The sequence below is a fragment of the Betaproteobacteria bacterium genome, from assembly GCA_016709965.1.
In the GTDB taxonomy this organism is placed as follows: domain Bacteria; phylum Pseudomonadota; class Gammaproteobacteria; order Burkholderiales; family Rhodocyclaceae; genus Azonexus; species Azonexus amarohabitans.
In genome coordinates, this window is record JADJLT010000001.1 from 1,304,246 (window position 1) to 1,534,931 (window position 230,686).

Annotated in this window: 193 protein-coding genes, 4 tRNA genes, 1 other RNA gene and 10 pseudogenes (2 of these 208 cut by a window edge); 90 read left to right on the forward strand and 118 right to left on the reverse strand. The window is 57.9% G+C overall.

The genetic code is table 11. From position 1 onward, the window contains the following. Positions 1-405: the end of a methionine--tRNA ligase gene (gene metG / locus IPJ12_06585; GenBank protein MBK7646818.1), read on the forward strand. Its footprint begins 1,686 nt before the window's first position; the window shows 405 of its 2,091 coding nt (coding positions 1,687-2,091); its start codon lies off the left edge, out of view; its stop codon occupies positions 403-405. A 416-nt stretch (positions 406-821) separates the two neighbouring features. After that, positions 822-1,151: a hypothetical protein gene (locus IPJ12_06590; protein MBK7646819.1), complete on the forward strand. Its 330-nt coding sequence runs from the start codon at positions 822-824 to the stop codon at positions 1,149-1,151. Here the strand turns inward: IPJ12_06590 and IPJ12_06595 are convergent. Then, the gene (locus tag IPJ12_06595; protein ID MBK7646820.1) at positions 1,148-1,342 is read right to left on the reverse strand and encodes a CopG family transcriptional regulator; all 195 of its coding nucleotides are present in this window, start codon (positions 1,340-1,342) and stop codon (positions 1,148-1,150) included. The genes IPJ12_06590 and IPJ12_06595 overlap by 4 nt on opposite strands. 105 nt (positions 1,343-1,447) lie before the next feature. Between IPJ12_06595 and IPJ12_06600 the strand changes: the two genes are divergently transcribed. Further along, a complete protein-coding gene (locus IPJ12_06600) occupies positions 1,448-3,139 on the forward strand; it encodes an STAS domain-containing protein (GenBank protein MBK7646821.1) in 1,692 nt (563 codons plus the stop codon). 12 nt (positions 3,140-3,151) lie between these two features. Further along, positions 3,152-3,490, forward strand: coding sequence for an alkylphosphonate utilization protein (locus tag IPJ12_06605; GenBank protein MBK7646822.1), 339 nt, complete (start codon positions 3,152-3,154; stop codon positions 3,488-3,490). A 94-nt stretch (positions 3,491-3,584) separates the two neighbouring features. Here IPJ12_06605 and IPJ12_06610 read toward each other — a convergent pair whose 3' ends face one another. Genes IPJ12_06610 through IPJ12_06630 form a run of 5 tightly spaced genes read right to left on the reverse strand, consistent with a single transcriptional unit; the run spans position 3,585 to position 12,564 of the window. Then, positions 3,585-5,042, reverse strand: coding sequence for an NADH-quinone oxidoreductase subunit M (locus tag IPJ12_06610; protein MBK7646823.1), 1,458 nt, complete (start codon positions 5,040-5,042; stop codon positions 3,585-3,587). After that, positions 5,039-6,529, reverse strand: coding sequence for an NADH-quinone oxidoreductase subunit M (locus IPJ12_06615; protein MBK7646824.1), 1,491 nt, complete (start codon positions 6,527-6,529; stop codon positions 5,039-5,041). Before IPJ12_06615 ends, IPJ12_06610 begins: the two co-directional genes overlap by 4 nt. A gap of 8 nt (positions 6,530-6,537) precedes the next feature. Continuing rightward, positions 6,538-8,064: a hypothetical protein gene (locus IPJ12_06620; GenBank protein ID MBK7646825.1), complete on the reverse strand. Its 1,527-nt coding sequence runs from the start codon at positions 8,062-8,064 to the stop codon at positions 6,538-6,540. Further along, positions 8,061-11,117: a DUF2309 domain-containing protein gene (locus tag IPJ12_06625; protein ID MBK7646826.1), complete on the reverse strand. Its 3,057-nt coding sequence runs from the start codon at positions 11,115-11,117 to the stop codon at positions 8,061-8,063. The genes IPJ12_06620 and IPJ12_06625 overlap by 4 nt, the downstream gene beginning before the upstream one ends. A gap of 1 nt (position 11,118) precedes the next feature. Next, the gene (locus IPJ12_06630) at positions 11,119-12,564 is read right to left on the reverse strand and encodes an NADH-quinone oxidoreductase subunit M (GenBank protein MBK7646827.1); all 1,446 of its coding nucleotides are present in this window, start codon (positions 12,562-12,564) and stop codon (positions 11,119-11,121) included. A 194-nt stretch (positions 12,565-12,758) separates the two neighbouring features. Here IPJ12_06630 and IPJ12_06635 point away from each other — a divergent pair, with 194 nt between their 5' ends. The 3 genes and pseudogenes from IPJ12_06635 to IPJ12_06645 all read left to right on the forward strand — a co-directional run bounded on the left by IPJ12_06635 (position 12,759) and on the right by IPJ12_06645 (position 15,886). After that, positions 12,759-13,358, forward strand: a complete 600-nt coding sequence (locus IPJ12_06635; protein MBK7646828.1) for a peroxiredoxin — start codon at positions 12,759-12,761, stop codon at positions 13,356-13,358. A gap of 130 nt (positions 13,359-13,488) precedes the next feature. Next, positions 13,489-14,067 (forward strand): annotated as a pseudogene (locus IPJ12_06640) (response regulator). Positions 14,068-14,368: 301 nt separating this feature from the next. Further along, positions 14,369-15,886, forward strand: coding sequence for a methyl-accepting chemotaxis protein (locus tag IPJ12_06645; GenBank protein ID MBK7646829.1), 1,518 nt, complete (start codon positions 14,369-14,371; stop codon positions 15,884-15,886). 94 nt (positions 15,887-15,980) lie between these two features. Here the strand turns inward: IPJ12_06645 and dnaE are convergent, their stop codons facing one another. Then, complete coding sequence (gene dnaE / locus IPJ12_06650; protein ID MBK7646830.1) at positions 15,981-19,454, reverse strand: DNA polymerase III subunit alpha; 3,474 nt, start codon at positions 19,452-19,454, stop codon at positions 15,981-15,983. Positions 19,455-19,685: 231 nt separating this feature from the next. Here dnaE and IPJ12_06655 point away from each other — a divergent pair, with 231 nt between their 5' ends. Further along, a complete protein-coding gene (locus IPJ12_06655) occupies positions 19,686-20,939 on the forward strand; it encodes a diguanylate cyclase (protein MBK7646831.1) in 1,254 nt (417 codons plus the stop codon). Between the two features lie 358 nt (positions 20,940-21,297). Here IPJ12_06655 and IPJ12_06660 read toward each other — a convergent pair whose 3' ends face one another. Continuing rightward, on the reverse strand, positions 21,298-22,293 hold the full coding sequence (locus IPJ12_06660) for a PEP-CTERM sorting domain-containing protein (protein ID MBK7646832.1): 996 nt from the start codon (positions 22,291-22,293) through the stop codon (positions 21,298-21,300). A gap of 229 nt (positions 22,294-22,522) precedes the next feature. Here IPJ12_06660 and IPJ12_06665 point away from each other — a divergent pair, with 229 nt between their 5' ends. The 4 genes from IPJ12_06665 (at position 22,523) to IPJ12_06680 (ending at position 26,324) form a co-directional block, all read left to right on the forward strand. Next, positions 22,523-23,317 carry an enoyl-CoA hydratase gene (locus IPJ12_06665; protein ID MBK7646833.1) on the forward strand — a complete coding sequence of 265 codons (795 nt, stop codon included), beginning with the start codon at positions 22,523-22,525 and terminating at the stop codon, positions 23,315-23,317. 72 nt (positions 23,318-23,389) lie between these two features. Beyond that, a complete protein-coding gene (locus IPJ12_06670) occupies positions 23,390-24,646 on the forward strand; it encodes a diguanylate cyclase (protein MBK7646834.1) in 1,257 nt (418 codons plus the stop codon). Between the two features lie 32 nt (positions 24,647-24,678). Beyond that, on the forward strand, positions 24,679-25,779 hold the full coding sequence (locus IPJ12_06675) for an exo-alpha-sialidase (protein MBK7646835.1): 1,101 nt from the start codon (positions 24,679-24,681) through the stop codon (positions 25,777-25,779). Next, positions 25,776-26,324: a hypothetical protein gene (locus IPJ12_06680; GenBank protein MBK7646836.1), complete on the forward strand. Its 549-nt coding sequence runs from the start codon at positions 25,776-25,778 to the stop codon at positions 26,322-26,324. The genes IPJ12_06675 and IPJ12_06680 overlap by 4 nt, the downstream gene beginning before the upstream one ends. Here IPJ12_06680 and IPJ12_06685 read toward each other — a convergent pair. The 3 genes from IPJ12_06685 to IPJ12_06695 form a co-directional block, all read right to left on the reverse strand. After that, positions 26,302-27,102: a response regulator gene (locus IPJ12_06685; GenBank protein ID MBK7646837.1), complete on the reverse strand. Its 801-nt coding sequence runs from the start codon at positions 27,100-27,102 to the stop codon at positions 26,302-26,304. The two genes, IPJ12_06680 and IPJ12_06685, sit on opposite strands and share 23 nt — an antisense overlap. Positions 27,103-27,175: 73 nt before the next feature. After that, positions 27,176-27,730 (reverse strand): flavodoxin family protein, encoded by a 555-nt coding sequence (locus IPJ12_06690; GenBank protein ID MBK7646838.1) that lies wholly within the window; start codon positions 27,728-27,730, stop codon positions 27,176-27,178. A 33-nt stretch (positions 27,731-27,763) separates the two neighbouring features. Next, a complete protein-coding gene (locus IPJ12_06695; GenBank protein ID MBK7646839.1) occupies positions 27,764-28,471 on the reverse strand; it encodes a pirin family protein in 708 nt (235 codons plus the stop codon). 105 nt (positions 28,472-28,576) lie between these two features. Here IPJ12_06695 and IPJ12_06700 point away from each other — a divergent pair, with 105 nt between their 5' ends. Beyond that, on the forward strand, positions 28,577-29,488 hold the full coding sequence (locus tag IPJ12_06700) for a LysR family transcriptional regulator (GenBank protein MBK7646840.1): 912 nt from the start codon (positions 28,577-28,579) through the stop codon (positions 29,486-29,488). A gap of 72 nt (positions 29,489-29,560) precedes the next feature. Continuing rightward, complete coding sequence (locus tag IPJ12_06705) at positions 29,561-32,284, forward strand: CHASE domain-containing protein (GenBank protein ID MBK7646841.1); 2,724 nt, start codon at positions 29,561-29,563, stop codon at positions 32,282-32,284. Positions 32,285-32,334: 50 nt separating this feature from the next. Here IPJ12_06705 and IPJ12_06710 read toward each other — a convergent pair whose 3' ends face one another. The 5 genes from IPJ12_06710 to IPJ12_06730 all read right to left on the reverse strand — a co-directional run bounded on the left by IPJ12_06710 (position 32,335) and on the right by IPJ12_06730 (position 38,479). Next, entirely contained in the window at positions 32,335-32,961 is a 627-nt protein-coding gene (locus tag IPJ12_06710) for a ParA family protein (GenBank protein ID MBK7646842.1), read from the reverse strand. Then, positions 32,958-34,283, reverse strand: coding sequence for a TAXI family TRAP transporter solute-binding subunit (locus tag IPJ12_06715; GenBank protein ID MBK7646843.1), 1,326 nt, complete (start codon positions 34,281-34,283; stop codon positions 32,958-32,960). Before IPJ12_06715 ends, IPJ12_06710 begins: the two co-directional genes overlap by 4 nt. Then, positions 34,280-35,254: a quinone oxidoreductase gene (locus IPJ12_06720; protein MBK7646844.1), complete on the reverse strand. Its 975-nt coding sequence runs from the start codon at positions 35,252-35,254 to the stop codon at positions 34,280-34,282. The genes IPJ12_06715 and IPJ12_06720 overlap by 4 nt, the downstream gene beginning before the upstream one ends. 133 nt (positions 35,255-35,387) lie before the next feature. Beyond that, positions 35,388-36,263 carry a cache domain-containing protein gene (locus IPJ12_06725; protein ID MBK7646845.1) on the reverse strand — a complete coding sequence of 292 codons (876 nt, stop codon included), beginning with the start codon at positions 36,261-36,263 and terminating at the stop codon, positions 35,388-35,390. Positions 36,264-36,334: 71 nt separating this feature from the next. After that, entirely contained in the window at positions 36,335-38,479 is a 2,145-nt protein-coding gene (locus tag IPJ12_06730) for a UvrD-helicase domain-containing protein (protein ID MBK7646846.1), read from the reverse strand. 224 nt (positions 38,480-38,703) lie between these two features. Between IPJ12_06730 and IPJ12_06735 the strand changes: the two genes are divergently transcribed. The 4 genes from IPJ12_06735 to IPJ12_06750 all read left to right on the forward strand — a co-directional run bounded on the left by IPJ12_06735 (position 38,704) and on the right by IPJ12_06750 (position 43,598). Next, entirely contained in the window at positions 38,704-39,054 is a 351-nt protein-coding gene (locus IPJ12_06735; protein ID MBK7646847.1) for a hypothetical protein, read from the forward strand. Between the two features lie 382 nt (positions 39,055-39,436). Then, complete coding sequence (locus IPJ12_06740; GenBank protein ID MBK7646848.1) at positions 39,437-42,052, forward strand: leucine--tRNA ligase; 2,616 nt, start codon at positions 39,437-39,439, stop codon at positions 42,050-42,052. Between the two features lie 11 nt (positions 42,053-42,063). Further along, complete coding sequence (locus IPJ12_06745; protein MBK7646849.1) at positions 42,064-42,591, forward strand: hypothetical protein; 528 nt, start codon at positions 42,064-42,066, stop codon at positions 42,589-42,591. Continuing rightward, positions 42,591-43,598 carry a DNA polymerase III subunit delta gene (locus tag IPJ12_06750; protein MBK7646850.1) on the forward strand — a complete coding sequence of 336 codons (1,008 nt, stop codon included), beginning with the start codon at positions 42,591-42,593 and terminating at the stop codon, positions 43,596-43,598. Before IPJ12_06745 ends, IPJ12_06750 begins: the two co-directional genes overlap by 1 nt. Here IPJ12_06750 and IPJ12_06755 read toward each other — a convergent pair whose 3' ends face one another. Next, on the reverse strand, positions 43,599-43,838 hold the full coding sequence (locus tag IPJ12_06755; GenBank protein MBK7646851.1) for a hypothetical protein: 240 nt from the start codon (positions 43,836-43,838) through the stop codon (positions 43,599-43,601). A gap of 113 nt (positions 43,839-43,951) precedes the next feature. Between IPJ12_06755 and IPJ12_06760 the strand changes: the two genes are divergently transcribed. Beyond that, entirely contained in the window at positions 43,952-45,208 is a 1,257-nt protein-coding gene (locus IPJ12_06760) for a glutamate-5-semialdehyde dehydrogenase (GenBank protein MBK7646852.1), read from the forward strand. A gap of 74 nt (positions 45,209-45,282) precedes the next feature. Beyond that, the gene (locus IPJ12_06765; protein MBK7646853.1) at positions 45,283-46,458 is read left to right on the forward strand and encodes an acyl-CoA dehydrogenase; all 1,176 of its coding nucleotides are present in this window, start codon (positions 45,283-45,285) and stop codon (positions 46,456-46,458) included. On the opposite strand, the gene IPJ12_06770 is transcribed toward IPJ12_06765, so the two are convergent. After that, complete coding sequence (locus IPJ12_06770) at positions 46,436-47,617, reverse strand: MFS transporter (GenBank protein ID MBK7646854.1); 1,182 nt, start codon at positions 47,615-47,617, stop codon at positions 46,436-46,438. The genes IPJ12_06765 and IPJ12_06770 overlap by 23 nt on opposite strands. 75 nt (positions 47,618-47,692) lie before the next feature. On the opposite strand from IPJ12_06770, the gene IPJ12_06775 reads away from it, so the two are divergent. The 4 genes and pseudogenes from IPJ12_06775 to ybaK all read left to right on the forward strand — a co-directional run bounded on the left by IPJ12_06775 (position 47,693) and on the right by ybaK (position 49,910). Then, complete coding sequence (locus IPJ12_06775; protein MBK7646855.1) at positions 47,693-48,184, forward strand: methylated-DNA--[protein]-cysteine S-methyltransferase; 492 nt, start codon at positions 47,693-47,695, stop codon at positions 48,182-48,184. Then, positions 48,150-49,070 carry a site-specific tyrosine recombinase XerD gene (xerD, locus tag IPJ12_06780; protein MBK7646856.1) on the forward strand — a complete coding sequence of 307 codons (921 nt, stop codon included), beginning with the start codon at positions 48,150-48,152 and terminating at the stop codon, positions 49,068-49,070. The genes IPJ12_06775 and xerD overlap by 35 nt, the downstream gene beginning before the upstream one ends. Positions 49,071-49,160: 90 nt before the next feature. Beyond that, on the forward strand, positions 49,161-49,367 hold the full coding sequence (locus tag IPJ12_06785; protein ID MBK7646857.1) for a hypothetical protein: 207 nt from the start codon (positions 49,161-49,163) through the stop codon (positions 49,365-49,367). A 51-nt stretch (positions 49,368-49,418) separates the two neighbouring features. Next, positions 49,419-49,910, forward strand: a pseudogene (gene ybaK, locus IPJ12_06790) (Cys-tRNA(Pro) deacylase). Between the two features lie 100 nt (positions 49,911-50,010). Here the strand turns inward: ybaK and IPJ12_06795 are convergent. Then, positions 50,011-50,361: a dihydroneopterin aldolase gene (locus IPJ12_06795; GenBank protein ID MBK7646858.1), complete on the reverse strand. Its 351-nt coding sequence runs from the start codon at positions 50,359-50,361 to the stop codon at positions 50,011-50,013. A 75-nt stretch (positions 50,362-50,436) separates the two neighbouring features. Between IPJ12_06795 and plsY the strand changes: the two genes are divergently transcribed. Beyond that, positions 50,437-51,033 (forward strand): glycerol-3-phosphate 1-O-acyltransferase PlsY, encoded by a 597-nt coding sequence (gene plsY / locus IPJ12_06800; GenBank protein ID MBK7646859.1) that lies wholly within the window; start codon positions 50,437-50,439, stop codon positions 51,031-51,033. 57 nt (positions 51,034-51,090) lie between these two features. On the opposite strand, the gene katG is transcribed toward plsY, so the two are convergent. After that, positions 51,091-53,286 (reverse strand): catalase/peroxidase HPI, encoded by a 2,196-nt coding sequence (gene katG, locus IPJ12_06805; GenBank protein ID MBK7646860.1) that lies wholly within the window; start codon positions 53,284-53,286, stop codon positions 51,091-51,093. 242 nt (positions 53,287-53,528) lie between these two features. Between katG and tpx the strand changes: the two genes are divergently transcribed. After that, positions 53,529-54,029 (forward strand): thiol peroxidase, encoded by a 501-nt coding sequence (gene tpx / locus IPJ12_06810; GenBank protein MBK7646861.1) that lies wholly within the window; start codon positions 53,529-53,531, stop codon positions 54,027-54,029. 9 nt (positions 54,030-54,038) lie between these two features. Then, positions 54,039-54,317, forward strand: a complete 279-nt coding sequence (locus IPJ12_06815; protein ID MBK7646862.1) for an AraC family transcriptional regulator — start codon at positions 54,039-54,041, stop codon at positions 54,315-54,317. 138 nt (positions 54,318-54,455) lie between these two features. Here IPJ12_06815 and tsaD read toward each other — a convergent pair whose 3' ends face one another. Then, complete coding sequence (gene tsaD / locus IPJ12_06820) at positions 54,456-55,490, reverse strand: tRNA (adenosine(37)-N6)-threonylcarbamoyltransferase complex transferase subunit TsaD (protein MBK7646863.1); 1,035 nt, start codon at positions 55,488-55,490, stop codon at positions 54,456-54,458. Positions 55,491-55,628: 138 nt separating this feature from the next. On the opposite strand from tsaD, the gene IPJ12_06825 reads away from it, so the two are divergent. The 6 genes from IPJ12_06825 to IPJ12_06850 all read left to right on the forward strand — a co-directional run bounded on the left by IPJ12_06825 (position 55,629) and on the right by IPJ12_06850 (position 60,873). Next, positions 55,629-55,841 (forward strand): 30S ribosomal protein S21, encoded by a 213-nt coding sequence (locus IPJ12_06825; protein ID MBK7646864.1) that lies wholly within the window; start codon positions 55,629-55,631, stop codon positions 55,839-55,841. An 82-nt stretch (positions 55,842-55,923) separates the two neighbouring features. Continuing rightward, a complete protein-coding gene (locus IPJ12_06830) occupies positions 55,924-56,370 on the forward strand; it encodes a GatB/YqeY domain-containing protein (protein ID MBK7646865.1) in 447 nt (148 codons plus the stop codon). A gap of 6 nt (positions 56,371-56,376) precedes the next feature. After that, positions 56,377-58,116, forward strand: coding sequence for a DNA primase (locus tag IPJ12_06835; GenBank protein MBK7646866.1), 1,740 nt, complete (start codon positions 56,377-56,379; stop codon positions 58,114-58,116). Positions 58,117-58,162: 46 nt separating this feature from the next. Beyond that, positions 58,163-60,133 (forward strand): RNA polymerase sigma factor RpoD, encoded by a 1,971-nt coding sequence (gene rpoD, locus IPJ12_06840; protein MBK7646867.1) that lies wholly within the window; start codon positions 58,163-58,165, stop codon positions 60,131-60,133. 7 nt (positions 60,134-60,140) lie between these two features. Continuing rightward, a tRNA-Ile gene (locus IPJ12_06845) sits at positions 60,141-60,217 on the forward strand. 80 nt (positions 60,218-60,297) lie between these two features. After that, on the forward strand, positions 60,298-60,873 hold the full coding sequence (locus IPJ12_06850; GenBank protein MBK7646868.1) for a hypothetical protein: 576 nt from the start codon (positions 60,298-60,300) through the stop codon (positions 60,871-60,873). A gap of 335 nt (positions 60,874-61,208) precedes the next feature. On the opposite strand, the gene IPJ12_06855 is transcribed toward IPJ12_06850, so the two are convergent. The 4 genes from IPJ12_06855 to IPJ12_06870 form a co-directional block, all read right to left on the reverse strand. Further along, positions 61,209-61,784 carry a hypothetical protein gene (locus IPJ12_06855; protein ID MBK7646869.1) on the reverse strand — a complete coding sequence of 192 codons (576 nt, stop codon included), beginning with the start codon at positions 61,782-61,784 and terminating at the stop codon, positions 61,209-61,211. A 202-nt stretch (positions 61,785-61,986) separates the two neighbouring features. After that, positions 61,987-62,682, reverse strand: a complete 696-nt coding sequence (locus IPJ12_06860; protein ID MBK7646870.1) for an ATP-binding protein — start codon at positions 62,680-62,682, stop codon at positions 61,987-61,989. Between the two features lie 38 nt (positions 62,683-62,720). After that, on the reverse strand, positions 62,721-64,226 hold the full coding sequence (locus IPJ12_06865; GenBank protein ID MBK7646871.1) for an IS21 family transposase: 1,506 nt from the start codon (positions 64,224-64,226) through the stop codon (positions 62,721-62,723). 1,275 nt (positions 64,227-65,501) lie between these two features. Next, positions 65,502-66,914: a tyrosine-type recombinase/integrase gene (locus IPJ12_06870; GenBank protein MBK7646872.1), complete on the reverse strand. Its 1,413-nt coding sequence runs from the start codon at positions 66,912-66,914 to the stop codon at positions 65,502-65,504. Between the two features lie 213 nt (positions 66,915-67,127). Between IPJ12_06870 and IPJ12_06875 the strand changes: the two genes are divergently transcribed. From IPJ12_06875 to IPJ12_06890, 4 genes are all read left to right on the forward strand, one after another. Beyond that, positions 67,128-67,204 (forward strand) — tRNA-Ile (locus tag IPJ12_06875). A gap of 34 nt (positions 67,205-67,238) precedes the next feature. Next, positions 67,239-67,511: a methyl-accepting chemotaxis protein gene (locus IPJ12_06880; protein MBK7646873.1), complete on the forward strand. Its 273-nt coding sequence runs from the start codon at positions 67,239-67,241 to the stop codon at positions 67,509-67,511. 136 nt (positions 67,512-67,647) lie between these two features. Continuing rightward, positions 67,648-68,766 (forward strand): cyanophycinase, encoded by a 1,119-nt coding sequence (locus IPJ12_06885; GenBank protein MBK7646874.1) that lies wholly within the window; start codon positions 67,648-67,650, stop codon positions 68,764-68,766. Positions 68,767-69,221: 455 nt separating this feature from the next. Further along, a complete protein-coding gene (locus tag IPJ12_06890; protein ID MBK7646875.1) occupies positions 69,222-69,473 on the forward strand; it encodes a transcriptional regulator in 252 nt (83 codons plus the stop codon). A gap of 30 nt (positions 69,474-69,503) precedes the next feature. Here IPJ12_06890 and arfB read toward each other — a convergent pair whose 3' ends face one another. The 5 genes from arfB to IPJ12_06915 form a co-directional block, all read right to left on the reverse strand. Next, positions 69,504-69,905 (reverse strand): aminoacyl-tRNA hydrolase, encoded by a 402-nt coding sequence (gene arfB / locus IPJ12_06895; protein MBK7646876.1) that lies wholly within the window; start codon positions 69,903-69,905, stop codon positions 69,504-69,506. Positions 69,906-70,140: 235 nt separating this feature from the next. Next, a complete protein-coding gene (locus IPJ12_06900; GenBank protein ID MBK7646877.1) occupies positions 70,141-70,950 on the reverse strand; it encodes an anti-sigma factor in 810 nt (269 codons plus the stop codon). Then, positions 70,947-71,447 (reverse strand): RNA polymerase sigma factor, encoded by a 501-nt coding sequence (locus tag IPJ12_06905; GenBank protein ID MBK7646878.1) that lies wholly within the window; start codon positions 71,445-71,447, stop codon positions 70,947-70,949. Before IPJ12_06905 ends, IPJ12_06900 begins: the two co-directional genes overlap by 4 nt. 7 nt (positions 71,448-71,454) lie before the next feature. Next, entirely contained in the window at positions 71,455-71,841 is a 387-nt protein-coding gene (locus tag IPJ12_06910; GenBank protein ID MBK7646879.1) for a hypothetical protein, read from the reverse strand. A gap of 52 nt (positions 71,842-71,893) precedes the next feature. After that, positions 71,894-73,051: a class I SAM-dependent methyltransferase gene (locus IPJ12_06915; GenBank protein ID MBK7646880.1), complete on the reverse strand. Its 1,158-nt coding sequence runs from the start codon at positions 73,049-73,051 to the stop codon at positions 71,894-71,896. A 169-nt stretch (positions 73,052-73,220) separates the two neighbouring features. Here IPJ12_06915 and IPJ12_06920 point away from each other — a divergent pair, with 169 nt between their 5' ends. The 4 genes from IPJ12_06920 (at position 73,221) to IPJ12_06935 (ending at position 76,122) form a co-directional block, all read left to right on the forward strand. After that, positions 73,221-73,529 carry a hypothetical protein gene (locus tag IPJ12_06920; GenBank protein ID MBK7646881.1) on the forward strand — a complete coding sequence of 103 codons (309 nt, stop codon included), beginning with the start codon at positions 73,221-73,223 and terminating at the stop codon, positions 73,527-73,529. Then, complete coding sequence (locus IPJ12_06925) at positions 73,529-73,999, forward strand: hypothetical protein (protein MBK7646882.1); 471 nt, start codon at positions 73,529-73,531, stop codon at positions 73,997-73,999. Before IPJ12_06920 ends, IPJ12_06925 begins: the two co-directional genes overlap by 1 nt. Positions 74,000-74,103: 104 nt before the next feature. Further along, a complete protein-coding gene (locus IPJ12_06930; GenBank protein ID MBK7646883.1) occupies positions 74,104-74,949 on the forward strand; it encodes a MoxR family ATPase in 846 nt (281 codons plus the stop codon). Beyond that, positions 74,950-76,122: a VWA domain-containing protein gene (locus tag IPJ12_06935; GenBank protein MBK7646884.1), complete on the forward strand. Its 1,173-nt coding sequence runs from the start codon at positions 74,950-74,952 to the stop codon at positions 76,120-76,122. Between the two features lie 10 nt (positions 76,123-76,132). Here IPJ12_06935 and rnpB read toward each other — a convergent pair. Continuing rightward, positions 76,133-76,515, reverse strand: an RNA gene (rnpB, locus tag IPJ12_06940) — RNase P RNA component class A. A 178-nt stretch (positions 76,516-76,693) separates the two neighbouring features. Here rnpB and IPJ12_06945 point away from each other — a divergent pair. Further along, positions 76,694-77,242 carry a hypothetical protein gene (locus IPJ12_06945; GenBank protein ID MBK7646885.1) on the forward strand — a complete coding sequence of 183 codons (549 nt, stop codon included), beginning with the start codon at positions 76,694-76,696 and terminating at the stop codon, positions 77,240-77,242. Positions 77,243-77,255: 13 nt separating this feature from the next. Here IPJ12_06945 and IPJ12_06950 read toward each other — a convergent pair whose 3' ends face one another. Further along, entirely contained in the window at positions 77,256-77,717 is a 462-nt protein-coding gene (locus tag IPJ12_06950; protein ID MBK7646886.1) for an Lrp/AsnC family transcriptional regulator, read from the reverse strand. 131 nt (positions 77,718-77,848) lie between these two features. Here IPJ12_06950 and leuA point away from each other — a divergent pair, with 131 nt between their 5' ends. The 3 genes from leuA (at position 77,849) to infA (ending at position 80,979) form a co-directional block, all read left to right on the forward strand. Continuing rightward, positions 77,849-79,543, forward strand: coding sequence for a 2-isopropylmalate synthase (leuA, locus tag IPJ12_06955; protein ID MBK7646887.1), 1,695 nt, complete (start codon positions 77,849-77,851; stop codon positions 79,541-79,543). A gap of 266 nt (positions 79,544-79,809) precedes the next feature. Next, on the forward strand, positions 79,810-80,691 hold the full coding sequence (locus tag IPJ12_06960; protein MBK7646888.1) for a transglutaminase family protein: 882 nt from the start codon (positions 79,810-79,812) through the stop codon (positions 80,689-80,691). A gap of 30 nt (positions 80,692-80,721) precedes the next feature. Further along, positions 80,722-80,979 (forward strand): translation initiation factor IF-1, encoded by a 258-nt coding sequence (gene infA / locus IPJ12_06965; protein MBK7646889.1) that lies wholly within the window; start codon positions 80,722-80,724, stop codon positions 80,977-80,979. On the opposite strand, the gene IPJ12_06970 is transcribed toward infA, so the two are convergent. Genes IPJ12_06970 through pyrC form a run of 3 tightly spaced genes read right to left on the reverse strand, consistent with a single transcriptional unit; the run spans position 80,976 to position 83,246 of the window. Further along, complete coding sequence (locus tag IPJ12_06970) at positions 80,976-81,758, reverse strand: DUF3025 domain-containing protein (GenBank protein ID MBK7646890.1); 783 nt, start codon at positions 81,756-81,758, stop codon at positions 80,976-80,978. The genes infA and IPJ12_06970 overlap by 4 nt on opposite strands. An 8-nt stretch (positions 81,759-81,766) precedes the next feature. Continuing rightward, positions 81,767-82,204 (reverse strand): hypothetical protein, encoded by a 438-nt coding sequence (locus IPJ12_06975; GenBank protein MBK7646891.1) that lies wholly within the window; start codon positions 82,202-82,204, stop codon positions 81,767-81,769. Between the two features lie 10 nt (positions 82,205-82,214). Further along, positions 82,215-83,246: a dihydroorotase gene (gene pyrC / locus IPJ12_06980; GenBank protein MBK7646892.1), complete on the reverse strand. Its 1,032-nt coding sequence runs from the start codon at positions 83,244-83,246 to the stop codon at positions 82,215-82,217. 142 nt (positions 83,247-83,388) lie between these two features. Here pyrC and IPJ12_06985 point away from each other — a divergent pair, with 142 nt between their 5' ends. Beyond that, the gene (locus IPJ12_06985) at positions 83,389-84,111 is read left to right on the forward strand and encodes a zinc permease (protein MBK7646893.1); all 723 of its coding nucleotides are present in this window, start codon (positions 83,389-83,391) and stop codon (positions 84,109-84,111) included. A gap of 119 nt (positions 84,112-84,230) precedes the next feature. Here IPJ12_06985 and IPJ12_06990 read toward each other — a convergent pair whose 3' ends face one another. Together IPJ12_06990 and rsmI are read right to left on the reverse strand one after the other, a co-directional pair. After that, positions 84,231-84,728, reverse strand: coding sequence for a PEP-CTERM sorting domain-containing protein (locus IPJ12_06990; protein MBK7646894.1), 498 nt, complete (start codon positions 84,726-84,728; stop codon positions 84,231-84,233). A gap of 178 nt (positions 84,729-84,906) precedes the next feature. After that, the gene (rsmI, locus tag IPJ12_06995; GenBank protein ID MBK7646895.1) at positions 84,907-85,740 is read right to left on the reverse strand and encodes a 16S rRNA (cytidine(1402)-2'-O)-methyltransferase; all 834 of its coding nucleotides are present in this window, start codon (positions 85,738-85,740) and stop codon (positions 84,907-84,909) included. A gap of 10 nt (positions 85,741-85,750) precedes the next feature. Here rsmI and IPJ12_07000 point away from each other — a divergent pair, with 10 nt between their 5' ends. From IPJ12_07000 to IPJ12_07025, 6 genes are all read left to right on the forward strand, one after another. After that, positions 85,751-86,113 (forward strand): YraN family protein, encoded by a 363-nt coding sequence (locus IPJ12_07000; protein ID MBK7646896.1) that lies wholly within the window; start codon positions 85,751-85,753, stop codon positions 86,111-86,113. Further along, a complete protein-coding gene (locus IPJ12_07005; GenBank protein ID MBK7646897.1) occupies positions 86,091-86,456 on the forward strand; it encodes an HIRAN domain-containing protein in 366 nt (121 codons plus the stop codon). The genes IPJ12_07000 and IPJ12_07005 overlap by 23 nt, the downstream gene beginning before the upstream one ends. Before the next feature lie 41 nt (positions 86,457-86,497). Then, positions 86,498-87,088: a phosphoheptose isomerase gene (locus IPJ12_07010; GenBank protein ID MBK7646898.1), complete on the forward strand. Its 591-nt coding sequence runs from the start codon at positions 86,498-86,500 to the stop codon at positions 87,086-87,088. Further along, on the forward strand, positions 87,085-87,747 hold the full coding sequence (locus IPJ12_07015; protein ID MBK7646899.1) for a BON domain-containing protein: 663 nt from the start codon (positions 87,085-87,087) through the stop codon (positions 87,745-87,747). Before IPJ12_07010 ends, IPJ12_07015 begins: the two co-directional genes overlap by 4 nt. Before the next feature lie 106 nt (positions 87,748-87,853). Beyond that, the gene (locus IPJ12_07020) at positions 87,854-88,237 is read left to right on the forward strand and encodes a hypothetical protein (protein MBK7646900.1); all 384 of its coding nucleotides are present in this window, start codon (positions 87,854-87,856) and stop codon (positions 88,235-88,237) included. 17 nt (positions 88,238-88,254) lie between these two features. Beyond that, positions 88,255-89,937, forward strand: a complete 1,683-nt coding sequence (locus tag IPJ12_07025; protein ID MBK7646901.1) for a potassium channel protein — start codon at positions 88,255-88,257, stop codon at positions 89,935-89,937. Between the two features lie 29 nt (positions 89,938-89,966). Here the strand turns inward: IPJ12_07025 and IPJ12_07030 are convergent, their stop codons facing one another. The 3 genes from IPJ12_07030 to IPJ12_07040 form a co-directional block, all read right to left on the reverse strand. Beyond that, on the reverse strand, positions 89,967-91,787 hold the full coding sequence (locus IPJ12_07030; GenBank protein ID MBK7646902.1) for a TRAP transporter large permease subunit: 1,821 nt from the start codon (positions 91,785-91,787) through the stop codon (positions 89,967-89,969). 64 nt (positions 91,788-91,851) lie between these two features. Continuing rightward, positions 91,852-92,853 carry a TRAP transporter substrate-binding protein DctP gene (gene dctP, locus IPJ12_07035; protein ID MBK7646903.1) on the reverse strand — a complete coding sequence of 334 codons (1,002 nt, stop codon included), beginning with the start codon at positions 92,851-92,853 and terminating at the stop codon, positions 91,852-91,854. 25 nt (positions 92,854-92,878) lie between these two features. Next, positions 92,879-93,733 (reverse strand): hypothetical protein, encoded by an 855-nt coding sequence (locus tag IPJ12_07040; protein ID MBK7646904.1) that lies wholly within the window; start codon positions 93,731-93,733, stop codon positions 92,879-92,881. A 188-nt stretch (positions 93,734-93,921) separates the two neighbouring features. Here IPJ12_07040 and IPJ12_07045 point away from each other — a divergent pair, with 188 nt between their 5' ends. Beyond that, on the forward strand, positions 93,922-94,410 hold the full coding sequence (locus IPJ12_07045; protein MBK7646905.1) for a bifunctional heptose 7-phosphate kinase/heptose 1-phosphate adenyltransferase: 489 nt from the start codon (positions 93,922-93,924) through the stop codon (positions 94,408-94,410). Positions 94,411-94,454: 44 nt separating this feature from the next. Here IPJ12_07045 and IPJ12_07050 read toward each other — a convergent pair. From IPJ12_07050 to IPJ12_07065, 4 genes and pseudogenes are all read right to left on the reverse strand, one after another. After that, positions 94,455-96,347: pseudogene (locus IPJ12_07050) on the reverse strand (potassium transporter Kup). Positions 96,348-96,409: 62 nt separating this feature from the next. Continuing rightward, positions 96,410-97,258 carry an HDOD domain-containing protein gene (locus IPJ12_07055; GenBank protein ID MBK7646906.1) on the reverse strand — a complete coding sequence of 283 codons (849 nt, stop codon included), beginning with the start codon at positions 97,256-97,258 and terminating at the stop codon, positions 96,410-96,412. Between the two features lie 67 nt (positions 97,259-97,325). Further along, positions 97,326-97,784, reverse strand: a complete 459-nt coding sequence (ssb, locus tag IPJ12_07060) for a single-stranded DNA-binding protein (protein ID MBK7646907.1) — start codon at positions 97,782-97,784, stop codon at positions 97,326-97,328. Between the two features lie 12 nt (positions 97,785-97,796). Further along, complete coding sequence (locus IPJ12_07065; GenBank protein ID MBK7646908.1) at positions 97,797-98,984, reverse strand: MFS transporter; 1,188 nt, start codon at positions 98,982-98,984, stop codon at positions 97,797-97,799. A 280-nt stretch (positions 98,985-99,264) separates the two neighbouring features. Here IPJ12_07065 and aspA point away from each other — a divergent pair, with 280 nt between their 5' ends. The 3 genes and pseudogenes from aspA (at position 99,265) to IPJ12_07080 (ending at position 101,739) form a co-directional block, all read left to right on the forward strand. Beyond that, entirely contained in the window at positions 99,265-100,689 is a 1,425-nt protein-coding gene (gene aspA, locus IPJ12_07070; GenBank protein ID MBK7646909.1) for an aspartate ammonia-lyase, read from the forward strand. A 41-nt stretch (positions 100,690-100,730) separates the two neighbouring features. Then, positions 100,731-101,024 (forward strand): annotated as a pseudogene (locus IPJ12_07075) (cation:dicarboxylase symporter family transporter). Positions 101,025-101,181: 157 nt separating this feature from the next. Continuing rightward, on the forward strand, positions 101,182-101,739 hold the full coding sequence (locus IPJ12_07080) for a hypothetical protein (GenBank protein MBK7646910.1): 558 nt from the start codon (positions 101,182-101,184) through the stop codon (positions 101,737-101,739). 19 nt (positions 101,740-101,758) lie between these two features. Here the strand turns inward: IPJ12_07080 and IPJ12_07085 are convergent, their stop codons facing one another. Next, positions 101,759-102,592: a restriction endonuclease gene (locus tag IPJ12_07085; protein ID MBK7646911.1), complete on the reverse strand. Its 834-nt coding sequence runs from the start codon at positions 102,590-102,592 to the stop codon at positions 101,759-101,761. A gap of 420 nt (positions 102,593-103,012) precedes the next feature. Here IPJ12_07085 and uvrA point away from each other — a divergent pair. Both uvrA and IPJ12_07095 read left to right on the forward strand, forming a co-directional pair. Continuing rightward, a pseudogene (gene uvrA, locus IPJ12_07090) lies at positions 103,013-105,836 on the forward strand (excinuclease ABC subunit UvrA). Further along, positions 105,833-106,207 (forward strand): diacylglycerol kinase, encoded by a 375-nt coding sequence (locus IPJ12_07095; GenBank protein ID MBK7646912.1) that lies wholly within the window; start codon positions 105,833-105,835, stop codon positions 106,205-106,207. Before uvrA ends, IPJ12_07095 begins: the two are co-directional and overlap by 4 nt. Positions 106,208-106,222: 15 nt before the next feature. Here IPJ12_07095 and IPJ12_07100 read toward each other — a convergent pair whose 3' ends face one another. From IPJ12_07100 to IPJ12_07140, 9 genes are all read right to left on the reverse strand, one after another. Beyond that, positions 106,223-107,419, reverse strand: coding sequence for a GGDEF domain-containing protein (locus IPJ12_07100; protein MBK7646913.1), 1,197 nt, complete (start codon positions 107,417-107,419; stop codon positions 106,223-106,225). A 135-nt stretch (positions 107,420-107,554) separates the two neighbouring features. Continuing rightward, the gene (locus IPJ12_07105; GenBank protein MBK7646914.1) at positions 107,555-108,304 is read right to left on the reverse strand and encodes an amino acid ABC transporter substrate-binding protein; all 750 of its coding nucleotides are present in this window, start codon (positions 108,302-108,304) and stop codon (positions 107,555-107,557) included. A 183-nt stretch (positions 108,305-108,487) separates the two neighbouring features. Next, positions 108,488-109,684, reverse strand: coding sequence for a PD-(D/E)XK nuclease family protein (locus tag IPJ12_07110; GenBank protein ID MBK7646915.1), 1,197 nt, complete (start codon positions 109,682-109,684; stop codon positions 108,488-108,490). Next, positions 109,624-111,735 carry a UvrD-helicase domain-containing protein gene (locus IPJ12_07115; protein ID MBK7646916.1) on the reverse strand — a complete coding sequence of 704 codons (2,112 nt, stop codon included), beginning with the start codon at positions 111,733-111,735 and terminating at the stop codon, positions 109,624-109,626. Before IPJ12_07115 ends, IPJ12_07110 begins: the two co-directional genes overlap by 61 nt. Then, the gene (locus tag IPJ12_07120) at positions 111,735-112,283 is read right to left on the reverse strand and encodes an NAD(P)H-dependent oxidoreductase (protein ID MBK7646917.1); all 549 of its coding nucleotides are present in this window, start codon (positions 112,281-112,283) and stop codon (positions 111,735-111,737) included. Before IPJ12_07120 ends, IPJ12_07115 begins: the two co-directional genes overlap by 1 nt. A gap of 55 nt (positions 112,284-112,338) precedes the next feature. Then, a complete protein-coding gene (locus IPJ12_07125) occupies positions 112,339-115,011 on the reverse strand; it encodes a PD-(D/E)XK nuclease family protein (protein MBK7646918.1) in 2,673 nt (890 codons plus the stop codon). A gap of 24 nt (positions 115,012-115,035) precedes the next feature. Continuing rightward, positions 115,036-115,701 carry a helix-hairpin-helix domain-containing protein gene (locus tag IPJ12_07130; GenBank protein MBK7646919.1) on the reverse strand — a complete coding sequence of 222 codons (666 nt, stop codon included), beginning with the start codon at positions 115,699-115,701 and terminating at the stop codon, positions 115,036-115,038. 49 nt (positions 115,702-115,750) lie between these two features. Beyond that, on the reverse strand, positions 115,751-117,937 hold the full coding sequence (locus IPJ12_07135; GenBank protein MBK7646920.1) for a patatin-like phospholipase family protein: 2,187 nt from the start codon (positions 117,935-117,937) through the stop codon (positions 115,751-115,753). Positions 117,938-117,999: 62 nt separating this feature from the next. After that, positions 118,000-118,650: an OmpA family protein gene (locus tag IPJ12_07140; protein MBK7646921.1), complete on the reverse strand. Its 651-nt coding sequence runs from the start codon at positions 118,648-118,650 to the stop codon at positions 118,000-118,002. A 164-nt stretch (positions 118,651-118,814) separates the two neighbouring features. Between IPJ12_07140 and IPJ12_07145 the strand changes: the two genes are divergently transcribed. Genes IPJ12_07145 through IPJ12_07155 form a run of 3 tightly spaced genes read left to right on the forward strand, consistent with a single transcriptional unit; the run spans position 118,815 to position 126,204 of the window. Then, positions 118,815-120,872, forward strand: coding sequence for a site-specific recombinase (locus tag IPJ12_07145; GenBank protein ID MBK7646922.1), 2,058 nt, complete (start codon positions 118,815-118,817; stop codon positions 120,870-120,872). Positions 120,873-120,881: 9 nt separating this feature from the next. Continuing rightward, complete coding sequence (locus IPJ12_07150) at positions 120,882-122,570, forward strand: outer membrane protein assembly factor (GenBank protein ID MBK7646923.1); 1,689 nt, start codon at positions 120,882-120,884, stop codon at positions 122,568-122,570. A 1-nt stretch (position 122,571) separates the two neighbouring features. Further along, positions 122,572-126,204 carry a translocation/assembly module TamB domain-containing protein gene (locus IPJ12_07155; protein ID MBK7646924.1) on the forward strand — a complete coding sequence of 1,211 codons (3,633 nt, stop codon included), beginning with the start codon at positions 122,572-122,574 and terminating at the stop codon, positions 126,202-126,204. 9 nt (positions 126,205-126,213) lie between these two features. Here the strand turns inward: IPJ12_07155 and IPJ12_07160 are convergent, their stop codons facing one another. The 9 genes from IPJ12_07160 to IPJ12_07200 all read right to left on the reverse strand — a co-directional run bounded on the left by IPJ12_07160 (position 126,214) and on the right by IPJ12_07200 (position 138,323). Continuing rightward, complete coding sequence (locus IPJ12_07160) at positions 126,214-126,468, reverse strand: hypothetical protein (GenBank protein ID MBK7646925.1); 255 nt, start codon at positions 126,466-126,468, stop codon at positions 126,214-126,216. A 93-nt stretch (positions 126,469-126,561) separates the two neighbouring features. Then, positions 126,562-127,281, reverse strand: coding sequence for a YXWGXW repeat-containing protein (locus tag IPJ12_07165; GenBank protein MBK7646926.1), 720 nt, complete (start codon positions 127,279-127,281; stop codon positions 126,562-126,564). Positions 127,282-127,411: 130 nt separating this feature from the next. Then, positions 127,412-130,474, reverse strand: coding sequence for an efflux RND transporter permease subunit (locus IPJ12_07170; protein ID MBK7646927.1), 3,063 nt, complete (start codon positions 130,472-130,474; stop codon positions 127,412-127,414). A 70-nt stretch (positions 130,475-130,544) separates the two neighbouring features. After that, entirely contained in the window at positions 130,545-131,672 is a 1,128-nt protein-coding gene (locus tag IPJ12_07175; GenBank protein MBK7646928.1) for an efflux RND transporter periplasmic adaptor subunit, read from the reverse strand. An 83-nt stretch (positions 131,673-131,755) separates the two neighbouring features. Then, positions 131,756-133,759 carry an acyl CoA:acetate/3-ketoacid CoA transferase gene (locus IPJ12_07180; protein MBK7646929.1) on the reverse strand — a complete coding sequence of 668 codons (2,004 nt, stop codon included), beginning with the start codon at positions 133,757-133,759 and terminating at the stop codon, positions 131,756-131,758. A gap of 31 nt (positions 133,760-133,790) precedes the next feature. Beyond that, on the reverse strand, positions 133,791-135,188 hold the full coding sequence (locus tag IPJ12_07185; protein ID MBK7646930.1) for a GntP family permease: 1,398 nt from the start codon (positions 135,186-135,188) through the stop codon (positions 133,791-133,793). 160 nt (positions 135,189-135,348) lie between these two features. Continuing rightward, entirely contained in the window at positions 135,349-136,752 is a 1,404-nt protein-coding gene (locus tag IPJ12_07190) for a sigma 54-interacting transcriptional regulator (protein ID MBK7646931.1), read from the reverse strand. Between the two features lie 13 nt (positions 136,753-136,765). Further along, complete coding sequence (locus IPJ12_07195; GenBank protein MBK7646932.1) at positions 136,766-137,350, reverse strand: CBS domain-containing protein; 585 nt, start codon at positions 137,348-137,350, stop codon at positions 136,766-136,768. Positions 137,351-137,561: 211 nt separating this feature from the next. Next, positions 137,562-138,323, reverse strand: coding sequence for a PEP-CTERM sorting domain-containing protein (locus IPJ12_07200; protein ID MBK7646933.1), 762 nt, complete (start codon positions 138,321-138,323; stop codon positions 137,562-137,564). A gap of 143 nt (positions 138,324-138,466) precedes the next feature. On the opposite strand from IPJ12_07200, the gene IPJ12_07205 reads away from it, so the two are divergent. Beyond that, on the forward strand, positions 138,467-138,631 hold the full coding sequence (locus tag IPJ12_07205) for a hypothetical protein (GenBank protein MBK7646934.1): 165 nt from the start codon (positions 138,467-138,469) through the stop codon (positions 138,629-138,631). A 424-nt stretch (positions 138,632-139,055) separates the two neighbouring features. Then, complete coding sequence (locus tag IPJ12_07210) at positions 139,056-139,319, forward strand: hypothetical protein (protein ID MBK7646935.1); 264 nt, start codon at positions 139,056-139,058, stop codon at positions 139,317-139,319. A 127-nt stretch (positions 139,320-139,446) separates the two neighbouring features. Here IPJ12_07210 and IPJ12_07215 read toward each other — a convergent pair. The 5 genes from IPJ12_07215 to folD all read right to left on the reverse strand — a co-directional run bounded on the left by IPJ12_07215 (position 139,447) and on the right by folD (position 143,157). After that, positions 139,447-139,522, reverse strand: a tRNA-Ala gene (locus IPJ12_07215). A gap of 122 nt (positions 139,523-139,644) precedes the next feature. Then, positions 139,645-140,640, reverse strand: coding sequence for a threonylcarbamoyl-AMP synthase (locus tag IPJ12_07220; protein ID MBK7646936.1), 996 nt, complete (start codon positions 140,638-140,640; stop codon positions 139,645-139,647). After that, entirely contained in the window at positions 140,637-141,791 is a 1,155-nt protein-coding gene (locus IPJ12_07225; protein ID MBK7646937.1) for a 5-(carboxyamino)imidazole ribonucleotide synthase, read from the reverse strand. Before IPJ12_07225 ends, IPJ12_07220 begins: the two co-directional genes overlap by 4 nt. A 17-nt stretch (positions 141,792-141,808) precedes the next feature. Continuing rightward, positions 141,809-142,306, reverse strand: a complete 498-nt coding sequence (gene purE, locus IPJ12_07230; protein ID MBK7646938.1) for a 5-(carboxyamino)imidazole ribonucleotide mutase — start codon at positions 142,304-142,306, stop codon at positions 141,809-141,811. Continuing rightward, positions 142,303-143,157, reverse strand: a complete 855-nt coding sequence (gene folD, locus IPJ12_07235; GenBank protein MBK7646939.1) for a bifunctional methylenetetrahydrofolate dehydrogenase/methenyltetrahydrofolate cyclohydrolase FolD — start codon at positions 143,155-143,157, stop codon at positions 142,303-142,305. The genes purE and folD overlap by 4 nt, the downstream gene beginning before the upstream one ends. A 200-nt stretch (positions 143,158-143,357) precedes the next feature. Between folD and IPJ12_07240 the strand changes: the two genes are divergently transcribed. From IPJ12_07240 to IPJ12_07275, 8 genes and pseudogenes are all read left to right on the forward strand, one after another. Continuing rightward, complete coding sequence (locus tag IPJ12_07240) at positions 143,358-143,945, forward strand: cytochrome c oxidase subunit 3 family protein (protein MBK7646940.1); 588 nt, start codon at positions 143,358-143,360, stop codon at positions 143,943-143,945. 3 nt (positions 143,946-143,948) lie between these two features. After that, positions 143,949-144,245, forward strand: a complete 297-nt coding sequence (locus tag IPJ12_07245) for a hypothetical protein (GenBank protein MBK7646941.1) — start codon at positions 143,949-143,951, stop codon at positions 144,243-144,245. Positions 144,246-144,433: 188 nt separating this feature from the next. Then, complete coding sequence (gene aceE, locus IPJ12_07250) at positions 144,434-147,109, forward strand: pyruvate dehydrogenase (acetyl-transferring), homodimeric type (GenBank protein MBK7646942.1); 2,676 nt, start codon at positions 144,434-144,436, stop codon at positions 147,107-147,109. Between the two features lie 12 nt (positions 147,110-147,121). After that, entirely contained in the window at positions 147,122-148,762 is a 1,641-nt protein-coding gene (aceF, locus tag IPJ12_07255) for a dihydrolipoyllysine-residue acetyltransferase (protein ID MBK7646943.1), read from the forward strand. A 12-nt stretch (positions 148,763-148,774) separates the two neighbouring features. Continuing rightward, a pseudogene (gene lpdA / locus IPJ12_07260) lies at positions 148,775-150,557 on the forward strand (dihydrolipoyl dehydrogenase). A 1,755-nt stretch (positions 150,558-152,312) separates the two neighbouring features. Then, positions 152,313-152,402, forward strand: a pseudogene (locus IPJ12_07265) (PEP-CTERM sorting domain-containing protein). A 90-nt stretch (positions 152,403-152,492) separates the two neighbouring features. Further along, complete coding sequence (locus tag IPJ12_07270; GenBank protein ID MBK7646944.1) at positions 152,493-153,113, forward strand: hypothetical protein; 621 nt, start codon at positions 152,493-152,495, stop codon at positions 153,111-153,113. Positions 153,114-153,218: 105 nt separating this feature from the next. Further along, positions 153,219-153,707, forward strand: coding sequence for a thioesterase family protein (locus IPJ12_07275; protein ID MBK7646945.1), 489 nt, complete (start codon positions 153,219-153,221; stop codon positions 153,705-153,707). Positions 153,708-153,786: 79 nt separating this feature from the next. On the opposite strand, the gene ppk2 is transcribed toward IPJ12_07275, so the two are convergent. The 5 genes from ppk2 to IPJ12_07300 form a co-directional block, all read right to left on the reverse strand. Continuing rightward, complete coding sequence (gene ppk2 / locus IPJ12_07280) at positions 153,787-154,902, reverse strand: polyphosphate kinase 2 (protein MBK7646946.1); 1,116 nt, start codon at positions 154,900-154,902, stop codon at positions 153,787-153,789. Positions 154,903-154,959: 57 nt separating this feature from the next. Then, entirely contained in the window at positions 154,960-155,415 is a 456-nt protein-coding gene (locus IPJ12_07285; GenBank protein MBK7646947.1) for a histidine phosphatase family protein, read from the reverse strand. A 115-nt stretch (positions 155,416-155,530) separates the two neighbouring features. Then, positions 155,531-156,274, reverse strand: a complete 744-nt coding sequence (locus IPJ12_07290) for a class I SAM-dependent methyltransferase (GenBank protein MBK7646948.1) — start codon at positions 156,272-156,274, stop codon at positions 155,531-155,533. Positions 156,275-156,315: 41 nt separating this feature from the next. Then, positions 156,316-156,501: a hypothetical protein gene (locus tag IPJ12_07295; protein ID MBK7646949.1), complete on the reverse strand. Its 186-nt coding sequence runs from the start codon at positions 156,499-156,501 to the stop codon at positions 156,316-156,318. A gap of 468 nt (positions 156,502-156,969) precedes the next feature. After that, on the reverse strand, positions 156,970-158,019 hold the full coding sequence (locus tag IPJ12_07300) for a Fic family protein (GenBank protein MBK7646950.1): 1,050 nt from the start codon (positions 158,017-158,019) through the stop codon (positions 156,970-156,972). A gap of 229 nt (positions 158,020-158,248) precedes the next feature. Here IPJ12_07300 and IPJ12_07305 point away from each other — a divergent pair, with 229 nt between their 5' ends. The 5 genes from IPJ12_07305 (at position 158,249) to IPJ12_07325 (ending at position 162,650) form a co-directional block, all read left to right on the forward strand. Then, the gene (locus tag IPJ12_07305; protein ID MBK7646951.1) at positions 158,249-158,671 is read left to right on the forward strand and encodes a hypothetical protein; all 423 of its coding nucleotides are present in this window, start codon (positions 158,249-158,251) and stop codon (positions 158,669-158,671) included. A 162-nt stretch (positions 158,672-158,833) separates the two neighbouring features. Further along, positions 158,834-160,402, forward strand: a complete 1,569-nt coding sequence (locus IPJ12_07310; GenBank protein ID MBK7646952.1) for a recombinase family protein — start codon at positions 158,834-158,836, stop codon at positions 160,400-160,402. Continuing rightward, complete coding sequence (locus IPJ12_07315; GenBank protein MBK7646953.1) at positions 160,399-161,301, forward strand: ParB N-terminal domain-containing protein; 903 nt, start codon at positions 160,399-160,401, stop codon at positions 161,299-161,301. The genes IPJ12_07310 and IPJ12_07315 overlap by 4 nt, the downstream gene beginning before the upstream one ends. Then, a complete protein-coding gene (locus IPJ12_07320; GenBank protein MBK7646954.1) occupies positions 161,298-162,179 on the forward strand; it encodes a ParB N-terminal domain-containing protein in 882 nt (293 codons plus the stop codon). Before IPJ12_07315 ends, IPJ12_07320 begins: the two co-directional genes overlap by 4 nt. Before the next feature lie 225 nt (positions 162,180-162,404). Beyond that, a complete protein-coding gene (locus IPJ12_07325; GenBank protein MBK7646955.1) occupies positions 162,405-162,650 on the forward strand; it encodes a hypothetical protein in 246 nt (81 codons plus the stop codon). Between the two features lie 137 nt (positions 162,651-162,787). Here the strand turns inward: IPJ12_07325 and IPJ12_07330 are convergent, their stop codons facing one another. The 12 genes and pseudogenes from IPJ12_07330 to IPJ12_07385 form a co-directional block, all read right to left on the reverse strand. Then, entirely contained in the window at positions 162,788-166,225 is a 3,438-nt protein-coding gene (locus IPJ12_07330) for a type I restriction endonuclease subunit R (GenBank protein MBK7646956.1), read from the reverse strand. A gap of 167 nt (positions 166,226-166,392) precedes the next feature. Further along, positions 166,393-168,033 (reverse strand): putative DNA binding domain-containing protein, encoded by a 1,641-nt coding sequence (locus tag IPJ12_07335; protein MBK7646957.1) that lies wholly within the window; start codon positions 168,031-168,033, stop codon positions 166,393-166,395. Next, positions 168,030-169,739 (reverse strand): DUF262 domain-containing protein, encoded by a 1,710-nt coding sequence (locus IPJ12_07340; GenBank protein MBK7646958.1) that lies wholly within the window; start codon positions 169,737-169,739, stop codon positions 168,030-168,032. Before IPJ12_07340 ends, IPJ12_07335 begins: the two co-directional genes overlap by 4 nt. A 14-nt stretch (positions 169,740-169,753) precedes the next feature. Then, on the reverse strand, positions 169,754-170,857 hold the full coding sequence (locus IPJ12_07345) for a restriction endonuclease subunit S (GenBank protein MBK7646959.1): 1,104 nt from the start codon (positions 170,855-170,857) through the stop codon (positions 169,754-169,756). Between the two features lie 29 nt (positions 170,858-170,886). Further along, the gene (locus IPJ12_07350) at positions 170,887-173,022 is read right to left on the reverse strand and encodes an N-6 DNA methylase (protein MBK7646960.1); all 2,136 of its coding nucleotides are present in this window, start codon (positions 173,020-173,022) and stop codon (positions 170,887-170,889) included. A 269-nt stretch (positions 173,023-173,291) separates the two neighbouring features. Beyond that, a complete protein-coding gene (locus IPJ12_07355; GenBank protein MBK7646961.1) occupies positions 173,292-173,441 on the reverse strand; it encodes a hypothetical protein in 150 nt (49 codons plus the stop codon). 57 nt (positions 173,442-173,498) lie between these two features. After that, positions 173,499-175,070: an NERD domain-containing protein gene (locus tag IPJ12_07360; protein ID MBK7646962.1), complete on the reverse strand. Its 1,572-nt coding sequence runs from the start codon at positions 175,068-175,070 to the stop codon at positions 173,499-173,501. After that, positions 175,067-176,728 carry a hypothetical protein gene (locus IPJ12_07365; protein ID MBK7646963.1) on the reverse strand — a complete coding sequence of 554 codons (1,662 nt, stop codon included), beginning with the start codon at positions 176,726-176,728 and terminating at the stop codon, positions 175,067-175,069. The genes IPJ12_07360 and IPJ12_07365 overlap by 4 nt, the downstream gene beginning before the upstream one ends. Further along, positions 176,725-177,924 carry a hypothetical protein gene (locus IPJ12_07370; protein ID MBK7646964.1) on the reverse strand — a complete coding sequence of 400 codons (1,200 nt, stop codon included), beginning with the start codon at positions 177,922-177,924 and terminating at the stop codon, positions 176,725-176,727. The genes IPJ12_07365 and IPJ12_07370 overlap by 4 nt, the downstream gene beginning before the upstream one ends. A 2-nt stretch (positions 177,925-177,926) precedes the next feature. Continuing rightward, complete coding sequence (locus IPJ12_07375; GenBank protein ID MBK7646965.1) at positions 177,927-179,759, reverse strand: DUF1998 domain-containing protein; 1,833 nt, start codon at positions 179,757-179,759, stop codon at positions 177,927-177,929. A gap of 3 nt (positions 179,760-179,762) precedes the next feature. Further along, complete coding sequence (locus IPJ12_07380) at positions 179,763-182,954, reverse strand: helicase (protein ID MBK7646966.1); 3,192 nt, start codon at positions 182,952-182,954, stop codon at positions 179,763-179,765. Between the two features lie 54 nt (positions 182,955-183,008). Further along, positions 183,009-183,276 (reverse strand): annotated as a pseudogene (locus IPJ12_07385) (transcriptional regulator). Between the two features lie 505 nt (positions 183,277-183,781). Here IPJ12_07385 and IPJ12_07390 point away from each other — a divergent pair. Continuing rightward, positions 183,782-184,474 (forward strand): helix-turn-helix domain-containing protein, encoded by a 693-nt coding sequence (locus IPJ12_07390; protein ID MBK7646967.1) that lies wholly within the window; start codon positions 183,782-183,784, stop codon positions 184,472-184,474. Between the two features lie 520 nt (positions 184,475-184,994). Here IPJ12_07390 and IPJ12_07395 read toward each other — a convergent pair. The 3 genes from IPJ12_07395 to IPJ12_07405 form a co-directional block, all read right to left on the reverse strand. Further along, positions 184,995-185,804, reverse strand: coding sequence for a hypothetical protein (locus IPJ12_07395; protein MBK7646968.1), 810 nt, complete (start codon positions 185,802-185,804; stop codon positions 184,995-184,997). Beyond that, positions 185,801-186,175, reverse strand: a complete 375-nt coding sequence (locus tag IPJ12_07400) for a hypothetical protein (protein MBK7646969.1) — start codon at positions 186,173-186,175, stop codon at positions 185,801-185,803. Before IPJ12_07400 ends, IPJ12_07395 begins: the two co-directional genes overlap by 4 nt. 368 nt (positions 186,176-186,543) lie before the next feature. Continuing rightward, on the reverse strand, positions 186,544-187,404 hold the full coding sequence (locus IPJ12_07405; protein MBK7646970.1) for an OST-HTH/LOTUS domain-containing protein: 861 nt from the start codon (positions 187,402-187,404) through the stop codon (positions 186,544-186,546). Positions 187,405-187,629: 225 nt separating this feature from the next. Here IPJ12_07405 and IPJ12_07410 point away from each other — a divergent pair. Next, positions 187,630-188,277: pseudogene (locus IPJ12_07410) on the forward strand (SOS response-associated peptidase family protein). A gap of 193 nt (positions 188,278-188,470) precedes the next feature. Here the strand turns inward: IPJ12_07410 and IPJ12_07415 are convergent. The 7 genes from IPJ12_07415 to IPJ12_07445 form a co-directional block, all read right to left on the reverse strand. Further along, on the reverse strand, positions 188,471-189,685 hold the full coding sequence (locus tag IPJ12_07415) for a tyrosine-type recombinase/integrase (protein MBK7646971.1): 1,215 nt from the start codon (positions 189,683-189,685) through the stop codon (positions 188,471-188,473). 349 nt (positions 189,686-190,034) lie between these two features. After that, the gene (locus IPJ12_07420; protein MBK7646972.1) at positions 190,035-192,038 is read right to left on the reverse strand and encodes a PriCT-2 domain-containing protein; all 2,004 of its coding nucleotides are present in this window, start codon (positions 192,036-192,038) and stop codon (positions 190,035-190,037) included. Between the two features lie 773 nt (positions 192,039-192,811). Next, entirely contained in the window at positions 192,812-192,979 is a 168-nt protein-coding gene (locus tag IPJ12_07425; GenBank protein MBK7646973.1) for a hypothetical protein, read from the reverse strand. Beyond that, positions 192,976-193,479 carry a hypothetical protein gene (locus IPJ12_07430; protein MBK7646974.1) on the reverse strand — a complete coding sequence of 168 codons (504 nt, stop codon included), beginning with the start codon at positions 193,477-193,479 and terminating at the stop codon, positions 192,976-192,978. The genes IPJ12_07425 and IPJ12_07430 overlap by 4 nt, the downstream gene beginning before the upstream one ends. A gap of 104 nt (positions 193,480-193,583) precedes the next feature. After that, on the reverse strand, positions 193,584-193,778 hold the full coding sequence (locus IPJ12_07435) for a hypothetical protein (GenBank protein ID MBK7646975.1): 195 nt from the start codon (positions 193,776-193,778) through the stop codon (positions 193,584-193,586). Positions 193,779-193,866: 88 nt separating this feature from the next. Next, positions 193,867-194,283, reverse strand: coding sequence for a hypothetical protein (locus tag IPJ12_07440; GenBank protein ID MBK7646976.1), 417 nt, complete (start codon positions 194,281-194,283; stop codon positions 193,867-193,869). Further along, positions 194,267-194,410: a hypothetical protein gene (locus IPJ12_07445; GenBank protein MBK7646977.1), complete on the reverse strand. Its 144-nt coding sequence runs from the start codon at positions 194,408-194,410 to the stop codon at positions 194,267-194,269. The genes IPJ12_07440 and IPJ12_07445 overlap by 17 nt, the downstream gene beginning before the upstream one ends. A 326-nt stretch (positions 194,411-194,736) precedes the next feature. Between IPJ12_07445 and IPJ12_07450 the strand changes: the two are divergent. Further along, a pseudogene (locus tag IPJ12_07450) lies at positions 194,737-196,092 on the forward strand (IS5 family transposase). A gap of 426 nt (positions 196,093-196,518) precedes the next feature. Here IPJ12_07450 and IPJ12_07455 read toward each other — a convergent pair. The 5 genes from IPJ12_07455 to IPJ12_07475 form a co-directional block, all read right to left on the reverse strand. Next, positions 196,519-196,818 carry a hypothetical protein gene (locus tag IPJ12_07455; GenBank protein MBK7646978.1) on the reverse strand — a complete coding sequence of 100 codons (300 nt, stop codon included), beginning with the start codon at positions 196,816-196,818 and terminating at the stop codon, positions 196,519-196,521. Positions 196,819-197,087: 269 nt separating this feature from the next. Then, positions 197,088-197,633, reverse strand: coding sequence for a hypothetical protein (locus IPJ12_07460; GenBank protein MBK7646979.1), 546 nt, complete (start codon positions 197,631-197,633; stop codon positions 197,088-197,090). A gap of 157 nt (positions 197,634-197,790) precedes the next feature. After that, positions 197,791-198,204, reverse strand: coding sequence for a hypothetical protein (locus IPJ12_07465; protein MBK7646980.1), 414 nt, complete (start codon positions 198,202-198,204; stop codon positions 197,791-197,793). Between the two features lie 201 nt (positions 198,205-198,405). After that, entirely contained in the window at positions 198,406-198,891 is a 486-nt protein-coding gene (locus IPJ12_07470; protein MBK7646981.1) for an SHOCT domain-containing protein, read from the reverse strand. A 164-nt stretch (positions 198,892-199,055) separates the two neighbouring features. Continuing rightward, the gene (locus tag IPJ12_07475; GenBank protein MBK7646982.1) at positions 199,056-199,778 is read right to left on the reverse strand and encodes a PEP-CTERM sorting domain-containing protein; all 723 of its coding nucleotides are present in this window, start codon (positions 199,776-199,778) and stop codon (positions 199,056-199,058) included. Positions 199,779-200,127: 349 nt separating this feature from the next. Here IPJ12_07475 and IPJ12_07480 point away from each other — a divergent pair, with 349 nt between their 5' ends. Beyond that, positions 200,128-200,463, forward strand: a complete 336-nt coding sequence (locus tag IPJ12_07480; GenBank protein ID MBK7646983.1) for a helix-turn-helix transcriptional regulator — start codon at positions 200,128-200,130, stop codon at positions 200,461-200,463. 53 nt (positions 200,464-200,516) lie between these two features. Here IPJ12_07480 and IPJ12_07485 read toward each other — a convergent pair whose 3' ends face one another. The 10 genes from IPJ12_07485 to IPJ12_07530 form a co-directional block, all read right to left on the reverse strand. Further along, positions 200,517-201,056, reverse strand: coding sequence for a hypothetical protein (locus IPJ12_07485; protein MBK7646984.1), 540 nt, complete (start codon positions 201,054-201,056; stop codon positions 200,517-200,519). Between the two features lie 40 nt (positions 201,057-201,096). Next, positions 201,097-201,711, reverse strand: coding sequence for a DUF5343 domain-containing protein (locus tag IPJ12_07490; protein MBK7646985.1), 615 nt, complete (start codon positions 201,709-201,711; stop codon positions 201,097-201,099). A 435-nt stretch (positions 201,712-202,146) separates the two neighbouring features. Further along, positions 202,147-202,222: transfer RNA gene (locus IPJ12_07495), tRNA-Phe, on the reverse strand. A 65-nt stretch (positions 202,223-202,287) separates the two neighbouring features. Next, positions 202,288-203,712 (reverse strand): sensor histidine kinase N-terminal domain-containing protein, encoded by a 1,425-nt coding sequence (locus tag IPJ12_07500; GenBank protein MBK7646986.1) that lies wholly within the window; start codon positions 203,710-203,712, stop codon positions 202,288-202,290. A 58-nt stretch (positions 203,713-203,770) separates the two neighbouring features. Then, positions 203,771-204,442, reverse strand: a complete 672-nt coding sequence (locus IPJ12_07505) for a response regulator transcription factor (GenBank protein MBK7646987.1) — start codon at positions 204,440-204,442, stop codon at positions 203,771-203,773. A gap of 324 nt (positions 204,443-204,766) precedes the next feature. Then, positions 204,767-206,527 carry a cation acetate symporter gene (locus tag IPJ12_07510; protein MBK7646988.1) on the reverse strand — a complete coding sequence of 587 codons (1,761 nt, stop codon included), beginning with the start codon at positions 206,525-206,527 and terminating at the stop codon, positions 204,767-204,769. Next, complete coding sequence (locus tag IPJ12_07515; protein ID MBK7646989.1) at positions 206,527-206,835, reverse strand: DUF485 domain-containing protein; 309 nt, start codon at positions 206,833-206,835, stop codon at positions 206,527-206,529. Before IPJ12_07515 ends, IPJ12_07510 begins: the two co-directional genes overlap by 1 nt. Before the next feature lie 222 nt (positions 206,836-207,057). Further along, positions 207,058-208,710, reverse strand: coding sequence for a chaperonin GroEL (gene groL / locus IPJ12_07520; protein ID MBK7646990.1), 1,653 nt, complete (start codon positions 208,708-208,710; stop codon positions 207,058-207,060). Positions 208,711-208,758: 48 nt separating this feature from the next. Further along, positions 208,759-209,049, reverse strand: coding sequence for a co-chaperone GroES (locus IPJ12_07525; GenBank protein ID MBK7646991.1), 291 nt, complete (start codon positions 209,047-209,049; stop codon positions 208,759-208,761). Positions 209,050-209,282: 233 nt separating this feature from the next. Further along, complete coding sequence (locus IPJ12_07530; protein MBK7646992.1) at positions 209,283-211,439, reverse strand: diguanylate cyclase; 2,157 nt, start codon at positions 211,437-211,439, stop codon at positions 209,283-209,285. A 156-nt stretch (positions 211,440-211,595) separates the two neighbouring features. Between IPJ12_07530 and dacB the strand changes: the two genes are divergently transcribed. The 5 genes from dacB (at position 211,596) to IPJ12_07555 (ending at position 219,419) form a co-directional block, all read left to right on the forward strand. Further along, positions 211,596-213,035, forward strand: a complete 1,440-nt coding sequence (gene dacB / locus IPJ12_07535; protein MBK7646993.1) for a D-alanyl-D-alanine carboxypeptidase/D-alanyl-D-alanine-endopeptidase — start codon at positions 211,596-211,598, stop codon at positions 213,033-213,035. Further along, complete coding sequence (locus IPJ12_07540; protein MBK7646994.1) at positions 213,028-213,729, forward strand: hypothetical protein; 702 nt, start codon at positions 213,028-213,030, stop codon at positions 213,727-213,729. Before dacB ends, IPJ12_07540 begins: the two co-directional genes overlap by 8 nt. Before the next feature lie 208 nt (positions 213,730-213,937). Next, positions 213,938-216,160, forward strand: a complete 2,223-nt coding sequence (locus IPJ12_07545; protein MBK7646995.1) for an EAL domain-containing protein — start codon at positions 213,938-213,940, stop codon at positions 216,158-216,160. A 31-nt stretch (positions 216,161-216,191) separates the two neighbouring features. Then, on the forward strand, positions 216,192-218,825 hold the full coding sequence (locus IPJ12_07550) for a CHASE domain-containing protein (protein ID MBK7646996.1): 2,634 nt from the start codon (positions 216,192-216,194) through the stop codon (positions 218,823-218,825). A 138-nt stretch (positions 218,826-218,963) separates the two neighbouring features. Continuing rightward, the gene (locus IPJ12_07555; GenBank protein ID MBK7646997.1) at positions 218,964-219,419 is read left to right on the forward strand and encodes a CopD family protein; all 456 of its coding nucleotides are present in this window, start codon (positions 218,964-218,966) and stop codon (positions 219,417-219,419) included. Between the two features lie 125 nt (positions 219,420-219,544). Here IPJ12_07555 and IPJ12_07560 read toward each other — a convergent pair whose 3' ends face one another. The 7 genes from IPJ12_07560 to IPJ12_07590 all read right to left on the reverse strand — a co-directional run bounded on the left by IPJ12_07560 (position 219,545) and on the right by IPJ12_07590 (position 224,782). Continuing rightward, the gene (locus tag IPJ12_07560) at positions 219,545-219,964 is read right to left on the reverse strand and encodes a hypothetical protein (GenBank protein ID MBK7646998.1); all 420 of its coding nucleotides are present in this window, start codon (positions 219,962-219,964) and stop codon (positions 219,545-219,547) included. 3 nt (positions 219,965-219,967) lie between these two features. Beyond that, positions 219,968-220,369 (reverse strand): GNAT family N-acetyltransferase, encoded by a 402-nt coding sequence (locus tag IPJ12_07565; GenBank protein MBK7646999.1) that lies wholly within the window; start codon positions 220,367-220,369, stop codon positions 219,968-219,970. An 86-nt stretch (positions 220,370-220,455) separates the two neighbouring features. Next, positions 220,456-221,931, reverse strand: a complete 1,476-nt coding sequence (ubiD, locus tag IPJ12_07570) for a 4-hydroxy-3-polyprenylbenzoate decarboxylase (protein MBK7647000.1) — start codon at positions 221,929-221,931, stop codon at positions 220,456-220,458. Next, positions 221,928-222,590, reverse strand: a complete 663-nt coding sequence (locus IPJ12_07575; GenBank protein MBK7647001.1) for a cytochrome c — start codon at positions 222,588-222,590, stop codon at positions 221,928-221,930. The genes ubiD and IPJ12_07575 overlap by 4 nt, the downstream gene beginning before the upstream one ends. Beyond that, the gene (locus IPJ12_07580) at positions 222,587-223,009 is read right to left on the reverse strand and encodes a cytochrome C (protein ID MBK7647002.1); all 423 of its coding nucleotides are present in this window, start codon (positions 223,007-223,009) and stop codon (positions 222,587-222,589) included. Before IPJ12_07580 ends, IPJ12_07575 begins: the two co-directional genes overlap by 4 nt. Beyond that, the gene (ubiA, locus tag IPJ12_07585; GenBank protein MBK7647003.1) at positions 223,006-223,896 is read right to left on the reverse strand and encodes a 4-hydroxybenzoate octaprenyltransferase; all 891 of its coding nucleotides are present in this window, start codon (positions 223,894-223,896) and stop codon (positions 223,006-223,008) included. Before ubiA ends, IPJ12_07580 begins: the two co-directional genes overlap by 4 nt. Positions 223,897-224,020: 124 nt before the next feature. Further along, the gene (locus IPJ12_07590; protein MBK7647004.1) at positions 224,021-224,782 is read right to left on the reverse strand and encodes a hypothetical protein; all 762 of its coding nucleotides are present in this window, start codon (positions 224,780-224,782) and stop codon (positions 224,021-224,023) included. Positions 224,783-225,119: 337 nt separating this feature from the next. On the opposite strand from IPJ12_07590, the gene IPJ12_07595 reads away from it, so the two are divergent. From IPJ12_07595 to IPJ12_07610, 4 genes are all read left to right on the forward strand, one after another. Continuing rightward, positions 225,120-226,079: a tyrosine-type recombinase/integrase gene (locus IPJ12_07595; GenBank protein MBK7647005.1), complete on the forward strand. Its 960-nt coding sequence runs from the start codon at positions 225,120-225,122 to the stop codon at positions 226,077-226,079. Then, complete coding sequence (locus IPJ12_07600) at positions 226,076-227,050, forward strand: tyrosine-type recombinase/integrase (GenBank protein ID MBK7647006.1); 975 nt, start codon at positions 226,076-226,078, stop codon at positions 227,048-227,050. Before IPJ12_07595 ends, IPJ12_07600 begins: the two co-directional genes overlap by 4 nt. Then, entirely contained in the window at positions 227,043-228,056 is a 1,014-nt protein-coding gene (locus IPJ12_07605; protein MBK7647007.1) for a site-specific integrase, read from the forward strand. The genes IPJ12_07600 and IPJ12_07605 overlap by 8 nt, the downstream gene beginning before the upstream one ends. Positions 228,057-228,514: 458 nt before the next feature. After that, positions 228,515-229,114, forward strand: a complete 600-nt coding sequence (locus IPJ12_07610; protein MBK7647008.1) for a DUF4393 domain-containing protein — start codon at positions 228,515-228,517, stop codon at positions 229,112-229,114. Positions 229,115-229,377: 263 nt separating this feature from the next. Here the strand turns inward: IPJ12_07610 and IPJ12_07615 are convergent, their stop codons facing one another. Beyond that, entirely contained in the window at positions 229,378-230,409 is a 1,032-nt protein-coding gene (locus IPJ12_07615) for a prolyl oligopeptidase family serine peptidase (GenBank protein MBK7647009.1), read from the reverse strand. Between the two features lie 230 nt (positions 230,410-230,639). Between IPJ12_07615 and IPJ12_07620 the strand changes: the two genes are divergently transcribed. Then, on the forward strand, positions 230,640-230,686 hold the beginning of the coding sequence (locus tag IPJ12_07620; GenBank protein MBK7647010.1) for a transglycosylase domain-containing protein. 3,484 nt of this gene lie beyond the right edge of the window; 47 of the gene's 3,531 nt are visible here — the first part of the coding sequence; the start codon lies at positions 230,640-230,642; its stop codon lies beyond the right edge, outside the window.

Genomic DNA, 230,686 nt, shown 5'->3' on the forward strand with positions numbered 1-230,686 from the left:
CAACAGTCACCACAGCGGCACGCAGAACATCAGCAAAACGAGGTAAACGCCGAAAGCCCCTGGGAGCCGTTCTGCAACATCGACGACTTCATGAAAGTGGATTTGCGCATCGTCCGCATCGCCAACGCCGAACAGGTTGACGGTGCTGACAAGCTGGTTCGCCTGACGCTGGACGTCGGCAATAACGAAACGCGCAATGTGTTTGCCGGCATCAAGGCCGCCTACGATCCCGCCCAATTGATTGGCCGCCTGACCGTGATGGTTGCCAACCTCGCCCCCCGCAAGATGAAGTTCGGGATGTCAGAGGGCATGGTTTTGGCAGCCTCCGACACCACCGGCAGTGCCCCGGGCATCTTCCTGCTATCGCCGGACTCCGGCGCGCAACCCGGTATGCGCGTCAAATAAGCCAATGCGAGTGGCAACGGCTGGAAACACAGGCCGTTGCTTGCTGCAACGCAACAATCCGGGGTCTGAAGTTCAAGTATTACTTTAACTAAACACCCCAATCTAACTACAGGGTTTAGGCTTTTCAATCTATCCACAAAATCTGTGGATAACTCTGTGAATGAATCAATGAGCAAGGCGCTAAGTGACCGTTCCACAAGGATTTTCCTTACCCTGCCTGAAACTTGAGCTATCTTATAACTCATTGATTTTAAAGAAAACTGGCCTCGCCGAAACGATATAACAAATTTACCAACGCGAAATCGCAGCGGTGGCCACATTCGATTTACTACTGTGTATAAGTAATGGTCTTGACATTCAGCTTGTCAAGACTTTTTGAATAAAATCTGAAAACGCTGCCAAACACGGCCAAATTGATGATCAACACCTCAAATCGCCCGCCTCGCCCCAATTTAACCGGCCCGATCTTTCTCTACGCGCTGGCCGATGTCTTCGGCCTTGCTTGTGTCGGCATTGGTGCGAGCTGGTTTGTTGCCGGCAAGGGCGCAATCATTGCCAACTTTCCAACATCGGTCGCGGAAGCTGTCGCCTGCACGGCGGGCGGCGCTGCTGTCATGCTATGGGCGGTCAGTCGAATTTTGCGCGAGTTAGCCAAGCAAGGCCCAAAAATGCAGGCGCGCTACGACGCCTATATCGCTGCACACCATCCGGACAAGATGCGCAAAACCGACGACGACCAGGCTTAGTCGTCCGCCTTGCCCGTGGGCTTGAGCCATGCGGGCAGCTCACGGTTGCCGGCATTGTCGATGATGTACTGACGCACCAGTCGACGGACGACTTGCGAAGACGTCAGATCCTTCTCGGCACAAATTTCCTCGAAAATTTTCTTCTTCTGCGGATCGATCAGAATGGTCAAACGCGCGGTACGGTTCTCCATGGGTCACTCTTTTTTGATTCGTGGCGAATTATATTAACATGTGATTAACATTGACGATTAATCTAGCACTCATATAATGCTTCGCTTACCCACCGAGCACACGCCATGAAATTTGCCTTCCACCCCAAGTTGCTGGATTGCCTGCCTAGCTACAATCGTGCGCAATTCGGCAATGACATGGCGGCGGGGATCACTGTTGGCGTACTGGCCCTGCCATTGGCCATGGCCTTCGCCATCGCTTCCGGTTGCTCGCCGACGGCCGGCATCTGGACCGCCATCGTGGCCGGCCTGATCATTTCCGCACTGGGCGGCTCGCGGGTGCAGATCGGCGGCCCGACGGGCGCCTTCATTCCAATCATTTATGGCATTGTCGCCATCAACGGCTTCAACAATCTGCTTGGCGCGACCATGCTGGCCGGCATCTTTCTGCTGGCCATGGGTCTGGCCCGAATGGGGCAGTTGATCCGCTTCATCCCCGTCACCGTTGTCATCGGCTTTACCAACGGCATTGCGGTGGTCATCTTTCTCGCCCAGATCAAGGATTTCTTCGGCCTGCAGATCGACAGCCTGCCGGCCGAGTTCTTTGCCCGCATCAATATGCTGGCAGCCCACGCCGATACCGTCGACCTGCCCACCCTGGGTCTGGCCAGCGCCTGTTTTGCCCTCCTGCTGTCCTACAACGGACTGGCGCAGCGATTTCCACTATTGCGCCGCGCCCCCGGGCCGCTGGTCGTGCTGATCGCCGGCACGCTGCTGTCTTTCCTGCTCGGCCTGCCAGTGGAAACCATCGGTAGCCGCTTTCATGGCATTCCGCAGGAACTCCCCAATTTTGGGCTGCCCGACCTGTCGATCCACGATTTTGGCAAGCTGATCTCACCCGCCATCACCATTGCCCTGCTCGGCGCCATCGAGTCCCTGCTCTCGGCCCGCGTCGCCGACAGCCAGATCGATGACCGCCACGATCCCAATCAGGAACTCGTGGCCCAGGGATTAGCCAATATCGTCGCCCCCCTCTTCGGCGGCTTTGCCGCCACTGGCGCCATTGCCCGGACGACAACCAACGTCAAGAGCGGCGGGCGAACGCCGGTAGCCGGCATTATCCATGCCTTCGTGCTGCTCGGCGTCGTGCTGATCGCCGCGCCGCTCGCCTCCTACGTCCCCCTCGCCACGCTGTCAGCCATTGTCATGGTGGTCGCCATCAATATGGGCGAATGGCACCAGTTTCTCGAACTGCGCCGTTACTCCTACAACTACCGCGCCGTCCTGCTCAGCACCTTCCTGGTCACAGTGCTCTTTGATCTGACCATCGCGGTCGAACTCGGCATGGTGCTGGCCAGCCTATTCTTCATTTACCGCATGTCGGAACTGACCAGGATCGAACGCCTGCCGCTGAGCGAAGAAGCCGACGAACCCGCTTTCCTCTATCCGGACGGCACGATGCGCGTCGCGGCATGGCAACTCTTCGGCTCGCTGTTCTTCGGTGCGGTCAATAAACTGGAAGAGCTGCTCGATCCCCGCGAAGGTCATCCGGAAGTCGTCATCCTCGACATGACGCGCCTGATCCAGCTTGACACCACCGGTCTGGAAGGCCTGGAAAACCTCCGCGACAAACTCGGCAAGCGCGGCTGCACCTTGCTCGTCTGCGGGCTTAATTCACAACCCGGCTCGCTGCTCTATCGCTCGGGCTTCATCGATCATCTGGGCGACGAAAACATCTGCCTGGACCTCACCGAGGCCCTGAAACGCGCCTACGTCCTGCTACCCAATCTGATGGGCGGCTTTGAAGAAGATTACTGAAAAGGAAACACCATGAGCGGCTTGCCGAACTGTCCAAAATGCAAATCGGAATACACCTACGAGGACGGCAACAACTACGTCTGCCCGGAATGCGCCCATGAGTGGAGCAAGGATGCGACCGAGGGCACCGATGAAAAACGCGTCTGGAAGGATGCCAACGGCAACGAACTACAGGATGGCGACAGCGTCACCGTCATCAAGGACCTGAAAATCAAAGGCTCCTCATCGGTCGTCAAAGTCGGCACCAAAGTCAAAAATATTCGTCTGGTCGACGGCGACCACGACATCGACTGCAAAATTGACGGCATCGGCGCCATGCAGTTGAAGTCAGAGTTCGTCAAAAAGGCCTGATTTCAGACGCACAAACCGGTTGACCAGACTGCCACGGTCAACCGGAAAAAATGGCCAAAATTGAAATCTTCAGAATCGCTGTTTTCGCGACCTTTTACTGCCGCAAGCCAGCCACCCAGACTTCCGCCGCCGGTCTGACAATTTCAATCCACGGTCCGGGATAAATACCGATGCCGGCGATCATGATGATCAGTGCCACCAGCACCACCCACTCGCGCGGACGCAGATCGCTCGCTTCGGCAACGGCTGGCCGTGACACCGGGCCAAAGAATGCTTTTCGATAGAGCGACAGAAAGCCACCGGCCGCTATCGACAGTCCGAACAAGGCCGCCATGCCGGCCCCCGTATGGGTTTGCAGCGCGGCGATGATGAGCAGGAATTCACCGGGGAAGCTGCTGGTTCCCGGCATGCCGACGCCGGCCAGTCCGCAGATAAGGAAGCCGGTGGCCAGTAGCGGCATCGTCCGGACCGCCCCGCCCAGGGCGTGGATATCGGTCGAACCGGTACGTTGGCGCAAAAATTCGAGCAGGATGAAAGCGCCGCCGGTCGCCACCGAGAAACTGAGCAGCAGCGACACCGTCCCCTGCGCCGCTTGCGCGGTAAACGAAGCCAGCCCGAGTACCGCCAGACCGACGTGGCAGATACTGGCGTAAGCCAGACCGACGCGCAGATTGGTCTGCGCCAGCATGCCAACCGCCCCGTAAAGAATGGCCACCGTACCAAGCCCGGCCAGCAACCAGTGCATGTCGAGGGCTGCCTCTGGTGCCAGCGGTATGGCAAAGCGGATCAAGCCGAAGGCCCCGAGTTTGAGGCCAACCAACAGTGCCGTCAGCGAACCGGGCGCCGCCAGCGAAAACTGCGGCAGCCAGGTATGCAGCGGCACCAGCGGCACTTTAATACCGAAGCCAATCAGGAAAAGCAGAAAAACCGTCGTTTGCATCGAGCGCGGCAGCGGGCTGCCAAGCAGAACCATCAAATCGAAGGTCGGCACCGACTGGCCGGCAGCAAGAATCACGAAGGCCAGCAGCAACGGAATGCCACCAGCCAGCATCATCAGAAAATAACGCGCTGCTGCCTGGCTGCTACTGCTGCTCACCCCCCAGCGGCCAAGCAGGAAATACAGCGGGACCAGGGTCAGCTCCCAGAAAACAAAAAAGAGCACCGTATCCAGCGCGCAAAAAATACCCAGCGTCGCCATCTGCAGCAGCAACAGCAAGCTGTAATGCAGGCGAGGCGCATCTTCGACTGCGTTCCAGCAGGCCACCAGAGAACCCAGAAACAGCAAGGCTGTGGCCGGCAAAAAGAGGACTGAAATACCATCAACACCGAGCAGATAATCCACGTGGAGGCTGGATATCCACCCCACCCGTTCGATCATCTGGAAGCGCGGTCCCGGTGGTTCGTAGGCAAGCAGCACCGCAGTCGCCAGCAGCAGGGTGACGAGCATGGCAAAGGCCACAACATGGCGCGCCGCGCGAGCGGGCAACAGCCAGATGGCCACAACGCCAGCCAGCGGCGTCAACACAAGGAGGGAGAGTAGCGGCAAGCTCATCGCGCAAACCTCGCAGCCGCTGCCTGGCTGGCCGTTTCCGTCAGATACAACCAGGGCTCGGTAAAGAAGCCGATGGCGAGCAGGGCGGTCAGCGCGACCCCACAGACCAGATACTCCATGATCAGGGTTTTATCGACATCATGGCCACCCGCCTTGGCCTGCGACAAGAAGGCTTTCTGAAACGCCCAGAGCAGAAAGCCGGCCGCCGCCACGTTGCCGAGCGCCGTCGCCACCGTGGACAGGGCACCGAACTTGTCGATGGAGGCCTCCAGCACGAGGTGTGCCGCGTCAAAACCCGGCGTACCCGGCATGCCGACGATGGCTAGACCGAAAATCAGGAAGGCAATGGCCAAAAAAGGAATTCGTTCGAACAGGCCAGAGAGCTCGTGCAACTCGGTCGTGCCGGTACGCCGGAAGACGAACCCGACGATGAACCACATACCGGTCACCGCCAGACCGAAGTTTGCCGCCAGCAGCACAGCGCCCTGAATGCCCGATTCATGCAGGCTGAACAGGCCGATGATCAGCAGGCTGGTGTGGCTGACCACGGCGAAAGCCAGCAGGCGGCGCAAATTTGACTGCTGGAAAGCGAGTGCGGCGGTGAAAAAAACCCCCGCCATGGCAAAGCCGACAACGTAGGGCTGCCAGTATTCGACAGCATCCGGGGTCAGCGGCAGGACAAAACGCAGCATGCCGTAAATCCCCACCTTGACGCCGACCATTAGCGCCGGCCCTACCGCGATCAGGCCGTGCTGCGCCATGTTGGGCAGCCAGCCATGCAGCGGGAAGAGCGGCGTGCGCACGGCCAGTCCGTAAAAGAGCAGGTAGAAGGCCGCCATCTGGAACTTGCCGACCGGGATAGCGCCGACCAGATCGAAGAGATCGAAGCTCCACCGCCCGCCGGTCGCTTCGGCATGCCCCCAGCCGAGCACCAGACAACCGGCCGCGAAAAGCGCCCAGCCAAAAGCCTGATACTGGACAAAGCGGGCCAGCGCATGAATCTCCGCCCGCGACGACGCCCAGCGCCGCAGCAGATAAACCACGGCCCACAGCTCAAGGGCAGAAAACGCCGCAAACCACGCCACGTTCATCGTCACCAGCATGCCGACCAACCCGGTTTCAGCCAGCAGCAGCACGGCAAACAATCGACCCGGCGAGATCATGCCGCGACTCATGCCGTACAAGGTCATCAGCCAGGTGAGCAGCGCGGCGACCAGCAAAAAGAGCAGACTGATGCCATCGACCGCGACATGGTAGGCCAGCGGCTCGAAGCGTTCAGCCAGTTGCAGCGATGGCAACGTGGGGTTGATGTGGCTGACCGCCACGATGCAGAGCACGAGTTCCGCCAGCGCAAAGAGCTTGCCGGCAATCACGGCGGTCGCCCGCTCATTGAAGGCATACACCACGGCGGCGCCAAACAGCGGCAGCAATTGCAGCCACAGCACCAGCGGCAGCTCGGCCTGCTCGTTCCAGAAAATTTCAGTCAGGCCGCCGGTCACAGGATCACCACGAAAGTCGCCATCACCGCCATCATCAGGTAGCGCGGCTGTTCGAGCAGATTTTCCAGCGTCCGCAGGTAGGCGCCGGTCCGGTGCATCAGCTTTTCGGCCGCTCCGCCCTTGCCGCGCAATTGCAGGCGGTATTCGATGTGTTGCAGCACATCGGAAACACTGGCCAGCAGCCGCCCCGGCAAGCCGTCAGCAAGCACCAGCGGGCGATCGGCATGGATAGCCTTGCCCTGCCCCGGCTGGCCAATGGCGTGGTCGATGAAATGCTCCTCCAGCGCCCGTATGTCACGGGCAAAAGAGAGGGTGGGCTCAACGAGCAGGGTATGCGACAGTTTGTCCAGCCAGAAACGTTGCAGGGCAATGGTGTACAGCAATTGGTTATTGCGCAGCCAGGCCGGCGGCGGTGGCGGCCGTTCGCGGGTAATGACCAGCCATGAGGGCGCAAGCAGGAATTGCCAGGCCCGCCAGCCGGCATGCAGGCAAAGATGCACCAGCGCCAGCGTCGTCCAGCCCAGACCGATGGCGACAAACATCAGCGATACCTGGAAGACGGTGGCAAAGATCAAAGCCGATTTCACATCGGTCTGCACCAGGCCGCACAGCCAAGCGTAGATTGCCGTCAGCGCGCCGGCAATGACCAGCCCGAACATGACGTCCGGCACATGGACGAGCAGCGGTTCGAGGCGCAGCATCAGGTAGACGCCGGCATGCACCATGACCGCGCCGTAGAAGATGGCAGATGACGGGGTCGGGCCCTCCAGCGACTTGGTGATCCAAGCCGAGAATGGCAATTGTGCCGACTTGGCCAGGGCAGCGATGACGAAACCGATGACCAGCATGCGGTCATTCACGACACTGATCTGCGAAGCCTTGGACAGCGCCGTCCATTCAAACCCGCCGAGCCAGGTGGCCGCCAGGCCGAGGGCGAGCAGGAATCCGGCATCGCCGCCGCGATTGGTGACGAACGCAAACAAGGCGTTGCCGGTCGCCACCGGCCGATGCCAGGCATAGCCGATGAGCAAAAAGGATGAGACACCGCACATCTCCCAGCCAACAAAGGCAAGCAGCCCGTTACCGGCAAGCAACACGAGCTGGATGCCGGCCAGGAAAAAACTGATGGCCATGAAAAACCGATGGAAGCCCGCCTCGCGATGCAGATAATTGGCGGAGAAGCGGATGACCAGCCAGCCGATCAGCGCCGTTAGCGTACCGAGCGTCAGTGACAGGGGATCGAGCATGAATGAAAAACTCGCCTCCCAGTTGCCGCTGCCGAACCAGTGCCCCAAGCGGCGATGGCCGGGCGCGCCATGGGTTAGCGCCAGCCCGTCAATCGCCACCAGCAGCACCAGGCCGCCAAAGGCTGCGAGCGAGGACAACCGTGCCGTCAGCGGCTCGGCGGCATCCCCCCTGGCGCGGCCGAGCAGGACGCGTGCGCCATTGACGATAACGGCAAACAAGGGCAGCGCCGGCACCAACCAGACCCACGCGGGCAACTGTTCGAGCAGGATCATCATGCGACACCACCGAGAATGATGGCCGGGGCCAGCGGCGCCGATTCACCGGCAAACCAGTCGGCCGAATGCGCTACCTGCGGCAGAACGGACTTGCCCGACCACGGCAGCCAGCCGCGCCGCGGACAGTAACGCGCGATCGCTGCGGTCGACGGAGATTTTGCGGCCAAAATAATCCATTCGTTGTTGATCAATTCCTGCAATGGCGGCTGTCGCTGCAGGATCACCGTCAGTACCGCCGGTGTCTGTTCGACCACCACCAGCAAGCGCATCGGTTCGTGAATTTCGACCATCTGCCAGGGCAATCCGGTACGCAAGTCGGAATCGGCGCCTTCCATGACACCGAACAGTCCGGTGATGTTATGGGTGATTTTGGAACCACAGCCAAAACGCTCGTTGTCAACGGTCGAAAAATAATATTCGAGCGCGATGCCGGCACCGACCGGTCCCGCCGCCAGCAGAATGCCTTCGACAATCCGGCCGTCATCGTCGCTGGCCGGGTCATACGAAATCAGGAAGACCCGACGGTCGAGGAATAGTCCGCGACTCATGTCACGGCGCCCGATGAAGGCAGCGGCATTGGTGGCGTGTCCCAGCTCCGGCCGCGCCTGAGAAATATCATTGGCACGGCCGACGACGTGCTGGCGCGCTTTCCAGGGCAGCGGGTGGATTGGCGCCGAGGCCAGCCGGCGGCAGCGTTCGGCGGCATGCGCCCGGCAGGCTTCGCTCAACTGCGTAACCAGCTTGTCGAGCCCCTGCTGAAAGGCTTCGGGCACGGCCTCGAGGTCGTACCACTCGATCCCGTCATCGCAGGTATTGTGTTCCGCCGCGATGAACCAGCAGGTGTCGGGGATGACCAAACCACGCTTGGCCAGCCCGCATCTGACTTCGCTGCGATTGGCCATGGCCGCGAAAACCCGGGCATTCGGCCCGCCATGCTTGCCGGAACAGGCGCCACAGTCGTAGGCCGACATATGCGGATTGTTCTGACTGCCCGAACCGTGGCCGAACATCAGCACCAGCGGCGCAAAATTGGACGTCAGACCGATCATGCGCAGGAAAGCGTCGACCCCGTCGATCTGCTCAGCCTCGCTCAGGCCTAGCTGCGGCTCGTCGGGCGTCGCATCGGTCGGCTGCCCGGCGGTCAGACCCAGCCGGGTTGGCACCCGGCCATCGTATTGCTCGCGCCAGCGCCGTGCTGTCTCGCCAAACCAGGCCGGCGCCACCGTCACGGCAGCCAGCGAGGCCAGCGCGGGCAAGGCCCCCAGTGCTGTCAGCAAGGGGCCGGCGACGGACCGCCGACGGGTGGCCTGATAAAACTCCTCGCGCCAGCGCAGGCGGCCTTCCCGGCGCGCGGCGCGCCTGCCTTGCCGGGCTTCCATCCCGACTTCGGGCAATTCGCGCACCAGTTGCGTCGGCTGCACAACCACCGGACAGAGCGCGGACATCTCCGTATCATCCAGCCCCTGCCAGTAGATCGGCACGCCAAAAAATCCGGCGGCGCCGTAGGTGGCGATGGTCGGTGCAATTTCCTCCAGATGCCGGCGGGTGCCCTCTTCGCGATCGTCCATGCACATGACAACCTGCGCCGATGGCTGGGCCGGTGCCGATTGACGCGGATGGTTGGCGGTCAACGCCGAGAACAGCTGCTCCCGGTAGTGACGTTCATAGGCGAGCAGCCATATCTGGCCACGCGCCATCGGGGACAGACTGTTCGCGCAGTCGCGCAAGGCCTGAAGGTCATCCGTACCTAGCGTCTCGACATCCGCCAGGGTCATGCCCAGTTGCCAGCTCAGGGCGGCAAGTTGCCAGGCGTTACCGTTGGCATCACTGCCCGCCATCAGCGGTGCGATCTCTTCTGCCAAGCGATGCCAGTCGCCGGCATCGACATGGCTGCCGCGGGCCAGATCGACCAGATGGGCGGCCCGGTGCTGCAATTCTTCCGGCAACCAGGGCTGGTGCAAGGCGTCGCGAACCAGAAACTCATCCGGCCGCGCCGAGAAATATCCACCCAGCTCATTCAGGGTCATCGGGCCGCCGCTCAGGCGACGCAAAAGATCGTCGGTGAGCAGGCGCTCCAGCAAAACGCGCACGGTCAGGTAATCCAGCATGGCCACCGGCGTACCGTCGCCGCGCCCCGGATTGCGGTCGCGCCACAGGAACATGCCGGACCAGCCGGGCAACTCCATGCTCAGACGCTCCAGATAGCCGTACCACTGACTCTCATCGGGCAGCAGCCTGGGCAGCTCTTCGAGCAGCACATCGACCGGGTTGTTGGGCATGTGGAGGATTTCATCGCGCACATTCGGCAACTCGTCCATTTCCCAGGCCATATCGAAGCCGGCGCTGGCTCGCCAGGCGGCAAAGAAGCCTTGCCCCTGCGCCGGATTTCGCCAGGCAGCAACGCCAAGGTCGAGATGCGCCGCCAGATGGCGCTGCAGGATGCTGCGCGCACTTTCCAGCACATCCTCCCCGCTGAGGTATTCGAGCAAGCTGCGCCAGGTCCAGCCCCGGCCGACCCGAGCCCGCAACTCGTCACAGCGGGTGCGTGCCTGCTGCTGCCAGGTCCCGGCATGGGTCGCATCACGCGGTACAGCCGTAGCGGCGATTCCCGCGGTCAACCGGAAAAAATGGCGAAAAATCAAATTTTTGGTGAGGTCGGTTTCACGGAGCAGCCAGCTCTGGCGATGAACCTCCGGCACATCCATGCCGACACTCAGGCTGGCCAGCAAAATATCGCGCCGGGTCAGAGTGCGCAGCAGCGGCGCATCGAGGTTGGCGACAGCGTGGTCGTCCAGCGCGGCGGACAAGTCATCGATACTGATCCGCCCGGCGGCCAGACAGTCGCGAAATTTCGACTCCGACCAGTGGGTTGCTGCCCCGTTCAGCGCCTGAGCCGCCGCCAGCGCTTCGGTAAAGGGTAGATGCTGGAAACCGTGCAGGGTATTGTGATGCACAAAATCCCGTATCGGCGCCTGCGCCGGCAGTACATGCGTAAGATGCTCGACCCAGTAGGCCAGGCGTTCGCGGATGGGTAGTTCGTGCTCGGCGCTCATCCTACGCTCCGAACAATCCGGCCACCCGGCCTACGCTGCCGGCCACCAAATCAAGCAAAGGCGCCGGCCAGACGCCCAGCACCACAATACCCGTGGCCAGCAAGCCGGCCGCCACCGCTTCGGTCCGGGTCATATCCGGCAAGTCCATACGCGGCCCCTTCAGGCACAGGCGCCCGATGACCCGCAAACTGTAGGCGGCGCCGATCAGCAGGGCCAGGCCGAGCAGAATCACCCAGGCGCCCCAGCGCGCATAGCCGCCAATCAGGACATGCAATTCGGCTATGAACCCGGCGCTGCCGGGCAGGCCAAGCGCCGCCAGAAAACCGAAGGCCACGAAGAAAGCGAAACGTGGCGCCTTGCCCGTGAGCGATCCATAATCCGCCAGATCGCGACTATGCGTGCGCTGATAAAGCAGCCCGACGACCAGAAACAGCGTGCCGGCCGTCAGCCCATGCGCCACCATCTGGACGACGGCGCCAGTCAGTCCGGTCACGTTCAGCGTGGCAATGCCGAGCAGCACAATCCCCATGTGCGAAATCGACGAGTAGGCGACCATCGCCTTCAAATCCTGCTGACGCCAGGCCAGAATGCCGCCGTAAAGCAGGCTGACGAAGGCCAGGATGGCCAACCAGTCCTGCGTCGCCAACAAGGCGGCCGGCAATGTCTCGGCCGCCCGAATCAAACCATAGGCCCCCATCTTGAGCAGGACACCGGAGAGCAGGATGGACACCGGGCTGGGCGCCTCGACGTGGGCCAGTGGCAGCCAGCCATGCAACGGGACCACCGGCATCTTGACGCCGAAGCCGATGAACAGGCCGGCGAAGATCAGCAGTTGCGTATTCAGCGGCAAACCACGGCCGCCTTCCGCCATGTCGGCCATCGCAAAACTGTGGCCCGGCGCCGCGTCATAGAGAAAGAGCAGCGCGACCAGCATGAAGACCGAACCGCCCAATGTATACAGGAAGAAATTCAGCGCCGCCCGCTGCCGATTCTGTCCGCCCAACCGGTCGATCAGGAAAAACAGCGGCAGCAACGTGGCTTCCCAGAACACATAGAACAGGGACCAGTCGCGCGCCGTGAATACACCGAACATGGCCGACTCAAGGAGCAAGACCAGCACGAAATAAAGTCGCGCCCCGGCCTCCATGCGGCGCGACATCAGCACGGCAATCAGTGACAGCAGGGCCGTCAATAGCACCATGGCCAATGAAATGCCATCGACACCCAGTGCAAAGTACGAACCAAGGCGCACGTTCCAGGGCCGGCTTTCAAACATCTGTACGGCGGCGCCAGCCGGCTCGAACTGGTCGGCCAGCCACAACGCATAACCCAACGTAGCCACCGAGAAAATCATCGCTACCTGCCACAAATACAGCGCGCGACGCACTGGTAGCACGGCCAGCAAAGCTGCCCCCGCCACCGGCAGAAAAACCAGCACCTTCAGCACGTTCCGGCCCCTCCGGCCATACGCTTTGAATTCATAATTATCATGTCGCGATTATGCCAGCGCCCCACCGCTTAAAGACAAGCGCAGGCCAAGACTTCGACGCAGCGCCAAAGCCCGCCAACCGGTTTGACACGACCAGCACGCTTGGTTAAATTGAACGTTTCCCCCAACCAAACATTATCAGGAGTTCCCCCATGGCCGTTCTCGTTGGCAAGCAAGCCCCGGATTTCACCGCCACCGCCGTTTATGGCAACAACGAAATCAAGGAACTGAAACTGTCCCAGTTCAAGGGCAAGCCCGTCGTTCTCTTTTTCTACCCGCTCGACTTCACCTTCGTCTGCCCGTCCGAACTGATCGCTTTCGATCATCGTCTGGAAGAATTTGCCCAGCGCGGCGTCGAAGTGATCGGTGTCTCCATCGACTCCCAGTTCACCCACCTGGCCTGGAAGAACACCACAGTCAAGGACGGTGGTATCGGCCAGGTTGGCTATCCGCTGGTTGCTGACGTCAAACACGACATCTGCCGCGCTTACGACGTCGAACTCGAAGCTGCTGGCGTTGCCCTGCGTGGCTCCTTCCTGATCGACAAGACCGGCGTGGTCATGCACCAAGTCGTCAACATGCTGCCGCTCGGCCGCAATATCGACGAAATGCTGCGCATGGTCGACGCCCTGCAATTCTTTGAAGAACACGGCGAAGTCTGCCCGGCGGGCTGGAACAAGGGCAAGCCCGGCATGGTTGCCTCGACCGAAGGTGTTGCTGCCTATCTGGCCAAAAACGCCAAAAAACTGTAATTCCGCCTCGCCCAATTTGCGGGCAAGTAAATAAAACCTCATGCTTTTCAAGCTGAGGTTTTTTTTATTGTTATTTAACCAAATATCAGGATAAAATTTGGTGAATTTGTAATTTCAGCAGGGACGAAAAATGGCCGACACCGAATATCTCAGCACCAGGCAAGCCGCTCTCCGCTTGGGCGTTTCCCTTGGCACCGTTCAGAACATGGTGGAAAGCGGGGCGCTCGAGGCATGGAAGACGGCTGGCGGACATCGCCGCATTCCCGCCACATCGGTCGATGCGCTGCTGGCTCGACGCCGCAACCTGACGCCCAGCGCCCTGGAGTCTGGGGGTCAACTCGACATTCTGATCGCTGAAGATGACTCGACGTTGCAAATGCTCTATCAGATGACCATCGAAAGCTGGAATCTGCCAATCAAGCTACGCGTTGTCGCCAACGGATTCGACGGCCTGTTGCAAGTCGGCCAGCGCCAGCCAGACATTCTGATCGCCGACTTGATGATGCCCGGCATGGATGGCTTCGAGATGATTCGCCGACTGCGCGCCAATTCAGATCTGGCTCGCATGGACATCATCGTGGTCAGCGCCATTGATCGTGAAGAGGTGATCAAACGCGGCCTGCCCACCGACATCACCATCTTCGGCAAGCCCATCCCCTTCCACGAAATCAAGGGCTTCCTGCTCGGCCGTCTGGCCGCCCGCCAGCGCCTGGGCACAAGCCCCGATCCACTTGGGGCATGGCGCGTGCGAACCGAGGGCCAGCCGGGGGGCCCCGGGGCGGGGGCGGGCGGGGGGGGGGGGGGGGCCGCCCCGGGGGGCCCGGGCGGCCCCGGGGGGGGGGGGGGGGGGGGGGGGGGCGCCCGGCCGCGGGGGGGCCCCCCCCGGGGGGGGGGACCCCCGGGGGGGAATTTTCAGTATTTCCAAAGGATGCCCGGCGAAATCGGTGACCTCCGGTGGCCGAGCTTTGCCTTATCCCAGAACACCACAAAGAAGATTCAGGAGACAAAACATGGGATTTTTTGGAAAAAACAGTGCTCTCGAAAAGATTGACCGCGATATCGCGGCCATCGCCGATGGTAAAGAAGATCTTTCCTATGCCCTCGGCACCACGGGAGGCGATGTTGCCGGGCGTATATCAGGCAATATCAATCGTTTCTTCAGCCGCGTACGCGGTCTCATATCTCACGCTCGAGAGCGTAGCGTCAGCATCGCTGCCGATGCCGCTCGAATGAATTACCTGATCCAGCAAACCGATGCTGCCGTCCAGCGCCAGGAGGCATTTGCTGCCACCGTCTTCGAATCAAGCAATCGCGTCAATCAGGCAGTCGGTGAAGTTGCCATGAATTCCGATGCCATCGAGTCATCAACCAGGAACAATCTCGAACTGGCGCAGCGCTCGCTGGATCAAATGGAAACAGTTGCTTCGACCATGCGCTCAACTAATGCCCACATTGAGCATTTCTCGTCGACGGTTAGTGAATTGCACAGCAGTTCGATGAAGATCAACGAGATCGTTTCGTTGATCAACGATATTTCCGACCAGACCAATCTTCTGGCGCTCAATGCCGCCATCGAGGCAGCCCGGGCCGGCGAGGCCGGGCGCGGCTTTGCCGTGGTCGCCGATGAAGTGCGCAAGCTGGCCGAAAAGGTCAAGACCGCGACCCAGGTCATCGGACAGAACACGCAGTCGATGATCAATCTGGTATCGGACACATCGGCCAAGACACAAACCATTGTCGGTGAAGTGACGCGCGCCAATGGCTACATCGAAACCTCGGCAGCCGACCTGACGACCATGGTTGGCGATTTCAAGCAGACGACCGAACAGCTCTCCACCATCTCCACCGCCATCTACAACCTGCGCGAGAGCAACCAGGCCATTCACCGCGAAGTCGAAGAAATCCGCGATCACTCCCGCGATATTTCGGGTCGCATGAAGCAATGCATCGACAGCGCCAAGACCCTGCGCGAATCAACCGAAGAACTGCAATGCACGCTGGCCGATTTCCGCACCGGCAACAGCATGTTCGATACGCTGCATGACAAGTGCACCGGGTTCCGCGACAACGTTCTTGCCGTGCTGCAGAAGCTGGCTGACCGTGGCGTCAATGTTTTCGACCAGGCTTACAAGGAAATTCCCGGCTCCAACCCCAAGCGTTACACCACTGCCTACGATAGCCAGTGTGATGCCGAATTGACGCGGATGTATGACGAACTGCTGCGCGATGTTAACGGGCTGACTTACTCCCTGTGCGTCGACACGAACGGTTATGCGCCGGCTCACAACGGCATCTTTTCCAACGCGCCCAGCGGTGACCCCGAGCTTGACCTGGTCAAGTGCCGGCACAAACGTATCTTCAACGACCCGGTGGGTCTCAAGCTGGCCAAAAACCAGAAGACATCGCTGTTCCAGACCTACGTCCGCGATACCGGCGAGATTCTCAACGACCTGTCGATGCCTATCGTCATTGGCGGGCGCCACTGGGGTGCCGTGCGTATCGGCTTCAAGACCGATTTGGTCATGTAGCCACCTGTTACGCTGGCCACAGCGATTGCCACGGTCAACCGGAAAAAATGGTCAAAAATAAAAAGGGCGCTCGACGGCGCCCTTCTCTTTTTGCTCAGCTGTTATAGACGATCTCGACGTTTTCTCGCGCCAGCCAGCCATAAAGCGCGTCCAGCAAGGCATCGTCGAGTCGGACACGCAAGGCATCGCCGACCACCAGTTCGCACTCGGCATCCGCACTCCGGTAATGAATGCGGACAACAGCCGGCCCTGGTGCAAACGGCGTCAGCAGGGTCTTCAGCTTGCGGGCATCCGAGTTGCCGTTCATTTTCAGCAACAGATGTCGCGCAAACCGGGCACGCGCCTCGCCGAGCGTCATCAGCTTGTCGGCAACAACACGATTGCCGCCCGAAAAATCGTCGTAACTGACCTTGCCCTCAATCACCAGCACTTCGTCGGTCACAATCTTGGCGCGCTCGGCTTCGTACAGTTCGTTGAAGACGGAAACCTCGACCATCCCGGTGCCGTCGTCCAGCTGCACGAAAAGCATCTTGCCGCGCCGCGTCATCTGGGTCCGAACACCGACCACCAGCCCGGCAAGCACGGTCATCTCCTTGGCCGGTTCCAGACGATTCAGCGGCCGCCGAACGAAGCGCGACAACTCCTTTTTGCAGGTGTTGTACGGGTGCCCGGAGAAGAAGAAACCGAGCGCCGTCTTTTCTTCCATCAGCTTGGTCTTTTCATCCCACGGGCGGACGTTGACGTATTCCGGCGCGTGATCGTCCGCCACATCGCCAATATCGAACAGGCTGGTCTGCATGGCATTGCGCTCGGCCTGCTCGGCAAAATCCATCGCTATGCCCACGGTTGCCAACAGCTTGCAACGATCGGCATCCTGCGTGCCGGCAATCAACGGGGCGATGCAGTCAAAGGCCCCCGCCTTGATCAACGCCTCCGTCGTGCGGCGATTGACCATGCGCTTGTCGCAGCGCATGCAGAAATCGAACAGGTCCTTGAACGGGCCGTCCTTTTCCCGCGCTTTCAGGATCACGTTGACTGCCTGCTCACCAGTGCCCTTGACCGCCCCCAGGCCGTAGCGGATGGTGCTGCGGTCGACCGGCTCGAAGCGGTAATTCGACACATTGACGTCCGGCCCAAGAACCTTGATTTTGTTGGCGATGGTGTCTTCATAGAAGATTTTCACCGAGTCGGTGTTGTCGAGATCGGACGACATGGTCGCCGCCATGAAAGCCGCGCAGTGATGCGCCTTGAGCCAGGCGGTGTGATAGGTGACGACGGCGTAGGCGGCAGTGTGTGACTTGTTGAAGCCATACTCGGCAAACTTGGTCATCAGGTCGAACAACTGCTCGGCCAGTGCCGGATCGTAGCCCTTCTGTGCCGCGCCTTCGGCAATCGTCGCCCTGTGCTTGGCCATTTCCTCGGGCTTCTTCTTGCCCATCGCCCGACGCAGCATGTCGGCGCCACCCAGCGTGTAGCCGCCGATGATCTGCGAGATCTGCATCACCTGTTCCTGGTACACGATGACGCCGTAAGTCGGTGACAGGCAGGCGGTCAGGTCGGGATGGAAATAATCAATCTTCTGCTGGCCTTTTTTGCGCAGGATGAAGTCGTCCACCATCCCGGAACCCAGCGGGCCGGGACGATAGAGCGCGAGCACAGCGATGATGTCTTCGAAACGGTCGGGCGCCAGCTTCTTGAGCAGCTTTTTCATGCCCTCCGATTCAACCTGGAAGATCGCCGTCGTATTGGCATCCTTGAGAATCTGGTAGGCGGCGGGGTCGGTGAAGCCGAGAGACATCAAATCGAGCTTTTCGCCGGTCATACGGCGGATGTACTCGACGGCCAGCTCGATAATGGTCAGATTTCGCAGGCCCAGAAAGTCGAACTTGACCAGCCCGACCTTCTCGACGTCGTCCTTGTCGAATTGCGAGACCGTTGACGCATCGCTGCCGGTCGCCTGATAGATCGGGCAAAAATCGGTGATCTTGCCTGGTGCAATCAGCACACCGCCAGCGTGCATGCCGACATTACGCGTCAAGTCTTCGAGGCGGCTGGCCAGGTCGAACAATTCGCGGATGGTTTCACCATCGCCGTCGCCTTCCATCATTTCCTTGAGCTGCGGCTCCTGCTCCAGCGCTTCGGCCAGCGAAACCGGCTTGTTCTGGACGATAGGAATCAGCTTGGAAATGCGGTCGCACATCGAGTACGGCAGGCCGAACACCCGGCCGACGTCGCGGATCACCGCCTTCGACGACATCGTACCGAAGGTGGCGATCTGGCTCACCGCGTCGGCGCCGTAGTGCTGGCGCACGTACTCGATGACGCGCCAGCGGTTGTCCTGGCAGAAGTCGATATCGAAGTCGGGCATCGATACCCGTTCCGGATTCAGGAAGCGCTCGAACAGCAGGGCGTAGGCCAGTGGATCGAGGTCGGTAATACGCATGCTGTAGGCGACCAGCGAACCGGCACCGGAACCCCGACCCGGCCCGACCGGCACGCCGTTGTTCTTGGCCCAATTAATGAAGTCCGCCACGATCAGGAAGTAACCGGGGAAACCCATCTGGACGATGGTGTTGCACTCGAAGACCAGCCGGTCGTCGTATTCCGGGCGACGCTGCAGGCGCACTTCAGGGTCAGGGTAAAGCTCGGCGAGGCGGACCTCGAGGCCCTTCCGCGCCTCATCGACCAGATATTCGTCGATGGTCATGCCCGGCGGAATCGGGAAATCGGGCAAGAAGTTCTTGCCCAGCGTCATCTCGATATTGCAGCGCTTGGCGATTTCGAGGGTGTTTTCCAGCGCTTCGGGCAGATCGGCGAACAGCTCGATCATCTCCGCCTGCGTCTTGAAATACTGCTCCTCAGTATAGATTTTCGGCCGTCGAGTGTCGCCCAGCACATAACCCTCGGCAATGCACACCCGCGCCTCGTGCGCCCTGAAATCGTCGCGATTCAGAAACTGGATCGGGTGCGTAGCAACCAGCGGCAAACCCGTTTCACCGGCCAGATCGGCCGTCTGCTGGACAACGGCTTCCTGCTGCGGCTGCCCGTAGCGCTGCACCTCAAGGTAAAAAGCATCAGGAAAAATCGCTGCCCAAGCTTTGGCGCGCTCACCAGCCAGATCGAAATTGCCGTTCAGTAAAGCCTCGCCAACGTCACCACGATGCCCACCGGACAGCGCGATCAGCCCATCGCAACCCAGTTCGGCAAACCACTCGCGGCGAATTTCCGCCCGGTCGCGCCGGCCTTCAACCAGATAAGCCCGGGTCAGCAATTCGCACAACTGCTGGTAACCCTGCCGGTTACGCACGAGCAGCAGCAAGCGATAGGCATCGTCCGGCGAATCCGGATTGGCGATCCACACATCCGCCCCCGCCACCGGCTTCACCCCCTTGCCGCGCGCCCCGGTATAGAACTTGACCAATCCGAACAGATTGCCCAGATCCGTCAATGCCATCGCCGGCATGCCATCGCCTACGGCACGCTTGACGGCATCGCCGACACGGACAATGCCGTCGGTGACTGAATATTCGGAATGGAGGCGGAGGTGGACGTAGCGCGGGGAATTCATGGGCTACATTTTACCGCGGCAGGGCGGGGCGTTTCCGTTTACGTACGGCCACAGAGGGGAATCGCGCAAAACAGGCGGGCTACGTGGCTTTGTCCGAGGACTGATCCATGGAAGCGCAAGCCGCTACGCCATTGGACCGCCCGAAAAAACCCTATATCATCCCGCCAACAAAAAACAATATTGCAGTCCCAACAGAAAAGCGAGCCCCGCATGAGCACTGCCTCGTCACGCCTGTCGTTACGGCTCAAATTCAATCTGGTTCTGGCGGCGGTGTTCTTGCTGAGCCTCGGTGGTGCCGCTCTCTACTACAGCTATTACCTTGAAAAAGCCACCATCGAGGACGTGCGCCAGAACTCTTTGGTCATGATGGAAACGGCCACGGCCATCCGCAGCTACACCACCGACGAGATCAAGCCACATCTGGACCCGATGAACGCAGAACGTTTCCTGCCACAGACGGTACCCGCCTATGCAGCGACCGAAACCCTGCGCCGCCTGCACGATCGCTTTCCGGGCTACGAATACAAGGAATCGGTTCTCAATCCTACCAACCACAGCCACCAGGCCGACGATTGGGAACGGACATTGATTGAGCGCTTCCGCAGTGGCAGTGACACCCATGAAATCACCGGTCTTCACGGTGAAGGACTCAGTCAGAGCGTTTTCGTTGCACGGCCCATTACCATCAAACAAGCACAGTGCCTTGCCTGCCATAGTGCGCCGGAAGCGGCGCCGGCTTCGATGCGTGCAATTTATGGCGACCTGAACGGGTTTGGCTGGCAGATGGGCGAAATCGTCGGCATGCAGATCGTCAAGCTGCCCGTCCTCTATGCCATGGAACGCTCACGGCAGACCTTCAATAGTTTTATTTGCTCGCTGACCATCACCTTTGCGCTGATGTTCCTTGCCCTCAATCTGACACTCTCCCGACTGGTCATCGAACCAATCGCCAAGGTCAATGCCAAACTTGAAGAGTTGGCGACTACGGACTTCCTGACTGACCTCGTCAACCGTCGCCGCTTCTTCGAACACCTGGAAACCGCGATTGCCGACAGCCGCATCCGGCAACTGAACTTCTCAGTTGTCATCTTCGACATCGATTTCTTCAAGCGCATCAACGACACCTTCGGCCACGACAGCGGGGATGTCGTCCTCAAGCACACTGCCCTGCGCGTCCGCGAACTCCTGCGCAGCTCCGATTGCGCAGCCCGTTTTGGCGGCGAGGAGTTCATCATCCTGCTCCGTGAAACGCCGATCGACGCTGCGCTGGCCATTGCCGAAGCGGTCCGCGCCAAAATCGCGGACATCCCCTTTGATCAGGTGGGTCCTGTCAGTGCCAGCTTCGGCGTCGCCGCCTGGAATGGTCAGGAAGACGCCCGCGCGCTGGTCAACCGGGCCGACCGCGCCCTCTACATCGCAAAGGAAACCGGCCGTAACAAAGTCGTCCGCGCCGAAGACCTTCCGGCCGACCGTATCCGGGCCTGAGTTTCAGGCACACGAAAGAACTCGGACGAACGACTTGATTCACGACTGCTAGAAATCAAAGGCATCCAATCAAAGACTTATAGATGCCTCGCTTGAATGAGTTGCCAGAAGAGAGCCAAAAAGAACGCCAGACATCCATTACCGTTCAGGGGTCGTGGACAGCGTCCACTCCAGGTCTGATTTTAAAAAATGGCGTAGGTTTGAGCTGCGCCATTTTGTTTTTCGTGTTTTTTTCCGGTTGACCGCAGGACGTTCGATCCTCGCTTTGCTAGCAAAATCCGCTGCGTAGCAAGCCCCCTTCTCCCGGCTTGGCCTGACCCCGCGCCGACTTAGCGAGGCCTGGCAAAGCCCATCCAGATCAGGCAGCGCGGCGGCGACTCGCTACCAGCCCAAGGAAAGCCAGGCCGAACAATGCCAGGCTTGACGGTTCCGGCAGTGCAGCAACAGCCAATTGAGCCATCACGGCGTGGCCGGCGGTGGTGGGATGGATGCCATCCCAGAAGAAATACTGGTCTGCGCTGTTGGCGATGCAATTCGGGCTGGCCAATTGGTCAGCACAGGCATCGGTCACGTTGCTCAGACCATATGAGGCGGGATTGGCGACAATGTCACGCAGGCCGTTGAATGCATCGAACAGTACGATGTCATCCAGGATACTAGCCGGCAGGTAGGCATTCAGCGCACCAGCCAGCGCCTGGTTCATGCCATCCACGATGGCACTGGCCCCAGCCGAAGCAACCGCCCCTTGATTGGTGACTGCCGGCACCAGTCCTAGATCGGTGATATTCCAGAGCAGGAAGTGCTCGGCGCCAAGGCCGGCCAGCGTGCCCACCATACCAAGGATGCCCTGAACGTAGTTACCAATCAGGGCATTTGCCGCCGAAACCATCCCTGCCGCATACAGTTCGAGCACATCGCGTGCATCGTTACCGCCGCCTTCGATGACATAAAGTGTATTGGCGTTGACCGCGTTGCCGCCTAAATACATGCCCATCTGCGACACCAGGCTCGGCACGAGGCCATCGGCACCGACACGGGCGCCACCAAAGGCGTAGTTGTTGCCACCAAGCAGCGACGGCGCCAGGCCCATGCCCAGACTATTGGCAAAATACTCGGCCCACACCGGTCCGTTGGAGTAGGTGCCGGAAGCATAGGGCAGCGTTGCCACTTGAGGCCCATCGAACGGCACGACGGTGCTGGCGCCACTGACCAGGATGGCATTGTTGCCGCTGTCGGCCAGGCTGTCACCGAACACCACCAGGCTGCTGTAGGGCAAGGCTGACGCCGCCCCGGACCATAAAAATGCCGTCACTACTGAAAAAAGCGCGAAGCTGCGCTGCAAATTCTTTAACATTTTCAATACTCCTTTGGACATTTAGGCGAGCGGATATCCAGCATGCAAACCATGGATCAAGCAGCGCTTTGCTGCTCTTGTATTTCCGCCGTGCCGTGCATCGTACATTGACTCGAACGTCATGGTGCCACCGGCACGTCACAATTTCGAGACAATCCACAAACCGCATCTGGCCTGCCATGCCCACCTGCGCTACGCTGCGAGTTTAAAGAACAAAATGGAGACCCCCATGAACACCGCTACCGAAGCCCCGCTCGTCCTGCGCACCGACCGCGCCGATGGCCTGACCACGCTGACCCTGAACCGCCCGGGCCAGTTCAATTCACTGTCCAAGGACATGCTGACTGCGCTGCAGGCCGAGCTGAATGCCATCGCCGGCTCGAACGGCGTTCGCGTCGTCGTCCTTGCCGGCGCGGGCAAGGCGTTCTGCGCCGGCCATGATCTCAAGGAAATGCGCGGCAATCACAGCAAGGAATTCATGCAGGCATTGTTCAAGCAGTGCGGCGAGTTGATGCTGAGCATCACCCGCATGCCGCAACCGGTTATCGCCCGTGTGCATGGTATTGCTACCGCCGCCGGCTGCCAACTGGTGTCGATGTGCGATCTCGCGGTGGCGGCCGATGTGGCCAAATTTGCCGTCTCCGGCATCAATGTCGGCTTGTTCTGCTCGACGCCAGCAGTTGGTCTGGCGCGTAATCTGGGCCGCAAGGCGGCACTGGAAATGTTGCTGACCGGCGAGTTCATCGATGCCTTGGAAGCCAGGGCCAAGGGGCTGGTCAACCGCGTGGTGCCGGCCGATGCACTGGATGCGGAAATTGAACGGCTGGCCAGCAATATCCTGACCAAGAGCGCCGTTGCCATCCGCATGGGCAAAGGGATGTTCTACAAGCAGCTGGAGATGGGCCTGAGCGAGGCCTACGCCTATGCCGGCGAAGTCATGGCCTGCAACATGATGAGCGACGATGCCGGCGAGGGAATTGATGCCTTTATGCAGAAACGCAAGCCGGAATATAAAAATCGCTAAAACCATTGGATACAGGGCACCGAAAGCCGCGCAGTAGTAAAATGCAGTGCATTCAAGGTATTGAAGGCGGCAATGAAAGCACTTCGGATTCTGGCGGCGGATGACAGCCCCTCGTTTCTGGCTGTTCTGAACGAAATACTTCAGGGCGACGGCCATACGGTCATTCTCGCCAAATCCGGAGAGGAAGCGGTTGCGCTGTATCACTCGGCACACCCCGATCTGATCATCATGGACCGGATCATGCCGGGCATGGGCGGCATTCAGGCCGCCCGCGAAATTCGCAAGCAGCCAACCCCGAACTGGACGCCCATCATTCTCATCACATCGACAATGGATGATGGCGATGTCCTGGAAGCATTTTCTGCCGGTGTTGATGAGTTCCTGCTCAAGCCGATCAATCCGCTGTTTCTGCACATTCGCCTTAATTCCGTGATGCGGATTGCATCGATACAGCGGTCAACCCTGGCAGTGATCAACGAACTCCTCGATGGGGTAGTCCGCATTGACAGCGTCGGCGTCATATCAATGTTCAACGCGGCGGCTGAACGCATCTTCGGCTACTCGGTTGCTGAAGTTCTCGGTAAAAATGTCAGCATGCTGATGCCATCGCCGGACCGCGAACAGCACGACACCTATATTGGCAATTATCACGCGACCAATTCGCCCAAGATTATCGGCAAAGGTCGGCGTGTGATCGGGCAACGCAAGAATGGAAGCACCTTTCCGATGCATCTCGGGATCACTGAAGCCACCACCCCGGACGGTCGCTTCTTTATCGGCCTGATCCGGGACTTGTCCATGCAGGAGGAGTTGCTTGAGAAAATTCAGCAACTCGCCGCCAGCGATATCTTGACCGGCCTTCCGAACCGGCGCTTGTGCACAGAACACCTCGCGGCTCGTTTTGCCCCCCCTGGCGCCCCGGTCCCCTGCACCCTGTTTTACTGCGATCTTGACGGCTTCAAGGCGGTAAACGATGCTGCCGGCCATCACACAGGAGATGCCGTTCTGGCCGAAGCTGCCAGGCGAATGCGCGAGATCGTATTTGTCCGCGACTTTGTCGGACGACTCGGGGGTGACGAATTCGTCATCATCGTTGACGGGGTGATCAGCGATACCGATGCTCAGGCGCTCGGCGAACGCATCATTGAGGCGCTCTCCAGGGAAATCGACACCCCAATGGGCATGATGAATATCGGTGTCAGCATCGGCTACGCCCATGCTCGAAACCATACAGCCTCAGCCGAAGATTTGATGAATGCGGCAGATCAGGCCATGTACCTGGCCAAACGCTGGGGCAAGGGACGGATAATAGGCAGCACCCCAACCTGAGCTCGCCACTTTGGCGGGTAGAATTCCGCCTCATGCGGCCGCCCACCCATCATCTCGCGTTAGCGCTGTTCATTGTTGCCATCGTTGCCGCCTATTGGCGCGCGCCGGCAGTCAGCAGCACCGAATTTTCACCGCCAGCAAAGGCCGTCGCCTCAAGCCTGCCGGCGCAATTTGCCAGTGAAATGCTGCCGGAACAGGAAGGCGCCGCCAGCCACCCGAATCTGACCGAATTACCGGATGGTCGCATTGCGGCAGCGTGGCTGAGCAGTAAAGGCGAAGCGCAGGTCATCCATTTCAGTGTGCTCGACCGGGATGGTTGGCGCCAGCCGGTGCCAATCGCCAGTCGCGAAAGCACTGCTGGCGGTGCTTTCGCCTATGTAAACCAGATCGGACAACCGGTCCTGCATGCTGAAGGAAGCTGGCTGCACTTGTGGTACGTCAGTAGCACGCTGGGGCCATCGATCAATCACAGTCTATCCACCGATGGCGGCAAAAGCTGGGCAAATCCGAGCCGCCTGCAGACATCGCCGTTGGCCAATTTTGGTGGCGAAGTACGGACGCCGCCGATAGCGCTGGCCGATGGTGGCCTGGGCTTGCCGATCAGCCACCACTTTATCGGGCAACACGGCGAATGGCTAAGGCTGGCGGCAACCGGGCAAATCCTTGACAAAGTTCGCCTGCCGAGCGCCGAAGGTGCATTGCAGCCCGCCATCGTTGTCCTCAGCGAAAAACGCGCTCTGGCCGTGCTGCGGAATGCCGGCAGCGTACCGGGCTTCGTCCATGCGGCGACAACTCTCGATGGCGGACAAGTTTGGCAGGAAGGCGCAGCGCCGCCCATCCCCAACCCGAACTCGGCAGTTACCTTGCTTCGCTTGCGTAGCGGCCGGCTGTTGCTGGCCGGCAACCCGGCGGCCGGCACACAGACACTTCAGCTCTGGCTTTCTGCAGATGAAGGCAAAAACTGGCAGGTCAGCCGACGCATCGAATTCGCCCCCGACGGCGGCGCCGAATTCACCAATCCAGCACTATTGCTCGGTCGCGATGGCCGCATTCACCTTGCCTATGACTGGCGCCGGCAGGGCATCAAGTACGCCGTTTTAACTGAGGCCTGGCTGGACGAGGAAGCACCGTGAACCTGCTCGCCGCCTACGGCCTGCTCGCTCACGGCCTGATTTTCGGCGCGCTAGCAGCCTTGCTGCCGCTGGGTGAATTACGCGCCCGTGTCGCGCTGGCAGCCACGACGCTGGCCATGGTGGTGGGTATCGCGCCAGCCATGCACGGCTTTTTCGGGACGCCTTCGGTGACGCTGGTGGCCCTCGCCATGCTGCAACTGGCCGGCAAAGCACCGTCCCCTTTAAGCTATCGGGCGGCTCTTGGCCTGCTGATCTTCGCCTTGCCGTTCTATGCAACCGCGCTCGGCGGGGGATCGTTCGATCCTTATGCCCTCGGCTATCAGCCATCAGCCCTGCTGGCTTCGCTCGCCCTCGTTGGCTTGGCCCTGTGGTGGAAGCGACTGGATGGCTGGTTGCTGATTCTCGCCGCCGATCTGGCCGGCTACGCCAGCGGCGTTTTCGCCAACCTCTGGGATGCACTCCTCGATCCGCTGCTGGTCTTGCTGGCGCTGGTGATCGTGCTGCGCCGGCTGGCCCTGCGTTTTATCGCGTCAAAGCCTCGCTGATCAATCTACGGATACTGCCGGCTTCGAAAGGTTTATCACAGATGGCCGAAACGCCGGCCCGTTCGACTGCGGCCAGACGGCCCATGTTCTGTTCGCTGGTCACCATCAACACCGGCACCTCGGCCTGCCAGCTTTGCGTACGAATGTATTCGGTCAGTTCGCGACCATCCATTTCCGGCATGTTGTAGTCAGTGATAACCAGATCGACCATGGCCTGCTCCAGCAAAGCCACCGCTTCCTTGCCGTTGACTGCCTCGATAATGCGTTCGATGCCCAGCTCGGTCAGCAAGCGGCGCAAATGGCGACGCGACGACAGGCTGTCATCGACCAACAAGACCCGCAGGCTTTCAATTTCCGCCACATCCAGGTCTTCCGGCGGATTGAGGTAATCGGCTGCCGCGTAAAGCGCCCGAGACAGCTGTTGTTCGTTGAACGGCTTGGCCACGATGCTGCAGGCACCGGACTGGCGAACGGGCTCAAGGACTTGGGGACGCGTTTCGCTGGAGACGAGAATGAAAGGTACTGTTTCCAGATCGCGGTCGGCGCGCATGGCGGCGACCAATTCGGTGCCCGCGAGATCAGGCAGATAGAGGCTGCTGATCACGATGACGTATTTGTTTTCCAGCTTCAGGGCGGCCAGCGCAGCACTGGCCGATTCAACCACCGTGGTCTTCTTGACCCCTTGGTGTTGCAACATGCGCCCCACGACATGGGACTGCATTTGCGATGGCTCGACCAACAACACCGACAGATCGGCCAGAGAGGTAGTCAGCGCCATGCGATCGCTCCGCAGCAATGGAATGAACGCACTATAGCAGCGAGCGGCCCCCCAGGGGCCGCTCTTCAAGGCATTAGCTGTACAGTTTGCGCGTTACTTCCGCGACACGGGCACCATAGGCTTTGGCCGTATCGAGATCGCCTTGCGGGATTTCATCGACACTGGCATCAGACGGCGATTGAACCAGCAGGCCGACCGAACCACCCATGTTGTTAATATCGGTACGAGCGGCGGCCTTGGAGTTGCTCGGCAGCATGCCCAGGCTGACCCAGATGCCGCCGTGTTGCGAGGCCAGGGTTTGCAGGCCGATCATGGTGGCCCCTTTGTCGCCGTTCATGCTGGCACTGTTGGTAAAGCCGCCGAAAACCTTGTCCTGCCAGACGCGGCCGAACCAGGGCTTGGACGAAGCATCGGCGAATTTCTTGAATTGCCAACTGGCACCGCCCATGTAGGTTGGTGTGCCGAAAATGATGGCTTCGGCGTCGGCCAGCTTTTCCCAAGCACCTTCGGGCAAGTTGCCTTCGGCATCGATAGCCAGCAGCTCGGCACCAGCGCCTTCGGCAACATATTCTGCAACACGACGGGTATGACCGTAACCGGAGTGAAAAACGACAGCAATCTTGCTCATGGGGAATTTCCTTTTGATTAGAAGTTGGATAAATCAGTTGGCAGGCGGCAGATCAAAAAGCAGGAACTCCGTTTCTTCGCCAGCCAAAAATTGAAGCTCGGTTTCATCGGCAATCTTGGCGCCATCGCCGACATTTAGCGTTTTGCCATTTATTTCCAGTTGACCGCGGATAAGCTGCACGTAGGCCAGACGCCCGCTGACCAGTCCGTAATCGATGCGTTCACCCGGTGCCAGCACCGTTGCCCACAGCCGCGCATCCTGGCCGATGGTGGTACTGCCTTCAGCGCCATCGGGAGACGCGACCAGCCGCCAGCGACCGCGCATTTCGTCCAGCGGCAGCATCTGCTGTTCGTAACTGGGCGTGGTGCCATGCTTGGCCGGCTCGATCCAGATTTGTAGCAGGTGTGTTTCTTCGTTGACCGACGGGTTGAATTCGCTGTGCTGAATCCCCCGACCGGCACTCATGCGCTGAACTTCACCGCGCGAGATCACACCGCCGCTACCCAGGCTGTCCTTGTGTTCCAGCGCGCCAGACAAAATGTAAGTCACGATTTCCATGTCGCGATGACCGTGTCGACCGAAACCGGCACCGGGCACGACGCGGTCTTCGTTGATCACCCGCAGCACCCCCCAGCCCATTTCGGCCGGATCGTAATAATCGGCAAACGAAAAACTGTGCAGGGCCTTCAGCCAGCCATGGTCGGCATAGCCGCGGTCTGCAGAGGGTCGTAGCTGGATCATAAGAGTCTCCTTGTGAATGGTTCGTATTGCTTAGTTGCCATATTAGAACTAGCGTTCATCCATAAATAGCGAATTATTTTTGGCTTATCGTTTAATATTTTTCACATGAAAATATCCCTCGACCTACTACTGATACTCGATGCGATCGAACGCCAGGGCAGTTTTACGGCGGCGGCCGAAAAACTGCACCGCGTCCCCTCGGCGCTATCCCACGCCATCGCCAAGCTGGAATGCGAACTGGGCGTCACACTCTTCCTGCGCGAAGGACGACGTGCCACCCTCAACGAAGCCGGGCGTACCTTGCTGGATGATGGCCGTCACCTGCTCCGCGCCGCCAGCGACTTGGAAAGACGCGTCCAGCGCGTCGCTGATGGCTGGGAAGCGGAGTTGCGCATTGCCATCGATGCCGTCATCCCGGCTGAAAACCTTTTCCCGCTGCTCAAGGCTTTCTATGCCGCCGGCCACAGTACCCAGATCAAACTGTCGGGCGAAGTGCTCGGTGGCACCTGGGATGCACTGGCCACCGGCCGTGCCGACCTGGCCATCGGCGCGCCGGGCGACGTGCCTTCGCGCAGCGGCATTGCCAGCCAGTTGCTCTGCATGCGCAGCGATTTCGTCTTTGCCATTGCGCCAGATCACCCGCTGGCCGCGTGGGAGGGAACAATCCCCAGCAGCGAACTGCTCCGCTACCGCGCTATCGTGGTAGCGGACACCTCGCAGGAACTCGACGCCCGCAGCATCGGCCTGATCGACGGCCAGGACACCTTGCGCGTTCCCGACATTCGCGCCAAGGCAGCTGCTCAGGTAGCCGGACTGGGCATCGGCCACCTGCCACGCTGGCTGGCCGCACCAGAAATCGCGGCCGGCCGCCTGCTGGAAAAATCGCTGGACAACCCGCGCACCGAGCTTCCGCTCCATGTTGCGTGGCGAACACGGCAAAGCGGCAAAGCCCAAGCCTGGTTTATCGCGGAACTGGCCAAAAGCGAGGTCATCGCGACACTGAGTAGCGGTCTGTAAGCCATCTATAGACCATCCCCGACCAAGCCAGAAAGTGATATTGTTGCAACATAAAATACAAAAATCGCAAGAATGGAAAATTCCAATGCCGCCTCATCCAATCACGCTGCCGGCAGCAGCGGATTGCCGCAACGCCTGGTCCGCGATGGCGGAGCCTGGTTGGCGCTTGGCATCATTCTGCTGGCAACGGCAGCACTCTACTTTGTCGTTGAGCGCGTCAGTGCCCAGCAAACGCATGAGCGTTTTCTGTATCGCGCCGAACAGGAACGCAGCAAGATTCTCTTTCGCCTGGAAGCACACGCTCAGGTCTTGCGGGGCGGCGCCGCCTTTTTCGAAGCCAGTGACGTGGTCAGTCGTGACGAGTGGAAACGCTACGTCAGCAACCTGCAACTAGCCAGGACGCTTCCCGGCATTCAGGGCATCGGCTTTTCGCTGATGATTCACCCCGAGGACAAGGCAGGCCATGAGCAGTTGGTCCGCGCCGAAGGTTTTCCCGACTACCAAATCACCCCTGACGGCGATCGCGAGCAATACAGCAGCATTATTTTTCTGGAACCGATGAATGATCGCAACCGCAAGGCATTCGGCTACGACATGTTCTCCAGTCCGGTCCGCCGAGCCGCCATGGAGCGCGCCCGGGACAGCGGTGAGCCGGCATTGTCGGGCAGCGTGACGCTGGTCCAGGAAAACGAACGCGATGAACACGACATCCAACCCGGATTTCTCATCTATGTGCCGGTCTATCGCACCGGGCTGCCTCACTCGACCGTCACGGAGCGTCGATCAGCGCTGATCGGCTTCAGCTACGCGCCCTTCCGTGCCCATGATCTGTTGCGCAATGTTTTCAGCGAAGACAACAAGGATGTCGAAATCGAGTTGTACGACGAGTTCATCACGCCGGACAACCTGATCTTCGACTCCTACATCGTACACAGCAACGCCAGAATCGGCCGCCAACAAGCGTTGCTCCCCATCGAATTTGGAGGCCATCGCTGGGAAGCCCTCTTCCGAAGCCGCCCTGAATTCGACCAGATAACCAATACCTATCTGCCTCTCGGCGTCCTCGTCGGCGGTTCGCTGAGCGCACTCATGGTCTTTCTCTGGCTACGTCGGCGCCACCGCTTCAACCAGGACCTGAGCGCCTATGCCGACCGTCTGCGCAAGAATGAAGAGCGCCTGCGCACGCTGATCAACACCATGCCTGACATCGTCTGCCTGAAGGATGGCGCCGGACGCTGGACAGAAGCCAACACTGTCCTGCTGCGCTTGCTCGGACTGGAAGACATTGATTTTCATGGCGCCACCAGCAGCGAACTGGTGGATTCAGGCAACTTCGACGCCGGGCCACTGCTTGCACTGGCTGCCTCCGACGAGGCTATCTGGCGTGATGGCGAGCGGCTGCACGATGAATTGACGCTACCCGGCGGCGACTATAGCGAACGTATCTTTGACGTCGCCAAGGTGCCGCTGTTTGGTGCCGATGGCAGCCGGCACGCCCTGGTCATGGTCGGACGCGACATTACCGAACGCAAGCGGGCCGAGGCTGAATTGAAACGCCACCATTTCCACCTCGAAGAACTGGTGGCCCTACGGACAGCCGATCTTTTGCTGGCTAAGGAAGCGGCAGAAGCAGCCAACCGGGCAAAGAGCAGTTTCCTCGCCAACATGAGCCACGAACTGCGCACGCCGATGAATGCCATCATCGGCCTGACCCATATTCTGAATCGGCGAAATACCGATCCTGGCCAGCACGACAAGCTGGAGAAAATAGGCAAAGCGGCCGACCACCTGCTCCGCCTGCTCAACGATATTCTGGATCTGTCCAAGATTGATGCGGAGCGCCTGACGCTGGAACGCATTCCCTTGCGTCTTGGCAGCATCATCGCCAACATCGAAAGCCTGATCTGCGACAAGGTCACGGCCAAAGGCCTGGGTCTGCTCGTCAATCTCGACCCGCCGGCGAGCAACACGGCCTTGCTGGGCGACCCGATGCGCTTGCAGCAGATATTGCTCAATCTGGCCGACAACGCGTTGAAGTTCACTGAGCGCGGCCAAATTTCGATCCTCGCCAAGACACTGGACGAAACGGACAGCACGCTCTCCGTACGCCTGTCGGTCGCCGATACCGGGATCGGCATTCCCCCTGACGCACAGGACCGGATATTTTCGCCATTCGAACAGGCCGATGGCTCCACCACCCGGCAACACGGCGGCACCGGCCTCGGGCTGGCCATCGTCCGGCAACTGATCCATCTGATGGGTGGCAAGCTCGAACTGGCCAGCACACCGGGCGCCGGCAGCACTTTCACGGCAACGCTGCAATTCGACAAGGCAGCCCTTGATAACAAGGATGCCACTAGCGAATCGCCCGCGGCGGCCAACGCAGCATCTGCCGAATCGACGGGGTTTAGCCACAAATCAATCTTGCTGGCGGAGGACGACCCGATCAATCAGGAAGTGGCGCTCGAACTGCTGGGCGATTTCGACGGCCTTCTGGTTGATGTGGCCGACGATGGCGCCATGGCTGTAGACATGGCCACTCGCCGGCACTACGACCTGATCCTGATGGACATGCAAATGCCGAAAATGGATGGCATTGCCGCCACCATCGCCATCCGGCAACTCTCCGGCTACGCCCTGACACCCATCGTGGCGATGACCGCCAACGCCTTCGCCGAAGACCGGGAACGCTGTATCGAAGCGGGCATGTCGGATTTCATCGCCAAACCGGTCAATCCGGAATTGCTCGACGCCACCCTGTATCACTGGCTGGGCCAGCCAACAGAATCAACCTGATCCGGCATATTTCGTTTTTTGCCGATTTTTCCGGTTGACCGCAGGAAGGGTTACTCGGCCTCGACCCACTTGATAATCGCCTGCCACTGCTCAAGGTCGCGCTCGGCCCGCGATGGCGGCAGATCGAAAATGGTCATCCCGGCTGCCGTGGCCTGCACATATACCTGCGTATCGCGCAAATAGGCCAGCACCGGCAGGTCAAAACCGGCGAAAAAGCGCTCCAGCTCGCCCGCGGCGCGGGTTCGCGCATCGACCCGCATACCGATCACCGCCACATCCGCCCGGCCCTTGCGAACCGCCTTCTCGGAGAGCAATTCAGCCAGAAACTGACGGGTTGCCAGCATGTCGAACATCGACGGCTGTACCGGCACGACGACCCGCGTGGACAGCTTCAGCACCCGCTCCAGCAACTTGCCATGCAGGCCGGCTGGCGTATCGAGCACGACATGCGTAGTGCCCTTGGGTGGCCGCGAAATCTTGTCCTCGCCCGCCTCCCAGGTATCAATGGTGGGCAGCGCAAAGGGGCGCATGCCCAGCCATTCGCGCGACGATTGCTGGCGATCAATGTCACCGAGCATGACCTCTTTGCCCTGGTTGGCGAAATAGCCGGCCAGATTGGTCGCCAGCGTACTTTTGCCCGAGCCGCCCTTGGGATTGGCGACGAGAAATGCTTTCATGCGTGAGATTCTTTCTTGGCGAGAATCTGCCGAACCAGATTGACGTGCTCGCGCAGGGTATAGACCAGATCAGTAAAACCGAGCGGCACGTGCAACAGGCTGGCTTCTTCATCAAGTGCGTCGAGACGGTCACGGTATTCATCCAGCTTGGCAACGTCGAAATGATGATTGAGGTCGTCCTCCAGGAATTTCAGCTCGCCATAGCAGCGGAATACCTTGCGCCGAACGCGCCAAGTGTAGATCGCCGGCGCCACCCTGAGCAAAGGAATGAGCAAGGCAAAAATCGGCACCAGCAGCACGATCAGGCGATCGACCAGCACCGCCAGCCAGAACGGCAGATAACGCTGCAGGAAAGGCGCGCCGGACTTGAAATAACGCGCCGCCTCAGACGACAGCGGCAGCATCTGGTCTTTGTAAGACGGGAACTCGCCGGCATCCTGGAAGAAGCCGGACTTGCCATGCACCTCCGTGACCGCCTGCAACAACAAGGTCCGCAAGGCCGGATGCAGGTCGTCGCGAATGATCAGATTGGCCGTCGGCGCCAGCACCTTGATGTCATCCGGCGGAAAGTCGCGGACCAGATCGACCACACCCCGCGGAAAAGTCAGCTTGGTCAAAAACGGAAAGCGGCGCTGATAGGCACGATCCTGGGCAAAGCTCATCAGCTTGACGCCAGGCGAGCGAATCAGCACCTGGACCACCGGCGCGGTTTCAGCCGCGATGATGAAGGCGGCATCGATTCGTCCCTGCTGCAACTCCTCGGCAGCACCGAGGCCGGCTAGCGGCACCAGATGATTGTCCTCGGGAATATCGTTGGCATCGAGCAGCTGCCTGGCCAACTGACGAACCCCGGAACCTTCCTGACCGATGGCGATGCGTTTGCCGTGCAACTCGGTGAGGCGAGTCAGTATCTTGTCGCCGCGATAAAACACCCAGACCGGCTCGTAAAACATGCTGCCCAGCGACAACAGACCGGAATCGTCCTCAACATCCGGATCTTCGTTGGGCGGCACAACGCCACCCTGGACAAAGCCGACCTGTGCTTCGTTGTCTTTCAGGCGCGCCAGGTTTTCCAGCGAACCGGCCGATGCCTTGATCTCCAGCGTAACGCCATTTCTGGCGAGAATCGTCGCGTAGCGCTGGGCAAAATGATAATAGGCACCACTTTCGCCGCCGGTGCTGATCACGATCGTCTTGGGCGGCGCCGGCTCGACGAACTGATAGGCCACGACAAAGCCGATACTGGCGACCAGAATGATCCACCAGGCTGTGGCGACCAATTCGCGCAGCGAAACCAATCCCGCTTTGATTTGAGCCATCATGGCAGCAGGATGGTGGACCCCGTGGTCTTGCGCGCCTCAAGGTCACGATGGGCCTGGGCGGCATCCTGCAGGGGGTAGGTCTGGTTCACTTCAATGCGCACCTGGCCGGAGGCCACCACATTGAACAGTTCGGTGCCCAGTGCCGCGAGATCTTCGCGCTTCGCGGTGTAACTCGCGATGGTCGGCCGGGTCACAAACAGCGAGCCCTTCAGTGAGAGCTGGATCAAATCGAGCGGTGGCACCGGGCCGGACGCGTTGCCGAAGGTCACCATCATGCCCAACGGCCGCAGGCAGTCGAGCGAACCGGCAAAGGTGTCCTTGCCGACGCCGTCGTAGACCACCGCAACGCCTTCGCCGCCCGTAATGTCGCGGACGCGCTGCGGGAAATTCTCGGTGCTGTAGTTGATCACATGGTGACAACCATGTGCCATGGCCAGCTCGGCCTTGGCTGGCGAGCCGACCGTACCGATTACCGTTGCACCCAGCGCCCGCGCCCACTGGCAGGCGATCAGTCCAACGCCGCCGGCTGCTGCCTGGATCAGCACGGCATCGCCCGCTTGCACCCGATAGGTTTTGCGCAACAGATAGGCGGCGGTCAGGCCTTGCAGCATCATCGCCGCGCCGGTTTCAAACGAAATGGCATCGGGCAGAATCAGCAGGCGATGCGCCGGAATATTGCGCACGTCGGCATAGGCACCGATCGGGCCGCCGGCATAGGCGACGCGATCGCCAACCTTGACCTCGGTCACGCCCGCACCCACGGCCTCGACCACGCCTGCACCTTCCAGGCCAATGCCGGATGGCATGGTCAGCGGATAAAGGCCGGTGCGGTGGTAGACATCGATGTAATTGAGGCCGACCGCATGGTGGCGCACCGTGGCTTCGCCGGGTGCCGGTGCCGGCAGGTCGACTGCCTCCCAGCGCAGCACTTCAGGACCACCGGTTTGATGGATGCGAATGGCGTTGGGCATGGCGATCTCCTCGATCTCTGATTGTTTTAGTAAGACGACGAGATTATCACCACGCCGGCCTTCGATCTACCGCAAAAAGCTTTCGAATTTGCACGCTTTTTCCGGTTGACCGCGGGAATCGCGGTGCAGGCGCCTAGCGGGTGTAATAGCCAACGCCGACCAGGTTATTGCCGACCTTGCGGAACAAGGTGTGCTTGCTTTCGACCTGGCGCGTCACCGGATTGCGCCAGGCGTAGTCGAGTTCGCCGCGATCCTTGTCCTTCAGCGCATCAAGCATCTGACGAATGACCGGTTTGCCGTTCGGATCGGTCAATGCATAGCCGTCGCTACCGACCAGACGCCCCGAGACACCGTGCGCGCGAAATTTTCCATCATCGATACCAACAACAAAGACGTATAGATCGTCTTCGATATAGCCGCCATTGAGATCATTGAAGGCAGCCAGCGCCTTGACTGAATCGGCCTGCATCGCGCCCACGGCGCGCTCCAGCATGGCCGACGCCTGCTCGGCAGAGGCCCGCGGAATGTAATACCCCACGGCCAGCAGGCGTGTACCGATCTTGGTAAACAGCGTGATTTTCCGTTCCGGTTTGTGGTGCAGGCGGTTCAGCCAGCGATATTCAACGACGCCGGTGTCGCTGGTCTTGGCCTTTTCGAGCATGTCGTAGAAGAACGGCGTACCGAAAGCGTCGCGCATGTTCGACACCTTGCGGCCAATCAGCGCCGAAGACGATCCGCCGCTGGCCAGCATGACGCCGTCAGTACCCAGCACCCAGACATAAAGCTCGCCATCCACGAACTCGGTTGGGCCATTGAAAGCGGCAAAAGCCTCGTCGCCCTGTTGCCGATAGCGGATGATGGCCCGCGCCAACAATGCCCGGGCGCGCTGTACATCGCTCGCCACGCTCTCACGGGTGGCCGTTGCAGCTGGCTCTTCTGCCCGCGCAACAAGCAAAAACAGCGACAACGCCGCCAGCAAGAGCATTTTGACCATCGAACTCGACTTCATGGTGCCACTCCTTTTCAGCTCAATGCCACGATGAGCGCAAATCATCATGCTCAGGATTCACGCAGCGACAACTATACCGGTGTCAGCTTGGCATACTCCAGCGCCAGCCACTTCATGCCGCTGCCGCCGAAATTGATCTGCAGGCGAGCATCGGCGCCCCGTCCTTCGGTAGCGACAATGACGCCAATCCCGAACTTGGCATGCTCGACCGTTTGCCCGATGCGCAGGCCACCGGCGGCCGCCGGCTCGGCATAACCGCCACCGAACGAGCCGAAGGCGGGAAATGCGGCCGCTGGCGCAGCCTTCTTGTTCAGCTTGAGCAGCAGATTTTCGGGAATCTCGTCGAGGAAACTGGACGGCACGCAGTAGCGCGTCTGACCATGCAGCATGCGGGTCTGCGCACAAGTCAGATAAAGCCGCTGGCGGGCACGGGTCACGGCCACATACATCAGCCGACGCTCTTCCTCCACGCCATCCTTGCCTTCATTGACCGAGTTTTCATGCGGAAACAGCCCCTGCTCCAGCCCGGTGATGAACACCACGTCGAACTCCAGGCCCTTGGCCGAATGCACCGACATCAACTGCACCGCCTCCTGGCCTTCACCTGCCTGATGCTCACCAGCCTCCAGCGAGGCGAGCGTCAGGAAGGAAACCAACGCGCCGCCTTCGCCGATAGCACCTTCGTCGTCGATGAACGTGGCGGCGGCATTGATCAGCTCGTCCAGGTTCTCCAGTCGATCCTGACCTTCCTTGTCGGTCCGGTAATGCTGGGCCAGGCCGCTTTTCTCAATAATGTGCTCGACCATTTCCGGCAGCGGCAGGCCGTCGGTTTCGACGCGCAGCTGCTCGATCAGCCGGATGAACGCACCCACCGTTTGCCCTGCCTTGCCGGTCAGCGACGCAGCCGCGTTGTACAGGCTCGAATTCATCTGATGTGCCGTGGCCTGGAGGTTTTCCAACGAACGGGCGCCGATGCCGCGGGTCGGGAAATTGACTACGCGCAGGAAAGCCGTGTCGTCATCCGGATTGCCGAGCAGACGCAGGTAAGCCAACGCGTGCTTGACCTCCTGACGCTCAAAAAAGCGCAGGCCGCCATAGACCTTGTACGGCACGTTCTTGGTGAATAGCTCGTTTTCCAGCACCCGCGACTGGGCGTTGGAGCGGTAGAGCAGTGCAATCTGCGTTGGCGACACGCCATCGCGCACCAGTTCGCGGATTTCCTCGACGACAAAGCGCGCCTCGTCGAGGTCGGAATAGCCCTCGAAACAGCGAATTGGCTCACCCTCGCCCGCCTCCGTCCACAAATTCTTGCCCAGACGCTCACGGTTGTTTTTGATGATGGCATTGGCGGCGGTCAGGATGTTGCCGTGCGAACGGTAGTTCTGCTCCAGCCGGATCACATTCTCGCCGGCGTATTCGCGCTCGAAGTCGCGCATGTTGCCCACCTCGGCGCCGCGGAAACGGTAAATCGACTGATCGTCGTCGCCGACGGCAAAGACCTTGGCGCCACCCCCGGCGAGCAATTGCAGCCAGGCGTATTGCAGTTTATTGGTGTCCTGGACCTCATCAACCAGTATGTAGCGGAAGCGATCCTGATAGTGTTTTCGCAAAGGTTCGTTGCGCTGCAACAATTCGTAACAGCGCAGAAGCAATTCAGCAAAGTCCACAACCCCTTCGCGGTTGCACTGATTCTCGTACTCGACATAAAGATCGACGCGTTTTTGCGTGTAATTGTCATAAACTTCAGCCTGCGCAGCCCGTACCCCCTGTTCTTTATGGGCGTTGATGAACTGGCACAACTCGCGCGGCGGGTACTTTTCATCGTCGACATTCAGGTTCTTCAGCAAACGCTTGATCATGGCCAATTGGTCCGCCGAATCAAGGATCTGGAAGGTTTGCGGCAAGCCCGCCTCGCGGTAATGCGCCCGCAGCAGGCGGTTGCACAGGCCATGAAAAGTCCCGATCCACATGCCCCGCGTGTTGATCGGCACCAGCGACGACAGTCGCGCCGTCATCTCCTTGGCCGCCTTGTTGGTAAAGGTTACGGCCAGCACACCATGCGGCCCGACCTGGCCGGTCGACATCAGCCAGGCAATACGTGTCGTCAGTACGCGTGTCTTGCCGCTTCCCGCCCCCGCCAAGATCAAGGCGTGGACAGGCGGCAGCGTAACTGCTTGAAGTTGCGGGGTATTCAGATTAGCTAGGAGATCAGACATGAATGCTCAAGGTTAACCGGGAGAACCCGGTGTATTGGTCGGACCAATCGGTTGCGTTTGTACAACACCCACTACAAAAGTGAGCATTTTTTCACAGAGAAGCGACGACTGCACACGTATAGTGAACTCAAATATATTGCAGTGCACAAAACTTTAAGCCCACAAGGCGGTCTTACCCGATAAGTAGCTACCGCTGCTTAGCGAATACAGAGAAGGAGAACAGCATGAATAACATGAACGCACCGAAAATCCTGCCGTGGATTGCCCGCAAGGCTGGCATCACTGACGAACTCGCGCTCAAACTATGGCGTCGCGCCGTCAGCGAAGCCGAATACCTGACCGGCAAAACCGAAGGCTCTGCCTACTGGGGCTTGGCGGTAGACCGTTTCCTGTCCATCGTTGAAGACGAAGTTGGCAAAGTCCAATCGTACAACCTGACCCCCGCACCCCAGCTTTCCTGGATGTGGCGTCATCAGTCCCGGATGTCCTTGCTCTCGCTGGCAGCGACGCAGAACGCGTACCGCTACTGGCAGAACACCATGGAAAATATCTACCCGCAAAAAAAAGCGGCGTGACCGGGCGACAGTAGTGTAATACCTGCTGACGTGGAGCGTGCAGGCTCCATGTCAGCGTCTCCCGGTCACGAGTAGTTCAAGCCTGCGAAATCAGCCACGCTGATCTCGTTCCGCCTGCAATTACCCAGTACGCCACGTCACGGTTTCAGTCGCCACCGGCCCATAGAGGCCAGACTAACCAGCGTGTGGCATGGCACCATGGCGTGGACCACGCCTTTTCGAACCGCAGGAGCGCCAGAATGACGCCTGCGGTCAACCGGAAAAAAAGCCAAAAATCCAAAGGCATGCAACCCGCTTTGCCCTCGTCGCCGAGGAGTCGGGATCAACCGGTATAATTCGCGGTTAATCTCCGACTTTCAGCGATAGAACTCAGCACATGCCCATGCAGGACAAATACACCCCGGCCGACATCGAGCGCGCCGCCCAGCAACACTGGGACAAGACCGGCGCTGCGCGCGCCGTCGAAGACACGACCAAGCCGAAATACTATTGCCTGTCGATGTTCCCGTATCCGTCGGGCAAGCTGCACATGGGCCATGTGCGCAACTACACCATCGGTGATGTGCTGTCGCGCTTCCACAAGATGCAAGGCTTCAATGTCCTGCAGCCAATGGGCTGGGACGCCTTCGGCATGCCGGCCGAGAATGCCGCACTGCAGAACAACGTGCCGCCGGCCGGCTGGACCTATTCCAACATCGACTACATGCGCCAGCAACTCAAGTCGCTGGGCTTTGCCATCGATTGGGAACGCGAATTCGCCACCTGCACTCCCGAGTACTACCGCTGGGAACAGTGGCTGTTCACCCGCCTTTACGAAAAGGGGCTGGTTTACAAGAAACTCGGCACCGTGAACTGGGACCCGGTTGATCACACCGTACTCGCCAACGAACAGGTCATCGATGGCCGCGGCTGGCGCTCCGGCGCGCTGATCGAGAAGCGCGAGATCCCCATGTATTACATGAAGATCACCGCCTACGCGGAAGAACTGCTGAGCGAACTCGACAACCTGCAAGGATGGCCCGAGCAGGTCCGCCTGATGCAGAAGAACTGGATCGGCAAGAGCACCGGCGTGCGTTTCGCCTTCCCCTACGAACTCGACGGTCAACCGGAAAAGCTGTGGGTTTTTACAACCCGCGCCGACACCATCATGGGCGTCACCTTCGTCGCCGTCGCTGCAGAACACCCGCTGGCCACGCGCGCCGCCGCCAATAAGCCGGAACTTGCCGCCTTCATCGAAGAATGCAAGAAGGGCGGCGTCGCCGAAGCCGACATCGCGACGATGGAAAAGAAGGGCATGCCGACCGGCATCTTCGTCACGCATCCGCTGACCGGCGAGCAGGTCGAAGTCTGGGTCGGCAACTACGTGCTGATGAGCTACGGCGACGGCGCCGTGATGGCCGTGCCGGCCCACGATGAGCGGGATTTTGCATTTGCCCTGAAATACAACTTGCCGATCAAGCAAGTCGTCGCCGTCGATGGCGAAACCTCCTTCAGCCACGCAGCCTGGGCCGAGTGGTACGCCGACAAGCAACGCGGCAAGCTGATCAACTCCGGCAAATACGATGGACTCGGCTACGAAGCCGCCGTCGACGCCATTGCCGCCGACCTCGCTGCCAAGGAACTCGGCGACAAGAAGGTGCAGTTCCGCCTGCGCGACTGGGGCATATCCCGCCAGCGCTATTGGGGCTGCCCAATCCCGATCATTCACTGCAAGACCTGCGGCGATGTATCGGTACCCGATGACCAGTTGCCGGTCGTCCTGCCCGAGAACGTCGAGATCACCGGTGCCGGTTCGCCGCTCGCCAAGATGCCCGAGTTCTACGAGTGCAAGTGTCCGAAGTGCGGCGGCGACGCCCGGCGCGAAACCGACACCATGGATACCTTCTTCGAGTCGTCCTGGTACTTCCTGCGCTACGCCTGCCCCGACAACACCACGGCCATGGTCGACGAGCGCGTCCAGTACTGGTGCAAGGGCGGTATCGACCAGTACATCGGCGGCATCGAACACGCCATCCTGCATTTGCTGTACTCGCGCTTCTTCACCAAGCTGATGCGCGATGTCGGCCTGATCGGCGACCTCGGCGAGCCGTTCGCCAACCTGCTGACCCAGGGCATGGTCGTCGCCCCGACCTTCTACCGCGATCTCGATGGCGGCAAGAAGCAGTGGATCAACCCGGCCGACGTCGATGTCGTGACCGACGAAAAGGGTCGCCCGACCGGCGCCACGCTGCGCACCGACGGCCAGCCAGTAGTCATCGGCGGCACCGAGAAGATGTCGAAGTCGAAGAACAATGGCGTCGACCCGCAAGCCCTGATCGACCAGTACGGCGCCGATACGGCCCGCCTGTTCATCATGTTCGCCTCGCCACCCGACCAGTCGCTGGAATGGTCAGATGCCGGCGTGGAGGGTGCCTACCGCTTCCTGCGCCGTTTGTGGAAAACCACTTACGATCACGTGCAGGCCGGCCTCGTCGATTCGAAAATCGAGCAAAATTCCCTGTCGACCGCGCAAGCCGACCTGCGTCGCAAGCTGCATCAGACCATGGGCAAGGTGGCCGATGATTACGGCCGCCGCAAGCAATTCAACACCGCCATCGCCGCCGTGATGGAACTGCTCAACGCCTACGATAAGTGCGACCTGTCCGATGCAACCGGCCGCGCCCTGTCACAAGAAGCGCTGGAAACTATCGCCCTGCTGCTTTTCCCCATCGTTCCGCATATCGGCCAGGCGCTGTTTGCCGAACTGAAACCGGGGCTCGATGCCGGTAACCATGCCTTCCCGAAGGCCGACCCGGCCGCGCTGAAGCAGGACGAAATCGAGTTGATGGTGCAGGTCAACGGCAAGCTGCGCGGTGCCATCCGCGTTTCTGCCGAAGCCGACAAGGCAAGCATCGAAGCGGCTGCCTTGGCCTCGGAAGGCGCCGTCAAGTTCATGGAAGGCAAGCCGGCAAAGAAAGTCGTCGTCGTGCCCGGCCGTCTGGTCAATATCGTCGTCTAAGGACAACCGTCATGCGCTCGCTGCTCAGCCTGTTCCTCGCCCTGATCCTCGCCGCCACCCTCACCGGCTGCGGCTTCCATCTGCGTGGCGCAGGCAGCAGCAACCTGCCTTACAAGACGATGCACATCGCCTTGCCGGACACTGCCGACGTCAATATCTGGTTGCAGCGCTACATCAATGCCAGCGGCAGTACCGAAATCGTGACCGACCCCAAGGCGGCCGAAGCCATCTTCCAGCAGCTCGGCGACAGCCGCCAGAAGACCATTCTCAGCGTCAACGCACAGGGTCGTGTGCGGGAATTCCGTCTGCAACTGAACTACACCTTCCGGGTCGTCAACCAGCAGGGGCAGGTGCTGGTAGCGCCAAACGAGATCAATCTGAGCCGCGACATCTCCTTCGACGATTCCAACATTCTCGCCAAGGATCTGGAAGAAAACCTGCTCTGGCGTGACATGAACAGCGACCTGGTCAATCAGATCATGCGCCGGCTGAGCATCATCAAGCCGAAGAACCCCGACACCGAAGAAAACGCCGAGTAATGCTGCTCAAGGGCGACCAACTGGCGGCGCACCTCGAACGCGAGTTGCGCCCGCTTTACGTCGTTTACGGCGATGATCCCCTGCTCGTCATCGAAGCAGCCGACGCCATCCGCGCCAAGTCGCGCCAGCAAGGCTACAGCGAACGCGAAGTGCTCACCGTGCTGCCCCATTTTGACTGGGGCTCCCTGCTCGCCGCCGGCGGCAACCTGTCGCTGTTCGGCGATAAGAAACTGATCGACCTGCGCATCCCCACCGGCAAACCAGGCAAGGAAGGCGGTGCCGCGCTGCAACAGTGGTGCCAGAACCTGTCGATGGACAACCTGCTGCTGATCACCCTGCCCGAGCTCGACTGGCGCGACGAAAAGGCAGTCTGGTTCACCGCGCTGCTCAATGCCGGCGTCACCATCAAGCTGATGGCGCCACCGCTGGCCGAACTGCCGGGCTGGATCGCCGGCCGCCTGCGCCGCCAGCAGCAAAGTGCCGACCTCGACAGCTTGAAGTTCATCGCCGAGCGCGTCGAGGGCAACCTGCTTGCCGCCCACCAGGAAATCCAGAAACTTGGCCTGCTTTACCCGACCGGCCAGCTCAGCATAACGCAGATTCGCGATGCCGTGCTCAATGTAGCCCGCTACGACATCGATGGCCTGCGTGAAGCCCTGCTTTCGGGCGATGTCGGCCGATTGGCCCGCACGCTGGACGGCCTGATGCAGGAAGGAGAGGCGCCGCCGCTGATATTGTGGGCAATGAGCGAAGAGATTCGGGCGCTGACCATCATTCGCGCCGGCATGGATGCTGGTAAACCAATGGACATGCTGCTCAAGGACGCCAAGGTCTGGGGGCCGCGCGCCAACCCGGTCAAAAAGGCGCTGCAGCGCCTATCAACGACTGCTCTGGAAGCGGCGTTGCAGCACGCCGGGAAAATTGACCGATTGGCCAAAGGCATCGGTCATGGAAATATCTGGGAAGAGTTTCTACGGCTAGGCCTTCGCCTCACCGTCGCGAAATAATTAGACGGCCGGCTTTGTGTCGGCAGGAGAATCCGGTTCCAGATCCTCCCAGATGCAACCGCACTCGGCTCGAACGTCGTGCAAACCCGGCTTGATCTCCTCCTGAACCAGGCATTCGCCGGCACATTCCTCGGAAACCACCACGAGTTTCATCTCGGTATCGACCTGGCGTTCGCCATCCCAGAAACTACACGTTGCGCAAACCTTTACTTCGGTCGGCAATATCAATTTTTCAGCCATCTTGTCCCCAACGGAAAGCCCTGTTGTCGTTGCGGATAAGAGTTTACCCGGTTCCAGAAGTTCCCACTTATTTGTCTGGCTATAATGTTCCTTTGCCCAGCACAAAGAACATCATGGACATCAAGCACTACATGCAGACCGTCGGCCGTCAGGCCCGCGCCGCCTCACGCCGCCTAGCCGGCGCCACCACGGCTGAAAAGAACGCCGCCCTACTGCACATTGCCGCGGCCATTCGCCGCGAAAGTGCCGCACTGGTCGCTGCCAATCAGGAAGACCTTGCCGCGGCCCGTGCCGCCGGGCTGGATACCGCCATGCTCGACCGCCTGACCCTTTCAGCAAAAGGTGTCGAAAGCATGGCCGAAGGCGTCGAGCAAGTGGCCACGCTACCCGACCCGATCGGCGAAATGACCGACATCAAGCATCGCCCGTCCGGCATCCTGGTCGGCAAGATGCGCGTGCCGCTCGGCGTCATCGGCATCATTTACGAAGCGCGGCCAAACGTGACTGCGGATGCCGCTGCCCTGTGCCTGAAATCCGGCAATGCCGCCATCCTGCGCGGCGGATCGGAAGCCATTCGCTCCAACCGCGCCATCGCCGCGCTGGTCCATGAAGGCCTCGAAGCTGCCGGCCTACCGGCTGAATCGGTGCAGGTCATCGACACCACGGACCGTGCCGCGGTTGGTGAGCTGATCACCATGCGCGAATTCGTCGACGTCATCGTGCCACGCGGTGGCAAGGGCCTGATCGCCCGCCTGCTGGCCGAATCGAGGGTGCCGATGATCCAGCACCTGGACGGCAACTGCCACGTCTATCTTGAAGAAGAAGCCGAGCCGAACAAGGCGCTGAAGATCGTCGAGAATGCCAAGACCCAGCGCTATGGCACTTGCAACACCGCCGAGTCACTGCTCGTCGACCGCTCCGTTGCCCCTATGCTGCTACCGCCGATCGCCCACATGCTGACCACCAAGGGCGTCGAAATCCGTGGCTGCGCCGAAACCTGCGCCATCGTGCCGAACGCCGTGCCGGCGACGGAAGAGGATTACTACACCGAGTTCCTGGCGCCGATCATTTCGGTCAAGATCGTTTCCGGCATCGATGAAGCCATCGAGCACATCAACCAGTACTCGTCGCACCATACCGAAGCCATCGTCACCGACAACCACCCGAAAGCCATGCGCTTCCTGCGCGAAGTCGATTCAGCTTCGGTCATGATCAACGCCTCCACGCGCTTCGCCGACGGTTTCGAGTACGGCCTTGGCGCCGAAATCGGCATCTCGACCGACAAGATCCACGCCCGCGGCCCAGTTGGGCTGGAAGGCCTGACCAGTCAGAAATGGGTGGTATTGGGCGACGGGCACGTTCGCGCCTGACCGCACAAGCGTAGCATTCATTCGATTCCACGAGTCCCCGCAGCAGCGGGGACAACTTTTTCCGGAGCAATCAGATGGCCAAACCTTCATTCACCTGGGAAGACCCCTTCCTCCTTGACAGCCAGTTGGCCGCCGACGAGCGCCAGGTGCGCAATGCCGCCCGTGACTTCGCCCAGAAGTCACTGAAGCCACGCATTCGCGATGCTTTCCGCAATGAAACGACCGACCCGGCCATCTACCGCGAAATGGGTGAGATGGGCCTACTCGGAGCAACGCTGCCGCCACAGTACGGCGGGGCCGGGCTGAATTATGTTTCCTACGGGCTGATTGCCCGCGAAGTCGAGTACGTTGATTCAGCCTACCGCACGCTGTTGAGTGTGCAATCCTCGCTGACCATGGTGCCGATTTATGAATTCGGCACGGAAGAGCAGAAGCAAAAATACCTGCCCAAGCTAGGCAAGGGCGAGCTAATCGGCTGTTTTGGCCTGACCGAGCCGGATTCCGGCTCTGACCCGTCCAGCGCCACCACTTGCGCCCGCGCCGTGCCCGGCGGCTGGCAAATTTCCGGCCGCAAGACGTGGATCACCAATTCGCCGATTGCCGATATTTTCATCGTCTGGGCCAAGGATGACGAGGGCGCCTTGCGCGGATTCATTCTCGAAAAAGGCATGGTCGGGCTGTCGGCACCGGTCATTCAGGGCAAGGTCAGCCTGCGTGCCTCGATTACCGGCGACATCGTCATGGATGAGGTTTTCGTGCCGAGCGAAAACATGCTCCCCAAGGTCAGCGGCCTGAAGGGCCCGTTTACCTGCCTGAACTCTGCCCGCTACGGTATTTCGTGGGGCGCGCTTGGCGCAGCCGAAAGCTGCTGGCACACGGCGCGGCAATACACGCTGGACCGCCAGCAATTCGGCCGGCCACTGGCCGCCACCCAGCTCATCCAGAAAAAGCTGGTCGACATGCAGACCGAAATTGCCCTCGGTATTCAGGGTGCGCTGCGCCTCGGCCGCATGATGGACGATGGCAGCGCGACGCCGGAACTGGTCTCGCTGATGAAGCGCAACAGCACCGGCAAGGCCCTCGACATCGCCCGCAATGCCCGCGACATGCTGGGCGGCAACGGCATTTCTGACGAATTCGGGGTCATTCGCCACATGGTCAATCTGGAATCGGTCACCACCTACGAAGGCACGCATGACGTCCATGCGCTGATCCTCGGGCGTGCGATTACCGGGATTGGTGCGTTTTGATTTTTGCCCATTTTTTCGCGTCGACCGCAGCAAACACTGCGGCGCCGAGCAATAGCAAGGCAGGCAGCACAAACTGACTGCCTTGCCAGTCGGCGAGTGCGTTTGACACGAAAGCAATCCGGGCAAAGCTGGAAATGGCGGTCACGGCAAAGAAACTGCCCATGACTCGCCCTTCCGCACCGCGGGTTCCGGCCACGGCAGCCTGTTCCATCAGCCCGGCAAAGGCCATGGCCCAACCGGCGCCGCAGAGCATCTGGAGCACAATCAGTCCGCTCAGGCTACCGGCGCTCGCTGCCAGATAGCTGCACACAGCCACCACCAGCATGCCAGCCGCTGCCACCGGCAGCGCGCCAAAATGCTTCACCACCGCGCCAACCGCCACCAGGCAGGCAAAGAAACCAACCCACAGCAAGGGCATCAGCCAGGGCAGACTTTCCTTGGCCGCATGCAGTTGATAGAGCGGCGCAGCATTGGCGAAGGCATGCAGCTGAAAGCCGAAACCTGCCACGCCCAGCACAATGAACAGCGGCAGACAGGCGTTGAAGGGGGCCGGCTGCGGCGCCTCCGCTTCCTCGGCCGGCAGTTCCCTGCCCATGACACGCAGCAGGACCAGCACAGCCATCAGCAGCGCCAATGCCGAGATCGCGAACGGCCACCGGGGATCGGCACTACGCAGCCACAGCCCGAGGAATGGCGATAGCGCCATGGCCAAGCCCATCCCGGCCATATACCAGATCACTAACCCCCGCTGCTGCGCCGCTCTGGCCCGTTTGGCCAGTAGCACCAGGGTTGGCGCACGGACCACCGAGGCCGACACCAGCCAGACCAGCAGGACAAGCACCAGCAACGCCGCAGACACCCCGGCGGCCAGCGGCAAGGCCATGAAGGCCAGCGCCGAAACCGTGGTCAGCACGAGCAGCAGGCGGGCCAGACGATGGAAGACATCGCGCATGCGGTCGGCCATGGCACCAAAGGCAATATCCATGACCGCAAAGATGAGCTGATCGACCATCAGAATGAGCGGCAACCAGCTCGCCGCAATGCCGGCTTTCGCCAACAGATTCGGCAGCATCAATGCGTAGGCCGTCCAGCCCAGGGTAAAGACAAACTGAACGACCGCCAGTTGCAGACCGCCGCTTGCCTTCCCGTCATTTCCCATAGGCGCCATTCCCGTCCCCGCTTCATCGTGCTGTCGTCCGCATGATAATCTAGGCGTCCTAGTGAGAGGATCGTCATGACCGCCCATTCCTACCAAGCCATTGTCACCGCCCCCGGCTTTTCGCTGGGCGTGCAATGTACGGACGATGAAATCACCGGGATCGATTTCCTCGAACCGCGGCCGGAACTGGCACCAAACACGCCGCTGGCGGCCGAAGCTGTACGCCAGCTCAAGGCATACATCGCTGATCCAGGTTTCACCTTCGGCCTGCCGCTGCGCCCGGCCGGCACCACTTTCCAGCGCCGCGTCTGGGAACAGATTTCCGCCATACCCAGCGGCCAGACCCACACCTACGGTCAACTGGCAAAAAGCCTCAAAAACGCACCCCGCGCTGTCGGCCAGGCCTGTGGCTCGAATCCGTATCCGATCGTTGTGCCTTGCCACCGCGTCGTTGCCACCGGCGGTGGCCTCGGCGGCTTTGCCCGCGAACGCGGCGGCTTCCTGCTCGATGTGAAGCGCTGGTTACTGACGCATGAAAATAGCGAACTTGCCCGCAAACACGGCTGATCTTGCCGAGATCGACAATTTCTGTGATGCCCTGTGGCTGGAAGACGGTCTGGCCAAGGCGACGCTGGACAGTTACCGCTCCGACCTCGGCCGGCTCGGCCTGTGGCTGGCTGAAAATGCGCACGAGCCCCTGCTCGATATTCGCGAAACGACGCTGACTGCCTTCATCGCCCACCTCGCAAAGCACACCCGCGCCACCTCGCAGGCCCGTTACCTGTCCACCTTGCGCCGCTTCTACCGCTGGCAAGTCGGCCGCGGCCGTATCGTGACCGACCCGACGCTGAAGCTGGCCAACCCCAGCCGCCCGTCACGCCTGCCCAAGGTGATGTCAGAAAAACAGGTCGAAGCCCTGCTTGACGCGCCCGACCTTGACGCTCCGCTCGGCATGCGCGACCGCGCCATGCTGGAAACGATCTACGCCACCGGGCTGCGCGTCTCCGAGCTAGTCAATCTCAAGCTGCACGAAGTCAGCCTCGCTGACGGCGTGCTGCGCGCCCTTGGCAAGGGCAGCAAGGAGCGCCTGGTGCCGCTCGGCCAACTGGCCATCGACTGGATACAGCGCTACCTCAACCAATCCCGGCCGGAAATCCTCAAGGGACAACAGAGCGACGACCTGTTCGTCACCGCCCGCGGCAGTGCCATGACCCGGCAGGCCTTCTGGCAACTGATCAAACGCTACGCGCTGATCGCCGGCATCGCCCCGGAAAAGCTGTCACCGCATGTCCTGCGCCACGCCTTCGCCACCCACCTGCTCAACCACGGCGCCGACCTGCGCGTCGTGCAGTTGCTGCTCGGCCACGCCGATATTTCGACGACGCAAATCTACACGCACGTCGCGCGGGAACGCCTGAAAACGCTGCACGCAGTGCATCACCCGCGCGGCTGAACCACCTCATTTCCAGGATCATGCACCAGCGTCTATCATTGGATAGCGCATTTGACGCCCTGCCCGCTTCAATGAAAGGATCTCTCAATCATGAACAGCTCACTGCTATTGCTGGGTCGCAGCAGCGGCTTGCTCGGACTCGCCCTCTGTCTGATCAGCGGCATCACACGCCTGGCGGGGGTACACTGGCTGGCCGGCTTCGAGACGCTCACGATACTTCAGGCCGGCATCGGCGGTATGGTTCTCGGCTGTTTCTGCCTGCTCCTGGTCCTGACCCAAAATGGCGGCAATACTTAGGCGCCACCATCGTTGAAATTTTGCTCAAATTAATTAACCGGCATTTGAACCATGACCAAACCCGACCACGCCCCGGAAACCCAGGCCACCAAGTTCCTCAAAGCGAATAAGGTGCCATTCTCAACCCACTTGTACGACTACGAGGAGCACGGTGGCACCAAGGTCTCGGCGCGCGAACTGAATGTCGACGAGCATGCCGTCGTAAAAACGCTCATATTTGAAGATGAAAACGCCAAGCCGTTGATCGTGCTGATGCACGGTGACTGCAAGGTATCAACCAAGGAACTGGCACGGCAGATCGGCTGCAAGTAGGTCGAACCGTGCAAGCCGGAAGTCGCCAACCGCCACACCGGTTTTCTGGTCGGCGGTACCAGCCCCTTTGGCACCAAGAAGGCGATGCCGGTGAATATCGAGAAGACCATCCTCGATTTGCCGCTGATCTACATCAACGGCGGGCGGCGCGGCTTTCTGGTCGGGGTGCATCCGCACGACATCCTGCGTACCTTGCAGCCCAAAGTGGTCGAAGCTGCGCTGAAGGCTTGATGCTGCAACGGCAGCAGGCTCTGCCACGGTCAACCGGAAAAAACAGCCTAAATTGAAATTTTCCATCCCTCTCCTGCTCACGCGGTGAGGCGGTCAATGGCTAGAGCGAACGTTCGATGATGACGCCAACGCGCTTGACGCCGGGCATCATGCCCAGCTTGGCGACGGAAACGCGCACCCAATGGACGGCGAAGGTTTCCAGCACGTAAGTCGCCACATGCTCGGCCAGTGCTTCCAGCAAATTGAAATGCACCGCGGCCAGATCGGCCCGCAGGCGGTCCACCACCACGGCGTAATCAACCGTGTCGCGAATATCATCGCTGGCCCCGGCCGAGGTGGTCGACACGCCGATCTGCAGTGAGATCTCGACCGTCTGCGGCATGGCCTTTTCGCGCGGATAGATACCTATCCAGGTTTCGGCGCGCAGTTCTTCGATGAAAATGATGTCCATAGGGCGGTCGACCGCAGCGGCGGTGTAAAATTTGCCGCGATTGTACCTCAGCGACCAAAGTCACCTAAGCGACCCATGCAAATAGCCCTCGTCCTCGTTGCCGCCTACCTGCTCGGCTCCGTTCCCTTTGCCATGATTTCCTCGAAGCTCTTCGGCCTGGCCGATCCGCGCACCTACGGTTCGGGCAATCCGGGTGCCACCAACGTGCTGCGCAGCGGCAACAAGAAGGCCGCGCTGTTCACGCTGTTCGGCGATGCGCTGAAAGGCTGGGTAGCCGTCTTCATTGCCCAGCAGATGGGTTTCAGCAACAGCGTCATCGGTCTTGTCGCGCTGGCTGTTTTCCTCGGCCACCTCTACCCGATTTTTCTCAAGTTCAAAGGGGGAAAGGGCGTGGCGACTGCCGCCGGCGTGCTGATCGCCCTCGACCCCCTGCTCGGACTGGCCGTGGGCTGCACCTGGCTGCTAATCGCCTTCGCCTTTCGTTATTCCTCACTGGCCGCCGTCGTCGCCGCCGCCATGGCACCGGTCATCTCCGTGCTGATGCACGGTGGCAACAGCCAGACCGTGGTCGTAGGCATTCTCGGCATGGCCCTGATCGGCAAGCATTGGCAGAACATCCAGCGCTTGATGGCGGGGCAGGAATCGAAGATCGGCAGCAAGAAAAAGGGCTGAGCAAATGTTCAGCCCAATCACGCCGGGCACGAAAACTACCCGGCCTCGGTTCAGTACTCAAACTAGGTCAAAGCGATCAAGATTCATCACCTTGTTCCAGGCGGCCACAAAGTCGCGCACAAACGCCGGCTGCGCGTCGCGGCAGGCATAAACCTCCGCAAGGGCCCGGAGCTGGGAGTTTGAACCAAAGACCAGATCGACGATGGTGCCCGTCCACCTGATTTCACCGGTCGCCCAATCACGCCCCTCGAGCACGCCTTCTGCGCTGGCGGACTTCTGCCACTTTGTATTCATATCGAGGAGATTGACGAAGAAATCATTGGTCAATGTTTCAGGTTGCAGGGTGAACACACCGTATGCCGAATGACCGACGTTCGCATTCAGGGCGCGTAAACCGCCGATCAACACCGTCATTTCAGGAGCAGTCAGGGTCAACAACTGCGCTTTGTCGATCAACAACTCGGCGGCCGATCCCTCCTGTCCCTTGGCAACGTAGTTGCGGAACCCATCGGCGACAGGCTCCAGAACGGTGAACGAATGGGCATCGGTCTGCTCTTGCGAGGCATCCGTGCGCCCCGGCGAAAAGGGCACCGACACGTCGTGGCCGGCCTTTTTCGCTGCGGCCTCGACGGCGGCGCAGCCACCCAGAACGATCAGGTCGGCCAGCGAAACTTTTTTGCCACCCGATTGCGCGCCGTTGTAGTCCTGCTGGATAGCTTCCAGCTTCGAGAGTACCTGTGCCAGTTCAGCCGGCTGATTGACGACCCAGTCCTTTTGAGGCGCCAGGCGAATGCGCGCACCATTGGCCCCGCCGCGTTTGTCGCTGCCACGGAAGGTGGCCGCCGATGCCCAGGCGGTCGTCACCAATTGGGAAATGGATAGGCCGGAGGCGAGGATTTTGGTCTTCAGGGCGGCGATGTCCTGCGCGTCGACCAAGGCGTGATCAACGGCGGGGACGGGATCCTGCCAAATGAGCTCTTCTTCGGGCACGTCCGGACCAAGATAGCGTGCACGCGGCCCCATGTCGCGGTGCGTCAGCTTGAACCACGCCCGGGCGAACGCGTCTGCCAACTCTTCCGGGTGCGCATGAAAATGCCGCGCAATCGGCTCATAGATAGGGTCGAAACGCATCGCCATGTCCGCGGTGGTCATGATGATCTGCACCCGCTTTGATGCATCGTCGGCGGCTGGCGCCTGGTTGCTGTCGGTCGCAAACTTCGGTGTCCACTGCCAGGCGCCCGCCGGACTCTTCTCCACGACCCACTCATTGCCGAACAGCATGTCCAGATAGCTATGGTCCCACTTCGTCGGGGTCGGCGTCCATGAACCCTCCAGTCCGCTACTGATCGTCTCGCCCCCTTTACCGGAACCAAAACTGCTTTGCCAGCCCAATCCCTGCGCCTCAATGTCGGCGGCTTCCGGTTCCGGCCCGACGTGAGTTGCCGGGGCGGCGCCGTGGCATTTGCCGAAGGTGTGGCCGCCGACGGTGAGTGCCACGGTCTCGTAGTCGTCCATCGCCATGCGCGCGAAGGTCTCGCGAACGTCCCGTCCAGACGCCACCGGATCCGGATTGCCGTTCGGGCCTTCCGGGTTAACGTAGATCAGGCCCATCTGCACGGCAGCGAGCGGATTCTCGAGTTCCCGGTCGCCAGCGTAGCGCTGGTCATCCAGCCACTTTTTCTCGGCGCCCCAATAGATCTCTTCTTCCGGTTCCCAGATATCCTGACGTCCCCCGCCGAAACCGAAGGTCTTGAACCCCATCGACTCCAGAGCGACGTTGCCGGCAAGGATCATGAGGTCGGCCCAGGAGATTTTCCGGCCGTACTTCTGCTTGATTGGCCAGAGCAGCCGACGCGCCTTGTCGAGATTTACGTTGTCCGGCCAGCTGTTGAGAGGGGCAAAGCGCTGGTTGCCACTTCCCGCACCGCCGCGACCATCGCTGATGCGGTAGGTACCGGCGCTATGCCAGGCCATGCGGATGAACAAAGGGCCGTAGTGGCCATAGTCAGCGGGCCACCAGTCCTGTGAATCCGTCATCAAGGCATGGAGGTCCTTGACGACGGCATCCAGGTCGAGGCTCTTGAACGCCTCGGCGTAGTCGAATGCCGCGCCCATGGGATCAGACTTGCTAGAGTGCTGGTGCAGGATGTTCAGCTTCAGCTGATTGGGCCACCAGTCTGCGTTCGAGGGTGCTCCAGCTACCGTGTTTTTGCGAACGTCGCCCGAGAACGGGCACTTTGATTCGGCTGACATGACTCTCTCCTCTAGTTGTTAATGATTATCTACATGGTCCAGTTTAGGAGTCGGCGATTAAACAATCCAATAGCATTTGGTAATCTGCCCCATAGCAGGGACTGACGGACTCACAAGCCCGCCAATGGGCGCGGGAGCGATGCGGCCGGCGCCAAAATACCTGGCATCTCCCGCTGACTGATGAACCAAAGTGGCGCTCACCAATCAAATGGTTCCTCCGCTTTCAAACACAAGGAAATTTAATGACCCAAACCGTCACCCTCGGCGGCAACGCCATCAACATTGCCGGCGCCTTCCCGAAAAAGGGCGATAGCGCCCCTGCCCTGTCGCTGGTTGCCAAGGATTTGTCCGACGTCACGCTGGCCAGCTTTGCCGGCAAGCGCAAAATCCTGAATATTTTTCCAAGCATCGATACACCGACCTGCGCCACGTCCGTCCGCCAGTTCAATGCCAAGGCCAATGCCCTGCCCAACACCGTCATCCTCTGCATCTCGGCCGACCTGCCCTTCGCCCAGAATCGCTTCTGCGGCGCCGAAGGCTTGGACAATGTCGTGACGCTGTCCACCATGCGCGGCCATGAGTTTCTCGAAGCCTACGGCGTCGCCATCACCAGCGGCCCGCTGGCTGGCGTCGCTGCCCGTGCCGTCGTCGTGCTCGATGAGAACGACAAGGTCATCCACAGCGAACTGGTCAGCGAAATCAAGTCCGAGCCGGATTACGCGGCAGCACTGGCCGCCCTCTGAGGTGAAATCATGCCTTCAAGCACTTTCGATGAATTCAAAGCCCATGCCCTAGCTGACGGTTTCGACGAGGTGCTTGAACGCAGTTGGCCGGCTGATGCCGTGCTCGACACGCACACTCACCCGTTCGCCCTGAAAGCACGGGTGGTGCGTGGCGAAATGTGGCTGACCATTGCCGACCAGACCCGGCATCTACGCCCCAGGGACGACTTCGCGCTCGAATGCGAGGTAGCGCACGCTGAACGTTACGGCACCGAGGGCGCCACCTACTGGGTGGCACGACGCAACTAGGGAAGGACGGCGATGGCCAGCAAATGCTGCAAGAGCAAGCCGCCCTGCAAGGACTGCCCGAAGCGCAAGAAACAGAAATCTAAGATTGAGGCGGGTTGCTGCGGTCAACCGGAAAAAAACAGCCAAAATTGAAATTTTCTATGCTGGCTTCACGGCCGACATCTCCATCAGCGGCCAGCGCGGCTGAATGGAAAAAGCGCCCGCTTCCTTGGCCGGCGTGCCGGCCTGAAGACGCAGGCAACCAGCCAACGCAATCATCGCGCCGTTATCGGTACAGAATTCCAGTTCCGGGTAGTAAACCCGGATTTTCTTGCGCCTGGCTTCATCGTCCAGCGTCGCCCGCAATTGCTTGTTGGCACCAACGCCGCCCGCCACCACCAGTTGTTTCAGCCCGTTCTGCTTCATCGCCTTCAGCGATTTCTTGACCAGCACCTCGACAATGGCCTCCTGAAAAGCCCGCGCTGCATCGGCCTTGAAGGTGTCGCTCATGTCGTCGGCGTGCTCGCGAACCAGTGTTAGCACCGCCGTCTTCAAACCGGAAAAGCTGAAACTCAGATCGCCGGAATGCAGCATCGGCCGCGGCAACGCATAAACCCCCGGCGTTCCCTGTTCGGCCAGCTTCGACAACAAGGCGCCGCCCGGATAAGGCAAGCCGAGCAGCTTGGCGCTCTTGTCGAAAGCCTCACCCGCTGCATCATCCAGCGTCTCACCGAGCAATTCGTACTCGCCCACCGCAGTCACACGCATCAACTGCGTGTGCCCACCGGAGACCAGCAAGGCGACGAACGGGAAGGTCGGCGGCGTGCTCGACAACAGCGGTGACAACAAATGACCTTCAAGGTGATGCACCGGAATCGTCGGCTTGTCGATAGCCACAGCCAGCGCCTCGGCAAAAGCGCAACCGACCAGCAGCGCGCCGGCCAGACCGGGGCCACGTGTGTAGGCCACGGCATCCACATCATCCAGCGAGCGATTGCCCTGGGCCAATGCCTCGCGCAGCAAGGGCACGACGCGCCGGATGTGGTCACGCGAAGCGAGCTCCGGCACCACGCCGCCGTACTCGGCATGCATCGCCACCTGTGAATGCAAAGTGTGCGACAACAGCCCGGCGGCACTGTCATAGAGCGCGATGCCGGTTTCGTCGCAGGAAGATTCGATACCAAGGACTAACATGGGGCCGCATTTTAACACTTGGAGCGACAAGGTTTTTTCGCATATACTGTTTGGCTGTCCGCAAACTAGCGGAAACAATTTTGCGCGCACTGCCTTTCACTTGACCTGGCAGGCGCCTAACGGAAGGGGGTGATTTATATGCCAAACGTTCGTGTCAAGGAAAATGAGCCGTTCGAAGTTGCTATCCGCCGCTTCAAGCGCACGGTCGAAAAGACTGGTCTGCTGACCGAGCTGCGCGCCCGTGAGTTTTACGAAAAGCCCACCGCCGAGCGCAAGCGTAAGGCTGCCGCTGCTGTCAAACGCCAGCACAAGCGCCTCCGTAGCCTGACCCTGCCGCCGAAACTTTTCTAATCAGAAAATTTTCGCCGCACAAAAGAGCCGCCAGCCTCAACAGCCGGCGGCTTTTTTCTTTGAATTTCCGAAAAGAAAAACCATGAGCCTCAAAGCACGCATCACCGAAGACATGAAGTCGGCCATGAAGGCCAAGGAAACCGCCAAGCTGAGCGCGATTCGTCTGCTGCTCGCCGCCATCAAGCAAAAGGAAGTCGACGAACGCATCGAACTCGACGAAGCCGCCGTCAATGCTGTCATCGAAAAACTGGTCAAACAGCGCAAGGACAGCGTCACCCAGTACGAAGCGGCCAAGCGCCAGGATCTGGCCGATGTCGAGAAGGCCGAAATCACCATTCTCGCCGCCTATCTGCCGGAGAAAATGAGCGCCGAAGAGACGGCTGCGGCAGTTGCCGCCGCCGTGGCCGAAACCGGCGCCAAAGGCCCGGCCGACATGGGCAAATTGATGGCCGTCCTCAAGCCGCGCCTCGCCGGCAAGGCCGACATGGGCGAAGTCTCGAAACTGGTCAAGGCGGCACTGGCTGGCTAAACAGCCGTGATCCCGGATTCATTCATCCAGGATTTGCTGGCCCGGGTCGACATCGTCGATCTGGTGGACGGCTATGTGCCGCTGAAGAAAGCAGGCGCCAACTACGCCGCCTGCTGCCCCTTCCATAACGAAAAGTCGCCTTCCTTCACGGTCAGCCCAACCAAGCAGTTCTACCACTGCTTCGGCTGCGGCGCCCACGGCACGGCGATCAGCTTCGTCATGGAATACCAAGGTCTGGGCTTCGTCGATGCCGTCAAAGACCTCGCCACCCGCGCCGGCATGCAGGTGCCGGAAAGCGAAGGACGCAGCTTCAACGATGAAAAGCCGGGCCAGACGCGGACGCTGATCGAAATCATGGCGCGCGCTGCCCAGTACTACAAGGACCAGCTGAAAAAGTCGCCACAAGCCATCGACTATTGCAAAAAGCGGGGACTGACCGGCGAAATCGCCGCCCGTTTCGGCATGGGCTACGCGCCGGATGGCTGGCAAAACTTGCAGGAAATCTTCCCGGACTACAACAGCGACGAACTGAAAGTTGCCGGACTGGTCATCGAAAACGAAGCAGGCCGCCGTTACGACCGCTTCCGCGACCGCCTGATGATCCCCATCATCAACCCCAAAGGCGACATCATCGCTTTCGGCGGACGCATCATCGATCAGGGCGAACCGAAGTACCTGAACTCACCGGAAACGCCGCTTTTTGAAAAGGGCCGCGAACTCTTCGGCCTGCCGCAAGCCCGCCAGGCCCTGCGCGAAACCGATACCGCCATCGTCACCGAAGGCTACATGGATGTCATCGCGCTGGCCCAGAACGGCGTCGGCAATGCCGTTGCCACGCTCGGCACTGCCACCACAGCAACTCACGTCACCAAGCTGCTGCGCCAGGTCGACCGCGTGGTCTTCTGCTTCGACGGTGACAACGCCGGCCGCAAGGCCGCCTGGCGCGCGCTAGAAAACTCGCTGGAAGCACTGGCCGACAACAAGCGCCTCGCCTTCATCTTCCTGCCCCAGGAACATGACCCCGACAGCTATATTCGCGAATTCGGAAAAGAGCAGTTTGACCGGCAAGTCACTCAAGCCATGCCGCTCTCCGACTTCCTGCTGCGCGAGCTCGCCTTGCGCTGCGACCTGACCAGCTCTGAAGGCAAGGCGCAGTTGATCTACGAAGCCAAGCCATTGCTGCTCAAGCTGCCGACCCCACTGCTCCGCCTGCAGTTGGTCAAACGATTGGCCGAAGCGAGTGGCTTTGCCCAGGCCGAAGTCGAACGCCTGTGCGAACTGAAGTCTTACATCCCGGCCGCCCCCGCCAAGGCCAGGCGTACCGCCCCGTCGCTGACCCGCAACTTGCTCCGTATCGTTCTGCACAAGCCACAATTCGCCAGCCAGCTGCCAATTGACCTGCTGCCGGACACCCCGGAACGCCCGGCACTCATACGCCTGCATCAGCTGGTCAGCGCCAGTCGCGACACCGCGGCAAGCTACGCCGGTCTGCGCGAGCAACTGCGCGGCCTGCCGGAAGAAAGCGTCATTGAAAACGCAGCGTCGGAACTTCTCGGCCTGCCGTTTGACGAAGAAGGTGCTGAAAGTGAATTTCGCGACACCCTGGAAAAGCTGCAGGAAGGCGACGAGAAGCGTGCCTTCGCCGAATTACAGATCAAAGCCCAGCAATTCGGCGTGGCCGGACTCAGTGCCGCGGAAAAACAGGCTTATATACAGTTCCTCACAACCAAGGCAAGTCGAGGCTGATTTGTGGTAAAATCTACGGTTCTCTCGAATTCTATGGATCGTGTTCATGGTTAAGGCAAAAGACCCCGTGAAGGAAGCACCGAAGGCGCGCATCAGCAAGGCCAAGGAGAAGGCTGCCGAAAAGGCGCTGCTTCAGGGCCAAATGGCCGAAACGCCGGAACCGCTTGACGCCGAAGCGCGCAAGATGCGCCTCAAGGCCCTGATCAAGCTGGGCAAGGAGCGCGGATACCTGACCTACGCCGAAATCAACGACCACCTGCCGGACGATGTCGTCGATGCGGAAAGTATCGAAGCGATCATTTCCACATTCAGCGAAATGAGCATCCAGGTTTTCGACGAAGCGCCGGCTGCCGAAGACTTGCTGATGTCCGACACGGCTGCCTCCGGCGCCGATGACGAAGAAGTCGAAGCGCAAGCCGAACAAGCACTGTCGACGGTGGATTCCGAATTTGGTCGCACCACCGACCCGGTCCGCATGTACATGCGCGAAATGGGTACGGTCGAACTCCTCACCCGCGAAGGCGAAATCGAGATCGCCAAGCGCATCGAGGAAGGCCTGAAACACATGATCCAGGCGATTTCCGCCTGCCCGACCACCATCATCGACATTCTCGACATGGCCGCCAAGGTCGAGTCTGAAGAAATGCGTATCGATGAACTGGTGGATGGCCTGATCGACCCGAACGCCGTCGAAGAAGTTGCTGCACCGGAATTGCCGGAATCCGACGATGAAGACGAGGACGACGAAGCCGCTGACGACGAAGGCGGCGCTGGTGCTGCTTCGGCCTCGCTGCTGCAACTCAAGACCGATGCACTGGAGCGCTTCAAGCTCATCAAGGGTGTGCATGTCAAAATGCAGAAGTTGCTGCCGAGCAAGGGGCCGCACGACAAGGCGTATCTCAAACTGCAACTGCAGATTTCCGATGAGCTGCTGAATATTCGTTTCACCTCGAGATCCATCGAACGCCTGTGCGACAGCGTGCGTGGCATGGTCGAACAAGTTCGTGGCTCCGAACGGAAAATCCAGAAAATCTGTGTTGAACGCGTCAAAATGCCTCGTCCGCACTTCATCCAGTCCTTTCCTGGCAACGAAACCACGCTGGAATGGGTCGATGCCGAGATTGCGGCTGCGCCAAAGAACTATCTAGCCATCCTGACTCGCTGCGCACCGGATATCAAGGAAGAGCAAAAGAAACTGCTCGCCCTGCAAGAGCGCATCGGCATTCCACTCAAAGACCTCAAAGACATCAACAAGCAGATGTCCACCGGCGAAGCCAAGGCCCGTCGCGCCAAGCGCGAAATGACTGAAGCCAATTTGCGCCTGGTCATCTCGATTGCCAAGAAATACACCAACCGCGGCTTGCAATTCCTCGACCTGATCCAGGAAGGCAACATCGGCCTGATGAAGGCGGTGGACAAGTTCGAATACCGTCGCGGCTACAAGTTCTCCACCTACGCTACGTGGTGGATTCGTCAGGCCATCACCCGCTCCATCGCCGACCAGGCTCGTACCATTCGTATTCCGGTGCACATGATCGAAACGATCAACAAGATGAACCGGATCAGCCGTCAGATTCTGCAGGAAACCGGCGCCGAGCCTGATCCCGCGACACTGGCCAAGAAGATGGACATGCCGGAAGACAAGATCCGCAAGATCATGAAAATTTCCAAGGAGCCCATCTCCATGGAAACGCCGATCGGCGACGACGATGACTCTCACCTCGGCGACTTCATCGAAGATTCTGGCACCCTGGCACCAGCCGATGCGGCGATGTACTCCAGCCTGCGCGGCGTCACCAAAGAAATCCTCGACACGCTGACGACGCGAGAGGCCAAGGTTCTGCGCATGCGTTTCGGCATCGAAATGAATACTGACCACACACTGGAAGAAGTCGGCAAGCAGTTCGACGTTACCCGCGAGCGTATCCGTCAAATAGAAGCCAAGGCACTGCGCAAGCTGCGCCATCCGACCCGTTCAGACAAACTGCGTAGTTTCATCGACACCAACGGTAGTTAAGCTTTCCGGGCCTGTAGCTCAGTTGGTTAGAGCAGAGGACTCATAATCCTTTGGCCCACGGTTCAAGTCCGTGCGGGGCCACCAAATAATCAAGGACTTGGCCATGGCCAAGTCCTTTTTTTCGACGACAGTCTTTATTCAGGCTCCCTATAGGCTCCTTTGAAATGGCCACCAAACCGCGCTATTCGCTAGAAACCATTAAAGCCAATTTCTCCGCCGGCTTCGAGCAATGGCTCCCCCCCGCCGCCGCTGCTGAAATTATTGGGATGACCCCAAAATGGCTTGCTGCGGTGCGAGAAGGACGCAAGGACATCAAAGGCCCACTGTATAAGAAGCTCGGAGAAGGCCGCACGTCCCCCATTGTGTATCCGCTTAGCGAACTCTTAGCGTGGATGGCTACCATTCCAGCGCAAAAGAGCACCCTTGAACGACCGATTGTTCAACATGAGACTTTCGGGCGCTTCATGTCCGATGCCACACCCACCGACCGCTGGCTGTTTGTCATCAGCGAAGACAGGCGCAGTGCAACTGAGATATTCACCGCGCTCTTGGGCAGGCCGCTTAAATCGGAAATTCAATTGCAATGGCTAACGCGCGCAGAGTATGCCAGCCGGAGGTTCGCTAGGGCCCACCTCCACTTGGATGCCGCTACGCTGGAACAGTTGACTGCCTTAGGCAACGGCGACCCTTCTGTCGGTTTGGCCGAGCTTGCAGGACGCGCACTTCCCACGATAATGTAACGGGGCAATTAGCCGTTCTGGGAACGCCTTCATTTATGATGCATATAAGAAAGCCACCGTTCCTATGGACACTCTGCATACGCGCTGGCAATATGCGTTTGTATTTGAGCGGATACCGCTACCTGTCCAGACCTGTCGTACCAAGGCCTGTCGGGCCTAGACAACCTAATAAAGGGGCTAGCCACGGGCTGAGCTGGGCCGCGAAGGTATCGCAAACTCGTATGCAGCTTGTACATGTGTCGTATGCAGAACTGCCATATGCGGGTATCTCGTATGCAGAGTGTCCATAGGAACGCGATGTTCAGTTCGCATTTGCGGTCGATGTAGCGGCTTGCCTATATATTAGGCGCCATCCTCTTGTGGAACTGGTTCTCAAAGTCGTCGTAGCTCAGTAACTCATCGATGGTATCGAATCCATAGTGGCTCAAGTCGATACTGGTGTATTGCATCTGGTCGTCGTCAGCCAAAAAGCTGACACCAACGCGTTGTTGCGATTGCGGCAATCCCCGCACCCTCGCATAGGCGGCCATCAATCGGCCTTGTGCGGAGAATTCCCATCCGGCAAAGACTCGAATGAGTGGCCACCTTGACGCTTGCTGGCTCGCCGTCAGAATGAGTTTGTTGAGCGCACGTAAATTAGTCAGCGCATATTCCGGCGCCCCCCATTTCAGCATCAGTTCATAGTCCTGCTCAACCACCCCCATCAGGTAGCTCAGACAGGAGGCACTATCCTCGAGAAAAAGAACATCTACGTATTCGGCAATTTCCATATTGGTGAGGTTGCCAACTTTGACGCTGGCTCGCCACACCACAGCCTCGCTATCGCTAACTGGCGCCAACTTTTGTGGCTCGCTGATGGCGAAGGAAAGCGGAAAAACGAACTGCGAGAAAGCACTGATTTGCTCAACCATACCTCTGACTCCTAAGACAAATTTTGTAAGCAACTTACACTCGGCTTAGCAGGAATGAGGGGACAGCCAATTGTTTGCAGGCTGCACAATTCGCTGCATAACGATGCGTCGTTCTCCACCTCCGCCCGCAGTGCTGAATACCCTGAATGTCAATCAGCGTCCAATAGTTTCCAGTTGTCAGCGTCCAAATTTTCCCAGTTGCTCAGTCTGATTTGACTGATTTTTTCCGCTGTTTGAAGCGGTAGGAATCGTTGCCGGTTTCGAGGATTTCGCAGTGATGCGTGATGCGGTCGAGCAAGGCCGTGGTCATTTTTGGATCGCCGAACACGGTCACCCATTCACCGAATGACAGGTTGGTTGTGATGATCAGCGAGGTCTTCTCATAGAGCTGGCTGATCAGATGAAACAGCAGCGCCCCACCCGACACCGGGAACGGCAAATAGCCAAGCTCATCGAGAATGACCGCATCAAACAGCACCAACTGTTTGGCCAAGGTGCCGCTCTTTCCCAGTAGTTTTTCCCGCTCGAGTTGGTTTACCAGATCCACCGCATTGAAGAAACGCACCCGTTTTCGCTGATGGATGGCTGCAACACCGAGCGCAGTTGCCAGGTGGGTCTTCCCCGTCCCTGTGCCACCGACCAGAATCAGGTTGTGGGCGCTCTCCATGAAGGTGGCAGTCGCCAGTTGCTCAATCTGCGCCTGCGGCAGTGGCGTCTCTGTCCAGTCGATGCCCGTGAGATCGCGATGAATCGGGAAGCGTGCTGCTTTCATCTGGTAGCGCAGGCTGCGTACTTGCCGATCCGCCTGTTCAGCGTCAATCAAGCGATCCAGCCAGGCTTCCGGCTGCATCGGCCGGCGTGTGCCTTCTGCCAGCAACTCGGACCACGCGGCTGCCATGCCGTAGAGGTGCAGGGGATTTCAGTTGGGCCAGTCGGTCAATGGACATACTGGCCTCCGCGCAGACGGTCATAACGACTGCAATCAGCCTGCGGTTCGACCTGCAAACGCAGTTGTTCCGGCAAACTGATCGCCTTGGGCTGCGGTGGCGCGGTCAGCCGCCTCAGTTCATTCATGACGACGGCCGCGGTAATCACGCCGCCATCCAGTGTCAATTCGCACGCCACTTGCAGGGCTTCCAGCCCGACTTCGCGAGCAGCCAGTAGCAGTTCTACAAAGGCCCGATCACCTTTCGGCTGCTTCAGCACACGATCTCGCACCAACTGAATCGGCACCGGCAAATCCCAGCCGATAAATGGGGCACCATTACGCAGCGACCCCGGCTTCTTCTCAAGTACCGGCAGGTAATGCCAGGGGTCGCAGATCAGTTGATCACGCCCGAATCGCCGTTCATGGTCGGCAATGACTTTGCTCTCCGCAACGATCCGTACCTTGTCGGCGTATAAACGCACCGAGACTACCTTGCCAGCAAAGTCGGCCGGCACGCTGTAGCGATTTCGCTCAACGCGGACCAGGCAGGTGCTGGAAACGCGCATCATCTGTTCGACGTAGCCATCGAAGGTGCTGGTGATAGCCCGCAGGCTGGGGCCTTCCTGAAGAAAGCAGTCAGCAATGGTGCGGGTCGTTTCGACCGGATGCTTGCGTTCCGCCAATTCCCGGCAGCGGGTGGCCAGCCAGTCGTTCAGCGCTGCAAAGCTCTCGAAGCGGGCTTTCGGCGTGAATAGCCATTCACGCACGTTGCCGACCTGGTTCTCGATTTGTCCTTTCTCCCAGCCGGAGGCTGGCGTGCAGGCCACCGGTTCGAACAGGTAGTGGTTGGCCAGCGCCATGAAGCGGCGATTGAAGTGCCTATCCTTGCCGACCAGAATGGTGTCGACCACCGTCTTCAGATTGTCGTAAATCAGGCGATTGGGCACGCCACCGAAGAAGGCAAAGGCGCGGTTGTGGGCATCAAGGACCATTTCCTGTGTTTCGCAGGGATAGGCGGCAACAAACATCTGTCGGCTGTAGGCGAGCCGGAAGTGCGCGACCTTGATGGTCAGCGCAGCGCCGCCGATCTCGACGTGTTCCTGGCTCCAGTCAAACTGGCAGGCGTCACCGGGGGCAAAGACCAGCGGGACGAAGGCTTCCTTGATCGTCGGCCTCGTTTGTGCCGACTTCCACTGCTTTACGAAGCGCTGAACGCTGTCGTAGGCGCCGCGATACCCCTCGGTCTGCAAGCCTTCAAAGAGTCGCTGGGCGGTGCGCCGTTGCCCCTTCGGAAGGTGGCGCTCGGTGACCAGCCAGCTTTCCAGTACCGATTGGAATGCACCCAGTTTCGGGGCTGCTTGTTGCTGACGAACGTGGACCGGTTCGACCTCGGTAGCCAGGTGCTTGCGCACCGTCGGACGGGATAGTTTCAGGTCACGCGCAATCGAGCTGATGCTCTCGCCGCTGACCCAATGACGACGCCGGATTTCGGCTATGACTTCCATGTTTAACACCCCAGATTCCCCGGCTAAAACGCCGGCAGGTTACACAACCCAGGGTGGCAACTTTTGGACGCTGATCACCCCGGAAATCTGGAAAGTTTTGCACGCTGTTTTACAGTCATAGGCAATTTTGGAAAGCGGACATCCAGAAAAGTGAAGCTAACTAGATAGCGCGGCTTTTTGCACAGGCCCGGTTGAGCGCCTGATTATTCGACTGGCAACAACAAACGTAACGTAAAGTGCAAGAAAGTACCAACCGTAGACCCACAAATCGTTCCAGAGCACCCGGCCAAAGTTTTGCTGCACGGTAGCGACTTGCGTGGAACTTGATGTGGATGCGTCAACTACTCTGAGATAGCCAAATATAAAATCTATGGTTGGAACCCAAAGCGCTGAATAGCATAAAGCTCTCGGGAATCTAAACTTGTGAAGTACGGCACCGACAATGACTCCCGCCAGAACGCTGCAAGTGAATGCGCGCATGACATTGGCAATCAATACCGCTGCTTCGCCTCCACGCATTTTCAGGGCCATTTTCCCCAGCGGCGACTCTAGTATGAACATGAATATATCAGCTGTCGGCAGAACGCCCGGGAGAGCAAAGCCGACTTTTATGACAAAGCCAACTAGGGCGCCCAGTGTCACAGCAAGAAGCCATGAGAGAAGAGTTCTAAGTCGCATAACAGATAATCAGGCGCAGCAACGTCAGGGTTGTCGCTGAGAATACGGACACTATAGAGTCTCCCCTAAGATTTTGAATGCCATAGAGATTATCCCGTTCGGGTTTCCTTATCAATCAACAATTACCCGGACCGCACCAGTGTCCGCAATGGAGCGATTTTTTTAGAGGCCGTTTGTGGCCGGGTTGAGGCAGTACCGCCGGCAATTTGCTCGCCGAAAACCGGTCATTGAGCGAGGTCTGACAATGCCCTCGCTCTTCAGATTTGATGGCGACCTCGACCGGCGGCTCGTGGCCGATTGGGTGAGTTCGCCAATGGCCGCTTTGTGGCACTCCAATTCGAAAAACCTGGGTTTGGCTGACTGGCCGCTATCGGGAAACCGCTACGGCGGCAGCTTTGGGTCGAGCGCTCTCGGTGGCGAGTGGCGCCTTACCGGAAGCGTAATTTCACTGACCGCTTGCCATAGTTGAATCCGAACCTTTCGCGACCGGTTGCGGACTTCCCTACCACTCGACTAAATGTCGGCTCGGCAACATCGAAGATGCATGCGCTCTAGTGTTGCACTTATAACTTCAGCTGCTCATGAGCACTGGGCTCGCCAATCCATCTAACCAGAAGCGCCTTGCGCAGCAAGCCAGGCTTGGAACTGTGCGAACTGCTCGCCGCTAACCTCAATTTTAGGCATCGGCGCTTTGATTACACCAGCCTCGACTAGTAGGTTATCTTCGTACTGCTGATAGATAGGTCGAATCTTCGCGATGCGGGCTTGAATGTAGTACTTCGATGCGGTGTCATCTGCCGCGTGGTTGAGCGCTTTGCGGACGCTTTTATCACCCAAACCAAGCTCATTAAAAATCGTACCGAACGTGCGCCGGAGGTCGTGCTCCGAGAAGTCGCGCCCGCAGGCTTTGACAACGGCCGTTACAGCGCTATTCGTAGCAACGATATGCGACAGCACTCCTTGCCGATTGAGTTTGTGCGACGGAAACACCCAGGGAGAAGGCTCAGCTCGCTTCTCGTTGATGTCATAGCGCCGCTCCAGTATCAAGCGTGCGTATCGAGTCAGCGGGAAAACATGCTTAAGACTGTTTTTCGTATCCTCAGCGAAGATGCTGACAATACCATCCTTCAGATTTATGTTGTCCCACGTCAGCGACATCGTCTCGCCTCGCCGGCCACCCCACAGCAAAGCAAGCTGCAAGTAATCAGCGATAACGTCCCTCGAGCCCCATGGCTTGACTTGTTGCCGAAGCCCCTCTACCGCGACCCACCAGCTGGCTAGGTCGCCTTCGACTGTAGCGACAATGTTAGTCTTCGCGCGAACGGCATACCATCCCTTGCGGAGCTTGTTGAGCTCCTCAAACGGATTGCCCACCTTAGCGTTGAGTTGATACTTAAGCGCACCGAAATTGTAGGCTGCGCGCAGGTAGCGCAGGTCTCGACCCGCTTGAGTGCGGCCACCGTTCGTTGTGTGGCGCTTAGCTTTCTTTGCTGCGGCATCGTAATAATCCGCTAGATGACTGCCGGTCAGCGCCACAAGTGGAAGGGAGCCTACGGCATCTGCCTCGATACGGTTCAGGCTCCGATTCCAATCCTGGGTGGTTAATGGTTTTGGCGGATTGCCGCCAGTCGATTTGTCATCGATGTACTCATACAGACACTTGGCGACCGTGAAAGACTCTTCAGCGCGCATCTTGCTTGTTTCGCGTATTTGCTGGCGCTTCTCGAGATTTGGGTCAATTCCTTTAGCTATCTTTGCGACCACGTCGGCCACCAACGAACATGCCTTCGTGTAAGTCATGTCGGGGAAATCGCCCAACTTATACTTGCAAGGAGAGTCGCTGAGCTTCTTCTGCACAATCCAAGCCTTTGTGCCGCCAGCATTGACGCGCAGTCCTAAGTATCGCGTTCGTGAGTCCCAGAGAATATAGTCCCCCTTAAGTGGTAACGGGGCATCCCGCGCGACCGCGGGCGACATAGGGATTTTCGCGTTGCGTTGGGCTATAATCTTGGGTTCCACTTTGTGCCTATTGCTAATTGCCAACGGTTAAAACGAAGCCTAGTTTAGCAGGCTCCGCACCAGGCTCCCAATAGGCTCCTTTAAGTTGAGGCAAAGTGAGATAAATCGGGGTTAATTGAGGTAAGCAGGTTGAGCCAAAATTAGCCCGCACGAATTTGCAATACATTGATATTTAACAATAAATTGTTAATTATCAAGCACCGAAAAGTTTTCGGGCCTGTAGCTCAGTTGGTTAGAGCAGAGGACTCATAATCCTTTGGTCCACGGTTCAAGTCCGTGCGGGCCCACCATAAAAACAAAAGGGGTTACAGAAATGTAACCCCTTTGTTTTTCCCTTGGCTCAACCAAGGTTCAACCGCGTTTTTTGGAAGTCGCTTTAACGGGTTCAGCCGCACCGCTTCCTCCAAGTGCTCTGGTTACGCACTTTCAGAGCAATCGGCATCTGCCAAAGATATCGCCAACAAGATTGAGTTGATTGCTCAGGGCAGCGATCAAAGCGCGCAATCCATCCGCAATGTGGCAAGCGCCTCCTTGCGGATGAACGAGCTTTCTGAACTGCTGAAATCGATGTCATCCCGATTCCGGATCGCACATTAGCGCTTGTGGCGGATCCGAAACCTTATGGATCGGCGAATTTATATTTGCTGAGTAGCGCAGAGCGTTGTCTCCTGATTTACTGTTGTACTTTGAAGCTCATCCTGCCCATTTCGTACAACACGAAGGAAAAATGAATATGTTTTCATTTCTACCGCTAACTGCCTGCGCCAGAAAATTGTTCGCCATGACACCTCGACAAGCGGTGTGTATGAGCGTGATGACCGTTGCAGTAATGGCCTCTTCTCATCCTGCGCATGCTGCCAACAAATCAAAGCTAAGTACCTATCAATCGGGAAAACCTGTAGTCGGCTTGCCATGTGAGCAGTTACCGACGCGAACAGCCGTGCTGATGGGCGGCGGAGCTGATGTCAAGCAGGCTTTCTCGTGGATGATCGAGAAAATCAATCAGTGCGGCGCCAGCAAACTGGGCAATTTTGTGGTCATTCGCGTACGCGGAAATCCCGCGTATGACAGCTTTATCAACAAGCAGGGAGCACTGGCCTCCGTGCAGACACTGGTCATTCCGACACGGGAAACTGCCGACGATCCCGAATTGGATTCCTATATCCAGAACGCCGCAGCGATCTGGATAACCGGCGGGGATCAAGGAGACTATTACGCCACCTGGAAGGGAACGCGCCTTGAACGTCTGGTTCATGAACAGGTCAAGCAACACGGAATTCCCATCGGTGGGACCAGCGCGGGGATGATGATACTCAGCGAATTCAATTACCTTGCGTCCCCGAATTCGATCACCTCCGCTGACGCACTTGCCGATCCCTACAAAACCGACGCCATGACATTGGCCAAGGACTTCTGGACTGACAGTGACCCCATCAACGAACCATCACCGTTTCCACTCCTCAACGCTACGGTGACCGACTCACACTTCGATACCCGCGATCGAATGGGTCGACTGACCGCCTTCCTTGGACGAGTTATTGCCGACGGCTGGGCTGCGCCAGGAGATGCTCGTGCGGTTGGGGTCGATCAGGAAACCGCGCTATTGCTGGAATATAACGATTCCAAGACGCAACTTCCGGTGATGCCAGTCATCCTCTCGAATCCGGGCGTCAACGGCTCGGCCTATATTCTTGGCGCCGGAAAGACATCAGTCCTCAACATCGCACCGTCCCAGTTCACTTTTACCAACATACAAGTAACCAAACTCTCCGCCGGACGAACCTTCAACTATCTGCTTCACGTGAATGACGGGGTAATGACTTCGGAGAACAACGGAGGAAGCCTCTACTGACTACGACCGGACGATTGCAGCCAATTGCACAAACTTTCGTCGGGTAAGACAACCCGGCGAAAGTACAAACCCAACAGCATCCGGATTGCCCTTTATGGCTCTTTCAAATCATTTCTGGGTGCAGCCGGATCGAAAAACTCCCACGCGGCGAATACTTCCAACAGAAAGTTGGATGCAAGGCACGGCTATTGGCCCCATATCGAGTTCGGAATATAATATTGGGTTGGGCGCGCGGAGAGATGACGATCATCTCTGATGAAATCCCTCCACTGCAAATCGCTTGATCCCAATACTTCGTCAGGCACGCTCAAGCCGTTGCGGGCCAGCCAGCGTAGCAAACCCTGAAGCCAATTCTTTCGGGGCTTGGCCCGTTGTTTCAAGGCAGCAAGCACTTCGAAAGGCAGCGATTTCGAAGTAGCAGTTTTTTACCGGTATTTTTAGTAAAGGTTCTCGATATGAACACCGAATCCATTCTCACTCACCTGAAAAAGCACGGCCAATTGCTCGACGCAGAAATCGCAAAGGGTACAGGGATTGCCTTGGCGGATGTTCGTCTCTCACTGCAGGAATTGTCGGCGCAAAAGGCCATATCCACTTGCAGCATGACCGTTTTCAAGGATGGCGTCCCGACCGAGGGCACGTTCTGCCGGATCGCCGGCTATATGCCATCTGCCGCGCCGGGTCGCAAGCCGGGCGTCAAGACCTAAAAATTCGGTCTTATCGACCGATTTTCGCCCTTACTCGTCAACCCGGCCACGCTGCATTTTAACGAGGCCCCGCTTCACCTTGCTTTCAATGCGTTTTCTCTGAGCGTTACGGCTGGGCTTTGTTGGCCGACGCAAGATCGGAACAAAAGCAGCTGATGCAATCAGCTCGCGCAGGCGCACCAGACCGTCTTCCCGATTGCGTTCAAGGCTGCGGTGCTTTTGCGCCTTGATGACGATGACACCGTCGCTGTTGATTCTCTGGTCACGCATGGCCAGCAACTTTTCCTTGATTTGATCCGACAGCGTAGACGCCGCAATATCGAAACGCAAATGGACCGCGTTGGACACTTTGTTGACGTTTTGCCCCCCTGCTCCCTGCGCTCGAATGGCCGTAAATTCAACTTCGTTTTCATTCAGAACAAGGACGGCCATTGGGTTTTCGCTGACGAGAGGCGGGAGAGATAAACAGTATGTCGGACAATCGCATCTTACTATCCGCAACCGACAATATTGAACCCCGTCTCCCAAGCCCCTCTTCGAGCCAAATGACGGGACGTTCCCGCATCCAGGCGAACTCAATGTCAACACCGGGCAGATAGCGACGCTAAAACAGCTCTACTAATAGCTATTCAGAAGCCTTGGCGTTTCACCTGGCATCGGGAGTCACTTACTTTTTGGCGTCCAGCTGGTCATAGACTGCCGTTGCCACCTTGGCCAGCTCGCCTTTGGCAATATTGGCCGACAGGGCATAACCAAATTTTTCGTCAACCCAGTAAAAGACGTTGATCTGGCCTTCGCGGGCAAAGCGGAAGCCGGTTTCCTGCTTGCCGGCAATTTCGGTGCTGACATACAGGGTCATGCGCTGGCCACTGGCGTCCTGATACATGAACTGGGCAACTGGGCCTGCGTTGCCGGGAAGCAGGCGACCACCAACCATCTCGTAGCCAAGCGCCCCGAGTTTCGGCGGTTTGACCGGCGTCCCCAGTCGCTTGGTCAGCCACTTGACGAGCGCCTCCTCCTGATCGCCAGTCACCTCAACCGGACGACGGACATCGGGGCTATAAACCACATGGGCAACAGCCGCCTGCCTGAAGAGCGGCACCGTCTGGGCCAGATGCTCGGTGCTCTGGTATTGGCCATGGGCGAGCCAGCCGGCAATGCCGCTGACAACTGCGATGAGCACACCAGCGGCCAGCCGTTGGGCCAGCAAAAATTTCAAATTCGGCTGTTTTTTCCGGTTGACCGCAGCAAGCATCGGCTGAGCCGCCAAAGCCTGCAAATTGTCCGGCAGCTCCTCGTCAAGCACCGAATTGAACAAGGCCTTGAGCGCCTGGTTCTGAGCCTGATAGGCGCGAGCGCGGGCAGCGTCTGCCGGATATTCGGCGAGATAAGCCTCGACCTCGGCCCGACGCTCCGCCGTCAATGCGCCATCAACGTAGGCGTGCAGGTCATCTTCAGTGATATTGAGCGGGCTCATCGCACGACCCTCAGGTTGGCACCAATCTGGCGACCGTCCATGATCTGGCGCAGCCGCTCCCGCCCACGCGACAGGCGGGACATGACGGTGCCGATCGGAATTCCCAGCGTTCCAGCAATGTCGGCGTAACTCATTTCTTCCAGTGCGACGAGCAGCAGCACTTCGCGCTGGTCGTCGGGGAGTTGGCGAAGAGCAGATTCAAGGTCCATCACTTCAAGTTGATCGGTTTGGGTGGCACGCGTCGGAACATCGCAGGCATCCTCATCGAGCGAATGCGTCGGCAACACGCCACGGCGTAGCTGATCAACGCGCAGGTTGTGCATGATGCTGAACAGCCAGGCCCGCAGATCGCTCCCCGCCCGCCATTGCGAAAACCGACCCCAAGCGCGTTCAAGCGTGTCCTGCACGAGATCGTCTGCTGCCGCACGTTCACCCAGCATCGCCCGCGCATAACGACGCAGGCGAGGCATTTCGGCGAGTATCGCGCGGCTGTCCATTGGCTATTTATGGTTTGGCGACATGCCAGACGTTATTGAAGCCGTCACCCGTCTTGTCGCCGGCCTTCATGTCCTTGGCCCAGTGGTAAAGCGGCTTGCCCTTGAAGGCCCACTGCTTCTTGCCATCATCGCGATTGACGATGCTGTAGTCGCCGCTCGCCGTGTCGCCATCCATCGCGAACAGCGGTGGCCAGTTGGTGGCGCATGGGCCGTTGCACATGCTCTTGCCGCTTCCGGCTGCATCCTTGTCAAAGACGTAAAGTGTCATGCCGTTGCTGCCGGTGAGCATGTCGCCGGAAACCATGGCGGGCGACGCAGCGTGCCTGCCGTAGCCAGAACAGGCCGCCAGAGTTGTCGATACGGCCAGGACGAGAAGCAGATTTTTGATTTTCATGATGATCTCCGTTGGATTTGGGGCGCTACACCCACGTATACGGAGAGCATCTTCAATTTATTCCATCAAGGCGAGCGAGGCGCCACAATGAGGTCACCTCGGCCGCCCGCGCGGCATGCAGCGGATCGCCCGCATCCTGTGCCTTCGGATGCTTTGGTCGGGTATCCAGGCGAGCGATGACTTTCAGGCCGGCCGACTTTATCCAGTCAAGCAATTCATCCCGCGAACGCAGGCCCAAATGTTCGGCGATATCGGAAATAATCAGCCAGCCCTCGCCGTCCGGTGTCAGGTGCTCGGCCAGCCCGCCAAGAAAACCGCGCAACATACGCGACGCCGGATCATAGACGGCGTATTCGATCGGCGACGTTGGCTGCGCCGGCACCCACGGCGGATTGCACACCACCAGCGGCGCCCGGCCCTCGGGGAACAAATCGGCCTTCAAAAGGGTGATTGCTGCGGTCAACCGGAGTTTTTCGATGTTTTCGAAAGCACAGGCCAGCGCCCGCTCATCCTGATCGGTGGCAATCACCTGCTTGACGCCACGTCGGGCCAGCACCGCAGCGATGATGCCGGAGCCGGTCCCGATGTCGAAGGCCAGTTCACAGCCCGCCGGCAGCGGCGCCGTCGCAACGAGATCGACATACTCGCCACGTACTGGCGAAAATACAGCGTAATGCGGATAGATGCGCCCCTGCACCGCCGGTACCGGCACGCCTTTCTTGCGCCATTCGTGAGCGCTGACCACCGCCAGCAGCTCACGAAGCGACACCACCGAATCCTCATCACCTGGCGGCCCGTAAGCCTCGATACAAGCCTGCCTGACATCCTGCGCCCGGCGTAGTGGGATCACATAATCAGCACGCAGCGGGACCAGCAACATGGCGAGCGCCTGCGCCCGCCTCCCCTGGCGCAGGCGATGCTGATCAAATGCCTCGGCCGGCGTGTTCGGTGCCTGTTGGCTACCGGCACGCGGCCGGCGATCAGCCCGCTGACTCATAGCCTGAAGCAGGCGGCGAGCATTCTGCCAGTCGCCTCGCCAGAGCATGGCGTTGCCCGCGCACGCTATTCGCCAAGCCGCATCGGCATTCAGTTTGTCGTCGACCACAACGACTTGGGCATGAGGCGGCAACCCCGCTTCGGAGCGCCAGCGGGCATTTTTCGTCCCGCCTCCTTCCATCCAGGCCAGCACAGGAAATGTTGAGCTATTCATGGCGGCATTGTAGGGCAGAAGGATCACTTTATCGGCGTGGCACGGCAGATGCCAGACCTCGCGAAATTCGAATCTTTGTGAAATATTCGACCCGTGAAATCGCCACCCGCCACCACAATGACAACAAGTTAGCGCTGCCTTCGTAACTCTCACTGACAGGATCTGCCAAGTGGCCATTTCAAGCAGTTTCATTTCCGGCAATACCATTGAATCTGCCTCGCGTTTTTTCGCTAGTGGCGCGCAGATGCCTGCGCCCAGGCCAATGATTACGCAGCCGCGCACCTCAACACTTGGAAAAAAAAGCCAACTGGCAATGGCGCGACGCCTTGACCAGTTGCAAGCAGCGCTGGGCGAACCCGAATTGACGCACGAGCAAGCAGCGACGCCAGGCACAATGCCGACACCATCCGGACACGGATTTGGAGCAATCACACTGCTTCTCACAGCGCTGCTCTCGGCGATGCTGGGGCCGGCGTAATGGGCTTGGCAAACAACCAGCACGCACCTGCGGTAACGACCCAGCCAGTCGCCGTTCACCCCATCGAAACACAACAACCCGAAGTAATGCCGGCCCGGGCGAGTATTACCGCCGCACCGAAAATCCCGGACGAGCAACAGGTTGGCCAACTGGTGGAAGAATGGCGCAGCGCTTGGCAAAGCCGCGACATCGGTGGCTATTTGAAGGCTTATGGCACCGGATTCTCCCCTTCTGATGGCAACTCACGAGATGCATGGATTACTGCAAGACAGAATAAGCTGGCAACGGGCGCAGCGATCGACCTCAAGATAAACGACCTCAAGATCGAGCGTGTCGATCAGCGACAGTTCAAGGCAAGTTTTCGGCAGGACTATGCATCCGGCAGTTATCGCGAAATTGCCCGCCCGAAAACCCTGCTGATCGTCCGGGAAGGCGATGAATGGAAAATTGTCAGGGAATCGCAGGAATAAGCCGGCAAGGAATCCGTTCCCTACGCGTCATGGCGACTCAATTCAGATAGCGGCTTTCGTCTTACAATCAGACGCAATTCACTGCGCTTGACGAAAGCCCACCCATGAAATTCGAAGGCACCGAAACCTACGTCGCCACCCGCGACCTGACCCTGGCGGTCAACGCCGCCATCGCCCTGCAACGCCCCCTGCTCATCAAGGGCGAACCGGGCACCGGCAAAACCCTGCTCGCCGAAGAAGTAGCGCGAGCGTTGAACATGCCGCTCTTCCAGTGGCACATCAAATCAACCACCAAGGCACAGCAGGGCCTGTATGAATACGATGCCGTCTCCAGATTGCGCGACTCGCAACTGGGTGATCCGCGCGTCGAGGACATTGGCCATTACATCGTTCACGGCGTGCTGTGGCAGGCCTTCGAATGCGATGAGCCATCGGTCGTGCTTATCGACGAAATCGACAAGGCCGACATCGAGTTTCCCAACGACCTGTTGCGAGAACTCGACCGCATGGAATTTCATTGCTACGAGCTTCATCGCACCATCAAGGCCAAACACCGCCCACTGATCATCATCACGTCGAACAACGAAAAGGAGTTGCCGGACGCCTTCCTGCGTCGCTGCTTCTTCCACTACATCAAGTTCCCGGACAAGGAGACCATGCAGCGCATCGTCGCCGTGCATTTTCCTGTCCTCAAGCACGAGTTGCTCAAGGAAGCGCTGGAGGTGTTTTTTGATCTGCGCGACGTGCCCGGCCTGAAGAAAAAGCCATCCACCAGCGAACTGATCGACTGGCTAAAACTGCTTCTAGCCGAAGACATCCCGCCGGAAGCCCTGCGCGCCAAGGAAGCGAAGGACGCCATCCCGCCACTGCACGGCGCCTTGCTCAAGAACGAGCAGGATGTTCATCTCTTTGAACGTCTAGCATTCATGGCGCGTCGCAAGCAACCTTAAATGCTGGTCGATTTCTTCCTCCACCTTAAAGCCAGGCAGCTGCCGGTCTCGACCAACGAGCTGCTGTCGCTACTCGAGGCGCTGGAAGCGCGTCTGGTGAGCGGCAGCCTTGACGATTTCTACCTGCTGTCGCGCGCCCTGCTAGTCAAGGATGAAGCCCTGTACGACCGCTTTGACCGTGCCTTCGGCGAATATTTTAAAGGTATCGAGGCGCTGCCGGGCTTCGATGCCCTGGTGCCAGAAGAATGGCTCGAACTGGCGGCACGCCGCCACTTGTCGGAAACCGACCGGGCTCGGCTACAGAAACTGAGCTACGAAAAAATATTCGAGCAGCTGAAGGAGCGCCTGGCCGAGCAGAAGGAACGTCATGCTGGCGGCAGTAAATGGATTGGCACCGCCGGCACCTCGCCCTACGGGCACGGCGGTTATAACCCGGAAGGCGTCCGTATCGGTGGCGAATCAGTCGGCAACCGGACGGCGATCAAGGTCTGGGATCAACGCGAGTTCCGCAATCTCGACGACTCGCTTGATCTCGGCGTACGCAACATCAAGGTCGCGCTGCGTCGGCTGCGCCAATTCGCCCGCAAGGGCGCAGCAACCGAACTTGACCTGGATGGCACAATTGCCGGCACCGCGCGCAACGGCGGCTGGCTCGATCTTCAGTTACGCCCGGAACGCCACAGCGCCATCAAGGTGCTGCTCTTTCTGGATATTGGCGGCTCGATGGATGATCACATCGAGGCCTGCGAGGAACTCTTTTCAGCAGCGCGCACCGAATTCAAGCACCTCGAACATTTCTACTTTCACAATTGTGTCTATGAAGGCATCTGGAAGGATAATCGCCGGCGCCACAATGAGAAACTGTCAACCTGGGACCTTATTCACACCTACGGCCCCGACTACAAGCTGATCTTCGTCGGCGATGCCAGCATGAGCCCCTACGAAGTCGCCCGCCCGGGGGGCAGCGTCGAACACTGGAACGAGGAAGCGGGTGCTGTCTGGCTGGAGCGCATGGTGAACACGTGGTCACGCGCCGTCTGGCTGAACCCGATCGCCGAAGCACACTGGAATTTCACGCCCTCCATCACCATGATTCGCCAACTACTCGGCGAGCGGATGTTCCCCTTGACCATCGACGGCCTGGAGCGCGCCATGCGCAGCCTGTCAAAATAAGCAGAATTCAGTGGAAAGCCGGCCGATAAGCCGGGTTCTGTTCCCCTCTTGCGAGGTTCGGCAATCATTCCTCTAGGCCTGCCGTCACCGACAGGCTCAAGCAACCTACCCGGAAGCAGCGCGGGCCACGCCTCAGCTTCCCTATTTGGTCTTGCTCCGGATGGGGTTTGCCATGCCGCTGAACGTTACCGCCAGCGCGGTGAGCTCTTACCTCGCCGTTTCGCCCTTACCTGATCCCCTTGCGGGGCCATCGGCGGTTTATTTTCTGTTGCACTTTCCGTTGCCTTGGGTCTTGCGACCGTATAGCACCCAGTCGTTAACTGGCATCCTGCCCAATGGAGCCCGGACTTTCCTCCCGATACTTTCGTATCCAGCGATTGCCTGGCCGACTTTCCGGGGCGGATTATACGCGGCTCGATGCAAATGCCGCCCCATAAAGCACAAGCTCGTTCATTCGGCGCCGACTTCCGGCGTTCGTGAAACATTTAACAACAAAATTCGGATCCCGTGGATATGATCAAGTCAATTCAGTTTTTTCGGCAACATGGCCACAATCAGGTTGGACTTCACTATGCACAGCGCACTAAGACGAGCTATCGAACGCGCCGACATCCAGGCGGTTAATGTCGCTATCGAGCATGGCGCAGATATTGAAGAAGCGGACATGCACGGCGACCCGGGATTACCGCTCAGAACTGCATGCTTCAAGGGACACGCCAGCATTGTAGAAACGCTGATCAAACATGGCGCCAACATCAACGCCCCCAATGGCCAAGGTCCCGGTGGTCCAATCCGGATGGCTGCCAAAGGACATCATATGGGGATCGTACATTTGCTGATGGTACACGGCGCCGAACTCCCCGCAGACCTGCATTTACCGCTCAACGACAGCGCTGAAAGACGCAAACGTATTGACCGGCGCAAGCGCAACCAGGGTGCTCCGCTTGGCTTTACGGAACGCCGTCGAGCGCAGGAGCGCCGTGCCACGTCAGTCCATGAATTAACGCTGACTGACTTGCAATGGGACACCTACTTCACCCAATCGCAGCCTTTGCCAACACATCACACTGAGCAAATCGACGATAGCGTCTCGATGCTCTTCGAACGCGTGCGCGACTAGCCTTGTTGTGCCCCTAGACCGGCAAGGCGGTCCGGTATAGCACCTTCCTGAGCACAAAACTGGTGTGAACACCTGTCACCCCCGTAATTCGGGTGATTTTGTTGAGCAGCAGATCCTGATAACCGTCCATATCGCAAACCACGACCTTGAGCAGGTAATCCGACTGCTGGCCGGTAATCAGCAGGCACTCAAGTACCTCCGGAATCCCCGCAATGTTTGCCTCCAGGTTGGCAAATCGCTCTGGGGTATGCACATCCATCGAAATTCCTATCAGTGCCATCAAGGAAAGCCCCAGTTTTTTCGCATCCAGCAGGGCACGGTATCCGGTAATCAAGCCAGACTCCTCCAGCATCCGCACGCGACGCAAACAAGGCGATGGCGACAAGCCGATTCGATCAGCCAGATCCTGATTGCTGATGCGTCCATCGTCCTGCAGGATGGCAAGAATTTCTCGATCGTAGCGATCAAATTCCATAAATTGCTCAATAAATAATTATTAAGCAATTATCTGCCATATTAGTTATTTTTTATAGGCATATTCGCAATCATCTGTCGCTCGCTTTGGCCTAATATTTCGTCATCGTAAAACATTCTTCGGAGCCTGCCATGATCGCCCAGCCAGCCACCAAATACACTGCCTTCCCGCCGATACAACTCAACGTGCGCCAGTGGCCAAACTGCATCGTCACCAAGCCGCCGATCTGGATGAGCACCGACCTTCGCGATGGCAACCAGTCGCTTTTCGAGCCAATGAACGCCGAAAAGAAAATGCGCATGTTCAAGATGCTTTGCAATATCGGCTTCAAGGAAATCGAAATTGCCTTCCCCTCTGCCTCCGAAACCGAGTTCGGCTTTGTGCGTAGCCTCATCGAGGGCGGCCACATTCCCGATGATGTCACCATAGAAGTCCTCACTCAGGCGCGCGAACACCTCATTCGTCGCACTTTCGAGTCGCTCAAGGGTGCGAAGAAGGCCATCGTCCACGTCTATAACGCCACCAGCAAGACCTTCCGCGACAATGTCTTCGGCATGAGCAAGGCCGAAGTCGTGCGGATGGCTGTGGATGCCGTCCAGCTCATTAAGGCACAGGCTGACGCCATGCCGGAAACGGAGATCACCCTCGAATACAGCCCGGAACTCTTCACCGCCACCGAACTCGATTTCGCCAAGGAAGTCTGTGACGCCGTTACCGAAGCTTGGGGAGCCACGCCGGAGCGTAAAGTCATCCTCAACCTCCCGACGACGGTGGAGATCGCCACGCCCAACATCTACGCCGACCAGATCGAATGGATGCACCGCAATCTTGCTCGCCGTGACAGCGTCATCATCAGTCTCCACCCGCACAACGACCGTGGCACGGCAGTCGCAGCCGCCGAACTCGGCCTCATGGCCGGTGCAGACCGTGTCGAAGGCTGCCTCTTCGGCAATGGCGAACGCACAGGTAATGTCGACCTCGTCACCCTCGCCCTCAACATGTACACGCAAGGCGTCCATCCTGGACTCGATTTCTCGGATATCAATGCCGTTGCCCGCACCTTCGAACACTGCAGCCAGCTCCCGATCCACCCTCGTCATCCTTACGTCGGTGATCTCGTATTCACGGCCTTCTCCGGCTCCCACCAGGACGCCATCAAGAAGGGGTTCTCTGCTCAAAAGGCGGATGAGCAATGGTCAGTGCCTTACCTTCCGATCGATCCCGCCGACCTCGGCCGCAGTTATGACTCGGTCATCCGCGTCAATAGCCAGTCGGGCAAAGGGGGTATCGCCTACTTGATGGAAGCCGAGCACGGCATCGTCATGCCACGCCGCCTTCAGGTCGAATTCTCTGGCGTCGTCCAGCAACACACCGATGCTCACGGCGGCGAAGTAAGTGCCGATGGCATCTGGGCCATGTTCGCCAAAACCTACCTCGACGCAACGTCACCCATTCATTATCGCGAGCACCATCTCTTTGAGCAGGGGCACAATCAGGGTATTCGCCTGAACATCGAGATTGACGGTATGCCACACATCCTGACCGGAGAGGGTAACGGTCCGATCAATGCGGCGGTCCACGCCCTCCAGAGTGCCGGCATCAACATTCAGGTACGCAGCTATGAGGAACGCTCAATGGTGCCGATGGGAGAAGATGGGAATGCCCGGGCATGTGCTTTCATGGAAATAGCAGGCAAGAACAGTGGCGAATGCTACGGTGTCGGGGTCGACAGCAATATCGTCACTGCATCAATCAAGGCCTTGCTCAGTGGCGTCAATCGCCTCGGCTCATCGCAGATTCGCCAACCACAACAACAAGCCGCCTGACCCACTTTCAGTCCCTTGCCAAAACATGGCAAGGGATTGAATATTCGGCGATTTTCAGCATTTCCGCTTGCCACAAGAAAGATCGGCGCGTAAGATTCAGGATTCGTCGTTCTGCCCGCGTAAATGCCGTCCCTCTGCCGCACCGCCAATTCATGTATTTTGGCACGCTGAAGTCATCATTTCCCCGTCGCAAAGCGCTGTTTTATTGTTGGCCCCAGCGCTTCCGGACACCCGGATCTCTGGACGCCATAACTTTGGGGAAATAAATGGTCCGCATCCAGTTCGCAATTGATCTTCACTATGAACTGGGGTTTCAAGGCGCAGATTTCGTATTCAATATTCATGCAGCCAAAACTGCCAGCCAGACCATCGTCAGCGAACAGCTCGTGGTCAGCCAGCAGGTGCCGCACACCATCCAGACCGATCCGTCCACCTGCACGCGCTACCTGCGCCTGACTGGCGCACCTGGCCCACTGCATATCAGCTACAAGGCGACACTGGACATCAAGCATCAGGTCGATCTTCCTGACTTGATTCAGGAAACGCCTATCGCCCGACTCCCGCTATCGGCGCTGACCTATATTTACCCGAGTCGCTACTGTCAGTCAGACCGACTGGCGGCGCTGGCGATGAGTGAATTCGGACACCTTCCCAAAGGCTACCGTCGGGTCGAGGCGATTCGCAACTGGGTTAACAAACATGTCTCCTTCAAGGGGAATACTAGCAGCTCAACCACGGCGGCACTTGATACCCTGATTGATCGCGTTGGCGTCTGCCGCGACTTCGCGCACCTGATGATCACCATCTGCCGCGCCCTCAACATCCCGGCCCGATTTACCACAGGCATCGACTACGGCGCTGATCCGGCGCTGGGTCCGACCGATTTCCATGCCTACGTCGAAGTATTCCTTGGCGACCGCTGGTATCTGTTTGATCCCTCAGGTACGGCAATTCCGATGGGGTTCGTCCGTTTGGCAACGGGACGCGACGCAGCGGATGTATCTTTCGCTACAATATTCGGTGGCGTGCTGTCACCGCCGCCGGTGATCGCCATTTCTGCGATTACAGAAACCGGCCAACCGTGGGAACTACCGCGCCACAGGCATGAGGCATTGTCCACCGATGCCGCTGCAGTCGTTACCCCCTGAGCATTATTTTCGATTACTGGAGAAGAACACTTGGCAAAAGAAGAACTACTTGAAATGCAAGGCGTCGTAGAAGACGTCCTTCCGGACGGTCGTTTCCGCGTAACGCTGGAAAACGGTCACGTGATGATTGCCTACACCGCCGGCAAGATGAAGAAAAACCACATCCGTATCCTGCTCGGCGACAAGGTAACACTTGAACTGTCGCCTTACGACCTGACCAAGGGCCGTATCACTTTCCGTCACATTGAAAACCGCGGCGCCCCAGCCCCGCAGCGCCGTCGCTACTAAGCAGTCGCCCCGGCGCCCGGCTTGCCGCGGCGTCCCGGCCTGAACTGCCAAGTATCGTCGTAATACGCCGGATTTTCATTATCCGGCGTCGCCCCCGGAATCCCCAGCAACGGCAGCGGTTGAAAATCGCGCGGTCGGGTATAGCGGCCACTGACCAAATCAGTGGCTAACATGCCATCGACTGCTTCGAGCTGCGCCTGCATCGGCATTGATAGCCAGTCTTCAGCGACAGGGTAAAGCACAGCCTTGGCTGTCAGGCCACGAAATGGCTTAAGCGCCAGTTCATAAGTTGCGTGGCCAAAGATGATGAAGCGCATGCAACGAATCACCTCAGCGCGACGTTCGACGAAAAGCTCTTTCCAGCGAAACTGGCGCAGCAAATCGAGCAGTTCACTCTGACTGGACAGCACGACGATCCCGCACTCATCGAAGTGGGTAAGCACATCGCGCACGGTATTCCGCGTTTCACCCGGCGCCTGCATGGCACGCATGTGGGCAGCACTGATGGCAATCTTGGTCTTGGGAAACTGCATCCAGACCAGTGCGTTGAAGAAGTCATGCCAGTTATCCAGCCGCGTTGCGACCTCTCCGCTTTCCCATATCCGGCACTCGTAAATCAGCCCATCCTGGGGCGGTGGAATAAAGCTGACACGTCGGCCATTTGCAGTGTGAATCGGAAAATTTTTGGCCAACTCGGCCACAGCCTGCGCATCCGGCCGCTCCGGCAGAAGGTCAAGGCACCGCCGCAGCGGATCAAACAAGGGAGATGCGTAAAGCAAGAGAGCGCTTACTCCTCGGCGGGCGCTTCGTCTTTCTCTTCCTTGACGAAAACCAGCTCGCCCTTCCTGACCCGGAAAGTGCCCATCAAGGTGCCCATGCCCTCGGCGGGCTCACCGTCCATCTTGGCGAAATTGACGCAAGTTTGGGTTTCGGTAGCCCACATTTTCTTGCCCGCCTTGACGATGAAGGCACCTGAAGGCACCTGATAAATCTCGACCCTGGTGTTTGCGGTCGCTGCCCCGAGACTGTGCCGACGCATGCAGGCCGGCATTCGGGAAACCACCAGATAGAGCTCAACCTTGCTATCCCAGAAATACGGCTGCTCACGAATCAGCGACAAGACATGCTCGCGAGTATTGTCTATTTCATACGTTGCAGCATCATTCACGCAGGCAGTAAGCAGCGGGGCAGCCAGCAAAGACAGGAAGATGTGGCGCAAACGCATGATGTTTTCCTCAGATCATTTTCCAGGACAGCGTTTCACCTGCACGCAGCGGAACAATGGTATCGGTACTGATATACGGGTAATCAGCAGGAACGATCCAGTCCTGTTTAAGCAGCTTTACCTTGCTGGTATTGCGCGGCAGGCCATACCAGTCAGGGCCATTGAAGCTGGCAAAGGCCTCCAGCTTGTCGAGAGCCCCGGCCTGCTCGAAGGCCTCGGCATACAACTCCAGCGCCGCGTAGGCCGTATAGCAACCAGCACAACCACAGGAAGCCTCCTTGGTCTGCCTGGCATGCGGCGCCGAATCGGTACCGAGAAAGAATTTCGGATTGCCGGAAGTGGCCGCTGCAACCAGCGCCTCGCGATGCGATTCGCGCTTCAGCACCGGCAGGCAATACCAGTGCGGACGTATGCCGCCCTGAAAGATGGCATTGCGGTTGTAAAGCAGATGATGGGCAGTAATGGTGGCTGCTACGGTCAACGGCGAATTTGCAACAAATTCGGAAGCATCTTTGGTTGTAATGTGCTCCATGACCACCTTCAGTTTTGGAAAGCGCAGGGTCAGAGGCAAAAGCACCGTGTCAATGAACACCTTCTCGCGGTCAAAGAGATCGATCTTCGGATCAGTGACCTCTCCATGGACGAGCAGCGGCAGGCCGACGCGCTCCATTTCAGCCAGCGTATCGTAAGCCTTGGCAATATCGGTCAGCCCAGCATCTGAATTGGTTGTCGCACCAGCCGGGTACAGCTTGACCGCATTGACGAAACCCGACGCTGCGGCCTTGGTCACTTCGCTGGCGGGTGTGTTGTCGGTCAGGTACAGCGTCATCAGAGGCTCGAAACTAGCCCCCTCGGGCAGCGCGGCAACGATGCGGTCGCGGTAGACAGCAGCCTGTTCAACGGTAGTCACCGGCGGCTTGAGATTGGGCATGACGATGGCGCGACCAAACTGCGCGGCGGTATGGGCCAAGACGGAGCCCAGTGCCTCACCGTCACGGAGGTGAAGATGCCAGTCGTCAGGGCGGGTAATGATGATTTGCATGGCGTGTCTCGAGGCAATTTATCGAATTTTAACAGGGAGCCCGCTAACATCGCTGTAGATTGGGCAAAGGAAAAGCGCTCGCCACCTCGACATGCGGCTTATATGATGTCTGCCTTACCCAACTTGAATGGTCTCATTGCCGATGGACACCCATAACCTGTTGATCATGGCGATTCCCGCCCTGGTTGCACTTGCCGGCGGCTTTCTCGCCTCGCTCTGGAGCCCATCTCAGCCGACCAGGAGTCTAATCCAGCATTTTGCTGCGGGGGTCGTACTGGCAGCACTGGCCGTTGAATTACTCCCCGAAATTGAACGCGAACATGCCCCCGGCTTGATTCTCATCAGCGCTTTCGCCCTGGGCAGCCTCTTCATGTACGGTTTGAAACTGTGGACCATACGCCTCGAACATCATGCTGAAGCCGCCGGAATGACAGGCGGACTGAATAGTGGCTTGCTACTGGCCACCTTCATTGACGTTGCCATGGATGGTTTCATTATCGGCGCCGGCTTCGCCGCCGGCGGCAACACAGGCATGATCCTCGCACTCGGTTTGTCGGTGGAATTGCTTTTTCTTGGTCTGGCACTGGCCTCAGAGGCCGTTTCCGGGTGGCGTATTGTTGCCGTATCCGGCGCCTTGGGTGGCACTGTTCTCTGTTTTTCGCTGATCGGCAATTCGCTGCTTTCCGGCGCATCTCCGGCACTGATCGGGGGCGTACTGGCATTCAGCGCAGCCGCCCTGCTCTATCTGGTTACTGAAGAATTATTGATGGAAGCCCATGCCGTTGAAGAAAAACCTGTCTCGACATTGGTGTTATTTGGCGGCTTCTTGGCCTTCTGGAGCATCCAGCTACTCGGCCAAGGCTGATCCCAGCGCCAAAAGCAGCACAGACCGCCCCGGTAATAGCCTGTAAAAAGGCAGGCGGCAGGATCATCAATGCAAAAAAAGGCCGCCGCAGCGACCTTTTTTATAACAACGTTGAGCTTTTAGCGTTGCGTACGACGACGGGCAATGGCACCGATGATACCTAGGCCAGCCAGGAACATGGCATAGGACTCAGGCTCCGGAACAGCAGAAACACTGATCAGGCCGGAGAAAAGGCGGGTATCGGCACCTCCCTTTGCGCTGTCAAACATGAACTGAAGCTTGTACTTGCCAGGACCAATGGCGCCAAACAGGCCATCGTTCAGCGTGCTATCGGAAGCGCTCGTCCAACCACCGCTCACCTTGGTATTCAGATTTGCTTGCTCAAAAATCAGGCTGCTACCGATGTTGTCAAGCTTCACAGTAGCTGTGTAGCCAGAATCAATGGTGAAATTGAATACCTTACTAAGGATATCGTTCTGGTTTTTGGCCAGAACATCCGCAAACGAGGCGTCACTGGTCAGCGTGCCGAGGTTGGCAGCTTGAGCCGTCATAATGCCGCTGGACATGAGAAGCGCGAGGCAAACTTTACTCAGGGTCTTGGTCATAATAGTCACCATATCAAAAGAAATTACTGGCTTGGATATACCGCTTTACCAAGAACATTTGCTATGGGGTGATACTACTAAGACCTCATCACGATGGCATTAGCCCGTTCGGACTATTTTACGATATTGGAATATCTATTCTGAGAAAATCAATTAAAAAATCGGCCTCAGGAATAGATCGCCAGTTTTGTTATTTCAACGCCAGCGCACGCTCATAAAGTGTATTTTTTGCCATACCGGTAATCTGCGAAGCCAGCTTGGCAGCTTGTTTGACCGGCAAGCCTTCAGCCAGCATCAGCTTAAGGACGCGCTCCCCCTCTCCGCTGTCGGCCTCGGGCGATGCGCCGGACAGCATCAGGACAAACTCGCCGCGTTGCCGGTTTGAATCTGCCTTCAGCCAATCGAGTGCTGCGGTCAACGGCAACGAGTGGATCGATTCGAAAAGCTTGGTCAATTCCCGTGCAATGACCAAGGTTCGGTCACCGAAGACAGTGGCCATATCCTCAACGGTTTCCAGCACACGATGTGGCGCTTCGTAAAAGACCAAGGCGCAGGGATACTCGCGCAGCCCCTCCAGCGCCTGCCGACGCTGCCCACCCTTCGATGGCAAAAATCCGTAAAACAGGAAGTGTTCGTCGAGCAGCCCCGACGCAGCAAGCGCAGTGGTGGCAGCACAGGGGCCGGGTAGCGGAATGACTTTGCAGCCGGCAGCGCGAACGGCGGCGACAATCCGGGCGCCGGGATCGGAAATACCGGGCGTGCCGGCATCTGAGATCAACGCAACCGATTCGCCCGCATGCAGCTTTTCAATAATACGCACGGCGGCTTCGTGTTCATTATGCTGATGCGCCGGAATCGTCCGCCCCTGGGCGCCAAGTTGCTTGAGCAGGGGGCCACTGTGACGTGTGTCCTCGGCGGCAATCCAGGGCACGGTGCGCAGGACTTCTTCGGCACGACGGGTCAAATCGGCAAGATTCCCGAGCGGGGTCGGGACGACATACAATGCGGCGGATTCTTCCGTCATTTTTCTCAGCATGCAGGCAAAGACCAACGATACCACCACCACGCGCGGCCGCGAAGCCGAAGAGCGGGCTGGCCGTTATCTCGAATCCCGCGGTCAACGGGTAATTTCGCGAAATTTTCGAATTCGTGGCGGCGAAATCGACCTCATCTGTCGCGATGGCAAGGTGCTCGTTTTCGTTGAAGTGCGCCAGCGCAGTCGCAGCGACTTCGGCGGGGCCGGGGCGAGTATCACAGCCAGCAAGCGCCGCCGCATCGTACTGGCCGCCCAACATTACCTGCTCGGAAAACCCGACTGCGATTGCCGTTTCGATTGCATCCTGATTGATGGCGAGCAACTGGAATGGATCAAGAATGCGTTTGCTGCTGACGATTAGTCTGGCACTCTGGCTGACAGCCGTACACGCCGAAAGTGTGCGCGTGCTTGTGCAGAATTCGCCGTTGGCCGGTAGCCAGTATTACGCATTAGGCGACTTCTGGACGGAAATCAAGGTTGGCGATCCGTTGGTACTGATCCGCGAACCGGACAACAGACACGACCGCAACGCGATCCGCGTTGAATGGCGCGGCAATAAACTGGGTTACGTACCACGCGCGCAAAATCGTGCCGTAGCTGGTGCCATGGATGCCGGCGACGCCCTGACGGCTCGCGTGTCGTCACTAAGCGACAATAAAAATCCATGGCAACGACTGGCATTCGAAGTCTTCGCCGAGCTGTGAGGTAGAATGCTTTTACTTATAGCCCCAACCCCTTGAACAATATGGATTTGATCGCTCGCGTTGCCAAGCACTTTGAGGACAGCGCCCACACCAAGCTGAACGCCATCGAAATGATGGCTGCCCCCATCGCCGCCGCCATCGAGACAATGACCAATTGCCTGATCAACGGCGGCAAGATTCTCGCCTGCGGCAACGGCGGCTCAGCGGGAGACGCTCAGCATTTCTCCGCGGAACTGATCGGGCGTTTTGAAGCCGAGCGCCAGGAACTGGCTGCCATTGCACTGACGACCGATACCTCGATCATCACCGCAGTCGCCAATGACTATTCCTTCAGCCAGATTTTTGCCCGCCAGGTGCGCGGTCTTGGCCACGCCGGCGACGTCCTGCTGGCGATTTCCACGTCCGGCAATTCGGCCAATATCATCGAAGCGATCAAATCTGCGCACGAGCACGACATGCACGTCATTGCACTGACCGGCAAGGGTGGCGGTCAGATCGGTGAAATGCTGCGCGACGACGATATTCACCTTTGCGTGCCGGCCGACCGGACGGCACGAATCCAGGAAACCCACCTGCTCGTCATCCATTGCCTGTGCGATGGTATCGATGCACTTTTATTGGGAGTCGAATGATGCAAAAAGCCAAGCTCACCCTCGCCGTTGCGGCGTTCATTACCGTTTTACCAATGCTTCAGGGCTGCGTTCCAGCCCTTATCGGCGGCGCTGCCGTTGGTGTCATGTCAGCCCATGACCGTCGCAGCACCGGCACGCAGGCTGACGACGAGACCACTGAATGGAAAGCTGGCCAGCACGTGCCGGATCAATACAAGTCGTTTTCACACACCAATTTCACCTCCTACAATCACCGCGTACTGATTACCGGCGAGGTACCGAACGAGGAAGCGAAGTCGGCCATTGAAGCGACAACCCGACAGGTTGATGGCGTTCGCGAGGTATACAACGAACTGGGTATCGGTCCGGTATCTTCGTTGGGTAGCCGTAGCACCGACTCCTACATCGACTCCAAGGTCAAGGCTCGCTTGGTCGACTCCAACCAGCTCTCCGCCAACCATATCAAGGTCGTCACCGAACGCGCCATCGTCCATCTGATGGGCATCGTCAATACTCGCGAAGCCAAGGTGGCCGTTGATGTCGCGCGGACTACCGCCGGCGTCAAGAAGGTCGTCAACTTGATGGAAATCATCGGCGAAGACGACACCCGCCGCATTGACAACGAGACGCTAGGCGCACGCAACCCGCCGCCAGCCAGCGCACCTGTCGAAAATCGCTGAATTTTCGGGTTGACCGCACCCTGCAAGTCGCAGGGCTGCGGGCTTGATTCTGCCAAAGTGCGAAAGATGAGCCGGGCAGCGAAGGCGTGACGGGGGGAGAAAAAAAATGAATCTTGAAAAGGTCATCTTCGGGTTCTTCATTGTTCTGGCGGCAACGCTGAATTTCGGGTTTTTCATTGGCGATATCGAGCGCCCCGAACTCCACCACGTCTATGAACTGGCCGCAGCATTGGTCGTCAGCCTGATCGCCACTGCCCTGAAATTCGGCGACCGTACCCAGATTGGCGCTATCCACCTGTCCACCAGCCTGGTGGCTGACCTTCAATTGATCGCTGCAGCCTTGACCTGGGCGCTTGCAGACCATGTTGCCGGCACAGGCATGACCGCCTCAGTCACCTCCAGCGTGGTCTCACTCTCTGGCGGAGCGCTGTTGGCAAACATTGTTTCAGTCATCATCCTCATCGTCGAAACCGTCATGCTGCGCCGTTAGGCCAGCGGGAGCCGCGCGTGAATAGCGCCTTCTTCCTTGTCCTGCGACGCATGCGGGCGCCCATCATCGTGCTGATCGTGATCTACGCGATCTCTGTGGTCGGCCTCACCCTGATTCCGGGGATCGATGCTGACGGCAAGATGAGCGCGCCGCTGAGCTTTTTCCATGCCTTCTACTTCATCAGCTATACGGCGACGACCATCGGTTTCGGCGAACTGCCGGGCGCCTTCTCCGATGCCCAGCGCATGTGGGTCACCATCTGCATTTACCTCACGGTCATCGGCTGGTCATACTCGGTGGTCACGCTGATCGCCCTGCTTCAGGACAAGGGCTTCCAGAACACGCTGACGACCAACCGCTTCGCCCGCCGCGTGCTGCGACTCAAAGCACCTTTCTATCTGGTTTGCGGCTGTGGAGAAACCGGCAATCTGATCGCCCGCACCTTCGACCGCATCGAGCAGGCTTTTGTCGTTCTCGAAAAAGATGAATTACGTGTCGAAGAGCTCGACCTGCAGGACTTCAAGACCGATACCCCCGCCTTGGCCGCAGATGCCAGCTTGCCGGACAATCTGCTGCTGGCGGGCCTGAAGCACCCCAAATGCCGTGGCGTACTGGCCGTCACCAACGACGAGCAGGCCAATCTGGCTATCGCCATCGCCGTGCGCCTGCTCAACCCAAAAGTGCCGGTCATTGCCCGCGCCCGCAGCGAAGCGGTCACTGCCAACATGGCATCGTTCGGCACCAACCACATCATCAATCCATTCGAGCGTTTTGCCGAGCATCTGGCCCTGGCCGTCGCTGCCCCCGAGCGTTTTCGCCTGATCGAACTGTTGACCAGCCTGCCCGAAAGCGCCATTCCCGAACCGCACCGCCCGCCGCGCGGCCACTGGATTCTCTGTGGCTACGGCAGCTTTGGTCACGCCGTGGCCGACCGACTGCGTGACACCGGCATCACGCTGACCATCATTGACCCGGCCGCCAAGGATGCCGACCAACAGTTCATCGGCGACGGCACCGAGGCAATCACCCTCCGTCAGGCCGGCATCGACCAAGCCACCGGCATCGTCGCCGGCACTGACAACGACATCAATAATCTGTCGATCGCCGTCACTGCCCGTGAGTTAAAGCCGGAATTGTTCGTCGTGACCCGTCAGAATCAGGCTGCCAACAGCCCCCTGTTTAGCGCCTTCGGGGCCGACTTTACGGTACTCCCCAGTCGTATTGTCGCCCAGGAAACTATCGCCATACTTACGGCGCCACTACTCGCGCGCTTTCTGGAGCACGTGCACAAGCTGGATGAGACGCAATGTCGTCAGCTGGTTGAACGGCTGCAAGCGGAATGCGGCGATCTGACACCAGCGGTGTGGGATATACGGCTTGATGCCGAGGAGGCGCCGGCCATAACTCAGGCGCTGATCAATAGCCGCCCGATCCAGCTTGGAGAAATCATGCGCGATGGGGCCGATCGCAGTTGCCGCCTGCCGATTGTTCCCTTGCTGGTCGAACGTGACGCCGACAGCCTGCTGTTGCCCAATGAGACTTTGGTACTGCAAGCCGGTGATCGCCTGCTCTTCGCCAGCACACTCGCGGCCCGGCGCGACCTGGAGTTAAGTTTGAACAACGCCAACGAACTGGATTTTGTACTGACCGGCCATGAAAACTCCGGCAGCCTGCTCGGTCGCCTGCTGGCTACCGGATAATCCCGGCCAAAGGCGGATCAGCGGGTCGCTCAACCGTAGAAGCCAAGGGCCTTGGGCAACCAGGTCGCCAGAACCGGCAAGGCTGAAATCATCAGCGCCCCCAGAAGCATGGCGAGCACCGCGGGCACGACGGCAGCGGCGACGTAGCGAATCGGTTTACCGAACATCGCCGAGGCGAAATATATGTTCATGCCGGCTGGCGGGCAAAGAAAACCCATCTCGATATTGGCCAGAAAAATAACGCCGAAATGCACCGGATCCACACCGTAAGCAAGGGCTACTGGCAAGAGCAGCGGCACCAGCACGACAATCGCCGCATAGATTTCCATCAAGGCGCCGGCTATCAGCAGGAACAGATTCAAAACCATCAGAAAGGCAAACTTGTTGGGCAGCACAGACTGCACCCAATCGATTGCCGCATCGGGAATACCGGCATCGATGAGGTAATTGGTCAGCCCCAGTGCCATGCCCAGGATCAGCATGATGCCACCGATCACTTCGGCACAATCGACCAGTGCCTGACGCAGTTGCGGCCAGCCCAGTTCCCGGTGCGCAACTGCCTGCGTCAGCATCGCGTAGATCGCCGTCAGCGCGGCACTTTCAGTTGGCGTGGCGATCCCGCTGACCAGCGAGCCGATCGCCACCACCGGCGCGCATAACTCCCACTTGGCCAGCCACAACGCGCGCCCGAGATTTTTCGGTTTTGGCTGATTTTCCCGGTTGACCGCAGCAATGCTGCCACGGCGCAGATAGCCGCCGACCAACAACAAACAAGCGACCATGACGACTGCCGGCAGCACACCGGCCAGAAACATCGTGTTGATCGGCACCCGAGCGATGATGGCGTACATGATCAGCGGCACTGACGGCGCCAGCAACACCCCCAGCGCGCTGGCGCTGGTCACCAGGCTGATACCTCGCTGCTCGGGGAAGCCCGCCTTGGTCAGCAGTGGCAGCAACAGGCCGCCGAGCGCTAGGATGGTGACGCCGCTGCCACCGGTAAAAGCCGTAAAGAATGAACAAAGCACCGCGGCCGCGATGGCCGTTCCGGTCACGCCACTGCCAAAAGCGGCAGTAAAGACGCTGCCAAGGCGAGCCGCCGCGCCAGTCCGGGCGAAGAGCAGGCCGGCCAGCGTAAACAAGGGCAGCGCTGGCAATGAAGGATTGACCGTGATCTGGTAGTGACTGAGCGGCACCGAAGCCAGTGGCTGCCCTTCGCTCCAGAACAGAGCCAGGGCCAGCCCGCCCAGCACGGCAAAGATCGGTGCGCCGCAGAATAGAATGAGCATCAACCACAGTGCAAATGGCCACAAGGGCAATGTACTGCCATCAAAATACTGGGCAAAAGCATACCCGACCGCTGGCAGGACGAGTGCCAACACGATGCGCCCCGCCCAACCTGAGATGATCCGAGAAGCCAGCTTGAGGCCAAGCAACGCAAAGCCCAGCGGCATGGCCAGCTCGAACATCCAGCCAGTGACCCCATAGGCAATATCACGCGGCATCTCCATTTCACTGGCAACAAACGTCCAGCTGGCTTGTGCCAGCATCCCGCAAAGCACAGCCGCACTGGCCTTGCCGACAACAGCGGCGACACTGCGCACACGGGGATTCCTCGATGCGGTGAACCCCGCCCCGAGCGAACTCAAGTGCAGTCCACGCTCAGCCAGCAGCGCACCAAACATGGCCAGCAGCAAACCACAGTGCTGGACCAGTACCGGCGCGTTGTCGATACCCGCACCGAACAAGGGCCGCAACCCGATTTCGAGCAATGGCACCAGCAACATGACGGCCAGCGCGCAACCGGCGATCAGCGCATCGAATTCACCCAGGCGGCGCAACAGATTCATCATGTGTCCTGCACAACTCAATCAGCGCGGGACTGGCCCGCGGGTCGCAATTTTCGCGAAACGCCTAGCGCTTGCCGGCGCGAAAATCCTTCAGATGGCGCACCACCTCGTCGAACTGTTCGGCCGGGACCAGCTTGCCGCGAATGCGTGGATAAAGGCCATCGGCCAGGGCGTTCCATTCTTTGATTTGCGCCGCGTTGGGCTGGTTGACCGTCAGGCCACGCTTCTTCATCGCATCAACCGCTTCGTCAACTTCCTGACGTGCCTTGGCGCGCAACTGGACTCCGGCCTTGGCGCCGGCCTCGCGAACAGCGACCTGCCCCTCCGGCGTCAGCTCATCCCATGCTTTGCGGGTGATGATCAAGGCACCGACCACGGGCGCCCAGTTCATGTCCAGCATGTTGTTGGCAGTGGTGTAGATTTGCGTGGCCAGCGCGAAATAGGGCGTCGAGGGCACGGCGTTGATCATGCCGGTCTGGATCGCCGGCAGAATGTCGGCCGTTTCCAGCGGCACCGGCGTGTATCCCAGGCTTTTCATGATCTCCTGCTGGTCGGCTTCGGCACCCCAGGCAAAGAATTTCATCTTCTTGAAATCATTCGGCCCAAAGGCTGGCTCCTTCGAGAAGAAGCGCACCCAGCCGGCATCGCCCCAGGCCAGCACGACAAAGCCCTTTTCAAGAAATTTCTTCTCCATGGCCGGGCGCATTTTCTCGCGCACGTAATCGACCTCGTCCCAGCTCTTGAACATCATCGGCATGTTCTGCAGCGCGGCAATCGACGGCTCGATCTCGCGCAGCCCGACGACCGACAGCAGGCCGCCCTGCAACTGGCCGATGCGCATCCTGCGCACCATGTCCGTCTCGCCCCCCTGGCTGCCATCCGGATAGACCAGATATTTCCCGTGCCCCCCCTGGGCTGTCCGCCACGCTTCACCCAATGCCATCAGCTGGCGGTGATAGAGCGAATTCTTCGGCGCCAGCGTACCGATGCGCAATTGCGGGTCAGCGGCAAAGGTATTCAATGCAATGACGGCGCCGAGCACCAGCGTAGCCAGTTTGAATTTCATTTCATACTCCTTGGGTTTTCATCGTTCAGAACAGGTCGGGCGCCTGTTCGAGCAGCCATGCTGCCCGGCGACGCATGACTTCGTTCTGCAAGGCTTGCGGGCTATCCGGTTTATCCTTGATCGCCAATGCCTGATTGAGCAAGCGTTCAAACAGCACTCGGTCTCCCGCCGGCAAGGCATACCCTTCGGCCTTGCCCACCAGGGTTCCCGCATTGCCAGCACCTTGCGCAATCGCCTGATCAAACCAGACCAGCGCCTGTTGCTGGCTACCGCCTGGCCGTCCAGCTTCGTATGTCGCCAGCAGCCCGGTCAGCGCGCCCTGCCCCCAAGCGGGATCAAGTTGCCAGGCAAGCTGCGTCAGGCGTACCGCCTGCGGCAGATCGGCAACAACATCAGGGTCATCCTTTGACAATGAAATCCAGCCACCCCACGAGGCCGCAGCCCAGTAGGCAAGGCCAACCTGTTCCAAGGAAAGTTTCGGCCAGTCAGCCGCTTGCGAGCTGCTCAAGGCACCGGCAAAACCGGGAGTCTCACGATTGAGCGCAGCCATCGCATGCATGTGTGCCCGACGATAAAGCAGTGCGGCACGCCGGAGCATGCGTTCTGCGGATTTGGCATCCTTCGCTTCAATGCGGTCGGCCTCGAATCCAACAAAGGCATAGGCGTACTGGGTAAAGCCGGCTGCCACCGATTCAGCCAGCGCGTGGTGCCCGGGATCACTACGCAGTACCGACTCCGATAGCTTCAGATAAAAAGCACTGGCCTCGCGAGCCAGGTCAAGATCGCTCTCGCCGGACCGCCCCTGCGCCGCCAATTCGTCAGCGATGCTGCCAACCACCATCTGGCGCGGCGAACATGCCGTTAGCACGACAATGAACATGAGCGAGGTGATGACAATAGAAGCGTGGCGCCAGAGCAAGGGCACGTGATTTCCGCCGGTAACAATTGGGTGGCTCGCACACTAGCCAGCCGATGTTACGTAGGGATGACAGCCACTTTTTTGACAATCCGGCCGTAGCGGCCAACTGGCACTAAAATAGCCGGATATCTTTCACCCATGATGCCACCGTGACCTACGCCACTCCCCACTTCGAATCCAAAATTTGCCCGCCAGACCAGTTGACCGCAAGAAGTGCGCTGCTGGCCCGGCCTCTCGTGTTTACGAACGGCTGCTTTGATATTCTGCATCGCGGGCACGTCACCTATCTGGCGCAAGCTGCCGCACTGGGCAGCAGCATGATTGTCGCGCTCAACACGGACGCCTCGGTGAAACGGCTAGGCAAGGGCGACGATCGCCCGGTCAATGCGCTGGAAGACCGGCTGGCGGTCATGGCATCACTCGCCTGCGTGACGCTGGTGACGTGGTTCGATGAGGAAACGCCCTTGCAGCGCATCCTCGAATGCCGCCCCGACATGCTCGTCAAGGGCGGCGACTGGCCGGTAGAAAAAATAGTGGGATGCGCCGAAGTCCGCGGCTGGGGCGGAACCGTTCACTCCATCCCGTTCATCCATCAGAAATCGACCACCGCGCTGCTGGAAAAAATCAGACGGTTATAAGCCGGGGAGCCAATCTTCAGCCGGCGTGATCAGTATCTGAAAGCTCAGAGTACGACCTGGGTTCCCAGTTCGACGACACGGTTGCTGGGAATCTTGAAGAATGCCGTCGCCGACCCGGCATTGCGGAACATGGCGATGAAAATCTTCTCGCGCCAGAAAGCCATTTCCGAGCCGAGTCGCGGAATCAATGTTTCGCGGCCAATAAAGTAGGAAGTTTCCAATGCGCTGAATGCCAGTCCGGCATTGGCGCACAAATCCAGTGCTGCCGGCACATCCGGCTCATCCTTGAAACCATACTGGATGATGACACTCCAGAAGTTCTCCTTGAGCTGTCGCACTTCGACCCGATCAATCTCCGGCACATAGGGCACATCGAAGAATTGGACGGACAACAGGACCACACGTTCGTGCAACACCTTGTTGTGCATCAGATTGTGCAGCAGCGCATGCGGCACCCCCCGCGGATCGGCGTTCAGGAAAACCGCCGTGCCGGCAACCCGGGTCGGCATTGATGACCCCAGAGAATCGAGAAACATCGACAATTCAAGCCGTTCGCCCTTGAGTCGCTCAGAGAGCAATTGCCGGCCGCGCTTCCAGGTCATCATCAGAATAAACACCACCACGCCAGCAATCAGCGGGAACCAGCCACCATCGGGAATCTTCAGGACGTTGGCAGCGAGAAATACCAGTTCGACCGACAGGAAGCAGGCGAACAGCAGCCCAGCCTTGAGCCAGCCCCACTTCCAGACCTTGGCAACCACATAGGCGGCAAGAATCGAGGTAATCACCATATCGCCGGTCACCGCGATACCGTAGGCAGCCGCCAGATTATTGGACGACTTGAAGCCGAGGACGAGAATCATCACCGCGATCATCAGGCCCCAATTGACCGCAGGCAGATAAATCTGCCCCTGCTCCTACTCCGAGGTGTGCTGCACCTCCATCCGCGGCACGAAGCCAAGCTGCATAGCCTGGCGAGTAACCGAGAACGCACCTGAAATGACCGCCTGTGAGGCGATCACTGTCGCCAGCGTAGCCAGGCCAACGAGCGGAAAAAGCGCCCACTCGGGAGCTGAAAGAAAGAAGGGATTTTTGGCTGCCTCGGGTTGCGCCAGGATCAGCGCGCCCTGCCCAAAATAATTCAGCACCAGCGCAGGCAGCACGAAGGAGAACCAGGCCCGCGAGATCGGCTTGCGACCAAAGTGGCCCATGTCGGCATAAAGCGCCTCGGCACCAGTAACGGCCAGCACGACGTTACCCATGGCCACGAGCGACATGGCCTTGTTTTCAAGCAGGAACTCGACGCCGTAATACGGGTTGATCGCCATCAGGATGGCCGGATGCGCAATGATGTTGTGGATACCCAGCACGGCCAGCGAACTGAACCAGAGCATCATGATCGGCCCAAAATAGGTACCAACCTTGGCGGTGCCATTCCTTTGCACGAAAAAAAGCCCGAAAAGCACGAGCAAGGTAATCGGAATAACCACCGGCTTGAAAGCCGGCGTCACAATTTCCAGCCCCTCGACCGCCGACAATACCGAAATTGCCGGCGTTACCATGCCATCCCCGTAAAACATCGCGGCGCCGAGAACCCCGAAAATCATGATCAACCGTGCCTGACGCGGTTTTTCCTGAGCGGTATGCAGGGCAAGCGCAATCAGCGCCATGATGCCGCCTTCGCCGCGATTATCAGCACGCATGATGAAGGTCACGTACTTGATCGATACCACGATGATGAGCGCCCAGAAAAACAGGGACAGGCTGCCGTAAATATTGGCCATCGTCACCGGAATCGGGTGATTGCCGGCGAAAACCTCCTTCACCGCATACAAGGGGCTGGTCCCGATATCGCCATAGACCACCCCGAGGGCAGCCAGCGTCAAGGCGGCAAAACGCTTCCCGGAAATATCTCCCGCCTGCTGGTCACTACTCATCAATCCTGTTCCCCGTCGATGTCTGGCGGCTTTCTGAGCGAGCCGCTCAATACAATGCTGGCTTAGCCTCCCAGGGCGGCCTTTAGCGAATGCACTTCCTCTTCCGATTCATCGACAATTTCTGCCAGTGTGTCAGCATCGAAAAGTGTATCGAGCATCGACGTATCGATCTCGCCGTCCAGCGTCGCATCCCGCCAGCTGGCAGTCCGATTGGCGATCTTGTTGGCGATAAACAGAACGTCTGAAAGGTTATCGACAGCACTAATCTCACGGTCAGTTTCGTGATCCCGGACAGCCTCAAGCACCGACTCCGGTAATCCAAGCGCCGAAAGCAGTGCATGACCAATGTTGTCATGCCAGTCGACCAGCAAGGCATGCAGCTCTACCTTGTCGTTGAGAAGTTCCGGGAAATTGGCAGCCCGCGACATCAAGTAGAACACCCCGAGGTCATGCACCAGTCCAGCAAACATGGCTTCATCACCGTTGATCTTGGCCAGTTTGCGCGCCAGCACGCGGCACAGTGCGGCAACGTGCGAAGTATGCTCCCACAGGCGCTGGGAAATTCCCTCAAAGGGCTGCATCTGCTTCGACTTGAGCAACTGCTCCATGGCCACCGCAAAAGATACGGTACGCACCGCCTCCATGCCGACCCGGACGATGGCACTCTTCACATCGGCAATCTCGCGACCGCTCGGATTCAAGGCCACCGAGTTGGACATGCGGATGATCTTGGCGCTCATCAACGGCTCTGCACCGATCAGCTTGGAAAGCTGCTCGATGCTCAGATTCTGGTCCTTCAGCGCAGCACGTACCTGAAAGGTAATGTCGAGGAAGGTTGGAAAAGTAATTTCATTGCCGGAAAGATCCCGGGCGATGTCCTCAAGAATCTTGAAAGTGACGGCGCTGGCCATGCTGTATTTACCTCAGTAAAAAATGAAGTTGCGCCGCAGGACGACCACGGCGCAAGCAATGCCTCGATCAAAACGGAATATCGTCGCCCAGGTCTTCGAACGATGGCTTTGGCTTGTTCTTCGCCGGGGCAGGCGCGTAATCGGTCGGCTCGCGTTCGAAACCGCCACCACCGGCTGGCGACCCCATACCCTGACGAGAACCCAGCATTTTCATTTCATCGCCGCGGATTTCGGTGGTGTAACGCTCCTGCCCGTCCTTATCAGTCCATTTGCGCGTGCGCAGGCTGCCTTCAACGTAAACCTGCGAGCCTTTCTTCAGATACTGACCAGCGATCTCTGCCAACTTGCCAAAGAACGAGACACGGTGCCATTCAGTCAATTCCTTCTTCTCGCCGGTTGACTTGTCTTTCCAGCTATCCGTGGTGGCCAGGCTGAAATTGCACATCGCTTCGCCGCTTGCCGTATAACGCACTTCCGGATCCTTGCCCAGATTGCCGACGAGAATCACCTTGTTCACCGATGCCATTGCCCATGTCTCCTAAACAGATTTTGTCGCCACGGCGGCGATGCGCCGTTGCGGAAATTTCATTGAACTTGCTACCACCAGCCAAATAAGAAGCACACCGGTGCAGGCAGCAAAAACTGCATTATCGCCGAAATGCTGCGCAACATAACCGCCTGCCGCGCCGCCGATGAATAGGCCGATGGCCTGCGTGGTGTTGTAAACGCCGAGCGCGGCGCCCTTGGCAGCCGGTGGCGCGGTGCGAGAAACCAGCGACGGCAAGGTGGCCTCCAGAATATTGAAAGCCACAAAAAACAACGTCAGCCACAGCGCGAGTGCCCACAGGCTTTCGCTATAAACCAGCAAGCCGGATTGAACCGCCACCAGCAAGGCGATTGCTGCCAGAAAAATCGGCCGCATCTTGTCCTTGCGCTCTGCAGCAATGATCGCCGGCACCATGATGACGAACGATACGAGGACAGCAGGCAGATAGACCTTCCAGTGCGAAGCTGCCGCCAACCCACCGTGATTGACCAGCGCATGTGGCAAAACGACAAACATGGACATCTGCACCATATGCAGCACGAAAATGCCGAGATTCAGGCGCAAGAGATCCGGATCCATAGCAACCTGGCGCAAGGGCAATTTTGCATGTCCATGCGGCGGTGGTGCAGGCGGTACTGCCTTGAGCAGCAACACGATGGCGAGCAGCGCCAGTACGCCAGTCATGATGAATAGTCCGCTCATGCCGATCAGGCCATACAAAATCGGCGCGCCCACCAAGGAGAGCGCGAAAACCAAGCCGATCGACGAACCGATCATTGCCATCACCTTGGTCCGATGTTCCTCGCGTGTCAGATCGGCAGCCAGCGCCATCACTGCCGCCGAAATCGCCCCGGCTCCCTGCAGTACGCGGCCTACGATGATCCACGTCATATCCGGCGCCCAGGCAGCAACAAAACTCCCCAGCGAAAAAATCAGCAAGCCGATAACGATGACTAGCTTGCGCCCGAAAATATCAGCTGCGATGCCGTAAGGAATATGGAAAAACGCCTGAGTCAAGCCGAAGACCCCCAGCGCAAAACCAACCAGAGCCAGATTGTCGCCACCGGGCAATGTTTTCGCATAGACCGAAAACACGGGCAGGATCAGGAACAGCCCAAGCATGCGCAGGGCAAAGATGGAAGCCAGTGAGGCGCCGGCGCGGCGCTCCTCAGGGCTCATGCGATCGTTTGTGGTAGGCATTGTCGTATCAAATTGTTGCATCGCAGCGAAGCCTTGATCTTAACAGATTGGCGCCATCACTCCCCGCTCACCAGCGTTCGGAAAACCGAATGGCCAACATCAGCAGTTTTCCGGAAACCCGGCGATCGCATCTTTCAAAAAGCCAACAATACATTACATATCAACAAGTTAACAAATCCGGCGCGCTGGCATGCGGCGTGCGTTGATTAATTGGCATAGCAGCACCACTAACCGAACCACCATCCCCTCAGGAGACAAAATGCACATCGAACAAACCCACCGGATTGAACACGACCTGCTCGGCGACCGTGAAATCCCGACAGCGGCCTATTATGGTGTCCACACCCTGCGCGCCCTCGAGAACTTCGCAATCAGCGGCATATCCATTGCCGTCTATCCTGACCTGATCCGTGCTTTGGCCCAGATCAAGAAGGCCGCCGCCCAATCCAACCAGCAACTCGGCCTGCTCGACACGGTGCGCGCCGATGCCATCGCTGCAGCCTGCAACGAAGTCATTGACGGCAAGTGGCACGACCACTTTGTAGTCGACGTGATTCAAGGTGGCGCCGGGACCTCGACCAACATGAACGCCAACGAGGTGATCGCCAACCGTGCGCTGGAAATCCTTGGCCACGGCAAAGGCCAATTTCAGCATCTGCACCCGAACGAACACGTGAACATGAGCCAGTCGACCAACGACGTCTACCCGACAGCGTTGAAGCTCGCCACTTACGTTGGCATTTTCCGCCTCGTGGATACCATGGCCTATCTGCGCCAAGCCTTCGAGCGCAAAGCTGAAGAATTCGCCGACGTGCTCAAGATGGGTCGCACGCAGCTGCAGGATGCCGTACCCATGACCCTCGGCCAGGAATTTTCGACCTACGCCGTCATGCTGGGCGAGGACGAAGAGCGCCTGAAGGAAGCAGCCCTGCTGATCCGCGAAATGAACCTCGGCGCCACCGCCATCGGCACCGGCATCAATGCCCACCCGGACTACGCCGCCATCGTCTGTGGCAAGCTGGTGGAAATCAGCGGCATCCCGGTCCTCACCGCCCCCAATCTGATCGAGGCAACACAGGACTGCGGCAGTTTCGTACAACTCTCGGGCGTGCTGAAGCGCGTCGCCGTCAAGCTGTCCAAAGTGTGCAACGACTTGCGCCTGCTCTCTTCGGGACCACGCGCCGGCTTCAACGAAATCAATCTACCAGCGCGCCAGGCCGGATCTTCCATCATGCCAGGCAAGGTCAACCCGGTCATCCCGGAGGTAGTCAACCAGATCGCTTTCGAAGTCATTGGCAACGACACGACGGTCACTTTTGCTGCCGAAGCCGGCCAGTTACAGCTCAATGCGTTTGAGCCCATTATCGCTCACAGTTTATTCAAGAGTGTGTTGCACCTGAGCAATGGCTGCAAGACGCTTGCCGATTACTGCGTTGATGGCATCACTGCCAACCGCGATGCGCTGCGGGCCAGCGTCGAACGCTCGATCGGCATCGTCACCGCGCTGAACCCTTACATCGGTTACGCCAATGCCACCGAAATCGCCGCTGAGGCGCATCTCAGCGGTCGCGGCGTCGCCGAGATCGTGCTCGAACGCCAGCTGATGAGCCCCGAGCAACTGGCCAACGTGCTGCGCCCTGAGGTACTGACCAAGCCGCAAATGATCCAGCCCCGGGCCGCGTAAGCAAGCGCCCTTCATTCAATGCACAAAACAAGGAAACCATCATGAAAATGAACCGGTTAACCACCCTGATCATGATCGCCATGGTGCTCGGCGTCATGACCGGCTACGCCTGCAACACGCTGGCTGGCAGCCCGGCCGAAGCCAAGGAAATCGCTGGCTACTTCGGCATTCTGACCGACATCTTCCTGCGTCTGATCAAGATGATCATCGCACCGCTCGTCTTCGCCACTCTGGTCGTTGGGCTGGTGCTGGTTGGCGGTTCCCTGTGGCAGGTGTTCGGCAATATTTTCATTTACAACCGGCCGCCGGCCACCTTTGGCTTTGTCGCGCTGCCCATTCTCTTTTTCCTGGCCAAGGGCTTCATCATTCTGCCGCCCAACATCGCCGCCGTCTTCACCTTCTTCGGACGCTATGCCGGCACCCTGCGCGATGATGGCTTTTATTGGGTCAATCCCTTCTACCAGCGCCTGAGGCTGTCACTGCGCGTACAATCTGAACACACCGACGCTCAAGGTCAACGACCGGGCCGGAAATCCGATTGAAGTCGGTGCCGTCGTCGTCTGGCGGATCGCCGACACTGCCCGCGCCGCATTCGATGTCGAGGATTACGCCACCTACATCCTGATCCAGACTGAGTCTGCCGTTCGCGTCGTCGCCAGCGCCCGCTGGTACGACGGCGACGAAAACGGCCAGAACTCCCTGCGCGCCGATCTCGACAAGGTCGCCCAGGCGCTCTCCGACACGATTCAGGAACACGTCGCGCTGGCCGGGCTGGAAATCATCGAGGCCCGTATTGCCCACCTCGCCTATGCGCCCGAAATCGCCAGCGCCATGCTGCGCCGCCAACAAGCGCAGGCCGTGGTCGCCGCCCGAGTCCATATCGTCGAAGGGGCCGTCAGCATGGTGCACATGGCCATCGAGCAAATCGAACGCGAAGGCGTCATCAAGCTGGGCGAAGCCGACCGCGTCCATCTGGTCGGCAATTTGCTCACCGTGCTGGTTTCAGACAATGAAACTCACCCGGTCATTTCGGTTGATAAAGCCGGCTAAGGACTCGCCGATCGGTTGCTCAGGCATCCCGAATGCCCTGGCATGCCGGGAAGCTCGTGCAAATCCAGGAATGCTTTGCGATGTGAACCTCCCGGGTAACCGTCCGCGGCATCATCGCCTTGCCACACTTGGGACAGGCTGGCGGCACCGGGTCATCCCGGCGGCGCGAAAAACCCGGTGATATCGACATGTCGCTCCCCATCGCCAGCATCGCGCGCAGCGAATCGGCAGGGACCAGGCGGATGGAACGCCCCAGCGCCACGACCCGTGCCTCCTCGGTAAACGTCCCCGAGGTGACGATAAAGCCGCCAACCGCGCGTTCGGTACTGATTGCCCGGTAAAGATCGCGAACCGAAGTGACGTCAACATTCGGCTCCCGCCAGCGTCGGCATTGCACAAGGTAGCGGTCACGCCCCATGAACAGCTCGAGGTCCACGCCACGATCCGTTGGCCCGCCAGCGCGCTCGACCACCAGATAGCCTTCCCGCCGGAAAGCCTTGGCCACCAGTGCATCGAACTCCTGGCGACTCATGTGCTCAAGGGCATCTGTTTCGTAGCTGCCCACCACATCAACCGGCACATCGCTGAGCTGGCGCCGACGAAGGAACGAAAGCGCCGAAACAAGCAAAAATAACGCAGGCAAGACATACTGGCAGGCCGCAAACAACATGGCGCCCACATCACGGGAGCCGCCATGACCGAGCACCTCTGCTTCAAATGGCATCGCCTGGGCACTGGCCAGATAATGCAGCGCCCCATAGGCAAGGGCAGCCAGTCCGATGCCCGCCGGCCAGGGAAGACGTGCGGCAACATCCATCACACCTTCGATTGGCGACTGCCGCTGCCGTGACATGAAAAGCCCGATAAAATACAAAAGCATATTCTGATGGCAAGGGACAATTCCGGCAAGCCTTGCTACACAACGAACCACGAAGAAAGTTTGAAAAATTGGCGTTTTTCCCGGTTGACCGTAGTAAATCCATCCGGAGACATTTGTCATACGCATGTTGATTATCTGCAGCCTTGCGCCGCGAATCATCGCCAAACCAACGGCTTGAGCACTCTTTTGCTTGCTCCGTATCCCCATCGTGAAGCCCCTAACTGTCACGGCCGGTGGCAGAGGCAGCAGCACGCTAAGGCAGTCATCCCAAACCATTGCGGCAATACGGCGACTTGACCAGCGCCTGATTTTTATTCCATGGCCAATGAAGCCAAGGGTAAGCCGGCTTTTTTGCGTATAGTTTCTCCTTCCCCAAACACAGAAAAAACGGCGATGGAATTTATCCGTATCCGCGGCGCACGCACCCATAATTTAAAAAACATCAACCTCGACCTGCCGCGCAACCAGCTCATCGTGATTACCGGACTATCCGGCTCTGGCAAGTCTTCACTGGCTTTCGACACGCTGTACGCCGAAGGCCAGCGACGCTATGTCGAGTCGCTATCGGCCTACGCCCGGCAATTCCTGCAACTGATGGAAAAGCCCGATGTGGATCTGATCGAAGGCCTGAGCCCAGCTATTTCCATCGAGCAAAAGCCACCTCGCACAATCCGCGCTCGACGGTCGGCACTGTCACCGAAATTCACGACTACCTGCGCCTGCTTTTCGCTCGCGCCGGCACGCCGTATTGCCCGGACCACAACCTGCCGCTCGAAGCGCAGACCGTGTCGCAGATGGTCGATACCGTGCTCGCCCTGCCGGCCGACACAAAGCTGATGATCCTTGCCCCCGTGGTGGCCAACCGCAAGGGCGAGCAGGTCGACCTTTTGCCGAACTCCGCGCCCAGGGCTTTGCCCGCGTTCGCGTCGACGGCACCGTTTATGAAATCGACGACGTCCCCAAGCTGGCCAAGACGCAGAAACACACCATCGATGTCGTCGTCGACCGCCTGAAGGTCCGCGACGACATGCGCCAGCGCCTGGCCGAATCCTTCGAAACTGCGTTGCGCCACGCCGAAGGCCGGGCCATGGCCCTCGAGATGGATACCAACGTCGAACACATGTTCTCGGCCAAGTTCGCCTGCCCGGTCTGCTCGTATGCGCTGCAGGAGCTGGAACCTCGCCTGTTCTCGTTCAACAACCCGATGGGTGCCTGCCCGAAATGCGACGGGCTAGGCATCATCCAGTTCTTTGACCCCAAGCGCGTCGTCACCAATCCGGCAGCATCGCTGGCCAACGGCGCCATTCGCGGCTGGGACAAGAAAAATCAGTTCTACTTCCAGATCATTGAATCCATCGCCGACCACTACGGTTTCTCGGTCGACACGCCCTTCGAGCAACTGACCGAGGCCGAGCGCCAACTCATCCTCTACGGCTCCGGCAAGACCGAAATCAATTTCCGCTACCTCAACGAGAAGGGCACGCGCTTCGACCGCAGCCACAGCTTCGAGGGCATCATCCCCAACCTCGAGCGGCGTTACCGCGGCAGCGAATCGAATGCCGTGCGTGAGGAATTGTCGAAATACGTCAGCAGTTCCGCCTGCCCAACCTGCGCGGGCACCCGGCTGCGCATCGAGGCGCGGCACGTGCGGGTTGGCACGCACACCCTGCACGAAATCAGCCGCCTGCCACTCGGCGAGGCGCGCAATTACTTTAACTGCCTGACCCTGACCGGCAACAAGGCGCAGGTAGCCGACAAGATTTTGAAGGAAATCACCGCCCGGCTGAGCTTCCTGATCAATGTCGGGCTCGACTACCTGTGCCTCGAACGTTCGGCCGAAACGCTCTCCGGTGGCGAAGCACAACGCATCCGCCTGGCCTCGCAGATCGGCTCCGGCCTGACCGGCGTCATGTACGTACTGGACGAACCCTCCATCGGCCTGCACCAGCGCGACAACGACCGCCTGCTCGAAACGCTGAAGAACCTGCGCGACATGGGCAACACCGTGCTGGTGGTGGAGCATGACGAGGACGCCATCCGCAGCGCCGATTACGTGGTCGACATCGGCCCCGGCGCCGGGGTCCATGGCGGTGCCATTGTGGCGCAAGGCACGCCAGCCGAGGTGCAGGCCAACCCGCTGTCAATGACCGGCGATTACCTGTCCGGCCGAAAATCGATTTCGGCGCCAAAATCCCGTCGACCGCAAGATCCTAACAAACAGCTCAAAGTCGTCGGCGCCTACGGCAACAACCTCAAGGACGTCACGCTGGAAATCCCCGGCGGCCTGCTCACCTGCATCACCGGCGTTTCCGGCTCCGGCAAATCAACGCTGATCAACGACACGCTGTACGCGGCAGCCGCCAAGCACCTCTACGGCTCCACCACCGAACCGGCGCCGTACAAGGAAATCGTCGGCCTCGACCTCTTCGACAAAGTCATCAACGTCGACCAGGCGCCGATCGGCCGCACGCCACGCTCCAACCCGGCGACCTACACTGGCCTGCTGACGCCGATCCGCGAACTGTTCGCCCAGGTGCCGGAATCGCGTGTCCGCGGCTACGGCCCCGGCCGCTTCAGTTTCAACGTCAAGGGCGGGCGCTGCGAAGCCTGTCAGGGCGACGGCATGATCAAGGTCGAGATGCATTTCCTGCCCGACATCTACGTCCCTTGCGACGTCTGCCACGGCAAGCGCTACAACCGCGAAACGCTGGAAGTACAATACAAGGGCAAGAATATTTACGACATTCTCGGCATGACCGTCGAGCAGGCGCGCGAATTTTTCGACCCGGTGCCCAACATCGCCCGCAAACTGCAAACCCTGGTCGACGTCGGCCTCAGCTACATCACCCTCGGCCAAAGCGCCACCACGCTCTCCGGCGGCGAAGCCCAGCGCGTCAAGCTGGCCCTCGAACTCTCCAAGCGCGACACCGGCCGAACACTATACATTCTTGATGAGCCGACCACCGGCCTGCATTTCCAGGACATCGAAATGCTGCTCAGCGTGCTGCAGCGGCTGGCCAACAACGGCAATACCATCGTCGGCATCGAGCACAATCTTGATGTCATCAAGACGGCAGACTGGATCGTCGATCTCGGCCCGGAAGGCGGCGACGGCGGCGGGCGGATTCTGGTATCGGGAACACCGGAACAAGTCGCCAAGTGCAAGGGCAGCCACACGGGGCGCTTCCTGAAACCGCTGCTGGATAAGAAGAAGTGACTTCCGCCGCCGACTTCAAAGGCAAGAAGGGCCTGACTCGCCTGATCAACGCGCTTGGCTATTCGCGCGACGGACTGCGTGCCGCGTGGCAGAACGAGGCGGCGTTTCGTGAAGAAATCCTGCTCGCAGCCATCACCATTCCGCTGGCGCTCGTATTGGCAAAAACCGGTGTCGATCGGGCGCTAATGATTGGCAGCATCATCCTTATCCTGATTGTTGAAATCCTGAATTCTGCCGTGGAAGCGGTGGTCGACAAGGCGTCACCGGAGAAGAACGAGCTGGCAAAACGTGCCAAGGACATGGGCAGCGCGGCAGTGCTGCTCAGCCTGCTCAACGCTGTCGTGGTCTGGCTCTGCGTCCTTTGGCCATAGCGGCGCCCAGCGATTTCAGGCTTCGGCGGCGGGTGGCACACCGCTAATAACCACCCGGTTACGGCCTAGCCGCTTGGCTTCGTAGAGGGCTTCATCGGCCCGTTTGAGAGCGATTTCTATCGGGCATTCACTGGCATCGGCCAGCCCGATGCTGACCGATACCTTGACCTGGCGCCCGTCAGGTAGCCCGACATCCATCTCGGCACAGCGAACGCGCAGGCGTTCGGCCAGCTTCTCCGTCTCGGCAGGCTCGATTTCCGGAAACAGGAAGGCGAACTCTTCGCCGCCATAGCGGCAGACCAGATCGGACTGCCGCACGGCCTCCTGAACCAGATCGGCAAAGGCGCGCAGCACGGCATCACCGGCCGCGTGCCCATAGGTGTCATTGAGCCGCTTGAAATAATCGAGATCGGCCATGGCCACCGTCACCGCGCGCCGATAGCGCTGCGCGCGCTGCAACTCGACCTCGGCGGTCTGCATGAAATGCCGGCGATTCATCAGCCCGGTCAGACCGTCCTTGTTGGCCAGCTGTTCCAGGACCTTCCGGGTTTCGTCGTTCTGAATCAGCAAGGCATGTTGTTCCTGTATCGCCGCTTCGACGGCCTGGATTTCAAGCATCAGCGATGCATGAAACTCAGGTGCCGGGCGGTCAACGCTGAGTGTCGACAACGCCTTGTTGATGCGCTGCAAGGGGTGAATCAAGTGGCGCCGGACAAGCACCATGAAGGCGACCAGGAACAAGCCAACCAGCACCAGCACGATCATCAACTTGTAGCGAGCCAGCTTCATGGCGGTCGATGCAACGTTGAGGTCGTTGGTTGCAAGGTTGATGCCCTGGATCGATATGTCGTCAACCTGCGAACCGAGGCGCACCGCCAGCCGTTGCCACTCCTCATAGCGCTCGGATGGTCGATGTTCGTCGTCAACCGGCGTACGCACCACATTGCCGAGGAATTCCTCGGCCTCCCTGGCCAGCGGGGCCGCCCCCGGATGTTCGAGAATGCTCGGATGGCTGGCGATCAGCGTGACCACAAACAGGGACTGCTGGCGGGCCGCCACCGAGCTGACTGCAAAGATGCGTTCACCTTCCTGGCGGAGCTGTTCCAGATTTCTGGCAAGCCGTTGGTAGCGGATGATTTCCGGCACCGTCTGCTCCTGCAGCCGGCCATTGGCTTCGACGACACGCTGCTGATCAAACGAGAGCAGAACCACCGCAGCACCGAAAGCGAGGACGAAAATCAGCGCCAGCAGCGAGAAGGCACGACCGGCATGAAACCCTTGGCAGGCTTTATCAAAGCACGCCCCCGGGATCAGGACATGGTTGCGGCAATCGACAATTGGCGGGCATCAACTCACACGAAATGGCAGATAGCGGGAATTGATTCGATCATACGTCCCATTGCGCTTGATCCGTTCGAGTGCAGCGTTAATTTCAACGACCAATTCGGGCCGAAACAGCGACACGCCAAAGGATGCATCGCCGCCCAGATCCGGCGAGCGCAGCACGGTAGCGGCCAGTTCAAGTTGTCGAAAGGCCTCGTTGTTTTGCAGATTGAGGGCCGTCAGCATCGGCACCAGCGCCGCTTGAACTTCGCCGGCAACCAGCGGCACGCCAAGTTCGCCATTCGTTGGCACCGGACGGATTTTCCATCCCTGCCGCCGAGCATATTCCTCCTGAGCCGAGCCGCTGACCACGGCAACCCGAACACCCTCCTGCCCCGGCTGGACATCTTGCCGTGCCTGCCACATGGAAAAGGAGCGGTAGTAAGGCTTGGCAAAAAGGAGCTTGCCGCGGCGCTCCGGCGTTTCGAGCAAACCGGTCGCCACAATATCGGCCTTGCCCCGCGTCAGGCGGTCAATCAGCTCGCTTTGCACGGCCACATCAAAGACACAGCGGGCACGCATTTCGTCGCAGATGGCCCGGGCAATATCAACGCTGAATCCGGTCAGCCGGCCAGCTTTGTCACGGAAGGACATGGGCGGCGCATTGTCGATGACCAGTACGCGCAGCGAAGGCTCGGCGATGGCCAATCCCCCGCCCCATCCGCCGATCGACAGGAAAAAGCAAAGCAGGGAAACGAGCGCGCGACGCGGCATGCTATATGGGTGAAAAATCCAGATGATCAGTATAGTCGTATTGGCTAGCGAACCGTTACGGATCATTTCGTCGGCGCCAGCTCAATCAGCCGCCCCTGCAGGGGAAAATAGATGGCCAGGCGCAAGGGCACGGATGCTGTCGCGAAGAGACTGGCATAGCGTTCGAGTTGCGGCCGATAGCTCTCAGCCCGCTGCAACAATTCTGCTCCGGGGCAAGCGGGCAGTCTTGTAATCGATGATCCAGCGACAACCTTCTGTCACAAAAATCCGGTCGATCACGTGGTGCAGCGTGGTATCGCCCACCTGGCTGCTCCAGGCCTGCTCGGCGGCCGCTTCGGGATGATCGTCCAGTAGCCAGCGCCCCGTTTCTGAATCCAGCGTGTTGCTCACCGCAGCAACAACGTCGCCCGCACCACTGGCCGCCTCGGTTTCGCTGTGCCCCTGCGCCAACAGCCAGCGCTGATAGGCCGGCTGCAAGGTGACGACTCTTGCGGTCGACCAGGTTTTTAGCCCAATTTTCGAAATCAGCTCCAGGCAGCGGTGCACCAGTGTGCCAACCGAGGCTTCGAGCGACAGGCCGGGCTCGGCCTCGTCAAGATCAAGCGGATTATCCGCCGGGCGCAGATCTTCAGATATTTTGCACAACGCCGCCGGCAGTCCGATCTGGCGCAGGCGAACCAGTGGCGGTACAAAAGTGGCAGGATCGATGCCGACGCTGACCGGCACTACCGCTTCGGCATTGGCCAGCGCGTCAGCAAACAGCGTCTGGGCGACGCCCGGCCACAGCAGCTTGAGCAGCGTGCCACTGGCCGGCGCTTTCAGTCCGTCATCCTTCTTCTCGTCGGCGACGGCCACACCAACCAGATGCAGATTGCGAATGGCGCGGGTAGCGGCGACGTAAAGCAGGCGCTCGTCTTCGTGGGCCGCACGTTCAGTTTCGAGTTTTTTCAGGTAATCGTAGGCGGTCGGCTCGCCGTTAGCGGCGCCTTTTTGCTTCATCGGCGCGACCAGCAGATGTTCATTGCCATCGGCGCCGGCCACTTCGTCCCAGAGCAGCAGGCTGCTGTCGTTGCCGCCGATGCCGCGATCCAGACCGGGCAGAATCACCGTGTCGAATTCCAGGCCTTTTGATTTATGCACCGTCATCATCTGCACCGCACTCCCCAGCGGATCAGACGGCGCATAAAGATCGGCGGCATGCGTGGCCAGCGTTTCGGCACTCAGGTTGCGACTGGCGACCAGCTTGTCGAGCAGCGAGAAAAAGGCTTCGACGTCGTTCAGTGCCTCGGGAGATTCCAGGCAACGCGGCCCACCCAGCATCAGCCAGATGCCTTCCAGCCAGCGGCGGGGATGCTGCCGACCGCGGCCGGCAAAGGCCACCTGCAGCACATCGCGCACATGTTCAGACGTTGCCGGCCGTCTTCGGACATCCGACCAAGGCGGGCATCATCCTGCATCAACTGCCAGATCGTCGATTTCCGGTCGTCGGCTGCCAGTGCATGCAGATCGGCCAGCTGCAAGCCGCACCAAGGGGCGCGCAACATGGCCAGCCAATGGACGCGATCAGCGCGGTGATGCAAGGCACGGAACAGCGTGAGCAGATCCTGCACGTGCTGGCGGCCATCCAGTCCTTCGATGTCGACGGCCTGAAAACGCAGATCCGGCGCACTGCGGCGGATTTCTGCAACCAGCGCATCGAGGTGGCTGCGGGCGCGCACGAGGACCGCGATGCGCTCGTCCGGCGCCTCGCGGCGAGCCTGCTGGATGATGCTCAGGACGCGGCACGCCTCTTCACCGGCTGCGTCTGAACCTTCACGTTCGATCACCGGATGCACGACCACGCCGCTATCGGCGCGCGCCGGGCGAGTGGCCGCCGATTCGGCATAGCGCACGGCACCGGCTTCCGGGCTATCGTCAGCCGGAAAAATACTCGGAAACGCCGCATTCACCCAATCGACGATGCCCGGATAAGAGCGGTTATTGCGGAACAGCCGCAGATGGTCGAGCCTGATATCACCGATGCCCCGCTCACGGACACGCAGGAACAGCCCGACATCTGCCTTACGAAAACGATAGATCGACTGCATCGGATCGCCGACAACGAACAGCGTGCGGCCATCATCGGGCATCCACCCACGCGTCAGCTTTTCGATCAGGCCGACCTGACTCGGGCTGGTGTCCTGGAATTCATCGACCAGCAGGTGACGAATCCGGTAATCGAGGGCCTGCGCCAGATCGGTCGGGGCCTCATCGTCGCCCAGCGCCAGGCCGGCGCGAGCGGCGATTTCGATGAAATCGACTTCGCCAGCTTCCTGAAAGGCCAGCCACAACTGCCCCGCGGCCAGCCGCAGCAGGCGCGAGAAGCATTCGACCGTGGCCCACTCACCTTCGCTCAATTCGGGACGCGGCAGCTTGACCAGCATGGCCAGCGCCTCTTCCAGCCCGGCGACGCCGCGCAGCTCGGCAAGCAGTTCGAGCATGGCCTTTTTCTGGTCGCCGAATTCCTTGTCGGCCGGAAAACCGATACGTTTGTCGACCGTCTTGCGCAAAGTGCCGGTGGTGGTCAGCAACAAGGTAGCAACGGCCTGCCAGCTCGGTAAATCGGCGATTGCTGCGGTCAACCGGAAATTCCAGTCAAAAATGAAATCCAGTGTTCCCGGCACATTGGCCGCTGCGAAGCGGGCCAGCGGCATCAACAGCGTTTGAACGCGGGCATCGAGCAATTCGCCGACCGTCGCCAGATCGCGCTCGATCAGCGCCGCGAAGCCTGCCTCGACCTCGGCCTTCATCGCCCCGCTTTCGATGCGCGAGGCATGGTGCAGCCACTGGTCGCGCCGGCCGAGCATGGCGATCAGCAGCCTTTCCAGCCGTCCAGCATTGTTGTCCATGAAAGCCAGCGCTTCGGCCACGACCTCGGCATCGTCGCCGCCGGCCTCGACCATTTCCAGCGTCCGCCGGGCCGCCGTGGCGTAGTGGGCTTCGGCATCCTCACTGACGCCGGGCTGGCTGCCGAAGCGACTGAGATAAGGCATTTGCCGGGCCAGGCTGGCGCACAGGGCATCCAGCGTCGTGATGCGCAGGCGGCCGGGGTGGCCGAGCAGACGCCAGCCTTGCGCTGCGTCGTGGGCGAGTACTTTCTGCGCCAGCCCGAAAGTCAGCTGCTTGTGCGGCTGTTCTGGCATTTCACCGCTGGCCGCGCGCTCCAGGCTGCCGAGAATGCGGTCGCGCATCTCGGTCGCCGCCTTGTTGGTGAAGGTCAGCGCCAGCACTTCCTCGGGATTCTCGACGACGGCCAGCAGACGCAGATAACGCTGTGTCAGCAGCTCCGTCTTGCCAGCACCTGCCGGCGCCTCGACGATGAACGAGGCGACCTCGAGCGCCCGCTGGCGGGCAATTCGGTCTTCTTCGAGGCGGTCGGGCGCTGGCTGCATCAGGCCTTCAGTTTTCGTGACCAGTTGGCCAGCGCCTGCATTTGCGTAGCAACCAAGTGGATCAGCTTGGCGTCGGTGAGGTTGCCATCGGCATCAAACAAGCCGGCAAAGGCGCTGGCGAAAACTTCCGGCTTGTTCAGCGGGTGCAGGTCCAGAAACACGCAAACCTGCCGCAGATGGTATTGGGCGCGCGAGGTGCCCATGCCACCACCGGCGCCCATGATGGCGATTGCCTTGCCGGCCAGCAGGGCGTTATCCGGCTCCCGCGAGGCCCAGTCGAGCGCATTCTTCATGGCCGGTGCCATGGAATAGTTGTATTCCGGACAGGCCAGCACCAGCGCATCGGCCGCGCCGATCTGGGCCAGCAACTGCTTCACGGCAGCCGGCTTTTCGGCAATATCGGCGTTATAAAAAGGCACGGCCGACAGATCGGCAATTTCCATCGTTACGCCTTCCGGCAATTCGGCAATCGCCGCCCGCAACAGGCCGGCATTGGTCGATTGACGGCGCAGGCTGCCGCAGATACCCAACAATTTCAGTTCACGCATGGTCTTCTCCTGTTCAGTCAGTCATTCGAGTCGGAACCCCGCCTCGTTCAAAAATTTACGGCTTGAGCGCAGCCTCAGCCAGCAGGCGTTGCCGCTCCGGCAAGCGCAGAAGCGGTAAGACTTCGCAATATTGCAAATCTCTGGTGTCGGCAAACATGACGCCAGCCTGCCCCTGCTTCACTTCCTTGGCCACCGCATGCAAGCGCTCACGCCAGTGGGTAATGACAGCGATCCAGTCCGGGAATTCAGCCGGGTCGAATGTTTTCTGTTTGTCGTCGCCGATACCCTGGACGCCGGGCAGGATGTCCTTTTCGTCGGCCACGCCGGCGAAGGCCGGCTTGTCGAGCAACACCTTGGCGAAGACGACGGCGGCCACGTCCTCATTGACCAGTGCCGCGTAGATCGGCAACTGCGGCTCGGTGATGCGTTGCTCGGCCCAGTTCCTGGTGTCGATGGCAGCACCGGTCTTGTAATCGATGATGACCTGCCGGCCATCGGCCAACTGGTCGATACGGTCGACGATCATCCGGACCTTGATGCCCTCGATCTCCACCTCGGCCGGCGCTTCGCAGGCAACCACCTCAAAACTCTGGCCGCGCATGGCTTCAACCTGCAGCCAGACCCCGAGCAGTTTGGCCAGTCGTGCTGCTTCCAGTTCTCGGAAGCGGGCGGGCAGTGTGATGCGACGGTCGAGTTCGAAATGCTGCAAAGCCTGGATCACCGCCTCGGCGATGGCCTGCTGGCGGGCTATCTCGCCCAAGGCCGCCAGCGCATCGGACGAACGGACGGCCGTCCAGAATGCTTCCAGCGCCTCGTGCACCAGCGTGCCACGGGCCGCCGGGTCCAAACCTTCGACCGGTTCATCCATCGCCTCGCCGCCCAGACGGTACTGGTAATAGGCCCAGGCCGGGCAGATCGCCTGGGCACGCAGAACCCAGCTGCCGCCGGAGACTTTTTCCCCCTCGCCAACCGGCGGCGCCATGGCATCGTCGATCGCCGCCAGCGCCGATGTGGATTCACCGGCCAATTGCCGGGCCAAGGTGACCACTTCGGCCGACACCGCGGTGACCAATGGCATGCCGGCGATCAGCGGACTCGGCCGAAGAACGCGGTTGCCGTCGGCCTGCGCATACGAAAAAGTCACCTCCGGTGCCGATTGCGACAGCCGGACATGTACGCGCCGGGCAAAATCAAGCTCGACGTCGGCGCTGGCATGGGAGGCCCCGGCGGCGCGCAGCACCTCGGCCGGCAACAGCGGATTGGGGCGCGGCGGTGGCGGCCAGAGGTCGTCATTCATGCCCATCACCCACAGCGCGTCGAAAGACAGGCCGGCGCTTTCGAGGACACCGAGCACCTGGATCGCCGGCTTGCCGCGCGTCTCCGGCTGGAACAAACGCTGGCGGCAAAGCTGCGACAGGCGACGCACCGCCTCGGCAAAGCCTAGCGGCCCGAGCAGGCCATCCAGTCGGCCAAGACCATCGAGCACCTCACCAAAAGCACGACGGGCCTGGAATTCATGGCTGGAGAGCGGGCGATCGCCGGGCCAGCCGACGGCTTTCAGACAGTTACGAAACACGCCGGACCACTGCCCCGGTAGCAGCTTGCGGCTGGCCGTACTGGCCGTTTCGACAAAGGCTTCAAGCGCCGCCACGGTTTGCGGACAGAGCGGCGCTTCGTTCTCAGAAAGGCGATGGGCCAGACGGATCAGGGCCGGCAATGTGGTGAAGTACGGCAGATCGCGGCGCAAGGCGCTATCGAGTCGCGTCCTGCCATCCGCCTCGCCTTCGGCGGCTGACCAGCCACCGGCCAGCAGCAATTCGGACAGCCGGCTTTGCTCGACCTTGGCTCGGCCACTGCCCAACGCCAGCAGATCGAGCGCGACGCGAATCAGCGGCAGATCGGCAAGCGCCCGGCCCAGCGAGAAGTTGAAACAACGCGGCGCTTCGGCCGCATCCGGGCGAATCAGTGCCGGGTGCAGGGCATCGTCAAGCAGGAACTCCAGCCGGTCACGGATACCGGCCAGATCAGGCGCGACAATACCGAGCCGGCAAGCCGGGTTGGCCGCCAGCTGTGCCTGAACCCAGGCCACCACGACGGCACATTCGGCGTCGCTGTCGGCGCAGGCAAGGACGGCACGATTGCCACGGTCAACCGGAAAAATCGGCTGATTTTCAAAAGTTACCCCACGCTGGCTCAGCGCCGCCATCAAGTCACGCTCAAGCGGTGTGTAGCGATCATAGCCAGCGAACGTCACGGCCGTGGGCAAGGAAAAATGACCGTCCTCGATCAGGGCTATCAGCTGTCGATGCAGGCCAGCCGGATCGATCCAGCCCTTGCTCCGGCAGCGTTTCTCGAAATCTGCCTGCCAGCCGACGAACAATTTGGCCTCGTCAGACAGCGCACCTGCCTCAGCCGGCAGCTTCCAGACGCGAACCAGCGCCTGCGCCTCGGCAGCGGAAGCGGCCATACCCTGAATGTCGAAAAGCGGCGCGGCTTCGGTCAACGATTCGGCGATGACCTTTTCCCAGAGCAGTCGCTCGGAAAAAGGATCAAGGGCGATCGGCAGATCGGCGATCCCGGTCAGCTGCGCTTCATCGGCCAATCCGGCCAGCCATTGCCCAAGCGTCAGCGCCTGCCGGGTGCGCCAGACAGCCTGCTCCGCCGGCAACTCGCCGCGCAGCGTTTGCGCCAGGCGAGTCGTAGCGCAGAAAAACAGGTGATCGCTCAAACCGGAATCGAAACGCTGCTAAAGTCAGTGAACACTGGCAGGAACGGCCGGACGCGGCAGCGCGGGAGCCGCCGGCGCGGCAGCGCTGACGGCTCCCGCGCTGCTCACCTTGCCGGGCAAGGCCGGGCGTGCCGGTGCCGGTGCCGATGCCGGATTGCTCGGCAATTTTCCCTCACTCAATGACGAAGCCGTCGCCGGCTTGCCGGGCATCACTGGCCTGGCAGGTAAAGCAGGCGCTGCAGGTTGGGCTGGACTTGCCTGACCCGGCGCCGCACTTGGGGCAACGGATTCTGCCTGCTTGGCCACTGGCGCCGGCAAGGCTTTGGGTTTCATCGGCGCAGCCGGCGCTTGCATCTTGGCAGCACGCCCGGCCTTCGCATCGTCAGCTTTCCTGGCGGACCTGGGGCTGCGCGCGCTTTCGGTGATCGTGCTTGCGCCGCTGTAGGCAAGCTTGCCTTTCAAGCCCTTGACTACGGATTCAGGAATATCCGGTACTTTCATCAAGTCCCTGTTCGACTTGAACTGTCCGTGCTGACTGCGATAGTCGATGATGGCCTGGGCGCGCACGGTGCCAATGCCTTGCAGTGATTCCAGCTCCTCTGCCGTTGCAGTGTTAACGTTGACCCGGGCCTGAGCCAAGCCAGCACAAAGCAGGCAGGCGAGCGCGATTATCCGCAAACGTGATTTCATGCTTTTTCTCCCCCAAAGGCTGATTGACCAGTATGCCACTGCCCGCTATTCAAGGCGTACCCACAAAAAGGAACAAATTCGACACCCCACTGGAGGAGTATCCGAAGCCGACATAAGTCGGCCCTAACGGAGTTTCACCCCCCAGATACACGGCCGCAGAATCCATGATGCCGACGTGTCTGGTCTCAGTGTAAGGGGAACCAATTTTTGCGGCCTCCAGCGCCAGCCCGATACGCATGTCGCCACGCAGGCCGAGCGGCAGACGGCCAATGATCTGTTCGGCCCAAATGCCGGCATAGCGAATATCGTCGCCGATGATCTGGTTGGGCGCCAAAGCAGTCAGATTCAGGAAGCCACCGATCGTGCCAGCATCATAGACAGGCAAGGTGCCGTGCGGCGAACCGGTATAGCGCACGCGGCCGTTGAACACCGTGCCGCCCCAGGCATAGGCACCGCGCAGGTCGACATCGGCGCGGGCGTAGTTGGCGCCGGGCGACTGGAACCATGAAACCTGGGCCGACCAGCCGCGGGTCGGGAAGTACATGCGGTCGAACTGGTCAAAATCGAGGCTGGCCTTCCAACCGGAAAAACTTTTGTCGGCCTTGGGTAGGGACGGATCGCCAATATCGAGATCGAAGTAGCGATGGCGCTGCACCCAGCCGAGTCGAACCGGGCCGAGCAGGCCGATATTGGCCCCCAAATAGGCGCCAGCGCCGGTCTCGCTATCGCGGTATTGGGCGATCCGTTTGTCGTCTTCATAGACATTGAGGCGCGTTTGTCCGACGCCGGCGGTTCCTTCGAAAAAGTAGCGCTGCCGGGCATCGAGTGGCTGGTAATAATTGATACCCAGCCGGTTGTTGGAGCCGATTTCGCCGGAATAGATCAGCTCGCCGCCGAGCTCGTTCAGCCAGGTCTGGTGATAGGCGGCACGCAGCCCGAAATTCGAACCCTGGCTGTTGTCCGCATGCAGGTTAATGGCAAAGTGGGCGTAATCCGGCCCCCAGCGCTTCTCGATCGGCATGATGCGCAGGATATTGCGATCACGCTGATTGAGCACGGTGTAATCAACACTCTCGTAATAGCCGTCACCGTACATCCGCAACAAGTCGCGATTGATTACCGATGGCCGGATGGTTTCTCCTGTTTGTACGCTCAGGTAGCGCTCGATGACCGCCGGATTGACCCGGCTCAAACCGACAATTTCGATTTCGTCGATGCGTGGGGAGGTGCGTCGAGTGACCTCGATACTCTTCCACCACGCGGCATAACTCGCTTCGCCAGTAGCCAGTCTGGCGAGCTTTTCGGCGACGGCCTCGGTCGCGGCGCGGCCACTGTCAGCAGCCGCTTCATGCTTGGCAAAATCCCCCGGCGAAATGCCTTCAAGCTTGGGCTGGATATAAATATCGCCCGGCTTGAGCGTCGCCAGCGAGCGGCTGACATTCTGTTCGGTCAAAATGCCGACCATCTGTGCCGACACGGTGAGCAGCGAACCGACCTCCTCGGCCTTGAGTAGCGGAGAGCCGACGTTGACGGCGATGACGACATCCGCCTGGCAACGCTCACGCACCTCACCGATCGGCAAGTTATCGACCAATCCCCCGTCAACCAGCTTGCGGCCCAGATGATCGACCGGCGCCAGCAAGCCGGGGACCGACATGCTGGCTCGCATGGCCGTGGTCAGCGGACCGTCACGAAAAACGACGCGCTCGCCGGTACCAATGTCGGTAGCGATGATGGACAGCGGCAGCGACAGACTCTCAATATCGCGTTCGCCCTGATTGGCGCGTACCAGCTGATTGAAAAAGAGCTTGATTTTCTGGCCGGACACCACGCCCGGCTGATAGGCCACGCCATTGCGCGACACCCCGCTCTCCGAGCCCGGCAGGTAAATTCGCGACACCATCTTGTTGCGCGAACTCATCTCAGCGTATTCCGGATTGTCGACAAACATGTCGCCCCAGTCGGCCCGCGCCAACTGCTCGCGCATGTTGGCCGGTGACATCCCGGCGGCCCAGGCGCCGGCGACCAGCGCCCCCATGCTGGTGCCGGCCACACAATCGATCGGCACGCGCATCTTATGGAGAGCCTCCAACACGCCGATATGCGCCGCCCCTCGCGCGCCACCACCACCCAGCACCAGGCCGATGCGTGGCCGGGTCTCGTCAGCACCCATTGCTACGGTCGACCCGAAAAAAAGGGCAAAAACCAAAAATGAAGCGCGGCGGCAAATCGACAAACTCATTCCCTCATTCAAAAAAAAGCCCCGCAGGGCGGGGCTTTCATTGAAGCGTCGGCCGATTACTTGGTGCCGATGACTTCGATGTCAACGCGACGATCCGGCTGCAGGCAGTCAATCAGCGCCTTGGACTTCTTGGTGCCCTTGCACTTGTCGCCGGTAACCGGCTGCTTCTCGCCCTTGCCTTCGGTGTAAACACGGTTGGCTTCGATGCCCTTGGCAACCAGGTATTCCTTGACGGCGGCAGCGCGCTTCTCGGACAGCTTCTGGTTGTAGGAGTCAGAACCGATACGGTCGGTGTGGCCAACGGCCAGGATCACTTCGAGCTTGATGGCCTGGGCCTTGGAGACCAGTTCGTCGAGCTTGGCCTTGCCGGCCGGACGCAGGACAGCCTTGTTGAAGTCGAACAGGGCATCAGCGGCGACGGTGATCTTTTCACCGGACGGCTTCACGCCAGCGACCGGAGCAGCCGGTGCGGCAGCCATCTTCGGCTCGCAGGTTTCTTTCGGCAGCAGGTCCTTGTCGCACTCGCAACCGGCCTTGTCGGCAGCAGCAGCGGCCGGGGTCCAGTAGCCATCACGCCAGCACAGGCCGAAACCGGACTTGGCGACGACGTCGCGCTGGTCGATTACATAAACGCGTTCTTGGGCAACAGCAGTAAAACCGATGCCGGCCAGCAGGGCCAGAACCAGAGATTTCTTGGCGATGTTCATATTCAGCAGTCCCGGAAAAATTAGGATGATTTAATTTTAAAACCCCGCAATTCTATTACGAAATGTCACATTTCAACCACTTGTCACGCACGGCAGATAGGCATTAACTAAGTTAGCATCCAGCCATCCGGCGATTACTCCGTCATTTTAAGATTGCAAAAACGATGGCAAAACCCCGCCTTTTTCTTCAGCGCGTATTCGGCAAACCGGCGCCAAGCGGCGATCCGGTGGCCGAGGCGCTGAACCATTTTCGTGCCCCCAAGGCCGACACGCTGGAACTGGCACGTCGCCTGGTTGCCACATTGCGCCCGCAAAGCAGGGGCGACACCGGCGCCGCCGAGCGCTATCAGGCAATGCTCGACCAACTGGAAGCAGACCCCGTGCTGCTCGCCGCCTTTCGCCGTCATATTGTCCATTTCGTCGCCACTCGCCGGCTGGTGACTTTTTTTACCGAAAGCGGCGTCCTGCCGGGTACCGGCTTTTTCTCCGAATGGTGGCGCATTCTGGGCAGCAACTTGCTGCCGGAGGTAGCTGACGAGCGCCGGCTGAAGGATTGCCTGCATATCATTTATGACCGCACCAGCGATTGGCGCTGGCTGGAGGCGATTCCTGCCACAGCCTCGCAACGTTTCTGGGCGCTGATCGCCCCGGCCGAGGAATTGCGCAATATCGATTGGCGCAGCATTCAGGAACAAATGCTCGATGCCGTCCTGCTACTGGCCCACCGGGTCAGCGGCCTCGGCGTCGAAAACGAATTGATGCGCGCCTCGCCGAATTTTGATGACGATACGCCGCGTTTCATCGCCCTGTCGGCCGAAGCGCTGGATTTCGTTAACGCCTTTCGCGCGACGCTCAATGATCCGACGCTGACAGCAGACAATGGCAGCCAGCTGCTGGTCATCGCCGACCAATGCAGCGAGACCCTACAACGCATCAGAAAGCGTGCACTCACTGTCGGTACAAGCCTCCATTTGTCTTATATTTTGACGCGCAGTGAGCAAAGCCTTGAACGCCTGCGCGACCTCGCTGCGATCCTGAACGCCGGTGAGCAGGCGACTGTTCGCGCCGATGCCATCCAGTCCTGGGGCGAGTTTGCCCACGCCGCCTTCCTGGCCGAAAACCGGCGCAACAGTTTGCGCTTTTACATGGCGCAACTCTCGCACTTGCTTGCCGTGCGCGTCACCGAAAACGCGGCACGCTCCGGCGGACATTACATCTGCGATACCCCGGCCGAATACCGCAAGATGTGGCGATCTGCTGCGGGCGCCGGGGTGCTGATCGGCCTGATGGCACTGCTCAAGATCGAGGCAGCGACATTGCAAGCGCCGCTGTTTGGCGAAGCCTTCATGTTCAGCATGATTTACGGGCTGGGCTTCGTCGCCATTTTCCTGCTCGGCATGACAGTCGCCACCAAGCAGCCGGCGATGACGGCACAAACATTGGCCGGGCTGCTCGGCGACGCCAGGGGGACGCGCAGCGCGGATCTGGAAAAAATCGTCGATGTCGCCGCCGCGGTCAGCCGCAGCCAACTGGCTGCCATTGCCGGCAACGTCATGGTTGCGCTGCCGGTCGCCGTTGCTGTCGGCTTCGGCCTCGGCTATCTGAGCGGCGAGCCGGTGATCAGCCTCGACAAGGGCGCCCACCTGATCGCCGACCTCGATCCGCTGTCGTGGGCGCTGCCGCATGCCGCCATCGCCGGGTTCTACCTCTTCCTGTCCGGACTGATCAGCGGCTACTTCGACAACCGCGCCGCCTACGCCGAGCTCGGGCCACGCATTGCTCGCTTGCGCTGGCTGCAGAGCCTGTTTGGCCGGGAGCAGGCCGGCCGCATCGGCAGCTACATTCAGGAACACCTCGGCGGCATCATGGGCAATTTCCTGTTTGGCTGCATGCTCGGCTCGACGGGTGTCATCGGCACCATTCTTGGCTTGCCGCTCGATATCCGGCACATTGCCTTCGCCTCGGCCAATCTCGGTTACGCACTGATCGGCTTCCAGTTCGCCTTGCCGCTGAAGGCCATCGCCTGGGCTGCCTTTGGCATCGCCGCCATCGGCTTCATCAATCTCGCCGTCAGCTTTACGCTGGCCATGCGTACCGCCATGCGGGCCCGTGGTATCCAGTTCGAGCACTGGGGGCCGCTGTTGCGTGCCTTGTGGAACCGCTTCAACCATCATCCGCGCAGTTTTGTGTTGCCACCGCGCCAAACTGCCGTCGACGCGTAAGATGACGGGGTGATCCACCGTTGCCTGCCCCACCCAGCATTGCTGCTCCTGCTCGCCATCGCCACCCCGCTGGTGGCCGGCGAACTGTCGGTGCACGCGCCCAGCGACATCAAGAAGCTGCTGACGCCTTGGTTACCTGACGACTCAGGCAACCAACGTCGCCTGCAGGGGCAATTGAGCGAAATCCTCGCCACCGAGGGCTACTTTTCGCCGGCATTCAATTTTGAAGAACGTGACGGCGGCCTTAATCTGACGATTGATCCAGGGCTGCGCACCACCATCACCGGCGTCGACGTCGCGGTCGACGGCAATATTGAGCCAAAAACCAAATCTTCATTGATTGACAGCTGGCAACTTCCCGTCGGCCATCCCTTCCGGCAGGATGACTGGAATACCGCCAAGCAGCAGATTCTTTCCGAATTGCTGGCAGTGGAATACGCCGATGCCCGGCTGGTGGACAGCGAGGCCGCCATCGACACCGAAGCGCACAGTGCCAGGCTGAGCACGCATTACGATACCGGCCCGCGCTACCGCTTCGGGCCATTGCGCGTCGAAGGCCTGCAGAATTACGGGCCGGAACTGATCGAGCGTTACAACCGCGCCGTGCTGGCCGGCCAGCCTTACCGCGAAGACCGCTTGAACGCCCTGCAAAGCACATTGCAATCGACGCCGTATTTTGCATCGGTGCAAACCTCGCTGGATCGTGATGCGGCTGAGATTCAGGATGACGGCACGGCCACCGCTCCTGTGTTGGTAAGGGTTCGCGAACGCTCATCGCATCGCGTGTCTTTCGGTGCCGGCTTCAGCTCCAATACCGGCGCCCGCGTCGAACTCAACTACCACACGCCCAATCTGTTCAACCAGGCCTGGGCGCTGGATAGCGGCCTGCGCATCGAACAAAAAAGGCAAACGGCCTACGCCGATGTCTTTCTGCCACCTGACGCGCGCAACCGGCGGAACAGCCTGGGTGCCATGGCAGAAGCATCCGACATCCAGGGCCTGCGCACCGAGCGTTATGCCTTCGGGGCGCAAACCGTGCAGCAACGGGGCATTGTCGAGCAACGACTATCCCTCAATTGGGAACAGGAGCGGCGCGAGACCGATGCTAGCTTGCCGAGCACCAGTCGGGCGCTGGTCCCGAACGGCGTATGGACCTGGCGGCATGTGGACAGCCTGCTCGACCCGCACCTTGGCTCGGTCGTTCAGGTGCAGATCGGTGGCGGCGCCAAGGCCGCACTGTCCGACCAGAACTTTGTCCGCCTGCATGGCCGCTTCCAGCAATACATCCCGCTCGGCCGCGTGGACACGTTGATCCTGCGTGGCGAACTCGGCTACACCTTTGCCAACTCGCGCCAGCATATCCCGCAGGATTACCTGTTCCGCACCGGCGGCGCTGGCTCCGTGCGCGGCTACGCCTACCAGAGCCTCGGCATCAAGGAAGGCAATGCCGTGGTCGGCGGTCGCTACATGGCCATCGCCAGCGTCGAAGCAACGCACTGGTTGAACGAGGCCTGGGGCGTTGCCGCTTTCATCGACGCCGGCGATGCGGTCGACGCGCTGCAGGATGTCCGCCTCGCCATCGGTTACGGCCTTGGCGCCCGCTGGCGCAGCCCGGCCGGGCCGATCGGCATCGACTTCGCGTATGGCGATCGCGACAAATCGCTGCACCTGCATTTTTCGCTGGCCATCCCGTTCTGACATGCGATGCACCCTAGCCCTCCTCGCCAGCGCTGCCGTCATCGGTGGCATCGGTTGGCTGACGACCAGTGAAAGCGGCCTGCAAACCGCCATCCAGCTGGCCGAACGAGGAACCGGCGGACAACTGCACATTGCAGACGCCAGTGGCCAGCTGCTCGGCAATCTTGACATTGGCCAGCTCAGCTGGCAAGCACCGGACTTGCAAGTCGAGGCCACGCAAATTCACCTGAATTGGACACCTTCCAGCCTCTTTCACGGTGCACTGCAAATTGCCGAACTCCGCATGGCCACGCTGCACATCGCCAGCACGCCAAGCCCGACACCAACGCCTGCGCCGACCGACCTGCAACTGCCTGTCGCGGTCAACGCCAAAAAAGTGGCTATTTCAAAATTTTCCTATGGTGAAGCTTTCGTCGCCAGCGAGCTTGAAGGCAGTTTCAGCAGCGATGGGCGTCAACATCGTCTCACCGAATTCCATGGTCTGACCGGCGACATTGCCATCACCGGCCGCGCCAACCTGGATGGTCTGGCCCCGCTCCCGCTCGACGCCAGCACCAACATAACCGGCCAGTTCGACCAGCGACCGCTTGCCATGTCGCTCACCGCTCGCGGCCCGCTGGAGCGTATTGCCCTGTCTGCGGTGGCCACGCAAGGCGTTGCCGGCCACGCCGACGTTGCCCTCACGCCATTTGCCGCCGCCGCTTTCGCCAGCGCCCGCATTGTCCTTGAAAACCTGGACCCGGCGACCTGGCAGCCGAACGCCCCCCAAGCCAAACTCAGCATTTCGGCCGACATTCAGCCACAAGACGGCGGCGTCATAGGCAGCTTCGGCCTGACCAACCATCAGCCCGGCCCCTTCGACCGTCAACGTCTGCCTATCGCCACTCTGGCCGGCACCGTCGACTGGCAAGGGGCAACTGGCAAATTCGCCAGCCTGCACGCCACACTGCCGGGCAGCGGCGAACTTGACGGCAGCGGCGAATGGCGCGATGGCGCGCTCTCCCTGGCCCTGACCGCCAGCCGACTGGATGTTGCACAAATCGCCTCAGTGCTGCGGTCAACCCGATTAAATGGCCAAATTTCAACACAGCTCAGCGCTCAGCATCAGCAGCTGAAACTCAACCTCAAGGACGCCACGTTCGGCCTGCAGGCCGACGCCCGCCACGCCGACAACAAAATCGAGCTGCCACAATTGCAGCTGAGCGCCGGCGACGCCCGCCTGACCGCGAAAGGCCAACTCGATCTGAAAACGCCCCGGACATTCACGGCCGAGGGCGAACTGCAACATTTCGACCCGAGTCGTTTCGCCAAAGTGCCGGCGGCGCACATCAATGCCAGCTTCAAGACCGCGGGCCGCCTCGATCCCCGCCCGGTGCTGGACGGCAATTTCACGCTCAAGGACAGCCGCGTCGCCGACCAGCCGCTGAGCGGTCAGGGCAGCCTGGTCATCGACTGGCCACGCATCCCGAAAGCAGACATCCAGCTGGTCACCCGCGACAACCACCTCTCGGCCAAAGGCGCCTTCGGCCAGCCTGGCGACACGCTCAACATCGACATCGACGCCCCCCAACTTGCCCCCTATGGGCTTGAAGGCAGCCTCAAGGGCCATCTGGCGCTCACCGGGTCGGCTCAACAACCCAAAATCAGCGGTCAATTAAACTCACCCAGGATCGGCCGCCCCGGCAGCTTCCGCCTCAACGCCCTCTCCGTAAAGGCCAGCGGCGGCGGCGAATCAAGCTCGCCGCTGAGCGTCGACCTCGCGATCGCTTCGCTCGACAGGCCCGATCAAGTCGCCCTGCTCCGCAATATCCGGCTTCAGGGCGAAGGCAGCAATCAGGCACACCACCTCACCGCCAATGCCGAACTGGCCGATAAAATCCTGCTCAGCATCGTCGCCGACGGTGGGCTCAATGCCGATTTCTCGGCCTGGCAAGGCAAGCTGCTCGAAGCCCGTGCCAACGGCCCCGACAAGTCCCGCAATTTCCGCCTCGCGACCCCCGCGCCTGTCAAGCTCACGGGCGGCGGCTGGAATATCGGCCCCGCCACGTTCACCGGCGACCCGCTGGATTGGCAGGCGACCCTTCAAGCCAGCGCCGATGCCCGCCAATTGCACGCCAACCTGAATGCCAGCGGCAGCCGGGTCGGCCTGGTGGAAGGCGAACTGAATGCGACCATGCTCGGCGCTTGGTCGCTCAACCAGCAAGCTCGCTGGCAAGGCAAACTCAAGACCGACATCGCCGATCTCGGCTGGCTGGCCGAACTGATGGGTGAAGGCTGGCAGAGCGAAGGCCGCCTCAACGGCGAACTGCAACTGGCCGGCACGCCCGCCAAACCATTGACCAGCGGCCGCTTCCAGGGCGAAAAGCTGGCCCTGCGCCTGCCCGAACAAGGCCTCAATCTGGCCCGCGGCAAACTCGATGTCGATCTGCGTGACAACCTGCTGCGCATCAACCGCCTCGGCTTCGACAGCCTGCTCCAGCCCATGCCCCGGCCACTTCGCCTGGAAGCCCGTGATGACGTGTCGGCGCTCACCAAACAACCCGGCCGCCTTGAAATTACCGGAGAAATGCGGGTTGACCGTGGCAGCCAGAGCGACAATGCCTTTCTCGACTTCCACCTGGATCGCCTTGGCGCCTTCCAGTTACCCGATCAATGGGTAGCAGTTTCCGGCGATGGCCGGCTGACCTGGAAAGATGGCGCCCTGGGAGCACATGGCAAGCTGACCGTCGACGCTGGCTATTGGCAACTCGCGCCGAGCGGCTCCCCCCGGCTATCCGATGATGTCATCATCACGCGACCCGGAAGCGAAAAGCCTGCTGCCAGCCTGCGCCCAAAGCTGGAACTCGACATCAGCACCGATCTCGGCCGAAATTTCATGTTCAAAGGGGCCGGCCTCACCAGCCGACTGTCCGGTGCCATCCGAATTTCCGCTCAGGGCCGCGACCTGCCACGGGCCAGCGGCACCATACGTGCCCGCAACGGGAGCTTCGAAGCCTACGGCCAGAAGCTGGAAATCGAACGCGGCATTCTCAGCTTCAATGGCCTGCTCGACAACCCCGGCCTCGACGTTCGCGCCGTGCGCAAAGGCCTATCGGTGGAAGCTGGTGTGCAAATTGGCGGCACCGCGCAAAAGCCGGTCATCAAGCTGGTTTCCGACCCCGAGCTGCCCGATGCCGAAAAGCTCGCCTGGCTGGTTCTTGGCCACGGCGCCGAACAAATGGGGGCCGGGGATGCGAGTTTGCTGTTTTCAGCTGCTGGCGGACTGCTCGGAAACAACTCGGTCAATGTCGTCCAGCAGCTGAAACAAGCTCTTGGTTTTGACGAGTTTGGCGTACGCCAAGGCGCCATTGGTGACACAGGCGGACGCCAGCCGGGCAGTCGCATTGCCGGCAGCAACTTCAGCGAGACGAGCAGCAACACCGGCCAGCAGATACTCAGTGTCGGCAAGCGCCTGTCGTCAAATGCGCTACTTTCCTATGAACAGACGCTCGGCAAGGCCGAAGGAATCGTCAAGCTGACGGTCAACCTGACCCGTCAAATTGCCATCATCGGCCGCGCCGGCAGCGACAATGCGCTGGATATTTTTTACACGTTAAGTTTTGGACGAAACCGCGACAAGACCCTTGAACAGTAATGGCGCCGCTCAGGCAGCCGCGCCGAGGCGAACGTCCGACGCCTGCGCCAGACGCCGAATCTCCGCCCGCAAGGCCACCTGCTGCCCCGCGGTAATCATGCGCTGACCGCTACCCCACTCGTAATTCACCGATCCTCCGTCAACGCCTGCACGGTAGAGTGCAAGCGCCATTTCACGCCAGTCACGCCGCTCAATATGACGTCCGTCGCTCAGTGCAGCGATAAATTCATTCTTGAAAAACATTACATTTGCAGTTGTAGCCATCACGTACCTCCTATGCCTACAAATTAGACCTATCAAATAAAACATCAGTGAACTATTTCACGGTTGTTGAAAAATGAAGAAAGCCTGAGCAAACTAATTCCGTTCATCGGACTGACGGCGCTTGGAGCGCCCATCCCCCCGCTCGCCCCTATCACCCCGGTCGCCCCCGTCTCTACCTTTTGCTGACTCATCGCGCCGGACAGGTCCCGGCTGCTGGATTGGCGCTGGTGCTGGCGCTGGGGCAGCCACCGGTGCCGGGCGTGTGTAGCTGTCGCGCTCCGGCCGAAACGCCGGATTTACCGGCGCTGATCGACCCGCATCACGCTGTTCGTAACGCGGCTGATTAGCGCGTTCAACTGGCGCAACAGGCCGTTGATCACGATAATTGCGCGAATCTCCTGCGGGTTCCCGGTACTGCTGCGGATAGCCTCGTTCCGGCCGAGGTGCGCTTTGCGGTACGACGGCGGGCGGCGGCATCGTTCGCTGACGATTGTCCTGTTCCCAGCGACCACCTGACTGGCGCCATTGGTCGCCATTACGCTCCCAGCGATGCGGCACCCACTGATAGCCCTGACGAGGAGCCTCCCAACGACCCGGCATCCACTCGTAACGGGCACCACCCCAGCCCCAGTAACCGGTAATCCAGACATAATCCGGGGCGGGCGGGTAGCCCAAGTACTCGTGCCGCGGCGGGGGTGGCGGCAGACGTACTGGTTGATCGTAGTAAGGATCCACTGGCGCCATGACACAAGCACTCATCAATGCGGAAACCGTTATTGAGGCCGCAATAAGCAGCCATCCATTCTTTTTCATCTTTTTGCCTTTGGATGGATTTCAATCCTGGATTTTACCTAACGCAGCACGAGGACTTCCGAAAAAACGACTCACTCCCTGAATCGTCTACCGAATTGCGTGACGCGCCACCCCAATCATTAATTCGTCATCAGTGCTCCGGCCGGGAAAACCGCCGGCGAAACCAGCTGATCAGATCATCAACATAGGTAAAAACAACCGGGATTACCAGTAAACTCAGAAAAGTCGAGGTAATCAGGCCGCCGATGACGACGATCGCCATCGGCGCCCGAAAGCTGGGATCGGTACCGATACCGAGTGCGATTGGCATCATGCCGGCCCCCATCGCCACGGTTGTCATCACGATGGGACGTGCCCGCTTGCGGCAGGCATCAAGCAAGGCTTCCCAGCGATCAAGCCCATGCTCTCGACGCGCGAGCACGACGTAATCAATCAACAGGATGGAATTTTTGGTGGCGATGCCCATCAGCATGATCAAACCGATCATCGATGGCATCGACAGGGCCGTATGTGAGACGAAAAGCGCCAGAAAGGCGCCCGGCACCGACAGGATCAGCGCCGCCAGGATGGTCACCGGCTGGACGAAATCCTTGAAGAGCAGCACCAGTACGATGTAGATGCACAGCACCCCGGTCCCCATGGCCAGCGCAAAGCTGGAGAACAGCTCGCCCATCGCTTCTGCATCGCCAACCGTGGTCTGGATGACGCCGGGCGGCAGATTGGCGAGGCTGGGCAACTTGAGGGCGGCAGCCTCGACTTCGCCCAGCGGCTGGCCATTCAGTTCGATTTCGAAATTGATATTGCGCAGGCGGTCGTAACGGTTGATCTCGGCCGGGCCGCCGCCAATACTGATCGCGGCGACGTTGGCCAACATGACCGGACCGTGCTTGCCGGGCACGGTCAGACGTTCAAGCAATGCCAGGTCGGTACGCGCGGCCGGCGGCAATTTGACGACGATGGGAATCTGGCGCTGGGCGAGATTGAGTTTGGCCAGGCCCTGATCGTAATCGCCGGCCGTGGCAATGCGCAGCGTGTCGGCAATTGCGGCCGAAGTGACGCCGAGATCGGCCATCCGGGCAAAATCTGGGCGAATGACGAGCTCCGGTCGAACCAGACTGGCCGTCGTCGTGATATTACCCAGCCCCGGCAGGCCACGCAGTTCGCGTTCGACAACGCGCGCGTGCTCCGAAAGTAGCGGGCCGTTCTCGCTAGCCAGCACGAGGATGTATTTTTCGTTACCGGAAGCCAGGCCGACCTTGGCCTGAACCCCGGGAATGGCGGTCAGCCCTTCACGCAACTGGTCTTCGATCACCTGCTTGCTGGTACCGTGGCGCTCACTACGCGGAGTCAGGTTCAAGGTCAACGTCGCCTTGCGCACTTCGGCCGCACCGGCCGGGGCAAATGGGTCGCTACCCGCCTTGCCACCACCAACGGCGGTATACACCAGCCTGACGTGCGGATTGGCCTCGGCAACCAAGCGCGCCCGCTCGGCGGCCGCCAGCGTTTCCTTGAAGGTCGCCCCGGGGGGCAAGGACAGGTAAATTTGCGTCTGCGAGACGTCATCCGGGGGGAGAAAGCCCTTGGGCAGCAGCGGCACCAGCATGAAGGAACCGACGAAGAAAATCGCTGCCCCCAGCATGGTGATCACGCGATGTTTCAGGCACCACGCGGCCCAGCCTTCGTAGCGCGTGAGCCAGCCTGGTGTCGGCTCGTCATGCGTCACCGGCTTGAGAATGTAGGCAGCCATCATCGGCGTCAGCATGCGGGCAACCACCAGCGAGAAGAAGACGGCGATGGCTGCGGTCCACCCGAATTGAACGAAGAACTTGCCGGCAACGCCGCTCATGAAAGCGGTCGGCAGAAAAACGGCAATCAGCGTAAAGGTCGTGGCGATGACCGCCAGGCCGATTTCATCGGCCGCCTCCATCGCGGCCTGATAGGGCGTCTTCCCCATGCGCAGGTGGCGCATGATATTTTCGATCTCGACGATGGCGTCGTCGACCAGAATACCGACGACCAGCGACATCGAGAGCAGGGTCACGACATTGAGCGTGAATCCCATCAGGTACATGGCGGCGAAGGTCGGGATGGCCGATAGCGGCAGCGCGGCAGCGGATACAAACGTAGCGCGCGCATCACGCAGGAAAAGCCAGACGACCAGCACGGCAAGCAGCGCACCTTCGATCAGCAACTTCATTGAGCCTTCATAGTTGTCGATGACGGGATCGACGAAATTGAAGGCCTCGGTAATTTCAATGTCCGGATGATCTGCTTTCAGCTTCTCCAGCACGCGCTTGACGTTGTCGGCCACTTCGATCTCGCCGGCACCCTTGCTGCGGGTAATTTCAAAGCCGACGACCGGCTTGCCATTGAGCAGCGCCGCCGTACGCTCTTCGCCCACGGTGTCGCTGATGCTGGCCACCTGATCAAGCCGAATCCGCCGCCCGTCGGTCAACACAATATCCATGCCGCCCAGCTCGCCGGCCGTCTGCACGGTGGCGATAGTGCGCACCGACTGCTCGATACCGCCGACGTCGGCGATGCCGCCTGACGCATCCTGCTGGATCTGCCGCAACTGCCGCGAAATATCCGCCGCCGTGACGTTCAGGGCGAGCATCCGGGCCGGATCGAGTTCGACGCGAACCTCGCGCGTCACGCCGCCCACCCGCGACACCGCCCCCACCCCGCGCGCCGAGAGCAGCGCCTTGGTTACTGCGTTGTCGACAAACCATGACAGCGCCTCGTCATCCATCCGGCTCGATGCCACGGTGTAAGTCAGAATCGGCGCGCCGGACAGATTGACCTTGCTGATCACCGGGTCCTTGATGTCGCCGGGCAGATCGGCGCGGATGCGCGAAACAGCATCGCGCACGTCGTCAACCGCTTCCTGCGTCGCCTTTTCCAGGCGGAACTCGATCGTCACCGTCGCCGTGCCGTCCTGCACCTTGGTGTAGATATGCTTGATGCCCTGCAGCGTCGCTACCGAATTCTCGATCTTGCGCGCCACCTCGGTTTCCATCTGCGCCGGCGCCGCGCCGGGCAGGCTGGCGGTCACAATGACCGTCGGCAGGTCGATGTCCATGAACTGCTGTATTTTCATGGCCTTGAAGGCCATGACGCCAGCCAGGGTCAGCAAGAGGAAGAAGAGGATGGCCGGCGTCGGATTCCGGATCGACCACGACGAAACATTCATCGCGCCCCACCCTTCCATTCAGCCAATTGTTCCTGCATTGGCACTGCCACGGTCAACCGGAAAAAATGGCTCATTTTGAAATTCCGTCGACCACCTTCACAACGTCGCCATCGGCCAGAAAACCAGCGCCAGCCGCAACGACGCGCGCCGCAGGCGCCAGTCCTGAAACAATCTCCACCTGCTCACCGACGCGACGCCCCAGATTCACCTTGGTCTGCGCCACGCGATCTTCGCCCTCCATCCGGAAAACATAGGCAAAGCCTTCGCGCTGGACAACCGCCGTCTGCGGCAAGGTCAGCGCCGAGCTACGCGCCAGTTCGAACTCGCCACGCGCAAACATGCCGGCACGAATCCCTTTCGAGGCAGGCAAATCGACATAGACCAGACCGTTGCGGGTCTGCGGATCGACGCTCGGCGACACGGTGCGCACCTTGCCTCTGACCGTTTCGCCGCCAGGCGCCGTCAATATCGCCACGGCACCAGCGCTGACCTTGGCAAGATCGGCCGACGGCACTTCGGCCCGCCATTCCAGACGGCCCCCGCGAATCAGGCGAAACAGCTCCTGTCCGGGCTGGGTCAGCGACCCCACCGTTGCACTACGCGCCGAAATCACGCCATCGTCCGGCGCCAGCACCCCGGTCTTGCTCATTTTCAGATCGGCCGCCTGCTGGCGAGCGCGAGCGCCAGCCAGACGCGCTTGCGCCGTGTGCTCTGCGGTCTGATATTGGGTGTTCAGTTGCGAGCTGTAAAAGCCCTTTTCCCGTAATTCCTTGGCCCGTTCGGCGTTGCCCTTGGCCTCGGTCGCACTAGCCTCCAGTTCAGCGACCGAGGCCTTAGCCTCTGCCAGTTCGCTGGCCACGGTATCGCTGGCGATGCGGGCCAGTACCTGACCTTTCCTGACGGTGTCACCCACCTGAACGCGAACTTCCGTGATCCGGTAATTGGCGATCTCGGCGCCAATCACGGCCTCCTGCCAGGCAACCACGTTACCGTTGGCCGGCAGCACCAGCGGCCAGTCCTGGGTTTGCGGTGCAATCAGGCTGACGGTCAGGGCGGGCCGGCTCGTCGCTAGCGGCTTGGCCGACTTCGGCGCGTCGCCACGCAGAACAAATAAAATGCCAGCCACCGCCAAAACAGCAATAGCCAGCACGATGCGACCATTACGCCCACCAAGCGGGGCCAAAAAATTGGATTTCATGCAAAAACCTGTGTCGACCGCGGAAATCATCAAATGATACCGCGGCCGACATCAATGTCACTTACTTAATGACCCTTTGGTCATCATTGCTTTGCTAGATGTCCTTCAGCCTCGTCGGCGCTTTCGTAGAGATGCGGAGAAATCTTCTGTTTCTCCAGCGCCTCGCCAAGCTTCATGCGCAGGAAGGTATTGGAGGTATAGCGCGTGACATCATGGTAATGACGATCCATAATGCCCTTGACCACCCCGATGTAGTCATCGACCAGTTCGGGCACGATCGAGAATCGATCGTAGTTAACAACAGCGTTAACCTTGTGACCAATGGGCGCCAGCTCGTGCTCGACAGCTTCGAGAATTCGCTCAATATCGGCTTCATTGCGTACACTCAAGCCGGCAAAATTGACGAAGAACAGGTTTTTGTCCGGATCAAATGAAAGCCGCTCTGCCATCGGCATCTCCAGCATTTCGGCACGGATACTCATCGGCTCCTCGGCAAAGATCCGGGCATCCATCAGCTTCGGCTCACGATTGATGATGGGCTTGAACTGCATCTTGTCGAGAATGTCCTTCTGCAGATCAATCCCCGGCGCAATTTCGGTCAACTCCAGCCCGTCAGCCGTCAGTTTGAAGACGCAACGCTCGGTGATGTAGAGCACCGTTTTTCCCCATTTGGCGGCTTGCGGGCCGCTGAAGGTACGGTGCTCGACCTCTTCAACAAACTTCACCGCCTTGCCGTCTTCCAGAATGCTCAACTTTCCGGCGTCGACCGCGATCTCAAGATTTCCCGCGGTAAAGGTGCCGACGAAAACCACCTTCTTGGCATTCTGTGAAATGTTGATGAAGCCCCCGGCACCAGCCAGTCGCGGGCCGAACTTGGAAACATTCAGGTTGCCCTGCTTGTCGGCTTGAGCCAGACCGAGGAAGGCAATATCCAGCCCGCCACCATCGTAGAAATCGAACTGGCTGGGCTGGTCGATGATCGCCTGGGCATTGGTCGCCGCCCCAAAACTGAGGCCGCCGGCCGGCACGCCGCCAATGACACCGGGCTCGGCGGTCAGCGTCATCAAATCGATGACTTGTTCCTCAGCGGCAACATTGGCCACACCTTCCGGCATGCCGATGCCGAGATTCACCACCGCATTGGCCTTCAGTTCCAGCGCCGCCCGACGGGCGATGATCTTGCGCTCGCTCATCGGCATGGCAGCAATCGCTGACATCGGCACCTTGATCTCGCCGGCATAGGCCGGGTTGTACTGCTCGATGAAGGTCTGCATGTGATATTCCGGCTTCTCGGCGACCACGACGCAGTCGACCAGAATGCCGGGAATCTTCACCTGACGCGGGTTCAGGGTGCCGCGCTCGGCGATGCGTTCGACCTGAACGATCACGATACCGCCCGAGTTGCGAGCGGCCATCGCGATGGCCTGTGCTTCCAGTGTCAGCGCCTCCTTTTCCATCGTGACATTGCCATCCGGATCAGCCGTCGTGCCGCGAATGATCCCGATGTTAATGGGGAAGGCCTTGTAGAACAGACATTCCTCCCCATCGATCTCCATCAGGCGAACGACATCCTTCGTCGTCATCTCGTTCAGCTTGCCACCGCCGAAACGCGGGTCGACGAAAGTCCCCAGACCAACGCGGGTCAGCGTGCCGGGTTTGCCGGCCGCGATGTCGCGAAAGAGGTGAGCGATCACGCCCTGCGGCAGATTGTAGGCTTCGATACGATTGGAGACAGCCAGTTGCTGCAACTTGGGCACCAGGCCCCAGTGGCCGCCGATCACCCGAGAAACCAGGCCATCATGGCCGAGGTGATTGAGGCCACGTTCCTTGCCATCACCCTGACCAGCCGCATAAACCAAAGTCAGGTTGCGCGGCCGGCCGAGACCATGCACATCGGCCTCCTCACCTTCAAGAAACAGCTTTTCCAGCGCAACGGCAATATTTTCAGCGAAACCGATACCGACGAAACCGCCGGTAGCAACGGTGTCGCCATCCTTGATCAGGCGCACGGCATCGCGCGCCGAAACTACCTTGCCGGTGTCGGAGGCTCGTAGTGACGAGGCCATCGGGTGACGTGACAGGGGCATGATTTATCTCCTCCTTATTTTTATTGGATGTTCAAACAATACCGGTAGCGTAGAACGTGCCAATGATCACAAACACGGCCATCGTCTTGATACAGGTAATCGCGAAGATATCCTTGTACGATTGGCGATGGGTCAAACCCGTCACTGCCAGCAGCGTGATCACGGCGCCGTTATGCGGGAGCGTATCCATACCGCCCGAAGCCATTGAGGCAACCCGGTGGAAGACTTCCAGCGGAATGCCGGCGGCGTTGGCATTGGCGATAAAGGTATCGGCCATCGCAGCCAGCGCAATACCCATGCCGCCAGAAGCAGAACCGGTGATACCGGCCAGCGAGGTGACGGTAATGGCCTCGTTGATCAACGGATTGGGAATCGAGCTCAGTGCATTGGCGACGACCAGGAAGCCCGGTAGCGCAGCGATCACGGCACCGAAACCGTATTCGGAAGCGGTGTTCATTGTCGCCAGCAGGGCGCCGCCGATGGCGCTCTTGCTACCTTCGCCGAACTTGGCGGCGACCATTTTCCAGCCAAAGACAAAAACGGTTGCAATACCGATCAGCAGCGCACCTTCAACTGCCCAGATGGCGGCGACCGCCTTGGTTTGCTGGATCACCGGGTGGGCATTGCCGATCACCGCTGCGTTGAACTCGACCTTGTCGCCATAAAGCAGCGGGATGGCATTGGTAAAGACCTTGTTCATGACCCCGACCATGATCAACGGCAGAATGGCGATGGCCGGATGAACCAGCTTTTCGGCAGAAACAGGTTCCGGTTCATTGGTATGTCCCTCACCATAGCCTTCACCCGCCTTGGCGGCGCGACGACGGGCGCTTTCCAGATAGGCCATACCGACGATGAAGATAAAGATAGCGCCAATGATGCCAAGCCAAGGTGCAGCGTAGATATTGGTCTTGAAGAAAGTGGTCGGGATGATGTTCTGGATCTGCGGCGTACCGGGCAGCGAATCCATCGTGAAGGTAAAGGCGCCGAGCGCGATGGTGCCGGGAATCAGACGCTTTGGAATGTTGCCCTGACGGAACATCTCGGCGGCAAAGGGATAGACGGCGAATACCACGACGAACAGCGAAACGCCACCATAGGTCAGCAATGCGCAGACAATGACAATGGAGAGGATGGCCCGCTCGCTGCCGATCATCTTGATGACTGAAGCGACTATCGACTTCGAGAAGCCGGACATTTCAATCACTTTGCCGAATACGGCGCCAAGCAAGAAAACAGGGAAGAAGTTTTTGACGAAGCCGACCATCTTGTCCATGAAGAGGCCGGTAAACATGGGCGCCACAAGGTTAGGGTCGATGAAAAGCACTGCCCCCATGGCGGCAATTGGTGCAAACAGGATGACGCTGTAGCCGCGATAGGCCACGAACATCAAAAAGGCCAAGGCCCCCAGTACGATCAGAAAGTCCACAGTTGTCTCCTTGTTGATTATTGCGGAACCAGTCCTTACGCACGGGCTGTGCCAGAAAACTCAAGGTATTGAATATTATAAAATTCGGCGTTTTTTCCGGTTGACCGCGGCCAACAGGTGTCTGCCTGCCGATACACCTTCGTCCTGCTTCCCGGACACCTCAGGCAAGCTGCACATCGACCCCGAGCACTGCAATTTTTTCGTACAGTGCCGCCCGCGATATGCCAAGCAGGCGCGCCGCCTGTGCCTTGTTACCCAGACAAACCCGCAAGGCCGCAAGAATCGCCTGACGTTCGGCCTGCGCAACGACTTCGGCAATACCGAGGGCATTCGCCATGGACGGGACCAGCGAAGCTTTCACCTTGGGCATGACCAGGTCGAGGTTGTCACTCTCCAGGATGTCGCCATCACTCATCAACAAGGCGCGCTCCAGGACATTGGCCAGTTCGCGAACATTGCCCGGCCAGTCATGCTGCAACAGGCGATTGAGCGCCGATGTACTGATGCCATGCAGCGGAATACCCTGTAGACGGCAGATCTGCTCGATCAAGTAATCGGCCAGCAAGGCCATGTCTTCGGGACGCTCGCGTAATGGTGGCGTCCTCAGGGTGATGACATTCAAACGGTAGTAGAGATCTGCCCGGAACTGGCCGTCGGCAACCATTTTTTCCAGATCGCGGCTGGTTGCCGCCACGATCCGCACATCGACGGCCAGCAGACGGTTCGAGCCGACCGGCTCGAATTCACGCTCCTGCAGTACTCGCAGTAATTTGGCCTGCAAGGCAAGCGACATGTCGCCAATTTCGTCGAGAAACAGTGTGCCGCCATCAGCTACTTTAAACTTGCCATCCCGGCCGCGCTTGTCGGCCCCGGTGTACGCCCCGGCCGCGACGCCAAAAAACTCGGCCTCAAGCAAGGTTGCCGGCACAGCCGCAATATTGACAGCCACAAACGGACCGTTGGCGCGAGGGCTGGCCGCATGAATCGCTTGAGCGAGCAACTCCTTGCCGGTGCCGGTTTCGCCAAGAATGAGCACCGACGAGGAAGTCCGCGCAGCGCGCCGTGCAGCCTGTTTCAGATTGCCGCAAGCCGCGCCGGCGCCGATAAAGCTGGAAAACGTGTACTTGGTCCGCCGGGCATCGGCCAGCTTGCGCTCGGCTTCCGCCAGATCCGCTCTCAGGCGTTGATAGCGGGACACCACCGGTGCCAGCTGGCGCGGGTCGTCATAAAGAATAAAACCGACTGCGCCGACCACCTTCCCGCCCGTATCCCTGAGCGGCAAGCGGGTCACAACATATGACTCGTCACCGGAATCCATGATGTCGAGCAAGATCGGCTGGCCCGTATGAACGACCTGTCGCAACAGGCTGTTTGGAATTACCGCTTCGATCGGCCGCCCGACCATCGCCGCCAGATCGGTGATTCCCAAGTGTCCGGGATATTTGTCATTCATCCACACAACATTGGCCTGGGCGTCGACAATCACTGCCCCTTCGCACAGATCGGTGAAGTGCGAGAGCAGCGACTGCGATGCCAGCTGGCGCAGATCGTCAGGGGTATTCATGCCGAAGCCGGCATTAGTTGGACAGCGCCGCCTCGATTTCAGCAAACGTACTGGCCAGTTCAAAGCCAAGCACGGGAACACCGAGCAAACGCCCGATATGCGTCGCCGAGAACAGCCCGCGCACGCGGGGCTGGCCCGTCGCCATATCGACATCCTCAACCAGGATATGTTGGCGACCGAGGCGCTTCAATGCATTCAGGATATCCACGACACGGGCGTTGAGCACCTCGCTCAGATAGAGGGTGTCGACATTGCCAACCGGCGTCATCAGGTCGGCCACCAGAAGCTCGTCACGCTTGCAACCGCGAGCGTGTGCGATCTGCATCGGCTTCTCACCCAGAATGTCACGGGCGGTAATCAAGCCCTCGACCCGATCATCGGCAGCGGTCACCATCAGCAGACGAACGCCGCGTGAAATCATCTGCGCGTTGGCCTCCTTGATCGACGCCTCGGCGCCGATAACGACCACACTGACCCGGAGAAAGTCAGTCATCGCCTCGATAGCCGGCGAATCAGCACCAATCAGGTTATATCCCGATGGGCTCAACGTCGCGTTTGTGGAAATCTTGTGCGTGTGCACCTTGGCAGCCAAAGTCATGTCTCGATCCTCCAAGCAGTTATTGTTATGGTGACAATAGATTTCTTGCGAATCAGTGTGACACTGATTCGCACAAAGTATTCGGCGAATCGCACTGTAATACAAGCCCCCGAAGGGAAATACCCAATCCGCCACCTGAAGCGAATATGGCAAAAATTCGATGCAATAAAAAAGGCGGCCGAAGCCGCCCCTGTGGCTCGCTTGAATTAAATCACGCGTGCAGCTTGCGCCGACGAGCGATCGCTCCAATCAGACCAAGACCAGCCAGCAGCATGGCGTAGCTCTCCGGCTCGGGAATGGCCGCGGCGATCAGGCTGAATTTGATTTCATTTTGTGGATTGGACGTGATGCTGGAGAAAAAGCCGCCGCTTGCACTCAAAGTCAGCGTTCCGCCAGTCACGACGATAGCGTTAAAAGAACCCGCGCCGCTCGAATCAGAGCCGGACAAATAACCCGTGGAATACCCGGCACCGCTCAGCGTGGTCGTTTTGGTCAGGATACCGCCGAAAGGAACCAGCGGCCCGCCATTGACGGAAGCATTAGCGCCAGCGACCGCTTGAGTCGTCGCGCCACCGACCTCGGTAAACACCAGATTACCCACTGAAGCGCTCAAGCCGCTAAGGCTGTACCCAGCATTGGCGGTGATCGTGAAGTCCGGCAATACAAACGTGTTGGTCACCGGCGCGCCAAGGCTGACCACATTCACGCTGGTCGGCAGATTCCAGCCGAACCCGGCGACATTGCCACCGCTCGTAAAACTGAAAGAAGGGCTGCCAAAGATTGTACTGTCGTCAAATGACAGGCTATACGAGCCGTAATCGTTGGTTTGAGTAGCAGCCCCCGCAGCAGTAGCGACGGATAGCGCTAGAAGAGAAATCAAGGCACGGATTTTCACAGACAACTCCTGGAAAGGTTTATGACATAGAGCCAAGAAACTAAAGCTGGCAATTATTATAAATAATGCAATAAACATGCCGCACTTATCAATATGCTGATTCGATTAAACTAAATGGCATCGTTGAAGGCGCAGTCGATTCTCGTGTAAAAAAATCCGACATTCAGCTTCTACACCCCCCCGGAAGCGTATGATCGGCACTCCGTGACGAGCACCGATCAATGAGCGACGAAACGCCCCCAAAAAAATCGAAGACCCACGTCATTCTGTGGATCGCTGCATCGCTGTTCATCCTTTTCGCCATCGCTGGCATGTGGGCCGCAGATTATTACTTTTCACCAGAAATGCTGAGTCCTACCAGCGTTCCGGACGCCGTCGGAAAATAATCAGCCGGAGCAGCGGAAACCCTGCTGGCGTAGCACTGGCTGAGCGATCAGATTGCAGCTCAAGTGCAGCCTTGCATTAAAGCTAATGCGAAAAACCCAGCGTCCAATTATATTCCAATCGAATATAATCGCCGCTTGCATGAGGAAAATCTGTGATTTTTCACTATCCGAGATGATCCTCTAACCAACACAGCCCTATGGATTTTTTGCCATATTAGCGTTCACTTTCAGCGATACAAAGCAATTCAACGCCACTACGAATACGCTCGCGCGTAACGACAGCTTCTTAACATTTTCGAAATACGAACATGCCAACATGCCAGGCCGCTGCAAGCCCAATGCTCAGGCGTCAGGGCAAAACAGGTGCACAACACTTTCCGCCGCCAAATTTCATACCATCGCTGGCGGCAAACGGAGGGAGAAGATGAATACTCAAGCAATCATAGGTCTCGTTCGAGGTCAATTTATAGCTACGCTCAAAGACGGCAGCAGTATTGAGCATTCAGATATGCACCACCTTGCCAGTGCCCTTTATCAAGCTGGCGTAAAAGCAAAAGGGGTTCACTATGAATGGCGACCAGGCCAAAGAATGATTACCGCAGGTCAGCAGGTCGCGCTACGTGCCGCCTTGCGACAGCAAGAGGCATCTACGGCAGCCTTGCCCTCATGCGAGACACAGAGTGTCTGAATTCACTCAGAATTGCGACTACATAGATTATGTGGCGACCACACACCTGAAGACCTCCGACATCACAACGGGAATAACTGTCGGCCAATGGTGCCAAAAACAAAAAATTGATCGATGATTGGCTTGTTGGTGGAGGGAATGAGGATCGAACTCACGACCTCCGCATTGCGAACGCGGCGCTCTCCCAACTGAGCTACCCCCCCAACGTAGGAAGATTCTAGCCTACTCCAATTTGTAGATCAAAGTGCCGCAGCATCTGCACAGCATCGCGAATGCAAATTTTCGAATTTGCCCGTTTTTCCCGGTTGACCGTGGCAATCCACTTTCAAGACTGCCCGGCGCCGGCAACGGCGCGGCGCAGGCGGTCGGCGACTGCTGCCCAGGCAGGATCGTCGGGCAAGGCTTCGACGGCGATCAGATTGACACCGGCGTGGTCCATGTCGCGTAGCGCGGCGTAGAGGTCGTGGGCGTAGCCGACCGGGTCGGCCGGCAACAGGCGCCAGGCGTGCGGCATGCCGGCTTGCGGTGGCTGGTTGGTGCTGATGACGCCACAACGATCGCCTTTGTGGCGTTGGGCGTTGATGAAATCGAGCAGGCGTTCAGCCGGCACCAGTCGCATCGGCGTTTGTGGTGCATAGTGGGCGGCCAGCGATCCGGAGACGCGCGGGGCGCCGGCAGCGGTTTCAATGGCTGGCCGCCGGCCAAGGACGGCTTCGAGGTGCGTCGGGGCAATATGCCCGGGACGCAGCACGACTGGTTCGCCACGCGAGCAATCGACAATGGTGGATTCGATGCCAACTTTGCACGACCCGCCATCGAGAATCAGCGGCACGCGGTCGCCGAGTTCTTCGCGAACGTGATCGGCCGTAGTCGGGCTGATACGGCCAAAACGGTTGGCCGATGGTGCTGCGATGCCAGCATGCTCGCCGGCAACGGCGGCAAAGGCGCGCAGCAGATCCAGCGCAACGGGATGTCCGGGCACACGCAAACCAACCGTATTCTGACCGCCGGTGACCGCATCCGGCACCCATGCCTGCTTTTTGAGAATCAGCGTCAAAGGGCCGGGCCAGAAAGTCTCCATCAGTTCCCAGGCGACATCGGGCACCTGCTCGGCCCAGTGGTCGACCGCATCATGGCCGGCGATATGGACGATCAGCGGGTGATCGGCCGGGCGCCCCTTGGCGGCAAAAATTTTGGCGACGGCTACCGGGTTGGCGGCATCCGCCCCCAGGCCGTAGACCGTTTCCGTCGGGAAGGCGACCAGCTCGCCAGCCCGCAGCAGTGCTACGGCACGGCTGTAATCAGTGGCGACCGGGATCATTCGCCCTGAATGCCGATGGCGGCACGAGCAGCCCGTGCGATCGCTTGAACTTGCTCGGCGTTTTCCCCGATCACGGTGAAATGGCCCATCTTGCGACCAGGACGGGCGTGGTGCTTGCCGTAGAGGTGAAGTTTGAGATTGGGCACGGCATACAGCTTGGTCCAATCGGGTTCGCGGTAGTGTTCGCCGCTTTCGCCCTTTTCGAACCACAGATCGCCGAGCAGGTTGACCATGACCGACGCCGAATGCGCGCGCGGCTCGCCGAGCGGCAGGCCGCACAGGGCGCGGACCTGTTGTTCGAACTGGCTGGTCACGCAGGCATCGACGGTGTAGTGGCCGCTGTTATGCGGCCGCGGCGCCATCTCATTGACGATCAGACGGCCCTGGCAGACAAAGAATTCAACGCCCATGGTGCCGATGTAGCCGAGCTTCTCGGCAATCCGGGCAGCGACATCCTCGGCGTCGCTACGCAGACAGACGGAGGTTCGCGCCGGCACGATGGAGACATCGAGAATGCCCTGGGTGTGCTCGTTTTCACCCGTCGGAAAACAGCGCACCTGGCCCTGTTCATCCCGCGCCAGAACAACGGAAACTTCGTAATCGAGCTTCAGGCGTTGTTCGAGAACACAGGCCTCGCCTTTGAAACGGGCAAAAGCCAGCAGCGCTTCTTGACGATTGCTGACCATCGCCTGCCCCTTGCCGTCGTAACCGAAGCGGGCAATCTTGAGAATGGCGGGAAAAAGATCGGCAGGCGCGATTTTGATATCGTCTTCGCTGCGAATTTCGGCGAACGGCCCATGCGGCAGGCCGTTATCGCGCAGGAATGACTTTTCGGCGATACGTTCCTGGCAGATGGCGACAGCGGCGGCTGATGGGCGCACCGGAACGAACTTGGCGAGGTAGTCGAGCGTTGCCGACGGGACGTTCTCGAACTCGGTAGTAATCGCCGCACAACCGGCTGCAAACTCGTCAAGGCCAGCGTAATCGTCGTAGTCGATACAGAAATGGCGCTCGGCGATCTGGCCAGCCGGACTGTTTTTATCCGGATCGAGAACCCAGACCTGATAACCCATTTCGTGCGCGGCAGTCACGAAGAAGCGCCCGAGCTGGCCGCCGCCGAGCATGCCCAGCGTGGCGGGTGGAAGAATGATTCCGGAAGCCATGGCAATCACACTTCCGGCAATTTCATGGCGAGGACTTTTTCTGCCTGTGCCTGGCGGAACGCCTGCAATTTTTGGCTCAGTTCCGGGTTTTCATTGGCCAGCATGGCCACCGCAAACAGCGCGGCATTGGCAGCACCCGCTTCGCCGATGGCGAAGGTGGCGACGGGAATACCCTTCGGCATCTGAACGATGGAGTGCAGCGAATCAACACCAGACAGCGCCTTGGATTGGACCGGAACGCCGAGCACCGGCACGGTCGTCTTTGCAGCCAGCATGCCAGGCAGGTGCGCGGCACCGCCAGCACCGGCGATAATCGCCTTGAGGCCGCGGCCTAGCGCCGCTTCGGCGTAGGAAAAGAGCAGATCCGGCGTCCGATGGGCCGAAACAACCCGCGCCTCGAAGGCGATGCCAAAATCCTTGAGAACGCCGGCAGCCGCCTGCATGGTCGGCCAGTCCGAGTCGGAGCCCATGACGACACCGACGAGAATCTGTTTTTCACTCATAGCCCGGCCTTCCGTTCCGCTGCTTCAATGGTATTGGCGAGCAGCATGGTGATCGTCATCGGCCCGACACCGCCCGGCACCGGGGTAATCTGGCCGGCCACTTCAAGACAGCCAGCGAAATCGACGTCGCCGCACAGCTTGCCGTCCGGCATGCGGTTGATACCCACGTCAATGACGACGGCACCCGGCTTGACCATGTCGGCCGTCACAAATTTAGGCTTGCCGACGGCGGCGACCAGAATGTCGGCGCGGCGGGTGTGCCCAATTAGATCCTTGGTGCGCGAATTGCACACGGTGACGGTCGCACCGGCATTGATCAGCAGCAGCGCCATCGGCTTGCCGACGATGTTGGAGCGGCCGATGACGACGGCTTCCTTGCCTCTCAGATCAACGTTACCTTTTTCAAACATCTTCATCACGCCGTACGGCGTGCACGGGATGAAACGCGGATTGCCCTGGGCCAGCGCACCGACGTTTTCGGCGTGGAAGCCATCGACATCCTTGTCGGCGGCAATCGCTTCGAGCACAGCTTCTTCATCGAAATGCTTCGGTAGCGGTAGTTGCACGAGGATGCCGTGGATATTCGGGTCCGCATTCAGCTCGGCAATCTTGTTGAGCACCGTGGCCTGATCAACCGTGGCGTCGTAAGTGATCTTTTCCGAATGCATGCCGATGGCCAGACAGCCATTGACCTTGTTGCGGACATAAACTTCGGAGGCCGGATCGGCTCCGACCAGAATGACCACCAGACCAGGCTTGTGGCCCATGGCGGTCAGCGCCTCGACACGGGCCTTGAAGCCTTGGCGAAGTTCTTCCGCCAAGGCTTTGCCGTCGATAATTTGAGCTGTCATCGTCGCATCCAACTAAAAAGAAAAGGGGAAAGGCACTGGCCTTTCCCTTTGAATTGGCGCGTATTTTAGCAGAATACGCCGACGCATCCTGCGCCGGACCTTTGCAGCGCACGCCTTTGACGCAATTCAAGCCCGTTGATGGACATCAAGGCTCTCGCCCTCGCCGCCCTGAACAATGCGTGGTCAGAAACCTATCGACCATGAACGCCGTCAACCAGTTGGCCCACACCCCACCCGCTCGCATTCCCGGCAACAAGGGAATCTGGGCCGGCATTACTTGCGAGTTCGTCGAGTTCACCGTGCTCTTCGCGGTCTATTTCATCGCCCGCGCACATTTTCCCGATGCCTTTCACCAAGGCGCACAACGGCTTTCGGTGACGGCCGGGACCATCATCACGCTATTGATGGTGACCAGCAGCTACTTCATCGCCTGTTCGGTCAATGCGATTCGTCAGGACAAACACAAGGCGGCCGTCATCTGGCTGCTTGCCGGCCTCATCATCGCCATCGGCTACCCGCTGACCAAGGCGCTGGAAATCCACTGGAATCTGGCACACGGCATCAACGGCGAGTCGGGTATTTTTTTCACGGTCTACTATTACCTGACCTTCACCCATCTGGTGCACGCCACCTGGGGCATCCTCGGCACTCTCTGGGTGCTGGCTCGCCTGCTTTGCCACGGCTATTCCGCCGACGACTATAGCGGGCTGGAAGCACTGGCCAGTTACTGGCACGCCACCGACATCATCTGGCTGGTCATTTTTCCGTTGTTTTACGTCCTGGCCTGAGCGATGGATTTCAAAAAAGACCATTTTTTCCGGTTGACCGCGGCATGGCTGGGGCTGCTTGCCCTGACCCTGGTTAGCCTCGGTCTCAGTGAATGGTTCCGCGATGCCGGCTGGCTGCCGTTGCTGGTCGCCGCCATCATCTGGCTGAAGGGTGCGCTGGTCGCCCGCTGCTTCATCGAGTCGCACATCGCACATCCCTTCATTGCCCGCGTCCTGAGCGTTTTTATCGCCATTTCGCCACTCGCACTGATCGCCACCGCCTTCTTCGGCGGCACGCTGGCCCGCTGGGCGTCCATTTAAACTCTTCGTTGCTAATGCAAAAAAAGTCCCATGTACGGGTTTGTCCTTATTGCACGATGCGAATTTTGATTTTACAATGCGGAACGATGCTTAAGGGAAACTACGGGCTCGCATAAGGAGCAATAAGCGGATAAAGTTGTTTTGCTCAACAGGCAAAACAAAATGAAATTCAACCTCGGAGACAAACCATGGCCAACCAACCCAATGCCTTGCCTGAACCTGCAGACATAGATCCGCAGGAGACCAAAGAATGGACCGATGCACTCGATAGCGTCATTACCCAGGAAGGCGCCAAACGCGCTCATTACCTGATCGAGAAGCTGATCGGCCAAGCCCGCGAAGACGGGATCGACCTGCCCTACTCGGCCAACACCGAGTACATCAACACCATCCCTGCCGACCAGCAGCCCAAGTACCCGGGCAATGCCGACATGGAAATCAAGATTCATTCCTACATCCGCTGGAACGCAATGGCCATGGTCGTGCGCGCCAACAAGGACACCAACGTCGGCGGCCACATTGCATCCTTCGCTTCAGCCGCCGCGCTGTACGACGTCGGCTTCTCGCATTTCTGGCGCAGCATCAACGACCCGTCCGGTGGCGACCTGATCTTCTTCCAGGGCCACTCAGTGCCGGGCGTCTATTCCCGCGCCTTCATGCTCGGTCGCCTGAGCGAAGAGCAGATGGACCACTTCCGCCAGGAAACCGATGGCAAGGGCATCTCCTCCTACCCGCACCCGTGGCTGATGCCGGATTTCTGGCAATTCCCGACTGTCTCCATGGGCCTCGGCCCGATTCAGGCCATTTATCAAGCACGCTTCATGAAGTACCTCGACTCGCGCGGACTGGCCAAGGCCGGTGATCGCAAGGTCTGGGCTTTCCTCGGCGATGGCGAAACGGACGAAGTCGAATCGCTCGGCGCCATCGGCATGGCCGGTCGTGAAAAGCTGGATAACCTGATTTTTGTCATCAACTGCAACCTGCAGCGCCTTGATGGCCCGGTGCGCGGCAACGGCAAGATCATTCAGGAACTCGAATCCGAATTCCGCGGCTCCGGTTGGAATGTCATCAAGCTGGTCTGGGGCACGCAGTGGGATGCACTCTTTACCCGCGACAAGAAGGGCATCCTCAAGAAACGCATGATGGAACTGGTCGATGGCCAGTATCAGACCTTCAAGGCCAAGAATGGCGCCTACGTCCGCGAGCATTTCTTCAACACCCCGGAGCTACGCGAGTTGGTGGCCGACTGGACTGACGATCAGGTTTGGCAACTGAACCGCGGCGGCCACGATATTTTCAAAATTTTTGCCGCTTACGACCGTGCCATCAAGCACAAGGGGGCACCGACCCTGATCCTGGCCAAGACCATCAAGGGCTTCGGCATGGGCCAGGCCGGCGAAGCGATGAACACCTCGCACCAGCAAAAGAAAATGGACGTGGAACAGATCGGCCGTTTCCGCGACCGTTTCGATCTGCCGGTACCGGACGACAAACTCTACGAGCTGCCCTACCTGAAGTTCGCCGAAGACTCAGAAGAATACAAATACATGCGTCAGCGCCGCATGGATCTCGGCGGCTTCCTGCCGCAGCGTCGCCGCAAGGCCGCACCGCTGGAAATTCCTGCTCTCGACAAGTTCGACGCACTGCTCAAGGCATCCGGCGAAGGCCGCGAGCTGTCCACCACGATGGCCATCGTCCGCATCATGAACATGATGTTGAAGGACAAGAATGTCGGCAAGAACGTCGTGCCCATCGTGCCGGATGAGTCCCGCACCTTCGGCATGGAAGGCATGTTCCGCTCGGTTGGTATCTGGAACCAGGAAGGCCAGAACTATGTGCCTGAAGACCACGACCAGTTGATGTTCTACAAGGAATCGAAGACCGGTCAGGTGCTGCAGGAAGGCATCAACGAGTCCGGCGCGATGAGCGACTGGATCGCTGCCGCCACCTCGTATTCCGTGCATAACGTCCAGACCATTCCGTTCTACATCTGCTACTCGATGTTCGGCATGCAGCGCGTTCTTGACCTGTGCTGGGCAGCGGGCGACCAACGCGCCCGTGGCTTCCTGATCGGTGGTACCGCTGGTCGCACGACGCTGAACGGTGAAGGCCTGCAACACGAAGACGGTCACAGCCTGATCCTCTCCAACCTGATCCCGAACTGCATCTCCTACGACCCGACCTTCCAGTACGAAGTCGCCGTCGTCACCCAGGACGGCATGCGCCGCATGCACGTCGAGCAGGAAGACGTCTTCTATTACATCACCGTGATGAACGAGAATTACGAGCACCCGGAAATGCCGGCTGGCTCGGAAGCCGACATCATCAAGGGCATGTACCTGTTCAAGCAGGGCGGCGAATCGGCCGGCCCGCGCGTTCAGCTACTCGGCTCCGGCACCATCTTCCGCGAAGTCATCGCCGCTGCCGACCTGCTCAAGCAGGACTGGGGCGTCGAGTCCGACCTGTGGGGCTGTACCAGCATGAACGAACTGGCCCGCAACGGGATTGATACGCAGCGCTGGAACATGCTGCACCCGCTGGAAGAGCCGAAGCTGTCGCATGTCGAGCAAAAGCTGGCTGGCGCCAAGGGCCCGGTCGTTGCTTCAACCGACTACATCAAGCTGTTCTCCGAGCAAATCCGCCCCTTCGTCAAGGCACCGTACGTCACGCTGGGCACCGATGGCTTTGGCCGTTCGGATACCCGCGAGAAGCTGCGCCACCATTTCGAGGTCGATCGTCACTGGGTGACGCTGGCTGCCCTCAAGGCGCTGGCCGACAACGGCGAAATCAAGCGCGAAGTCGTCGCCGCCGCTCTGGTCAAGTACAACCTTGACCCGAACAAACCGAATCCGCTGAGCGTTTAAGGGAGAGACAACATGAGCCAAATCATTGAAGTCACCGTCCCCGATATCGGCGACTTTTCCGAAGTTCCGGTCATCGACCTGTTCGTCAAAGTCGGCGACACCATCAAGGTAGACGACGCGATCGTCACCCTCGAATCCGACAAGGCCACGATGGATGTTCCTTCCACCGTCGCCGGCGTCGTCAAGGAAGTGCTGGTTTCGCTCGGCTCCAAAGTCGGCGAAGGCGCCTTGCTGATCAAGGTTGAAACCGGTGGTGCTGCGGCCGAACCGGCTGCTGCACCGGCAGCCCAAGCCGCCGCACCGGCACCAGCCCCTGTTGCCGCACCGGTCGCTGCTGCGCCGGTTGCCGGCGGCGGCGTGGTTGAAGTCAAGGTGCCGGATATCGGCGATTTTGCCGAAGTGCCGGTCATTGAGCTTTACGTCAAGGTCGGCGACACCATCAAGCTTGACGATGCCATCGCCACGCTGGAATCCGACAAGGCGACGATGGATGTTCCTTCCACGGCAGCAGGTACGGTCAAGGAAGTGCTGGTCCAGCTCGGTTCCAAAGTGGGCGAAGGCACGGTTCTGATCAAGATTGAAACGGGTGCCGGTGCAGCCGTCCCTGCTGCGGCACCACAAGCTGCCGCTCCCGCACCGGCTGCTGCCGCGCCGGTTTCTGCGCCGGCGGCGGCTGCTGCCGCTGCAGCACCGGCAGCGCTGGCCCCGGCCCTGCCGCTTGGCGCCAAGGTCCATGCTTCGCCGTCCGTCCGGGCCTATGCCCGCGAACTCGGGGTCGATCTGTCCAAGGTACCGGCCACCGGCCCGAAGAACCGCATCGTCAAGGAAGACCTGACCAAGTACGTCAAGGGCGTCATGTCCGGCGCCGTAGCCGGCCCGGCTGCTGCCGCTGCTGGCGGTGCCAGCCTTGGCGGCGGGCTCGATCTGCTGCCGTGGCCGAAGGTAGATTTCGCCAAGTTCGGCGAGGTCGAGGTCAAGCCGCTGTCGCGCATCAAGAAAATTTCCGGCCAGAACCTGTCGCGCAACTGGGTGATGATCCCGGCCGTGACCTATCACGAAGATGCCGACATCACCGACATCGAAGCCTTCCGCGTGCTGCTCAACAAGGAAAACGAAAAGGGTGGCGGCGCCAAGCTGACCATGCTGGCTTTCCTGATGAAGGCATGCGTCAAGGGTCTGCAGAAATTCCCGGAATTCAATTCGTCCCTCGACGGTGACAATCTAGTGCTGAAGAAGTATTTCAACATCGGCTTTGCGGCAGACACGCCGAATGGCCTGGTTGTACCGGTGGTCAAGAATGTCGACAAGAAGTCAGTCTTCGAACTGGCGCAGGAATCCGGCGAAATGGCCAAGCAAGCCCGCGACGGCAAGCTGAAGCCGGCCGACATGTCGGGCGCCTGCTTCACGATTTCCAGCCTGGGCGGCATCGGTGGCACCTACTTTGCACCGATCGTCAATGCACCTGAAGTCGCGATTCTCGGGGTCAACAAGTCGGCCATGAAGCCGGTCTGGGATGGCAAGCAGTTCGTGCCGCGCCTGACCCTGCCCTTGTCGCTGACGGCTGACCACCGCGTCATCGACGGCGCCCTAGCGACCCGCTTCAATGTCTATATCGCTCAGTTGCTGGCCGACTTCCGTCGCGTCGCGCTGTAAGGGGGAATGACCATGAGCAATCTGGTAGAAGTCAAAGTCCCCGACATCGGCGATTTCGCTGAAGTGCCGATCATCGACCTGTTCGTCAAGGTTGGTGACGCCATCAAGGTGGATGACGCGATCTGTACGCTGGAATCGGACAAGGCGACGATGGATGTGCCGTCACCGGTCGCCGGTGTGGTCAAGGAAGTGCTGGTTCAGCTCGGCGCCAAGGTGGCCGAAGGCAGTCTGTTGATCAAGGTCGAAAGCGTGTGCTGCTGCGGTCAACCCGGAAAATCCGCCGAAAACTGAAACACCGGCTGCAGCGCCATCCACAGCTGCGCCGGCGCCGGTCGCCGGTAGTCATGCCGGCGGTGCCGATCTTGAATGTGAAATGCTCGTCCTCGGCGCCGGCCCCGGCGGCTATTCCGCCGCCTTCCGTTCCGCCGACCTCGGCATGAAGACCATCATCGTCGAGCGTTACGCAACGCTGGGCGGCGTTTGTCTGAACGTTGGCTGCATTCCGTCCAAAGCCCTGCTGCACGTCGCTGCGGTGATGGACGAAGCCAATCACATGGCCGATCTCGGCGTCAGCTTTGCCGCACCGAGCGTCGATATCGACAAGCTGCGCGCCCACAAGGACAAAGTCGTCGGCAAGCTGACCGGTGGTCTGGCCGGCATGGCCAAGGGCCGCAAGGTCGACATCGTGCGCGGTTTCGGCACCTTCCTCGATCCGTATCACATCGAGGTTGAAGTCACCGACGGTGCTGGCCAGGGCAAGACCGGCGCCAAGAAGGTCATCAAGTTCCAGAAATGCATCATCGCGGCCGGTTCAGCTGCCGTGCATTTGCCTTTCATTCCGCAAGACCCGCGTATTGTCGACTCGACCGGGGCGCTTGAACTGCGCTTCGTGCCGAAGAAGATGCTGGTCATCGGCGGCGGCATCATCGGCCTCGAAATGGCCACCGTCTATTCGACGCTGGGCACCAAGGTCGATGTTGTGGAAATGGCCGATGCCCTGATGCAGGGCCCGGATCGCGATGCCGTCAAGGTCTGGGAAAAGCAGAACCTGCCGCGCTTCGACAAGATCATGCTAAAGACCAAGACCGTCGCAGTCGACGCCAAGGACGACGGCCTGTGGGTCAAGTTCGAAGGCGAAGGCGCACCGAATGTCGATGCCACGCGTTACGACATGATCCTGCAAGCCGCCGGCCGCTCGCCGAACGGCAAGAAGATCGGCGCCGACAAGGCGGGCGTGGCCGTCACCGACCGTGGCTTCATCAACGTCGATGCGCAGATGCGCACCAATGTGCCGCACATCTTCGCCATCGGCGACATCATCGGTAACCCGATGCTGGCCCACAAGGCCGTGCATGAAGCACACGTCGCGGCCGAAGTCGCGGCCGGCCACAAGGCTGCATTCGATGCCACGGTGATTCCCGGTGTCGCCTATACCCACCCGGAAGTGGCGTGGGTTGGCTACACCGAGGCGCAAGCCAAGGAAGAAGGCCGCAAGATCGAGTCCGCCAAGTTCCCGTGGGCAGCCTCCGGTCGCGCCATCGCCAACGGGGCCGAGTACGGCTTCACCAAGCTGATCTTCGATGCCGAAACGCATCGCGTCATCGGCGGCGCCATCGTCGGCCCGAACGCTGGCGACATGATCGGCGAAGTCTGCCTGGCCATCGAAATGGGCTGCGATGCGGTCGATATCGGCAAGACCATCCACCCGCACCCGACACTGGGTGAAACGGTGGGCATGGCGGCCGAAGTGGCGCACGGTACCTGTACGGACGTGCCGGCACCGCGTAAAAAGTAACCCTCCCGACACCGGCCGGAAACACCAGGGCGACGGTCAAATGACTCGTCGCCTTTTTTTCGTCTGCATGGCATTCCGTAGCACGTTGCTTAACCTGACTTAAATTACTCTGTAATAACCCGCTTGCATCATGGATGACACGGGGGTGCGTTCTGTAAATATCGGACGACGGTTGGTATGTGTCGTTCACGAAATTTACGCCAAGTGCTCCCCTTTCCCGAAAACCAGATCACCCAGGAGCATCCAATGCAAATGAAATACATCACCGCTGCCGTCGCCAGCGCTCTTGCTGTCATGTCCGCCGGCCAGTCCTACGCTGCCCAGGGCGTGAGCAGTTCACAGGACGCCTACCTGCAAGCCGTTGCACCGGGCGTCGAATTCACCTCCGTGCTGACCACCGGTGATACGGTTGGCAACTACCGCATGGTGGGGCTGCCCGATGGTCTCGGCGCCTACGACAACGGGAACGGCACCTTCACCGTCCTGATGAATCATGAATTTGGCGCCGGCTCCGGGGCTGCCGCTCATGGCGTGTTGGGCGCTGGCTCCTTCATATCCGAATGGGTCATCAACAAATCCACCCTGCAAGTCGTTTCCGGCGGCGACCTGATCAAGAATGTCTATGGTTGGGATGCCAGCACGCAGCAATCGAGCACCGTTGCCAGCCTAGGCGTCTCGTTCAACCGTTTCTGCTCGGCCGATCTCGCCCAGAGCACGGCCTTTTACAACGCCGCCACCGGCGTCGGTACGACCGCCCGCATTTTCCTGAATGGCGAAGAAGGCGGCGCCAATGGACGCGCCCTGGCGACCGTCGCCACCGGTGCTGACAAAGGCAGCACTTTTGTTCTCGGCAAGATGAATCAATCCACCAACGGTTCCGGCACAAGCGCTACCGGCGGCTGGGAAAACCTGCTGGCCAACCCGTTCGCCCAGAACAAGACCGTGGTCATCGGCAATAACGATGGCGGCACCGGCATGATGAACAACGCTCTGGCGGTTTATGTGGGAACCAAGCAAGCCACCGGCACCGATGTCGACAAGGCCGGCCTGACCAACGGCACGACCAAGTTTGTCAATGTTGTCGGCATCACTAGCGAAATCAGCAACGCAACGAGCCGCACCACCAGTATTGCTGATGGCGCCCGCTTCACGCTGGATGCCACCAAATCCACGACCTTCTCGCGTCCGGAAGATGGCGCCTGGAGTGCAGATGGCAAGACCTACTACTTCGTCACCACCGACCAGCTCGACAAGACCGAGCTGACCGGCCAGACCCAGAAAGGCGGCACCCGTCTGTGGGCCATGAACTTCGACGACATTTCCAACCCGGATGCCGGCGGCTCGATCAAGAAGCTGATTGATACCAGTACCAATTTGGGTGGCGTGGGCGAAACCAAGCCAAATATGTTCGACAATATCGCCGTCAACAAGGATGGCACGCTGACCATCCTCGAAGACGTCGGCAACGCCGAACACAATGGCAAGGTGTGGAATTTCGACCCGATCACCGGCAAGATGACGATGATGGGCAAGTTCGATCCGGCCTTGTTCGGCGATGTCACCAACGGCAGCTTTGTCGCCGGCACCCATACCAAGGATGAAGAAACCTCCGGTGTCATCGACATCACCAACATCCTCGGCCGCAACGATGGCAAGCAGTACAGCCTGCTGGTTGCCCAGGACCACGCCTCAGCCGCCAGCCTTGGTCTGAGCGACCCGACTGCCATGGTCGAAGGTGGCCAGTTGCTGGTCATGGCTGCCGTACCGGAACCCGAAACCTACGCCATGATGCTGGCCGGTCTGGGCATGATCGGCTTCGCCGCTCGTCGCCGCAACACCAAGTAATCTTAGCGTCACATCAGTAAAGCAGCATGCAGGGCCGCGGCATTGCCGTGGCCCTTTTCCGTTTTTTTCCCAAAGCCAGAAAGTTTGTGCATGAGTACCCTGCGCCTCGACGCCCTTGAGCCCCTGTTTTTCACCCCGCTTGCTGTATTCAACCTGCCTGATGCCGCCGCCCTCAATGCTCGCCTGCTTGAAGAGGCTTTCGCCCTGCGTGCCAGCAGCGACGGGCAGCAACGGAGCAACCAGAACGGCTGGCATTCGGCCGATAATTTTTTTGACCGGACCGAGCCGGGCTGCAGCGAGTTGCAAACTCACCTCCTTGAAGCCGTCCGCCAGGCCACCCTGCGCATTTCACCCAACTTTGATTTGGCCGCCATGGCTGCGCAAGTTCAGGGCTGGATCAATATCAACGGCAAGGGCGGCTTCAACACGCCGCACGACCATCCCGGCTGGGCCTGGTCCGGCTGCTATTACGTGCGCGTCCCGGATGGACGAAGCGAGCGCAGCGGCAGCATCGAGCTGCTCGACAGTCGAACCAATCTGCAAGTCCCTACCATCAAGGATGCCCTCTGCTTCATGAGCAAATTCACGATCAAACCGGCGGACGGGATGTTGTTACTCTTCCCGTCGTGGCTGCGTCACTGGGTCTACCCCAACGAGGACGAGATCGAGCGGGTCACCATCGCGTTCAATGCGCGTTTTGTACCCCGTTAAGCACATCAACAATTTCAGGCCTCCCGGCAAGGCGCGGGAGATGGCGGATTTGGCGTAGACTTTGGGGACGACAACGTCGTCGCCCCTTTTCATTGATTCGCTCCGATGCCCAACGTCCCTTTGCCCCACCGCTCACCTGAAGAGCAAAACCATCTCGATATCACGCTGCGCTACGTTTTCGAGCACCGTCTCTGTTTCAACGAACTCCTGGGCTTCCGCGTCGAATCGCTTGACCCGGCCGCGCCGAAAATCAGCTTTGCCATGCGTCAGGATCTGATCGGCCATTACCAGCACGGCCGCCTGCATGGCGGCGTCATTGCCACGGTGCTTGATACGGTTGGCGGACTGGCGGTGACGGTTGCCGTCGCCGAAAAATTCAACAGCGAAAACACGGATCAGGTCAGCCAGCGTTTCGGTCGTATCGGCACCATCGATCTGCGCACCGATTACCTGCACCAAGGGGTCGGCAAAAAATTTACGGCCACCGGACGGATTACCCGTCTCGGCGGCCGCATCGCCTCGGTGCAAATGACGCTGGAGAACGAAGCCGGCCTGCTCATCGCCACCGGCGGCGCCTCCTACGTCGTCAGCTAGCCCCCGATCCGGAAAACCCGCTTGCTGCGGTCAACCGGAAAAAAAAAGCCGAAAACAAAATTTTCCCGACGGGCCAAATTTACAGAATCGGTACGCCCTGCTGCTCGCCACGCTCGTAAACCACATTGGCGCGACCGACGATCAGCGGGTCCAGATTGCCGATGCGCGTCATATCCTTGTTGTTGTACGGCAATTTGTGCAACACGTAACGCATGGCATTCAGACGCGCGCGTTTCTTGCAGTTTGACTTGATCACCGTCCACGGTGCATCGGCGGTATCCGTGTGGAAGAACATCGCTTCCTTGGCCTTGGTGTAATCATCCCATTTGTCCAGCGAGGCCAAGTCGATGGGTGACAGCTTCCATTGCTTCAGCGGGTGCACCTTGCGCTCGCCAAAACGGCGGCGCTGCTCCTCGCGGCTGACCGAGAACCAGAACTTGATCAGATGCGTGCCGTTGCGCGCCAGCATGCGCTCGAATTCCGGCGCCTGGCGCACGAACTCGCTGTATTCCTGCGCATTGCAAAACCCCATCACGCGCTCGACACCCGCCCGGTTATACCAGGAGCGATCGAACAGGACGATCTCGCCATTGGTCGGCAGGTGCTGCACATAACGCTGAAAATACCACTGGCCACGCTCGATTTCGCTGGGCTTTTCCAGCGCAACCACGCGGGCACCACGAGGATTCAGGTGTTCCATGAAACGCTTGATGGTGCCCCCCTTGCCCGCTGCATCGCGGCCTTCGAAAAGGATCACGACCTTCTGCCCGGTTTCCTTGACCCACGCCTGGAGCTTCAGGAGCTCGACCTGCAGACGGTATTTCTGCCGCTCATAATTGCGGCGTTGCATCAGGTTCAGATAGGGATAACCACCATCGCGCCAGTCCTTGGCCAGTTCATCATCCGGATTGATCGGCAAATCGCTGGCGGCAACGCCTTGCTGTTTGAGCAGCCCCTTGAGCAACGCGACCGATTCTTCCACCGGCATACCCGCAATGACGTCACGCATCGCCCCCATTTTTGATTCCTGGGCGCCATCAACGGCTGCACTCACGGTAAAACCTTCGATACCTTGCGGGGTCAGCGCCGGCGCCACATCGCCACTGGCCACCTTGCGCCGGCGCCCCGGCTTGGGCATGGCTGAATTCGCTACAGCGCTCGGCGAATGTATTGTTGCTTTTTTTCTGGTGACCATCTCTCTCTCCATCCATTGATGCAAAGAGCTTATTTCACGGCAAAGCCGACCCCTTGTCTAGTCCAGCATTTCAACCGGGATCGCAGCCCGGAGCACGGTCTGGGTTTCACCCCGGCGAACACGGTTGCTCAACCACCAAAGTGCACCTTTCTTGATGCTCCACTCGGACTCCTGCCCGGCCAGCAACAGCGACGCCATACGGCCCAGCGACGGCTGGTGACCAATAATCAGCACGGAACCCCGGGCGGCCGGCCAACCGGACGCCGCGATCAGCTCCGATACGCAGGCGTCCGGACCAATCTTGCGTAGCGTTTCGAAGGGAAGTTTCAGAGCCTCTGCCGTTTGCTGAGTGCGCACTGACGGGCTGACGATAATACGAAGGTCCTTGGGCTGGCGCTCACGAATCCAGGACGCCATCATCCGCGCCTGCTTTTCGCCGCGCTCGGTCAGACGCCGCTTCATGTCGTCTTCGCCATCTTCAGCTTCGGCGTGCCGCCACAAGAGCAATTCCATGATGTAGCCTCTTCGAAAAGCCGGCATTGTGCCGATCAAATATTACCGCAACATGTCATTGCCGTGCTGATCGGCAAAGACGGCTCTACGGCACACCGGGCCAGATCCCGAAATGTCATGGCCTGGGCTTCAGCGCCTTTTTGGGATAAACATCATAACGACAAGACTTTCCCTCCAGGGCATAGCCAGGCAACCCGCCATCCACATTTGGCGCTTTGCGCGGTCGCTTGACGACCACGCGATGCGTTGCCAGCGCCAATGCGGCCGCCAGCAACAGCGCGGCATCATCATCGTCACCTACCAGCGGGCGAAAGACACGCATTTCCTTCTTGACCAGCGCGCGCTTGTCCCGATGCGGGAACATCGGATCAAGGTAGATGACTTGTGGTGGTTCACCGGACCATTCCTGGATAATTTCTATGGCATTGCCAAGCCGCAAATCCATGCGCTGAACAATCGGCCCGACCTCCTCATCCAGCCGCGCGCGCCCCATGCCATCAGCCAGTAACGCGCCGATGAGCGGATGCCGCTCTATCAAAGTCACATGGCAACCCAACTGGGCGAGCAGAAAGGCATCGCGTCCCAAACCAGCTGTCGCGTCCAGAACCACCGGCCGTACACCCGACTGGATACCAACCGCCTTCGCAATCATCTGGCCGCTGCCACCGCCATGCAGTCGGCGATGGGCGACGGCCCCATCAAGGAAATCAACGCGTACCGGCCCGCATGCATCCGGACCGAGCGCCTGGAGTTGCAGCCCTCCCTCCCCAAGCTGCAAGGCAAATTCCGCCTCCACGCCTTGCGGCAAACCCAGTGCTTCTGCCATCTCGAGAACCCTGCCTGAATACTCCGGCAACATGGCCTCGATGCGAACGTTTGTCTTGGTGACCAAACAGGACCTCAGGTTTTGGGAGACTCGTTGACGGCAGGCCCGGGAGAGAGCGAGTCGGAGGAATTCATCGCAACGTCCTCATTCACACGCTCAGCCGCCTTGTCTGTGAGCTTCTGACGCCGCTTCTCTTCCTGTTTGCTTTTCTTGGCGAGATCTCTTTGGCGCTTTTCGAACTGGTAGTTTGGTTTGGCCAAGAGGCCTCCTAATCGCCACAATGGCGCAAAACAGGTGAAGGGAACTTCAGGAAGAACGCGTTCACACCGGTACAAGCCGGGGCCTCTGACTGCGGTGCCACAATGCAAAACGCCAACCCGTTTAGGATTGGCGTTTTATCCTTGAATTACAAGGGAAATGCGGTGGTGGCCAATCGCGGAATCGAACCACGGACACGCGGATTTTCAATTCAGGAACAGCCAATTTGTTGACTATAACAGATCTCCCAAAAACCAACTAGCGTTCAGAGACAACAAGTATTGGAAAGCAGCCATTTCGGTGAGGGATGAGGTTTTTACCGATTTTCGTGCACGCTTTCCTGCCTCAAGACCGGAAAAACTCCGGTCCGAGAAAACAGAACGGCTGTTCAATGCGAATCTAAGTCCGAGTTTTGAATAGCTCGAATCTGCAATCACCACCGATACACTTGGACCGGATGCAGTCCTGAATTAGCGCAGGTCGTACCAAACCCCTCGGCCACTGCCATGCTGGTTCAGCGTGCCGCGTTCGACCAGGGTACGAAAATGCTGCTTGAGCGTATTCCGGCTAGCGCCGGTCAACTTGATGGCATCGCCAATAGTCACGCGACCATGCTCGCGGGCGAACTCGACGATCTGTAGCTGCAGCTCAGGCATGGCCGCCAGCACGATCTTCTCGCGCTCGACCTTCTTCTCCAGACGCCGCATCTGCTCGGCCAAGGAACGTAGAAAGAACACTAGCCACGGCTGCCAGTTCGGTGACTCCGTGCGGATCGTGCCTTGCGTCTGACGCAACGCCAAGTAGTAGGCTTCCTTGCTGTGCTCGATCACGCTTTCCAACGAACTGTACGGCACATAGGCGTACCCGGCCTGCAGCAGCATGAGCGTGGTCAGCACCCGAGAGAGCCGCCCGTTGCCGTCCTGGAAGGGATGGATCTCCAAGAAAACGACAACGCACAGGGCAATGATCAGCAGTGGATGCAGTCGCGCAGTCTCCCGCTCCTGGTTAACCCAGGCCACCAACTCAGTCATCAGGCGAGGCGTATCGAAGGGTGACGCGGTCTGGAAAACAATACCGATCTGCGCGCCGGTTTCGTCGAAAGCGGCAACGCTGTTCGAGTTGGTTTTGTAATTGCCGCGATGCCAAGTGTCCTTCTCGCTATGGTGCAGCAGGATCTGATGCAACTGTTTGATGTGGTTCTCGGTGAACGGGATGTCCTGCCACGACGAGAACACCAAGTCCATCAACTCGGCATAGCCAGCCACTTCCTGCTCATCGCGGGTGGCGAAAGATTTGATCTCCAGGTTCGACAGTAGCTGTTCCACCTCCCGATCGGACAGCTTGCTGCCCTCGATGCGGGTGGAGGAGCCGATGCTCTCGATGGTAGCCACGCGACGCAGAGCCGATAGGCGGTCCGGCGCGAGCGTACCCAAGGCACGCCAAGCGCCCTTGAACTCGTCGATCTTGGCAATGAGGCTCAAGATCTCCGGGGTGATCTGGATGGAGTCGGTTTTTAGCACGAACCAATACTACACCCATTTACACCCAATAAAGCAGAAAACCATTCTCACACCCGATTACACCCATTTCATCGACTTATACCGTAGTGTTGCGAAACATCGGGTGATTGACTTCTGACCCGATGGGTCGGAACGGGCGTGCAGGAGCACGCCCACCCGGTAATACCCTTCCCGGCCGAAGGCGGCCCGGTCACGCACGTTCCATTTCAATCTTTGAATGGAGTGCATCATGACCAAGCAATGCAAAGCCTGTGGCAAAGCGTTTCAGTCTCATCCCAAGGTTCCCACCCAAACCTACTGTTCGTCCCCAAAATGCCAACGCGAGCGTCGCCGGCGGTGGCTGGAAGAAAAACGGCAGGTTGACGCTGACTATCAAGGCAACGAACCGCAAAAGATCGAACAGTGGCGAAACGACCATCCTGACTACTGGAAGCAATATCGCCAGGCCAATCCGGACTACGCCGACCGCAACCGGAATCTACAGCAGACCCGCAATCAGCGGTCCAGAAACCCTGCGATTGCAAATGTATACGAGTTGCCGGAGTTTTCCCCGTTGCCTTCAGGGCGTTACCGGCTCATCCCGGTCATTGCCGACGTGATTGCAAATGAATACGAGTTGATCGTTGAAATCACTGTCCTATCAATCCCTTAAGTAATTGTCGACGTCCGATTGCAAATGAGGACGTGATAGAAAATGCCGCGCCGGGCTGATAACTTCCGGCGCGTACATTCTCGATCTTCAGCGCAACCGTCTCTGACACGATGCCCGACGATCGAGAGGCAGCGTTTCGTATGCAAAGGGGCGACCTCGGCGATGGAAGAACAAGAAAACACAAGTGGCGAGGGGCAAACCCAGGCATCCCTATTCCGGGCCGCTGAATACGTGCGTATGTCGACCGAGCACCAGCAGTACTCAACCGAAAATCAGGCCGACAAGATTCGTGAATATGCAGCCCGACGCGGCATCGAAATCATCAAGACCTACACTGATGCCGGCAAGAGTGGTCTGCGCATCGATGGCAGGCAGGCACTGCAGCAGCTAATCAAGGATGTCGAAGCCGGGGTGGCGGACTTCCAGATCATCCTGGTCTACGACGTCAGCCGCTGGGGGCGTTTCCAGGATGCCGATGAGAGTGCTTACTACGAGTACATCTGCCGTCGTGCCGGCATTCAGGTCGCTTACTGTGCTGAGCAGTTCGAGAACGATGGCTCACCGGTCTCGACCATCGTCAAAGGCGTCAAACGGGCAATGGCTGGTGAATACAGCCGGGAACTATCGACCAAGGTATTCGCTGGCCAGTGCCGACTGATCGAACTCGGCTATCGCCAGGGCGGCCCGGCCGGCTATGGCCTGCGCCGCATCCTGGTCGATCAGAACGGATCAGTGAAAAGCGAGCTTGCGCGCGGCGAGCACAAGAGCCTGCAGACCGACCGCGTCATCCTGATGCCCGGCCCGGACGACGAGGTTCGCACCGTCAATCTGATCTACCAATGGTTTATCGATCACGGCATCTCGACATCCGAGATCGCCGGCCGCCTGAACGGCATGAAGGTGAAAACCGACCTGGGACGCGAATGGACCCGTGCCACCGTCCAGGAAATCCTGACCAATGAGAAGTACATCGGCAACAACGTCTACAACCGGATCTCCTTCAAGCTCAAGAAAACGAGGGTCGCCAATCCCAGTGAGATGTGGATCAAAAAGGAAGCGGCCTTCGAGCCCATCGTTCAACCTGACTTGTTTTACACGGCACAGGGAATTATCCGAGAACGGAATCGGCGCTATAGCGACGAGGAGTTGATCGAGCGACTGCGTGCCCTCTACGAGAATCGCGGGCTCCTGTCAGGATTGATCATCGACGAGACCGAAAACATGCCTTCGGCCGCTGTCTATATGAATCGCTTTGGCAGTCTGATACGCGCCTACCAGATGGTCGGCTTTACGCCCGACCGGGACTATCACTACCTGGAGGTCAATCGCCTCCTGCGCCGAATTCATCCTGTCATCGTGGCAGACACGGAGGCGCAAATCAGAGAAATTGGCGGACAGGTCGTCCGCGATCCGGCGACCGATCTGCTACGAGTCAATCAAGAGTTCAGCGTTTCAGTGGTGGTGGTTCGCTGCCACACCACCGAGGCCGGCGGTCATCGGTGGAAGGTCCGTTTCGATACCAGCCTGCGGCCGGACATCACAGTGGCGGTGCGCCTGGACCATTCCAACCAAACCGCCCTCGATTACTACCTCCTGCCGCAACTGGATTTCGGCCAACCACGCATCAGCTTGGCTGAACACAATGGAATCGAGTTCGAGAGTTACCGGTTCGACAGCCTGGATTTCCTCTATGGCATGGCCGAACGCATACGGGTTAGGAGAGCCGCATGAATAAAGAGTGCCCATCCAGCAACTTGCAAATGATCCCGATCGACAAAATCGAGGTACTCAACTCGCGTGACCGCAATGGAAAGGTATTCGCGGATATCGTGGGCAATATCAAGAATATCGGCCTGAAAAAACCCATCACCGTGACACCGCGAACCGACGCGGCTGGCAATGAAAAATTCTTGCTGATTTGCGGTGAGGGCAGACTTAACGCATTCAAAGCACTGGGCGAAACGACGATTCCAGCGATGGTGGTCGAAGTCAGTGATGAAGACGCTTTCATCATGAGTCTGGCTGAAAACATTGCTCGCCGCCAAGGACGTACTCTGGAACTGCTGGCAGGCATTGAAAAACTGCGTGACCAAGGCTACGACAAGAAAGCGATCGCGCTGAAAACAGGCCTCGGAGAGGACTACATCTATGGCATTTTGCAACTACTCAAAAATGGTGAAGAGCGACTGCTGATTGCAGTCGAACAAGGACGTATTCCACTCAACGCCGCCTTGACCATTGCAGGTGCCGGCAGCAACGACAAGGATATCCAAGCGGCTCTGCAGGAGGCGTATGAGAACGGCCAGTTGCGCGGCAATCACCTGATTCAGGCGCGCAAGGTGATTGAGAAACGAAGGTCTCTGGGGCGGGCCATTGCCCGAGGAATGCCTCGAAATGTTCCGGATGTCACCTCGTCTAGCCTAGTCCGCACCTACCAAAAGGAGGTCGATCGCCAAAAGCTCATGGTCAAGAAAGCAGAATTCGCGCAGCAGCGATTGCTGTTTGTGGTGGAAGCGATGCGCCATCTCCTCGCTGACGAAAACTTCACTAATTTGCTTCGTGCTGAAGGGCTAGAGTCATTGCCGAAGCACATCGCTGAACGCGTTTGGCCCGGAGGGAACGCTGCATGACTCAAATGCACCTCGGCTTTATTCCTGAACCCATTACGGTTGCATTTGACAAGTTGCTGCCATCACGCAAACCGCCAGAAGGTCTTGCACACTCCCGGAAATTTAAGCAGATCGTTGCATCCATCGATGCCATCGGCTTGATTGAACCCCTGACCATCGCCAAAGCGGACAAGGACACCGGCATGTACTTGCTGTTGGATGGGCATATTCGCATGTTCGCGCTCCAGGAATTGGGGTTCAGCAGTGCACTGTCTCTGGTCGCCAAAGACGATGAGAGTTACACCTACAACAACCGAATCAACCGGCTGTCGACTATTCAGGAGCATTTCATGATCCGTCGCGCCGTGGAACGCGGCGTCACGCCTGAACGCTTGGCGAAATCGCTGGAACTGGACATCGAACACATCACCAAGAAAATCAACCTACTGGATGGCATTTGTGCCGAGGCGGTTCGACTACTCAAGGACAAGCATTTCTCGGCCAATTTGAGCCCAGTACTGCGCAAGATGAAACCGACCCGACAAGTGGAGTGCGTGGAGCTGATGGTAGCCACCAACAACATTACTGTGTCTTACGCTCAGGCGCTGCTGGCGGCAACGCCCAGCAACATGCTGGTGAATGAGGGCGTGGCAAAGAAAGTAAAGGGCGTCACGCCCGATCAAATGGCAAAGATGGAGCGCGAAATGGCGAATCTCGAGGGGCAGTTCAAATTGGTCGAGCAGTCCTACGGTCAGGACGTTCTCAATCTGGTGCTTGCCAAGGGTTACTTGACCAAGTTGCTGGACAACGAAGCCGTGATCCGCTTTCTATCCCAAAACCATCCCGAAATCCTGCGCGAGTTTTCAGCCATCGTACAAACGACGTCACTGGACAAATAGTGAATGCAATCTAACGCCAGACACGTACTCGAGCAATAACCAGCATCAAAAATCCCTCTATGTAGAGGGTCGTAGTGCTGCCCGCGTGGGCGATACGGTGATCTTTAACAATCCGGATGCATCAGGGTCGTCGCCTCCGAAACGGATGTCCTGTTTCTGCCCGTGATCGTGACGACGGCTGACAGGCATGCCGCTGGCCTGCACATTCGTCTATGGTGGAGATGGATGAGCGAACAGCGGCACCTGGAATTTGTTGGGCAGGTGCCGTTTTCATCCACACTGCTTTTCATGGTCGATAGCGCGAAGCTCCTGACGAGTCAGTTCCTTGAAGTAGCGGCGGGGATTGCCGCACATCCAGCAGCTGCAGGGCGTCATCAAGCTGTTGTATCGCTATACACAGCAGCAGATGCAATGCAATTTGTAAGCGCCTATATGTTGCTACATAACATTCGGGCCAATCAGAGAGGGTAATTAGTCTGTGGCATGCGGCTGCCCACCGATTAGGCAGCCAGCTTTAACTTGATTACGACGAAAGTACGTTTCTCTCATAGGTTCGGATGACATTCCGGTCGCGCTCTCCCAAATGGCAAACTGTAAAAACTTCAATCTCACGATTGAGTCCGGGCTGATGCAAAAAGGCCATTCGCGCTTTGCTGCCAAATATGCTGATAGACAAGTCCGGCCACTTCCTTCTTGTCATCCGCAGTGTATGGAGGCTCAGGTAACGCCATATAGACGTGATCAAGAATGAATACTTCAACCTCTGCTTGGGTTTGCTCTTTTTCAGTCCATTGCTCTAGCGGAGCGATCAGACGTTGAAGTTCGGCTAGCAGGTCTCTGCTCTCCTGTTTTATTTTCTCTCGCTCAGGTCCACTCAAGGACGCCTTACCCAGCAGATCAAATAGTGCGAGCTGATCTTCGGTTAAGCCCAATTCGACAGCCCGTCGCTGTTCATCATCTAGGCCACCCGCCAAGTCGATCAATTTGGCGAAGGTATCTTCAATGGTCGCCCGGTCCTTGTCCGCGTTATAGGCAGCTAGAATCTCCTGGTATTTCTTTTCATAGTTCATTCGTAGCGGATTATTGGCTAGCATCATTGCCAACTTCTCCTCGACGACCTTCCTGATATCCTCAATCACAGTCGCCTTGCGCCTGACCTTTTTGCTGAATTCGTCACGCAGCTTTTCCATATTGATTTGCGACAAATCAACCATCAAGCCCTTTGCCTGATCCTCTCCCGGTGCTTGTGTAGCAATTGCCTGATTAACAATACGCTGCAACACCTTGATCAACTGGCTAACGTCGGATGTGTCGCGACGCTCGCTTAGCTTCTTGTAAATAGCCTCAATATTGTCGTGCCGCTCAGCATAGGTCAGAGCAGACGGTTCCACTAACAGCGCCTTGAAACGGCTGAACACGATCCGCGCCAAAATCTCGAAACGGCGCTTGGATTCGTCATCGGTGTAAACGGCTTCAACAGCGTCAGCCAATAGCTGAATGCGTGCAAACCCTTTCGCTCCGATCAAGCGTGCAGGATCAAATCCCAGGCTCAGCAAATGCGCCTCCGTAACCGCGATAGCATCCTGCAAGGCGACCACACGCTCTTCCAATGGCGCGACTATTTCCTCAGCGCCACCATCATCGCCCAACGCGTATTGAGCGAGGGCTTCTCGCAAGCTTTTCAGCATGCCGTTGTAGTCAACGATCAAACCAAAATCCTTGCCGGCATAACGCCGGTTGGCACGGGCAATTGCCTGCATCAGCGTGTGCGCCCGCATCGGCTTATCAATGTAGAGCGTCGACAAGCATTCAACATCGAACCCGGTCAGCCACATGGCGCAGACAATCGCGATGCGAAAAGGATGCTGCGGGTTCTTGAAAGCAGATTCGACATCCACCCGCTTGCCGTCCGGAGTCTCAAAGCCCTGCTTCATGCAAGCCCGGTGCGGAATGATGTCGAAATGCCATTTTTTGAAGTCGGCTACTTCGTTTTGCGCCTCACTGATGATGATCTCGATGATTGTTTCATCCATCCAGGCCGCTTTTGCCAGCAGGCGATCACGTCTAGCATGCAGTTGCTGCCTCGCTTCTTCATCCGCTGCGGCAGCAATCTCAACCAATTTGGATTCCGCTTCTGCACGAACCAGATCAGCTTTCACTTTCCACTTGGGTCCGACCAGCATCAGCATGCGGGCACAGGTAATCTTGTCGATGCAGACCAACATCGCCTTGCCCGCTTCCCAGCGTGTCGTGCAATGCTCAACAAAATCCGCAGCGATTCTCTCTAGGCGCTCGTCGGCGGTGATGACCTCATAGTCCTTGCCGAGCAGCTTTTCCAGCAGGGCAGTCTGGTCAGTATCAAGGTCGGCTGCATCGACAGCACTGGCTATTTTTTCGTTCAGATCGAGCCGGGCCAAGCCAAGTTTCTCGCCCCGGTTTTCGTACACCAGCTTAACCGTTGCCCCATCCTCCTCGCTGCGTTTGAAATCGTAGCGGGAAACGTAATCACCAAAAATTCGCTTGGTCAGTTCGTCGTGCTTGAGCAACGGTGTGCCGGTGAAGCCGATAAAGGCCGCATTAGGCAAGGCCAGCCGCATGTTACGGGCAAGTTTGCCAGCCTGAGTACGGTGCGCCTCATCCGAAATCACGATGATGTCGTCGCGATCGCTATAAGGCTCGCTCGCCTTCACTTCTTGATTGAATTTATGAATCAGGCTGAAGACGTATCGGTAATTCTGCTTGAGCAAACTTTCCAACTCTTTGCCCGATCCTGCACGAGGCGTCTGATCGTCTGCCACCCCGCACCCAACAAATGTCTTGTAGATCTGGCTATCCAGGTCATCGCGGTCAGTCATTAGCACAAAAGTGAAATTACCCTCCACTGTGCGCCGGACCTTCTCAGCAAAGAAAGCCATGGAATACGACTTACCGCTGCCCTGTGTATGCCAGACAACGCCCAGCCGCCCTAGATCTGGGTGAGCCCGCTCAATAAGCTGCAAGGTCTGGGGTTCCTGTTCGGGTAGATAGGTGGGCGCCAGCGGCTCAGCGGCTATCGGATAGGACAATATCGACTCATTGGCCGAAGGGTCGCCTCGTGACAATGGCAACTCGATCACACGATGCTTTAGTCGCTCGCCCAGCGGAAACTCACGCTTTAATGCCTCTTGCCGAACCACCGCCGCTACCGCCTGGTTTACTCCCAGCAACTGATGGTTGCGTGCCACCACCTTGCGCACCGAACCAGCCTTAGAGGCATCAAACAAAATGAAATTTTCAACGAGGTCGAGCAAGCGATCCTTGGCCAGCATGCCATTGAGCAACACCTCGGCAGCCAGGCTGCCCTTGTCCCGCTCATCTAGCCGCTTCCACTCGCCAAAATGTTCCCAGGCACTGGTGATTGAGCCATAGCGAGCGTTATGGCCATTGCTGACAATCACAAAAGCGTTATGGTGAAAGGCGTGGGCAATAACGTTTTCGTCGAGATAATCGCGTAAATTCCCGTCGAAGCCGGCGCGGATATTCTTGTAGACGGCTTTCAGTTCAATGAATACCAGCGGCAAGCCATTGACGAAACAAACCAGATCGGCACGACGATTGTAGTTAGGGGTGCGCAACCCCGTTATTTTCAGTTCGCGCACAGCCAGGAAACGGTTGTTGCTCACTTCTCTGAAATCAATCACCTTGGCTTGGGCATGCCGCAAGACGCCTTGGAGATCGTGATAGCTCACCGGCACACCATCGCGGATCAGACGGTAGAAAGCCTGATTGTGCTGGAGCAAGGAACGTGAATAATCGTGATAGGTGAGCTTGCTTATCGCTTCGTTGATCGCACTTTCTGGCAAGGCAGGATTGAATTTCGTCAGCGCAGCCCGTAGATCACGCACCAACACGACATCGCGCTCGCTCGCCCGACCCAGCGTACCTTCAGGGCCAAAGACTTCCTTGTTCCACGCATAAACGTTATCCCAACCAAGCGCCTTTTCGAGATGATCGGCAAAGGTTTGCTGGACCAAGCGGTCTTCGTTGTTGATATCGGTATAGGCCATGGGTGATTAGCTCGGATATTGGCTTAGATTTGGCTCATTAGGAACGCACTGAAACATTGGAAAAAACATAGGAAACAACTGGATACGAACGCATTTGCAAATCATTTGGCTCAGAATAGCCGACCGATTAGCCCGATTTGGATACATTCGAGCCAAATGAAGATGGGTCATTTCTTTGCAGCCAGACGATAGCGCGCCCCGTTGCGCTGCCCATCCATGACTACAGCAGCGAGGCTGACCAGTTCTGCCAGTGCACGTTTTAGTTGCGAGCGGTTCACTTCCTGGCCAATGCGTTGGCTAATTTCGCCAATTTTCGAATTTGGATAGCGACGCAAATCCTCACGAACAAGCTCCAGCAAACGGTGAGGCTCAATGCGGAGCAGCGTTGTCGGAACCTTGAGTTCAGAACCACGCAGCAAGCTCGGATCGATAAAATAGCGTGTTCCTTGCGTACGGCCGCTGCTCTGTACCAAGGAAAACGACTGTAAGCGCCCGAGCCAGACTGCCAGGGCATCAGCCCCTTCTGTTTCCAGCATCCCACCTAACTCTCTGGCCGTCATCCCTTCCGATTGGGCTAAGACGCCGAGCGTGATTCGCTCGCGCTGAGTCAATTGAAAGCGTTCGTCCGCTTCCGTAAGCAAGCGCATCACCTCAGGCTTCAAGATACGACGTTGGATTGTCACCTTGACCCAATCAGCCCCCTCCTCCGGCACGGGCGCCGGGCGCCCCTGCGACAACAGGCGGTCATAAATCAGGTCAAAACCGCTACCCTCACGCTCCATCAACCCTAGGTCATGGAAGACACGGGCCAGTCCGTCGTTACGACGCCGACTAGCATGCAGGATATTGCGTGGCGTCACACCCAACGGCAGACGGCCAGGATTCACTACCTCCAGGCGCTCTGGATGGAGATTCAGGTAAATATCACCCTGCTGGGTGTAGGGGCGATGTACCAACGCATTGACCAGCAACTCGCGCACCACCTTCTCGTCGTAAGCTGGCACGCTGCGCCGATATAAGCCCTCGGCAACCTCGTAACTCTCACGAAAATCTGGCACATCGCGCCAGATCGAATCAACTAGTTCGACCGGTGACAACGCACAATCGTCCCAGACCCACTTGTTGACCTTTTTTCCTTGCTCGTCGTACTTGATCGCCTGAACAAGTGGAGCAGTACCCAGCGCACGCCGATCGGCAGCAGTCCCAAGCAGTAGCACACCTAGGCGGGTCAGCGTAGCCCCCTGCGCCAAACCATAATGGGTCAGCAATTCATCAGCGGCTTTTTCCTTGACCGATGCTTTCACCCGATCAGATTTATCAATTGCCAGGATGAAGTGAGCCAATTTGGTTGCATCAGTTGCATCCCGAGCTACGCCACTATCCATCGACTCCCAAGGGCGGCCCGGTCGCTCATTGGCCAAACGCAGCACGTCATCACCCAACACCGGTTGGCAAGTATCGCCAACTCGCAAAAAATAACGCCCCTCGCTTGTCGAAGCAACGCTTGGCGAACGATCAATCACCAACTCAATGAATTCGCCACCGTTGTCGGCACGCTTCAGAATGGGCAACGCCTGCACATTCACCGTCAACTCACCGATACGCTTGCGCAACCGATCAATTAATTCTTGAGGAACCAATTGCCCAACCGGCGGAAGCACCTCGCCATCTTCAATACCGATTAGCAAGCGACCGCCAGTGCCATTGGCGAAGCATACGCAATCCTTCGCCAGCTCAGCCCAATCGGCAGTCTTGCCGGTTATAGTCCGGAGCGATTTCAAGTCGGTATGTTGATCCTCAATGGTCATGCAACCTTCTCCGCCTCCGCTGCCTGTACCAGGGTCATTGACATCAGTTTCACATTAAGCGCCAAGGCAATCGCGCGTGCTCTGCTCTTAACGAATGCGTCGTAGTCATTCAACTTGATGCCGTACGTATCCATATCCTTGATCAGGTGGGTTTCGAGTGTTTCTGCCAATTCCGCGTTGCTTTTTTCAAACTTTCCGACGTATTCACTTGGCGCTTTTTTTCCGATGCGGTGCTTGTTCGAGTACCCATCAATCAGCGTGATATTGGCGATAAGATTCGCTTCCTTGTCTTTCGCGGCATTCGCCAAGTAGGCCTTAGGGAAGAAATGATGGTAGTTCCGGCTAGAGGCGATCTTCAGATTGCTATTATCCAATATAACCATGCCATTGGTATCGAAAGACTTGGGTTGCTGATAAGCCAACAAGCAAAGAATTGCCTTGCAATAGGCATTACCAGCCGAGAACCAGGTTTCCTCAATAGCTTGCGGAGCGATCGAAATCTCAGTGCCTGAGTAATTCGGCATCACGCCCTTGACGATCAAATCCATCTTGTTGAAATCCTCGCTCAGCTTGGATTCCGTTGCAGAGTTGTAGCGTACGGTCAGCCCTACCCAGTAGAAAAACTGCTCTAGCAATCGAACCTGTTCATTACTCGGCTTTTTGTTACCCGTGGAATGGAAGAAATAGGTCAGCGGAACTAGCAAAGCCGGATATGGCACCAACTGAGAAACGGGCACTCGTAGTTCTGAACGAATAAAGTCGATAGCCATGAACAGTGCGGCCTTCATCGGGTCCCAGTTTTCAATGAAGGTTTCCCGGCGAATTTTCAGAATGTCCTTACTGCGCACCGCTCGCAAGGTAATGGCCGCCACACACTGCATGATGATCGACTCGGGCAGCGTCTCGAACTTGGCGGCGGTCAGGCACTCTTTTTCTTCATCCGAACCATCGCGCAAGAGCTCGTATTTTTCGGCAAGATCAAAACCCTTGGTTTCGTCGTAAGTCTTGGCCACCATGATTTCGAACACGGTCAGCGCCTTGCCGCCGGTGTTGATGCGGGAGAACACCTCGCAAGCCACCTCGATGGGATAGTCCTTGATCGTGATGGTAGAAAAATCATAATTGGTCAGTTTATTTTTGTACGCTTCAACCTGATCCGCTTGCTCATGGCCGAGTGTTTTATAGAACGTCCCGAGCGGTTTACTAAGAACGTCATGCACCGAGACATAGTGTTTACCTGCAACCTTCTCAGTCACCACGATCTGCTCATCATTGACCGGGTCATGGTCCAGGTTAATGAAAATGTCCCGGTAATCCACTTCCTTGCCATCCTTCGTGATGCGAATGCCTTTGCGAATCGCGTACAACGAAGTAATCCGCTGCTGCCCGTCAAGTATGTACTGGACATAGTCGCCCTTGGGCGTTTCCGGCAACTTGTGGTTGCCCACCTCCTTGTAGCTGCGCAACTCCTCCTTGGTCCGCCAGAAAATGAAGGTACCAATCGGGAAGCCCTTGAGAATGGAGTCAATCAGCTTGGCTGACTGTTCTTTTTCCCAGACAAACTCACGCTGAAACATCGGCAGCTTGATCTGACCGGTATCGATCTCGACAAACAACGCCTCGTATTTCTTGTTGTGGTTGTCCGGCTGAAGCAATACAGGAGTTTCAGGTTGAGCAGAAGCTACAGTTTGTACGGGTGCATTCATGGAGTTTTTCTCAATCAAACGTTGATTTCGCCACTCATCAGGCGAGGTAGCAGAAGGTCGCGAGCAGCGCAGAGTTTTTGGTTTTGAAGTTGCAGCACTTCTTGTTCATCTATCAATGGCTCGACAAATTCGTGGAATTCTCTCTGAATGCGCTGTGGCGGAACCAGCATCTCTACAGCAGAAAGAACTCGTGCATTTGCATTTGGCTGCGCTGCCCCTGCAATTCGCGACTGGACGTAATTTTTGTAGGCATCCGACTCCACGAAAATGCCAACCATGACATTGTCCACATCTGGACGTAACCTCAGACGCACCAAGTACGATGCAAATACCGATTCTGGATGACGCTTATGAAGACGTTTTGCGTAACCAACGGTTGCCCCCGTGCGAGCAATCACGATATCTCCCTCAATAAGCCGAAATTTCTCCAGCCTGCGGTCCTCAATTGGGCAGTATGGAACTTCGGACCAATCAATCGCATCGGGAACTATATCGGTTATGCGTAGAAATTTCGGGCCGACCTGATCTCGATCCGCACTGGCGGTATAGCCGTATTCAATTAATTCGCATAATTCTGACAGCGCCCTTCTCTCCCATCCCTCGGGCACGCCATCTATGACATCAGTGTGTCCATGCCCAGGAAAGCGGAGGCGGACGAACCATTCACTGTAGAGCAGCCACGCCGACTCTTCTAACAGAGCCATTCGCCGCCGGTTGTTTTCAATCAATTCATCGTAGGCAGAGAGTGTACGACTGATACGGCACTGTATCTCGTAGTCCGGAACAAGAACCTTTATCTCATGAAGGACATTACGGTCCACCCCAGGAACTGCCGCTTTTTCACTTTGGTAGCCTTTCAAGATATTTCGTAGGAAATATGCGGAAAATCGAGGGTCATTTCCTTTGAAGTCGATGACATACAGTGCGGTATTTAATGGCCAATAATCTTCTTCAAGAAAAAAAACTTCGCCGATGGTTCCGTACCTACCGGTGATGACACCGGGTGCTTTTGCCTTTGCCTCTTTGTGAAACCCAGTAATGCCAGACGAAGAAACGACAGGCACCTCACCGTCTTGGCGCGCATGTTCAGGTAGATCGTGACCACGCTTCAGCATCATCACGTCACCTAGTCGGCATGATTGCCAACTCATGCCCCCAACCCCTCAAAACTCTCCAGGATCTTCGCCGCCAATTCCGCCGCCTCGCGGTTCAGATCAGCCAGTTCGACATGGATATCACGCATGGTCTGCTCGAAGTCGAAGTCCTCGTCAATCTCCGCTGGTGCTACGCCGACGTAGCGGCCGGGCGTCAGGCTCCAGTCGGCAGCAGCGATATCGGCGCGACTCACTACTTTGCACAAACCCAGTACATCCTGCATTTCGGCATTGGGGAAGCGCTCGATCAGCCAGGCTGCGTGGCGTTGGTAATAGCGGACTTGTTTCAGACTCTCAATTGCCGCATGGCGAGAAGCTTCGGCGGCTTTGCGGGCCTTGTTGATATCGCGGCTATTCCACTTCGCGCTGTCTTTGGCGGCCAGTTCCTTTTCGCACAGATCAATCGTCCGTGAAGTGACCTTAAAGGCGTGATCAAGCGCGGCGATCAGGCTGCGGCTTTGCTCGGCCAGAGGCATAAGCTGGGGGTCATGTACATCTACCGCTCCGGCCATTCCTTCGTCTGACAGGTTCCAGTGTTTTTGCACATCTCCGGCAAACAAGCGGAATGCTTCGATCTGGCCGACAGGGTCGTTGGTGCTATCCCAATATTCGGCCAGCGCGCTGGCGTGCGGCGATGCTTCGCCCATGCCTTCGACAAACGGAGTGATGAGATTGCGCAATTCGGCATAAGCCCACCGGAAATCGTCCAGCGGATCACAGGGCGTATCGCCGGATTCATCGAGGAAGCTAGCCTGTGCCGCATTGATCGCGCTGTCGATATGTTGCTCGACCAGTTGGACGAAGCGCTCACGATGGCCGCGATAAAGCCAGACGATGGAAGTCAGGTTCGCTTGCTGTTCTGGGCTGAAGTCGTAAATCTTGCGCGTGACCTTGCGGTAAATGTGGCGGGCATCGAGCATTAACACTTGGTCTTTGCGGTCGACCGATTTGTTACGGTCAAAATGCCAAAGCTCACAGGGGACAGTGCGGGTGTAGAAGAAATTTGGACGGATAGCGATCATCACGTCGACATCACCGGTTTCGACCAGCTTGCGGCGGACTTCCTTTTCCCCATGGCCAGCGCTGCTGGCCTGAGAGGACATGACGAAACCGGCCCGACCTTTCTCCGACAGGTAGCTGTGGAAATAAGAAATCCACAGATAGTTGCCGTTGGAAACGTTTTTTTCCTTGTTTACGCCAGGCAAACCGAAAGGAAGACGCCGATCATCCTTTACACGCTCAGCGTCGACCATATCGACGTTGAATGGCGGATTCGCCATTACGAAATCGCAGTTACCCCAAAGGGCACGGCCATCCTGCAGGCGATGCACATCGTCGTAAAATGAATTTGCTTCGCGGATATCGCCTTCCAAGCCGTGCACGGCTAGGTTCATCTTGGCCAGACGAATGGTAGTGCCAGTTTTTTCCTGACCGTAGAAGGTGACGCGCTGCATGGTGTCCAGACCTTCATGCTCGATGAAATGGCTGGATTGCACGAACATACCGGCTGAACCACAGGCCGGATCGAAGACCACACCGTGATCAGGCTCGATGATATTGACGATGGTCTGGACAAGCGAGGGCGGGGTGAAAAACTCACCGTTATCCTGCGCACCCTGCATGGCGAACTTCATCAAAAAGTATTCGTAGATGCGCCCGAAAATATCGCCACTCGCCTTGCGCAGCGCCTCCGAGTCGAAATTGCGTAGCAGGTCTTCGAGCAGCTTGTTGTCGAAACGATCGTAATCCTTGGGCAACTGCCCAGCCAGAGGCTCGAAATCGGCTTCGATGGCATTCATGGCGTCAACCAGCGCGGCACCGAGATTGCTACCGGAAGGCAACTTGAGCAGGCTGTCGTAGCGAGAAGTCTCAGGCAAAAGCAGGGCTCGACGTTTGATGAAATCCCCTTTCACCAAGGGTCGCTTGGGCATCTTGCCGGCAGCCTGATCTGCCTCGATAGATAGCACGGCCGCGTTATAGCGGTTGGTCGCATGGCGTAGGAAGATCACGCCAAGTACAGGCATGCAGTATTCGCTACTGGTCAGTTTGGAGTTGGCGCGCAGTTGGTCAGCAGCTTCCCAAAGGCTGGCCTCAATCTTGGATATATTTTGGAAGATGTTGGTGCTCATTGAATCATTTCTAATTGGTTTTTTGGATGTGCGCTGCAGACCGAGATTCAGCACTTTCTTCATCAAGACGGCGCATCCGAGATGATACGAAGCTCAAGTTCATCAGTTTGGTCGAGAAATGTCATTTTTCCAATGACCAACCCGCTTGAATAGTCATTAGCACAATGAATAAATCGAAAAACAAGCGTTGCAAGCGCCAGGCCTCACAAAAAAATCCGGAATGGCCATTGCCATTCCGGATTTCAAATTAGAGTCACTTTGAAAACATCTCAAGCCACCGCCTCAAGCTCGGCATTCTTCTCTTCCGCTTCCTTAAGCTTGGCCCTGGCTGCCGCAACAGCATCAGTCACCGCACTTCCCACAAACGAACTGGCTTCATGCAGCATCTTGTCCGCCAGATGCGCATATCGAAGACTCATGCCTGGTGTCGCGCAGATTATGGATACGCGTCGAAAGCGGCAACTTTGCCGGCTCCCCTACGAGCCGACAACAGTAATCATGCTTAACACCACACGAGCCCTGCTCATCCCCACGTAGTGGAGTGAGAGCAGGTCTGCGCTGGAGCCAGGTGTAGGAAGATCGACAAGCACGATGACCTCACTCTCCAGTCCTTTGAAATCCGGGATCTGGGCAAATCCGATGGTCTGTCTGACTGAACTGAGCGGTGAAGCACCATCCAGAATGGAAATCGACTTGCGCCAACGGTGAGACAAGGAGGAAGCCAAAGAAGCCGCAAATGGCAAATGAGACAGAATGACTATGTCGCCATACATGAACCCCTCTTTCTCGGTAAGAGTTTCTAGTTCATGCTCAATAAATTGGATTGCCTCTTGATGATCATTTGCAAAAGACTCACGAACTGATGGTCCGTCTCCGACACCAGAATTGCCCATGTCTGCCTGAAGCGCATCTTGGATACGATTTAAGATTGGCAGTGAATTTCGACAATTCGTTCTTAGCGGTATTTTTGTCGGCGCAAATATGCTCAGGTATTCATAGGCATCAGGTACATATGCACCACACAATCCAGATTGATTGTTGATATCGTGAAAAAAACACCAGCGCCCCTTATCAAGTCCGCCTTTCACGTACGCATCCAGCTTTGACAGACTCTCCATATTCAAGATGTCTTGCCCTTCATCGACGACCACGGCGTCGAATTTCTCGATGCCGTTTCTTCTTGCTGCGAGATGGATGGAGTCAGACAAGCAGACCGTTAATCCAGCCAAGGGGACGCGGTCCAAAAAACTCTTCAGCCAAGGCGAATGGCAGGTCATAGCAACGGTCATCCCGGCTGCAGTCCAGCGCTTCGCCAACTCGAGACCTAGCATCGTTTTCCCTGTTCCCGCACCGCCTGAACAGATAACGCGGTCATTGGCTTCAACTGCATCAATCAGGCGTAGTTGGTCTTCCGTCAGTCGGGCAATCCGGGACTCGACCGCACCAGCAGTTACGTGCATCGGAACTACGGCCTCGAAATCGGGGCGCAGAAGTTGTTGTAGCTGCTTCAGTTGCTCGAATGTCGCATGTGGTTTGCGTGGATCTTTCGCACTCCAGTGTTTGATGAGTCGGCTCAGCCACTTCTCGAACTGTTTGAAGTCTTTGGCATCCGCAAATACTGCGCGGTCCCACTCAGCGCTTTCGGGCAGGTTTTCTACATCTGGCATAACTACGCCGTAACCTGAAACAAAAACAGGCTCAAGCAGATGAGGGAGCTTTTTCCTTAAGCCATGCAGAGCACCTTCGGCTTGTTTAAAGGGAGACTCCTTTAGCCGGTCTGTCTCACCGTAGCGATTCCTTGTTACCCAGACTCCATCTCGGCACGACACGCCGCCTCCCTTAACCTCGAGAACAAGCAGGCCATCAGGACCACATACGATAAAATCAATCTCGCCGAATCGTTTGTATTCGTGCCGAGGGAGATTGAGTGAGTGCATGGAAAACCAGGCCATTTGGTCTGGCCCAGAAAATGCTGCTCGCAACTGATCAAATACGCGCTTTTCCGCATCACTATTAGTATGCAGGGGCTCGCGGGGAATCATCCTCATACTAAGTTTATCTCCCCTTTTATCTTGGGATTTAGATACCCCCTTATTTTGAGCTCCAACTCTGTGTCGATTGGTGGCCATTCCCCAAGACGCTTTAAGAAAGCTTGATGCCTGATTTCAATTGTTGAAGTCGTTTCCCCGTGAAAAATGAATTTTCCGCTTTCCTGCTTTGGCTCATCTAGAGGAGAACCGTCAGCCGATGCAACAATCATTTCGATGCAATCCCGCCACTTGCTGCTTTTTGCGATTTCAATAGCAGCATTCGTTTGGCTCTTATGCCACGCATCTGCATCCGAGGGAAAGAGAGCACGCAGAGGTTGCGGGCTTGGCGTTTCAGCGAGCGATAAAACGTCCCCTTGTTTTTGATGTGCGACACACGAAATGCGGTACATGACATAGTCAGACAGTGCCTGGTTTCTCATCTCGTAAGGCAGCCTCAGCCAACCATCCCGGAGTCCGAATAGTATGCCCGCAAGCAGAAACTCGGCATCACTCAAAAGAGGGTGCGAGAATTCAAGCAGATCCACGCAATGTTCACGCAAGCAGAACAATAGCAATGGTCGTGATAGGGAACCTTTGTTGCGCTCGAAAAGTTCAGTAATAGTCCCGCCGCCAAGGCCGAGAAAGCCTCGCATATCTGCGATCAACCGCTCCAGACGAGATCTGTATTTCTCGTCTGTCAACTGAGTGAGTTGAGCATCGAGGTATTCCAGTACAACGGCCACAGGTTGTGATGATTGATTTTCTTCCTGTGCCGCAACAAGGGCGTTCACCGCCCCCCAATATAGTCTAGCTGGAATGGGTGAATGATCCGAAAGTCCACCTCCATTCAACCAATTCGGCAACTCTGCCAATATGGGGTCTTGAATGAATGTTCCATCTGGATTGTGCACAGAATCTGTTAGTAGTTGAAAAACCTTAACCCCTAACTCGCTACGGCTGGCGCCGTGATAAAGCATGGCAAGTAATCCACCCAAAGCCTGGGCAGAGACGTGACGATTTATTTGGGCCGCCGACACTTGCGGAGCATCTTCCCCCCCGCCAAACAAATCACCTAGCTGGCTATTGGATTCCTTTTGACGGGTGTTCCGGCGCCGGGGATTACCTGATTGTATTGGCGGCCAGGCAACGTCAGTTGTGTTGCAAAGCAAGGAATTCTCGATTTCGATGCAATATGGCCTCAAGTCCACATTGGAAACATCTTTGGCTGCGATCTCGAATACCTTCTTGTCTTCATCCGTAAGGAAACATATGCGGGAAAACAAAGTCAGAGGTAGAGGCGCTCGGATGAGGATGGCGTCATCATCTTTTCCAAGCCGTACTTTGGGAAAGTCGGCATTGCGAATCTTGCCTTCTCGGGACAACACTTGTACGGGGCCGGAAACGCCCGACAGATCAAACGATACAATGCAGGGGCGCAAATGCTTGCGTTCGCTGACGGCTTGTTCAAGCGCCTTGGCCGGAATGGCATTTCGGAACAAGGGGATCCAGCCTGGAATGGCACCCAACGAATCAACATAGTGCTTTCCACGGAATCCGGAAGGCTCCATCACCAGACCGGCAGCCAGCATATACAGCAAGTTCAAATGGTTGGTAACTAGATACCATGTCTGTGCGATTTTCCGTGCGCTTCTTTCCTTTGAGCTTGTAGTTTTCATTTGTCTTTCCTGACGAGGATGGTCGAGTCAGTGGGAAGCAGACTTTCCACGACTGGGCAAGCATTTCCGGTGCGCAGCAGGATGACCTGCTCCCGACCGCGCGCCACCATCACATAGAAGCGTGATTTCAGCGTATGAATATCCAGCTTGGGTTTGTGTTGATCGATATTGGCAAGAATGGCAACATCGAACTCCAGCCCTTTGCAGGACTGTGCGTTGATGATCATGATTCCACCTTGCCCAAAATCCAGCGGTTCTTGTTGTCCAGAAACAAAGGTTTGTATGAGTGGTTTGTCATTGTCCAACCTTGGGTTGGCCTTGATAAGGGCTTCATAAAACCTTTCACGAATTCCATTGTCAGGGGCGATGATTCCAATAAGTTTGCTTTGGAAACGATCACTCAACTGAAGAATTCGCTCAACGATTTCATTTAATGATGGCTGACCAATAGCTCCGTACGTCCAGAGCTCCGGACATGTAGCAGTGGCTTTTGGATCGGGTAGTTCTGGCCTTGGGCTAGCGGGGTCAGCTGGATAAAAGTGCTGTGCTAGCTGCGCAATGGGACGGGTATTTCGATAGTTTGACTTAAGCTCTAGAGTGTCCGTCGTATTGATTGCCAGGGCATTTTCGATGTCTTGACGTGAACTGCATTTATCAGGCTGCAGTTGTTGATTCTGATCAGCCACGACATAAAAATTTTCGGCTCCCCATCCTGCGAGTGTGAAATAAAACTGGGGAGGCATATCTTGCCCTTCATCAATGAGCAAAAAATGGCTTCCGTTCAGAGGTAATTCAATCCCTTTATGGATGTCAGATGTTTTCTCGACAGCTTTCCAGTCAATCGGTTTATAGGCACCAGGATCTTCTTGGGGTATTGTAGGGACTGCTACTTTGAAAATGTACTTGTACATATCCCTGAACCATTTTTCCCAAGTATTTGAGACCAATGGTTGGGTGAAACCGAACAGGTGTCGGTTCGAACCATTCAGCAAATGGTTGTAGACAAGGATTCGATATTTTTTTTGATCTGCGGCCAATCTCCGTGCACGAAGTAAGGCCACCACCGACTTGCCTGTTCCAGGCCCACCAATGATGAGATGCTGTCCCTCCAAGGGGAGGGCAAGCGCCTCGTCCTGGTCTTTGTTAAGGTCCTGAATGCCGGGCAGGACAAAACGGCGAGTGCGGTCTCCAGGCATGGTCACTGCACGCCGAAGAATGAAGTTAGTCCATGACTATCATCGCCTTTGATGAAGCTGCGATCCAGCAAAGTATTGCCGTATTCACAGGCCGGTTCCGGCACCAACGCGCACGCATGGCAGGCGGATCTGTTCAGCAGACCCGGCCCTTGCCCATCGTGTTCACTGCACACAGGGTCGAGCGAACACCAACGGGCATGTTCCAGCGCCCGTGACAAAATGCCCAAAAACCGCTTTGGTTCGGCCAGTTCCGCCAAGCCCCCCAACGAGCCAGCGAGGTCAGGGACGGCGACATGGATGAGAATGCCTGCCATGCGCTTCGGCGAAAGGGTGCAATAAATACGCTCGATAAGTGATGCCGCCGGATAGCCACTTTCGGATTCGATCTGCCGCATCAGCAGGTGAGACAGCGTATGGAGCAGCATGAAGCGCGGTGTCAGCGGATTAGGCTCTTCGCGCCCAGATTGGGCAAACCGAAGCTGCAATTTCTCGAGTCGTGACAGCACAGCAGGTTGTTGTTCCCACTTTCCCAACTTGCCGTCATCCAGCGCGATGAAGATGCCCTCTCCATACAATTCAATTGCCGGTAGCCAGTCGGACTGCCCAACGATGTCCGGCGGGACTAGGTCTTCGCCGCCAAGGCGAGTAAATCCACGGAACACTTTTACTGCCTTGAGTCTATCCACGCGCACAAGATGCTGAACGCAGCGGACAATGGTTTTTGATTCTGCACTCACATCAGCAGCTTCCAATGCGCGCCATTCGTCACTTTTGTTCCGCGTAACTAGATCTTCGTCATCGCGCTGATCTTTCAGGATTTCCAGATAAGCCTCGAACTCACTCTCCCGTAACTGTCCTGGCGTGAGGTTTTCGCCATACAAGGGATATCCGCGATCGAGTTCAGCCAAAGCAGCCTCGATATCCTGTGGTTGGCATCGGTACTCGGTTGCCAGAGTTTTGATGGCAGACTTTTTCGCCAATGGTGTTCTGGCATTATCAATTTTTTTGCGCTCGACCGAATTTCGATAGAGGAGATCGACAACAGTGCCTTTGCGAACGCGGGATTCCGGCGGAATGATCAACACGGATACCACTGTGGGCGAATAGGCGCGGGTGTCATTAATGGCAAGCACCTGGGCTAGGTTTTGCCTGCCCTCATCGGGGTCGCCGGGTGGTGCGATATCGGGTGGTGCGCAATCATCCTTTGTCCAAGGTTGCATGCGTTCCTGGCCGAAGGGTAGTCGTTCATCGCCGCGAAATCTTGTCTCGGCACTACATGCATCACAACGCAAGATGCGCTGTTCGTAGCCACGATCAATCAGTTGAAGCCGGTCGCGTATCTTGCAGTTATGTTGGGCTGGATTGCGTGCATCTCGATGGGCAAGAAAATGCCATGGCACATCGGCCAAGTATCCAGCCGGGTGAGCCATGACCCAAGTAACCTGTTCCAATCTCGGCTTGTTTTTGCACTGCTCCCAATGGCAATGAGGTGCGCTCTCAGTCGGAGCATCTTTCCACGGGCGCAGATAGAGCGCGCCGCAACTCGGGCAGCGCATCCAGGACGGAAACCTCGTTGCTGGCACACAACTGCCATCGATCTGGCCATTGGCCAACTCCTTGGCAACCGGCGGCTCGCGTAGCGCTTGAGAAATTTCCAGCGCGGCGCGGACGCGCTCGACGTATGGAATCAGTTTTCCGGCAGGTTCGCCTTGGCGATCAGTCCACTGGCGGGTGTCCTGAACCACCGCCAGGCTATTCGCTCCACGGACAATCGCGCCGACGCCGCTCTGGCCCAACACATGTGACAAACGCACTGGAATCAATTCATTGGACATGGGTTAGAGCGCCTTGAGCAGTGCACTGTTTTCGACATTGCGCAAGGATTGCAATGTCGCCCATAGACCACGAATCCGGTCATCGTGGTTGTAGAGCAAACGATCACGCCCGGTATCTCGATCTGGAACCTGATATTCCAATTTTCTGCGTGAATCACGACAGCGCTCGACTTCGTTCCGCCATTCCGCGACAAGGGCGTCGATATGCGCATCCACGTCGCCAGAGTTCTCTGAAACGGATTGCTTGCAGCGTCGCTTTAGGCGATCAATGGTCTTGGCAATTAATGCGTCACTCGGATCGAAATCACCCGCATTTTCGTTGCCAAGCATCCCTTTCCCTGTGTGGCGGATGACGATGACCAATGCCGCGTGCAGGGCGCGCATCCGCGCCTGATAAGTATAGGGCGTGACACTGGTGGGTTCAACGAAGCGATAGAACGCGTCGTGATACGGACGAAAGCTTTCGTAATGTGACAGGCTGCGTGCCTGGTCGCGATAATAATTGGCGAATACCAAGCCGGGAACTTCGCTTCGTCCCACACGGCTGCTGGCCTGGATGTATTCCGCTGTGGTCAGGGGCTGGCCGTTGATGATCATTAAGCCAAGTCGCCCCACATCCAACCCGACTGAAATCATATTGGTGGCCAGAACTGCATCTAGGCAGCCCTCTACATCGCATTCCCTGTTCAACCTGGCAAATATGTCTGCATTTTGCTCGGCTGTTTGCAGACTAGTTAGCTGGGCAATGCTGGGCGTCGTCCGATTGTCATTTCCAGGTCGGGGTTGCAACAGCCGCATAAAGTCTCGGACAGCACTGGAAAACGCCGTATGACTGTTACCCACGCCCTTCAAGCTACCGTGATACACCATTTGTGTCCACCATGCGTCCAGTAACTCTCGCTGATCCTGTTCGCTTCCAAACAAGGCGTTCGGGGCCAGCAATAGGGTAGCGGCGAGCGGCGCCATGCAAGCTTGGCGGTTTAGCATGGGCGCCAGATAGCCGACGTAAATGCGGCCCGGGCGCTGCGTCAAAGGCACCGTTCTGGCAAAGAAAGAGTCATCGCAGTTCATGCCTGGCGGCGGAAATATGGCCACGTCTCGGCCATATAGCCGTTTAACCTGTTGGCTCGCCATGCGAATGGTGGCGGTTGATGCAATGTATTTCGGATACAAGCCACGCGATTGAACGACGGTATCTATGGCCGCTTCATACAGCCCAGCGACTGAACCGAGTGCGCCCGCGATCAGGTGCAACTCATCCTGAATGATGAGTTCTGGCGGCAAATGCCGCATTCCGCCGAAGAAGGCATTGGCACGCTCTTCCCAGGCCAGCCGGGCAAACTTGTCCACGGTAGCGACCAGCATGGTTGGCGGTTCGGCATACAAGGCCTCGTCCACGACGTTGCACGGTAGCCTGCCAGAGACAGAAGCACCGAAACTGCAATCTGTATTTCTACACAAGAAATGAAACCGCTGTTCCGTGCTGTCGTAATTGCGTTTTGCCGAAAAAGCATCGCCGCACCAAGGGCAATGGTCGAGTACCAGTGCCGGTTTATCGCCAGTGATGCAGGACCTTTCCAAAAGTTCTGCGGCCTTCTGGAAGGTATTCGGACTGGTGGCTTCGCCAACCCACATGCCGACAGAGATCGCCTCCACGCCAAGGTCATTGCGCTCACGACGAATCAATTCCAGTGCGCAGATCAAGCGCGTGGCACGTATAAATTGATCGCGCGTCAACAGGCGCAAGGTGTAACGCATCAAAACCGTCGTCCCACCTCCCGTATCAGGGTAGCGTAGGCGCCTCAACGCGATCTGGAATGCAATCAAGCCAAGATATGCCTCCGTCTTGCCACCGCCAGTCGGAAACCAGATAAGGTCGAGCGTGTCGCGGAAGTCGCTTTCCGGATTTGCGGCGGATTCTAAGGTGGTCAGCAAAAATGCCAACTGGAAAGGACGCCAGCGGTAGGCATCGTCACCGCGGGGCTTGCCATGCAGCCTATCGCTCTGGCGCATCTGATCCAGCATGGCACGATTGGCCAGCGTAAAGGCCTGTCGAACCCGCTCATCCTTGCTCAGCAAACTCAGCCCAGTGCGCATGCGCAACACTGCGACGAGCATCCGACCCACGATGCGAATTGCCGCAGCGCGATCGTCCTCTGATTGTTCTGTGATGCTTCTCTCTTGTTCGGAAACCCAATTGGCGTATCCATCCACGAAAGCATTGAGTTCAGACTGAATGCCTGCATGCATGTCATTTATTGCTGACAGCCTTGCAAGCGATAGAACCGAATCGCCGCTTGCGCGAGTGTCGGCAGTCATCTGCGGCACTTCTACCGCCGGCATCATATCGGAGTAGATCTCGATCACTTTGCCGCTTTCGACTTTCCATTCAGCAGCACAGCCGTGACCGATGGCATAGACATGTCGTCGTGTGTATTGTAGTTCGATCTCTTGCTCTTCCCTGTCGAGCAGATTTCGATCCACGCGAGGATAGGCTCCCACTTCACCAACGTCGATCACGCAGCGCAGAGATGCTTCGAACAAAGTCTTTTCGGCGCGTTCGAAGATAAAATCCCCTGCCGTCTGTTCTTCGTTTAAGACTTCATTCGAGTTGCAAAGAGAAATCGTCGCAATCCAGCCGTCGGCGAAACGCCGCCACTCAACGTCCAGGCGGGCGTTGCCGCCAAGTTTTTTTTCAAAGCTCTGGCGTGAATCTTTCGATGGGCACGCAACGTTTACAAACTCGTCGTTTTCATGAACTCCTGAGACAGTACTTTTTCGAGTCCAGACATTTTTGAACCGCCCACGCTCATCTCGCTCGGTTCTTTCGTACCGGGCAGCACGGCAGAGAATTTGAAAGCGAATATTCTCCCCTTTGATGAAGAACGAGAAACCTAGTGAAGAAGGCGGTATATAGCGCCGCACAACCGCTGGCTCTTCTTTTGTTTCTCCTGTTCCGTTGGGCAGGGAATCATCCTCACCCCCATCATCGGCGGCAGGATCAATGCCTTCGCCGGAAGGAGAAATTGGATACAGTGCCCCACTGGGGAAACGCTCTGTAGGCAACACACCAACGATATCCGAACCGTCTTCCATAGAATCTGGAGGCCCGATCAGTTGCTTGCGCACCCAATCAATCAGGCGCTTTCGGGGCTCAACGAAGATGTTTTTCTGTGGGACACTTTGGGTCTTCATTACAGACTGCCTCAACCGATCAGAGTCTTGAAACTGGTCGCCAGCAGCGATGTATTCAATTTCGCGGACGTTCTTATTAAATTCCATCAGGCCGTAACCATCCATCATCCGCAACGTACGTGACAGGTTCTTCACCTGTCGCCCAGTGAGTTCAGTCAGCGATTTGGGTCGCTTGTCGCGGATTAGGAGCAGTAAGGAAGATTGTCCTCAATAGCACCGCCTCAATCGTGGTCATCGAGGGGAACCAGACTGTCGGCATTTCCTTTCCCGGAGGCGACACCAAGTCATCGGAGCAACGAATACCAACGACACAACGCTTTATATCGAGGGTACTAAGAGGCTTGTCATAATTGGAGCATTTTATCCATTTGACACAACCGCATCCAGCTTTTGCTGAAGAACTTGGCTTCCTTATAGTTTAGCCCGTGAATGGGGGCAGCAGCCTGCCATAACAACCAAACCCACCGCCCTCGAATCCTAAACGGTCGAATTTTAGATTTGGCCAGACTGCAGTCACATGGCTTTCCTCTCCATATACTGGTGCTTGTGAGTACTAGCTGGCGTGCTGGTGGCAAATGATTTTGCGCTAGAAAACCACTTCTGAGACGAATGAAAAAGGCAACCCCGAAGGACAGCCTGATGCAATTTTTTGTGTGACAACGTCCAGGTAATCGACACCGAACCTTACCGAACTTTCTGCTGAAATATGAAAGGACGCCGCCGCAACATATTTCCCAACTGGCGGAATGCTGTCGGGTAACTGTCGTGTTCTGCCATCACGCATGTGGGCATTCTGGCTACACTTTCAAAACACAAGGAATGTCGCCATGAGCCAAACAACTCAAATCAAGCCGCGTCTGATTACCGATGAGGAACTCGGAGCATTCATCAAAACCTACCGCGAGATGCGCCAATGGTCACAGGAAACATTGTCGGCGTTGTCAGGTCTGAGTACGCGGACAATCCAGCGAACTGAACGTGGCGAGCCATCGGCACCCGACACCCGCCGCGCACTCGCTCGCGCCTTCGAGTTCGAGGACATCGACCTTTTCAACAAGCCGATGCTGATTCCTAGCGACGATGAACTGGCTGCCGAACGCAAGCGGATTGAGGAAGAGTACCTGACCATCAATGCCACGATGCTGAGTTCAGGAAAGGTACTTGCCCAGCATGCTGAATCAGCCACGATGGACATGACCAGTGAGCGGGACGAGCTGTCCGGTGAAGCGGCAGCAACCTTCGCACAACTAACCGACTACATGCGCGACTATCGCGATGTCGCCACAGACTACTCTGCAATCGCCAAGCTAGACATTCACGCTGAGCTGCAGGACATCATTGATCAGCTAGGCAACCTTGGCGCAACTATTGTGGTTGCGACACGAAAAGTTCGGATTGTTGGTAGGAACTGGGAAGACAAGACGCCTTGGGAGTGCAACCTGCTTTACATGGTCGCCTGCAAGAAGGGTAACGAACCTAGCACCCTGATCGTTCCCAAAAAGGTCGACTTCCGCTTCTAACCTCGAAGGGATGGGCCGAAAACCGTCTCGACCGACAAGAAAAAAGCCCCTGACCACTAGGATCAAGGGCTTCTTACTTTATTCTGGTGGCCAATCGCGGAATCGAACCACGGACACGCGGATTTTCAAGACAAATCACTCGACTTGCATCGATCCGCTCAACTCGAAGAATTGTAACAAATTTCCTGCCCTTCCGGCCGACCGTCGAAACCCTACCGAACCCCCTACCGAACTTTTGTGGCTTATCGGTTGCTGGCTGGCCATTTTGTCGAACAGCATCAATGGGATGCGCCGGATTTCACCGATCCGCTGCCGATATTGCGCTGGTGCCTCGGACTGCCACTTCCGCATTTGGCCAAATGCGGCAGTCGCCTATTCTCCAGAACCGTGATCTGAACGGCTGCTTGTCGCAGCCGAAACCTGCCCGCCCCCCAGCCTTTGCTGATGTTGCGCCATATGAGGGACGGTGTCAGCAAAGCGACAGGTTCCGAACAATCGTTTAGCCGGGTGACCTAGAAATTCACACAATAAGGCCAGTCCAATTTCCGGAGGTATCAAAACGCAATGACACATCGTTATTAGCAGAAACGAGAAACCCTATCCACTGCCCTGTCGGATCAAATATGTTCGCACCATTAGCTATATGAGAAACAACGAAGCAAGAAAATTTGGCAGCACGGCTATCAAAGATCAGTGAAACTTTATCGTTAGCCCGAACCACAAACCCTTCTTGAATGAGCTGCTGATCGTAAACAAATGGTCCCCCATAAGATATGTTTCTTCTTGGGTCGATCATCATGTTTCGATTCGGATCGATCATCATATTTCTTCTTGGGTCAATCGTCATGTTTCGGTTCGGATCGATCGTCATGTTTCTGCGCGGGTCGATCGTCATGTTTCTGCGCGGGTCGATCGTCATGTTTCGGTTCGGGTCGATCGTCATGTTTCTGCGTGGGTCGATCGTCATGTTTCTGCGCGGGTCGATCGTCATGTTTGTATTCGGATTGAGCGAAGAGTTTTTTCTTGGGTCCTTAGCTGCGAAGAAGTTTGACGGAGTCGTCGAACGATTAGCCTCAATTGAAATATCCAGCAGAAGGCAATACTCACCATCGTCATCGCTTGCGAAGCTGCCGTACACTCGGGAATTTCCAACGCGCATAGACCAAATATCATCGCTTAATTGTCTAAACTCAATTCCGTCGGCGCCACTCTCAAGTTTGCTTTTCTCGGTTTCCTGAACAAGCTGAACGATTGAATAAATCGCTGCCAGATCTTCCTTTTGCAAGGATGCAAGTTTCTCTGTAAATCCTGGGGTAAGTAGCAATTTCATTTCAAGAGTTTCTCAAATTCTTTCATCGCACTGGTAAGGTCGCCCTTCTGGCCAGACCGAATTAATTCCTTGTAACGCTCCGCTGCCTCTGGAAGACATTTACTCCTCATATAGGCGCGGCAATAGTCGTCATCTAAGAATCGATCGATTTGGCGCTCGTACATATAAACCGCTCGGAAATATATGTAAGAGATCGTGGCAACGATTAGCAGGCCATAAAAACTCACTGTTTTATAGAAGACAGACCAATTGAGACCTGTCGACGTCGTAAGTTCTGTGACAAGCGTACCGGAGAAGACACCGACCACAATAGGAATTACCACCGAGAAAAACGTCTTCCACCCCGGTGACTCGAGAATTTTTTCAGTCATACCTGCAGTAGGTTTATATGTGGATTTGTGATGAAATTTGGAGTCATTTGAATGCCAAGTGGCCAACCATTTCGCCGTATAACTCGAGAAACGTGGACTTTAACTCATCTACAGTCGAGTAGCCCAAAAGCATGCCAGATGACTTTTGACAACAGCAGCACGGTAAATCACGTCATTTTCTTTCTGACAGATCTGAATCGGATATTGGCTAATAGCAAGTGCATACCAGTCATCAATGATGCGCCTCACCAATGACCGCACAGAACTGTTGATCGTGAGAAGTCTAGTTGGATAGCTGCTCAACTCTGAAAGCTGCCGGATACCCGTTGCTGTCGTTTGGTCAGTCACCTTCTGAGTCCCATGACTTCCTACAATGAACGGCTGCGATACCAGGTCTCTTTCGCTACCCCTGGTTCTGATTGCTCGCGGCGAATGGTGAATATCGCCGATTCGTGCAGAACCTGACGCCAGCTTGAACATCCATAGCGCTTCGGCGTGTGGTTTGGCTCTTGGTCGGAGATGTACTCAATGGCCCTGGCAAGGGGCGTCCATCCATCCACAGCAAGCGTTGCCTCTGCATCGCGCAAGAGATTCACGATGGTGCATGAAGACCATATCGCGCCAGTGCCGCCAGGTAGGATTCCATGTAGCAGGAAGTCTTCAAATTCACCGGACTGCATTACATTAGCCATCTCCTTCTGGGCTTCATCTTGGTGCTGAGCAATCTTTCTCAATTCCTCAAAGCGCTCGTCGATCAGGCGAAAACAGTCGTCGAGGTAGGCATCTGCACTGGCACAGCCTGCTACCGTCCAGATGTCATGGATTTCAATGAAGTGATGAACCAGTTTGTTCCGCAGTTCGACAAGCTCAGCAAGCCTCTGCTGTGTGCGTTGATGATCTTCCGGCGACATCTCGATTCGGAATGAGGTGCGAAACCGAATCTTGGTTGGATCCCCTGGATGCTCCTGTTGCTGGCCTTCCTCGTTCAACGGCAGCGACAAGAGGTCAGTCGTCAGATCGCCAACGACCTGACCCAAGGTCTTCTTGGCTACATCTTGTTTTCTTTTGTCCAAGAAACTGTGCATGTCTCCAGATTCGCTCTCGATGACACTATGAGCGACCATGGATTTGACCATGACCTCCAACTGTTGGATGCGTAGGTAGTTTCGCCCTAACTTGCGTTGGACTTCCCGCTGGGCTTCAGCAATGTTTTCTGATTGTGATGGCATATGGAAATCCTACACCAGCAGATCGGCCGAAAACAGGCACATTGCGGATAAACAATTTCTGCGGCCGCATCTGATGGCGTTTGCGTGGGCTGACCGCCAAGGGTTTTCTGCTGATTGGCTGGCAGGCTCACGTTACGCCCGGCGCCGAAAAGAAAGAATACAAGCAAGGCTGGTGGGTTGTCAGGCCGCTTGAGCCGGCGCCATCAAAACCGCTAGACTCAGCGCATGTGCAATCGTTATGTAGCCCCCGATGAGGCCGCCTTATAGCGTGCCTGGCACATCGGCCGACACAATCAACCCAAGTGGGGACTGGAGGTCTATCCGCGCGCTCCAGGCCCGTTCCTGCGAGCCGCAACGCCGGGGCGAATTGAATTGATCGTCGGCAACTGGGGTTTGATTCCGGATTGGTCCGAAACCCCAAAGCTGACGTATTCAACCAACAATTGCCGAGCTGAAGAAGCCGCAGGGAAACCGACTTTTCGCGATGCCTGGCGCAAGAGCCAGCGCTGCATCATTCCGGCCAACTCATTCGATGAACCGAATTGGGAAACCGGCAAGAATGTCTGGTGGCGCTTCCGTCGCGCCGATGGCCTGCCGTGGGGGTTGGCTGGTCTTTGGAATACATGGATTGACCCGAGCACTGGCGAGATCTTCGAGAGTTACACAATGTTGACGGTCAATGCGGACGAGCATCACTTGATGTCACGTATGCACAAACCAGATCCGAAGTTTCCGGCAGATCAGCAGGACAAGCGAAGTGTGGTCGCTATCGAGCAGGCGGATGTTGAGCAGTGGCTAAACGGCACCGTTTCGGATGCCATTCCGTTGATTAAGGCGCCAGATTTTGAGTTGATTGAGGCGGGGCCGGCTTAACGGCTGGCTCTTTGCTGTCTCAGTTCGGCCAATTCCGGCCTGTCATCGCGTACACGAATTAGCCATGCAGACGGCAGCTTTGCCGCACCTGAAACCAGCCGTTTAGCCTCCGAAGCCCAGAACAACCGCAACGGGCACAAACGAAACCCGAGCGAGGTACATCAGTACGACATACCCCGCCCGGCCCCTAAACTTATGCCACTTTCTGGAACGGCACGACCACGCCGTTTGGTAGCGGCACTTCCGATTTCAGTTTCGGCACAAGCAACGACGCCGTGTTCGCTGCCTCCTTCAACGTGTGCATCGACAGCCTTGCGTACCTTTGAGAAACACGCGGATCTGAATGACCCAAGAGAACCTGAACGTCATAGAGGCTTCTTCCACTGGAAATGACGAGGTCCGCGAACTGGTGTCGGTAACTGTGAATACGCATCTTGCCAATACCTGCCGCCTTCCGCAGTCGATACCAGACACGCGTAATGGTGGTGAAGGGCTTTTCCGTTTCCGGGTTGGCGAAGATGGCGTCAAACCGTTTCATCTTTTCCGCTTCAGCCAAAACCCATAACGCACTTTCATTCAGGGGCACGGTGCGAGACTTCTTCGACTTGGCTGTTGATGCCGGAATCGTCCATAGCCCTTTCTCCATATCCACTTGACCCCATGTTGCGGTCAGCGCTTCGGACAATCTTGCGCCGGTGCTCAACAAGAACATCAGAATATGGCAGACAGGACGATTGTGGTCGTTACGCAATATCTCCACCAGACGCTGCAACTGTTCGTCGGTGGCAACATCATGTAGCTGGTTCTCGACATTCAGCAGCTTCACTCCTTTCAACACGTTCCTTTCGAGGAATTCCCATTCCACCGCCAGATTCAGGGCATGGCGGATGAGCTTGATGTGGTGATCCTGACTTGCCGGGCTCAATCCCGAGGTGGATAGATCGTTCTGGAACTGCTGGACTTGGTAACGGGTGATGTCACAAAGCCTGCTTTCGCCGAATTTGGGCTTGATGCGAATGCGGAACAGCTGGTCATCGCGGACCCAGCTACGTTTGTGTAGCTTCACGTGCGGAAAGTAATGATCAGCCATGAAGGTATCCAAAGACATTTCACAGAGCACCGGCTTTTCCTTGGCGGGTTGTTTTGCCGCCTTGGCGTGCTCGACCTTCTTTTCTGTTGCCAATTTCCGCGCCTGAACGAGGGAGAGTTCCTTGATGGTGCCGAGGCGGTCATAGGCGGTCTTGCCGTCACGCTTGAAGCGCAGAAAGTAAGTGGGCAGCATCTTCCCGGCAGCGTTGGCCTGGATGAGCAAGCCACGGACGTTGGTGTCACAAAATTCAATTTTCTTCTCTCCCGGCGGAACGATGAGGCCGGTGTCGATGAAGGCTTTGGTTAGTTCGATGATCATGGTGACACCTCGATAGTAGTGGCAGGGTGGCCAATGGTTAACTCTGTTTTCATAAGTGAAAATTCCTTTTAATTGATCAAAATTGTGGCAGCCGTATCGCGTCCAACTGCGCCGGTTTCGTCGTGGCGGTGCCCGGTGGCGACGCGGGGCTGGTCGAAAAGGGGTGGTGATCCCGGCCCCCCGTTTGCTCGAAGGCGGCACGCGGCGGGGGCGACTCGGGGGGGTTGGGCCGGGAGAGATCCCCGAAAAACCATCGTCAGTCAGTTTCTGCGGCCCAAATTCCACCCGGACGCAACAAAAACCTGAAAACCTGCGAAACTGGAAACCTGATTTCTCGAGGAGCGCCGGGTCAGTTGTCGTCAGGCACCGGATCAACAATGGCATACACCTTTGCGCCACGATCCTTGACAGTAAACATCCAGTGATGAAGGGCAGGATCGACACCGGTATATTTTTCAAGCACTCTGATTGCGATGCGTTTGCTGACACCGATACGTTGAGCCACCGCCTCAGCAAGATTCATTTTTGTATTCACGCCAGCACGGATGCAGAATTTGACGGCGGCAATTATTTCGCTGTCAGATTTGGTTTCCTCGGCCTGTTTTAGGTGCTCGAATTGAGTGTCATCAATCGCACGAACCGAGCAGAGTGTTTCGCCATAGGAAATGCCGCATTCAGTACTGTAGCTGTAGGCTGCACGCTGAGCGACGCCACCACGACACTTGATGTTCTCGAACGCAACGACCTTATTATCGGTAGTCGGCGATTGCACGGCTGACAGCGTATAGGCACAGTCGCAGTCATCGCGTATGTCGCTGGTGCCACCCACAACGAGTTTGCCATCTCGCCCGGGATTTTTGTTGGTATGAGCTAGACCGATGACGGTGCCACCTTTAGTGATGAAACTGCGCAAAATCGTGGAGAACCTGCTGCTCTCCTTTTTATGCATTACATCAACAAATTTTTTGACCGTATCCAAAATAATAACGATGCCAGTGGCTTGATCCTTATCGACAAGCTCCATGATCAGAGTTAGAAAGTTGCCTGCAGAGAAAGAGCGATGCCCTTCGGAGAGCATGTGGAAGCCAAACTCTTCAGCGACAATATTTTTCTCCAAGAGCCCCTGAGCAGAGTCGTCAACATTGATGTAATAAACTTGGGATGGATTGAAACGCCCCCGTTTTATGGCCTCGATAAGCAAGAAGAGGACGATCAGTGTTTTACCTGAGTTGGGTGGTGCAAAGAAAAATGTCATTTGGCCCATGAGCGCAATTGGATCAAGCACAAAACGTTGCTCAACTACATGCTTTTCCAGATCCTCTGAGCAACCCATCAGAGAGTACTGATCCAGAACATTGGGGGTGGCGCTGGTCTCAACGCCTGGTGGTGGAGTAATTTTTTCAAATTGAGGGATGCTTGCATCACGAGCAGCATCCAAGTCCATACCTGATGCAGTGGCCATCATGATCAGCGTGCCAATCGTGATAGGTTTTGAAACATCGATTTTGAAGGAACCCCATTTTTCCCGCATTTCGTGGTCACCTGGATATTTGCTGCTTTTGCTGCTCCATGCCATGGCAAGCGCCAGTCCCTCATCACTACTGCTTGTTTCATGGAAGATCGCCGCCAATACCTTAAACCAGTCTTCATATCCGCAACCCGGATCGATATGGTTCAGTAAAATTTCAAGGAAAAATAGATTATTTCCGCTCGGTGGTTGGGAGGATTCCGCTGATACATCTCCAGGCTGAACTACTCTTGGGGCCTTACGTTCATTGTGTTTAAAGACGGCATCAATGAACTCTTGGGGCGCTTCGGAAAGTTCATTGACATTATTTGCCTGAAACACCTCAATCGTTTTCCCAGTGCTTGGCGGCAGAATGATTTGACCGCGCCCAGTCTTTACATCGATACGCGCTGGATGCTTTTTGCTGTCGTGTGAATCAGATTTTGCGAAGGCACCTTCGGGACGCCGGAAGAGGTGATGCTCGCCCCTTAAGGTTTTGACGATCAGCAGGGGTGCGAGATCATGCTTCTTCTCGGTGGCAACAAGCGCTGCAATTGCTTCAGGGCTGTCTGCATCGAACACAATTACGTGATCACCGACAATGAACCCGAGTTCGTGTTCTGGATATCTGCCCCAGTGGACTCTAATTTTCGCTTCGGAGAGGTTTTCGAGCCAAGGATCCCATGAGAGGGTAGCTTTTTTTGTCCCGGCCAGGATTGGTATGACCTTTAAGCCATACGCGAACCAGAACAGAGCGGCTTCTAGGTTACTGGCGAAGGGTGGAACTGTTTTTGTTGAGGGAACAGCAGCCGCTGAGGGCTGAGTCATTGCAAATTGATAGGCCATAGCACACCTTAATATGGGATGTGCGCCCGGTTAGCGGGGGGAATAGATAGCAGAATTTCGGGCGCAAAACTCCTCTGTCTGTCCGCTAACCCATTTATGAGGCTGTCGCAAATAATCTAGATGATCCCAACTCCATCGCGTGGACCACGGTGGTCAATCGTCGTCATCCGACACTGTCATGCGCTATCGATAGTCTACGCGCATACAGCGTTAGCTATTTGGGTGACCACGCTATCGAACGTGATTACCCTCCCAATGGCCGATGTCTAAAGTCTGGGCGGTTGGGCACATATACCAGACCACTTTGCGAGCATCGCGGGCCGAGTGTATTGAAAAATAAACTATTCATCAAGCCCTGTATCCAGGATCAGAATTTTGGGTGTCGGGGGTACTAGATCCTGGAAAACTGAAAATCTGCCTCCACCGGCATCGCAGAAAATCAGGTTTTCAGTTTCCCAGGATTTTAGTTTTTTTGCTCCCCCTCCCCTCAGTCAGTCGCCGCCAAAATCCCCCCGGCCTCGACTCCCGCAACAGGTGATACTGCTCGGTACAGACGTCAGCGAAATCGCCACTGGCAAACGACAGATGACTATACGCATAAAGACAAGCCGAAATCCCCAAGGCATGGCCGAGCAATATTGCCGATGATGCGCTCAGTCGAAATACAAATTAGCCAGCATGTGCGCAGAGGTCACGGCCAAGTCAGCCATATCCAGATCAAGCATCGTGTCGATAACAGTCAGCAGATGATATTCATACATGGTGTTGCTCCTTCATTTGGAAAAGTAAAAGAGGGCTCCCAAGATCAGCAGCAGGCCGAAGAATGCCGGGAGTGAAACGTAGTACAGCGCAGCAAGACCGATGATGGCGATCAGGCTTTTGGTGTTGGTAAAGCAGCTAAGAATGATGAAACCCATTAGAGCGGCAATGATTGCGGTCATGCCTTCTCCGGTGCGCTGCTGGCGCTCTCCTTGGCCGAACGCTTCTTCTTTACTGGTTCAGAGGACACATCCGCTGCCACTGCCAGATCAGCACCAGCAGCAATCAAGGCCGACATGGCTTGCTTGAATGTCTCGATGTCGCCCAGCAGATAGCCGCTATCCTTCTCCGTTCCCGCCATGACCAGTCCTTCAGCCTTTAGCGAAACAAACAGAAATGCCGGACTATTCGATGACTTTGAGCGAAACACCGGCAGCAATACTCGGGAAGTCATCGGTTTGTCAGCAGGGTGCTGAGTCAGTAGCTTCTCGATCAAGGTCAGCGACACCCAGAGCGAATTAAACTGACCATTACCGCTGTTCTGCACCACACGGAAATGGATCTCGGCGTCAGCATTACAGCCAAGGTGATACGTCAGCTCTGACCGGCCGGAGAGACTGGAGCAGGTGCCAACCTTCAAAATGCGGATTGGCAAATCAGGTGTTAATGCTTCTTTCTTCATGGGACTTCCTTTCGATGGGTTGTGGCACCGAGAAACAGCGCCAATGAATAGAGGCGTGGAATGGCCCTCTTCATATAGGATGGAAATAAATGCGCAGTTCGATCTCAACTAGATCGGCTCAGCGTGAAATGGCGCCGCAGGATTTCCAGTAACGCCAGACATTCGGCATGACCACGGCACGCTCCAGCTTCGAATTCAATAATCCCGGCGCGCTCCTCAAACGCCTCACGCTCGTTCTCATTCAAAAGTTGCAGCAACACCGCCACAACTTCAGCTTGTGGCTCGGGATACGCGTTCATTCATGGCTCCATAAAGAGAAACCCCCGAGAGGCGAACCTGACGGGGGCGGATGGGGGAGAACTTCTGACGGCCTTCGATAACGATGCTTCATGGCATGTTCACAGCCGGGGTGGCGAATGATCGGCACATAGCCAACAGATCGGCATCGATGCCTTCGGTGTCCGCAATAAAAAGCGCGGTAGCAGCCCCATCGTCATTGCTGATGAAGACCATTTCATAGACGGTGCGGTGTTCATATTGATGTTCCTCCAGGATTTCAAAACAAGGGGTGAAGTCGGGATCGCCAAAGGGCACGTCATCGAACAGGCCATGCAAGATGGGCAACTTGATTGCCTGCTCCAGCTGCTCAACGATGTCGCCCACCTCCACCACGACCATGTAGCCGTGCCGGTCATAGTCATAGGGCTCGCCGGCCATGACTTGAGCAAAACGCAGGCTTGCAAGCTCGCGGATATATGGATCGGTGACTTCTCCGACAGTCAGCGGATTACGAAGGACGATCATGGCGATCCTCCACGTTGCGTCGAGTGTCGCGCTTGGCTGCCTGGCGACTGGCCAGCACTTCGCTGGTGATGGTTGTGATCAAAGTGACCGCCAGTTCAAGTACAGCCTTGGTGTTGTAAGGAATCATGGTTATCTCCAAAAAGTGGACGAAAAAAAACCCGGCCTCATGAAGAGGGCAGGCATGGCTGGTTGATGCTTAATCGTTACTGCTGGTTTGCTTATGGATTGTTGCGGAAACGCCGCCACAGGTAGATCCCACCGCCAATCAGATTGGCCAGAATGAGCGCTTCAAGTGCCAGCGTCAGTACGGAAATCGTGACCGACATAGTCGGCCCTGCAAAAGCTCAGAAAGACGCATGAGTAGGCGGTTTTCGCTGGAAATTCACCCCAAGGAATCCCCAAGAAATTAAAATAATGGCCATGGAAACCTGAGAGAAATTGAGGGAAGTTCTGATGGTCACCGACGATTTTTTCCGAGCCCGACTCGATCAAATGATTGATCTCCGTCACCCCTTGGCGGTGCTGGCGGGTCGAATGCCTTGGGCCCAGATCGAAGCGGCTTTGGCACCGGCCTTTGCCCGCAAGAATCGGTCGGGTCAGGTGATGCCAGGCAGCGACCTGTTCGGGACCAGGCTGGAGATTGCCGGCGCCGGCGTCAGTGCAGCCGGTCGGCCGCGTTTGCCGATCCGCTTGATGGCCGCACTGCTCTACCTCAAGCACGCCTTCAATCTGAGCGACGAGGAACTGGTTGCCCGCTGGTCGGAAAACGTGGTCTGGCAATACTTCAGTGGTCATGACCACTACACGCCGACACTGCCCTGCGATGCCACTCAGATTGGCCGCTTTCGCACCGCCATCGGCGAAGCCGGGGTGGAAGAACTGCTCAAGGCCACCATCGACACCGCCGTGCAGACCAAGGCCATACGTCCGGCAGAGTTCGAGCGGGTCATTGTCGACACCACCGTCCAGGAGAAAGCCATCGCCCATCCGGTCGATAGCCGTTTGCTGGAGATCGCCCGGACCAAGGTCGTGCAGGCCGCGAAGCGTGTCGGGATCGGCTTGAAACAGACCTTCGTGCGGGAAGGCAAGGAACTGCGCCGCAAAGCCGGCGGCTACGCCCATGCCAAACAGTTCAAGCGACTGCGGCGCACCGTCAAACGCCAGCGCACGATCCTTGGCATCGTGCTGCGCGAAATCGGTCGCAAACTGGCAAGCGCAACCAGCGAATCCCCGGGTGCCATCGCCCATTTGAACAGCTTGCTCGAGCGGGCCGAACGCATCCGAACTCAACAACCGAAGGATAAGAACAAGCTGTACGCCCTGCACGCACCGGAAGTCGAGTGCATCGGCAAGGGGAAAGCCAGGAAACCCTACGAGTTCGGTGTCAAGGCCAGTATCGCCGTCACCCACAAGAGCGGTCTGATGGTCGGGGCACGGACGTTCCCCGGCAATCCTTACGACGGTCACATTCTCTCGGCGCAACTCGAGCAGACGCGCATCCTGCTCGAAGATGTCGGACGCGAGCCAAAGGAAGTGGTCGTTGATCTGGGCTTTCGCGGCGTCGATCGTGACAATCCCCAGGTGGAGATCATTCATCGCGGCAAGTACAAGTCGCTGACCAGGCAGCAGCGCCTCTGGCTCAAGCGACGACAGGCGGTGGAGCCAGCAATTGGCCATCTTAAGTCGGATCACCGGATGGATCGCTGCTGGCTTCAAGGACAACTCGGCGACGCCCTGCATACCGTGCTGTGCGCTACGGGTTACAACCTGCGCTGGTTGCTGCGGGCCATGCTTCGCCTGGGCCTGAAGGCTACTTTTTTGCGCCCCATTTTATTTGCGCTGATTGCGTTTCTTGCCAGCGATCACCCCCGCTCGAATTCGATCAATCAAAATTTCCGGCTGGCCGGGGGGGCTGGATGAATTTTGCAGGGCCGACGACATAGCGCCGAACTTGACGGCACCGGCACCAACGATCGTGAAAGCAAGGAATGGCCAGAACATGTTGAATCCTTTCAGGGTTGATAAAACAGATCAAATAACGAGGGAATGAAATGCAAAAACCCCGAGACCGTGGGGCCTGCGGGGCTATCTGAAGGGCGCGACGCTTTCAGTTTTTTGAGCCCATAGCGTCGCCGAAGACTCTTGTTGGAAGTGGACGAAAAAAAGCCCCATGCGGATTGACCGGATGAGGAGCGTTGGGGGTGCTGACTTCGGGGTTGCTTGCTGCGGCGGGGCTTAGGCGATAAGGATGGTGATCAACAAAGGCAGGCCAAAGGTGATCAGGAGGAACAGCAGGATGCCTGATACAAATACGCCGGCAAGGGTGATCAGGAAACTGGTGAAGATGTATCGGCAGCTGGCCCAGAAGCCCAGGGCAGGCATGTTGAGCAGGGACTGGCTGAGGCCGGCGTGGTCAGTGATGATCCATTTTCCGACGCTGTACCCGGCTTGATCGAGATGGCGGAAGGCTGATTTTGCGGTTAATACGATGGTCTTTGTTCGTCGAGTAATAGTTCTCCGGGAGGTTCGTTGCATTTGGCCTCGCTTTCTGAATTACGACTTTGTGCAAAATAAAGCCCCCAGACAACATAAAACTCTGTGGGGGCTGGGTGTTATTCATCAGTGGATGGTGATGAATGAGCAGGGCTGCCGAAGCGGTGTGGACAAGATGAACCATTAGTCGAATGGCAGTTGAGTCTCCACTGCGATTAGGCTGCTTTTATGAAAAGATTGTAAAAGCTTGAAATCACTGAGCGACAAAAAGCGCAGCTTATTGAGGGTCTTGTGGATCGCGACGTTGGATTTCAATCCGTGCCATTTAAATTAGCTTTATTTGTGCTTTGGCGCTTCCAAAAATAGTTTCGAATGAGAAACAGCGGAAACGCAAAAACCAACCAACCGACAAACTGCTTCGACACTTCGCGAAATAAAGTGGTGCGCATAAAGCCGTTGGATATTGAAGGGCCACCGTCGGGGTGAAATAAATATAGTATATCCCCCATGATGGCCGTGGGAACCGTATATGCCGTTATTGTAATAAGCAGGGCAGTTGTGAGCGCCCAACCACCGCTTGATTTTTGATTGTTATTTTTTGTCAACCTTATTGATATGTAATAAGTAGATGAAATGCACAGCCAAAGATAGATTGATGTAGCAGGAGGATAGTTAAAAATCACCTCGAAAATAAGTAAGCCAATGATGAATGGCGCTATCGAGTAGTGTGCGAATGCGCGAAGCAATCCGTATCGTTTCGCATCGAATAATAGGAGTGTAAGTATTACCATGCAAAATATTCTGGCGGCGTTTAATTCAATATACCAAATAGATGTTAATGAGAGATTGGCAAGCATAGCCTAGTATTCTTTAGTTGGGTTGATGGCTTCTAGATAGAAGGTGCATTTTGCTTTAAATATTACTTAGCGTATTAAGGAGCATTGGGCGTGGATGAAAACTATATTTTGTTATCGGCAGACAGTTTTGTCTGCATAACTCTTCGATCTTCTTCTATTAGAAGGCTGTCGGAGTAAGCTTGAATTCCCCGTTCGTGCCATATCCAATGCGGAAACTAATCGGTTTTGCAAATTTGACTGTACCGCGAACTTCCGTAATTCCTCCGCCGCATAAGCCAGATGACGCACTGAATATATAGTCACCCTCGGGTAGAAATACAGTGGCTTTCTCCGAGGTACGAATATCGGCTGTTGGTTTTGCATCAATAAATAGACGTGTGGCGCAGATCGAACCAACAAACCCACTATCGCGCTTTACGGTGACTGTTCCGAAGCCCCCTTTCGGTTCAAAAACCGTGGCATCCAAGATTCGATCCTGAGGCACCGCGCTTGCTTCCGAGTTGGGTACCGGCTGAGTTGCACAACCGCATAGCAGCGAAATCAATAAAAAGAAAGTAATCCGTATATCCATGATATCTAGCTTTCTTGAATTAAATTAACAGTTTGTCATTTTTTAAAACTCGAAAAAAACCCAGGAGGCGAGCCTGTTGGGGCGGTGTGGGAAATGCCGATTCGCTAGTGCATCATTTATACTGGGGCCGAATGGCATGGGCCGGGGTGATGGATGGCTCCTGGATTGCTCTCTTGCCAGATGGCGTTTGGAAACCAATTCTTAGCTACCGAGGATCTTTTTCTTCTGTTCCTCAAATTCAGCATCAGTAAGAATGCCCTTTTGCCTCAGCTCATCAAATTTGATCAACTGATCATAGGCGTCTGGCTTTTCGGCAGACGATGAGTGCTGCTTTGCCTCTTGAGAAAGTAGTTCAGGATTTTTCGATGCAGGCTTCATGATGTTTTTGTATATACCTAGCCCCGCTCCAACGACAGCGCCTGCAGCTGGACCTATCACCGGTAAAGGCAGTGCGACGGCGGCACCGATTGCAGCTCCGGTTGCGGCATCTTTTGCCATATCTGAACGAACAATTTCTTTTCCTAGACGAGTAGCTTCGTCTGCCGCCGTGGAGGCTGCATTCTTTGACCATGCAATCGCAGCCTGTGTATCTTCATGTTCAATGGCATCAGAGATGGCAATTGAAGTTCGTTCTGCTGCAACTTTTACCGAGGACACAAAACTATTCAGGTTGTCCTTAAATGACATGCGAACCCCCATCGTTTAAAGCCGAGATATTGACAAGACAAGTGCGTGAAATATTGAGGCGCTGGTTATTGTGGAGTCTGCGTGTTGTTGCCAATCCCACTTTTCAGCAATTGTCCTATTTTGATTTCAAAGACGCTTGCTCAAAACTCCATAAATAAATGAGCTCATTTTGGCTGGGTGCGGATTTGACGCAATTTTTGGCGGCGGGCTAACCCTCCGATCAAACCAAGTCCAGCGAGGAGTAATTGGTATGTCTCAGGTTCGGAAATCATTGCGACCCCTGCTACGTCGCCATCACGGACTGCCCACGCAAAATTCGGGTCGTATAGTTCCCTCAAATAGTGATTTCCGGCGTTAGTGCCAAATGTCCAAGGTCGGTTGTAGGGATAAGGTTCCGGATCAGCATCAGATAAATATTCTCCGGCTTGAAGATTCAGCACCAAACCAACGTTATTTTGCCCAACAAAAGATCCGTTGCTGAAGATGCCGAAGTCACTTTGCCAATTACCGTTATTGCTCTTATATCCACTAAGGCCGAGGTTGGCATAGTACATATAGCTCAATTCACTATGTGGGCCTGCTGTGGCCTCGTCGTCACCTACTGCAAACCACCAGCCGTAGTGGAAAGGGTGCCCCTCAGGCGAGTTGCGAGCAAGTCGCCAGTCATCCAAATCAATATTTCGAACAGCATCATGAAAGACCAAATTGCCGGCCCATGTTTTAGCTTCACCCCACGACATTTTTCCATCAGCGTCATAGCCACTCGTCTTGGCGTAATTTGCATCTTGTAGCCAAGTTACTTTCAGCACATCGTCGTAAAGCAACCCACTGCCACGATCGATCAAGGTTGCCTGCGCTATTCCACTAATGGATGTGAGTACCACCATCAATAGTGCTGCCAAAATATTCTGCTTTTTCATTGTGTTCACTTCTTGCGTGGCATCGTTAGGGAGGATAGCTCAAGGGTCTTTACTTAAGAATTGGACTAAAGTAATAGTTCGTGGTCATTTCGCATAATGCCCAACGAATATTCAGACATTTAAAGACGAGCTCTACGCGCGGAAAATTGCCAAGAACATCTGGCCGGAGGCAGAGCATCCAGATATCAACATGACTGTTGATCTTATTAGCACTTAAAATTCACTTTGCATTTTATTTCTAACAGAAAATATGCCATTGTTAAATTGTAACGAATAACGTGACGACGCGTGTGAGCCATGTAACGAGACTCGCAACATGTCTCGTGCCCTGCAGCCCTCACCTCAGAACATCACAGGACGCAGGATTCGTGCGCTGCGTGAGGAATTGGCTTGGTCACAGGAGAGGCTGGGTGTTGCGATAGGGATTGATGAATCCAGTGCAAGGGCACGGATCAGCCGCTATGAACTTGGCGTTCATGAGCCACCGTTGCCGACGATCAGGCTGATTGCGGATGCTCTGAATGTGCCGCTGTCCTATCTTTACTGCGAGGACGACAGGGTAGCGATGCTGCTATTGGGGTTGCACCGGCTGGATGCTGAACGGCGGTCACTGAAAGTCGAGATATTGCTTGAGGTTACTGCCGCTGGTTGAACTCGGCGGATAGCCGCAGTTGGTACATCTCACTCTTAACGGGGTGAACGCGCCTAAAGACCAATGGCTTTGTTCCAATCAGCGATATACATGTAGATTCGTTGGAATTCGCTAGGTAAAAGCATTCGGTTGTGAGCGATGAAATTCCGCGACTTTTCGAGCTCATCCATTCGTTGCTTAAGCCAATGTTGAGACGGCATTAGTGCTTCGAAATGCTTCCACTTTTCCAAAATAATGGATGCCAATTGGCCGAAGTCGACGAAGCCAAGAATGTCTGACTTTTCTCCTTCTAGCCACGAATCAGTAAAAGCAGTCTTTTGTCGCGATTCAGCATGTTGCTTTATTTTTATTGGGAGCTTGTCTGCCCAGTCAGATCCTTCCTTTTCCTCAAGCGTCTCGCGTATCAGCGAGCGCACCTCATTTTCGAAGCAATGGAGGACGGAATAAAGTCGGGCCATTTCAAGTGCACTGTTTCGACGAATAACACCAAAGGGTGACAATGCTTCAGAGAGCAGGCGCTCTTCAGCCTGCTGCAGGTCTGCGCCTACTTGGATGCCTGCCGCTTGAAACTGGCTAGCTTCGGACTCAAACATCAAGCCCCGAAACATATAGTCACGCAAGTCTTTGCGCACGTCAGTCAAGAAGATGCTCCTTCAAAGACTTAAAGATGGCGTTGAAAACTTCGATATCTTTTGTTGCGGGAAGGTGAATCTGAATGTTGTAGTGCAACGACGGTTTGCTATGAACTTTTGCCGGAATTTCTACCTTCATCTCCTGTGTAGAAGGTGGCTCCGGCACCACAATTACTTCCTTTGTTACCGCCGTTGGCGCTGTCGTTAGGTCGGCAAGGTCAAGCAGCGCGAAAAACGTCGCCGCCATCAATTTCGCTGTGTTCGGACTTGCGTTGTGTAAACTCTTGAACTTGCCTTCAATTAGCTCTCGATCAGAGGTCGTCGGCTTTGCTTTTATCATAAACAAATCGCCGTAAGCTTCTCGAATAGCGTCGCCCATGACGCGCTTCGGGTGAGCGCCTCGGTATTCGTGATAACGACTGGTTGGGGCACCATCTGCAGATAAGAAACCGAGCGCTTTTAGCAGCGGAATTGCCGCACGGAAGTTCGACGATGTATAGCCCCAATCTTTGAGATGTTGGGTTGTGAATTTTTCTGGAGCTGAAGCTTCGGATATTCGCTGAAATATCTCCGGCAATTGGCCGTACACCTGAACATATGCGTTTGTAAGTGCCATTCAGCCTACTCCGTGACTTATTGTTTATTAACCGTTGTTCAAACGGACCGACTGGCCCGAATATGCAATGATAGTACGGGCAAACGACGAGTGGTATGTCGATAGCAATAATGTTTTTCACGCATGGCAGCTATGGAGGGGAAAGTTGCGCGGCTGTTTGTGGCCGCATCCTGGCTGTCGCACAAGTGCTTGAAGCGCGCCCATAAAAAATGGGCCTCCTTGCGAAAGCCCATCGTTCTGTAATTTTGGCGATGCCTGTTGAAGAGACTCTCAGCCGAGCCTTTTACATATCTCAGCGGTCAGCGCCGACTGGTTCAGTGAATACCAAGCCAGCCTAAAGAACGCATAGCCACCGAACCTTACCGAACCCCAAGCCCCGATTCCCGCGCCACAATGCAAAAAGCCCACTCCGAAGAATGGGCTTTTTACTTGATCTGGTGGCCAATCGCGGAATCGAACCACGGACACGCGGATTTTCAATCCGCTGCTCTACCAACTGAGCTAATTGGCCAAACGAGGGCGCATTATAGCGATCTGACCTCCAGCCTGCAACTGAATCGAGCGTCTTTTGAAGACTTATGTGCCGATAGGGGGCGATTGACGGTAAAGCTCGGAGAAATCATCCGGTGGCGGTAGCGGCGGTAGCGGGGGATGCCAGGTCGCAAAAGCAACACGCGCCACCGCGCCGCGCCCGCGTGGATTCGGGCGCAAGCTGGCGCGGGAATCGTGTTGCACCGCAATTTCCTGAACAATGGCCAGGCCGAGGCCGCTACCCTCGGTAGAAGCATCGTCAACCCGATAGAAGCGCTCAAAGACCAAGTCGGCTTGCTCTTCACTGATACCGACACCATCATCCTCAACCTCAAGAAGAACAGTGGCCTGGTTGGCCAAGACTCGACAGGTCACATGCCCGCCAGCGGGTGTATAGCGCAGGGCATTGTCCAGCAGGTTTTTGGCCAGCTCCCTGAGCAGAAAGGGGTTGCCGACAACCAGCGCAGAGCCTTCGGACTCGAAGCCAAGATCGATGTCATTTTCGATGGCGACCATCACCCAGTCGGTGACCACATCCTTAATTAACTGCGCCAGATCAATCGGTTCATGCTTTTGTTGGGCAGCCTCCCCGCCTTCAGTACGAGCCAGGGTGAGCATCTGGTTGATCAGTCGCCCTGCGCGATCAACGCCGGTGGCAATCTGGCGCAAAGCGTGCCTGAGGGTTTCTGGATCGGTTTCGCGGATGGCAAACTGGGCCTGGGTTTTAAGTCCGGTCAATGGCGTACGCATCTGATGCGCTGCGTCGGCAACAAAACGTTGCTGAGCTGCAACGCTCCGTTTCATTCGTTCCAGCATTTCATTGAACGCCTCAACCAGTGGCTCCAACTCTTCCGGAACGCGTCGGGTTGCAATCGGCGAAAGGTCATCCGGCTCACGAGCCTCGATGGTCTGGCGCAGGCGAGTCAGCGGCCGCAGGCCGCGCGAAAGCCCAAACCAGACGAGCATGACCGCCAGCGGAATAATGATGAATTGCGGCAGGATGACGCTGGCGACAATTTTGTTGGCGAGCTGGCTGCGTTTTTCCGTCGTTTCACCGACCTCGACAATGATCCACTGCGAGGCATTCATCTGGGGCTCGGCCAGATAAGTGTAGGCCATGCGTAGATCCTGCCCCTTGAAGTCACCGTCCCGCATATAGATTTCGCCGGGAACTACCGAATCATCATTCGGTAGCTTGAAAACCGGTAAATCCCTGTCTCCGGCCAGAAGTTTTCCATCGCCACCGACAACGTGGAAATAGACACTGTCGGTTTCGTCCGCCCTGAGCAGCGCTCGTGCTGATGCCGGCAGCGACAATATCGGCTTGCCATTTACCAGCTTGACCTGGCGAGCAATGGCGGCAACGTGTTCACGCAGGGCCTGGTCGTAAGGGAAATTGGCGACGTTATTAGCAAAATAATGGGTAAAAGCAATACTCAGCGGCCATACGAACAGCAGGGGCGCCAGCATCCAGTCGAGAATCTCGCCAAATAGCGAGCGCTCGGTTTCCGCAGCTGACGATGGCCCGCTAGTCACCTTGGGGTCGTTCAAGGCAATATCCAAGGCCACGGACAGTCGCGATCTTCACCCCACCCGCCTCGATTTTCTTGCGAAGCCGGTGCACATAGACCTCGATCGCATTGTGGCTGACCTCTTCTCCCCAACCGCAAAGGTGATCAACCAGCTGATCCTTGCTGACCAGGCGCCCCATGCGGCTGAGCAGTACTTCAAGGAGCCCGATTTCGCGGGCGGACAGATCAAGTGTTTCACCGTTGATCTGGGCCACACGACCAATCTGGTCATACGCTAGTGCGCCGCACTGGATGGTCGGTGAGGTGCCGGCTGAACGGCGGGTCAGCGCTCGTACCCGGGCTTCGAGTTCAGCCAGCTCGAAGGGTTTGACCATATAGTCGTCGGCGCCCAGATCGAGTCCCTTGACGCGATCACCGGTGCCATCGAGCGCAGTCAGGATCAACACCGGCAATTGCGAATTGCGGGTTCGGATTCGTTTGAGCACTTCCAGCCCGGAAAGCTTTGGCAAGCCAATGTCTAGAATCAGCAAATCGTAGGAGCCGGTGAGCAGCGCAGTATCTGCGTCCATCCCATTGGGCGCCCAGTCCACAGCATATCCGCCCTGACGCAGGGAGCGGGATAGTCCATCGGCGATGATGGTGTCGTCTTCAGCAATAAGAATGCGCATGTATCGGTACTGCCCCTTGCCGGCGTAAGATTTCTGTAAGCCTGTCGCATTAATCTACGCGGGCTGTTCTCCTTTTATGGTCTTTGGAGTGTGCGGTTCTACCGCTGCTCAGGGGGTTACCCGATCCTGCACTGGGCGACCCCCTACCATTTTTTCCCCCGCTAAACAGACAGAGTCTATCAAATATTTTGCCCTGCGATTTCCGCAGTGCACAAGCACGCCCACGTTTTTGGGATTGTTGCGGTCAACCGGAAAAAACTCACAAAATTCAAAACAAAAAAAAGCCCGGGTTTCCCCGGGCTTTTTCTGTTTGAAGCGACTTGCTTAGTGGCCGCTGGCGCCGGAAGCACCAACACCGGTTTCCGAACGAACTTCCTGATCGGCAAACAGGGCACGCTCTTTCTTGGCCTGCTCGCTGCTGTCGGTAATCGAGAAGAACCAGATACCGAGGAAGCCGATGGTCATCGAGAACAGACAAGGCGAGGTGTAAGGGAACCATGCAGAACCCTTCGGATTGCCCAGAACTGCTTCCCAGATGGAAGAAGACAGAATGGTCAGAATCACGGAAGCAGCCAGACCCATGAAGCCACCAACCACGGCACCGCGCGTCGTGGTGTTCTTCCACAACACGGACATGAAGAGCACCGGGAAGTTGGCAGAAGCAGCGATTGCGAAAGCCAGGGAAACCATGAAGGCGATGTTCTGCTTTTCGAAGGCAATACCCAGGATAACGGCAATCACGCCCAGACACAGGGTGGTGATACGGGAAACACGCAGCTCGGAAGCGGAATCGACGTTACCCTTCTTGAACACCGTAGCGTACAAGTCGTGGGAAACAGCAGACGCACCCGACAGGGTCAGACCGGCAACCACAGCCAGGATGGTAGCAAAGGCAACCGCGGAGATGAAGCCGAGGAAGACGTTACCGCCGACCGCTTTGGCCAGGTGGATAGCAGCCATGTTGTTGCCACCGATCAGGCCGCCCTTGGGATCAAGGAATTCCGGATTGGTCAGCACGAAGGTGATGGCGCCGAAACCGATGATGAAGGTCAGGATGTAGAAGTAACCGATCCAGGTGGTTGCCCAGAAAACGGACTTGCGGGCTTCCTTGGCATCCGGCACGGTGAAGAAGCGCATCAGGATGTGCGGCAGACCAGCGGTACCGAACATCAGGGCCATACCGAAGGAGATGGCAGAGATCGGATCCTTGACGAAGTTACCCGGGCCCATGATGGACAGACCCTTGGCAGCAGCAGCAACAGCCACATCAACAGTCGCCGCATCTGCACCCGCCTTGACCGCCTCGGCAGTCAGCGCCTTGGTAGCCAGGATAGTCTTGATTTCGACAGCCTTGGCAAACATCGCTTCCGGGCTGAAACCGAAATGGGACATCACCATCAATGCCATGAAGGTGGCGCCACACAGCAGCAGACAGGCCTTGATGATCTGCACCCAGGTGGTGGCAGTCATACCGCCGAACAGCACGTAAACCATCATCAGCGAGCCGACGATAATCACTGCCAACCAGTATTCCAGACCGAAGAGCAGCTTGATCAGCTGACCGGCACCGACCATCTGGGCGATCAGGTAGAAGGCCACAACGATCAGGGTGGAGGTCGCGGCAAAAGCGCGGATCGGGGTCTGGGCGAAGCGATAACCGGCCACGTCGGCAAAGGTGAATTTGCCCAGGTTGCGCAGACGCTCTGCCATCAGGAAGGTAATGATTGGCCAGCCAACCAGGAAGCCGATGGCATAGATCAGGCCATCGTAACCGTTGGCCATCACCGCGGCAGAAATACCGAGGAAGGATGCGGCGGACATGTAGTCACCCGCAATAGCCAGACCGTTCTGGAAGCCGGTGATGCCGCCACCACCGGTGTAGAAGTCAGCCGCCGACTTGGTCTTGGCAGCAGCCCACTTGGTGATGAACAGGGTACCGACAACAAAGGCACCGAACATCATGATGGCGGTCCAGTTGGTCGGCTGCTTCTCGGCCTGACCGAGGTCAGCGCCGGCAGCATAAACTGCACCGGCAGCGGCCAGCAGGGCTAGCATGCCCGCCAGTTGCTTAATGTATTTCGCCATTACTTGGCCTCCTTGATGATCTCTTCTTTGAGTGCGTCGAACTCGGTGTTGGCGCGGCGCACGTAGATGCCAGTAATGATGATGGTAAAGGCGATGACAGCGAGACCAATCGGCATGCCGACCGTCATCACGCCCGTGGCGCCCAACGGCTTGGCCAGGAAGGCCTTGTCGAAGGCGATCAGTCCGATGTAACCGTAGTACACCACGAGCATCAGGATCGTCATGACCCAGCCGTAGGTATTACGAGTGCTTCTCAGCTGCTCGTATTTCGGGTTGGCCCGAATTTTCGCGTAAATGTTGCTTTGCATTGATTTGCTCCTCAGATTTTTGTTTATAGAGGCATTGCTGCGAAGCGTAATTTAGGCCCAGCGTCTTACAACTAACTTACAGCGCAAGAACCATCTCGAAATGCCAAAACAATATCTCTCAAGATATTGAAAAATCGACAGTTTTTCCGGTTGACCGCGAAAAGCAAAAAGCCCCACACAAGGCGGGGCTTTTCAAAGCGATGAAGCTTGTTTGGCGGGAGATTACATCCCCATGCCGCCCATGCCACCCATACCGCCCATGCCGCTCATGTCAGGCATGCCACCGGCCGGCTTGTCTTCAGCCAGTTCAGCAACCATGCATTCGGTGGTCAGCATCAGGCCGGCGATGGATGCGGCGTTCTGCAGTGCGGTGCGGGTCACCTTGGTCGGATCAAGCACGCCCATTTCAACCATGTCGCCGTATTCGCCGGTGGCGGCGTTGTAACCGTAGTTACCCTTGCCACGCTGGACCTTGTCGACCACGACAGACGGTTCGTCACCGGAGTTGGCAACGATTTCGCGGAGCGGCTGCTCCATGGCGCGGAGAACGATCTTGATGCCGGCATCTTGATCGTGGTTGTCGCCCTTGATCTTGCCAACAGCAGCACGAGCACGGATCAGCGCAACGCCGCCGCCAGCCACAACGCCTTCTTCAACCGCAGCACGAGTAGCGTGCAGGGCATCTTCAACGCGGGCCTTCTTTTCCTTCATTTCGACTTCGGTGGCGGCACCAACCTTGATGACGGCAACGCCGCCAGCCAGCTTGGCAACACGTTCCTGCAGCTTTTCCTTGTCGTAATCGGAAGAAGCTTCTTCGATCTGGATGCGGATCTGCTTGACGCGGGCTTCGATGGCAGCAGCTTCGCCGGCGCCGTCGATGATGATGGTGTTTTCCTTGGCGATTTCGATACGTGCAGCCTGGCCCAGATCCTTCAGGACAGCCTTCTCAAGGGTCAGACCTGTTTCTTCAGCGATCACGGTGCCGCCGGTCAGGATGGCGATGTCTTCCAGCATGGCCTTGCGACGATCACCAAAGCCCGGGGCCTTGACGGCAACGGTCTTCAGGATGCCACGGATGTTGTTGACGACCAGGGTAGCCAGCGCTTCGCCATCGACATCTTCGGCAATGATCAGCAGCGGACGACCAGCCTTGGCGACTTGCTCCAGAACCGGCAGCAGATCACGAATGTTGGAGATCTTCTTGTCGAAGAGCAGAACGAACGGGTTTTCGAGCAGGGCTTGCTGCTTGTCGGCGTTGTTGATGAAGTATGGCGACAGGTAGCCGCGGTCAAACTGCATGCCTTCGACGACGTCCAGTTCGTTGGCCAGGGACTTGCCATCTTCAACAGTGATGACGCCTTCCTTGCCGACCTTTTCCATGGCATTGGCGATAATTTCGCCGATGTCGGAATCAGAGTTGGCGGAAATGGAGCCAACCTGGGCGATTTCCTTGGTCGTGGTGCAAGGCTTGGAGAAAGCCTGCAGCTCGGCGATGGTAGCGACCACAGCCTTGTCGATACCGCGCTTCAGATCCATCGGGTTCATGCCGGCGGCAACGAACTTCATGCCTTCACGAACGATGGACTGGGCCAGCACGGTAGCGGTGGTGGTGCCGTCACCGGCGATGTCGGAGGTCTTGGAAGCAACTTCCTTGACCATCTGGGCGCCCATGTTGGCAAACTTGTCTTTCAGTTCGATTTCCTTGGCGACGGAAACGCCGTCCTTGGTGACCGTCGGGCCGCCGTAGGAGCGCTCAAGGACCACGTTACGACCCTTCGGGCCAAGGGTAACCTTGACTGCGTCAGCCAGGATGTTGATACCTTCGACCATGCGTGCACGGGCGGAATCACCGAATTTAACTTCTTTAGCTGCCATTTATATAGCTCCTGAAATTTGATCTGTTTTCAACGTCAACCGCAGCGCTCAGGCCTGCAGGACGCCCATGATGTCTTCTTCACGCATGACCAGGACTTCCTGACCATCGACCTTGACGGCTTGGCCGGCATACTTGCCGAACAGAACGCGGTCGCCAACCTTGACGTCCAGAGCGATCTGCTTGCCGTTATCGTCACGCTTGCCCGGGCCGATGGCCAGAACTTCGCCCTGATCCGGCTTTTCGCCAGCGGAATCGGGAATGACGATGCCGGATGCAGTGGTACGCTCGGCTTCAACGCGCTTGACGATCACACGGTCGTGCAAAGGACGGATATTCATAAATCTGACTCCTGAAAATGAGTTGCAACAAACAAGAAATTGGCCGACCGCGTCAGGCGCGGATTCGGGAACGGATCGGATGAGTTATTAGCACTCCTCTCCGGTGAGTGCTAATAATAGGGGCGAGGTCGGCGAATTTCAAGAGGCTAATTTGCAAAACTGCATTCCTCCCTGCTTTTAAGCGGCCATTTGCCCCATCACGCATGCAAGAAACAGCAGGGCGCTAGTCCCGCTCAGGTGCGCTGATTGCTCAACGCTGGCGCCAGACGGTATGCGTTACGCCCGGCCTGTTTAACGGCGTAAAGCGCGGCATCGGCACTGGCCCGAATGCTATCCGGGTCTTCGCCGTGCTCAGGATATATCGCCACGCCGACGCTGGCCGAGATCGAGGCCTGACCGGCCCCGAGCAGAAACGGACGAGCCAACGCGATTACCACCCGCTGCGCAACCTCTTCCACTTCCTGCTGGCTGCCCACCTTGGGCAAAATGACGGCGAATTCGTCCCCCCCCAGGCGAGCCACGGTATCGGACTGGCGTACGGCCTGAACCAGGCGGTGCCCGGTTTCAACCAGCAATTCGTCACCAGCGGCATGGCCCAGCGTGTCATTGACCGCCTTGAAGTGATCAAGGTCGACATAGAACAAGGCAAACACTTCGTTGTAGCGCCGCGCCTGAGTCAGCGCCACCTGCAGCCGGTCATAGAACAAGCTGCGGTTGGGCAAGTCGGTCAGCGGATCGCTTTGGGCACGATGGCGAAGCAACTCCTCGACTTCCTTGCGTTGCGTAATATCGATGAAAGTCGCCACATGCCGGCCAACGCTCTCTGCCCCCTCGCCGCGGATGGACGAAATAGCCAGCCAGACCACATATATCTGGCCATCGGGGCGCCGATTCCACAGCTCTCCGGCCCAATGGCCGTCCTTGTCGAGGGCTTGCCACATGCCGGCAAAAAGGCCGGGCTCGTGGCGGCCAGCGCCAAGGATGGAGGGATCCTTGCCCAGCACTTCCTGTGGCCGATAGCCGGTAATCGCGGTAAATGCCGGATTGATCTGGATAATCCGGTTCTCGGCATCGGTCACGACGATGCCTTCCGCTGCACTCTCCATCACGGCAGCTGAAATCTGCAATGCCCGCTCATTTGCCAGCTTGTTAGTCACGTCACGAATACTGACAACGCATTGCGATAGGCTCGAACCACTCTCGATAGTCGCGACATGGACATCACCAGTCCGTACATGCGAGCCGTCGGATTCGGCAAAATGTAGCCGAATCATGGCCGACACCGGCTCGCCTCGCCCCAGTCGGGTCAGACGTTCCGTGGCAATCTGCCGATCCGGCTCATGAACAAAATCAAGAAATGACCGATTCAATAGCTGTTCGGACTGATGAAGCCCGATCATCGCTGCGGCCTGATCATTGGCGAAGGTAATGATAAAATCAGCGGAGCGCATGATGAGAATGGCGTTCTGGCTGGTTTCGATCACGGAACGATAACGTGCCTCGCTTTCGCTGATCCGACCTTCATTTTTCTTGCGTTCCGCGACTTCATCCAGCAGTTTCGCGTTCGCCAGGGAAAGAGCCTGGGTCCGCTCCGCAATCAGCCGTTCCTGCCCGGCAGTAACCGCCTGCAGACGAAGAAAATGGCGATGCGATCTCCTGATCACGTAATGCAGCAACAGCGCGACCACCATGCCGGCTGTACCCAGGGTCAGCAGCGCGCGTATGCGCTGGGTGCCGCGAATTTCGAGAATCTTCTGAGCCGGCATCGAAATACTGATGCCGCCACGAACATCCCCCAGCTTGTAACCCTGATCGGCATGGCAGGCCAGACAGGCCTCCTTGACATAAAGTGGCGCCATGTAGCGATGGGCCAACCCGCTTTCGGTGTCCAGCAACGACAGGATTTCGTGCTTTTGCCCCGTCGCGAATGCCTGCAGCCCTTTTGTCTCCCAGTCATCCGCCGCATTTGCCGGGCGTATGGGCTTCAGACTGGTGATATGAAATTTGACGCCATCGGCTTTCTCGGCAATTTCAGCGATCTGCCGCGTCATGAATGCGGGGTTGATCATGGTCAGGCGCTGCCCATCGGTCGTCACCAGATCACGCCTCGGATGATTCAGATAAGGGTTCGGTTGCGTCTCTTCGGTGACGGGCACATAAACACCGCCGTGCTGCGCGTTCCAGTCACGCGTCAATTCGACCAGTCGGAACAGCACACTGCCCCGCTCTCGCGCCAGACCTTCAAGGCTTTCGTCGATCTGGCGAAACTCCATCGAGATACCCAAAACACAGAGTATCGCCACGAGCAGATAAGCCGTCGCCACCCAAGCCCGATAGCCCAGAGTCAAAAAAACACGACGCTCAAGGGAAATCCCGACAGGGTCTTTCATGGAACAGGCAAAACGCCCTTTTTCTTTTAATTCACAAATATAACAATAGCACCAAAACAATTACTAATATAGAGCTTGCCTTCAATTCCATCTCATCTGCGATTGCCCTAGTGAATGGTAGGCTACGCCCCTTCGTCATATTTTCGAAGCGACACGATGTTACCTCGCCTACTTGTCACCCTGGCACTCGCCAGCCTGCCCCTGCTGACCATGGCCGATGGCCTGCCGCCCAATGTGCTGAAAGCACTCAAGGCGGCGCAGATTCCCGCCAGCAGCGTCGCCGTCACGGTGCAACCGGTCGATGCCGCCGCGCCGCTGGTCGCCCACAATGCCAGCCAGTCCATGAACCCCGCGTCGGTGATGAAACTGGTCACCACCTATGCCGCGCTTGACCTGCTCGGCCCCGCCTACAGCTGGAAAACCACGGTATGGACCGAGGCTGCTGCGGTCGACGGGAATTTAAGCGGAAATTTGTACATTCGCGGCAGTGGCGACCCGCGCTTCGCCATCGAGCATTTATCTGCCCTGCTCCGTCAGTTGCGCGTGCGCGGCATTCAGCAAATCAGCGGCGACATTGTCCTCGACCGTACCGCTTTCAACGTCCCGGCCATTGACCCCGGCGCCTTTGACGACAAGCCGATGCGACCTTACAACGTCGGGCCGGACGCTCTGCTGCTCAACTTCCGCGCGCTGCGCTTCACGCTGCAGCCCGATAACGGCCGGCCACGAGTGCTAATGGAAACGCCGAGCGACGGCCTGCGTATCGACAACCAGATGCGCGCCGGTAATGGCGACTGCGGCAGCAACTGGAAAGACCTGATCAATGTTCGACTGATACCTGAAAACAACGGCAACCGACTGGAATTTACCGGCACTTACGCCACGGCATGCGGCGAAAAGTCGCTCAACCTGTCGCCGCTGCCGGCGGATGCCCAGGCGGGCGGACTGATTCGTGCCTTGTGGAAAGAACTCGGCGGCAGCATCAGCGGGCAGGTTCGTAGCGGCACCGTGCCGCCGGGCGCCAGATTGCTCGCCCAGCACGAGTCGCCCCCGCTGGCGGATACGGTGCGCGATATCAACAAGTTCAGCAACAACGTGATGGCGCGTCAGGTTTTTCTGAGCATCGGTAATGATTCGGCGCCGGCAACCGATGAGCGCGCCAGACAGCGCATTGCTGACTGGCTGGCCGGGCGCAACCTGCGCTTCAACGAACTGGTGATCGACAATGGCTCCGGCCTGTCGCGCGTGGCGCGGATCAGCGCCGACAGCCTCAACCGCCTGCTGCTCGACGCCTGGAAAAGCCCGGTGATGGCGGAATTTGTGTCAAGCATGGCGATCGTCGGGATCGACGGCACCATGAAAAAACGGCTGAATGGTTCTGACGCCACCGGTCGCGCCCACATCAAGACCGGCACGCTCGATGGTGTCAAAGCGGCTGCCGGCTACGCCCTGGATGCGCAGGGTCGCCGTCATGCCGTAACTTTCTTGATCAACCATCCGCACGCCCAGGCCGGCGGTGCCGCCATCGATGCCCTGCTCGTCTGGGTTGCCCAGCGGCGCCTGGGCGAGAAGCCGCCGACGCTCGACAATGAGTGAACGCCAGATATTCCCTGCCGAAACCTTGAATGCAACCGGGCTTAACCGGCAGTTCGTGTTCGACCTGGCGGCGCTGCCCGCTGCCGTCAAAGCCACGCTGGGCGACACTGGCGGCTTTCGGCAACTGATCCTGCTCGGTCACGGTGGCCGGCGCCTGTGGGCGGCGGTCAAAGCCAGCGGCATTGCGAGCGAACACCCGATCGACGACTACACCGTGCACACCGTTGAAGCGTGGCTGGCCGACACCCTGCCCGGCCGCGCCTTTCGCATCGTTTACCCCGGCGAGCAGCCGGTCGGCCTGCAAGGACTCGGCAAGCTGGCCGGCTGGCACCATGCTTCGCCATTCATGATCGGGATCGATCCCGAATGGGGCAGCTGGTACGCCTACCGTGCCGTGGTACTGACGGATTCTGATTTTCTGCCTTTTTTTCCGGTTGACCGCGGCAATCCCTGTACCACCTGTTCCGGCCAGCCCTGCATCAGCGCCTGCCCGGTCGACGCGCTGGCGGGAGGCGAATTCAACCTGGAACGCTGCAGCCGATTCCGACTCACCGTCGACTCGCCTTGCGCCTTCGGCTGCCTGGCCCGCAACGCCTGCCCGGTCTCCCCCGAACATCGCTACGACGACGAACAAACCCGGCACAGCTACCAGCGCTCACTCGCCATGCTCAGGCAATACTTTCAGGTCGAATAAGCGTTCAACTCTCATCCGGAACACCAAGGATATGGCGAGATAGAGCGACGCCTGACTGCGCTACTTCACGGCCTTAAATCTGTCAATACTATCAATAACCAGATATAGCACAAAAATAAAATCTGAATTAGACTCGTCTCACCAAGCAATCGGTTTTAGCACCTGCCGGATTTGCAACTTTCCTTCCCGGCTGAAAACCTGAGGCACCATGAACTCCTCCCCCATCCGATCCAGCGAAGATGACCTACTGGAGTTTTCCGAAGAAGTAGTCACGTCGACACCCACTTGTGCGCCATGGCGCATACTCGCCGTCGACGATGATGCCGATTTTCAGGCTGCACTCGCTTTCTCGCTGAAGGACGCCACACTGCTTGAACGTCCGATCATGCTGACCCAAGCCTATAGCATGGCAGAGGCGGCACGCTTGCTGGCCAAGGGACCGGAATATTCTGTCGTCATAGCCGATGTAGTCATGGAGACTGAAGATGCCGGCCTGCGATTGGCCAAGGCCATCCGCGAAATGCTGGGCCATTTTGATACGAGGATCATCCTCCTGACCGGACAACCGGGGTTCGCGCCGATCGATTCCGTCATGAGTCGCTACGATCTGTCGGACTATTGCCTCAAATCGGACATCAATCGGCGCGGTATCAAGAACATCCTTACCGGCTCCTTGCGTGCTTATCGCGACATCGCAGCCATCAGCTTTGCGCGACGCAGCCTGAATCTGATACTCGAAACCTCCAACCGCCTGGTCGCCAAGCGAAAGCCCGAGGAAATTGCCAATATCGTGCTGCAGGAAATTACACGCATGCTGTCACTGCCACCCGAAGGGATCGTCTGCGTTCAATCCCAACCTACCGCCACAATCGATTCCAGGCAAATTCATATCATCGGTGCCGCCGGCCGACTGGCTACGCTCGTCGGTGCGACGCTCGCGGAGTTGGAGAGCCGGGAGATTTCCGATGCTCTCGTCACCGCCCTGCATCAACAACACGACGTCAACACCCGCAACGGCAGCGTGCTTTTCTTTCCGCCGCATCTGACTTTCGAGCATTACGCTGTCTACGTCGCCACCGGCCGGAAGTTGCAACAAACCGAATACGAGTTGATCAAGGTCTTCATCGACACTGCGGCACGCGGATTCGGCACAGCCAAGCTGCTTAACAGCCTGGAACGCCAGGCGTTCGTCGACCCGCTTCTCGACATCGGAAACCGCAACGCCATTCGGCGGGAAATTCAGCGAGCAATCGATAACCCGGAGGCGGCGCCACAGAACCTCTTGAATATCGATATCGACAATTTCAACGGCATCAATGCGGCCTTTGGCAGCGAACATGCATCGCAGCTACTGATCGCTGTTCGCGATGCAGTCCTCAAAGTCTTCCCACCGCCACATTTTGTCGCACGTGTCGCCCCAGACCTGTTCTATGTGATCGGGCCTGCTGAGCTGGTCGATTTTGAATCCGCCGAGCCGATTTTCGCGGCACCCCTGACCGTCGACGGAAACGAATACCTGATTACAGCTTGTTACGCCCTTGTCCCATTATCCGCGGCTGGTAGTACGCCAGAAGAGGTTCTGCGCGCCACCAATGCCAGCATGCGAGCGGCCAAAGCCAATGGCCCAGGCAGTCACCAGCGCTACAATCCGTCCCTGGAAGTCGAAGCCAAACGGCGCTTCGCGATCAGCTCGAAGCTTGCTCAGGCGCTATGCGGCAACGAATTGACCACACTCATCCAGCCACAGATCGACTTGACCACCGGCCGGATGATCGGCGGCGAAGTATTACTACGCTGGAACCACGCGGGGCATGCCACCCCGCCATCAGAATTCATTCCAATCGCCGAACAATCGGCACTTATCCACAAGATCGGCCAAGCCGTCATCGATCAGACCTTCGCCGCGCTGTCAGCACTTGCCCACGCCGGGCGCGAAGACGTGAGGCTCAGTATTAACGTCTCGCCACGCGAATTCGAAAACGAAGACTATGTCCGGGCGCTGCTGGCACGATGCGACGTAGCCGGCATCCCGCCGTCACGTATCGAACTGGAGGTACTGGAAACCGCGGTAATGACCCACTTTGACCGCATCTGCGGCCAGTTGGATCAGTTCCGTAAGGCAGGTGGACTTGTTGCGATCGATGACTTCGGCACCGGGATGTCCTCCCTGGCCTACCTGATGGAACTACCGCATGACCGGATCAAGATTGATCGCAGCTTTATCTCCAGGCTTCAATCCGGAACCACCAGCCAGCGCCTGACGGGAATGATCATCGATCTTGGCCGAAGCATGAACAAGACGGTCATCGCCGAAGGTGTCGAAACCGCAGCACAGGCCGACTGGCTGCTGGCCCGCGGTTGCCAGCAGGCCCAGGGCTGGCACTATGCGCGAGCCATAAGCCTCGATGAGTTCATCGCCTTCCGCCGCTGACCGCCCAAAGGGATCAACCGCAGGCACACGTGTGCCGACAGGCCTTCCCATGGGGATCAACGCTGTCCTGCTGGCAATCATTCTGGCGCTTGCCCTGCTTGGCACAGAAATTACCCGGCGCATCAACGATACGGAAGCCCGGGCGCGCATGGACGAAATTACAACGCGTGTCGCCCGTCGGATCGCCGAGCGAATGAACCTCTACCAGTACGGCCTGCGCGGCCTGAGTGCCAGCATTCAGGCCGTTGGTTTCGACCGCTTCTCTCGAGAGCACTTCGCCCGTTATAGCCGCGCCAGGAACATCGAGAGCGAATTTCCCGGCGCGCGAGGTTTTGGCGTGATCAGGCGTGTCCCTGCCGAAGAAACGGCATCCTTCATCGCTGCCGCACGCAGCGATGGCCGCCCCGCCTTCACCCTGCGCGAAATCGAACCCAACCCGGCCGAACGCTGGGTTATCCAATACATCGATCCGGAGTCGAACAACTTGGGCTCCGAAGGCCTTGACATTGCGTCTGAACCCAACCGGCGCGAAGCCGCCGAGAATGCCGTCGAGTCCGGCGAGCCGACGCTCACACAACCCATCACGCTAGTTCAGGCCGGCGGCAAGAAGGAATCCGCGTTCCTGCTGCTTCGCCCCAATTACCGAACGGGCAAGCTGCTCGACTCTCCGCAGGCGCGCCGGGCAGCCGCCTTCGGACTGAGCTTCAGCCCACTTCTGATCGACGAAGTGCTCGCCAAAGTCGACCTTTACGCCCAGGAAATCTCCTTCTCGCTCGACAGCCTGAATAAAGACGGCGCAGCGAAGCGTTTCTATCAAACACCGGGCTTCGCGCCGTCCAGCAGCAATATGTCGACGACGCGTCCCATCAGGCTATTCGGCGTCGAATGGGTGCTGAGCATGCACGCTACCCCCGCATTTTTCGAACGCCTCAATCATGTGGCCCCCAAAATGGTGGGCCTCCTCATTGCCCTGGCACTCACCGGTGCACTCCTCTCAGCCAACCTTTTTCTGCTGGCCCGCAAACGTCGGGCACAGTTGCTCGGCAGCCAGATCAAACTCGCAGCGATAGTCGAAAGCTCGAACGACGCCATTATCGGCAAATCGATCGAAGGCATTGTCTCAAGCTGGAACCGAGCGGCCGAAGAAATGTTCGGCTACCCTGCCGCGGAAGCCATCGGACATTCAATCGCCAGCCTGATCGTTCCCGACTCTTTGCAAGAAGATGAGAAGGCCATCCTTGCGAAACTGCAGCGCGGTGAAAAAATCGCCAACTTCATCACCCGGCGCAAACGCAAGAATGGCAGTGAGGTTGAGGTTTCCGTATCGATATCGCCGATCTTCGACTCGAACGGGCAGATCGTAGGGGCCTCCAAAACCGTACACGATGTTACTGAACAACAGTTGGCAGCACGCCATATCAATGACCTCAACACAACACTCGAACAACGCGTCGCCGAACGAACGGCGCAACTGGAAGAGGCGCGCAGCGCGCTGCATACTGTCCTGGATGCCATGCCGTCGATGGTTGCGTATTGGGACCGGAACTGCATCAACCGTTTCGCGAACCGGGCCTACTTGGAATGGTTCGGCGTATCGCCACGCGACCTGTATGGCACGCACATCCGAAAGCTTCTCGGCGACAGCCTGTACGAACGCAATATGCCCTATATCAGCAGGGCGCTACAGGGCGAGGTACAAACCTTCGAACGCGACATACCGCGACCGGATGGAAAGGGTATCCGCCACTCCATCGCACACTATCTGCCCAATGTGGTCGAGCAGTCGGTCGAGGGATTCTATGTCATCGTCCATGACGTCACTGAATTGATCGACAGCCGGAACCAGCTGCAGCAGGCTCGGGAACAGCAACTCCGGATGGACCGCCTGGCCTCGCTCGGCCTCATGGTGGCCGGCGTCGCCCACGAATTGAATACGCCGCTGGGCGCAGCGATGCTGACCCTCGACCGACTTTCGGAAGCGCTGGCCCAGTTCAAGACAGCCATGGAAGCAGGGCTTCGAAAATCCGACGTACAGCGCCTTTCCACGGAATTCGACGATGGCCTGGCGATGACCTCACGCTACCTCTCGCGCGGCGCCGAAATCATTCGTCAGTTCAAGCAGGTTGCCAGCGACCGGGCCGGCGCCGAGCGTCGCGTATTCGTCGCCAACGAAGTCGTCCGCGACGTGATCCATCTGATGGATAGCCAGATCAGGAATGGCGCAGTTAAAGTTGCGCTCGACCTTCAAGCCGATATCGAACTGGACAGTTACCCCGGTGTTGTGGGTCAGGTCCTGCAAAACCTTGTGCAGAATGCGCTCGTCCATGCCTTCAACACCGATGCATCAGGGGTCATCAAGATTTCGATGCATACCACCCCGGCCAGCGACTCCATTACCTTGACCGTCACTGACGACGGCAAGGGGATACCGGAACCCCTGCGGGAGCGGATCTGGGACCCCTTCTTCACGACACGCCGAGGCGAAGGCGGTACCGGGCTTGGCCTGCATATTGTCCAGCGCATGGTCACTGAGCTGCTTGGCGGCGCCATCGCTCAAGGCCGGCCGCAGCAAGGCCATGGCTGCGAGTTCGTGGTGACGATCCCCAAGCATGCACCGCTCGCCAGCGAAGAAGCCGCATCCCCGACTACCGCAAACCATACTTAGGCCAGCCCGCAATGGCGATTGATCGACCTGCGTCAATCCGCGCAGATTCGCGCTTCAATGGCTGCACGCAATCAACGGCCATTCTGCCGGGGGCAGTCCACTCGAATGGCCTAAAATGGGGCTTTCCGGGAAACAAAAATGCGCTCATTCCTCCTCTTCATTCATCTCGCCGGTGTCATCGTCTGGGTCGGCGGCATGTTCTTCGCCCATTTCTGCCTGCGCCCGGAAGCGGCCGCGCAATTGCAACCACCGCAGCGCCTGCCCTTGCTGGCCGGGGTACTGGGGCGCTTTTTCTCATCGGTGGCCGTTGCCGTCGGCGCCATCCTGCTGTCCGGCCTCGGCCTGATCCTGCCGGTCGGCATGGTGCATGCCCCCTGGCCATGGCACCTGATGCTGACCAGCGGACTGGTCATGAGCGGGATATTTGTCTATATCTACGGTTTGCTTTTTCAGCGCATGCGGGCCGGCGTTGCCGCGCAGGACTGGCCGACAGCTGGTGCGGCGATGAACCGCATCCGCCCGCTGGTCGCCTTCAATTTGCTGCTGGGCGCGCTGACGGTGGCCGTCGCCCTCCTGGGGCCGATGCTGACCTGAAAGCCACCCGAAAAACGCTCACCCGGAAAATTTCAATTTCCCGCGTTTTTTCCGGTTGACCGTGGCAGTCCATGTGCACTGGTCGCCACCAAAAATCTGGCACCAGTAATAGCGAATTTACCCGCCTAAACGCCGATCGGGCGCTCGTTGAACAGCGCTATCCAGCCGCGAATCACGCGGTAGCCGACCCACAGGCCGAGAATCGCAATCAGTATCCACGCGAGCGGAATGCCGATGATGGTGATGATGAGCAGGCCGTAGAAGACCATGCCGAGAAAGGTGAACCAGAAGGTGCGGATCTGCCAGCGGAAATGGCTTTCGAGCCAGGTACCGTTAACTTCGCTGCGCTTCAGATAGTTGAGAAAAACCGCGCACAGCGATGGCAGGCCAAAGACAAAGCCACCGGCCACCGTCGCCGCCGAGGTAATGCCGACCAGCACGGCAATGGCGTGCAGCCCGTAAATGAAATGCGTCAATTGAACCAGCGAGGCGCGGACACCTTGCACATCGGGGGTGGAATTTGGTGGCGGCACAGGTTCCTGCATGTTTCAGTCCTCGGAAAGGTATTTCTGCATCAACAACGCATTGCCGGCTTGGGGATCAAGCACGTAGGGTGCAAAGCCGAACGCCACATAGGATGCCATTGCTCTGGCGTTGTTGGATAGCACTTCCAGCGTCAGCTTGCAGCAGCCGAGCTGGCCAGCCCGCGCCTCGGCCCAGGCCAACAGCGCCTGACCAATGCCGCGACCGCGCACACTTTGATGCACCACGATGTCATGCACGTTAAGCAACGGCCGCGCGGCGAACGTTGAAAAGCCGGCAAAACAGTCGATCAACCCGACCGCCTCGCCATCGAGCCAGGCCAGCGCACCGTGAAAACCCGGCACTTGCCGGATGGTTTCGACCAGATGCAGCTTGGCGTAATCGGAAAGGCCATCGCCGCCGCCCATCGGGTCGCTGGCGTAATGATCGAGCAGCTGCAACCAGATTTCGGCCTGCTTCAGGTCGGACAAATCGAGCACTTCAACCGTCAGGCTCAAAGGCCCAGCTCCTGCCACATGGCATCCACTTTCTTCTTGATGCCGTCATCCATGACAATCGGCCGCCCCCATTCGCGCGTCGTTTCACCCGGCCACTTGTTGGTCGCATCCAGCCCCATTTTGGAACCGAGGCCGGCGACCGGACTGGCGAAATCGAGGTAATCAATTGGCGTGTTGTCCACGAGCGTCGTGTCACGCATCGCATCCATGCGCGTCGTCATCGCCCACACCACCTCCTTCCAGTCGCGGATGTCGATGTCGTCGTCCACCACGATGATGGTCTTGGTGTACATGAACTGGCGCAGGAAACTCCAGATGCCGAACATGATGCGCTTGGCGTGGCCGGGGTAAGCCTTCTTGATGCTGACGATGGCCATCCGGTACGAGCAGCCTTCCGGCGGCAGGTAGAAATCGACTATCTCCGGGTACTGCTTCTGCAACAGCGGCACGAAGACCTCGTTGAGCGCGACGCCGAGCACTGCCGGCTCGTCGGGCGGCTTGCCGGTGTAGGTGCTGTGGTAAATCGGGTCGCGGCGCATGGTGATGCGCTCGATGGTGAATACGGGAAACTCGGCCTGCTCGTTGTAGTAGCCGGTGTGGTCGCCGTACGGCCCTTCGAGCGCCATTTCACCGGGATGAATGACACCTTCCAGCACGATTTCGGCCGAGGCCGGCACTTGCAGGCCTGAACCAAGACATTGCGTCAGCTCGGTCTTGCCGCCGCGCAGCAGACCGGCGAACTGGTATTCCGACAGCGAATCGGGCACCGGCGTCACGGCACCGAGGATGGTCGCCGGGTCACAGCCGAGCACCACCGCCACCGGGAAAGGCTGGCCGGGATTAGCCAGCTGATGCTCGCGAAAATCCAGCGCGCCGCCACGATGCGCCAGCCAGCGCATGATCACCTTGTTTGGCCCGAGCACCTGCTGACGGTAGATGCCCAGATTCTGCCGGTTCTTGTGCGGGCCTTTGGTGACGACCAGGCCCCAGGTAATCAGCGGCGCTACATCGCCCGGCCAGCAATGCTGGATCGGCAGGCGTGACAGATCGACATCCTTGCCCGCCCACACCACTTGCTGACAGGGTGCGTTCGACACTTTTTTCGGCGCCATGTTGAGCACTTGCTTCAGAATCGGCAGCTTGTCCCAGGCATCCTTCAGCCCCTTGGGCGGCTCCGGTTCCTTCAAGTAGGCGAGCAGTTTGCCGACTTCGCGCAGCGCCTGAACCGACTCCTCGCCCATGCCCAGCGCCACCCGTTTCGGCGTGCCGAACAGGTTGGCCAGCACCGGCATATCGTGGCGCTTGCCGCCGGTCGTCGGCTTCTCGAACAGAATGGCCGGCCCTTCCGCCCGCAGCACGCGGTCGCAGATTTCGGTCATTTCAAGGTGCGTATCGACCTCGACACCGACGCGCTTCAGTTCACCGGTCTTTTCCAGTTGCGACATGAAGTCGCGCAGATCGTGATATTTCATCGGATTCGATAAGCCTTGTGACATTGGGCGCAACTGCCGGTCAATTGCGGCAGTAATGCGGTGGCGGTCGCCTGGTCGCCGGTGAGGGCAACGGTGGCAAAGTCGCTGGCGGCCTTGTAGCCTTCAAAGGCCATGCTCTGCATTTCTGCAGCCATATACGGTTCGGGCTGCGCTGCGCTGGGCAGCCGGCGGTGGTTGCCCCAGACCGCCACGCCGAGCCGATTCTGGGCGATCTCGCCGGCCTGTTTGGTTTTGCCCGCATTCATCAGCTGCAGGACAGAATCGAGGGCTGCCATCCGGTCACGCATCTCGGCCCGCAAGGCCAGGCGTGCCGGTGAAGGCATATTCACCAGCTCACGATTATCTTTGGGTGTTTCGATCACCTTCGGTAAAAACTTGTCCGTCATGGCGGGAAGTTTTGGCGCAGGCTTGGGCTGCTTCTCGGCAACGACAGGGGCCTTTTTCGGCTTGACCACGCGCTTCGTCGGCTTCGTCGGCTTCGCCGCTTTACCCGGCTTTACGGGCTTGGCCGCTTTCGCATGCGAGTGGCGAGCCACCACCGGCTTTTGCGGGGACTTCTTCGCGCTCTCGGTCTTGCCGAGCGCCCCCGATGCGAGAACAGCGCAAGTCAGGCCGAGAATCAGGCGCGCCGGCTTCATCGCGTCCGGTATGAGAAATGACAGGCGATGCAGGCCGAGGTCAAATTAGGCAGCAGCGCCAGCGCCTTGTCACGATCACCGCCCTTGGCCACCGCGGCAAATTCGCTGGCCGCCTTGTGGCCATCCATGCCGATCCCGTGCATGGCCGGTGGCATGTGCGGGCCGGGCCGGGCGTCAAACGGTTTGTCGCGGTGCTTGCCCATGGCCGAGCGGCCGAGTTTCGATTCGGCCACCTCGCCGGCTTCCTTTACCTTGCCGGCGGCCATCAGTGAAAGCACTTCGTTGACCGCCACCAGATTGTCGAGCATTTCCAGACGCAGGCTTTCCTGGGCCGGCGCCGGCAATTTAACCCATTCTCGCGCATCGTCGGCCGTTGCCGCGGTCGACAGGAAAAACAGGGCAAAAATGAAATTTTTCATCCAAGAGTCCTTCCAGACACCAGAAAATCGACAACGATACCGGCAAAGATGGCGCCACCTACCCAGTTGTTATGCAGAAACGCCTTGAAGCACGGCATCCGTTCGCGGCCGCGAATCCACGTGTAATGCACCCCCATGATGCCCGCCGCCACCAGCAGCCCTGCGTAGAAAGCCGCCCCCATGTTCAGTGAATGACCAACGCCACCAATGATGAGCAAGGTCGCCGCGTAGCACGCCATCACCGCCGCCACGTCAAAGCGGCCAAAGGTGATGGCGGAAGTCTTGATGCCGATTTTCAGGTCATCCTCGCGGTCGACCATGGCGTATTCGGTGTCATAAGCCACCGCCCAGAAGACGTTGGCGAGCAGCAGCCACCACGCCTCGGCGGGTACGCCATCAAGGTGAGCCGCATAGGCCATCGGAATGCCAAAACCGAAAGCGATCCCGAGATAAGCCTGCGGGATGGCAAAAAAACGTTTGGTGAATGGATAACTGGCAGCCAGGAAGATCGCCGGCACCGACAGCCAGATGACCAGCGGCCGGCCGAGCAGCAGGACCAGCGCAAAAGCGCACAGTGAAAGCGCTGCAAAGAGAGCCAGCGCCTCGCGGGTCGTCACCTTGCCGGCAGTCAGCGGGCGCTCTTTGGTTCGCTCGACATGCTTGTCGAAATCGCGGTCAGCGTAATCGTTGATGACGCAACCGGCCGACCGCATCAGCACGGTGCCCAGCACGAAAACCCAGACCACGATCCACTCCGGCTTGCCCAGCGCGGACAGCCACAAGGCCCACAGCGTCGGCCAGAGCAGCAGCAGAATACCGATCGGCTTGTCGAGCCGCATCAGCTTTTCGTAGAGATCGAGTTTTTCCTTGAGGGCTGGCCAGTTCATGGATGTCATTTTACCTTGCATACCCGGCGCCGATGTCATGAGCCGTGCCGGGCGCGTCATTCCCCGCCAACCAGGAAGGCGAAGCGCACGCAGAACCTCACGCTGACTCGCGTCGGCAGTATGATCAGCCGGCGCTGAGCCGCACCGATTGCTGCCAGGCCACCACCACCTGCCCGGCATGGGCGAGGATGGCCTGATAGCGCTCCTGCGGCAGGGCATGGCGCAGCGAGGCGAAAAGCTGCTGCGTGCCCTCCTGCGCCATCGGCGATTTCGGCGCAATATCGGAAAGCAGGCCGATCTGGATATTGGCCAGCGCATCGGCCAGCAGACGCCAGCCCAGCTCGGGCATTTGCTGATTGAGCGCCAGCATCATACTGCCCAGTGGCTGGACAATGCCCTGCACCTGCTCCGCCGTCTCGCACGCCGCCATCGCGTGCCACAGCGCAAGATGAATGCCGCGCCGCAGATCGACCTTGAAGTCGATGGCATCGGACTCGACTTCTTCGATCTGTGCGAAATACTGCTGGAAAAGCATGTCATCGCGCGCATCCAGGCGTGTCCGCAAGCCGCCGATCAGCGCCGTCAGCGAGTGAATCGCATCAAGGTTGAAGGCCTGCGTATATGCCAGCCCCCATTGATCGAGGCCGCTGATCAGCATGGCCAGGCGCAAGGCCCGCGCCTCATCGCTGGCCGCCGCCTGGCACCAGTCAAAACAATGGGCCGCCACCTCGCCCAGTACACCGACATCCGGCGCCGCATCAGCCGTCGCCGCCTGGCGAAACGCCCCGGCAAAAACATCCTGCGCCATCCGCGCAGCCAGCCGCTGGGTATCGGCATTGGCCAGTTTGGCAAGTTGATCAGCGGGAATCTGGGCAGCAGTCGTCATGGCGAATCGAATCGGGAGAAAAGTCCGCCATTTTAACGGTGGGGCGATTGCTGCGGTTGACCGGAAAAAATGACCGAAAATGAAATATTTCAGGTTGCGATGCGATGCCGCCTTGATGCCTGCTCGATATGTTATTACCTGCCATCAGGCAGATTCCGGCCATTATGGAAAGCTTTTCATAATGGCCGTTATGCAAAGCTGATGATTATGGAAAGTGGCCGAGACAGGTAGGGCCAAGAGGTAGGTAACAAGGGAATCGGCAAAGGTTCATGTAGTCGAGTTCTCGACATAATTTATGCGGTCGTCTGAAGTGGTGGTCCCACTTCAGGAGACCATTATGAACCACACGACCGAGCATCATTCCGCGTCAGGCGCACGGCAACTGGCGGCGATGGCGGGCCACATCACCAGAGAGCTGAGTCGCTACGACGTACATCTTCGTGATGTGCGCGGCTTGGCCGCTGGCACCCGCAAGCACTGCACCCGTATCGTGGGACGTTTACTGCACCGGAAATTCGCAAAGCGACCTATCGAGATCGCCAAACTGCGACCGGATGACATTCGCGAATTTCTTGCCAGCCAACTTGATGCATACCAGGCGCCGTCCCAAGCATCGAAACTGGCAGCGGCACTGCGAAGTTATTTGCGTTACCGAACCACCTGCGGCGACCAGGTTGGCGCACTGCTTGCGGTCATTCAGAACCCGGTGCACTGGAGTTTGGCGACATTGCCACGGGCCCTGACGCCGGAAGAAGTTGAGCGCTTGCTGACGTCTTGTACAACCGCCTATCGTTGGCCGAAACGCAGCTACGCCATCGTGCGCTTTGCCTTGGACTTGGGATTGCGTGCCGGCGAGATCGCCCACCTCAAGATCAATGACATCGACTGGCATGCCGGCACTGTCACGTTGAAAGGTACCAAGTCGCTACGACAGGACGTTCTGCCGTTGCCCATGGAAACTGGACAAGCACTGGCTGACTATCTGCAACACGAGCGTCCATTCACCCCTCATCCTGCCGTTTTTGTCCGGAAACTCGACGCACAAGATCACGTCATGACGTCGATGGCGGTCCAGAAGGTGCTCAAGCACGCCTGCCAACGAGCGGGTCTGATGCACAGCAGCGGACATGCACTTCGGCACACCGTGGCCTGTCGTATGGTCGAGAACGGCAGTTCGCTCAAGGAAGTGGCCGACGTGCTGCGCCACCGTTCGCTGAACACGACACTTATCTACGCCAAGCTCGACACACCCAAGCTAGCCGCCGTTGCGTTGCCGTGGCCGGGTTGTACATCATGAGTGCGCGAATTGGCTTGCAGAAACGCATCGACGACTATGTTGCTGAACGGCACCGCTTGGGATTCCAGGTGCACTCGCGCCATACATTCCTGACCAGCTTTGCCAACTATGTTGCTGCTCAGGGCCATCGCGGGCCGCTGACGATCGACCTGATGATGGCTTGGGCGCGACAGGACAAGTGGCAGCGAGGCACGCCCGCTACCTGGGCCGCTCGCCTTGCCCGACTGAGGCATTTCATCCTCTATCTGAAGCAGTTCGAGCAGGATACCGAAGTACCCGATGAACGGACCTTCGGTCCGCAAGCAGGACGCGTGGCCCCGCACATTTACCATGAAGCGGAGATCATGGAATTGCTGGCCGCTGCCCGCAAGCTTGGCCCACGGGGCAGCGTACGTCCAGACACCTACGAGACGTTGTTCGGCCTGATGGCATCCACCGGGTTGCGTGTATCCGAGGCGATTCATCTGCGCGATGCCGATGTTGACCTCACTCGCGGGATGCTGACCGTGCGGCAAACCAAGTTTGCCAAGTCGCGCCAGTTGCCATTGCACCCCAGTACCGTCGCTGCTTTAGCGCGCTACCGGCGGCTGCGCGCCAGGCATGTTTCCACGACGAAAGAAATGCCGTTTCTCATCGGCAGTCGTGGTCGACGCCTGGGGCAACCAATTGGTGCTCGCCAAGCCCATCGTGTCTTCAACGCACTGCGTGACAGTCTGGGTTGGGTCAATCGTGGGGCGCATGACTCACAACGCCTTCATGATTTACGGCACACCTTTGCCGTCAGGCGTTTGATGCTCTGGCATGCCGAGGGCACTGATATCGAGCAGATGATGCTGGCCTTGTCGACCTATCTTGGGCACGCCAAGATCGTTCACACCTACTGGTATCTCACGGCTGTTCCGGAATTGATGGCACTGGCCGGCGGCAAGTTCGAACGCTTCGCCAATTGTGAAGGAGACGGCGATGCTTAAAGAATCCAAACAGCCGCCGTCATTTGCCGCACTGGTCCAAGCCTATTTCACCGAGTACCTGACTCAACAGCGGGCCCTCAGTCCGCAAACCATTGCGGCCTACCGTGATGCCTTCATGTTGTTTCTCGCCTTTGCAGAATCCCGGCTGAGCAAGTCGCCAACAGACATGAAACTGGCGGACGTGACGCCCGACCTGCTCATGGCGTTCCTCGACCATCTGGAACGTCAGCGGCACAACTCAGTGCGTAGTCGCAATGCGCGACTGGCCGCGCTACGATCCTTCCTGAAGTTCGCTGCCCATCGCGATGTATCGTCAATGCAGGTGATTGAACGCGCACTGGGCGTTCCTGTGAAACGCTTTGAGCGCCCGATGTTTGGCTATCTGTCCCGCGAAGAGATGTTGGCCGTGATTGGATCGCCCAATGGAACGTGGTTGGGTCAGCGTGATCACCTGCTATTTCTGCTGATGTACAACACCGGCGCCAGGGTGTCGGAGATGATCGGTATCAAGGTCAGTGATGTCGTACACGACGACAGCGCCGCGTGTGTACATCTGCATGGGAAGGGTCGAAAGCAACGCAGCGTTCCGCTCTGGCAATCGACGGTGAAGGCGGTGCGGGCTTGGTTGCGGTTGAATTCACCGTTCGACACGGCATCACCTTTGCTGCCAAATCGCAACGGCCACGTGATGACGCGTGCCAACGTGACCCTGCGATTGACCTTGGCCGTTCAGTCCGCCTCATCGGCCCAGCCGAGTTTGGCAAATCGGCATATATCTCCGCACGTGATCCGGCATACGACGGCAATGCATTTGTTGCAGTCCGGCGTCGACATCAGCGTCATCGCACTTTGGCTGGGTCATGAAAGTCCCCTGACCACGCATCAGTACGTCGAGGCAGACTTGGCCATGAAGGAGCGCGCCTTGGCCAGACTCCACGAACCTGCGGCCAAGATCCAGCGCTATACGGCACCTGACTCGCTGCTCGCCTTCTTAAGAAGGCTTTGATTATGTGAAGCGAAAAAATGGCACCAGCCGCTCAGCAGTGGCGGTTGGCGTCCTCTAAAACAGGCCACTTTCCATAATCATCAGCTTTGCATAACGGCCATAACCGGTCCCTGAAGAAAGCCCCGCATAGCGGACGTTGGATCTGTCCGTATGATTTCTGATTGATAAGGAGAGCCGCGTCGGATAATCTCCATGTCATTCAAAATCTTGCGGGAGATTCTTGGTGGCTGATGACGAAAAGGCTGGGTCTGTTACCGAAATCGCCAAAGCGATTGGAGAAATCGTCGATAAGGTAGGTGCCTGTCTATCAAGACGCTGTTCAACCGGCTGCAAAGGAAATTGGGAAGGGACTTCAAGTTGTCGCCAAGGCTGTTAACGCAGCACTGATACCAGTCGAAGGTTTGATCTGAGGTGTAGAACAGATTCGGGACTTTGTGAGAGACCGCGTCGCAAAAAAATTGGAAGCTATCCCGCCTGAAGACATTCAGCAACCCAAAGCGCATATCGCAGTGCCGGCAATTGACGCGTTACGTTACACCGGAACAGAAGATGGATTGTCAGAGTTATATGCGAATTTACTTGCCACTTCTATGGACAAGGCCACCGCATATCGCGCCCATCCAGGCTTTGTAGACATGATTAAGAACATGTGCCCTGACGAGGCCCGGATAATGAGGTTCTTTGCAGCAACGCCATTTTCCGCGCTTGTGAATATCAAATCAGTTTCAAATGCTGATGGCAGCTTTCAGGTCGCGAACCGGCATGTCTCGCTTATAGGCATAGACTCCCAATGTCAGTTTCCAACACTTACCGCAAATTACCTCGACAATTTGGAGCGCTTAGGCCTCGTCAGGATTGAAACAATGCTGCGTATCCAAAGTGAGGCGCTGTACGCACGCATAGAGGAATACCCGCAAATCAAGGAGATCATTGAAGACTTAAGAAAAATTGAGGGCCGAACAGTCGAGGTTGAGAAGATTCGTCTAGCCGTTACCGACCTAGGGCAGCAATTCATTCGGTCGTGTGTAATTGACAAAGATGCGCAACCACGAAGCTAACACGGAACCCCACCGGGCCTAAGCGAAACGCTAAGCAGCGCAGGTGACCTCCACGATCTAAGTCCGCTTTCCAAATTTCGGTATGCCCGCTTTGGGCTGCCCAACAGCCATTCGGCATGGCCCGATCAGGGCCTTGGAAACACATCCTTACCTTGTTGAGTTGGGACCATAAGCTTGCCGACGCAGCAATATTTTCCCTCCCAGAACACGATCTGCCAGCGCTTACTGCATCGCCAGCTGGCGAGAGAGAAGCCTGCCCTTCATTAGTCAGCCGCCTTGGCGAATTGCTTCGCAACAAACGACCAGATCATCCGCGAGGCATCCGGCCCTTTCGGATCACTGTAAGGCTGCCCGGCGGCGCCACCGCTCCAGGCGTGCCCGAGCCTGTCGATTTCACACAAGGTCGCGATCAGGCGGCCGCTTTTTCGATAGTCGGTAATATTGGCTGCGTAACGGGCGCCGCGCTGCACCTTGCGCGGCTTGCTGGCTTTTGCGCCGACCCGCTCGCCCCAGCGCATGGCCGCCTCCCGCCCGTTCCCCGGCGCTACGACATGGTCCATGGCGCCGTGTATGACCAATAGCGCAGGTAGTCTCACATCGGGCGGAACCGGCGGCAGGGGCGAAGTTGTCACGCTTTGTCCGAACATGGCCTTGATGGCGCTGGCCGATGAATGTGCGACGCCTGGCGCGATGCCCGAATGCATGGCGATGGCGCGAAAAAGCTTTGGATGGTGGGTGGCCAGCAGCACGGCCATACCGGCGCCGGCCGAGATGCCGGCGAGCGCAATCCGGCTGCGATCGACGGCTTGCGTCAGGCAGATCTGTTCGATGGCGGCGTTGATCGAATTGGCTTCGGCTTGCGCCCGGCCGGTACGCGTGTCGTACCAGTTCCAGCAGCCTTGCATATTCGACAGGCGGTCCTGCTCGGGATAGAGCACAAAAAAGCGTTCGCGAGCGGCGATCATGTTCATCCGGCTGCTGACCGCCAGCGCTTCTGCATCCTGCCCGCAGCCGTGCAGCATGACCAGCAAGGGTCGTCTCTCGTTGCGGCGCACACCCGGTGGCTTGTAGAGCCAGTAACGGCGAGGCCCGGCGGCTCCGATGGCCATGCCGCTCATCCAGTTGGCTGATGGCGCCATGGCTTTTTTGGCGGGCTTGCGCTTGGCGGCCAGTGGCGCAGCTCGCAAGCTCTCCTTGATCACTTTGGTACCGGCCCGCATCGCCGTCCGCGTCATTGTCTTGAATACGTTCTGGAATGATCGGCTCAAAGCCGTCTTCTTGATGCGTCTAGCCATGTCATGCCTTTCGATCCGGTTTGATCACTCACATCAATTATGAGACAAAGCGCGCGGCGGTATCTGTCTGTTCCCGAACAGAGTAGCGAACCCGGCAAGCATCAAAATGATGGCTGCACGATAGCAAAAACATTCAACTCGCATTCATAAGACATCGCAAACCGGCACGGCGCCGATATACTAGCGCTTGACCCCCAACAGCAACTCCACATAACAAAGCTCCACCGTCCATGACTTATTTTCAACGCCATCGCTGGCATATCGCTGGCGTAATGGC

What these genes read in the sequence shown, in the direction of transcription:
- IPJ12_06590 (MBK7646819.1), top strand. Translation starts at nt 822, where the DNA reads ATGATCAACACCTCAAATCGCCCGCCTCGCCCCAATTTAACCGGCCCG.
- IPJ12_06595 (MBK7646820.1), bottom strand. Translation starts at nt 1,342, where the DNA reads ATGGAGAACCGTACCGCGCGTTTGACCATTCTGATCGATCCGCAGAAG.
- IPJ12_06600 (MBK7646821.1), top strand. Translation starts at nt 1,448, where the DNA reads ATGAAATTTGCCTTCCACCCCAAGTTGCTGGATTGCCTGCCTAGCTAC.
- IPJ12_06605 (MBK7646822.1), top strand. Translation starts at nt 3,152, where the DNA reads ATGAGCGGCTTGCCGAACTGTCCAAAATGCAAATCGGAATACACCTAC.
- IPJ12_06610 (MBK7646823.1), bottom strand. Translation starts at nt 5,042, where the DNA reads ATGAGCTTGCCGCTACTCTCCCTCCTTGTGTTGACGCCGCTGGCTGGC.
- IPJ12_06620 (MBK7646825.1), bottom strand. Translation starts at nt 8,064, where the DNA reads ATGATGATCCTGCTCGAACAGTTGCCCGCGTGGGTCTGGTTGGTGCCG.
- IPJ12_06625 (MBK7646826.1), bottom strand. Translation starts at nt 11,117, where the DNA reads ATGAGCGCCGAGCACGAACTACCCATCCGCGAACGCCTGGCCTACTGG.
- IPJ12_06635 (MBK7646828.1), top strand. Translation starts at nt 12,759, where the DNA reads ATGGCCGTTCTCGTTGGCAAGCAAGCCCCGGATTTCACCGCCACCGCC.
- IPJ12_06645 (MBK7646829.1), top strand. Translation starts at nt 14,369, where the DNA reads ATGGGATTTTTTGGAAAAAACAGTGCTCTCGAAAAGATTGACCGCGAT.
- dnaE (MBK7646830.1), bottom strand. Translation starts at nt 19,454, where the DNA reads ATGAATTCCCCGCGCTACGTCCACCTCCGCCTCCATTCCGAATATTCA.
- IPJ12_06660 (MBK7646832.1), bottom strand. Translation starts at nt 22,293, where the DNA reads ATGTTAAAGAATTTGCAGCGCAGCTTCGCGCTTTTTTCAGTAGTGACG.
- IPJ12_06665 (MBK7646833.1), top strand. Translation starts at nt 22,523, where the DNA reads ATGAACACCGCTACCGAAGCCCCGCTCGTCCTGCGCACCGACCGCGCC.
- IPJ12_06670 (MBK7646834.1), top strand. Translation starts at nt 23,390, where the DNA reads ATGAAAGCACTTCGGATTCTGGCGGCGGATGACAGCCCCTCGTTTCTG.
- IPJ12_06675 (MBK7646835.1), top strand. Translation starts at nt 24,679, where the DNA reads ATGCGGCCGCCCACCCATCATCTCGCGTTAGCGCTGTTCATTGTTGCC.
- IPJ12_06685 (MBK7646837.1), bottom strand. Translation starts at nt 27,102, where the DNA reads ATGGCGCTGACTACCTCTCTGGCCGATCTGTCGGTGTTGTTGGTCGAG.
- IPJ12_06690 (MBK7646838.1), bottom strand. Translation starts at nt 27,730, where the DNA reads ATGAGCAAGATTGCTGTCGTTTTTCACTCCGGTTACGGTCATACCCGT.
- IPJ12_06695 (MBK7646839.1), bottom strand. Translation starts at nt 28,471, where the DNA reads ATGATCCAGCTACGACCCTCTGCAGACCGCGGCTATGCCGACCATGGC.
- IPJ12_06700 (MBK7646840.1), top strand. Translation starts at nt 28,577, where the DNA reads ATGAAAATATCCCTCGACCTACTACTGATACTCGATGCGATCGAACGC.
- IPJ12_06705 (MBK7646841.1), top strand. Translation starts at nt 29,561, where the DNA reads ATGGAAAATTCCAATGCCGCCTCATCCAATCACGCTGCCGGCAGCAGC.
- IPJ12_06710 (MBK7646842.1), bottom strand. Translation starts at nt 32,961, where the DNA reads ATGAAAGCATTTCTCGTCGCCAATCCCAAGGGCGGCTCGGGCAAAAGT.
- IPJ12_06715 (MBK7646843.1), bottom strand. Translation starts at nt 34,283, where the DNA reads ATGATGGCTCAAATCAAAGCGGGATTGGTTTCGCTGCGCGAATTGGTC.
- IPJ12_06720 (MBK7646844.1), bottom strand. Translation starts at nt 35,254, where the DNA reads ATGCCCAACGCCATTCGCATCCATCAAACCGGTGGTCCTGAAGTGCTG.
- IPJ12_06725 (MBK7646845.1), bottom strand. Translation starts at nt 36,263, where the DNA reads ATGAAGTCGAGTTCGATGGTCAAAATGCTCTTGCTGGCGGCGTTGTCG.
- IPJ12_06730 (MBK7646846.1), bottom strand. Translation starts at nt 38,479, where the DNA reads ATGTCTGATCTCCTAGCTAATCTGAATACCCCGCAACTTCAAGCAGTT.
- IPJ12_06735 (MBK7646847.1), top strand. Translation starts at nt 38,704, where the DNA reads ATGAATAACATGAACGCACCGAAAATCCTGCCGTGGATTGCCCGCAAG.
- IPJ12_06740 (MBK7646848.1), top strand. Translation starts at nt 39,437, where the DNA reads ATGCAGGACAAATACACCCCGGCCGACATCGAGCGCGCCGCCCAGCAA.
- IPJ12_06745 (MBK7646849.1), top strand. Translation starts at nt 42,064, where the DNA reads ATGCGCTCGCTGCTCAGCCTGTTCCTCGCCCTGATCCTCGCCGCCACC.
- IPJ12_06750 (MBK7646850.1), top strand. Translation starts at nt 42,591, where the DNA reads ATGCTGCTCAAGGGCGACCAACTGGCGGCGCACCTCGAACGCGAGTTG.
- IPJ12_06755 (MBK7646851.1), bottom strand. Translation starts at nt 43,838, where the DNA reads ATGGCTGAAAAATTGATATTGCCGACCGAAGTAAAGGTTTGCGCAACG.
- IPJ12_06760 (MBK7646852.1), top strand. Translation starts at nt 43,952, where the DNA reads ATGGACATCAAGCACTACATGCAGACCGTCGGCCGTCAGGCCCGCGCC.
- IPJ12_06765 (MBK7646853.1), top strand. Translation starts at nt 45,283, where the DNA reads ATGGCCAAACCTTCATTCACCTGGGAAGACCCCTTCCTCCTTGACAGC.
- IPJ12_06770 (MBK7646854.1), bottom strand. Translation starts at nt 47,617, where the DNA reads ATGGGAAATGACGGGAAGGCAAGCGGCGGTCTGCAACTGGCGGTCGTT.
- IPJ12_06775 (MBK7646855.1), top strand. Translation starts at nt 47,693, where the DNA reads ATGACCGCCCATTCCTACCAAGCCATTGTCACCGCCCCCGGCTTTTCG.
- xerD (MBK7646856.1), top strand. Translation starts at nt 48,150, where the DNA reads ATGAAAATAGCGAACTTGCCCGCAAACACGGCTGATCTTGCCGAGATC.
- IPJ12_06785 (MBK7646857.1), top strand. Translation starts at nt 49,161, where the DNA reads ATGAACAGCTCACTGCTATTGCTGGGTCGCAGCAGCGGCTTGCTCGGA.
- IPJ12_06795 (MBK7646858.1), bottom strand. Translation starts at nt 50,361, where the DNA reads ATGGACATCATTTTCATCGAAGAACTGCGCGCCGAAACCTGGATAGGT.
- plsY (MBK7646859.1), top strand. Translation starts at nt 50,437, where the DNA reads ATGCAAATAGCCCTCGTCCTCGTTGCCGCCTACCTGCTCGGCTCCGTT.
- katG (MBK7646860.1), bottom strand. Translation starts at nt 53,286, where the DNA reads ATGTCAGCCGAATCAAAGTGCCCGTTCTCGGGCGACGTTCGCAAAAAC.
- tpx (MBK7646861.1), top strand. Translation starts at nt 53,529, where the DNA reads ATGACCCAAACCGTCACCCTCGGCGGCAACGCCATCAACATTGCCGGC.
- IPJ12_06815 (MBK7646862.1), top strand. Translation starts at nt 54,039, where the DNA reads ATGCCTTCAAGCACTTTCGATGAATTCAAAGCCCATGCCCTAGCTGAC.
- tsaD (MBK7646863.1), bottom strand. Translation starts at nt 55,490, where the DNA reads ATGTTAGTCCTTGGTATCGAATCTTCCTGCGACGAAACCGGCATCGCG.
- IPJ12_06825 (MBK7646864.1), top strand. Translation starts at nt 55,629, where the DNA reads ATGCCAAACGTTCGTGTCAAGGAAAATGAGCCGTTCGAAGTTGCTATC.
- IPJ12_06830 (MBK7646865.1), top strand. Translation starts at nt 55,924, where the DNA reads ATGAGCCTCAAAGCACGCATCACCGAAGACATGAAGTCGGCCATGAAG.
- rpoD (MBK7646867.1), top strand. Translation starts at nt 58,163, where the DNA reads ATGGTTAAGGCAAAAGACCCCGTGAAGGAAGCACCGAAGGCGCGCATC.
- IPJ12_06850 (MBK7646868.1), top strand. Translation starts at nt 60,298, where the DNA reads ATGGCCACCAAACCGCGCTATTCGCTAGAAACCATTAAAGCCAATTTC.
- IPJ12_06855 (MBK7646869.1), bottom strand. Translation starts at nt 61,784, where the DNA reads ATGGTTGAGCAAATCAGTGCTTTCTCGCAGTTCGTTTTTCCGCTTTCC.
- IPJ12_06860 (MBK7646870.1), bottom strand. Translation starts at nt 62,682, where the DNA reads ATGGCAGCCGCGTGGTCCGAGTTGCTGGCAGAAGGCACACGCCGGCCG.
- IPJ12_06885 (MBK7646874.1), top strand. Translation starts at nt 67,648, where the DNA reads ATGTTTTCATTTCTACCGCTAACTGCCTGCGCCAGAAAATTGTTCGCC.
- IPJ12_06890 (MBK7646875.1), top strand. Translation starts at nt 69,222, where the DNA reads ATGAACACCGAATCCATTCTCACTCACCTGAAAAAGCACGGCCAATTG.
- arfB (MBK7646876.1), bottom strand. Translation starts at nt 69,905, where the DNA reads ATGGCCGTCCTTGTTCTGAATGAAAACGAAGTTGAATTTACGGCCATT.
- IPJ12_06900 (MBK7646877.1), bottom strand. Translation starts at nt 70,950, where the DNA reads ATGAGCCCGCTCAATATCACTGAAGATGACCTGCACGCCTACGTTGAT.
- IPJ12_06905 (MBK7646878.1), bottom strand. Translation starts at nt 71,447, where the DNA reads ATGGACAGCCGCGCGATACTCGCCGAAATGCCTCGCCTGCGTCGTTAT.
- IPJ12_06910 (MBK7646879.1), bottom strand. Translation starts at nt 71,841, where the DNA reads ATGAAAATCAAAAATCTGCTTCTCGTCCTGGCCGTATCGACAACTCTG.
- IPJ12_06915 (MBK7646880.1), bottom strand. Translation starts at nt 73,051, where the DNA reads ATGAATAGCTCAACATTTCCTGTGCTGGCCTGGATGGAAGGAGGCGGG.
- IPJ12_06925 (MBK7646882.1), top strand. Translation starts at nt 73,529, where the DNA reads ATGGGCTTGGCAAACAACCAGCACGCACCTGCGGTAACGACCCAGCCA.
- IPJ12_06930 (MBK7646883.1), top strand. Translation starts at nt 74,104, where the DNA reads ATGAAATTCGAAGGCACCGAAACCTACGTCGCCACCCGCGACCTGACC.
- IPJ12_06935 (MBK7646884.1), top strand. Translation starts at nt 74,950, where the DNA reads ATGCTGGTCGATTTCTTCCTCCACCTTAAAGCCAGGCAGCTGCCGGTC.
- IPJ12_06945 (MBK7646885.1), top strand. Translation starts at nt 76,694, where the DNA reads ATGCACAGCGCACTAAGACGAGCTATCGAACGCGCCGACATCCAGGCG.
- IPJ12_06950 (MBK7646886.1), bottom strand. Translation starts at nt 77,717, where the DNA reads ATGGAATTTGATCGCTACGATCGAGAAATTCTTGCCATCCTGCAGGAC.
- leuA (MBK7646887.1), top strand. Translation starts at nt 77,849, where the DNA reads ATGATCGCCCAGCCAGCCACCAAATACACTGCCTTCCCGCCGATACAA.
- IPJ12_06960 (MBK7646888.1), top strand. Translation starts at nt 79,810, where the DNA reads ATGGTCCGCATCCAGTTCGCAATTGATCTTCACTATGAACTGGGGTTT.
- IPJ12_06975 (MBK7646891.1), bottom strand. Translation starts at nt 82,204, where the DNA reads ATGCGTTTGCGCCACATCTTCCTGTCTTTGCTGGCTGCCCCGCTGCTT.
- pyrC (MBK7646892.1), bottom strand. Translation starts at nt 83,246, where the DNA reads ATGCAAATCATCATTACCCGCCCTGACGACTGGCATCTTCACCTCCGT.
- IPJ12_06985 (MBK7646893.1), top strand. Translation starts at nt 83,389, where the DNA reads ATGGACACCCATAACCTGTTGATCATGGCGATTCCCGCCCTGGTTGCA.
- IPJ12_06990 (MBK7646894.1), bottom strand. Translation starts at nt 84,728, where the DNA reads ATGGTGACTATTATGACCAAGACCCTGAGTAAAGTTTGCCTCGCGCTT.
- rsmI (MBK7646895.1), bottom strand. Translation starts at nt 85,740, where the DNA reads ATGACGGAAGAATCCGCCGCATTGTATGTCGTCCCGACCCCGCTCGGG.
- IPJ12_07000 (MBK7646896.1), top strand. Translation starts at nt 85,751, where the DNA reads ATGCAGGCAAAGACCAACGATACCACCACCACGCGCGGCCGCGAAGCC.
- IPJ12_07005 (MBK7646897.1), top strand. Translation starts at nt 86,091, where the DNA reads ATGCGTTTGCTGCTGACGATTAGTCTGGCACTCTGGCTGACAGCCGTA.
- IPJ12_07010 (MBK7646898.1), top strand. Translation starts at nt 86,498, where the DNA reads ATGGATTTGATCGCTCGCGTTGCCAAGCACTTTGAGGACAGCGCCCAC.
- IPJ12_07015 (MBK7646899.1), top strand. Translation starts at nt 87,085, where the DNA reads ATGATGCAAAAAGCCAAGCTCACCCTCGCCGTTGCGGCGTTCATTACC.
- IPJ12_07020 (MBK7646900.1), top strand. Translation starts at nt 87,854, where the DNA reads ATGAATCTTGAAAAGGTCATCTTCGGGTTCTTCATTGTTCTGGCGGCA.
- IPJ12_07030 (MBK7646902.1), bottom strand. Translation starts at nt 91,787, where the DNA reads ATGAATCTGTTGCGCCGCCTGGGTGAATTCGATGCGCTGATCGCCGGT.
- dctP (MBK7646903.1), bottom strand. Translation starts at nt 92,853, where the DNA reads ATGAAATTCAAACTGGCTACGCTGGTGCTCGGCGCCGTCATTGCATTG.
- IPJ12_07040 (MBK7646904.1), bottom strand. Translation starts at nt 93,733, where the DNA reads ATGTTCATTGTCGTGCTAACGGCATGTTCGCCGCGCCAGATGGTGGTT.
- IPJ12_07055 (MBK7646906.1), bottom strand. Translation starts at nt 97,258, where the DNA reads ATGGCCAGCGCCGTCACTTTCAAGATTCTTGAGGACATCGCCCGGGAT.
- ssb (MBK7646907.1), bottom strand. Translation starts at nt 97,784, where the DNA reads ATGGCATCGGTGAACAAGGTGATTCTCGTCGGCAATCTGGGCAAGGAT.
- IPJ12_07065 (MBK7646908.1), bottom strand. Translation starts at nt 98,984, where the DNA reads ATGAGCCCTGAGGAGCGCCGCGCCGGCGCCTCACTGGCTTCCATCTTT.
- aspA (MBK7646909.1), top strand. Translation starts at nt 99,265, where the DNA reads ATGCACATCGAACAAACCCACCGGATTGAACACGACCTGCTCGGCGAC.
- IPJ12_07085 (MBK7646911.1), bottom strand. Translation starts at nt 102,592, where the DNA reads ATGTCACGGCAGCGGCAGTCGCCAATCGAAGGTGTGATGGATGTTGCC.
- IPJ12_07105 (MBK7646914.1), bottom strand. Translation starts at nt 108,304, where the DNA reads ATGCCGCGTCGCGCGCTCGTTTCCCTGCTTTGCTTTTTCCTGTCGATC.
- IPJ12_07115 (MBK7646916.1), bottom strand. Translation starts at nt 111,735, where the DNA reads ATGCAGCCAGCGCCCGACCGCCTCGAAGAAGACCGAATTGCCCGCCAG.
- IPJ12_07120 (MBK7646917.1), bottom strand. Translation starts at nt 112,283, where the DNA reads ATGCGTGAACTGAAATTGTTGGGTATCTGCGGCAGCCTGCGCCGTCAA.
- IPJ12_07130 (MBK7646919.1), bottom strand. Translation starts at nt 115,701, where the DNA reads ATGAAATCACGTTTGCGGATAATCGCGCTCGCCTGCCTGCTTTGTGCT.
- IPJ12_07140 (MBK7646921.1), bottom strand. Translation starts at nt 118,650, where the DNA reads ATGAACATCGCCAAGAAATCTCTGGTTCTGGCCCTGCTGGCCGGCATC.
- IPJ12_07145 (MBK7646922.1), top strand. Translation starts at nt 118,815, where the DNA reads ATGGCAAAACCCCGCCTTTTTCTTCAGCGCGTATTCGGCAAACCGGCG.
- IPJ12_07155 (MBK7646924.1), top strand. Translation starts at nt 122,572, where the DNA reads ATGCGATGCACCCTAGCCCTCCTCGCCAGCGCTGCCGTCATCGGTGGC.
- IPJ12_07160 (MBK7646925.1), bottom strand. Translation starts at nt 126,468, where the DNA reads ATGGCTACAACTGCAAATGTAATGTTTTTCAAGAATGAATTTATCGCT.
- IPJ12_07165 (MBK7646926.1), bottom strand. Translation starts at nt 127,281, where the DNA reads ATGAAAAAGAATGGATGGCTGCTTATTGCGGCCTCAATAACGGTTTCC.
- IPJ12_07170 (MBK7646927.1), bottom strand. Translation starts at nt 130,474, where the DNA reads ATGAATGTTTCGTCGTGGTCGATCCGGAATCCGACGCCGGCCATCCTC.
- IPJ12_07175 (MBK7646928.1), bottom strand. Translation starts at nt 131,672, where the DNA reads ATGAAATCCAATTTTTTGGCCCCGCTTGGTGGGCGTAATGGTCGCATC.
- IPJ12_07180 (MBK7646929.1), bottom strand. Translation starts at nt 133,759, where the DNA reads ATGCCCCTGTCACGTCACCCGATGGCCTCGTCACTACGAGCCTCCGAC.
- IPJ12_07190 (MBK7646931.1), bottom strand. Translation starts at nt 136,752, where the DNA reads ATGAATACCCCTGACGATCTGCGCCAGCTGGCATCGCAGTCGCTGCTC.
- IPJ12_07195 (MBK7646932.1), bottom strand. Translation starts at nt 137,350, where the DNA reads ATGACTTTGGCTGCCAAGGTGCACACGCACAAGATTTCCACAAACGCG.
- IPJ12_07200 (MBK7646933.1), bottom strand. Translation starts at nt 138,323, where the DNA reads ATGTTTATTGCATTATTTATAATAATTGCCAGCTTTAGTTTCTTGGCT.
- IPJ12_07205 (MBK7646934.1), top strand. Translation starts at nt 138,467, where the DNA reads ATGAGCGACGAAACGCCCCCAAAAAAATCGAAGACCCACGTCATTCTG.
- IPJ12_07210 (MBK7646935.1), top strand. Translation starts at nt 139,056, where the DNA reads ATGAATACTCAAGCAATCATAGGTCTCGTTCGAGGTCAATTTATAGCT.
- IPJ12_07220 (MBK7646936.1), bottom strand. Translation starts at nt 140,640, where the DNA reads ATGATCCCGGTCGCCACTGATTACAGCCGTGCCGTAGCACTGCTGCGG.
- purE (MBK7646938.1), bottom strand. Translation starts at nt 142,306, where the DNA reads ATGAGTGAAAAACAGATTCTCGTCGGTGTCGTCATGGGCTCCGACTCG.
- folD (MBK7646939.1), bottom strand. Translation starts at nt 143,157, where the DNA reads ATGACAGCTCAAATTATCGACGGCAAAGCCTTGGCGGAAGAACTTCGC.
- IPJ12_07240 (MBK7646940.1), top strand. Translation starts at nt 143,358, where the DNA reads ATGAACGCCGTCAACCAGTTGGCCCACACCCCACCCGCTCGCATTCCC.
- IPJ12_07245 (MBK7646941.1), top strand. Translation starts at nt 143,949, where the DNA reads ATGGATTTCAAAAAAGACCATTTTTTCCGGTTGACCGCGGCATGGCTG.
- aceE (MBK7646942.1), top strand. Translation starts at nt 144,434, where the DNA reads ATGGCCAACCAACCCAATGCCTTGCCTGAACCTGCAGACATAGATCCG.
- aceF (MBK7646943.1), top strand. Translation starts at nt 147,122, where the DNA reads ATGAGCCAAATCATTGAAGTCACCGTCCCCGATATCGGCGACTTTTCC.
- IPJ12_07270 (MBK7646944.1), top strand. Translation starts at nt 152,493, where the DNA reads ATGAGTACCCTGCGCCTCGACGCCCTTGAGCCCCTGTTTTTCACCCCG.
- IPJ12_07275 (MBK7646945.1), top strand. Translation starts at nt 153,219, where the DNA reads ATGCCCAACGTCCCTTTGCCCCACCGCTCACCTGAAGAGCAAAACCAT.
- ppk2 (MBK7646946.1), bottom strand. Translation starts at nt 154,902, where the DNA reads ATGGTCACCAGAAAAAAAGCAACAATACATTCGCCGAGCGCTGTAGCG.
- IPJ12_07285 (MBK7646947.1), bottom strand. Translation starts at nt 155,415, where the DNA reads ATGGAATTGCTCTTGTGGCGGCACGCCGAAGCTGAAGATGGCGAAGAC.
- IPJ12_07290 (MBK7646948.1), bottom strand. Translation starts at nt 156,274, where the DNA reads ATGTTGCCGGAGTATTCAGGCAGGGTTCTCGAGATGGCAGAAGCACTG.
- IPJ12_07305 (MBK7646951.1), top strand. Translation starts at nt 158,249, where the DNA reads ATGACCAAGCAATGCAAAGCCTGTGGCAAAGCGTTTCAGTCTCATCCC.
- IPJ12_07310 (MBK7646952.1), top strand. Translation starts at nt 158,834, where the DNA reads ATGGAAGAACAAGAAAACACAAGTGGCGAGGGGCAAACCCAGGCATCC.
- IPJ12_07315 (MBK7646953.1), top strand. Translation starts at nt 160,399, where the DNA reads ATGAATAAAGAGTGCCCATCCAGCAACTTGCAAATGATCCCGATCGAC.
- IPJ12_07320 (MBK7646954.1), top strand. Translation starts at nt 161,298, where the DNA reads ATGACTCAAATGCACCTCGGCTTTATTCCTGAACCCATTACGGTTGCA.
- IPJ12_07325 (MBK7646955.1), top strand. Translation starts at nt 162,405, where the DNA reads ATGAGCGAACAGCGGCACCTGGAATTTGTTGGGCAGGTGCCGTTTTCA.
- IPJ12_07330 (MBK7646956.1), bottom strand. Translation starts at nt 166,225, where the DNA reads ATGGCCTATACCGATATCAACAACGAAGACCGCTTGGTCCAGCAAACC.
- IPJ12_07335 (MBK7646957.1), bottom strand. Translation starts at nt 168,033, where the DNA reads ATGACCATTGAGGATCAACATACCGACTTGAAATCGCTCCGGACTATA.
- IPJ12_07340 (MBK7646958.1), bottom strand. Translation starts at nt 169,739, where the DNA reads ATGAATGCACCCGTACAAACTGTAGCTTCTGCTCAACCTGAAACTCCT.
- IPJ12_07345 (MBK7646959.1), bottom strand. Translation starts at nt 170,857, where the DNA reads ATGATGCTGAAGCGTGGTCACGATCTACCTGAACATGCGCGCCAAGAC.
- IPJ12_07350 (MBK7646960.1), bottom strand. Translation starts at nt 173,022, where the DNA reads ATGAGCACCAACATCTTCCAAAATATATCCAAGATTGAGGCCAGCCTT.
- IPJ12_07355 (MBK7646961.1), bottom strand. Translation starts at nt 173,441, where the DNA reads ATGAGTCTTCGATATGCGCATCTGGCGGACAAGATGCTGCATGAAGCC.
- IPJ12_07360 (MBK7646962.1), bottom strand. Translation starts at nt 175,070, where the DNA reads ATGAGGATGATTCCCCGCGAGCCCCTGCATACTAATAGTGATGCGGAA.
- IPJ12_07365 (MBK7646963.1), bottom strand. Translation starts at nt 176,728, where the DNA reads ATGAAAACTACAAGCTCAAAGGAAAGAAGCGCACGGAAAATCGCACAG.
- IPJ12_07370 (MBK7646964.1), bottom strand. Translation starts at nt 177,924, where the DNA reads ATGCCTGGAGACCGCACTCGCCGTTTTGTCCTGCCCGGCATTCAGGAC.
- IPJ12_07375 (MBK7646965.1), bottom strand. Translation starts at nt 179,759, where the DNA reads ATGTCCAATGAATTGATTCCAGTGCGTTTGTCACATGTGTTGGGCCAG.
- IPJ12_07380 (MBK7646966.1), bottom strand. Translation starts at nt 182,954, where the DNA reads ATGAAGACCCAAAGTGTCCCACAGAAAAACATCTTCGTTGAGCCCCGA.
- IPJ12_07390 (MBK7646967.1), top strand. Translation starts at nt 183,782, where the DNA reads ATGAGCCAAACAACTCAAATCAAGCCGCGTCTGATTACCGATGAGGAA.
- IPJ12_07395 (MBK7646968.1), bottom strand. Translation starts at nt 185,804, where the DNA reads ATGAAATTGCTACTTACCCCAGGATTTACAGAGAAACTTGCATCCTTG.
- IPJ12_07400 (MBK7646969.1), bottom strand. Translation starts at nt 186,175, where the DNA reads ATGACTGAAAAAATTCTCGAGTCACCGGGGTGGAAGACGTTTTTCTCG.
- IPJ12_07405 (MBK7646970.1), bottom strand. Translation starts at nt 187,404, where the DNA reads ATGCCATCACAATCAGAAAACATTGCTGAAGCCCAGCGGGAAGTCCAA.
- IPJ12_07415 (MBK7646971.1), bottom strand. Translation starts at nt 189,685, where the DNA reads ATGATCATCGAACTAACCAAAGCCTTCATCGACACCGGCCTCATCGTT.
- IPJ12_07420 (MBK7646972.1), bottom strand. Translation starts at nt 192,038, where the DNA reads ATGGCCTATCAATTTGCAATGACTCAGCCCTCAGCGGCTGCTGTTCCC.
- IPJ12_07425 (MBK7646973.1), bottom strand. Translation starts at nt 192,979, where the DNA reads ATGACCGCAATCATTGCCGCTCTAATGGGTTTCATCATTCTTAGCTGC.
- IPJ12_07430 (MBK7646974.1), bottom strand. Translation starts at nt 193,479, where the DNA reads ATGAAGAAAGAAGCATTAACACCTGATTTGCCAATCCGCATTTTGAAG.
- IPJ12_07435 (MBK7646975.1), bottom strand. Translation starts at nt 193,778, where the DNA reads ATGAACGCGTATCCCGAGCCACAAGCTGAAGTTGTGGCGGTGTTGCTG.
- IPJ12_07440 (MBK7646976.1), bottom strand. Translation starts at nt 194,283, where the DNA reads ATGATCGTCCTTCGTAATCCGCTGACTGTCGGAGAAGTCACCGATCCA.
- IPJ12_07445 (MBK7646977.1), bottom strand. Translation starts at nt 194,410, where the DNA reads ATGATTCCTTACAACACCAAGGCTGTACTTGAACTGGCGGTCACTTTG.
- IPJ12_07455 (MBK7646978.1), bottom strand. Translation starts at nt 196,818, where the DNA reads ATGCAACGAACCTCCCGGAGAACTATTACTCGACGAACAAAGACCATC.
- IPJ12_07460 (MBK7646979.1), bottom strand. Translation starts at nt 197,633, where the DNA reads ATGCTTGCCAATCTCTCATTAACATCTATTTGGTATATTGAATTAAAC.
- IPJ12_07465 (MBK7646980.1), bottom strand. Translation starts at nt 198,204, where the DNA reads ATGGATATACGGATTACTTTCTTTTTATTGATTTCGCTGCTATGCGGT.
- IPJ12_07470 (MBK7646981.1), bottom strand. Translation starts at nt 198,891, where the DNA reads ATGTCATTTAAGGACAACCTGAATAGTTTTGTGTCCTCGGTAAAAGTT.
- IPJ12_07475 (MBK7646982.1), bottom strand. Translation starts at nt 199,778, where the DNA reads ATGGTGGTACTCACATCCATTAGTGGAATAGCGCAGGCAACCTTGATC.
- IPJ12_07480 (MBK7646983.1), top strand. Translation starts at nt 200,128, where the DNA reads ATGTCTCGTGCCCTGCAGCCCTCACCTCAGAACATCACAGGACGCAGG.
- IPJ12_07485 (MBK7646984.1), bottom strand. Translation starts at nt 201,056, where the DNA reads ATGTTTGAGTCCGAAGCTAGCCAGTTTCAAGCGGCAGGCATCCAAGTA.
- IPJ12_07490 (MBK7646985.1), bottom strand. Translation starts at nt 201,711, where the DNA reads ATGGCACTTACAAACGCATATGTTCAGGTGTACGGCCAATTGCCGGAG.
- IPJ12_07500 (MBK7646986.1), bottom strand. Translation starts at nt 203,712, where the DNA reads ATGCTGGCGCCCCTGCTGTTCGTATGGCCGCTGAGTATTGCTTTTACC.
- IPJ12_07505 (MBK7646987.1), bottom strand. Translation starts at nt 204,442, where the DNA reads ATGCGCATTCTTATTGCTGAAGACGACACCATCATCGCCGATGGACTA.
- IPJ12_07510 (MBK7646988.1), bottom strand. Translation starts at nt 206,527, where the DNA reads ATGGCGAAATACATTAAGCAACTGGCGGGCATGCTAGCCCTGCTGGCC.
- IPJ12_07515 (MBK7646989.1), bottom strand. Translation starts at nt 206,835, where the DNA reads ATGCAAAGCAACATTTACGCGAAAATTCGGGCCAACCCGAAATACGAG.
- groL (MBK7646990.1), bottom strand. Translation starts at nt 208,710, where the DNA reads ATGGCAGCTAAAGAAGTTAAATTCGGTGATTCCGCCCGTGCACGCATG.
- IPJ12_07525 (MBK7646991.1), bottom strand. Translation starts at nt 209,049, where the DNA reads ATGAATATCCGTCCTTTGCACGACCGTGTGATCGTCAAGCGCGTTGAA.
- IPJ12_07530 (MBK7646992.1), bottom strand. Translation starts at nt 211,439, where the DNA reads ATGAAAGACCCTGTCGGGATTTCCCTTGAGCGTCGTGTTTTTTTGACT.
- dacB (MBK7646993.1), top strand. Translation starts at nt 211,596, where the DNA reads ATGTTACCTCGCCTACTTGTCACCCTGGCACTCGCCAGCCTGCCCCTG.
- IPJ12_07540 (MBK7646994.1), top strand. Translation starts at nt 213,028, where the DNA reads ATGAGTGAACGCCAGATATTCCCTGCCGAAACCTTGAATGCAACCGGG.
- IPJ12_07545 (MBK7646995.1), top strand. Translation starts at nt 213,938, where the DNA reads ATGAACTCCTCCCCCATCCGATCCAGCGAAGATGACCTACTGGAGTTT.
- IPJ12_07555 (MBK7646997.1), top strand. Translation starts at nt 218,964, where the DNA reads ATGCGCTCATTCCTCCTCTTCATTCATCTCGCCGGTGTCATCGTCTGG.
- IPJ12_07560 (MBK7646998.1), bottom strand. Translation starts at nt 219,964, where the DNA reads ATGCAGGAACCTGTGCCGCCACCAAATTCCACCCCCGATGTGCAAGGT.
- IPJ12_07565 (MBK7646999.1), bottom strand. Translation starts at nt 220,369, where the DNA reads ATGGGCGGCGGCGATGGCCTTTCCGATTACGCCAAGCTGCATCTGGTC.
- ubiD (MBK7647000.1), bottom strand. Translation starts at nt 221,931, where the DNA reads ATGAAATATCACGATCTGCGCGACTTCATGTCGCAACTGGAAAAGACC.
- IPJ12_07575 (MBK7647001.1), bottom strand. Translation starts at nt 222,590, where the DNA reads ATGAAGCCGGCGCGCCTGATTCTCGGCCTGACTTGCGCTGTTCTCGCA.
- IPJ12_07580 (MBK7647002.1), bottom strand. Translation starts at nt 223,009, where the DNA reads ATGAAAAATTTCATTTTTGCCCTGTTTTTCCTGTCGACCGCGGCAACG.
- ubiA (MBK7647003.1), bottom strand. Translation starts at nt 223,896, where the DNA reads ATGAACTGGCCAGCCCTCAAGGAAAAACTCGATCTCTACGAAAAGCTG.
- IPJ12_07590 (MBK7647004.1), bottom strand. Translation starts at nt 224,782, where the DNA reads ATGACGACTGCTGCCCAGATTCCCGCTGATCAACTTGCCAAACTGGCC.
- IPJ12_07595 (MBK7647005.1), top strand. Translation starts at nt 225,120, where the DNA reads ATGAACCACACGACCGAGCATCATTCCGCGTCAGGCGCACGGCAACTG.
- IPJ12_07600 (MBK7647006.1), top strand. Translation starts at nt 226,076, where the DNA reads ATGAGTGCGCGAATTGGCTTGCAGAAACGCATCGACGACTATGTTGCT.
- IPJ12_07605 (MBK7647007.1), top strand. Translation starts at nt 227,043, where the DNA reads ATGCTTAAAGAATCCAAACAGCCGCCGTCATTTGCCGCACTGGTCCAA.
- IPJ12_07615 (MBK7647009.1), bottom strand. Translation starts at nt 230,409, where the DNA reads ATGGCTAGACGCATCAAGAAGACGGCTTTGAGCCGATCATTCCAGAAC.